Source organism: Chryseobacterium sp. IT-36CA2, assembly GCF_949767875.1.
In the GTDB taxonomy this organism is placed as follows: domain Bacteria; phylum Bacteroidota; class Bacteroidia; order Flavobacteriales; family Weeksellaceae; genus Chryseobacterium.
Map to the genome: position 1 here is coordinate 519,045 of NZ_CATKPG010000021.1, position 224,941 is coordinate 743,985.

Here is a 224,941-nt window from a genome sequence, read left to right on the forward strand (position 1 = left end):
TCTTTTCATATTTTAAATTTGATGCAAAGAGAACCCTTTGACTATTTTTTACAAAAATTACTTGATTAAGTGTCCGGATTGTATGACAACAGGATCAAATAAGAGGATTAGTTCCCCGGTTGAGCAACTATTGAAGGAGTTGCTTTTTGAGTTTTAAAAATACGATATCCGAACCATACCGCGATTAAAGCCAGTGCAGAACGTGTTACCACCATCGGAATGATAGAATCAGCTTCCAGGAAACCTATCAGTCCAGAAATTAAAAAGGTTACCATCAACTGCATAAATCCTAGAAGTGCTGCAGCTGTTCCTCTTCCTTCCTTAAAAGGAGATAGGGCATGCGCTGAGGTGATTGGAAACAGAATACCAATAGCCAGTAATGACAGATAAAGCATTGCAATTTCTAAAGCTACAGAAAGATTTTCAGCAGCAATAAGAATATGAAGCGTACATACTATCAGCAATACAATTGTAGCAGCAAATAGCAATGTTGAATTACTTATTCTTTTGATCAGCTTAGGGGTAATATAAGCTGCTGTTATCAATGCCAATGAGTTAAAAGCAAATATAAAACTAAATGTACTGCTCGAAAATCCATGGATCTCCATGAATAAAAACGGAGCATTAGAGATATAAATAATCAAAGATGCAAAAGCAATACTTCCCACCATAGTACTGTTGATAAAATCTTTGTTGGAAATAATCATTTTCAGCTGCTCTTTCAATCCTTTTTCATCCAGCATTTCATCTTCGGAAAGATGGATTCGGGCATTGGTTTCCGGTACATATTTGTATACCATGAAAAAAGTGATCAATCCCATGATGCATAAAAAGGCAAAGGAACTATTCCAGCCCCAGAATTTAAGAAATACACTTCCTAATAACGGAGCCACAATGGGAGCAATACCACTGATTTGTGATTGCTGTGAAAAGATGGTGACTGCTTTATGCTTATCATAGAGATCAATAATTATCGCCCTTCCGATAACAATTCCGGCACTTCCTCCGAATGCCTGCAGAAAACGCATTGTCCATAAAACATAAATATCTGAGGTAAAATAGATGGCTGTTGTTCCTATAATAAACAACAAAAGTCCGCAGTAAAGCATAGGTTTCCTTCCTTTTTTATCAGATAAAGGTCCCCATAACAGCTGTCCGAAAGCAAATCCGGCAAAAAATACAGAAATGGACACCTGAATATGCCCGATATCCGTATTAAAAATCTTCGCCATACTTGGGAAAGCGGGAAGATAAAGGTCTATACTAAGCGACTCTAACGTGTTGAGTAGTGCGAGAATAAACACTACAATATTCAAATTCTTCTTCATAAATAACAATAAGCCTTCGCAGGCGTTTTTTCCAGCTGCAAAATTGCTGTAAAAAGTATCGTTTTTCAATAAAAGAACTGAAGGAAGGATAGCACAAATTGAGGATTTTACTATCTAATCATGTCCAAATTATTTATCTAAACTGAGAAATAAAGGAACATTCTGAGGATTAGCCTTTTCCAGGTCTGAATCCATCAGGATTCTGAAGGGTATGTTTTTTAAAAAAGCGGGAAAAGTAAGAAGCATCGCTAAAACCTAATTTAAAAGCGATTTCTTTTACGGTTAAAGCGCCAAAGCTAAGCTCTCTTTTCGCTTCCAGAATAATTCTCTGGGCAATCATCTTTTTCACAGTTGTTCCTCTCAAAAGGCGCACGATATCATTAAGATGATGACTGCTGATCTTCAACTGATCTGCATAGAAAATTGTTTCTTTATGCTCTATGTAATGCTTTTCAATAAGGCCGATAAGTTCCTGAATACGCTGACGATCATTCAATAAAGGTCCCTGAGGAATAATCTGTTCTCCGATAATGATACAAAATGCTTTGAGATAAGCCTTTAAGAGTTCCGTTCTTGCTGTTGTTTTATATTCCTGCTCCATCAATGCAATAATTGTACTGCAGGTATTTTCATTTTTTGGATTTAAAAAAAAGGGAAGCTCACCTCCTGTGAGTACGGATTCTATATTGCATGCTTCGTTGAAAATCTCCCGACTTATTGCCATTGCATATCCCTCCTCGCCTTCCAGTTTCATGTTAAATGCCTGTCCCGGCGCAATGATACAGATTTGATTATTTTCAAGTTTATAGCTTTCAAAATCCAGTTCTAAACGGCTGTTTTCACACACTTCACGGAACCATATAATTTCAAAAAAATTATGCCTGTGAACATCATGAAAGTTTTCAGGGCCAGCATCACTCAGAGTACTCATCTGAAATTCTTCAGAAGTCAGATGGTGAACCGGGATTTCTTTTTCTGGTGTAATCATCACTACATTATTTGGCTATAAACAAAAACCACAGCAAAAAAAGTGCTGCGGTTTTCTTACAATATTTAAAATTAAATATAATTTTTCGATTTTATTGGTTTAAAAAAGCATCCCAACCCTGAGCGGTAAGTGCTACCAGCTGGTTAGATCCTCTTGCTACCATAAAGTTTCCTTCTTCTTTTTCTACTGCATGTCCTATAATCGTAAAATCCGGATGATTTTTAATTTTATCAAAATCATTTGCCGAAATGGTGAACAAAAGCTCATAATCTTCCCCACCGCTTAGAGCCGTCATTACCGGATTCAAATTCATTTCATCCGCTGTAGAAATCGTAAGATTATCCAACGGAACTTTCTCTTCATATAATCTGAACCCTACATTTGACTGATCTGAAAGGTGAAGGATTTCGGAAGCCAGACCGTCTGAAATATCAATCATAGAAGTTGGTTTGATATCCAATTCTTCTAAAATCTTTTTAACGTCTGTTCTTGCTTCAGGTTTCAACTGTCTTTCCAGGATATAGTCGTAGCCTTCCATTTCAGGCTGCATATTTGGATCTGCAAGAAAAACAGCATGTTCTCTTTCAAGAATCTGTAATCCCATGTATGCTCCACCCAAATCTCCCGTTACTACAAGAAGATCATTTGGTTTTGCTCCGCTTCTTTTTACGATGTTCTCTTCATTTTCAATTCCTACAGCTGTAATACTCATTACCAACCCAGAATTAGAACTTGTAGTATCTCCTCCAATCAAATCAACTTTGTATCTTCCACATGCCGCCTGAATTCCGGAATAGATTTCTTCTAAAGCTTCCACCGGAAAACGATTAGACACCGCAAGAGAAACCAAAATCTGTGTAGGCGTTGCATTCATTGCAGCAATATCGCTTAGGTTTACCACCACAGCTTTATAACCTAAATGTTTTAATGGAACATAGCCCAGATTAAAGTGTACGCCTTCTGCCAGCACATCTGTTGTAAGAATTACTTTTTTGTTATCAGGATTAATAACTGCTGCATCATCTCCTACTCCAAGCTCCGAAGATTCATTGGATAATGGAAAATGCTCTGTCAAATGCTTAATAAGACCAAATTCTCCTAATTTCGAAATGGGCGTCAGCTCCTGTGATTTATCTTCAAACATAAATTTCTGTTTATAAGTGATCATTGAGAAATGATAACTGATATATCATGAATACAGATTTTCATCGTATATCAATCATCATTCATCATTTATATATTAATCTCTGCCGGGTCAATATTGTGGGGGTGGAAAGGGAATTTTTTGAAATCCTCTCTAGATAATACCACAGTTTCCGGGCTCTTGTACTTATTCATAGCTTCCACTACATCATCTGGTGGAGTGGTCATTTTTCTAAGCATCATATCAATCCATACTCCTGTAGCTTCTGCAGTAGCACAGTGCATACCATCCGGAGTATAAAACTTGTGTACGAAACGGTAGATGGAGGAATCCTCCGCACATCCGTCTATTTCTACACTTACAATGACGATCTGATCTGCATAAATTTCTTTGAAGAAAGAATATCTTTCGTGCAGGATCACAGGGCCTATTCCCCATCTGCTCAGCTGGGTAACTCCCATTTTCTCTTTAGTCATGAAAGCCATTCTGGCTTGTGCACAATATTGTACATATGATGAATTGGCTAAGTGCTTGTTGGCATCAAGATCGCTCCATCGCACTTCAAATTTATGGTAGAAAATCATTTTGAAAATCGTTTTTGAATATTATAAAATAATAATCTTCAAAAATACTCAAATAAGATGGTTTATAAAAATTGTACTTTTGAAAAAATAATCTTCCGCATAGGATTGCATATACATGAAACAGATCATTATTATCGGAGGCGGTGCTGCAGGCTTTTTCTGTGCATCTAATCTTGACGAAAAAAAATATACAATTACGATTTTAGAACAGAACTCAGATGTTCTTCAGAAAGTTAAGATTTCTGGTGGTGGACGCTGCAATGTTACCCATGCATGCTTTGATCCAAGAGAACTGGTTCAGTTTTATCCTCGTGGAAACAAGGAATTACTCAGTGTTTTCAGCAAATTTCAGCCAGGTGACACTATGGAATGGTTTGACCAGCGTAATGTTCCGTTGAAAATTGAAAACGATAACAGAACTTTCCCTGAAAGTAATTCTTCTCAGACCATTATCAATACTTTCCTGAATGAAACTCAAAAGAAAAATGTTACGGTGCAAACAAAATGTACGGTAAAAGAGATTGAAAAACAGGAAGAAAAATATATTGTAAGAACCAATTCAGGCGATTTTGAGGCAGATTATATTGTATATACTACCGGAAGCTCTCCAAAATCATTAAAACTAGTTGAAAATTTAGGACATAAAATTGTAGATCTTGTCCCTTCCCTTTTCACCTTTAATATTAAAGATGACTTGCTGAAAGATCTTCCGGGAACAAGCTTTGAAAATGCCGGAATTTCTATTCCTAAACTAAAAACTGAAGAAAGCGGACCTTTGCTGATTACGCACTGGGGACTTTCCGGACCGGCTGTTCTTAAAATTTCGGCTTGGGAAGCGATAAGCCTCGCAAAGCTTAAATATAACTTTGAAATTGAAGTTAATTTCGTTTCCATAGAAAAGACTGAAGCAGAAGAAATTTTTAATAATTTTAAACAAAGCAATCCTAAAAAGACGATCGGACAAGCCAAAATATTTGATATTACGAACAGATTCTGGCAGAAGATTTTAGATATCTCAAAGGTTGATCTTAATAAACAGGTTGCGAATATTTCCGGAAAAGAAATGCAGAAAATCATTGAAAACCTTTGTCAAAAAAAGTTTCAGGTGACTGGAAAATCAACTTTTAAAGATGAGTTTGTAACGGCTGGAGGTGTTGATTTAAAGGAAATTAACTTTAAAAACATGTCTTCAAAATTACTTCCTAATTTCTATATTGCAGGAGAAGTTCTCAATATAGATGCTGTGACAGGCGGGTTCAATTTTCAGGCTTGCTGGAGTGAAGGGTGGCTGATTGCACAGGATCTTAACAGCTTGTAAAAAAAGCATTATTTTTATTATAAACTAAACACATGAAAAAAAATTTCGTATTCCTTCTTCTATTTTGGCTGTTTCTAGGATATAGTCAGGAAAAAACGATTGTCTCTGACTGGACATCATTCACGCAAGCTGTCAATATAGAGTATAAACAGAATTGGAACTTCCGTATAACGGCAAAAATCAGAAAAGACAATGAGGATAATGGTTCCAATTGTGGGTTATGGTGCAGAATAAATAATAAAGATGAGTCTACCAGTTTCTTTGAAAATCAATATTATGGAATCCAAGTAACCCATGAATGGAAAACCTACGAAATAAAGGGAACCATCAATCCATCTGCAAAGATTATGAATATCGGAGCTTTTGCACAAAACAACGGGGATTTTTATTTTGACGATTTTAAGTTGGAAGTCAATGATGGAAAGTCAAAAAAATGGACTGAAGTTCCGCTGGAAAATTCAGGTTTTGAAAAAGAGATTGCCTCTTCAAAGGGTTGGTTTGAAGGAATCCATTCTCAAAAAATAAAGCACGTAAAAAATTTTACCATTGAAACTTCGGATTACCAACCATTCAGTGGCAGTAAATCTTTGTTGATCAAAGGTCGTGGTATTATCGGAACAATGCCGGAAGGAAAATTTATGGATGTTAATGGCATCAAATTATACTATGAAACCTATGGAGAAGGTGAGCCGGTTCTTATGCTTCATGGCAATGGCCAGTCTATCAGTGCCTTTATGAACCAGAAGGACACCTTTGCTAAAAAATACAAAGTGATCATTATAGATTGCCGCGAAAGAGGAAGGTCTACTTATGACAAAACGAAAGAACTTACTTTTGATATTCAGACAGAGGATATTAAGCAGTTTTTAGAGAAACTGAACATTAAAAAAACAAAAATTATTGGCTGGAGTGACGGAGGGATTCTCGCACTGTCTATGGCCATGAAATACCCCGAAATGGTAGACAAAATTGCCTGTTCAGGAGCCAATATTTTTCCGGAAGGAGTCAAAGATCATGATTTAAAATCCATGAAAGAAATGCTCGTAAGCCTTACTAAAGACAATAAAGACCACAAAAATGATATCTTTATTGATCTTCTGAATCTGGATTTGAAGTATCCCCAATGGAAGTATGAGGATTTGAATAAAATTCAGTGCCCATCATTAATCATTGCTGGAGATAATGATCTTATAAAAACAGAACATACGGTAAAAATCGCAGAATCTATCCCAAAGGGACAATTAGCTATTATCCCCAATGCCAATCATTATGTTCCCGAAGAAAAACCGGAGTTATTCAATGAATTAGTAATTGATTTCTTTGAAAATAAATAACCTGAATACCATAATATAAACACATGAAAAAAATAGTAACCTTCGCTTTGTGTCTTGGTTTTGGAATCGCATTTTCACAAACCAACCAGCCAGAAACCACTTATAATACAGACAATAATACAGAAAACACAGTTACTACACCTGTTGAATATCCAGGAGGAATGACTGCCCTAAGGCAGGATATGAGTAAAATCTTTGATCTTTCCTGTATGGAGAAAGCATCTGGTACATCGAAATCATTAACATCTTTTGATGTTAATCCTGACGGAAGCATAAGTTCTATTTCAACAACAGGAAACAACCCTGCTCTGAATAAAGAAATGGATCGTGTGATGAATGCTTTAAAAAAAAGATGGAAACCCGCCACTAAAAATGGGCAAGCCATTAAATCAACATATAACGTTCCTATGACTTTTAAAAATTATTAAAATGCTATCAGTCAAAAGAAATACTGCCTTTTTCTTTAAAATCCTTTTAGTTTTAGGATTCGGGTATTTCTTTTGGCTGATGCTTAAGATTACATTAGAATATATTCCTTTTAATCCTGAAGTCAGTTTTCTGATGATCAAACAGACGGAAGTGGCTGAAAGACCAGAATATCTTGCATTTTTCTATACCCATGTTTATACAAGCATCTTTGTGCTTCTTTCCGGATTTCTTTCTTTAGTCAGAAAGGATTTTGGAGTCAAAAATTTCCATCAAAATATGGGAAAAGTATATATTTTTCTCATTCTGATCTGTGCTGCGCCTTCAGGAATTTATATGGGAGTATTTGCCAACGGCGGTATTTTATCGAAGATTTCCTTTGTCATTCTAGGTTCTTTATGGTGGTTTTCAACGTTTAAAGCGTATCAGCTGGCAAGGAAGAAAAGGTTTAAAGAACACAAGCAGTGGATGTGGCGGAGTTTCGCTTTTACTTTATCTGCTATTACCCTGAGAATGTGGAAAGTAATTATTGTATATTTATTTCATCCTAATCCGATGGATGTCTATCAGATCATTGCATGGCTGGGCTGGATTCCCAATATCCTTATTATTGAATATTTAATCACAAAAAAACATATATGAAAATTGTACATTACACCTTAATTTCTTTACTGACAGTTTCTCTGATAAGCTGTAAAAAAGAAGGAAAAAATAATGAATCAGGGAAAGATTCTCTGACTGCAAAAAAGGACTCTGTAGTAGTTCCTGAAGTTCACAAAGAATATTACGGAATTTACACCGGAGAATTTGCGGGAATGGAAAAAGTAGTTGATCAGATGGACGGCTCGGAATATGATGTGAACAACTACAAAAGAATTTCCTTAAAGATCAACAGAATCACCAAAGACAGCGTTTATGGTCAAAGTATCGTGAATGGTAATCAGCGTCCGTTCAGAGGAGTTTTCAATGAAACTGCAGCATCTTTTGTACTGGATGAACCCGGCAATGACAAAACAGACGGAAGGTTTGAAGTAAAGCTAAAAGGAGACAGCTTAACCGGAAAGTGGAATGCCTTTGATAAAACAAGTGTTAAAGCTCCTTCAAAAACACTTAAATTGACTAAAAAAGAGTTCGTTTACAACCCCAATTTCATGCTTGATAAGGATTCTGATCTGGTAGACTGGTCAAACCCTAAAGAATTTACTGAAAAATACAAAGATGAAGAAACCGGAAAAACAGAAAGCTATAAAACCTCTAAAAACCGTATTGCTTCTGAAGCCATCTTCAAACTGAATGCATCCAAACAGAAACTAACTGAAAAAGACCTTAAAAATTTAAGAAAACTGGATCTTGAGATCATCAAAAACTCTGTATTTGCAAGACATGGCTATTCTTTCAAAAAAGAAACTTACAGAAATTTCTTTGAGCAAACAGACTGGTATATCCCGGTTTCAAGCAATGTAGACAATGATCTTTCACCTATGGAAAAAGAAAATGTGGCTCTACTGAACCGTTTTACTAAATATGCAGAGGATAAATATGATAGTTTTGGGAGATAGGGAAAAGGTGTTAGGGATTAGTAGAACTTAATGTTTCATCTTTTTTCATTTTTACAATAAGATAGAGAATCATGCAGCCTACAGCGTAGCACAGATTATCAATCCATGAAAAAGAGTTTCCAATAACAATATACATCAGGCTTCCAGGACGGAAGCCTAGTTTTTCTGCAATATTGAAATACTGTGCAAACTCTATCAGAAATGAAAAAATCAGAATTCCCAGAATCAGTTTCTGATCATTTATTTTTACAAAACTTTTCACAAAAGTATAAAGAAGCATCACCACAATAACATCTCCGAGATACGCTCTTACGAAGAAAACACCACTTAATTTGGTGGCAATCAACACTTCCACCAGAAAAATAAATACGGTTAAAAGAAGATACTTCAGGCTGAATTGGAATTTCATTTCAAATTTGAGTTTAGGCATAAAAAATCAGCGTTTCAGGAACACCGATTTTATTTTTATACAGCAAATATATTATTTCTTTACTTTGATTGTGCACCCGATGGCTACAGTTTTCGTCATTTTCACTGGTTCTCCTTTTATAAGAGCATTTACCGCATCCTGAGCATAATATTCTGACACATCATTCGGGTTATCATAATTATTGTCGATAGCACCAATGTATTTTACGATATTCTTTCCATTTTCTTTTTTCAGTACGAAAACATGTGGTGTTTTTGTTGCTCCGTATTGCGGATAAATTTTCTGGCCTTCATCTACCAGGTACGGGAAAGTAAAGCCTTTCTGTTTTGCTCTTTCGATCATCTGCTGATATCCGTCTTCCGGCTGTATATTGGGATCATTTGGGTTGATGGCAATCACCGGATATCCTTGGGCTTTGTATTTTTTATCCAGTTCAATGATTCTGTCTTCGTATTTCTTGGCGTAAGGACAATGATTGCAGGTAAATACTACAATGAAACCTTTAGCGCTTTTAAAATCACTCAGGGAAACCATTTTTCCATCAATATTTTTAAGCTTAAAATCGGCAGCTTCATCCCCTACTTCATAGCCCTTTTTAGAAGAAATACTTTCTTTCTGATTTTTGTTCTTATCGTGACCTGTCGTTGTAAAGCTCAATAATCCCAGCCCAACGATGAATGCTGTCATTAAAATTTTCAGGTTTTTCATAATCGATTATTTATTGTAGGTTTTCTTTAATTGTTTTTTCTAAGTCTTCTTTACTCATTTCACCATCATTAAAATAGAATTTTGTTCCGTTTTTATAGAACAGTGTTACTGGGATATTCCCATCCCAGTCTTTTTCAAACCTCGGGATCCAGGTGTTCATTCTTTTGATATCGTCCAGCAGAAGCACCTCAGCGGTAAGATTTTTATTTTTAATGAATTTCAAAACTCTTTCTTTATCAGCCAGCCTGTCCAATGACACTAAAATCATTTTATACTTCTGATGATCTGAGTATTTAGCGTTCACTTCCATAAAATGCGGAAGCTCTTTTACACATGGACCACAGGTTGTAGACCAGAAATTGACCACAAGCAGTTTATCTTTTTCCTGTTGAATGCGTTTCTCGATATCTTCATATTTTACGACAGAAACATCATTTTGCTGGGCTTTGAAAACTGAAAAAAACAAAAGCAGGGTTGATATTTTTATTATTTTTTTCATTATTAAAACACAAATAACTATAATTTAACAATATACAAAAATAAAATTAATTCATTATGAAAACATGCTATAAATGAGCAATTTAACTAATAATTAATGTATTTTTTTGATATTTTTACAGCTTAAATGAAAATAATGAAAAAATCTTATTTACTACTGCCAATTTTCTTTTTGGCATCCTGCTCTAGCAGTAATGATGATGATACCTCAACTGGAAATAGTGGAAACAACAACAGCAATGATCCGGTCTTGGTAACTAAAATGACTATGGATGGAGATGTTTTAACATTTACCTATAATGGTACAAAAATTTCTCAGATAAAGAACATTACAGAAGGAAGTGTAACTACATTTATCTATTCAGGTGATCTGATCTCACAATCTGTAGTTAGTGGTTCAAATACTGCTATTACTACTAAATTTACTTATGACACTAATAGCAGGTTGATCAAAAAAACAATTTCAGGAACTGATTTCGGAGGCGCTTGGAATTCAGAATCCAACTATACCTATCAAGCCAATAACAATGTAAAAATTGTATATACTGCAACTTCTTCAGGATCATCAAGAAGTGAAATCAGAAATGCAATTTTGAATGCTGATGGTTCAATGAGTAGCTGGACTGGTACTCTTTCAAGAACTCAGAATAATACCACTGACAATGCCACCTCTACCTTAAAACCAGTAGTATATGATACCCAAAATGCTCCTTTAAAAAATATAACGGGTTATTTAAGGATTATTGATAATGAAGATGAAAGCGGATCAGCGCACAATACATTGAGTTACAATCACATTATTAGCTACAATAATGGAACAGGAACTGAGTGGTCGATATTCAAGTCAAATTTTGAATATAATTCTAGTGGGTACCCTATGAAAGAAATCCGAAGCTATTATGATAAAACAGGAAATACTCCAACAGGATCTACTGACGTTAATACTTACGAATACAACCATTTATAATACAAGAGAGCCAGTAAGGCTCTTTTTTTGTATAGATGTTAATTTTTTCACAACTGATAGAATTATATAAATCATTTTTATATATTTGAATTGAATCAAAACTAAAAATACCATGAAAAATTCAAACACTCAAAAGAGAAAGCTTACCAAAAGCGAATTAAAAGAAATTAACGGTGGAGCACTTCCTCCAAGATGCCTGCGAGGGTTCTGTATGATGCCTGACTCCGGGGAAATGACTCCAGGCCTTGTAGGAAAAGATGGATTCTGCTGCTAATCAAACATTATTACTAAAAAACTAATCAAACTAAAATTACCATGAAAAAATCAAACATTCAAAAGAGAAAACTAACAAAAACAGAATTGAAAGAAATTAATGGCGGCATTGTTGTAAGATGTCGTCCCGGATTCTGTATCCATGATTCAGGTATGCTTGAACCAGGTCTTGTAGGTGAAGGAGGATATTGCTGCTAATTAAAAATTAATACTAAAAACTAATCAAACTAAAATTATCATGAAAAAATCAAACATTCAAAAGAGAAAATTAACAAAAAGCGAATTAAAACAAATCAACGGAGGGAGTGGACCGCTTTGCCCAGGAACTTGTTTTTGTAATGTTGACGGTGAGATGACAATAGGCTCATGTACTACTAAAGGACAGTGCTGTTAATATCAAAAAAGCTTTGTTAGATAATAAGGATTGAGGAAGCCCCTCAATCTTTTTTTATGAAATAATATTTATCATTAAAAAAGTTAACAATTTGACTCACAATATTTTGAACATAATAAAATAACTTGTAAATTAGCTTTTACCAAATTAAAATTATTATGAAAAATTTAAAAAATCAGAAAAGAAAATTGAGCAAAAATGAGCTGAAAGAAATTAGCGGTGGGGCTAACAGACCTGTATGTCCAAGAGTGATAAGCTGTACAGATCCTCATACCGGAGAAGAAAGATCCGGAGTTCCAGGAATGCAGGATGGATTCTGCTGCTAATATGAAATAACAGTAAAAAAAATGATTGGATCACCCTCCAATCATTTTTTTTATAGAATTCAGCTTCATTAAAGCTTCAATAGGCGTTAAAGTATTGATATCGATTTTCGTAAGCTCTTCCCGGATATTCTCCAGAACAGGATCATCCAGCTGGAAGAAAGAAAGCTGCATATTTTCCTCAGTCACTCTTTTAATCGTTTCTGATGAACTACTTCCCTGGGTTCTGCTTGCTTCCAATGTCTTAAGGATTTCATTCGCTCTGTTGACTACTTTGGCAGGCATTCCTGCCAGTTTTGCCACGTGAATACCGAAGCTGTGTTCACTTCCTCCCGGAACCAGTTTTCTAAGGAAAATGATATTCCCTTTGTTTTCCTGAATAGAAACGTGGAAATTTTTCACCCTTTCGAAATTAACTGTCATTTCATTCAGTTCATGATAGTGGGTTGCAAATAGCGTCTTAGCCTGTGTAGGGTGTTGATGAAGATATTCTGCAATGGCCCATGCAATAGAAACCCCATCGTATGTAGATGTTCCACGCCCGATTTCGTCCAGTAAGATCAGACTTCGTTCCGAAATATTATTCAGGATATTCGCAGCTTCATTCATTTCTACCATGAAAGTAGATTCTCCTGCAGAAATATTATCCGTAGCTCCTACCCTTGTGAAGATCTTATCCAGCAATCCGATTTCAGCATGCTTCGCAGGTACAAAACTTCCAATCTGAGCCAAAAGACATACAATTGCCGTTTGACGCAGAATTGCCGATTTACCGGCCATGTTGGGTCCTGTTACCATGATAATCTGCTGAGAATCTTTATCCAGAAAAATATCATTCGGAATGTATTTTTCACCAAGCGGAAGAGCATTTTCAATAATCGGGTGTCTGGCTTCTTTTAAATCAATGGCATAGCCGTCATTCAAAACAGGCTTTGTATAACTCTCAGAGACAGCCAGTTCAGACAATCCTGAAGCTACATCAAGCTGAGCGATAATATTGGAATTCCCTTGAATTTGATCAATATAAACCATCGTTTCAGCACATACATTTCTGTACAGTGACATTTCCAGAACGCCTATTTTTTCTTCAGCGCCAAGGATCTGGTTCTCGTATTCCTTCAGTTCTTCGGTAATATATCTTTCAGCATTCACTAAGGTCTGCTTTCTTACCCAGTCATCTGGAACTTTATCTTTATGGGTATTTCGAACTTCAATATAATATCCGAAAACATTATTAAAATCAATTTTAAGACTGGTAATTCCTGTTCTTTCAATTTCTCTCTGACACATTTCATCCAGGAAACCGCGTCCTTTGCTCTGAAGATTTCTCAATCTGTCAAGCTCTTCAGAAACGCCTTCTTTAATGACATTTCCTTTGGCAATATTTACCGGAAGCTCTTCTTTAAGATGATCCTGCAGGAATTTAATCAATTCTTCCAGATCAAACAAGGGCTCTAACCACGCCAACACATCTGCATGAGGATGCAATAACGCTTTGATTGTATGAATATTAATCAAACTTTGACGAAGATATCCCAGTTCCTTAGGTGAAATTTTCTCGGCAGCTAATTTTCCCATTAATCGGTCAAGATCAGAAATTGATTTCAGAAGCTGGCAGATTTCGTATTTAAGAGTATCATTTTCGTTTAAAAAATCAATCAAAGAAAGCCTTCTCATGATCTCATCTACCGATTTTAAAGGAAGAATAATTCTTCTTCTTAAAAGCCTTCCTCCCATCGGAGTAGACGTTTTATCGATAATATCCAGTAGTGATTTCCCTTGTGGATTGCTTGGGTAAACAATTTCCAGGTTTCTCAGGGTAAAATTATCCATCATCAGATAGTCTTCCTGCGGAATGATCTGCAGTTTTGTAATATGGGCAAGCAGATTATGATGGGTATCTTCTACCAGATACGCGAAAATAGCACCCGCTGCTGTAATAGCTAACGGAAGATTTTCCACTCCAAAACCTTTTAAAGAATTGGTTTTAAAATGATTCGTTAATTTTTCGTAGGCAAAATTATATTGGAATGCCCAGTCTTCAAGCTTAAAGGCATTTTTATTTTTTATCTGCTCCGGAATCTGCACACTTCTTTGGTAAATAATCTCACTTGGATCAAAAGTATTGATGATGTGCAAAAGCTTTTCTAAATTTCCTTCGCTTACCAGAAACTCGCCCGTAGAGATATCCACCAGAGCAATTCCGTATTTTTCTTTTTCTTTATGTAATGAAAGAAGGAAGTTATTCTTTTTGGAGTTTAGTACCTGATCATTGAACGTAACACCCGGAGTAACCAACTCAGTGACACCACGTTTTACAATTCCTTTCACCATCTTAGGATCTTCCAGCTGATCACAGATTGCCACCCTCATTCCCGCTCTCACCAATTTTGGAAGATAAGAATCTACAGAATGATGTGGAAACCCAGCAAGTTCTATATGCCCCTCACCATTGGCTCTTTTGGTAAGCACAATACCCAGAATCTGAGAAGTTCTGACAGCATCCTGCCCAAAAGTTTCATAAAAATCCCCAACCCTGAATAATAATAGTGCATCAGGGTATTTCGCCTTGATGGTATTGTACTGCGTCATTAATGGGGTTTCTTTCTTCGCTGCTTTTGCCATAGTAAAAAATGAGCCCCAAATTTAGAAAAATAAATTCAGGGTAAGAGAATTGTTTGTGGGTTAATCTTCTATGTTTTTCTTTATCAGGAATTAATCGTAATTTCACCATCAAATCACATTATTCATGGAATTTCCTGTTTTAGAGACTGAAAGGCTTATTTTGCGTAAGCTTACTTTTAATGATACCCAAGACCTTTTCGAGTACTTTTCTTTGGATGAAGTGATGGAATATTATGATCTGGATACCTTTAAAACAGAAGAAGATTCCCATCGTATTATCCAGCATTTTAACAATGAATTTGAAAAAGGCAAAGGTTTCAGATGGGCTCTGGAATTGAAATCCAGTGGAAAAGTTATCGGTACATGTGGATATCACAACTGGTACAGGGAACATTTCAGGGCAGAAATTGGCTATGAGCTTAATCCTAAATTCTGGCAGCAGTCTTATATGAAGGAAGCTATTCTTCCCATTTTAACCTACGGATTTGAAACCATGAGACTTCACCGTGTAGATGCTTTCATAGATCCTTCCAATATTTCTTCTGAAAAGCTTTTAACTACTTTAAACTTCAGCAAAGAAGGAACGTTGAAAGACTTCTTTTTTGAAAAAGGAAAATTCGTTGATGCAACAATCTTCGGTCTTATCAATAAATAAATTAATCCCAAATTTAACACGAAGAAGCAAAGAGAATTGATTCTTCATATTTTTTGTTCGCAAAGGCATTTCATTTAGCAATTGACGAATTTTCTTCGCTGAGTGAAATGCCTTTGCGAACCTTTATAAAAAGATAAGCTTTAAACTTGCGTTCAATGCATTAAAATTATTTAAACTCTAATTCTTATCTTTCAGAAAGGTGCTTTTCCAAAGCATTTGAGCTTTTCTTGTAGGCCCATTTCTGTTTGTAATTGATCCATTTGGCTTTAAAAAATTTACGCATCAGTTTATCCGTGTACCTCATAATGAAGACATGATACAGCATATTGGCAAAGACATTCGGTTTATTGGGAAGTGCTCTCAGTGAAAGAGAAAAGCCTGGTTCCAGATATCTATTGAAGTGCCAGAAAGCACCCGGAATAAAGAGAGCATCACCATGCTCCATGAAAATCTCATATCCTTTTGCATATTTCAGTGCTGGAAATTTCTCGTAATCCGGATTCTCATAGTCAACCTCATAAACAGTATGAACAGACAAGGGGACTTTATATAAAAACGGAGACTGTTTCTGGTCAAACAACAGAATTCTTTTCTTTCCTTCGAAATGAATATGCATAAAATCACCCAAATCCACATCATAATGCATTAACACATGAGCTTCACTTCCACCGAAGAATAAAGTTGGCAGCCTTTTAAAAAATTTTATTCCAAGATCCGGATAGGTAAAGTTTTTCAGCAACTCGGGAAGCCTGTCAGTTATGATATAAAAAAAGATACGAAGATCTGAAGGCTTACTTTTAATGGTATCAATATACTCCTTCATTTTCATTCGGGTTACCGGAGCATCAGAGCTTTTCTTAGCATCAGCAGGCTTATTATCATACAACGGAACTTCCTGATCTCCTGCTTTTTCACGGATATAAGCCAGGTTCCATTTGTCAAAAGCATCCCATCGGCTGGCAAAATTCTTAATCAGAAGAGGTTTTTGCTTTTTAAAATAATTTTTCTGAAAATCTTCTTTACTGATATCATTTACAATATCTACGTTTTCGAGGATCATGTACTTTGTATTTAATGCGAAATAAAAATAGTGTTTTTTTGAAACCTGAGAAAATTAAGATTAAAAGAACTGGAACCTGGAAGAGGGATGCAGGAAGTTAAGATTTGTCTGCAAACATCTATACATCATTCCATAAAAAACTTTTTATAGAAACTTATACTTCTTCTTTGGCTTCAATATCTTTCCTCTTCCAGCTTCAGACTTCTTTACTTTATTAGCAGAGCTCATATGAAAAATTTATATTTGTAATAATAAGTGAGTTTATGAGAGTCTACAATACCAAAAATTTCATTAAAATCCTTTTCAGTTTACATAAAAGTGATACTTTAAAAATTCTTTTTCCAAGTATGATTCTTGTAGGATTATACTCCTGGGGAATTCAGTATCTGGAAGTGGAATATCTGCATCTTACAAGTAAATCCGGAGTAAGCAATGTAGGGATGATTCATTCTCTGCTGGGGTTTGTTCTTTCTCTTTTATTGGTTTTCAGAACCAATACCGCTTATGACAGATGGTGGGAAGGAAGAAAGCTTTGGGGAAAACTGGTAAACGACACCCGAAACTTTGCCATAAAAATCAATACTATTTTGGGTGATAATCGTCAGGATATTGACCAAATTGCACGATATTTAAAATACTTTCCTCACTTTTTAGCCAAACATCTTTCCAAGGAATCTACCAGACTGGCTTTGGATGAAGATTATTCTGAAATTGAAAGCTCTTTAAAAAATCATGGGCCAAGTGAAATAATTATCCTGCTAAGCCATAAACTGAACCAATTAAAAAAAGAAGGAAAAGTTTCCGAAGTTGAAATGCTGTACTTAGATACCCAGCTTTCAGGATTTCTGGATGTATGCGGAGGCTGCGAAAGAATTAAAAACACTCCGATTCCTTATTCTTACTCTTCCTTCATCAAGAAATTTATTATTCTGTATGTTTTTGCACTGCCTATTGCCTATGTGATTACGATAGGACTTTTTATGATTCCGCTAACTGTTTTTGTATATTATGTACTGATGAGTCTTGAGCTTATTGCGGAAGAAATTGAAGATCCGTTCAATAATGATGAAAATGATATTCCGATGGAGACTTTAGCTCAGAATATTGAGAAGAATGTTCATCAGATTATGAACAGAAAATAAAAAATCAAACTATTAAAGCTTGATTTCTTTCAGTTCGCCGTCCTGTTTTATTTCTACAAATTTGCTTTCCCTGTTGGCCGCAGAATATCCGTAGAAAAACGTACTGTATATGGGTGTTGAATACAGATAAGCTCCGTATCCGTTATAAGCATTTGAAGTTCCTGTCTGCTGCTGATAGCTTGCTGTTGCAGTGAAATTGACAATTGTTTCAATATAATATTTCCCTGGTTTCAGCTTTTCAAATTTAAATCTCCCGTGATCATCTGTTAAAGCTTCTACTCTGTATTTAAAAGCCTCTTCAGACATATACACGGTAGTTTTTTTATTTTCATATTTTCTTCTCATGTCATAGAACTCCTCAAAATAAGGTGTTACAGGAAAAAGCATGATCACTGTTCCTTTAGGTGCATAGTGTTTTTCTCCAAGCAAGGGTTTGATGCCCCAATTATTTTTTTGTTTGGTGGAAGCTACTCCTTCAATAGTAGAGTTTCCAAATCCAAGCATTTCTCTGGCTAATTTTTTATCGAAGAAAGCTTGCGGATAATACGTGTTTTGTGCACTCAAGTACATAAATCCCCATGTCAGTATGAATAATGTGAATAATTTTTTCATGGTATATTTTTGAGTCAAATATAAGTATTTTACTATTTTTGAAATAAAAATAGCTATGAAGTACCTATTTCTATTGTTTTTTTCCACTTCTGTCCTCATCACGGCGCAGAAACCTTGTGGATATAAAGACGGATTACAAGAGGGATCCTGCAAAGAGTTCTATGACAACGGCCAGGTAAAAAATACGGTGGAATGGAAAAAAGGAAAACTGGATGGAGATGCCGTTTTTTATTATGATAACGGAAAAGTACAGTCAAAAGGAGAATATAAGAAAGGATATAAAGTAAAAGAATGGTCCTATTTCGATAAGAACGGGGTAATTACTTCCAAAGAGGCCTTCAGAAATGGGGAAAAGAATATTTATGACAATAGTCTTACCGCTACTTTTTATTCTCCTGCCGGAAAAATAACTGAAATTTCTAACTATAAATTCAATAAATTACAGGGAGAAAGCAGAACCTTCCATGAGGACGGAAAATCAATAAAAGAAATAGGCCAGTATGATAACGGGCTTGCTACTGGAAAATGGAAAGTACTTTATCCATCAGGAAAACTACAGCGTGAAACGGAATTCGCCAACGATAAAAGAAATGGCAGCAGAGTTCATTACCGTGAAGACGGAAGCATAGAAAAGACAGAGGTCTATCAAGACGGAAAATTAATCTCAACAAAATAATACAATTGGTACAGAAACTAAAACTGGAAGAACTAAACAGAATAGATGTAGAAACATTTAAGAAGGTTGAAAAAATTCCGTTGGTCATCATTTTAGATAATATCAGAAGCATGCACAATGTAGGTGCAGCTTTCAGAACGGCAGATGCCTTTTTAATTGAAAAAATAATTCTTTGCGGAATCACCCCGCAGCCACCCCATCGTGAGATTCATAAAGCGGCATTGGGTGCAACGGAAAGTGTAGACTGGTCCCATGAAACAGAAACCAACACAGCGATTGCTGATTTAAAAAGCAAAGGCTATGAAATCATCGGAATTGAGCAGACTACCGGAAGCCAGCTTATTACTGATTTCACAATTGACAGATCGAAAAAATATGCCTTGATTTTAGGAAACGAAGTAGAAGGAATCAGTGATGAAGTTCTTCCTAATATTGATGTATTTTTAGAAATTCCACAACTTGGAACCAAGCATTCTCTTAATGTAAGTGTATGCGCCGGAATTCTAATGTGGGAATTTGCAAAAGCATTAAAATAAAAAAACTGCATATGTCCTTAATAGACAGTGCAGTTTGAAATAAATCTAATAAAAAGTAAAAATGAAAGGCGACAAAGGTACTTTATTTTTCTTTATGAACAAATTTTGACGGCATTTTTTTTGATTCACATTAAAAAAAGTAACGTTTTCAGAAAAAGTTTCATTTAATTTTTTATAAATTAGCACAATGTTTATCAAGGACTATATCTCAAAAGACTTTCCGTGTTTTAGCCTGTCTGACTCCATCGAGTCGGCCAGAAATACGTTGGAAGATTTTGGATATTCCCATGTTTTCATCAAAAAATCCCATCACTTCTACGGAGCTCTTGCAATGGATTTTCTGTATGAGGAAGATGGAGGAACACTGAAGGATCTGGAGCACCAGATTGAGCGGTTTGCCATTCTGGAAGACAATAATATTATGGACAGCATCCGTCTGTTTTATACGTTCAGTTCCAATGTAATTCCAGTGATTAATAAAAATGAAAAATATCTGGGATATATCACTTGTGACGATATCTTTCAGGACTTTTCCCGTTATCCGCTATTTTCAGAAACAGGAGCCATTCTTACGATAGAAACTTCTGCCAGAAAATATTCAATGACGGAAATTGCCAACATCATAGAAAGCAATAACTCGAAATTTTATGGAGGATTTATAAGCTTTATGTCTGATGAAGTGGTACAGATCACGATAAAGATCAGCAATGAAAACCTGGCCTCGATAGATTCTACTTTTGACCGGTACGACTACAGAATTGTTGAAAAATACTATTCTGATGAGAAATCCGATCTGTTTAAAGACCGTTTTGGTTTTTTACAAAAATTTATAGAAATATAACATGAAGGCAGCCATATATTCTCAGAAAAAAGATCTTGATACTTTTTTATATTTAAGCAAGTTTATCTCTGAACTTGAAACCAGAGGTGTAAAATCTGTTCTGTTTGATGAAATGGCTGAAGCACTTCAGTTTTCAAAAATATTCGAAACTTTCAATTGTAAGCAGGATCTTCTGGATAAAGAAGTGGATCTGTTCTTTACTTTCGGTGGAGACGGAACCATTGTAAATTCTTTAACCTTCATTGAGGATCTTGAGATTCCGGTGGTAGGAGTCAATACCGGAAGACTTGGATTTTTGGCTTTTTTCACGAAAGAAGAAGCCTTTAAAGAATTGGATTCCATCTTAAAAGGAGATGTAAAAACAAGCCGCCGCTCAGTCATTGAAGTGGTTTCTCCCAAACTTGAAGGAGCTTTTCCTTATGCTTTGAATGATGTTACGGTATCCAGAAAAGAAACAACATCCATGATTACTGTGGATTCTTACATCAATGATGAGTTTTTGAATGTTTTCTGGGGTGATGGGGTGATCATTTCAACGCCTACCGGATCTACCGCTTACTCTCTGAGCTGTGGCGGACCTATCATTTCTCCGAACAACGAGAACTTTGTTATCACTCCGATTGCTCCTCACAACCTGAATGTGAGACCTTTAGTAGTAAATGACAAGGTAGAAATAAAATTCAGGGTGGAAAGCCGTGTTCCTCAATACTCTCTTTCCTTAGACTCCCGACTGATCCATATAGAAACGGATAAGGAAATCATTATCAAAAAGGCAAAATTCCAGCTACTTTTAGTACAGCCAAATGGCTTAAGTTTCTACGAAACCATTCGTCAGAAGCTACTTTGGGGTAGAGATAAAAGAAATTAGCAATTTCTTAAAAATGATTACCTTTACACGAAATTAAAACACCTAATAAATTTATAACAAAAAGTAAAACATGAGCAGAATTTTTCCGGCAGGAGTTGCCACAGGTCAGTTAGTTACTGATATTTTTCAGTATGCTAAAGAAAACAAATTTGCATTACCTGCAGTAAACGTAATTGGATCAAGCAACATCAATGCTGTGATGGAAACTGCAGCGAAATTGAACGCTCCTGTAATTATCCAGTTTTCTAATGGTGGGGCTGCATTCAACGCAGGAAAAGGATTAAACAATGACGGACAAAGAGCTGCTATCTTAGGGTCTATCGCTGGAGCAAAACATATTCATACTCTTGCTGAAGCTTACGGAGCAACGGTAATTTTACACACAGACCACTGTGCAAAGAAATTACTTCCTTGGATTGACGGACTAATGGATGCTAACGAAGATTTCTTCAAGCAGACAGGAAAGTCTCTTTACTCTTCTCATATGCTGGATCTTTCTGAAGAATCTTTAGAAGAAAACCTTGAGATTTCAGCTCAGTATTTCGAAAGAATGGCTAAGCTTCAGATGACTCTTGAAGTAGAAATCGGAGTAACAGGTGGTGAGGAAGACGGTGTAGACAACTCAGACGTTGATAACTCTAAATTATATACTCAACCTGAAGATATCGCTTATACTTATGAAAAATTAAAAGCGATTTCTGATAACTTCACAATTGCTGCCGCTTTCGGTAACGTACACGGAGTTTACAAGCCAGGAAACGTAGTTCTTACACCAAAAATCCTTGACAATTCTCAGAAATATGTTCAGGAGAAATTCGGAACAGCTGCTAAACCAATCAATTTCGTATTCCACGGTGGTTCAGGGTCTACTCTAGAAGAAATCAGAGAGGCTATTGACTACGGAGTAATCAAAATGAATATCGATACTGACCTTCAGTTTGCATATACAGAAGGAGTAAGAGATTATATGGTAAACAACATCGACTATTTAAGAGCTCAGATCGGAAACCCTGAAGGAGAAGAAAAACCTAACAAGAAATTCTATGACCCAAGAGTATGGGTAAGAAAAGGTGAGGAAACATTCTCTACAAGATTGGTGAAAGCATTTGAAGATTTAAATAACGTAGATACTTTAAAATAAGAACTGTACATTTGTACCGATGTAAAAAGTATTCATAAGAATGCATTTACATTGGTACATTTTACATTTATACATTAATACAAGCAAAAATGGCATTCGACTGGTTTAAAAGAAAAGCAAAAAACATAACCACTTCTACTGATGAGAAAAAAGACGTTCCCAAAGGTCTTTGGCATCAGACTCCATCTGGAAAAGTAGTGGAACATGATGAACTAAAGAGAAATAACTATGTTTCTCCTGAAGACGGATTTCATGTAAGAATAGGAAGTGCAGAATTTTTTGACATCCTTTTTGACGGTGGTAAATTTACCGAACTGGATGCCAATGTTGAAAGTATTGATATCTTAAACTTCAAAGATACAAAACCTTACAAAGACCGTTTGAAAGAAGTAAAAGCTAAAACAAAGCTTACAGATTCGATCAGAAATGCTGTAGGAACTGTAAAAGGAACTGAAATGGTAGTTTCTTGTATGGATTTTGCTTTTATTGGGGGATCTTTGGGTTCTGTAATGGGAGAAAAGATCAGAAGAGCAGTAGATTACTGTATCGCCAACAAACTTCCGTATATGATTATTTGTCAGTCCGGAGGAGCAAGAATGCAGGAAGCCACTTATTCTTTGATGCAGCTGGCAAAAGTTCAGGCTAAATTAGCTCAGCTTTCTGAAGCAGGACTTTTATACATCGCTTATCTTTGTGACCCTACATTTGGAGGAATTACAGCTTCTTTCGCCATGACTGCTGATATCATTATGGCAGAACCAGGCGCACTGATCGGTTTCGCAGGACCAAGAGTAATCCGTGAAACGATCGGTAGAGATTTACCGGAAGGATTCCAGACATCTGAATTCTTACAGGAAAAAGGATTTGTAGATTTCATCGTAAAAAGAACTGAAATTCAGGATACTGTGGCAAAAACAGTTAATTTATTAGCTGTAAAAGCATAGTTTCTGTAACAAAAACAATACAATCTCTCTCTAATTGGGGAGAGATTTTTATTTATGAGGACTTTTAAGATATTTTTCAATACCATCAGAAGTATGAGTTTTAAAAAGATTATGCGTCTTTTATCACTTGTTCTTCCCCATCCTCTTTTTGCCCTGATGAGTTTCCATGCAACGGTAAAAGCATTTACCATAGCTCAGAAAAAATTCCCTAAGACAGCTTCTACTAACGGAATTGGAAATGCTTTCAGACATGCACTATGGTGCTGTTTTATTATGATGTACTGCTGCAAAATTTCTTCTCCGAAAAAGGCGTTTGATTTCTGCAAAAGAATAACAGACATGCATGAAGAACTGTTCCCTAACGAACCTCTGGAAACTAAAATGGATCTTCATAACAATAAAATCGGAATGGATTATTTCATGGAAATTCTCCCTGGAATTCACCGTCAGTTTTTTGAAAAAAGCTTCTTTGTAGATGCGTTAATCAAAAAAATGGATGAAGCCAAAGTTCTGAGAAACCTGAATGATGATTTTGAAGGACATCTTGTTTACCTGGAAGAGTAAATTATTTTTATTTTAAACGCGAAAGATCGCAAGGAAAATTTAAAAACTTAAAGCATAGTTTCTTCCGCAAAGGCATTTCATTCAGCAATGTTCCGTTATTGAAATTCTCGTTGCTTAGTGCTAACGAGAAAAATCATTTTCCGTTTATTATAAACTTTGCGAACATTGCGTTAAAATACATTTAAAATCAGCAGCCGTCATTAGTTCTCTTTCACACAGAATAACAAAAGACTTTAGTTATTTTTGTGGTTTAAAGTATTTTTGATAAGTTTAAACAATTAAATCAATCAGATGGTTCTCAGCAGAATTTGGTCGGCTTTCATTATCATTGCCATTGCCATTGCCAGTATAAAATATGTTTCGTCAGGTAACTACAAAACCATTTTCAATGATATGGTAGTGGGAAAAGGCGGTGATACGGTGAAGATTGCATCTCAGCCTATGAACAGCCTCTCTCCTATTGTAAAAGACAGCCTGATGAAAAAAAATGATTTTGCAGACAGCAGAATTCATTATAAAACCGATTCTTTAAAACAGAATGTAAACGTTTACCGTGTTCAGGAGGCCGATGGAGTTATCGGCACCTCTGAAACTGCAGTGAAGATATGTCTTGGCCTTATCGGGATCATGACTTTATTTATGGGATTCATGAGTATTGCAGAAAAAGCAGGAGGAATCAATCTTTTAAGCCGTTTGATCCAACCGTTTTTCTCTAAGTTGTTTCCTGATATTCCTAAAAACCATCCCGCTTTCGGGCATATGTTGATGAATTTCAGTGCCAATCTCTTGGGATTGGACAATGCCGCTACTCCTTTTGGTTTAAAAGCTATGGAAAGCCTGCAATCCTTAAATCCTAATAAAGATACCGCCAGTAATTCACAGATCATGTTTCTGTGTCTTCATGCCGGAGGAATGACGTTGATCCCCGTTTCCATTATTGCTATTAGGGCATCTATGGGCTCCAAAACGCCTACCGATATTTTTCTGCCTTGTATGATTGCTACTTTTGCGGCTACACTGGCAGCTATGATTATTGTTTCTTTATATCAGAAAATCAATCTTCTCCGTCCGGTAGTTATTGCTTATGTAGGTGGAATTTCAGCAGTAATAGCATTATTGGTAGTATACCTTGTGCAATTGAGTAAAGATGAACTGGATGACTTCAGTAAAGTATTAAGTAATGGTTTAATCCTATTTATTTTCCTTGCAATTGTATTGGGAGCCGTTTATAAAAAAATCAACGTTTTTGATGCCTTTATTGAAGGAGCAAAAGAAGGTTTCACTACCTGCGTTAAGATTATTCCTTATCTGGTTGGAATGTTGATTGCTATCTCATTATTAAGAACTTCTGGTGTTTTTGATGTCATCATTGATGGAATGAAATGGGTAGCCAACGTCGCCAATATGGATCCAAGATTTGTGGACGGACTTCCGACAGCATTAATCAAACCTTTATCCGGTTCCGGAGCAAGAGGAATGATGGTGGATACAATGTCAACATTTGGAGCTGATAGTTTTCAAGGGAAATTGGCAGCCGTACTTCAGGGGAGTTCAGATACGACGTTCTACGTGATCGCAGTCTATTTTGGTGCCGTAGCCGTTAAGAATACAAGATATACGGTAATTGCCATGCTTCTGGCCGATTTAGTAGGTGTTATTACTGCCATTGCGTTGGCATATTTGTTCTTTGCTTAATAAAACAGTTGTTGATTCAATCAGATGCTATTAACTTTAAACATTAAACTCAAAACCTTAAATCCATTATGATTACAGATAAAGAATTCACCCTAAGACTCATCCGTCAATTAACCCAGGCATTGGAAAAACTGATTCTGGACAAACCTGAAGAAAGTTTAATGCAGAAAGAATTGGATTTTGATACTTTGATGAGAGATATTTTCAAGATGAGTTTTACAGAAGTATCTTCTAAAACGAAGGAAGAAATGATTGCTATTGTTAACGAAAGACAAGAAAGAGACCACAAGGATTATTATGAAATGCTTGGAAATCTTTTCTACTTCAACAGCAGACATGATCAAAACAAAGATTTTCAGGATAAAGCAAAAACATTCTATGAGCTGTATCTTCAGACCAGCGGAATTTTTGCACTTCCCATTATCAACAGAATAAATGAATTAAAAAAAGCACTTGAATAAAGTGCTTTTGTATTTTTAGAATGTAATTTTATAAGTTCCGGTAGAAGATGTGCTGGCTTTCTCTGCCTTTACATATTTCTTAACCCAGGCTACTGATGTAGAAGATACACAAGGATCTGAAACACCTCCTGACCTTCTTGCAGACACCACATTTCCAGCTTTATCTACAGTATAGGCAACGGTAATTGACCCACTTGCTGTACAGCTGTGAGAGGGCTGTGCTCCTCCTCTTCCCATCGTTCCGGGGATATACCCAATCAGCTTTCTGTCTATTCCTACTTTGCTGTCACCATTTCCGTCTCCGCCTAAAGGATCTCCTGCATTTCCGATGCCATCACCAGTTCCCTGGCTTCCGGCCTTTGTTCCTCTTCCTTTGATCAGGTTTCCGATCGCAGCATTTCCTTTTCCGTCTCCATTTCCTGTTTTTGAGTTGGCGGTGGTAGCTCCTGATTTCCTCGCATTTTTTGAAGCTGTTGTACTGGTCGCTTCTTTTTTCTCAGCTTTTTTTGATTCTTCCTTTTTAGGAACGGTTGCTTTTGAGTTTTTTCCTGTGATAACCTTCTCCTTAACTTCTACTTTCTTTGGTTCCGGAGTAGGTGCCGGTTCTGGTTTTACAACAGTTTTTGTTTCCGGAACAGGGGTTTCAGCAGGCTCAGGAGTTACTTCTTCTGTTGCTGCTGCAAGACTTCCCGGCTGTTCAGCAGGTTCTTCAATTCCTTTCCCATTTCTGTTGTCCCCAAAGTTGACCAGCATTGTAGTAACCACTTCAGGATCTTTATCCAGCTCAGGTTTTAATTTATACAAAAAAACAAAAAGCAGAATAGCAGCCCAAATAAGAATAGAAAGCAGAGCGCTCTTTATCCTATCTTTGTTTTCTTCGTTTTTGTTTGCTGTATAGCTTCTCATCTTAAAAAGTAATTCTTTCCGGGAACCCGGATTTGTTATTTATCTTTAACGGTTGCAATAGCAATGTTAAATTTATGTTTCTCAGCAATTTCCATGACAAAAACAACATCTTTATGTAATGTATTTTCGTCTGCTCTAATTGTGAATGATTGATTGGTCTGGCTGGCCAATTTATCTACAATAGTCTTCTCCAGTTCTCCTTTATTTACAGGATTATCATCTACAAAGAATGATCCATCCGGCTTGATGCTTACTGTCACAGGATTAGGTATATTGTCGTCAACAGCTCCGGCTTTCGGCAGATTCACATCAATAGCACTTTGATTGGCTGCTGAAGAGGTGATCATAAAGAAAATCAGCATCAACAGGATAACGTCTGTCATCGCTGCTAAACTGAATTCCGGGTTTGCTTTATTTCTTCTTTGAATTTTCATCGTAAGAAAGATTTATAAAGGTTTGTTGATAAGGTCTAAAAATTCTCCTGACATATTCTGCGCCTTCAGTACAAATTTATCAATCCTTGTCAAAAGGATGTTGTAACAGAAGTTAGCAGGAATTGCTACTGCCAAACCTACAGCGGTCTGTCCCAAAGCGGTATAAATACCTTCCGAAAGTGTTTTCGGAGAGAAAGATCCTGTGGCATGGGATAAGTTGAAGAAAGCGATAATCATCCCTATTACCGTTCCTAAAAGTCCTAACATTGGTGCAATACTGGGTACTACGGCCAAAAGGTTCAGGTTTTTCTCCATATTGGCAACCTCTACCTGAGCTTGTGATTCCATAGCACTTACAATATCAGACACAGGACGTCCCAATCTTGAAATTCCTTTTTCTAAAATTCTTCCTTCCGGAGAGTTCTGTGTTTTGCAGTAATCTGCTGCTGCCTCTATTTTTCCAGCTTTGATAAAGTCTTCGATATTATTCATAAAGTTGGAATCTGTTTTTGAAGTGAGTCTTTTGATAAAGAAAAATCTTTCAAAAAACAGATATAGAGAAAATACTCCCAACAGCAATACGGTGACCATCACTATTTTAGCGAAAGCTCCTCCGTGGAACATGATCTTCCAAAAGGAAAATTCTAAATTGTCTGTAGCAACTGCGGGTGTAGCGATTTGTGCAAATAAAATCTGAGAAAGTTCCGTTAACAGCATTAAATGTGAATTTTATTAAATTTTCAACGACAAATGTAGTAGAATATTGTGAATTGAACTCTTAAAAATTGCTTAAAAACAACTTAAAATTTGTTACAATTTTATAAATAGCAAATTTCTTTCCAAAAATAATCTTGAAAAGAAATTTACAGTTAAAAAGGCAGAAGCTTCTCTTAGTCTTCCCCTACCTCAATATCATCTTGCTTAAATTCGCATTTTAATCTAAAGGGGATCGGTGTATCTGATCCGGTATAGAAATCATCAATGGTCCCTTTCCAGATGACCTGAAGCTCCCCTTCTTCATTTCTTTCAAAAAGAAGCTCATTGTCATAGATATAGGCCTCTTCATCATCGAAAAGATCTACTTCTGTGTAAGTTTCTTCATCAGAATCATTGATTTTGATTAATTTTCCTTCAATTTCCGTAGACTCGATAGGGAAATCGAACACTTCAAGTGAAAGCTGTGGAAAGTTGTACTGTAGTGAATCATCGTCTACGTGATCCAAACTGTCATCCGTAATAACCTCAACCTCTAAAAAATGTTGCTGGTTGCTGTAAACTGCCTTACAATAAGTATTTCTGATATTGTATTTTAGCGTCTCCTCCGGATGGTAAATTTTTAAAATCCCTTTCATTTTTTCTTAAAAAAGAACTGTAATAATATGATTGTTAAACGTTTTAGACAAAGATAAAAAATTGATTCAAAGTTGAAAGGATTTTGAAAATAATTTTTTAAAATCGGCTTATACAATAATACTGAATATCCCAATAATACTTACTTTTGTTTTCATAAAGATTCTGAAAATGAAAAATATTTTATCGAAGAGTATTCTCGGGTTAGGATTGATGATTGGTCTTGCTTCGTGCAAAAAATCGGACTCTCCTCTTACGAAAGTGACTCCCAGCAACCTGGATTCTATTGCTTCCAACTATTATGAGCAATACCTTAAACTATACCCTTTAGACGCTACTTCTCAGGGAGATACAAGGTACAACGACCAGCTTCCTATCAATATTGACAAGGATTTTATTTCAGGAGAAATAGCTTTTTACAATTCTGTACAGAAGCAGCTGGAGCATGTAGATTACAAAACTCTTTCTGATGAAGATAAAGTGGTATATGATGTACTGGATTATACTTTAAAAGATAAAATTGAAGCCTATGCCTATCATCCGGAATATATTCCTTTTACCCAATTCGGTGGTCTTCCGCTTACTTTTCCGCTGTATGGAAGCGGACAGGGCAGCCAGCCTTTTAAAACGGAAAAAGATTACAGCGACTGGCTGAAAAGAATGGAAAAGTTCCCGGAATGGATGAATGCAGCAGCAGATAACTTCCGGGAAGGGATTAACAATAAAGTAGTACTTCCTAAAAAACTGGTAATCAAAATGATTCCTCAGATGAAAGCGGAAGAAATCACAACAGCTGATATGGAAAAAAATATTTTCTACGGACCTATCAGAAACTTCCCGAAAAACTTCACCCAGGATCAGAAAGATAAATTTTCAGCACTTTATAAGGACGCGATTACAAAGAAAATTATTCCTGCCTATACTAAAATGGGCGCTTTTCTTGAAAAGGATTATCTTCCAAAAGCAAGAGATACAGACGGGTATAACAGCCTTCCTAATGGAAATGAAATTTACAGTTATTATGTAAAAAGCTGGACAACCACTAAGAAATCTCCCGAAGAAATCAATAAAATCGGATTACAACAGGTGGCTATGCTTCGTGCAGAGATGGAAAAAGTAAAGCAGCAGGTAGGCTTCTCCGGAACATTGGAAGAGTTTATCACTTTTGTAAAAACGGATCCCAAAGCAATGCCTTATAAGACTTCTAAAGAGGTTTTGAATGCATTCAATGGTATTTTAACGAAAATCACTCCGAAACTGAAGACTATGTTCAATGTAACGCCAAAAACAAAGTTTGAGATCAGACAAACGGAGAAATTCAGAGAAGCAAGTGCCAGTGCAGAGTACATTCCGGGAACTCCGGATAGTAAAAGAGCGGGTATATTTTATGTTCCCCTTCCTGACCCTACCAAATTCAATGTTACTTCAGGAATGGAGTCTCTTTTCCTTCATGAAGCAATTCCTGGGCATCATTATCAGGTTTCTCTGCAACAGGAAAATACTAAACTTCCTAAATTCATGAGATTCGGATGGTTTGGAGCGTATGGAGAAGGATGGGCCCATTATTGTGAGACATTAGGCCCTGAGTTCGGTTTATATACAGATCCTTATCAGAAAATGGGATATCTGAGCGACCAGATGCTAAGAGCAGTAAGATTGGTAGTAGACACAGGTCTTCATACCGGAAAAATATCACGTGAAGAAGCCATCAAATATTTCCTAAGCAATATTTCTTACGACGAAGGATCTGCCACTGCGGAAGTAGAAAGATATATGGCAATGCCGGGACAGGCTTTAGGCTACAAAATAGGATCTTTAAGAATCCGTGAGCTGAGAGAAAAATATCAGAAAGAACTTGGCAACAAATTCAATCTGGCAAGCTTCCACGATGAAGTATTGAGCCAGGGATGTCTTCCTTTGGATGTTCTGAACAGAAAAATGGAGCTTTGGGCGAAAAAACAAAAATAAAATTATAGTAATAAAAAGGGTACCGATTAATAAAGTACCCTTTTTTATTTCATCCTTCTAAATAAACAAAATTGATATGATCACAGAAAGTATAAGATCTCTTTTCAACAGGGATTTAAATAAATTAAAAACAGAGATAGAAGCCTATCAAAATGAAGAAAATCTTTGGATAATTGATAAAAGTATCGCTAATTCTGCGGGCAATCTTTGTCTTCATTTAATCGGAAACATCAATCATTTTATAGGAGCACAGCTTGGAAATACAGGTTACATCAGACACCGTGAGCTGGAATTTTCACTAAAAGATATTTCAAGAGCTGATCTTATTGAAAAGGTGGAAGCTACAATTGCTATGATAGATTCTGTTCTGCCGCAATTGTCTGAAGATGATCTTAAAAAAGAATATCCTCTGGTTGTTTTTGAAAGCAAAATGACCACAGATTACTTCTTGATTCATCTGGTTGCTCATCTGGATTATCATTTAGGACAGATTAATTATCACAGAAGGTTGTTGGATATTTAATTTCCATTAGCAATCTTAGAATAATCTATACATATAAAAAAACGCAACGATCACATAGTAATTGTTGCGTTTTATTTTTAGCTCGCAAGGGCGTTTCACTCAGTTAGGAAAATATTGCCTTTGCTGAACGAAGTGCCTTTGCGGGGTATTTCAATGTATTTTCATAAAACCTTAGCATACATAGCGCTAAAATAACTGAATTATTTCTTAAACATCATTTTCGTAATAAAGTCCTTCTCTCCTTTTCCTCTCGCCGGAGAATATTCTCTTCCATAGAAAATGATCTGCAGGTGAAGCTTATTCCATACTTCTTCCGGAAATAAATTCTTTGCATCACGTTCTGTTTCCACTACATTCTTTCCGGAGGTAAGTTTCCACTGTGTCATCAGACGATGAATGTGGGTGTCCACAGGAAATGCCTGAAATCCGAATCCCTGGCTCATCACTACTGAAGCAGTCTTATGTCCTACTCCCGGAAGAGCTTCCAATTCTTCATAAGTCTGGGGGACAATACCGTTGTGCCTTTCTAAAAGAAGTTCTGCCATTCTTTTCAGATTTTTGGCCTTCGTATTAGACAGTCCTATTTCTTTGATCAGTTCTTTGATTTCAAATTCTTCCAACTTGGCCATTCTTTGCGGCGTTCCTGCTACAGCAAAAAGATCGGGAGTAACCTGGTTTACTTTTTTATCTGTAGTCTGCGCAGAAAGGGCTACAGCTACCATTAATGTATAGGGATCGGTGTGATCCAACGGAATGGGTGTAGTGGGATATAATTTATCCAGTTCTATCTGAACGAGCTCAGCTCTTTGTTTTTTTGTCATGTATGCCTTAAATTTGAACAAAATTAAATCATTATGCTGAAAGTTGGAGATAAATTACCTGAATTTGAAGGATTCAATCAAGATGGAGAAACAGTAACTTCATCAAAATTAATTGGAAAAAAACTGGTGGTTTTCTTTTACCCACAAGCCAATACGCCAACCTGTACAGTGGAAGCCTGCAACCTGAGTGATAATTATACTAAGCTTAAAAAAGCGGGATTTCAATTACTGGGTGTAAGTGGTGATACTGTAAAAAAACAGAAAAACTTCCATAGCAAATTTGCTTTCCCTTATGATCTTATCGCGGACGAAAACCGTGATATTATTGAAAAATTCGGGGTATGGCAGGAGAAAAAAACCTTTGGAAAAACCTATATGGGAATTGTAAGAACCACTTTTATTTTTGATGAAAATGGTGTTTGTACAAGAGTGATTGAAAAAGTAACATCAAAGACTGCTGCTGAGCAGATCCTGGAAGGTTAATTCTTTTTGAAAAAATATCACAAATGCTTTCACAAATAACACGATTTAAAATCTATATGTTATTTGTGAAAGTGTTTTTTTATTGTTATTTATTCGGTTTCGTAATAGTTTAACTCTTCGGTTTCGCCAGGAAGTGTTACATGTTTTTTAAACCTTAATCCTAGTTTTTCAATCAGTTTTTGGGAAGAAATATTATCTTTTGAAATGATAGCAGATATTTTTGTTAACCCAAAATCATCCATCCCAATAGATTTAACCTTCTGAGCAGCTTCAAAAGCATACCCTTTTCCTTCAAACTCCTCCAACAGAGAATATCCTATGTCTACGATATCAAGTCCTTCTCTTTCGAATATTCCTACTGCTCCTACTTTTTCATTTCCCTCTTTGGTCACTAAAAGATAGTTTCCAAATCCCAGTCTTTCAATTTGGGGAGCGAACCTGTTTAGGATATAATTTTCAGCATCTTCAATGGAGTTAACATTTCGATTGCCAATATGTTGAATAAATTTTGGCCTGTTATAAAGTTCAAAGACAAAATCTTTGTCTTCACGGGACATTGGACGAAGGATTAATCGTTCAGTCTCATAGGTATTACTTGCGCTTGGGTGTTTTTTTGAGCTCATCTTTCTTTGGTTCTTCTTTTTTTTCGATTTTTAAAAGTCTCGGGTTATTAGCACATTTTTTATTGTAAAGCTCAATATAGGTTCCATTGTCCTTTACATTGCTTACAGTTCCTGTCGATTTATTGACAGTCACGGTATAATGTGTTTTTTGGTAAGGACACTCCTTTGAAGTCAGCTTTCCAAGGTCAAGATAATAATTCGATTTATCTTCATGATAGTTCCCAGCAAGATCCTTGAACTCCTCATCTACCATATAACCTTCAGCAGCCATCATTACAGCAGCTTCCTGAGCATTATCAATTCGGTCAATAAACTTTTTAAGCCCTTCAACATCAGTAACGTAGTTCACTTTACCTCCTTCCGAATAAGCGATGTAGTAAAAGCTGTCTTCGTTAGGAAAAAGATTGAATCCTGAAAACTGAGGGGTATAATCTACCTTCCCCGAAATCTTTATTTCTTGCCCTTTTCCATAACTGTTGTATACCAATACCCATGAATCTACCTTATTGCCTGGGTTGATTTGCTGTAAAATATTGGGAATGTTTGAAAATTTTTTCTTCTCCTGAGAATATCCTAAGATTCCCAAAAGTAAAAATATAAGAAGTGTAAATCGGGTTGCAGTTTTAATCATAATTTTAAAAATCAGCAGAAAATGTACCAAATATTACATAAACTTTTCTCCTTTCTTAAAGTTTTTTAAGTCAAGGACATAATCCTTAATAAGCTGGTCGTTATCCCTCGGACATATAAGAAGAGCTTTATCTGTGTCTACAACAATGTAATTTTCAAGCCCATCAATGATTACAGCCTTGTTATTATTTCTTAAGCGGATAATATTTCCTTTTGAATTATAAGAAAGCAGATGCTTTAGTTTTACAGCATTTCCGTTTTTATCTTTTTCAGTATTTTCATAGACAGACGTCCAGGTACCAAGATCACTCCACCCTAAGTCTGATGGAATTACATATACATTCTTTGCTTTTTCTAAAATCCCGTTATCAATAGAAATTTTCTGAACTTTCGGATAAATGGTTTCAATACAGCTGTTTTCTTTTTCCGAATTGTATTCGCAAGCCATAAAGTGTTGCATCATCTCCGGAAGATAAAGATCAAAAGCATGGTGAATGCTCTTCACATTCCATACAAAAATCCCTGCATTCCAGAGGAAATCACCACTTTCAAGGAAACTTTGGGCAATCTCCAAAATAGGTTTTTCTGTGAATGTTTTCACTTTAAAATATTCAGAGCCTTTCTTTTCTACAAACTGAATATATCCGTAGCCTGTATCAGGTCTTGTTGGGGTAATCCCTAACGTCACCAGGTAGTCATGTTTTGAGGCTACCTCAAATGCCAGCTCCACTTTTTCCAAAAAGACATTCTCTTTAAGGATCAGATGATCCGCCGGAAGGACAATCATTGTTGCATCCGGATTGATCTCAGCAATCTTGTTGGCCATATACAGATTACAAGCCGCAGTATTCTTCATAAGCGGTTCACCTACAATGTTTTCCTCAGGAATCTCCGGAAGTTGCTGATGGGAAAGAGCTACATACTCTTTATTCGTAATCACGAATATCTGCTCCTTAGGAATTACCTTGCTGATTCTGTCATATGTCTGCTGAATCATGGTACGTCCGGTCCCTAAAATATCCTGAAATTGTTTGGGAAATTTCTGTGTGCTCATCGGCCAGAACCGGCTTCCGATTCCTCCTGCCATTATAACGCAGTATCTATCTGACTTTAACATTCTTAGCTACATTTTTCTACCCTTGCTAGAGGCTTGAAAGAATACTTTCTTCCAGTAGCTAGGTTCTTACAAAGATAGTTTTTTTTAACCAAACCTTCTAATAAATACTTTTCGTTACGGTACATAAAAAACTCACCTTTCTGAAGTTCTTCAATAAAGTGAAGAGTATCATCTTGTTTTTCAGTATGAAAATATCTTACCAGATCAGGGCTGGCCATAAAATTAGCTTTAGGTGATTTTGAAAACTTTATAATGATAGGTTTTAGCTCTTCATCATAAATTTCAAGACTTTCCATGAGCATATTTCTGAACGTTTCTTTCCATTCATTGCCATGAGGTGAGATTCTTCGTCCATATTTTTCAAATGCAATCAGATGTGCCAGCTCATGGGTCAGCACAAAGAAGAAAAGCTGTGGAGTAAGCGTAGAGTTTACCGTTATTTCATGAGAATTGTCTGGAAGCTTTCTATAATCTCCCAGTTTTGAATTCCTGTTTCTTGTAACTTTTATATGTATATAGTAATCTGAAAACCAGATTCTTAAATATTCAAGAGTATTTTGAGGTAAATATTTTTCTAAAGATTTGATTGGCATTTTACAAACTTAATGGAATTCCTGCATAGAAATTCAATAGTTTAAGACTAAAAAGATAATTATATTTTGCCTGCGCTACTGATCCCTGTGCATTTGCATAATTATTTCTTGCCACATTGACGTCATAAATGGTTGTTCTTCCTGCAGCAAAGCTTTTGTCAGCAAAATCAAGAGCCAGTTTAGAGCTTTTTTCTGCTTCTACAGCAGCCCGATAATTTTCATAATTGGCATCTGCATCAAACTGAGCTTTCTGAACATTCTGTCTTACAGTCTGTTTTTGCTGTTCCAACGTATTTTTAGCAAGACTTTCGTTTAATTTGGACTGTTCTACCTGTAATTTTGTTTTCCCTTTATTGAAGATAGGTACATTAAGTGATAAACCTACATTTTGTCCAAACTGATCTTTATATTGTTCAAAAAAAGTTCCCTGCACAACACCTGGCAAAACATTAAATTGTTTATTGTAGAACGTGTTAAGACCAGCACTGGCTGTTAATGTTGGCCAGAATGCTGTTTTGCTTACCTCAGTTTGTGCTTCGGCAGATCTTATCCGGCTTTCCGCGGCTTTTATCTGGGGTTGTGTCTCATACGCAGTTGCAAGCACTTCATCTGCGGTCGTAAGTTGTAAATCAAGCTTTTCCGGAACATTTACATCTTCCACATCAAAACCTTTATAATCTGACAGTTGTAAAAGCTGAGCAATGGCAAACAAAGCACGCCCAACATTTACTTCTGCTGTTTTAAGATTTTGTTTTTCTCTTGCCAACGCTGCTTCTGCCTCTGCCAGAACCGTCTGGGCAGTTGTTCCAACTTGTGTTGTAATTTTAGCTCTGTCGTACTGTTTCTGAGCATTTCCTACTGCACTTTGAGAAATTTTTACAATCTCTTTATTCAACAAAGTAGTCAGATACTGTTGAGCAATCTGAAGAGAAATATCATTTTTAATGGTTTCAATATCATATTGGCTTGCTTCTACATCAAACTGAGCCTTCCTTACACTCTTCTCCAATCTCCCATTATTATAGACCAACATATCGGCGCCCAGCCCCACACTGTTATTGAATCTATCGTTTCTATAACTTCCTGCTCCTAATGACCCTTGTCCGAAACTCACCCCACTCGTAACATTCCCAGTTACGGAAGGCAAATATTCTTTTTTGGCTGCTTTAAGATTGTATTCTTGATTTTGTTTGTTATACTGATTTTGGATAACCTGAAGATTATGCTCCACTGCATAGCTTACACATTCTTTTAAGGACCATTTCTTCTGAGCACTTAAACCCAGATAACCTAATCCAAAAACGATGATCCAAACTTTTTTCATATTGTATATGTTTATTTGTTTTTTAATGGTATGTAATATAGAATCGCGTCATCTTCATCAGTATTTGTACTTGCAAATGAGAGCAATTCTATATTAAGATTTTTCAATATTAGACGAATTAAATATAAAAAAGTTACAGATTGAAAAATTATATTTTATTTTAAAAAAACTTTTGAGAATTTTGTATCATGACAAACGAACAATATCAGGAAGCTATCGACTGGCTTTTCGTACAGATGCCCAACTACCAGATAGATGGTCAGAAGGCTTATAAACCAGGATTAGACAATATTACAAAGCTTTGTGCTTTCTTTGGAAATCCTCAGGATAAGATCAAATGCATCCACATTGGAGGTACCAACGGAAAGGGTTCTTCAAGCAATATGCTGGCGTCCGTACTTCAGGAAGCTGGATATAAAACCGGATTATACAATTCTCCACATCTTATAGACTTCACAGAGCGTATTAAAGTCGACGGAAAAAACTGTAATAAAGAGTTTGTCTTTGATTTTATTCAAAAATTGAAAACTATTCCCGAAGACATACGCCCTTCTTTCTTTGAGTTTACTACGATCATGGCTTTTGAATATTTCTATCAGCAGCAGGTAGATTTTGCTATTATTGAAGTCGGATTGGGAGGAAGACTGGACTCAACAAATATTATTAAACCTTTGATTTCTGCGATTACGAATGTTCAGTTGGATCACCAGAATATTCTGGGAGACACTATTGAAGAAATAGCAACAGAGAAAGCAGGAATTATTAAGCAAGATATCCCAATTATTTCCGGAGACGAGAATGAAACGGTCAAAAATATCATCATTGAGAAAGCAATTAAAGAAAATGCTCCGTTTATAGATGCTACTCTTATTAATACAAACCTTGAATCTGATCTGAAAGGAAATTATCAGAAGAAAAATATCCGGGTGGTATTGGCTGCAATTGAAGAGTTAAAAAAACTGAAAGTACCTATTTCCGATGAAGCCCTTGAAAATGGATTACTCCATGTTCATCAGAATACCGGATTTATTGGCCGCTGGTTTGAGTTTTCACAAAATCCACTTACAATTTGTGATACGGGGCACAATCAGGCAGGTTTGGAGTATGTTTTTTCACAATTAAATTCGATTAACCGCCACAAGCATGTCATTTTGGGATTTGTAAATGACAAAAAAATAGATGAAGTAATGAATGTACTTCCTGAAAATTCTGAGTTTTATTTTGCAAAACCATCCGTCAACAGGGGAAGATACCCGGAAGATTATGAAAATCTGCTTCAGGGAGCGAAAATTTTTTATAAAATTTTTGATTCTGTACAGGAAGCGTATCTGGCTGCAAAAGAACGATGTACAAACGAAGAAATGATTTTTATCGGCGGAAGCAACTTTGTAGTGGGAGATTTTTTAGAAAAAAATTTGGAGATTTCCGAATAAGTCGTATATTTGCACCACTCTAAACGAGGAAACAAGTTGTAGGGGCTCTTAGCTCAGTTGGTTCAGAGCATCTGGTTTACACCCAGAGGGTCGGGGGTTCGAATCCCTCAGGGCCCACAAAAAGGATACTGAAGCCTTTCAAAAAATTTCAGGGCTCTTAGCTCAGTTGGTTCAGAGCATCTGGTTTACACCCAGAGGGTCGGGGGTTCGAATCCCTCAGGGCCCACAAAATCTCTCAGGAAACTGGGAGATTTTTTTATTTTATCCTTAAGTAATTTATAGCTTCTCCTCCACGTTTCCTTATATTTATCTACCTTTGCTTTCATTTGAATTTTCCTACGTGAAGCAGCTCCATATCATATCATTCAATTACCCCTACCCTCCTTCTTACGGTGGTATTATTGATGTGTATTATAAAATTAAGGCTTTATCTGACTTGGGAATAAAAATTCAGCTTCATTGTTTTATAGATCAGATTCCTGAAAATATTGATCCGGAGGTAAAAGAGATTACGGAAAATGTTTTTTTTTATGAAAAGAAAAAGAATCCACTACTTTATTTTTCAGGAACACCTTTCGCTGCAGCCATCAGAGATTCTGAAACTCTTGTTAAAAATCTCGAAAAGATAAAGGCTCCTATTTTGTTTGAAGGCTTACAGACAACCTCTATTATCCGGTTTCTGAGAGACAATGACCAAAAGCTCTATCTTCGTTACCACAATAACGAAACAGAGTATTATAAAGGGCTCTCTTTGTCAGAAAAGAATATATTCAAAAAGGTTATTTACAAGATTGAATCTTTAAAGTACACCGAATATCAGAAAAAACTGTTAAAGAAATTTGAAACCGTTTTCTGTCTGTCTGAAAAGGAATATAAAGAAGTAGAAACGTATTCAGGAAATGCGCAATTGATTCACATTTTTCATGGTAACGGATCAGTAAAGCAACTGGATAAAAAAGGAAATTATTTTCTCTTTCACGGAGATCTTACGACTGCTGACAACAAAAGAGCACTGAACGAGACTATTGATCTATTTAAAACTCTTCCACAATACAAATTAGTGGTCGCTTCCGACCGTGCCAGCGAAGATATTAAAAGAAAAATTTCTGAAGTTGAGAACATTAGCCTCACTCCTATTCAAACTACAGAAAAGCTTCATGATCTTCTGGAAAATGCTCAAGGTAATATTTTGATATCTTATCAGAATTCAGGCACAAAAGTGAAGCTATTTAACACCCTTTACAACAGCCGTTTTGTTATTATCAATGGAAATATCACAGACGATCCTGTTTTGAAAAATTTATGCCTGTATGGAGCCGATATGAACGAAATCCGCCAACACATTATCACCTCAGCAGAAAAAGATTACGAAGATGCCGAAAACAGAAAGAATATTCTGGATCATACGCACTCGGATAAAACTAAAGCCGAAGAAATAATAAAGGTTCTTTTTAAGAATTAACCCTATCTATAACGCCTTGAATATTAAATTCTTCAAGACAAGCCCAATCACCTCGATAACATTCTTTATCTCCAAAAACAGAACATGGCCTGCAGCTAAGATCTTTCACCTGAACAACATCTTCTTCACTCTGACCAAATCCTAAAAATCCGGCATAAGGATGGGTAGCTCCCCAAATAGAAATACATCTCGTTCCTACAAGACTCGCCAGGTGCATATTGGCAGAATCCATGGAAATCATCAACTCCAACTCTGCAATATGATTAAGTTCTTCTGTAAGATTTAATGTTCCTGCAAGGTTTTTTGTATTAGGAATTTCATGTTCCCACCTTTCAAGAGTTTCTTTTTCTTTTTTACCTCCTCCAAAGAAATATATAGTATGTTTCTTAGCCAAAATTTTCACTAATTCATAAGATTTTTCTAAAGGAAGCATTTTCCCTTTATGCTGAGCAAAAGGAGCAAAACCAATTCCTGATTTATTCTCAGAAAGAGGTCTTAAGGTGTGCGAAAGCTCTACTTTGAATCCCATTTTTCGAAAGACATCCGCGTAACGTTCTACCGTTTTTTTAAGTTGTTCTTTTTCCAGATTCCAAACGTCTGTAAGATGTTCTTTTTCCTCTTTTCCTTTATCTATTTTGAAAACCTTAAGTCCTTTTCTTCGGTATATTCTGTCTAAAATTTTGGTTCGGATTACATCGTGAAGATTTGCGACACAGTCCGGACGGAACTCTTTAATCAGTTCATTACTCAGTTTACTTAATCCAAACAGACCTTTATAATCATCCAGATCAATTCCTTTAAAGGTTACATGTGGAATTCCGGCAAACAGAGCTTCAAAATTTTTCCTGGAAACCATAATAATTTCCACACCGGGGTTCTGCTCCAGAAATTCTCTGAAGACAGGTACCGTCATCGCAACATCTCCGAATGCGGAAAAACGATATGCTAAAATTCTGGTCACAATTACGATTTCAGTTGATAAGCAACTGCATAAAACTTGATCTGCTTCGTCATCGCCATCAATCCGTTGGCTCTGGACGGAGAGAGAAATTCCTGTAATCCTATTTCTGCAATAAAATCGAAATCAGAATCCAGAATTTCCTGAGTGGAATGCCCACTATAAATACTTACTAAAAGAGATACGATACCTTTCGGCAAAATACCATCAGAATCAGCATTAAAGAAAAGCTTTCCATCTTTAAATTCAGCATCAATCCAAACTTTACTCTGGCAGCCTTTAATCAAATTTTCTTCGGTTTTTCTTTCTTCCGGTAAGCCTTTCAGTTCTTTTCCAAGATCAATGATGTACTCATACTTTTGCTCCCAGTCTTCAAGAAAAGCGAATTCCTCGATTATTTCCTGCTGTTTTTCTTTAATGGTCATTTTAAATCAAATTTCTTTGTGCAAAGATAACCATTTTTGTAAAATTTATTAATGAGATGCTTTTTCAAAAAGCTGTAGGATTTTTGTTTCCTCATTCTCCCAGCAAAATACATCTGCAGCCTTATTCAGTTCACTCTGATAATGCAATCTTCCTCTTTCAAGAACAATATTAATTGCTTTCTCAATTGTTTCAGGATTATGATTGGTGATAATTTCTCCCACATTGAACTGATTTCGTATGCGCTGCATTTCAGGAAAATTAATCATGACCAGCGGAACTCTGCTCTGAATATAGTCACAAACTTTATTAGGAAGAGAATAATAATAACTCACTCCGTTATTTTCTTCAAGACTAAACCCTACATCAGCTGTTTTGGTAATTTCTCTAAGATTTTCCGGCTTCAGTTTACCCAGGAAAAAAATTTTATCCTGTAATTTTTCATGAATAACAAGCTCTTCGTATTCTTTTTTCTTCGGCCCGTCACCTGCAATTTTCAAAACAGCATCTTTAATATGGTGCATGGCAACAATCATTTTCTCAATCCCTCGGGATTGATTGATTGCTCCCTGATACAGAATAATCTTAGGCTCATTGCTCGGAATTTCAGGAACAGAAAGTATTTTTCTCGGGATATTTCTTACAACGATTGGGTTCACATTGTATTTTTCATGGAACCACTCTGCATAACTTTCACTCTCCGTCATCATGAATTTCACATGAGGAACTAAATTTCTCTCCAGTACTCTCCAAAATTTCTGCGAAAACCTGTTTTGTACCGAGGGCATTTCCGTGAAAATTTCATGGCTGTCAAACACCAAAGGAATATTCAATTTTTTGGCAATGAGATAATTTGGCAGAAGTGCATCGATGTCATTGGCATGAAGGATAGTATCTTTGTCCGCTTTTTTCTTCAGTTCTTTGTATAATTTCCAGTTGAACTCAAAGTAAGCAGTTTTTAAGCTTTTAGATTTCAATCCTATTCTGGAAAAAGGATAAGGACGATCCATTTTCTCATTTCCATCCCAGTCGTTTCCGATCAGTTCTATAGGATATCCGTTATCAAAAAGGGTTTTGCATACCTTTTCAATCCGCTGATCGGTATACAGATTACTAAAGGCAGATACTATTATTTTTTTCTTCATCAATCTTTCTTACCAAGTATTAAATGATAGATCTGAATGAAACAAATCAGCCCGTTTGGAATAATAACCGGCCATAAAGGCCCGCTAAAAAAACCATAAATGACAAAACAAAAACAGCCAATCATGTTGACAATTCTAATTTTTCTTACATCTTTCAGTATGAAACTCAGCACGATAAAAACTGAGGCGGAATATCCGATGTAAGTAGTAATTTCAGGGCTCATGAGACATTTTTAAGGATAACAAACTTAATCATTTTCAATAAGATAATAAAATTTTTTACTGCCATAAAGTCATTAATTGATTTTTGGTAAAATATTTGTAATTTAGATAATGAATAAAAGGTAATGTTGCCTTTGTTCTAATGAGATATATTATGGATTATAAGTTTTCACAAGGTTTGAGCCAGGTGTTCAAACAAAGCAAAAGCGAAGCTAAAAGGCTGAAAAGTGAATTTCTTAATACAGAACATCTACTTTTAGGTATTATAAAAACGGAAAACTCTGCAAAAGAAATCCTTCAAAACCTTAATGCGGATTTAACACAAATCAGAAGAAAAATTGAAACTTTAAATACAGCAAGTCTTAATCCTATTTCTGAAGAGGTTACCAATATTTCTTTCACCAAGATGGCAGACCATGCCATTAAACGTGCAGAGTTAGAATGCCGTCAATATAAAAGCAATGAAATTAATACCGTTCACCTGCTTTTAGGTATTCTTTATAAATATGAGGATCCTACTTCAAATATTCTGGGAGCTTATGACATCGACTATGAAGGAGTTTCAAGAGAATACCAGACTATGCTTAAAAATTCAGGCCAGTCTCCTCAGATGAGTGCTTACGATGATGATGATGAGAGAGAAGAATTTGAGCAAATGAGAAAGCCTGCAGGAAATCTAGGTTCTGCGAAAAGTAAAACTCCTACATTGGATAACTTTGGTAGAGACCTTACTTCTTTGGCTAGAGATGGAAAACTAGACCCAGTGATCGGACGTGAAAAAGAAATTGAGAGAGTATCTCAGATTTTATCACGTAGAAAGAAAAACAACCCTCTTCTTATTGGGGAGCCTGGGGTTGGTAAATCTGCTATTGCTGAAGGTCTTGCATTAAGAATTCAACAGAAAAAAGTGTCAAGAGTTCTTTACGGAAAACGTGTGATCACTCTAGATTTGGCAAGTTTAGTTGCCGGAACTAAGTACCGTGGTCAGTTTGAAGAAAGAATGAAGGCGATTATGACAGAGCTGGAGAAAAACAGAGATGTCATCTTATTTATTGATGAGCTTCATACGATTGTAGGAGCTGGAAGCTCTACAGGAAGTTTAGATGCTTCCAACATGTTCAAACCTGCTTTGGCAAGGGGTGAAATTCAATGCATCGGAGCAACTACTCTTGATGAGTACCGTCAATATATTGAAAAAGACGGGGCTTTAGAAAGAAGATTCCAGAAAGTAATGGTGGAACCTACTTCTATTGATGAAACTGTTCAGATCTTGAATCAAATCAAAGACAAATATGAAGAACATCATAATGTAATATATACTCCGGAAGCTATTCTGGCTTGTGTCAATTTGACATCAAGATATATTACAGACCGTTTCCTACCAGACAAAGCTATTGATGCGATGGATGAAGCAGGATCCCGTGTTTACATCAAAAATATGAAAGTTCCTACAGAAATCATTGATTTTGAAAAGAAAATCGAAGATATCAAAGAACTGAAACAGAAAGCTGTAAAAGCTCAGGACTACCTTGAAGCAAGAAAGCTTAAAGATGAAGAAGAACGTCTTCAGATGGAACTGAATGCTGCTCAGGAAAAATGGGATAAAGATGTAAAAGAGAAAAAAGAAACCGTAACAGAAGAAAATGTAGCGGAAGTGGTTTCTATGATGAGCGGTGTTCCGGTAACGAAAGTTGGTAAGAACGAGCTTGACAAACTGGCCCAAATGGATGAGAAACTGAACGGAAAAGTGATTGGTCAGGAAGAGGCTGTGAAGAAAGTTGTGAAAGCTATTCAAAGAAACAGAGCAGGTCTTAAAGATCCTAACCGTCCGATCGGTACCTTTATTTTCCTTGGAACAACCGGGGTTGGTAAAACCGAATTGGCGAAAGTAATGGCAAGAGAGCTTTTTGAATCCGATGAATCGCTGATCAGAATTGACATGAGTGAATACATGGAAAAATTCGCTGTTTCAAGATTGGTTGGTGCGCCTCCAGGATATGTAGGATATGAAGAAGGTGGTCAGCTGACAGAAGCAGTAAGAAGAAAGCCTTATGCAGTGGTTCTTTTGGATGAGATTGAAAAGGCTCACCCTGATGTATTCAATATTCTGTTGCAGATTTTGGATGAAGGACACGTTACAGATAGTTTAGGAAGAAAGATTGATTTCAGAAATACCATCATTATTCTTACTTCAAACATTGGAACAAGAGATCTTAAAGACTTTGGAGATGGTGTAGGATTTGGAACTTCTGCTAAGAAGACCAGCTCAGATACCAGAGCAAGAAGTACCATTGAAAGTGCACTTAAAAAAGCATTTGCTCCAGAATTCCTGAACAGAATTGATGATATTGTAATCTTCAACTCTCTTGTACAGGATGATATCAAGAAAATCATTGATATTGAACTGAATAAGCTTTATGGCAGACTTGAAAAATTAGGATATAAAGTGGATCTTACTGAAGAAGCGAAAGACTTTATTTCTGAAAAAGGATGGGATAAAGATTTCGGTGCAAGACCATTGAAACGTGCAATCCAGAAATATATTGAAGATTTATTGGCAGAAATGCTGGTAAACAAACAATTGAATGAAGGAGAAACCGTAGTTCTTGACGTAAATGAGGCAAAAGATGCATTGATTGGGAAAACACAGAAAGCAAAGAAATCTGCTGCTGAGAAATCTTCTCAATCTTAAGAAATAAATAATTTAATTTAAATAGAAACACCCTGGAAAATTTTCCGGGGTGTTTCTTTATATGTTTTGGATAAAGCTCGTTCCTATTGATAAAATTAAAGTCCCACTACAAAACCAATATTAGGGATCAGACCGCTTGTAAACACACTGGAATTCTGTTTCCAAAGTACATTGTACATCAGCCCCAGCTGCATAAAGGAATTATTTCCAATTCTCTGCATATATCCGCCTCCCAGATACAGTGCATTTTCTTCTGTATTGTATTTATAATCGTAATATTTGTCTTTATAATTGATGAAAAAATGCTGATAATTAGCCCCTACATAAAACGATCTGCCAAAATAGTAATTCAAAAACGGACCTACTCCGAACATTGTAGATTTATAAGAATTGGAAGTCTGCCATGATACACTTCCTATAACTCCGCCTTCAAGATCTTCCGTAAGCTTGTAACCTACTCTTGGTGAAGCCTGTAAATTAAATGAACTGTTACTCCCAAATCCTAATCCGATGCCTCCTCCGAACGTCCATTTGCTGTTTTCCTGTACCTGTGTACCTACTGAAACCTGGGAAAAAAGTGATCCTGAGCCTATCAGCATCATAGAAATAATAAACTTTTTCATATGTCCTATTTATTTGTATTAAAGTATACTCTCATCTGTTTCCATCTGCAGAGAGACTGATAAAAATGTGATTGGTTATTCTATCGTTTTTATCAATGTTTAAAATTATGGTTTTTTTACGACTTTATTAATCGTATTTTTGCCGCATCAAACTAAGAACTCCCGTTAAGAGTTTCGTAAAATTGAAATACAATGAAAGTAGTAGTAGGCCTCTCCGGAGGTGTAGATTCTAGTGTTACAGCTTATTTGCTGCAGCAGCAAGGCCATGAAGTAGTGGCTTTATTTATGAGAAACTGGAACGATGCTTCCGTGACATTAGAAGATGAATGTCCTTGGATTGAGGACAGTAATGATGCCCTTATGGTGGCACAAAAACTTGGAATTCCTTTTCAGGTGATAGACATGAGTGAACTTTACAAAGAACGTATTGTTGATTATATGTTTGACGAATATCAAAAAGGAAGAACTCCCAACCCTGATGTTTTGTGTAACAGAGAAGTAAAATTCGATGTGTTTATGAAGACCGCAATGTCTTTAGGTGCTGATAAAGTGGCTACAGGACATTATGCAAGGGTAAATTCTACTTTTGATGAAAATGGCAAAGAAATCTTTCATCTTCTGGCCGGGAAAGACAATAATAAAGACCAATCTTATTTCCTTTGTCAGCTAAGCCAGGATCAGCTTTCTAAAGCTTTATTCCCTATTGGAGAACTTACAAAACCTCAGGTAAGAGAAATTGCGAAAGAAATCGGATTAGTAACGGCAGACAAAAAAGATTCTCAGGGATTATGTTTTATTGGAAAAGTAAGCCTTCCACAGTTTTTACAGCAACAATTAAAACCTAATGAAGGTGAAATTGTAGAAATTTTCAAAGATTCACCTTTATTTTCGGAAGAAAAACCTGATTTTTCATCAAAAGAAGAAGAACTTGAGTTTTTATCAAGAAAAATCAATTATAAAAAAGCTGACGGAAAAGTAATCGGGAAACATCAGGGAGCCCAGTTTTTTACCATCGGACAAAGTAGAGGTCTTGGGATAGGCGGCCATAAAGAAAGCTGCTTTATTGTCTCCAGAGACATGGAAAACAATATCATTTTTGTGGGCGAAGGAAGCCACTTCCCGGGACTTCACAAAAAAGCCTTGAAAGTAGACAATTCTGAACTTCACTGGGTACGTGAGGATATGAAACTTCAGAATGGAGAATCTATGGAAGTATTGGCCAGATTCAGATACAGACAATCTTTGCAGAAAGCAACTCTTTATCAATTTGAAAATTCTTTGTATGTTGAATTTGATGAGCTTCAGTCTGCGATTGCAGAAGGACAGTTTGCGTCATGGTATATTGATGATGAATTGATTGGCAGCGGAGTAATTGCTTAAAAAATAGCAATAAACATATCAGAATAAAAAGAGACCTGAAAATAATTTTCAGGTCTCTTTATGTTTAGTCTCAATACTTTTTATTGAATAATAATTTCTTTTTCGCTTGTTGTATGAGCTGAAAAATATCCGAGTGCTCCATTGCTGATATTACTTGGCGGATTTGCAGAAACAGTGGTATTATAATCAGGATTATCCAGGTTATTCTGAGCTTTGAGATAGTTGTAAACGGCCTCATCAATACACTGCATTTCTACTTTCACTTTACTGTTCTTACTGTATCCTGAACTATTAAGCGTTCTATTATTTACCTGTCCGTTTACGGAATAATCAGAAAACAGAGTAATCTCTTTTCTGCCATTATATCCTTGGGATGTAAACAAATAATAATTTCCTTGTACCTCGGGATCTGTAAAAACAGGAATCACTTTTTTCTCAATATAATATTCGCTAGGGACATCCTTTTGTTTTAAAGTTGTAAACTCTACATATTCTGGCATTTTGCTTACCGCTTTGTAGGTAACACCATCTACAGTTACAGACAGAGTATAAACGTCACCATACTTGGTAGTAAGATTAGTCGTTCTGTATTCTCCTTCAGTATATTTTAAAGTATCGGATTGCCCGTGGTTATCACTGATAACAACAATAGCATCTGTAACCGGTTTTGGATATGATGTAGCATTAATTTTATCAGATCTGGTGATCTTCACGCTGTAAGGTCCGGTTTTATCCGTAACATCTCCTTCAATCACTATAGTCCCGCTTAGGTCTTTTAAAGGAAGGTCTATATATCTTTCATCAAAACAGCTTAACAGAGAAAATGCAATCGGAAAGACTGCCAGGTATTTTATATTTTTCATCGGTAAAATTTAGAATTTGAAATTGTATGTTATATTGGGAACCCATGAAACAAAAGAGGTTTGCTTCGGCCTAACAATACCTTGGTTACCTTCAAAGGAAATGCTGTATGGATTACGTTTCCCATAAACATTATAAATCCCGAATGACCATGAGCTTTTGAACTTTTTATCGGTTTTCGGTTCGTAAGTTGCGTTGATATCCAGTCTGTGTGAAGCCGGTATACGTCCTCCGTTTCTTTCTCCATACTGTAGATATTCCCGGCCATCAATCACATATTTTGCTCCCGGATAGGTCATCGCATTACCCGTAGCATAGACAAATGCTCCTGATAGTGTCCATTTCGGAGTTAATTGATAGTTGGCCACCAGTGATAAATTGTGTGTTCTGTCATAGGAAGCATTATACCATCCCCCATTATTGATCTCATCATTTTGCCTTTGAGTTTTGGATAGGGTGTATGAAAACCAACCTGTAAGTTTTCCTGTCGTTTTCTTAGCCATAATTTCCAATCCGTAAGCCCTTCCTTTTCCATTATAAGCCAGATTTTGCTCTACATTATCCAGAATATTAATTTCGGCACCATCTTTATAATCAACAAGATTTGACATTTTCTTGTAAAAAACATCGGTACTCAATTCATATCCATTGCTGAACTTTTTAGTAAACCCAACGTTGATTTGATCAGCAACCTGAGGTTTTCTCACATCCATCCACAAATCATTATTAAGAGCTCCATTGAGACTGTTCAGCGTGTATATATTCTGGGTATTTCTATTGTATCCTAAGGTTAATGTATTGTTTTCATTAAAATTATACCCGACAACAATTCGAGGCTCAATATTGAAATAGCTTTTATTAAAAACATTCCCTGCATCATCCGTCTTTTTTCTATCTGAAGAAAACAATGATGCTCTCAGACCATAGTTGATGAATAGCTTATCATTAGGCTTATAATCATCATTAATATACAATGCGTTTTCCCACATTGTTCTATTATTCCTCAGAAAGCTGGAGGTTATGGATTCAGGAAGATCCCGTGTAGAGAAAAGATATTGAGAGGTCTGGAAGCCATAGCGCAAAGTATGCTTTAGACCAACATAATGAGTGAAATCCTGCTTAAGTCCAATATTTCTAATGTTGGGTTTTATTTCTAAAAATTCATCATCACTATTCTGAACCGTTGTTTTATACCCGTAATTACTGTAAATCAAAGAGGTATTTGAGAACAATTTGCTGCTGATAATGCTGTTCCATCTGAGGGTTGCGGCTGTATTTCCCCAATCATTATGGAATTCTTTGAAAGCTAAAATATCTTTACCAAAATAGCTGGATAAATGAATACTGTTATTTTTATTCAGCTGGAAATTGGCTTTTGCATTAAGATCATAGAAGTAGAGCTTAACTTTTGAGCCATCCTGTGGTGGTATGAATAGATCTGCATAAGTACGTCTTCCAGATATAATGAAAGACGATTTCCCTTTCTGAATAGGTCCTTCAACATTCAATCTGCTGCTTACCAGACCTAGCCCTCCGCTGACATTAAATGCCTGGTTATTGCCTTCTTTCATCTTAACATCAATAACTGATGACAGCCTACCTCCGTATTGAGAAGGTATATTTCCTTTATAAACCGTCACATTTCTTAAGGCGTCGCTATTGAATGTACTAAAGAATCCCAGAAGATGAGAATTGTTAAAAACCGGGGCTTCATCTATAAGTACAAGATTCTGATCTGGACTTCCTCCGCGTACACTAAAGCCAGATCTTCCTTCCTGAGAGCTTACTCCCGGTAGATATTGTATTGTTTTAAGAATATCTTTCTCTCCCAGCAAAACCGGCAGTTTAGAAATACTTTCCACATCCAGAACCTCAGCGCCTGTTTTAGATTTTGTGGAGACAACTGTTTTATTTTTTGTAATCTGTATTTCTTGAATCTGAGTTTCGTCTTTTCCCAGATTCCAGTCCAATTTTAAGGTTTCATGCAGATGGATTTCTTTGCTGTCGTTCTTACGGTTAGAATAGCTTATCTGCAGTGTATAATCGCCTTCAGGCAATGATAGGGAATAAAAACCATACTCATTGGACTGTACATTAATTTCAGATTTATCTTTAATTTTAATTACTGCTCCGGAAATTAATTCTCCTGTATCCCTATCCTTTACTACCCCGCTGACGGGATACGTATTTTGAGCATAGGAAAAAGCAGACAATAAAATAGTAGAAGTGGTGATTCGAATCATTTTTCGTCATTTTTGCGCAAAAATATATTTAAATTTCAAAAAGTTTATATCGGTGGTAAAAAATCATCTTTTTTAGCAAAAACGATATTTTTTTAGCCAAAAAGAACATTAAATGTATTTTTTTTAATCAAAAAAAATGAGATTTTATTTCAAATTACATTCAAATTCACTTTTAACGATTAGCCAACATATTTGTTATATTAATTAATTAACAATAATTTAACTCCTTCCTATTTCCACATCCATCATTCGTTAATTTTTTTAACGCATTTGAAAAAATAATATAAAACCCTACTTCAGCACAAGCAAGCTGTATTCTGAAAACCCGGCTTAAAACCTCTATGAAGAGTGTTTCTTGAAAATTAAAGTTTTACCCACCATCAATAAAAAAAATGTTTTTCAATACAAATAAGGTGTTTTGATTAAAATAGAATAAAAAAGATTTTTCTGTAACGAATTTCAGATTGCTATACTTACTGAGTAATTAATAATAAAAATACTACTATGAAAACATCTACAAGAAACCAGTATGCTTATGTAAACAATATTCTGATTGTTATTGTATCCGCTATTTTCGGTTATAATTTTTATCAGGCCATTGTACATCCGGAAAAATCCAATATCGCGATCAGTCTTATATTGGTTGTTATTACTTCCGTTATGGTTAGAAAATATGGTTATAAGCCCGTTAACGAAAAAAAGAAAGATATTTAGTATCAATAAATATTATAAAGCCCGGAACATTTTTGTCTCGGGTTTTTTATTTTTTTTAAACGGAATTAGTTCATCTTTTTATTGACATAATTCGATATAAAAAACACTGTAACAATACTTTCTACGATTAAAATCATAACTAAAAAACCGATAGGCTTTCCCAGCATAATTCCTCTGATCAGTTTTACTGCTCCCAGTAGAAAAATAAGGATTGCAAAATAAAGTGTTACTTTCGAAACCGTTTCTTTTAATGAATTTAAAATGAAAACCGAAGCGTAAAATCCGAGGATCAGAATGAGATAAAACTTCAGAAAATCTGGTCCTTTAAGAATAATCGGATTAAATGTCTGGTGTATTGCCATAAGCCACATAAAGCTTATCACAACCGGAACTGAGTGTATGATGAGTTTCTTCATAATGATTAGCTTTTATTATCCACCACAGCCACCGCATCCACCACAACCGCCGCAACCTCCTCCACAGCCACCTCCGCCGCCACTGCAACTAGCGCCGCCACAGCTTCCTCCTCCATCATTATTCTGCTTGTCTTTTCTGTTAGGATCAGAGATCTCGTTATCTCCCACTATTGCTCCTATCGCTCCCAGGATGAAAATAATCCCAAATACTACCCCTGTCACCATTAATCCAGCGAAACCATCTCCTTCTGTGCATGAAAATAAAAGCAGCAACACAAAGATCGGAGCAAAAAAAGCCATCTTTCTCAACCAGGATTGCAGTCTGGATTTTTTCTTCAGCTCTTTCCATATTTCTTCAGGAGCTTCCTGACAGAAAACTTTTTGATAGCTCGTTAAGGTATCTTCAAACCAGTTTTGATGTTTTTCTTTCTCTACATTTCCTCCTTTAGATGGATGATGATGAAGCGGTCTTTTTAAAATGTGAGGGCAGAATTCCTCCCAATAATTCTGAGTGTAAATCAGGTGCATATGCCATACTTTATCTACAATCTCACTGGGAGAGGCTCCATTAGGAAGAACACAACAGAGATAAACAAACTTTTTATACTCTTCTATTGCTTTTCTTGCGAAATCAAGGCTCCAGCGTTCTTCTTTTGCCAGTTTTTTTGTGAACGGGAAATCAGCGCCGGGAGCATCCAGAGAAAACTCCTGTATTCGGTTCCAAAGGGACTCGTCTTTTAATACCATTTTTGTTTCCATTGTTTTGATTTTTGTTTTCTACTCAAATATCAATGGATTTTACAATATAAAAGTCTTCAAAAAGTCTTTTTTGGTTTTATAAAAATCTTAAATTAGTCTTATAAATAAACACCATGAAAAAAGAAGACATTCTGCATCTTGAGAAGCTGATGAATTTCCTAAGCCGCCAGTTTTTAAAGAAAAACCATTGGGAAGATGTTACCAAAACCGAATGGTCTTATATAAGTGCTGAACTGAATGAGCTGATTATCAGTGATTATTCAGACAAAGAGATCAAAAAAGATCCTGATCTTCTGGGAAACAATTATCTGTATGAACATTTGATTATCAACAAACTAAAGAAGTTCAAACACAATGAAAATTCAGTTCTCAGCAGACCAAACCTTGCCAAACTGAGTCAGATTGTTAAAGTTTTGGGATACTCCAACTACATAGATTTCATTAATTCCAATACGGAATCGTTTAATTTTAATGATCTCAGAATTGATATGAATAATGTAACCCAGAATACGTCTCTTTTAGATCGTTTGGTGGGTTGTTGGTATTCTTATAACAGAAACCTTCCAGACAATCCATTGATGGCAAAAGAAGATCGTATATGGCGTTCTGCTATGGAAATTTATAAGTCTGAAACTACCGGAGAATATTTCATTGAAAGAAGCGGCGGCGATCATCATAAGTATTTCGGTAAAGTAACGGCGTATTCGGATTATGTATTTATTATCATGAACAGTAATACATTTATCCGCCAAAGGCATTTTATTTCAAGAATAAAAGATATTAAAGAAAAACTTAAAAACCCAGACTATAAACTCCTAGAAATCCACTTTATAAGCACTTGTATCAGCTTCAATCAGGAACCGATTGCTTTGTTTGAAATCTTCCGGAAAGCAGACAGAAAAAACTTTATTTCAGACTCTATCAGTTTCCCGATTGATAGTGATGAGATACCTGAATCAATTCTTAAACAGCTTGAAGACATTGAATCTAACAGAATTGATTACAGATAGTTAAGTAAAATTTTTTATAGTAACTGGAAGAACTGATTTTTTTTGAAAATGAATGTAACGTATTTGAATTTATAATACTTACTAGATAAATAATAATAAAAAACAGGACTATGAAAACAACTACAAAAAATCAATATGCTTCTGAGAAGAATACTCTTATCTTTTTTTCATCAATGCTTTTAGGCTATAATCTCTACCAGGAAATTTATCATCCTGAAAAGGCAGATCTTACCTTATGTCTTATTATCATTGCTCTTACGACTTTTACGGTACAAAAATACCGGACTAAAATGGGAGAATAGTAAAGATCCTTATCAATTTATATATCTACTGCCCCGGAATAAAACAATTCCGGGGTTTGTTTTTATTTCTGTTATGTTTAGAATACATTTAACCCTTAAAAATCAACACATTACTACAATAATTCTCTAACTTGATAGTTCTAAATATGAACCCTTCAATCGTGTTGCTATGGAATATTATGAATTGTATGAAGTTTTGAAAAATCATTTTGATTCCGGAAGAGGCAAGGTTGAACTCAAAGAACTGAATGTAACCATTGAATCCATTCCTTTTGAATCTAAAGTTTCTGACCTGCTTTACGGTTCAGGACATCAACATTGCAGCAGACATCAGCAACTCCTCGAAGTCAACAAAAATAGTTATCTCATTTACGATCAGCCAGCTGTAGATATCAAAGATTTTGATATTGAATGTAATAAAAGGTTTGAATACCATATCCTGAAACGCGCAGATATTGAAATAGCTCAAGGAGCTCTATTTTTCTTCCATGGCCTGAATGAAAAGAAATGGGATAAATATCTTCCTTGGGCGTATGAACTGGCTCAAAGAACACAGAAAGCCATTATTTTGTTCCCTATTGCATTTCACATGGATCGCGCAGAACCCATCTGGAGTGACCGCCACCATATGATGGAAGTTGTCAATTTCAGGAAGAAAAAATATCCGGAAAATATGAATTATTCCTACGTGAATGCTGCTATAAGTTCCAGATTGGAAGCGCATCCTCAAAGAATTTTCTGGTCCGGGCTACAGACCTATTCTGATATTACAGAAGTAGTAAAAGAGATTAAAAACGGTAAAATCAAGAGTATTTCCACAGAGGCAGATCTGGATTTATTTGGATATTCTATAGGCTCTTTTCTTTCAATGATTATCAAAATGGCAGATCCTCATCATTATTTTACCCACTCTAAAGTTTTTTGTTTTTGTGGTGGAATGACGATCGACAGGATGTTTCCGATTTCCAAATACATCATGGATACTCAGGCAACAGTTAAAATGCAGTCTGTTTTTACAGAATTACTGAGCTCTGATTTTAAATCAGATAAGAGATTAAAACATTATCAGAACGAAGACTTACATCCTCAGGAAAGCTGGTTCAAAAAGATGCTTCGTTACAATTATTTTCAAAAAGAAAGGGAAGAAAGAATCCAGGAAATTCAGTCTCAGATCAAAGCATATGTGCTTGAAAAAGATAGCGTAGCTCCTCCAATGGAAGCATTAAATACGTTGCAAGGAGGTTACAGGAATATCAATGTGGATGTTGAAATCAAAGACTTTCCGTTTGATTATTCCCATATGGTTCCGTTTCCGCTTACTCACAAGCATAAGAATGAGGTTACGGAAGCTTTTAACCATTTTGTACAATCTGCCAGTGACTTTTATAACACCTGATCATGTTCAGGTATAAAAAAGAGAAAGGAATAGTTTAAAAATCAATAATATAAGGTCCATGGTGTTCATTTTTAGATTATGAGGAAGTACATTTAAACATATATCTTCCTTATTTATCAACTGACCAGCCAGTCTTTGAAATCTTTCACACGGTCTCTGCTTACAGTAATTTCCTCTTCCGGCTGAAATTCCAGATCCACTTTATAATAAGGTGAGGTGTGAATGTTTTTGATATAATCTGAGCTTATAATAAACTGTCTGTTGACACGGAAAAATTTTTTCTGATCCAGAACATCTTCCAGCTCGTCCAACGTAAAATCTGACGGATAAGTACGGTCTTCAGTCTGAAGGTAAACTATTTTATTTTCACTGAAAAAACAGCTTATTTCAGGAGTCTGTATGATTTTAAGATTATACCCTATTTTTACCAGAACCCTGGAAAGCGTAGATTTTTCTTTTCTGATCAGCTGTTTAATATCCTGAGAGCCATTGGTATCATTGGCTGGGATGAAAGATTTAAACTTTTCCACGGCACCTTGCAGGTCTTCATCAAGAATAGGTTTTAAAAGGTAATCAATGCTGTTCAGTTTAAAAGCTTTCAGTGTATACTGATCAAAGGCTGTTGTATAGATAATAAAACCTTTTGTAGGCACTTTCTCAAAGATATCAAAAGACAATCCGTCACCTAAAACAATGTCAGAAAAGATCAGCTGCGGGTGTTCGTTTTCAGAAAACCAGGCTACTCCTTCCTCTACAGATTCTATTTTAGCAACTACTTCTATTTCAGGGAAATTACTCAGCATTCTTTCTAATTTCCTTGAAGCAGGTTTTTCGTCTTCTATAATGACAGTTTTGATCATTGAGCTTTAATTTTGGTTTTCAGATTTTGGGAAATAAAGTTAGATAAAAGAGGGCAAATTTTAATAATCTATTCGTTTTTTCTCTTTTCTAAGTTCTTTTTCAATCATATTTCTTTCCCATTCGGAATCAAAAAGAAATAGTTTTGTAGCTTTTACAAGAATGATAAATGCCCAGATTCCAAGGATAGTATATCTATCAAACAATCTGAATTGCACAATATGTTCACCAAAAATATCATCCGGGATGAGAAGAACGGCAAAGATGGCAAAGATAAAAAGGTTTTTATAGAATCTTCTGATGCTGTTTGTTCTTGCAGAGGCAGTTTCGTAATCCATGATTGTATCTGTTTTTTGTTATGGTTATTATTTAAAAAGTTTTTATTTTCGGCTTTTCTTCTTTCTCCATCAGTTCTTTTATTTTTCTTTCTTCCCAGCTTTTTCCAATTCCAAATACACTTATTGCATGGAATGTAATTCCTATTCCCCATCCCAGTGCAGGCCATAAAAACCATAAATATCCTGGGGCAGTCACAAGGTTCAGTATTGCTAAAAAGGGAATTACTACACAATATGAAGTAAGGTTTCCGTAAAACTCTTTTAATTCTTTTACTCTTCTTGAAGCTTTTCTGTAAGCAATCGTCTCTTTATTTGGTAAAATTTCCATAATGTTTTGTTTTAAAGATTGATTTGTTTTTTCTTGAATCAAAGGTAAGTCAGGAAAAGGCCTTCAATCAATTTTATATTACCGAATGGTAGATTATGCTATCCGAACCGTAAAAAACTGTATTTAATAGATAAACGGGATCAGTTTCTTGGTGCTTTTTCTATATTCAATATACTCATCTCCGAACTTTTCTACCAAAGCCTGCTCTTCGATTTTAATCCTGTATACAAAAGCTAAAAACGGAGGTACAAAAGCAAAGATTAATGACAGCCAGTTATTTAAATACAAACCAAGCCCAAGAGAGGTTAAAAGAGAGAAAGCATAAGAAGGATGTCTCAGGTATTTGTAAAACCCTTCTTTTTTGATTTTATGATCCTGTCTGATGGTGACATCTACAGTAAAATATTTCCCTAGCGATCTGATGATAGTATACCTTACAATAATCCCAACAAGAATGAAAAGCTCACCCAAATAAAGAATCCAGACATCATCGACAATTGGAAAATGAGTATTATAAGATATGCTGATAGAGGTAACGATGGAAAAAGGAATGGCAAGCCATAAGATATTCAGAGTAGATTTATCTTTGTTCTTTTGATCTTCCTTTCCAGATTTTAAAATGTTCTTGTAAAGGAATTCTGTGAGAAACCAGGCGGCCATTGAAATGTAAAACACAGTTGATAAGATGTTCATTTTCAATAAGTTTTCAAGGTTAAAAGTGTTTTTCTTCTAATGGTCTTTCTGTTTATCCATCAGTTCTTTAATCTTATTATCCTCCCATTTTCTGATAAAATTAATACGAGGCAGGAAAACGGTAACAGCGTGAGCCGCCAATCCTATTCCCCAAAAAGTAGCCGTAAAAAAGTTTTTAAACTGAAAATAGCTTTCTCCAGGTTTCAGATGCATACAATTGTATACAACAATCATTGCATTCACTGCGATATACGCGAATAAATGTCCGTAAAATCCACGCAGTCTTTCTACCTGTCTTCTGGCGCGTTGGTATTCAATATCGTTTTCGTCAAACCTTTCCATATTTCTATTTTTTTTGTTTGTTCATAATTTCACGAATCTTCTTTTCCTGCCATGACTCTCCCACTCCAAAAACCTGAAAAGCGTGCGATGCAACTCCTATTCCCCATCCCAATACCGGAAACCAAAACCATTGATTTCTGCTACTTGTATAAAGATTGATAAAGATCAAAAAGGAGCATACGGTACAGTAAGAAATCAGATTCATATAAAAGCTTTTTATTTCTTTTACTCTTTTTTGTGCACGTTTGTAGGCAGCCGTTTCATCTTCTGGTTTTGTGCTGGAAATATGCGGCTTAGCCAAAAGCATCGGCAGTTTTACTTTAAAGTGATCTTCAGACTTTTCTATGAATACATTTCGTTCAGTAAGTAGCGAATAACGCTGTACAATATTAGCAAGCCCGATCCCAGAGCTTTCTTTGATCTGTTCTCTCACCTGAAGATTATTTTCAATACAAAGGGTATTTCCGTCCGAAAAAATTCTGATGATTAAAGGTTTTGATGACGTTGCAAAATTGTGCTTGATACAATTCTCCAGTAGTAATTGCAAAGCCAGCGGAACAACATATTTCTGATAGTCTTCTTTACCAACATCAAAAGTAAAATCTACACTGTCTTCAAATCTTGTTTTTAAAAGATCACAATAGGTTTTGGCAAATTCTATTTCATCTTCTACCGTTACCAGCTCCTTATCTTTCTGCTCAAGTACATACCGGTAAATCTTTGACATTGAAGCCGTAAACTTTTGTGCCTGAAGAGGGTTTTCATCAATCAGAGAGCTTAAAACATTCAATGAATTGAAAAGGAAATGCGGATCCAGCTGATTTTTTAAACTTTCAAACTGAGCATTGGCAGACTTGGCAATAAGCTTCTGTTCCACCACTTCTTTTCTGGAAGTTTTCTTCAGTTCTTCCATGAAGCTTCTGGCATGAAGAAAAGCTGATATCAATAATGCGATATTGATCGTAAACCAATTGAGGAAATTATATTTTCCAAGGAAAAACTCTTCTGTAGTGGCCGCTTTCTGAATGACTACAAAGTTGATGTAATTACAAAAATAGACCAGTACAAAATTGGCTACAATAATTGAAATGATACTTATAACTGCTCTTTTGGTGGTAGCTTCAGACCATGGAATTTTTTTATTCAGAAAGCTGTTCAGCATTCCGTTTCCTCCTCCCAGCACGAAGGAATAAATAAATGAGATGAGTATGGTATATAAAAAGTTCTCAAGATTCTTTTCTTCTGTAAAGACAAAAAAGAAAAACATGGAGACTGCAAGTGATACCCAGAATAATATGATAAAATTTTTCCGTTTCATGATCTATTTTCTTGACTCAAAATTAGTTTTTATTAAAGGTATCAAAAATTAATTCTTACCGAAAGGCTATTTTTTCTCCCTGAACAGTATAAAAAAACCTTCACGAATGAAGGTTGGTTTTTAAAGTAAAATATTAATAAAATTATTTAGCTTTTTCTGCGGGCAGGCTTAGTAAATAATTTAATTCTCCTTTCCCCCAGTTAGGATCTAATGCTGTTTTGGGTTTGTACGCATTAAATTTTGCCTGAGCGTCTTTAAACATTTCCAGCCCTTTTGTTTTACTTCCTCCATATTGTTCAGGAGTAAAATATACGTCTTCCGCTTTGATAAGGGCAACTCTTGGGTTTGAAGGGTCTAATTTTTCTGCAGTATTCATCTCCTCAGCAGCTCTTGCCCCATCTGTCATATAACGCTGTGCAGGATTTACCATCATTCTCAGAGAGTAAGACATTTTTCTTAACAGATGAATTTCCGCATTATCTGCACCGGCCAGATTCTGAGCCATAGAAAGGTGTTTCTCTGCCTGATCTGCAATGACATCCAGTTCCTGCATTTTTCCGTCTCTCATCAGGGTTCTTCCTTTTTGAATATAAGAAAATGCTGCGTAATATGCCGGAAGCCATTTTGTACTTTCCTTACTCCCTATCCTCTGAAAATCATTGGCCAGCGTCTGGAAATCTTCAGATGTTTTACAGGTTTCTATTCTTCCTATTTTTTCAGACATTATTTTGTCATAATCTGCCTGTGCAAAAGCGGTTAAGCTTACAAAAGCTAAAGCAAAGCTTAAAATGTATTTTTTCATGAAGTCAAATTTTAAAAGTTAGTTATGTTTGGTTGTTCTAAGATATGTTTTTTATAAATTATTATTGATAGCATCATCTGTTTTGTCTACTCCAAAACTTATGAATGCCCCTATAAAGACAAAAGTATTGACTGGTGGAACGATTGCAGAACTTCTGGAACCATCTGCGGAGAAATTATAGCCATATACATTCTTTGATCCTAAAATATTACTGATACTCAATACAAATACAGGAAAAGCTTTTGCATTTTTTTTGCCGATGTTGGGCAAATAATTAAGGCTGAAATTCAAGGCGTTGTAATCTTTTAATCTTCCTTCATTTCGGGTATAATTAATGGCTTTTCCATTCTCTAATGTAGAGGCAATATCATAATAAGGACGTCCTTTTGCGTAAGTATAAGATAAGTTTACACCCAGTTTCCATTCCGGAATAAATCTTTTTGCCACTGCTGAAAGTGTGTGTTGAGCGGCAAAACTTGGCTGCAGGCTTACAGGATAATTCAGGAAATCTCTTTTTGAATCCAGGTACGAGTAACTGATCCAATAGTCGATATTTTCAAAGGTCTTTTTATTATCTCTCCAGAAAAACTCCACTCCTTTTGCATAACCGTATCCATTATTGTTTAAAGCGGTCTGGGTTTGTTGATTTTGTTCCTTATCCGGTGTAACATTAAATGTCTTGATAAGCTGATCATATTTTTTATAAAATGCTTCGAAACGTAAAGTTCTCCCCTCAGAAGCTCTCTGAACCTGGAAAATATAATGCTGGGATTTCTGGAAATCAAGATTTGCAGGTCCATTGATATATTTACTTTCAGGATTCTGATAAAAAAGTCCGTAAGCTAATGAAGTGGTCCAGTCTTTTGCAAGTCGGTAAGCAATGGCAAAACGTGGGGCAATATTATTCTTTCCTAAAAAAGAAGAATGCTCTGCCCTTACTCCTATTTTTGCTGATAATGCATTGCTGAATCCAAGATCCGTTTCCACGAAAGCGGAAGAAATTAAGTCTTTATAATGCTTCTGTACTGATTCAAAATTCAGGTTTTCATTGGTATTATTTAATTCAATTCCCCCTCTCACAGCACTGATTCTGTTGATTTTTCTTTCGAGAACCGCTTTGAAATTCAGATAATTTCCATCGGTTAGCAACTGGCTTCTATTGGATTCAATATCATTGGTTTCTGTAGAAAAATGAAGATCAGATCTATTGTAGGAATAAGAACCACCTACATTCAGTAGATATTTTCCAAATTTCTGTCTAAAAGACAGGTTATGAAAAGTATTCTTCCCGTTTAGCTTTACGAGGCTGAAATCATATCCCGGCTCCAGACTTTCTGATCTCACGCCCATTTTATTGGAATTGAACATTCCGTAATATTTAAAAAAGCCTCCTGATTTTGTTTTAAATCTGAAATTCAGATCCCCGTTAAGCCCTTGTGGTGCTTCAACAAAGTCTGTATTAAAATTAAAAACTTTCTGCATCAGACTTAAAAGAGAATAGCCAGCTGTAGCTCCATAGGAATAGTTTTTATTGTCTCCCAGCTTCTGAAAGCCAGCATTCACGAAAATAGGTGATATTCCTACGCTGTATGAACTTTCATCAGGAAGATCAACACTTTCCAGCATCAGGGCTCCAGAAAGAGCCTGTCCATACAATGCAGAATAGCCACCACTTGAGAAGATATTTCCTTTAAAAAGAGAAGTATTGAACTGATCTCTCCCTGCAATTCCCGGAACAGAATTAGAAAAGTAATTGTTGATAAGGCTTCCATCCATAAAAATCTTAGATTCCGTTCCGGTACCTCCACGAATGAATAGACCTTCTGTTCCTCCTACTTTCTGTACTCCCGGAAGATAGGTCAATGCCGAAGAGATCTGTCCATCTGCTCCTGCTGTGGTATAAATATCAATTGGACTTAGTAATGCTGTTGCTCTTTTCTTATCACTGGCTTCAATAGATCCTGCAGAAACTACTACTGCATCAATCTCACTAATTTGTTCTTTAAGATCTACATTCAAAGAAACATCTTGATTCTCAATAGAAACTGTTCTTTCTATATTTTCATATTTTGGATGGGTAAAAGTTATGACGTGGGTTCCTTTTTCTGAAGTCTCAAATGTAAAATTACCCTGAGCGTCCGTTGTAGACCCATCGTAGGTATCTTTCAACGTCACGTTTACTTCTGCCACCCCTTTATTTTTGAAGGAAACTTTTCCTGATATTTTCACCTGAGAATATCCCATGATGGAAATGAGAAGGAGAATTAGAAAGAGTATGTTTTGTCCTTGTGTTTTCATTTTTATTGTTTTCTGGGTCAAAAATAGCACGAGAAATGCCTTTCTGTAAAAATTTTATTACCGAAAGGCATTCTTTTGCTACCGAATGGTAATTAATGAATCGGAATACAAAAATCCACGATCATTTTTCCTTCAGGATGCTCTTTAAAATTTGTGTGATAGATTTCGAAAGGAAAGGTTCTTCTTATGGAATATTTATTTTCATTCATCCACAAAAACAAAGAAACCCAGCACTGCTCGAAGTCATTTAGGGTAACTTCTCCCGTTCCTACAATAAATCTTCCGGCTTCAATAGTTTCTGCAAATACTTCACCTTCCTGATGTGCCAGCCTTTCATTTAAAAGCATACACGCATGAATTCTTACTTTGTCAAGAGGTGTTATTTTGCAGCTGTCATGATAAACGGAAATCATTTTGACATTCTCCCGCGGAAAAAGACTCTTTCTGCTGGCCCAGTCTATTAAAATATTAAAAGAGGGCTCCACATTGGCAATTCCCAGACTCATTACTGCTGCCAGATTCATTTCAGGCATTTCTTTTACTTCGATTTTTAAATTCATATTGGTCCAATTTAATAGGTTTTCAATATTGCAAATGTATTGGCTGAAAACTGTATCAATTTGTCCGTTATTGCTTTGTGTTTGTAAAATCTTGTGAAATTTTTCCGGAGCCAATCTGCGGAATTCCGTGGGTGCCAGACCGTAATATTTCTTGAATGTTTTGCAGAAAACTGAATGATTGGAGAATCCAAGATCCCAATAGATATCTTTAATCTCCATGTGTTTATGCAGCGCCAAATGAAGTGCGCTTTTCTCTATTTTCTTCCTGATAATATAGTTTTGAAGCGTTTCTCCTGTGACCAGCTTAAATATTCTGTGAAAATGAAATGGTGAATAGGCACTTACCTCTGAAACTTTTTCCAGAGACAGGTCAGCATCAATATGGTTATCAATATATTGAATTGTTTTTACAATCCGTTTTTTATACTCTTCCACTTCAAAGTTGTTAATTCGCAAAGATATTTTTCCGGAACCAAATTCTGTTGTTTATTATTGCTATTATGAGAAATTTACTCCATTTTTTTACTCTAAACTTCTTCTTTAAAATGTTTAATAAGCGGTATGGTATCTTTAATACTCTGATCTGTTGAAGCAATATAACTGTAGTAACCTTCATGAATAAAAATCTCTTTGGTAAAAAATTTTTCACCTTCAATAACGCATTCATTGTTCAACACTTCAAAGGATTCCAAAGGAAGCATCATTCCTGCTCCATGGGCTTTTATGACAGCTTCTTTTCTTGTCCAATAGGTAAAGAATCCCTTTGTTTTATCATCAGAATCATGTATTTCCTTAAACTCGTTAGTTGTCATCTGAAATGTAAAATCCAGATAACTGATTTTAGGATCACTGAATTCTACATCTATTCCCAAAGGATACTCTGCAATTGCACAAACCACAAGATCTTTAGAATGCGATATATTAAAATAAAGATCAGATCCTTTTAAATAAGGTTTTTTGTTGGGTAGAATCCCTATTTCTGCTTCAAAGATGTTGTAATACGTTTTCAATCCATATTGTAAGAGCACCTTCCCCAGTAAAGAAAGCTGTGCATCCTGCCACCTCCTGTACCTCAGAATTTCCTGTTGAATTTCCTGGGTAAATGTTCTCAGGTACCGGTCAAGGATAAACTGGTGTTTTTCTTCACTGATGAATGTATACAGAATAATCATTTTTTTTCCTGTAGAGAAGCCTGATTTATAAATTGCTTTCTAACCACTAAAATAAGCTTTTTTTCGCCTCTTTTTAAAGAAGTTAGCCAATATACAACGTTTCAGAATTTAAGGTTAAAAAAAAGCCAGAATAAGGTTTCCAATCAAAGTAACTTTTTAAAAAAGATTAAGATCATAAAGCGCTTTGGAAAATCTTTTTTAAATTTATCGTAAAATCACTATAAATCATTTAAAAAATGAAAGTACAAACATTAGCATTATTGGCTGGATTTGCATTTTTAGCAGTTTCATGCGGAACAACAAAAATGTACTCTGTAAATGCCAAAAGCGGAACACAGACAGGAGGAACTGCGAAGTTTACTCAAAACGGAAATGAAGTAACAATGAAGCTGGATATTACCAACCTTACTCCTGGAATCCATGCAGTACACATTCATGAAAAAGGAGACTGCTCTGCAGCAGACGGAACTTCTACCGGAGGTCACTGGAATCCTTCCAAGAATGATCACGGTAAATGGGGTGCCGAACATTTCCATATGGGAGATATAGGAAACCTGGTTGCTGATCAGAGCGGAACTGCAACATTGACTTTCAAGACAGACAAGTGGTGTCTGGGCTGTACAGATGAGTCTAAGAACATCATCGGAAAAGGTCTTATCGTGCACGCTGCTGCTGATGATTTCCATACCCAGCCTACCGGAAATGCCGGAGGAAGAGTGGGATGTGTAGAAATTAAGTAATCTTATTACTCAATAAAAAAACCGCTAATTTTCATTAGCGGTTTTTTTATGTTTAGGATTTAGCTCCCATATCTGATACAATATTCATTGCTTCCTGCAGGTAAAGATCTTTTTTCAGATTCTTGATCCACATTTCAGATTTTTTCTTGAAAGCTTCATCTTTTTTCTCTCTTTCAATCTCACTTGGATACATCATAAACTGAAGTCCGTTCTCAAATTTAGTCAAAGCTTTGAACTTTTCAATCTGAGATTTTCTATTCTTCATCAGCTCATTAAACTTGGTTATATTCAAAGTGATATTTTCTTCTTTATCCAGTTTTTCTCTCCACTGAGCAGATTCTAATAACAACTGATAATTGCTGTTTTTAGCCATTCTGTCTGCACTTGCTTTCTCAAGAGCCTGAATATTGAAATAGTTCAGTTTCTGGAATTTTGTAGGTGGAATTTTATCCCAAGCTAAGGCATAATCATCATATCTCTCTCCTACTTCAGCATAAGTAAAGAAATCCTTCATCTGGATATCAGAAACGATCCCTTTTCTCTGAGTAGATTCTCCTGTAATTCTGTAGAATTTCTGGATCGTCAGTTTTAAAGAACCGAAATCATCTTCCGTGTTCAGGAATCTGTTCAGGTCAACAAACGTCTGAACAGTTCCTTTTCCAAAAGACTGTGGAGATCCAATGATCATTGCTCTTCCGTTATCCTGCATTACTCCTGCAAGGATCTCTGAAGCTGAAGCCGAAAGTTCATTCTGCATGATCACAAGCGGACCTGTCCAGATTGGTGCTTCATTTTTATTCTTAAGCGTCTGTATTTTTCCGTTTCCGTCTTTTACCTGAACGTAAGGACCTGCTTCCATGAAAAGTCCCATAATGTCACCTACTTCAGTTAATGACCCTCCTCCGTTGTTTCTTAGGTCAAGAATAATTCCTTCAATGTTCTGTTCTTTCAGTTTAACGATCTCATTTTTGATGTCGTCAGAAGCATTTCTTCCTTTGGCATTTTCAAAATCAGCATTAAAGCTTGGAAGATTGATAAATCCGTATTTCTTGCCATTTGGAGTATTCACTACAATACTTCTTGCAAAAGTATCTTCAATAGCAACTTCTTCACGGATCATTGTTACATCTTTGATTGTACCGTCTTTTTTCTGAACAGTCAGTGTAACAGGTGTTCCTTTCTCTCCTCTGATCAATCGTACAGCTTCATCAGAAAGCATTCCCACTACATTTACTGCATCTTCTTTAGGTTTAGATCTTACTTTCAGAATCTTATCTCCTTCTGAAAGCTGCTTAGATTTCCATGCAGGTGCACCTATTGTAAGAGCCCCCAGATAAAGGTTTCCTTTTTTCTCTTGAATAAGAGCTCCGATCCCAATTACTTTTCCGGTAAACTGGGTATCAAAATCTTCTTTATCTTTTGGAGAATAATAGTTGGTATGCGGATCAAATACTTCTGTATAAGCATTCATATACACTGTAAACCAATCCATTTTCTTTCTCTTTTTGAATCTGGTAAAGGTATCTTTCACAAGATCTTTTACTTCATCAGTCGCTTTTTTGATCTTTTCATCCTGAGTAAGCGGCTTAAATTTGATGGTATCTTTCAGTTTATACTTCTGAACAGAGTCTTTCTTTTCTTTTTGAGCTTCTTCTTTACTGTTCATCGATTCAACTTCCTGAAGGATATTGTATTTGATGAACTTTTTCCACTCATTATATTGTTCCTGTTTGTTGGCAGGTACTTTTTTAAGTTTTGGTTCTAAAGTAAGATTTTCATCTTCCTGAAGATTGATTGGCTTGCTGAAAATATCCTGTGTGATTTTATCAATCTCATCCACCCTTTGATATAGCCTGTCAATCGTAAGCTTATAGAATGTAAGATCTCCCTGGCCGATATAATCATCAAGTTTTGTTTCGTGCTTGTTGAATTCATCCATATCAGATTGCAGAAAATATCTTTTTGCAGGATCTACTAATTCGAAATAATGCTTATAAACGTCCTTCGAATAGGCGTCATTGATAGTCTTTGGGCTATAATGCAGATAAGAAAGTGTGTTTTTTACACTCACCATAATCGTCTGCATCTTTTCATCGTCATTCTTTGGCGAGTTGAAACAAAACATCAGACTGGTTAATGGAATAAGAAGTAAGAATTTATTCAGTTTGAAATTTTTCCACATAAACTGTCTTTATTTATTAATTTTTAAATAAGTATAGTAATTAGTAGCAGTAAGTTTGGTACTGTTACAAATGATCAAATTTAATACCTTATTTGCAATTATCAGACAGTTTTAAATATTTTTTTATTAAAGGAATACAAATTCTCTTTATACAGAGATAATCTCATATAAAAATGCTTGATCAGAAATACTATTCTTTTTTTACACACATAATTAGGTAAGAAAAATATACTTACTAAAAATTTATAATAAAATAAAAATATAAGACACAAATATGATATTTTAAAAAGAAAGGTCTATTTGACGATTTATTGAGATTAAAATTCATAAAAATTAAGAGAAAATTTAAAAAAAAATTACTTTTTAAAAAATTTCTCCCTTAACATAGATATAAAATTTTAAAAAACCCACTTTATGCAAATTTATATAACTGTAAACAAAACAGTTATGCAAGTGTCGTATATGTGTAGTACACATTGTTTATCAAAAAGAAGTGATAAATATATAGTTTCACAGTCGAAAAGTTTGAAGATTCATAGATCAAATTCATTTTGTATAACGATTTCACTTCTACCAAAAGTGAAATAATCAATACTAAAATATTACGTTCTATTTGTACCTGATAAACATTTCAAGAAAACACATTTTTTTAAAACTCATAAATATGAAAAAAAATTATTCAATTGCTGTAGCAATTGCTGCTTCAGCGATGCTTAATGCACAAACCAGTGCTGTGGGCATAAATACCAATGCTCCCACCAATACATTAGACGTTAATGGAACCGCCCGAGTAAGAACTTTAGTTCCCAATACTTATGTTTCTGGTGTTGACAAAATAGTAGTAGCAAATGCATCCGGAGTATTAAAATCTGTCCCTGAAAGTGCTATTTCTACCCCTCTTTCCTATAATATTTTATTTGACCAAACTTCTTTAGGAATTGCTGCTATTGATGATGCTGATACCAGTGCAAGCAATACCAGAACTCCTGTTGAAATTCAAAACAATTCCTTAACTCTTGCAAAAGATGCTCTGGTGCAGATTAACTTTTCTGTTCCTCTCAATAAGGTTTATGAACATGGCACTACCCAACCTCCAAAAGATGGAAGAATGAAAATGCTCAGAACCAATTTGGTCGTGGATGGTAACATCGTTACAAAATCAACAAACACCGTTACTAATTATGTAAACCCAGATGAGCCTACTCCACCTCCTGCTTTAACTGGTATTTTTTATAACACCGGTAGTTTCTTCATAAAACTAGCTGCAGGAACCCATACAATTAAATTGGAAGGAACATGCAACCCATATATATCCTGTGAACAGGGTGGCAATTTATCCGGAGCCAGATTTCAGGCAATAGCCATTTACTAATAATTCTTTTTACAAAAAATATTTTAACCTTAATTTTAAATTAAATTCACGATGAAAAAGACAATTTTGGCAGGTTTATTACTTGCAACATTTAGCACTTCTTCACTTATGAGTGCAAACACAAAAGAGCTTAGAACTAATGCTAACAGTGAAAAAACACTCTGCTGTTGGTTTAAAGTTTGTTATGAGACCAGACAAGAAGGTTCTTGTACTGTTACTTATAAAGTTGTAACTAAGTATTTTCTTTGCTGCCCATTAGGGACTACCAGAACAGTTTCTTCAAAATCTTGTACTTCTACTACTATTCCTACCAATCCTGGAAACCCTGGAAACCCTGGTGGAGCAAATAGAATTGCAAAATAAAGTATTACTTATTTTAATTTTTAATTATTCCCTTCAGGCTAAACCTGAGGGGAATTTTATTTATATTCAAAATATAAAACAGATACCACAAAAACTAATTTCAACTCAAAAAGGCATAAAATATGCAGATAATTAATCATACAAGTTAAAAATATTAAGTTATGAAAAGTTTACTATGGTTAGTCGCAGTCATCTGCATCGTTGTTTGGCTTTTAGGAATGTTAGGGATAGTTCCGGGTATTAGTACGGGTTATTTAATTCACATTTTATTGGTCATTGCTATTATTGTTATTCTTTATAACATTATCTCCGGAAGAAAACCCCTCGATTAGTTTATTATTTTGTTAAACATTTACATTAAGACCCTCTTATCAGGTGCTCTCCTTCTGGAAAAGCACCTGTAAAGGTCTAGTCAGGTTCAATGTATTAATTTTCCTTCATCTCAGTTTGACTTTCTATATTTAAAAATCTTCTCAATTCCTTCTTTCAACCATGTTTCGCCTTTAAAATTCTACACTTACAATTCCTGATTTGCAATCATCAATAACAAATCCGGTATTTTATTGCGTCTTATTTTTAACTACATTTGATGTGTTGAAAATCTACTTGTTCAATTCTGAAAATGAACAAACTCACCCTATTTAAATAAAAAATAAAGATAATTTATGGAAAGACCACTTATTCTGGTGACTAATGATGATGGAATTACAGCTCCTGGTATCAGAAATCTTATCAATTTTATGAATGAAATCGGAGAAGTAGTTGTTGTTGCACCAAATTCTCCTCAAAGTGGAAAAGGCCACGCTATTACCATCAATTCTACGCTGAGCTATGAAGAAGTTACTTTGGATGGCCCGCAGACTGATTTCTCATGCAGCGGAACTCCTGTAGACTGTGTAAAAATGGCTCTTGACAAAATTCTGACAAGAAGGCCTGACATTGTGGTTTCAGGAATCAATCACGGAGCGAATTCTTCCATCAATGTGATCTATTCCGGGACGATGTCTGCGGCTGTGGAAGCTGGTGTTGAGGGCATTCCTGCTATTGGATTCTCATTATTGGATTTCAGCTGGGAAGCCGATTTTACCCAGGCTAAAGAATTCATTCAGAATATTGTAAGAAGAACACTGGAAAACCCAATGCCTAAAGGAGTTGTACTGAATGTCAACATTCCTAAACTTCCGGCTGAGGAAATAAAAGGAGTAAAGGTTTGTAAGCAGGCTAATGCCAAATGGGAAGAAAGCTTTGATGAAAGAATAAATCCACATGGTAAAAAATATTACTGGTTGACTGGTTATTTCAACAATATGGATGATTCTGAAGATGCTGATGAAACAGCATTGGCAAACGGATATATTTCAATTGTTCCAGTAAAATTTGACCTTACAGCGTATGAATACATGAAAACATTGGAAGAAGTGATGACTTTTGAAAATGTAAAATAGAAAGTATTCTTTTTTTTAAAAAATAAACCCCGGTATGAAATAAAGTTTTCATACCGGGATTTTTTATGTTAACAATGGTAAAACCATCATTATGGACGTGTTCCTTTGATATTATTTACTACCTTTATTCTGACAAATAATTACAAAATGCGTATAGAATATGACATAAAACTGGGTTTTAAGGATGTAATGTTCCGCCCAAAACGTTCTACTTTAAAATCCCGTTCGGAAGTTGATTTACAAAGAGAATTTATCTTTAAGCATACTCAAAAAAAATGGACAGGAGTTCCCGTAATTGCAGCCAATATGGATACGGTAGGAACTTTTGAAATGGCTGTAGAACTTGCCAAAGAAAAGATTATTACAGCAGTTCACAAACATTATACTCCCGAAGAATGGAGCCAGTTTCTCGACAGCCAGCCGGAAAGTATTCATCAGTATATTGCTTTAAGCACAGGGACAGGAAAGGCTGATGAGGAAAAAATAAGACAAATCCTCGAAAAACACCCAAAAATTGAGTTTCTCTGTATAGATGTAGCCAATGGATATTCTGAGCATTTCGTTGAATTTGTGAAGAAAGCAAGGGCTAATTTTCCGGATAAAATTATTATGGCCGGAAATGTGGTTACTGGAGAAATGGTAGAAGAGCTTCTTCTGGTAGGTGCAGATATTATAAAAGTAGGTATCGGTCCCGGATCTGTTTGTACAACGAGAGTAAAAACAGGGGTAGGATATCCGCAGCTTTCTGCTATTATTGAGTGTGCAGATGCCGCTCATGGTTTAGGAGGACACATCATTGCCGATGGCGGCTGTAAAGTACCCGGAGATGTTGCAAAAGCCTTCGGAGGTGGGGCTGATTTCGTAATGTTGGGCGGAATGTTTGCCGGACATGATGAGAGTGGCGGAGAAATGATTGAAGAAAACGGTAAAAAATATCGTTCTTTCTATGGAATGAGCTCCAAAACAGCTATGGATAAGCATTCCGGAGGTGTAGCAGAATATCGTGCTTCAGAAGGAAAAACAGTAAAAGTAGCTTATAAAGGTCCCGTTTCAGAAACGGTAAAGGATATTTTAGGGGGAGTAAGATCTACCTGCACTTATGTAGGAGCTTCGAAGCTTAAAGAACTTTCCAAAAGAACTACTTTTATAAGAGTTCAGGAACAGGAAAATCAGGTTTTTAAGGACTAAAAATAAAAGGCTTTAGAGTTATTATCTAAAGCCTTTATTTATTTTTCTGTTCTGATGTATTTTTTATTGAAATATTTTTGAAGCTGATCGTTTATAAAGGTTTCTTTTTCATTTACAGAAGCCATTTCAACAAAATACAAAACTCTAGGAACCTCTTTTATTCTATCCACTACAACAGAGTCTTTAGATGAATTTCTAATGGTTTCTACTCTTCCATTTATCTGTTTTTCATATTCTTTCAAATTTGTAGTCAAAATTTCCATTATTATATTTTCTCCATTAAAATTAAGATTAAAATAGGCATATTTTTCAGGAAAAATTTTCAGTTCGGGAAAGAAAATAATGAAAAGGGAAATCCACCAAATTTTTTTAATTTTTTCAAATTTAAAAAAGATAATTAATGAAAAAGTGATTAAGAAATAGAAGATAATACTCTCAAACTGTCTTGCAACAGAATTGAGAATATAGCTTGTAAATAATAACGGAAGTAGAGAAACTGACCAAAATAGGACCGCTTTTTTGAATGTTATTTTTGTACTTATGTTTTTAAGCTCTTCTTCAAAAATTTTGATAAATAATGGTAATACTAAAAGAACTTTAACTGCAACATACATTGTATTAGCTCCAAAAAGGGTAATTCTTTTCAACCATTTTATGATTCCTGTTTCTGTCTCTCCCATTCTGTTGAAATTTCCTGGTGCAAGAAAGCTTATCAATAAAAAAGAGCTTCCTATCCCTAATAAAATCAGACTTTTCTTATTGCGATTCTGATAATAAGATACTAGCAGAATTCCCTTAACAATTAATGCCAGAATTTCATTAGACCCCATCAGAATTATGATCAGTAAACTGGAAAGATAAAACCATATATTCTTCCCTGTATCTTCATTTTTTTTGAGAAAATAGAGTAAGATACCCGATAAAATTGCAGGAACGAAATAAACATTAGACCCTGTGATCCAAAAGTAGTGCTCAGGCAGACTTACCAGAAGTGCGGTATAAAAGAAAAACAGAAGAAATCCCTTTTTGAGGGACTCTTTCGGAGAATAAATGAAATATTCTTTAAAATTTAACGCCGACACTCCAATAAAGGATAGCATCAAAAAGATAGGATATATCTTCGGAAGAATATTACTTTTATCATAAAAGACAGGATTAAACATATTGATAGAATAACCAAAATACCTCCCGCCCCAAGTTGTATAGGTTTCTATAAAGCTTTGCAGTAGTCCTACTTTTCTGGTTGTATAGGACCAGAAATAATCATCGGTCTGATATACATTAAAAAAACTAATGTACGCCAGACCGATACCTATTATAATCGACAAGAATAATACTATATTCTGTACTTTTTTCATTTTTTAAGTTAACATTCCACCGTCAACGTTTAACGTTTGTCCGGTAATGTATGCTGACATTTCACTTCCTAAGAATACGCAAGCATTTGCGATATCTACTGGCTGCCCTCCTCTCTTCATTGGAATTTCTTCTCTCCATCCCTGAACTGTTTTTTCGTCCAAAACAGCAGTCATTTCAGTTTCAATAAATCCAGGAGCAATAGCATTACATCTGATATTTCTTGATCCAAGTTCTAGTGCCACAGATTTTGTAAATCCGATAACTCCAGCTTTAGATGCTGCGTAGTTAGCCTGTCCTGCATTACCTTTTACTCCTACTACAGAAGTCATATTGATAATAGATCCGGATCTTGCCTTCATCATCGGCTTGATTACTGCTTTTGTAAGGTTAAAAACTGAGTCTAAGTTTACTTTGATTACTTTATCCCAATCGTCTTTAGACATTCTCAATAACAGGTTATCTTTTGTAATCCCTGCATTGTTGATCAGAATATCAATCTGTCCGAATTCTGCCATTACATCTTCCACCAATTTCTGAGCAGCATCGTAATCTGATGCGTCAGACTGATATCCCTTAATTTGGGTTACAGAACTTAAAGCTGCTTCTAATTCTTTTGCTTTGTCTACAGAACCAGCGTAGGTAAATGCTACTTTTGCCCCTTGCTGAGCAAACATTTCAGCGATACCTTTACCGATTCCTCTTGTAGCTCCGGTAATTAATGCTACTTTTCCTTCTAATATTTTCATATCTATTGATAATTATTTTCTTTTATAACTCGTTCAGCTTGTGACAGCTGCCTCTTGTTGCTTCTACAATTCCTCTCCGGAATTAAACGGTTTGCAAAGATATTATAAAATGTTATTCAAGCCATTTAAATTGTTAAAATACTGGATTTTTTTGACAATTTTCTGGATATTTATTTAAAGCTGAGCAGCGTTATTTTTAAATCTGGTGAAATAAATAAAATCTGTTTTTTTGCTTTTATCCAGCTTCAGTACTTCTTTCTGCCAAAAATATTTATCATAAATTATTTCTTTAAGCGGTTCATTCTGGAAGTTGGAAACCCCGAATTTACCTTCTTTTTTTACCACAATTTCATTTTCAGCATTCCCAAATGTTATAATATCTTCATAGATAAAGGGTACAATTTCTGTTCCTTTTCCGTCCAGAATACCATAAAAATTGGTTGTATTTCTACAAACCAACGGTTTTGAATAATGATTTAGAATATTAAAATAGTCTATGCCTTCATTTTTGATTTGGCTGATATTTTTCAACTCAGATATCGATTGATCCTCCACAGAAAATCTGTAGTAACGATTCTGCTTTCCAATGATTAAATTATCCGGATAGAACCCTAAAATCTGAACTCCATCACCTACAATATTTTTAAGATCTTTATCAAGGAATTCCTCTTCATTTCCTTTTTTAAGATAAATAAAATCTTTGCCGGAAATCGTAAAACTCTTGATAAAATCATATTCCAAAGGAAGAATCATATTTCCATGAAGATCTACAATACCTGATTTTTTTAGCTTATCATTATAAACACTGAAAAGATTATTCAATAAAGGGTCCAAATACTTAAAAGTCTGTGCATACAGCTTCTTATCTTTCTTATTGAAAACGGTTGTTTTTCCATTTTTTGTAAGATAGATATATTCTTTTTTGCCAAAGTATTCCGGCGTAATATCGTTGAAGATTTCTTCGGTAATAGTATTTTCTTCCGTATCAATCAATCCATATTTCCCTGTGTTTTTATTTTGGGTAATCAGGTAAGGATAGGCATTGATATTGACTATCCTTTTTGAAAACTTATGCAGCGGCTGGCCATTATTTCCAATGATTTCATTCTGATTATCTTCATTAATGATGAGTGCTTTATCATTATCGAAGTTATAATCTTCTTTAAATTCGCGGGCGCTGAGCTGTTTTCCATTAAGGTCAAACAGAAACCATTTTTTATCTTTTAAAACAAATAACCTGTTCTTCCCGGAAAAACGAATCTTTTCTGCATAGGGAATGATTTCTTTACCATTAAAATCATATACAGCCTCTCTATCCTGTTTTGTAGAAATAATGCATTCTTCACTCCACCAGGGAGTATTAAACTCATGATCATCCAAAGGAATAATTTCTTTTCCTTTTTCATCTATAACGGCAGATTTTCTACTGTTTCCTTCTTCAGAATAAAGAATAAATCTGTTTTTAAAAATATGTAAAATACCTCCTTTATAAGGAGATTCAAAGGTGATAGTACCCAAAGAATCCACAATTCCCGGCTTCTTATAGCCGGCATCATAGAATGTTCCATATCCCTCAGAATAGGAACTTACCTCCCTCTCTGTCTTTTTAGACAGGATCACTTTCATATATTGGTTAGTCTGTGCTGTACAGACTACAGAACTCAATACAAAAATTAATTTCTTCAAGGAAAATTAAATAGAATTGTTGACAATAAGAACGATCTCTCCTTTTAAAGTTTTACTCTTGGAAAATTCAATTAATTCATTGATTGTTCCACGTTTGGTTTCTTCAAATTTTTTAGAGATCTCACGGCTTAAGCTTGCTTTGGTTTCTTCTCCAAAGAATTCTTTGATCTGCTCAAGTGTAGTATTGATTTTATGAGGACTTTCGTAAAGAACGATAGTCTTTTTTTCTTCTGCAAGCTGCTTCAGCTTTGTTTGTCTGCCTTTCTTTTGTGGTAAAAATCCTGCAAATAAAAATTCGTTATTAGGAAGTCCGGAAACCACTAATGCAGGAATCAGAGCTGTTGCTCCAGGAAGGCAGATCATATCAATATTATTGTCTGCTCCTGCTTTTGCAAGCAAATATCCGGGATCTGAAATACCGGGTGTTCCGGCATCAGTAATAATTGCGATATTCTGGCCGTTTTTAAGGTCTGCAATCACTTTCTCTGTTGCCTGGTGTTCATTGTGCAAATGATAAGATTTCAAAGGCTTGGAGATCTCAAAATGCTTTAAAAGTATTCCGGAAGTTCTGGTGTCTTCGCATAAAATATAGTCTACTTCTTTCAGGACATTTACCGCCCTGAATGTCATATCTTCCAGGTTCCCAACGGGTGTGGGAACAAAATATAGGATTCCGCTCAAAATTATAAGAATTTATTTTCCACCAATATCCAAAGTCTCTGTGCATATTCATCCACCCTATTCCATTTTCTGTCGTAATAAAGATCGCTAAGATATTCTTTGGCTTCTTCCAGAGTTTTGAATTGGTTCAGCTGATATATGGTGTCATTCAGGTCAGACTGGCTTCCTTCGAACAGCATTTTTGAGAAAGCAATTCTGTCATTCAGATCCAGCTTAAACTCTGGCTTCTGCTTGTCTGCTTCCATAAATTGGGTAGGAATATTAGATTTCAGAATACTTCCTGTATCTTCTTTTACTACCGCCGGTTCTTTCTCTTTAGGAAATTCTGTTTCCAGATGATCATCATCAAAAAGTGATTGAACGGCTTTCAATCCTTTGATATTGGCTAATTTTATTTTTTTCTCCTGATGGTATTCTTCTAAATTTTCAAAGCTCTCATCAGAAGGATGTTTATCTGTTTCTTCGGGAACAGGTCTGTCAATTTCAACAATTTTTCTTCTGTCATAAACTTCAGCAAGAATGCTTTCTTCCACCGTTTCTTCTTCGGAATGGTCATTTTTTATCTCACTCAGAATATTTTCTACATTGGAAGTTTCTGTAGCCATTTCTCCTTGTTCTATGGAAATATTGGAAGCTACAAACTGTTCTTCGTTTTCTTCAATCAATATTTCATCATCAAGAGTTTCTGTATCAAAAATACTTGGAATAGTTTCTGTTACAGGAACATTAGTATCATTTACAACAGCAAAATCGGTTTCTTTTTTGGACTCCGCCTCCAAGAATTCTTCTTCCTCTTCTTCAATCTCATTCAACTGGTTGTTAAAAATAACTTCTTCCTCTGTTATCTCATTATGAAACAGGTCTTCATTGAGATCTTCATCAGACTCTGGTGCAGAATCAGCAAGAATTTTTTCTTCATCTACGAAACTCAGAACAGCTCTCTGTTCTTCTGAAATTTCATTTTCATCAATTTCATTCAGCTGATTATTGAAAACTGCCTCTTCTTCAAGAACTTCATGATCAGGAGCCTGCTCCTGGATATTTTCGTCTACAAAGTTTACAATATTTTCATGGAATTCGTTTTCAACAATGTCATTCAACTGGTTATTGAAAACGGCCTCTTCTTCAGATCCGCCCGGGGAAAATTCATTTTCATCAATTTCGTTCAGCTCATTATTAAAAATAGCTTCCTCTTCTGTCACTTCATTTCCTTTATCATGATGATCTGTTTCTCCTGATACAAAAGAGAGGTGCTGATGATCCTGATTTTGTCCCGAATCATCTGCAACGAAATATTCAATATTCTTTTCCAGCAGTTTCAAAAAAGAAATCCTGTTAGCAAGCTCATCTACAAGATCTTGCTTGGAAAGTAATTCGTCTATATTGCTTATTTTGTCCAGATTATCAATGATATTCATGGATTCAAAAAAAATCTTTTCCTTTAAATCTTGGATATTCTGCATAATAAGATTCTTATTAAAATTGCTTACTTTTGATGTTAAAAATATACGGCTAATTTAACAAATGTTTTTAGAAAATACAATTAATCATTCCAAACAAAGTGGTTGGATGGAAGTAATTTGTGGCTCTATGTTTTCGGGGAAAACCGAAGAACTGATCCGTAGATTGCGAAGAGCGGAAATGGCAGGACAGAATGTGGAAATTTTTAAACCAAAAATGGATATACGGTATTCTGAAGAGGATGTAGTGTCTCATAATCAGAATAAAATCCGTAGTACCGCAGTGGAAAATCCTAATGAAATTCTTCTGTTGGCTTCCAATTGTGATGTAGTAGCCATTGATGAAGCTCAGTTTTTCGATGAAAGTATTGTAGATGTTGCCAATCAGCTTGCCAATAGTGGTATCAGAGTGGTCATTGCCGGATTGGATATGGATTTTTTAGGCCGTCCGTTCGGGCCGATGCCTAATCTAATGGCTACGGCAGAGTATGTGACAAAAGTGCATGCTATTTGCAAAAGAACTGGTAATCTTGCCAACTATTCTATGAGAACTTCACAGGGAGATAATCTGGTAGAATTGGGAGAAACTGAAAGCTATGAAGCAGTAAGCCGACGTGTTTTTATTGACGAAGTTCTTTCAAAAAGAAAATAAAAGGGTAAAAGGAAAACAGAAAAATTATAAAATAATTGTCTGTACCAAACCGTTAAGACATATTCACTTAATATAAAATGAAAAGCGAAAACGCTCTATTGTAAAATCTGAAAAAAGAATCAGTTTAAAATAAACGGTTGGTTACTTTTTGCAATTTTACCTTTTTGCAGTTTCGCACAAAATAAAGCAGAAAGGGTACCAATGAACTATACAGTACAACACATTGCAGAGATCGCCAATGCACAGGTCATTGGAGACGGAAATATATTGATCAAAAATATAGCCTACGACAGCAGGATTATTTATTCTACCAAGAATACTGCATTTATAGCAATCAATACTCATAAAAATTCCGGTGAAAAATTTATTGAATCTGCAATCGACAGGGGTATCAATGTCATTATTTCTGAACACCATTATCCGGATTTTGAAAATATAACCTGGATCATTGTTAAAAATTCCGTAGAGTTTCTTCAAAAATTAGCAAAGTATCATTTCGAAAATTCTCACTTACAATCTATCGGAATCACAGGAAGTAATGGTAAAACTATTTTAAAAGAATGGTTGTATCAATGTTTATGGAATGAATTTCCTACGGTAAAAAGTCCTAAAAGTTTCAATTCTCAGATCGGTCTTCCACTCTCTCTTCTTCAGATTAACAACTCCTATCAGCTGGGAATTTTTGAAGTGGGAATTTCAAAACCGCATGAAATGGAAAAGCTTGAAAATATTTTTCATCCTCAAATCGGATTATTGACTCATATTGGAACTGCCCATGCTGCTAACTTTTCTTCCGAAGAAGAATTGATTGATGAAAAAATCATACTTTTTAAAAATTCTGAAGTCATCATTTATAATGGAGACCATTCTTTAGTTGATCAAAAAATTAAAAAATCCTATGCTGATAAAAAATTAATTTCTTACGGTTTTAAAAAAGAGAACCAGGTATTCATCAAAAACAATATTTCTAAAGATGAAAACATTATTGTTGAATATTTTGGCGAAGAAATCAGTTTTCCGGCTCATCAGAGAGACGAAGCGACATTAACCAATGCTATGGCGCTTATCACAGTCCTTAAGGAACTGAATATCGAAAATAAAAAGATCGTTGAAAAAATCAACCTTTTAAAGGCCGTTGAAATGAGGCTTGAAGCAATTGAAGGAATTAAGGGCAATATTGTCATCAATGATTCTTTTAATCTTGACCTCGATTCTTTAAAGACTGCCCTCCAGTTTTTAAATGAATACAACAAATCTAAAAAATCTCTGGTCTTAACAGATATTGTAGGAGTGAATTCCAATGCCAAAGAATTGTACGAAGAAGTTTCTGAACTTGTGAATGAACAGCATTTTGATTCTCTCTTCTTAATCGGTGATGAAATTTCAAAGTTTAGTGAATTATTTAAAGCTAAAACTTATACTTTCATTGACACTAAAGAGTTAATTGAAAGTAAGTATCTTACTGAATTAGAAAATCAGATCATACTGCTGAAAGGAGCCAGAAAATTTGAGATAGAAAGATTAAAAGATATTCTTGAACTCAGAAAACATGATACAGTATTAGAAGTAAACCTTAATGCAATTCTTCATAATATCAATTATCATAAATCTATTCTGAAACCAGGGACAAAAATGATGGCCATGGTAAAAGCCAATGCCTATGGTCTAGGAAGCTATGAGGTTTCAGAATTCCTACAACATCATCACATAGATTACCTTGGGGTGGCATATGTGGATGAAGGTGTAGAACTTCGCAAAAAAGGGATTACAACACCTATTATTGTTATGAACCCTGAGCAGCACAGCTATCAGACTATTATAGAATACAACCTTGAGCCAGAAATTTACAGTTTCAGAGTCCTGGAATTATTCTATGAAGCCGTTCAGAGATCAGGCTATGACAAAAAATACCCTATTCACATCAAGCTGGAAACCGGAATGCATCGTCTTGGTTTCAAAGATTTTGAACTGGATCAGTTAAGTGAAACTTTAAGCCAGAAAAATGTAAAAGTACAAAGTCTATTTAGCCATTTATCTTCTTCGGATATGCCTGAAGAAAAGGAATTCACTTTGAAACAACTGGAGGTCTTCGACAGAAACTCCAGTTACCTTATTGAAAAGTTAGGCTATACTCCTATTCGTCATATTCTGAATTCTGCAGGTATAACAAGTTATAAAGAACATCAGTATGACATGGTGAGAATTGGTATTGGTATGCTTGGAGAATCTGCAGATCCTGAAATTCAGAAACAATTAAGATCTGTTGTAAGCTTTAAAACCGTAATTTCACAGATATCAACCGTTGAAAACGGTGAATCTGTTGGTTACAGCAGAAAGTATAAAGCAGATCACCCTACAAGAATTGCGACTATTCCCGTGGGATATGCAGACGGAATACCAAGGCTGATTGGCAACCAGGTTGGAAATGTAGGGATTAATAAAACATTGGCTCCCATCGTTGGAAATATCTGTATGGATATGATGATGATCAATGTAGACCATATTCCGAATGTAAAAGAAGGTGATACCGTAACTGTTTTCAATGCCAAACCAAGCTTAAAAGAATTCGCAGAATACTGCAAAACGATAACCTATGAAGTATTAACCTCCATTTCGCCGCGGGTGAAACGGATTTATATAAAAGATTAATTATGAGAAAACTCCTGATTCTGCTTTTCATATTCCCAATATTATTGATCCATTCTCAGGTAAAAAAAGATTTGGTGATTCCGAAAAATCCAAAGATAGGACTGTCACTTGCCGGTGGTGGAGCCAAAGGTTTTTCACATGTCGGAGTTCTTAAGGTTTTAGATTCATTGGGAGTGAAAGTGGACTATATCTCCGGAACAAGTATGGGAGCTATCGTGGGCGGATTGTATGCTGCAGGCTATTCCGGAAAGGAAATTGAAAAAATAGTCATGGATACGGATTTCTATTCTCTGATTATGGATCCAAAGTCAAGACAGGAAGCCAGTTTTTTCAATAAATCTGTAGACAAATACCTTTTATCTATTCCGCTTAAAAACGGAAAAATCACACTTCCCTCTTCTATCAGTACCGGACAGAGAAATGTTTATCTCCTGAAAGAACTTTTTAAGAACGTTTCCAATATTGAGGATTTCTCCAAAATGCCAATCCCCTTCCTATGTGTTGCTACCAATCTTGAAAGTGGTAATATGCAGATTTTTGAAAAAGGAGATCTGGTACAGTCTATCATGGCAAGTTCCGCATTTCCTTCTTTAATGGATCCTGTAAAAATTGGTGACAGTATTTATATTGATGGAGCTATGACAGTAAACTATCCCTCAAAGCCTTTGAAGGATAAAGGAATTGACATCGTTATTGGTGTAGACCTTAATCAGGATCTATCAAAAAGAGAAGACTTAAACAATATTATATCCATCCTGAATCAGGTCATTGATTTCGGAATAAAAAAAGATACCAGAAAGCAGTATAAATATACAGACATCAATATAAAACCTAATCTTAAAGGAATGTCTGCTACAAGCTACGATGATAAAAAGAAAATTCTTGACAGCGGTTATGTGGAAGGATTAAAATATACCCAGGTACTAGATCAGCTCCCGAAACGTCCGTTTGACCGTCTCAGACAGCGTATAAACCCTATTTATTCCAATGTATATAAAATAGACAGTATTTCTATTGAAGGAAGTAAGATCTACGGAAAAAACTATACCCTGGGAAAAATGGGACTCCGTCTACCCTCTTTACAGACTTATGGAAGCATTAATAAAATGATTGATAAATTGGTTGCAACCAACAACTATAAATTTATTAATTATGATATCGTTCAGGAGAATGATGCCAACTATCTGAAGCTTTACGTTACAGAAGATGATACCCGTCACTTCTTAAAATTCGGCCTTCATTATGATGAAGTTTTTAAAACAGGGCTTCTTTTGAATTATTCTGCTAAGAGGCTTTTATTCAAAAATTCAAATCTTTCTCTGGATGTCGTTGTGGGAGACCGTTTGAGATATTATCTGAACTATTTTATAGACAACGGATATATTCCCGGATTTGGCCTCTATTCATCCGGAATGAGCTTTGATATAAAGAACGTAGACAACTACGCCGTAGACCGCTGGGAATGGCTCAGAAATGAAGCTTATATACAGTCTGTATGGAAAGATAAATTTGCCATTGGCGGAGGTATCAGCCACGACTATTTCAAAGCAGAAAACAGCAATGGTGACAACAGACGTTACAGTCGCTTTTTAAACCCTTATATCTTCATTAAAACCGATACACAGGATGATAAAGAATTCCCTACAAAAGGAGTTTATTTTGCTGCAGAAGGAAAGGTAATAGATCTTTTAAAATCTGAAGTAGACAAAAGAATCATTCAGATTAAGGCAGATCTTAGGCTTAATATTCCTCTGGGTAAACAATTCACTTACCGTCTGAATTTATTCGGAGGTCTTACCATTGGAGAAAACCTTCCAGCCTATTACCAATTCAGATTAGGTGGAATTTTTGAACAGAATCTGATTAATTTCAAGAGCTTCGGAGGGTTTTATTTTGCCCAGCTTTATACAAATAATGTGATATTGGCATCTAATGATATCCAATTTAAATTTAACAAAAACTATTTTATCAGTGGAAACTTCAGCTTTGCTAACTTATCAAACGATATCAAGTTTGAAGATGCAGTTAAAGTAAATTATAGTTCACTGGGAATAACGGCAGGTTACAAATCTCCTTTCGGGCAGATAAAAGTAAACTTCAGCCATTCACTTAAAAATAACCAAAAAGGTATATTCAGTGTTATTTTAGGACACTGGTTTTAAAAAAAATGATACAGTTCTTTTACGAAAGCTTACCAGAATCGGTAAGTACAGATTACAAAAAATGGCTGGAAGATCTTATTCTTTCAGAAGGAAAAAAACTAGGAGAAATCAATTACATTTTCTGTGATGATGAATACCTTCTTAAGATCAATCAGGATTATTTGCAGCATGATTATTATACAGATATTATCACTTTTGATTATGTAAAAGGCAAGACAATAAGCGCTGAGATTTTCGTATCTTTGCAGCGCATTTCTGATAACGCCTCTACCCTTTCCCGAGATTATGAAGAAGAATTAAGAAGGGTTTTAGCCCATGGTATTTTGCACCTTGCAGGCTATAAAGACAAGACAGAAGAGGAAGAAAAAGAGATGCGGAGAATGGAAGATTTGTACTTAGACAAATACAGGAATTTAAAATTTTAAATTGAACAATCACTTAAAGTCCTATACCTAAAGTACTCTATTCTAGTAACAATATAAGTTTATCTAGAGTGCATTCTTCAAAAATGTTTCACGTGAAACATTGGTTATAAAGATAAGGTTTAAAGCTTAAAACAAGCGAGATAAAAATGATTTCAGAAATATATGATGTAATAGTAGTAGGTGCCGGACACGCAGGTTGTGAAGCCGCTGCCGCAGCAGCCAACCTAGGTTCAAAAACACTACTTGTTACAATGAATATGCAGACCATCGGACAGATGAGTTGCAACCCGGCAATGGGCGGAATCGCAAAAGGACAAATCGTAAGAGAGATTGATGCAATGGGTGGTTATTCCGGAATTGTGGCAGACAAATCTGCTATCCAATTCAAGATGCTAAATCTTTCGAAAGGTCCTGCGATGTGGTCTCCGAGAACCCAAAATGACAGAATGCTTTTTGCCGAAGAATGGCGTTTAGCATTAGAGAATACTCCCAATCTTGATTTCTTTCAGGATATGGTAAAACAACTGATTGTTGAAAATAATAAAGTAACCGGAGTGGTTACTTCTTTAGGAATTGAGATTAAAGCAAAATCCGTAGTTCTTACCAACGGTACTTTTCTTAACGGATTAATTCACGTTGGAGATAAACAATTAGGTGGAGGAAGAATGGGTGAACCAAGAGCATTTGGAATTACAGAACAATTGGTCACTTTAGGTTTCGAAGCAGGAAGAATGAAAACCGGTACTCCACCGAGAGTAGACGGAAGAAGTTTGGATTATTCAAAAATGGAAGAACAGAAAGGAGATGAAAATCCTCAAAAGTTCAGCTATCTTGATACACCAAAACTAACAAAACAACTAAGCTGTCATATTGTATACACCAACGAAACGGTACACGATATTTTAAGAGAAGGTTTTGACAGAAGTCCAATGTTCAATGGAACGATTCAAAGTTTAGGTCCAAGATACTGTCCAAGTATTGAAGATAAAATTAATCGTTTTGCAGAAAGAAACAGACACCAGCTTTTCGTAGAGCCGGAAGGATGGAAAACGGTAGAAATCTATGTAAACGGATTTAGTTCTTCTCTTCCAGAGGATGTACAGATCAAAGCAATGAAACAGATTCCAGGATTTGAAAACGTAAAAGTTTTCCGTCCGGGTTATGCTATTGAATACGATTACTTCCCTCCTACCCAATTAAAACATACCCTGGAAACAAAATTAATTGACAATTTATATTTTGCAGGTCAGATCAATGGAACAACCGGATACGAAGAAGCTGCCGGACAAGGATTAATTGCCGGTATCAATGCACACAACAAAGTTCATGATAAAGGAGACTTTATCTTAAACAGAGATGAAGCATATATTGGAGTATTGATTGACGATCTAATTACCAAAGGAACGGAAGAACCTTATAGAATGTTTACTTCCCGTGCAGAATACAGACTTCTTTTAAGACAGGATAATGCAGATATCAGACTTACTGAAAAAGCATACCAATTAGGACTTGCAAAAGAAGACAGATTAAGAAGAGTAGAAACAAAAATATCTGAAAGTCAATCACTTGAAGAGTTTCTTCGCGAAACTTCTTTAAAACCAGGAGTGATCAACCCTATTCTTGAATCTATTGAGAGTAATCCTGTAGATCAGGCATACAGAGCAGCACAGTTTCTTACCAGACCTAATATAACGTTAGAAAAGCTGGATGAAATTGATTCTATTAAAGAAGTTTCTTCTCAATACAGCGAAGAAGTAAGAGAACAGGCAGAAATCAATATTAAGTATAAAGGATATATTGAGAAAGAAAAAGAAAATGTAGCTAAACTAAACCGTCTGGAAAACATCAAAATTCCTGAAGATTTCGATTATGCAAAGCTTTCAAGCCTTTCTACAGAAGCAAAACAGAAGATGTCTAGCGTACGTCCGAAGACCATTGCGCAAGCAGGAAGAATAAGCGGCGTTTCACCAGCAGATATTAACGTTCTACTGGTTTATTTAGGACGTTAAAAAAAATGTTTCACGTGAAACATTTAAGCATCCAAACATAATAGAATGCAAATATGAAAAGAAAGATCCTATCATTTATTAATTATTTAGGATATAATTTAACAAAAGCAGAGCAAAAGAAAATAATTACAGGAAAATCTGCCTTTAATTATTTAAGCTATCACCCTACTCCCATTGGTAATTACTTTGTACCTAAAGATATACCTAAAGATGCAGTAGCAGAAAAAATGAAACGAGGTTTATTTTATGATGAGAATATAATTCGCATAGCAAAAGAATATATTAAAAAAGATACTATTGCTTTGGATATAGGTTCAAACTATGGACAGATGTCATTGGAATTTTCAAAATATGTAGGTGAAAACGGATCAGTCTATTCATTTGAAGCACAAAAAAAAGTATTTGATATACTAAATTTAAATATTGGTACAAATAATGTAAAAAATATAAAAACCTTTTACAATGCTGTGTATGATGTATCAAATAAAAAAGTAAATTTTCAGGAAATAAATCTTGCAAGATTTTCAAGTCTTGGTTCTTTTGGAATTGACATTAATAATAATAAAAACCCTCAATTAGATACTATTTCAATTGACTCCATAAAATTTGAAAAAAAGATAAGTTTTATGAAAATTGATATACAGGGAGCAGATTTATTTGCACTAAGAGGTGCATTGAATACCATAAAACGGCACAAAATGGCTATTATATTTGAATATGAAGAACAATTTCAACAAAATTTTGGCACTACGTTTCAAGATTATGTAGATCTGGTTAACGAAATTGATTATAAATTTGTAAAAACAATTGATAAAATTAATTACCTAATACTTCCAAAATAATGAGAATAAAGGATCATTTTCTTTCCAATGAAATATTTGAAATAAAAGAAACAGAAATCAAAGGAATTTTTAAAACCACCCCTATCCCATCCAATATTTCAAAATATTATGAAAGTGAAGATTACATTTCTCATCATCAGGATTCCGGAAGTCTGAAAGAAAAGCTTTATAAATTCCTTCAGTCTTTCAATCTACAGTACAAAAAAAATATATTGATAGATAGAATAAAAAAAGGATCAAAAGTTCTTGATTACGGATGTGGTGCCGGAGAGTTTGTAAAATATATAGAAAATGATTTTGAAACGTTCGGTTTTGAACCAGATTCAGATGCAAGAAAGGCTGCGGCGAGCAAAATAAATAAAGCTTCCATTTTGGATGATATCAATAAAATTGAAGAAAACAGCTTAGATGCCATTACACTATGGCATGTTTTTGAACACATCGAAAACCAGGATGAAATGCTTAATGCTTTTCACGGGAAATTAAAAGAAAATGGAATTCTTGTTATTGCAGTTCCCAACCCTACTTCTTATGATGCCAAACATTATAAAGAATATTGGGCGGCTTATGATGTACCAAGACATATTTATCATTTTTCTAAAAATGGTATGGAAAATTTAATTTCCAAAAATCCAGATTGGAAAATGAGGAAGATCAAACCTTTGGTGCTGGATTCATACTATATCTCCATGTTGAGCGAAAAATACAAAAAATCTCCCCTATTTTGGGTAAAAGCAGTAATCTACGGAACAATTTCTAACGTAAAGGCGTTATTTTCCAACGAATTTTCAAGTTTGATATACATTATCGAAAAAACATAGAAAGTTGATTTTTGAGCCATTTATGAAGGTCAATTTTTATCATTTTAAGCTTTTAAATATAAAAACTCAGGATTATTTTTTCCTGAGTTTTCTTTTTTTTAATTAAACCTATTTTTAATTCTGCTTCAATTTTATATAATTAAGATTAAAACTTCACAATTTTTATTTTTAATTTCAGAAATATCTCCCCTACCCCATTTTACAAATTAAAAAAAATTAGTCGTTTTTAAATTGACTAACTTAAAGCTTTCCTTCAATATACTATAAGTTCAGTTTTTTAAAAAAAACATCAAAGTAGACTACAAAACGTCAAAAAAACGGTTTTAAAGAATAAATTACCACAGAAACACTACTTATTTTTATTCAAAATGATTCGAGATAGAAATACTCGAAAAAAGATAAAAAGTCAATTTTTAACCTATTTATGAAGGTCAATTTTTAGCATTTTCTTTAAAAAATAGAAATTTAAGATCTTCCTCAAATATATGTTTGATCAATTGAAAAATTAAAAATATCAAGCAACCTTAAAATGTCTTTTATCAATCAAGAAAAACTCCCCTACCCTACTTATATATTTCTTTAAAAATAAATTCAACAGGTCGTGGAAAATAGAATTAACAAAAATTTCTCCGGAGAATTTTAAATGTCAAAGAAATTCAAGGCAAATAAAAATTAACTGTAATCTAAAAATCATAATAAATAGAATCACAAAAAGAAAAAGGTCTAATCATTTTTTAAACCTTCAAAAATAGAAAACAAATACTGACTAAAATTTGTTCTGAAAATTTCTCAGAAAGAAATTTTTTTAAAAAACAATTAAATCAATCATTTTAATACTACTGAATTGATTCTTTTTAATATTTCAATACTTTTATCACGTGAAAATAGCATTAATTTAGATAAAAAAAATAAGTTTAAACATTGATTTACAATTAAATACAATACTATCACAAATATGTGAAATAAATAAAATATTAAAATTATATCCTTACTCTATATAAATGTAAGCTTTAAATACTTTCCAAATAAAAAAATAGAGAGCGCAGTTTAAATCTAACAAAAAAAGAACTAAAACATAAGAGAAGATATCAAATCTATGCCCCAAGAATTATATTTAAAAAAGGTAACTCTGTCCTTTTTAAACCAGAAAAAAATATTAGAACTTACTTCTCTTTATAATTTTTGTAAAAATCGTACCAATTAACCAGCCTGCATCTTCCAAAATAAAGCTTATAATTGATATAAAAAAGCCTGTTTAGGTTACTTATAAATCCAGAATTTTATGACAAAAAGTAACGTCTTTTACCCTATAAACCTTAAAATAAAACAGGAATAAAATCTCCCGGAATTCTAAATTCAAAAAGCGAATATCCTGATAATAGGTTTACTGAAAATATAAGTATCTGAAAGATAATATACCCCAACTATATATAACTTTTAGTTATATCTAAAATACATTAAAAACTCCCATCAATAAAGGATTTTATTAAATTTATAGGTGGAAAAAAGCCTGCTAATATAATTAGCAGGCTTCAAAATATTTCTTTTATATCTATTAATTGTTGATTGCAGCTACTCCTGGTAACTCAAGTCCTTCAAGACTTTCAAGCATTGCTCCACCACCGGTAGACACATAACTTACCTGATCAGCATATCCGAATTGCTTAACGAAAGCAACACTGTCTCCTCCTCCTACTAAAGAGAAAGCTCCTAGTCTTGTTGCTTCAGCAATACTCTCTCCCAAAGCAACAGTTCCACCAGCAAAGTTTGACATTTCAAAAACTCCGATTGGGCCATTCCAAAGAATTGTTCTTGAATTTAACAATACATCATTGAACTGATCTCTTGATTTGTGACCTGCATCAAGTCCCATCCATCCTTCAGGGATTGCATAGATATCAACTTCTTTTCTCTCCACATCATTACTAAAGCTTTCAGCAATGATTGCATCAGACGGAAGATATACTTTTACTTTATGCTCCTTTGCTTTTCCTAAAATCTCAAGAGCTAAAGGAATTTTATCTTCTTCTACCAAAGAATTACCAATTTTCCCTCCAAGAGCCTTAATAAAGGTAAATGCCATACCTCCTCCGATAATCAGATTATCTACTGCAGGAAGAATATTTTCTATAATGGTAATTTTAGTTGAAACTTTAGACCCCCCCAGAATAGCTGTAACAGGTCTTTCGCCACTTTTTAATACTTTATCAATAGCTTGAAGCTCTTTAGCCATCAGTAAACCGAAATATTTAGTTGATGGAAAGTATTGAGCAATTACTGCTGTGGAAGCATGAGCTCTGTGAGCTGTACCAAATGCATCGTTTACATAAGCATCTCCAAGCTTAGAAAGTTTCTCAGCGAATGCAGCATCTCCTTTTTCTTCTTCATTATGAAAACGTACATTTTCCAATAATAAGATTTCCCCTGGCTTCAGATCTGCAGCAGCCTGCTCTGCTTTCTCACCGATACACTCATCTACAAACTTTACTTCACGTCCTAAAACGGAAGAAACTTCGCCAAGAATATGTTGAAGAGAAAATTCATCTTTCACTTCTCCTTTTGGTCTTCCAAGGTGTGTAATTAAGATGACAGAACCACCATCATTAAGGATCTTTTCCACTGTTGGTTTCACAGCAACAATTCTTGTATTGTCTGTCACCTTCAGCTGATCGTCCTGAGGAACATTGAAGTCCACTCTTACCAGAGCCTTCTTGTCTTTAAAATTGAAATCATTGATTGTTTTCATACGTAGATCTATTTTTTTCCAAGTCTTATGAAATCTCTTGAGCCAGATTCCTGATTGCATTTCCGCAAATCCCGGCAGGTTAATTTCATGCAACTCATTGAATTTTCGTTTCACAAATGTAAGGTTTTAAACTTTTTCAACACTTTGATTAAAATAAAAGTTTTCAAAAACTTTCCCCGAACCCAATCACCCACTAATCAACAATTTTTTCTCTTTTAAAAAAAAGAATAATGTAGTTGTTGTTGAGTGTTGTTAGTTTCGGGGATAAGTTTTAAGCTAATAATTGATAACACTCAACTTTTACTAAACTCATATTTAACTCACAATATAAATCCTTGTAAACCCGCTATTTCACATACTTATTAACAAATGTTGGTAACTTTGAAGAGAAATCATTATTAGTTATTTTATTATGGAAAAAGCTGGGGATAGCTGAAGAAAACATCTGGAAAGTTGTGGTAAAAAATTGAGGAAAGAATTTCTATTACGAAATAAATTGGTCTTTAAAAATAGAAAGTTGATAAAAGTTTTCCACACTTATTAACATAGCTTTTCACAATTAACTCAGGGTTTACTAACACGAATTGTTATTATTCTTACCTTTGTAAGGAAATAGAATCTAATAAAGCTTAATAAGAGTATTATGAAAAGAAAAATTGCTATCGCAGCGGACCATGCAGGCTATGAATATAAGGAGATTGTTAAGAACTACCTTTCAGAACGTTTTGAAGTTCAGGATTTTGGCACGTTTTCCACAAACAGTGTGGATTATCCGGACTTTGTACACCCTGCTGCAACCTCTGTGGAAAACGGAGAAAATGAGCTGGGAATTCTGATCTGTGGAAGCGGAAACGGGGTTCAGATCACTGCGAACAAACACCAGAAAATAAGATGTGCATTATGCTGGATGCCGGAAATTGCAACACTGGCAAGACAACATAATGATGCCAACATGATTTCAATGCCTGCAAGATTTATCTCAAAAGAACTGGCGATTGAAATTGTAGATAAATTTCTTTCAACAGACTTCGAAGGTGGAAGACACCAGAACAGAGTTGACAAAATTGCAGTTTGCTAAATATAATAAGGCTTGTAAATCATATTACAAGCCTTATTTATTTTTTATTCGTACATTTGCAGTGTCCAATAGAAATTACACTCTATTATTCTCCAAAGCCTTTCTTATATTTGAAATATATTTAATAGAAGGTTTTTCTCTTTTCTTCTCAAGAATTGTATTAAATTTATACAAAACTAAAGCTCCCGTTCTAAGTAAACTGAAAGATAATTTCTGATGATGTACGGAAAGAATCTAATGATGAAATTGAATAACCTATATAAAGGAATGAATGGGGAAAGATTTAGGAAAAGGTTTTATTTGAAATAAGACCAAAACAATTAAAAAGAAAATTAACATGCCAAAAAAAAGAAAATATATAAGTCATAAAAATGATTTAAAAATGATGGAGATCGGAAGATTGATTCTCCGTTTTATGAATGCAAATTCATCCAAAATTTATAATTATAAGCAGATCGCTGATGGAATAGATTACAAAAATCCAAGACAAAGGGAACTTGTTATCCAGGCACTGCATAAACTTCAGGGATCTGAAAAGATCAAAGAAGTAGAAAAAGGAAAATATATCGTGAACCTGAAAATTGCAGGAACGCTTACCGGAATTATTGATTTCAACCAAAGTGGGAATGCTTATGTAAAAGTGGAAGGATTGGAAGATGATGTCTTCGTTCATGCCAAAAATGTGAAGGATGCCCTGCAGGGAGATAAGGTTCTTATTATAACTTATCATTATAAAGGAAAGAAATTAGAAGGCTCCGTTTTGGAGGTTTTGGAACGTAACAGAACTGAATTTGTAGGAACATTTCAGAAGGTTGCTCATAAAGAATTTGGGTTTGTTGTATGTGATAAAAAATCAATCAACACAGATATCTTTATTCCGAAAGGAAAATTCAGCACCGCGGAAGATGGAGATAAGGTCATTGTAAAAATGACAGAATGGAGACCAGGAGATAAAAACCCGGAAGGTGAAATCATTCAGGTACTGGGTGCACCGGGAGAACATGAAACGGAAATTCACTCTATTCTTGCAGAATATGGTCTACCTTATGAATTTCCATCAGAAGTGGAAGCAGATGCAGATAAAATCGACAGAAGTATTACGGATGAAGAGGTTACAAAGCGTTGGGATATGCGTAACATCTGTACATTTACCATTGACCCTAAGGATGCGAAAGATTTTGATGATGCTTTATCGATAAGAAAACTGGAAAATGGAAACTGGGAAATCGGGGTTCATATTGCAGATGTATCTCATTATGTAGTTCCGGGAACAATCCTGGATGATGAAGCTTATAAGAGAGCAACTTCGGTATATCTTGTAGACAGGGTGGTACCGATGCTTCCGGAAGTTTTGAGTAATGATGTATGTTCTCTTCGTCCAAACGAAGATAAATATACCTTTTCTGCTGTTTTTGAACTGAATGATAATGCAGAAATTCAGAAACAGTGGTTTGGAAGAACGGTTATCCATTCAGACAGAAGATTTACCTATGAGGAAGCTCAGGAACGTATCGAATCCGGGCAGGGAGATCTTGCGGAAGAAATCAATACACTTGATAAGTTAGCTAAAATTTTGCGTCATGAACGTATCAGAAAAGGAGCCATTACTTTCGACAGAAGCGAAGTAAGATTCAATCTTGATGAAAATAATGAGCCGATTGGTGTTTACTTTAAAATAAGCAAAGACTCCAATCACCTGATCGAAGAATTCATGCTTTTGGCCAATAAAAAAGTATCGGAATTTGTATCTCTTTCAAGAAAAGGTGAGATCACCAACAATACATTTATTTACAGGGTTCACGATGATCCGGATCCTGCAAAATTAGAATCATTGAGAGATTTTGTAGCAACTTTTGGATATAAAATGAATCTTGCCAATACCAAAAAGGTAGCAGAATCTTTGAATAAACTTCTTCATGATGTAAAAGGAAAAGGGGAAGAGAATATGATTGAAACTCTTGCGATGAGAAGTATGAGTAAAGCAGTATATTCTACAGAACCGATTGGCCACTACGGTCTTGGTTTTGAATATTACAGCCACTTTACCTCTCCTATCCGTCGTTATCCGGATTTATTGGCACACCGTCTTCTTCAGCATTATCTGGATGGAGGAAAATCTCCAAACAGAGGTGAGCTTGAAGATAAAGCAAAACACTGCAGCGCCATGGAAAGACTGGCAGCAGATGCGGAAAGAGACTCTATCAAATTTATGCAGGTGAAATTCATGGAAAAACATCTTGGGGAAACTTTCAAAGGAGTGATTTCCGGAGTGGCAGAATTCGGTTTCTGGGTAGAAATTCCTGAAAACGGAGCTGAAGGTCTTATCAAGCTTAGAGATCTTGTAGATGATTCTTATATGTATGACGCAAAAAGTCACGCAGTATACGGAATAAGACACGGAAACAAATACCAACTGGGTGATGAAGTTCAGATCAAAGTTGTGAAAGCTAATCTTATTCAGAAACAACTTGATTTCCAGATTGTGAAGTAAACAGAATAAATTTATAAAAAAGCTGAAATGTTCATGAACATTTCAGCTTTTGTTTTTTTGTTGCAAAAACTTTTGAATACACTCTCCTCTCCTATTTCATTAAAAATTTTACATTAAACTCTCCTTAAAATCTACTTGATATATCACAACTTTATTGAATAATTAAATCATAAAGTCTAACTTTGTATAAAACGAAATGAATTTTTATTCATTTTTAAACCCCACTTAATGCTAGAACTTGTACTATCTGCCATCCTATTAGGATTTATGCTGAGCCTGGTTTTTATAGGACCCATCTTCTTCCTTTTAATTGAAACCAGCTTTTCCAGAGGACCGAAGCATGCCCTATCACTGGATCTTGGAGTCATTACTGCAGATTTATTATGTATTGTTGCAGCGTATTATGCCAGTACGGATATTGTAAGTTTAATTGATAAACATCCCGGGTTCTACAGGATCACCTCTATTCTTATTTTTATCTATGGAATTGTGATGCTGGTTACCAAAACAAAGATGCACATGCCGGGTGAAGAAAGGATCATTGGTCAAAACTATTTTAAAACATTTTTCAATGGTTTTTTCTTTAATCTTCTAAATGTTGGAGTCATCCTTTTCTGGCTGGTAACGGTAATTTCCGTAAGGAATCAATATCCGGACACCAGCAGTTTTATTTTATACATAGGCATCGTACTGGCCACTTACCTTTCAATAGATCTTGCCAAGATATTTCTTGCCAAGCAATTTCACGATAAATTAACACAAAAACTGGCCAACCAGATAAGAAGAGTTGTTGGCTGTATTCTTATTATCTTCAGTTTCGCTATTTTTCTGCAGAGTTTCAAAAAGTTCAATCAGTTTGAAAAACAGCTGGAGGAAGCAGAAAAGAAAGAAGTAAAATATCAAAAAACAAAATGAAAAAAATGATCTTTCCAAAGTCTCTTAAAAAAGGAGACAAAATAGCTGTTATTTCCCCTGCAGGAGCGGTAGATGCCTCTCAATTGGATAATGGAATTGAAATGATTAAAAATAGAGGTTTTGAACCCATTCTCGGAGAGCACCTTTATACCAAATTTTCAAACGGATACAATTATGCCGGAACAGAAAAGGAAAGAATAAAAGATATCAACTGGGCTTTAAATGATAAAGAGATCAGTGCTGTATGGGCTTCCAGAGGAGGTTACGGTTGCCAGCATCTGATTCAGCATCTGAAATTGAAAAACTTTACAGAAAACCCGAAATGGTACATCGGATATTCCGATAATACAGTGATACAAAGTTATTTGTTGAAAAAAGGTTTTGTATCCATCCACGGGCAAACCATCAAAACATCCAGTTTTGGGGTTACAGATGAAAGCTATGATCTGATTTTTGATATTCTGAAAGGTAAAAAGCCAAAATATACTTTAGAATCTCATCAATTGAATAAAGAAGGGAATATTGAAGGAGAATTGATTGGAGGTAATTTAGCCCTTATTTATGCCCTTTTAGGAACCCAATATTCTTTCGACTTTAAAGATAAAATCTTGTTTATCGAAGATATCGGAGAAAACTTCTATGCACTGGACCGTATGATCATGAGTCTGGAACTGGCTGGAGTTTTCAATAAAATCAAAGGATTGATCGTTGGTGGCATGACCAATATGGGAGATGAAAAAGAAAATAAAAGCTATGAAGAAAGCTTTGATGAATTTGCTTACAAGCTGATCTCAGACAGAATTTCAAAGTACAAATTTCCTGCGATATTTGGTTTCCCGAATGGACATATTAAGGACAATAGGCCCCTTTTAATTGGTGCAAATATTAAAATGAATATTGGGACTAAAGTAAAGATCGATTTTTAAAAATGAATGATATAATTCTTAAATATTCTTATTCTCCCGGATTTTATGGTGAATTTATATGTAAGGATTTATTGATTTCGCGAACATCTGAAACGCAACTTAAGTTTTTTTGGTATTTTGATCTCGGTTACTTTCCTGATAACGATGAGGAGAGACGTCAACAGAGACGATTTACCACTGTAAAAGATAAATTACCGGAAGCACTGCAGATAATACTTGAAAAAATACAGAAGTCTGATATAAGAGTAATCGTACCTATAGAGACCAAAACTGATAAGGTTGAATATACCACTTCAGTACATGCTTCAAATGAATATTATAAATTGAATATTCAAAATGAAGAAAAGCATATCAATATCCCCTATCATTTTTCTGATGCTTTGATTGAGGGAAAAGATGTAGAACTGTTTTTTGATTTTCATACTAAATTGAAAGCCTGGATTGATGAAGAATTTGAAATAGTATCAGAAGGTAAAGCAGTTAAACTTAATAAAGGAAATAATGGCTCATCATAACGATTTTGGAAAAATAGCAGAAGATATGGCCGCTGATTATCTTCAAAAAAACGGTTATAAAATCCTGATCAGAAATTTCCGTTTTCAAAAAGCTGAGATAGATATCATTGCTGAAAAAGATAATCTTATTATTGTAGTGGAAGTGAAAGCCAGATCTACGGATTTTTTCATTCTTCCTCAGGAAGCCGTTACCAAAATCAAGATAAAATCTATTGTTTCTGCAGCCAATCATTATCTGGAAGAATTTAATAAAGAAAACGAAGTCAGATTTGATATTATCTCCATTCTTCCTGATGAAAATAAGAACTTAATTATTGAACATATCAAAGATGCTTTTCAGGCCTTTGATGCCAATTAATAAATCAATATTATGAAGACAATATTAATTACCGGAGCAACTTCCGGAATAGGAAAATCCACTGCAAAGCTTTTGGCAAAACAAGGAAACAGAATTATTATCTGTGGAAGAAGAAATGAGGTGCTGGAAGCTGTAAAATCTGAGTTATCTCAATATACCGAAGTGTTTAGTTTAATGTTTGATGTAAGGAATCTTGAAGAAGTAGAAACCGCCATCAATTCACTTCCTGAAAACTGGAAAGAGATTGATGTTCTGATTAATAACGCAGGGAATGCCCACGGATTAGATCCTCTTTCAGCAGGTAAGACAGATGACTGGGATTCTATGATTGACGGAAATGTAAAGGGACTACTCTATGTTTCCAAAATGATTATTCCAATTATGAAAACTAAAAATTTAGGTCATATTGTAAATATCAGTTCTGTAGCAGCCAGGCAAACCTATGCCAATGGAGTAGTGTACTGTGCAACGAAAAAAGCAGTAGACGTTATTTCGGAAGGGATGAGACTGGAACTCACTGAATTTGGTATCAAAGTAACCAACATTCAGCCGGGAGCTGTGGAGACAGATTTCTCTTTGGTAAGATTCAAAGGTGATAGTGATAAAGCTTCAACGGTATATGCAGGTTATGAACCTTTGAAGGCAGAAGACATTGCTGATGCCATTGCTTATTGCGTAAATGCCCCGAAGCACGTTACCATTTCAGATATGACAATCTATCCGAGTGCACAGGCAGAGCCAAGAACGATTTATAGAAAATAGTCCAAAATAATGGATTAAATTTGCAGAAAATTAAAAGCAATCTTGCCTTTTGCAATGTTGCAGTTTAGCTTAAAACAAAAAAATGAAAATTCTATATCTGGAAACCTCTTCCAAGAACTGTTCGGTAGCTGTATCAGACAATGAGAAATTACTGTGTTTATGCGAAGAAGTTTCTGAAAACTATAAACAGTCTGAAAGTCTTCATACCTATGTAGAATGGGCTTTGGAAGGATCAGGAATTTCACTTAAAGATATCGAAGCGGTTTCTTTAGGAAAGGGACCCGGATCTTACACCGGTTTGAGAATTGGTGCAGCATCGGCAAAAGGGTTCTGTTATGGACTGAAAGTTCCTTTGGTAGCAGTAAACTCTCTTGAAAGCATGATAGAGCCTTTTTTAGGGGGTAACTATGACTTTGTAGTACCTTTAGTTGATGCGAGGAGAATGGAGGTATATACAGCCATTTACGACGGTCATACAGGAAAAGAATTGTCACAGACCGAAGCGAAAATTCTGGATGAAACTTCTTTTGAAGAATTCAAAGACAAAAGAGTATTGTTTGTAGGAGACGGGGCTAAGAAAGCAAAAGAGATACTGAATCTTCCAGATGCCGTTTTTAATGAAAATGTCTATCCATCTTCCCAATATCTTATCCGCAAGACACTGAAAAAAATAGAAAACAGGGAATTTGAAGATATGGCTTATTTTGAGCCTTTTTATCTCAAAGATTTCCATGGTGTAAAGAAAAAGAAAAGCGAAGAGTAAATCTTCGCTTTTCTTTTTCTTTACTGAGGTCTTGGTGGAGACTTAGATGGTGGTTTATTTTCGTTTGGTTTTTTATCCTTTTGCATCTGTTGTGACGGATTTGTCTGCGGTGGGGCAGTACCCGTCTGGGGCAGTAGATCTACATTTTCCAGTTTCTGTACTTTATCGTTGTTCATTTGTGGAACACCTGTTCCATTCGGGCTATTAGGCTGAGCTGGTCTGCCATCAGGCCGTTGCGGTACAGGATTTCCTTTAGTATCGGTTGCCTGGAAGCTGAGGTCACTCTTCAGGTAATTCAGCATTTCTTTAGCTCTAACACCTTCAGTAGTTTTAGAATAATTCAGGGCAATCTGTTCAAGCTGCAGAATCATGACTTCTTTTCCACTGGATTTTCCTGCATTGAATGCATTGAGCAGATACAATTTAGGAACCAGTGCATCTTTAGGAAACTTTTGAATAGTCTGATCTATGATATTCTTACTTTCCGCAAATTTTTCGGATTCAAACAGAGCATAGGCCTTTTTATATTCATTTTCAACTTCTTCAGTTGACTTTACGAAAGATTTGTTTTTAGGATTTCTGGCAAATTCAGCATAGGAAGTATATGGATAATCGGTTAGTAGAATTTGTTTTGCTCTTTCAGAAGCTTGAGGATTTTTTTCATAATTCATCGCAAAAATCTCATACAAAGCCTGAAGCATTACCTTTTCTTCCGGTTTTACGTCTACAAGATCATATAATGTTTTCGTAGCTAGGGGAGTGTTGGTAAAATAGTTCTGATACATGATTCCCAAACCTAAAGAAGCGGTGTCTCTGTCTTTTTTTAGCTGAGATAATTTACCTTGATCTGTAGGAATCTGCTCAATGTAATAAGCAGGCTCAAAACGTCTTGGATTAGGCGCAGAAGTTATTCCTAATGCTTCATCTTTCATATCCTCAATAGAAGACATTTTCTTTGAAAAACGCCAGTTATCGGCAAGTGCACGATCTCCCCATACTTGCTTAAATGTGGATGTTCCTTTACTTACTGTTCCGGTGTTGCTGAAGTAAAATGATTTTGTCGTTACTCCAAAATCTTCAAAAGCATTAGCAGATCCATTGGCAAAAATAGAATTGGCACTGTAATCTCCGGTATCAAATCCTTTGTTTCTTTCAGCGCGTCTTCTTTCCTGTTCTTCTTTCTCTTCTTTAATTTTTAGTTTGGCGATATATTTCGTAAAATAATCTGTTTTCTGTGTATTATCCATTTTAGCCAAAGAAAGAATACTGTCATTCTTTTTAATCAGATAATAGTTTTTGGATATCTTTTTGATGTATTCAGACTGGTCTTTTAATAAGATTTTTGAAGGCTCATAAGTCATTACTGCAAGTGCAGAATCATAATAACTTCCTGCACCGATGTAATCATTTTTTTCCAGGTAGCTTTTTCCAATTTCGTAATAGGCCAATCCACGAACCTGAGGGTCAGAAACCTTTTCAAAAAGGGATTTTCTGAAGAACTGTTGTGCTTCATCTTTTTTTCCTGCTTTATTGGCCATTAAGCCTAAAGCATAGTAAAATTCATTTTTTCGGGATCCGTAAGTTCCTTTTTTACTGATACCTTCCAGATAGTTTTTTGCTCCGGCATAATCACCTTTACCATTAAAAGTCTTGGCAATGGCAATCTGAGATTTTACTTCAAATTCAAAATCGTTAGCGTATTTGTAAGCTGAAGTATAGCTTTCTCTGGCTTTATCATTCTGACCAAGATTTTCAAGAACCTGTCCTCTCAGGTAAGCAATTCTGCTCTTAAGCTTTCTGTTGCTGTTCAGTTCGAAAGCGTTATCAAGTTCTTTGGCAGCTTCTTCTTTTTTACCAGCATCAAGTAGAGATTCAGAGTAATAAATACTTAGCAGCTTAGCATAGCTTTTACTAATGTCTTCTCCTTTCAGTTTGGCAAAAGTTTCATGCGCTCTGTGATAATCCTTGATTTTATCATAAGCAAGACCCTGATAAATTCTTGCCAATGGAATCCTCTTATCATCTTTCATGTGGGTGAAAACATAATTAAGAGCATCCAGTGCTTCCAGAGATTTACCACGATAAATTCTTGCCTGGGCAAGGATCATATAAGCATCAAAAATGGTCTTGTTTTTTTCTTCACCATTTCTGGTTACAGAATATTTATTGATCGCTTTTAAAGCTTTTGCTTCTGCAATTTCAAGGGTAGTGGCTCCTTTGCCCTGTTCACCATCAGGTCTGGCAGGACCATTTCCTGAAGGTCCTCCAGGTCTGTTGGGTGCTCCGGAATCACCTCTGCCAGAAGGCTTATTGGCTACTTCAGCCATTCTCATAGAGTTTTCGGCAAAAGCCTCGGACTGTCCAAGATCACTTCCTAAAGGTTGATCTTCATAGGTCAGAATAGGAATATAAGGTGCATAAAAATTATCTTTATGCCCTTTATCTCTGGTTGTAAACTCACTGTTCAATGCGTCTTTTGCATTAAAAAGGGTGTTGTAGTATGTGGAAAATCCTTTCAATAGTTTTGATCGCTGCTCCGGCTTTTTTGTTTTGGTAGCACAGGAAGCAACAAGACATATCACTAAAAGGAATAATATATTCTTTTTCATTATTCAATATAACTCGCTAATCTTCTATTTATTATCAGCTGTTTGATGATTTTGTAAAAATAATAAAATTTTATAATGAATAATATTTATATTTCTTGTGGAAATATTTTATTTTTACTTTAACAGACATTCTAAACTTCAATAATTGATTATATCGGAGAGATTTCTTTCAATATTTTGTAAACAAGATGCGTAGGAAGTCCCATAATAGTATAAAAACTTCCTGTCATGTTGGTGATTTTTGCCATTCCCAGCCACTCCTGAATACCATAACTGCCCGCTTTGTCGAAAGGTTTATAGTTTTGAATGTAATACTTGATTTCTTCGTCCGAAAGTTCATCAAGGGTAACAGCTGCTACATCAGTTTCTGTAAAAATTTTATTTGCAGTTTTGATGGTAATTCCTGTATAAACCTGGTGGATTCTTCCGGAAAGACTCCGAAGCATCTTCAATGCGTCGTCCTCATCTTTAGGTTTTCCAAGGATCAGACCGTCAACAGCTACTACTGTATCCGCGGTTAAAAGAACTTCATCAGCTTCCAAACTTCTAAAAGCATCAGCTTTTAAATCAGAAAGATAAGCGGCAGCTTCCTCTATCTTGATATTTTCCGGAATAATTTCTTCACAGTCAATTTTTACCACTTCAAATTCAAAACCCAGGCTGGAAAGTAGTTCTTTTCTTCTTGGCGATTGCGATGCTAAAAGTAATTTCATATCGTTCATTATACAGATTGAGTATTATCGTCATGCCAGTTCCCCTGAACCTTCATCACCTGTTCAATGACATCACGCACTGCACCCGTTCCTCCTTTTTTCGGGGAAATATAATCGGAGATTCCTTTTACCTCTGGAACTGCATTTTCAGGACACGCTGCAATAGCTGAACTTTCCATAATATGAATATCCGGAAGATCATCACCCATAGTCAGAATCTCTTCATTCTTAAGATTATATTTCTTCTTAAAATCCTCAAAATCTTCAATTTTGTTGTGAGACTTCGGATAATAATCCTGGATTCCCAGATAATTGATTCTGTGCTTTACCATTTCATCATTTCCTCCCGTAATAACACCGATCAGATAATTATTTTTTAATGCTTTTACTACTGCATAGCCATCCAGAACATTCATTACCCTGCACATATTTCCTCCCGGAAGAAGATAAACACTTCCGTCTGTGAAAACTCCGTCTACATCAAATACAAATGCCTTAATATCTTTTAATTTCTCTTTATAACTCATACATTTTCTGAATAGAATGATTCATTGTTTTATAAATTTCAAGACTTTCATCTTTTAGTAACTGTTCATGCAGCTGCAAAATTCTTACATCATTTCTTACTGCTGGTCCTGTTTGTGCCTGCTTAGGTTCAATTTCATAAATTTTTTGCACTGTTTCATCAATCAATGGTAAAAAATAATCAAAAGGAATTTCCTGAGAATCTGAAATTTCTTTAGCTCTTGAAAAAAGATGATTCACAAAATTACAGGCGAAAACTGCTGTCAAATGAATATATTTTCTCTTTTCATGGCTGCTTTCCATTACCTTTTCTGAAACCTGCGAAGCAAGATCGAATAATATTTTCTGATCTTCCTCATTTTCTGCCTCTACAAAAAACGGAATTTTTTCATATTCCAGTTCTTTGGATTTTGAAAAAGTCTGTAAAGGGTAGAAGCTGGATTTTCTGTATTCACCGGCTAGCGCTTCTTTTGGAAGAGATCCGGATGTATGGGCTACCAAACTGTTTTTTTTGGTAATGATCTTCGAAACTTCTTCTACAGAATTGTCGCTCACACAGATGATATAAAGATCTGCCTCTTCCAGATGCTCTGTGGAACAAGGAATGTGCAATTCTTCAGAAATTTTACTTAATTCTTTTTCGTTCCTGCCAAAAATCTGGGCCAGGGGAATACTTTTCAAAGTGAAAGCTTTTGCCATGTGATAGGCAACATTTCCGGAACCGATTATTACAATTTGCATATAACAAATATAAGATTTTAAGATGAGCCTGAAAAGGAAGAGGTTTTAGAAATATGATTCCTCTATATAGGCACGTTTATTGCGTAAGTGTCTCATAATATTTAATTTTTAATCTGAAAATTGAATTTTTAATTTAACTTTCAGTTATTTTTGTAATCCAAAACAGTGAAAGCATCTTATGAAGATTAAGGACGCGGAGATTATTTCGTTGATGCAGAATCCACGGACCCAGGATAAGGGAGTCCGGGCCTTGATGGATGCCTATCAAAGCAGATTGTATTGGCACATAAGAAGAATTATTGTGGACGGAGATCTTGCACAAGATACCTTGCAGGAGACTTTTATTAAAGCTTATCAGAATTTTCATCAGTTTAAAAATGATAGCCAGCTATATACCTGGTTGTACAGAATCGCTACCAACGAAGCCTTACAGCAGGTTAATAAAATGAAGAAAATGCAGAAAACTGATGAAGATCCGGAGTATCACATGCAGAATCTTGTTGCTGATAATACAGAAGGAGATGCTGAGGAAATACAGATTTTACTGCAGAATGCTATACAGAGCCTGCCCGAAAAGCAGAAACTGGTATTTATGATGAGGTATTATGATGATTTGCCCTATGAAGAGATATCAAAAATTGTAGATATGTCTGTAGGAACACTGAAAACAAATTATCATTATGCTAAACAGAAAATAGAAGAATATATTAAAGAAAATTACGAAAGATAATTTTTGATCCAACAGAGATGAAAGAGTTCGACATAGAAAAACTAGAGCGTAAAAACATTTACACAGTTCCTGATAATATGTTTGAAAATATTCAGGAGAACGTTATGAATGATATAAAGACAAGTAAAAAAGCACCTGTCTTTAAGCTGAACTGGATGTATGCTGCAGCGGCATCACTGGCTTTGGTCTTTGGATCAATGTATGTTTTCAATTCAGATAATGATTCTACGGAACAAACACTGAGCGCTAAAACAGAATATACTTCCAATAATGAAGAACCAAAGACAGAAAGCGAGAAGGCCTATGAAACTTTAAAATCTGATTTAACTTCTGTTGAAAATAATAATCAAACAGTTGAGAATCAAAAAGGTAAAGATGTTTACGTTTTTAAAGGTGAAGATGAATCTGATAAAATATCAGAAACTCCAAAATCGGTAAAAAAAGTAACAAAAAAAGAAGAAATACAAATGAATGACTACCTGGATTCGTTTTCTAATTCTGAAATTGCAGAGTTAGCAAGTAATTCGACTCAGGACGTTTATTTGGATATATATAATTAATAAAAGATGAAAAAGATATTATTGGCGTTTTTGATAATTTATGGCTTTGGCTTAAATGCCCAGAGGACGGATTATGACTGGAAAAAAATGGATCCTAAGCAAAGGAAAGAAGTCATTAATAGTCTTTCTCCGGAAGAAAGAAAAGAGCTCCTTAAGAAATTCAGAAATGAAATGATTATAGAAAATCTGAATATAGCTCCTAGTGATAAAGCTGAATTTACACAGTTATACAATGAATATCTGGAAAGTCAGAGACAAATTAAGAAACAGTTTAATTTTGACATTGATCCTGAAACATTATCAGATGATGAAGCTAAACAAAAATTACAACAAAGTTTTGAGTTGGGGAAAAGACTATTAGAAGATAGAAAAAAATATGCGGATAAAATGCAGCAGGTAATTCCCTGTCAGAAAGTCTTGAAGCTATTTAATTCCGAAAAAATGATGAGGGATAAAATGAATGAAAGAAAACCTCACGGAAATGATAATAATACTTCAGGGCCTAAACAGAACCCATAATAGTTTATTTTTTTAATGTTGGACGGCTCTTACAGATCTTTCTGTGAGAGCCGTTTAATTTTTATTCTAAATTTCTATTTTTGCCAAAAATTAAGAAATGAAAAAAATATTTTTCTTCTTTTTGCTTTCAGCTTTATGGTCAGCTCAAAAGACAGAAATAATAGAACTTAAAGATAATATCAAAGATAGAAAAGGGCTTACAAGATCTCTTACTTTTATCGATAACAGACCGGATAAAAACATAGGAACTGTTCAGGATAAAAAAAATATTGTTGAGTTTAGATTTGCCAGTGACGATCTTAAAGGGCTTGTTGAAAACTGGTTTAAAGGAGATAATAATAAGGTATTAGGAAATAGTGATATTGTTCTTATGCTTGAAGATCTGAAGATTTATGAAGAGCAGGATAATAACAGGACATTTCCCTATGTGAAAGCCAGAATTAAACTTTCAAGTTTTATTAAAAGAAATGATAAGTATTACTTTATCGGGAGATATAATAATGTGATTGTTTCCAATCCAAATGTAACCACACATCCTTCCATCTTTCTCGCAGGGGAGATTTCGGAGATATTCACTCAATTTGTAAAAGCTTCTTATTATCCGAATATTGCTCCTGGGTATTATATCCCTGAAAGTGAAATCAATAGATATGAAGAATATTTAAATAAAGGGTATAAAGCACTTCATAATGATGTTCTTAAAGATGGGGTCTATACTAGTTTTCAGAAATTTCATAGTCAGGAACCTGATCCGGATTATTCTGTAAAAAAGAATAAAAAAGGAAAAGTGGTACAGCTAATCTATAATGACCTTGAAACTTCTCTTTATAAAATGTACTGTTATGTAGAAGATGGAAAGGCATATAAAACTACACCAGTAGGTTTTGACGAAATGAATAAAGACGCCAAAGGTTTTTACATCTATTCTTCCAGAGCTAATCTTTTTGCTGCTTCCCAAACCGGAGGATTATTTGTAGGAGCAGTAGCCGGAGGATTAGTAGGAGCGTTAATTGGTGCTGCAATTGATTCTTCGTCTGATGCTAACGCTGGAGCAGTTCAGGGTGTTGGATTCAGATCTACCATGGAGTCTAATGTCTATCTTGATTCTTTAACAGGAGGATATATTTTTGAAAAATAAAATGGTTACAGATTTATTGGCTGGAAAATAAAGTATTCCTTGTCAGAAAATAAATAAATTGATACAATAAGATAATGAAAGACAATAATCTCTCGCTTTTTTTTATCTTTGCAAATTACAAGATTCTTAAATGAAAAACATACGAAATTTTTGCATAATCGCTCATATCGACCACGGTAAAAGTACCCTGGCAGACCGTCTATTGGAGTATACGAATACCGTTACCCAAAGAGAATTACAGTCTCAGACGCTTGATGATATGGATTTGGAGAAAGAACGTGGGATTACAATCAAGTCGCACGCTATCCAGATGGATTATGAGTATAAAGGAGAAAAATATATCTTAAACCTTATTGATACACCGGGACACGTTGACTTTTCTTATGAAGTTTCCCGTTCTATTGCTGCCTGCGAAGGTGCTCTTCTTATTGTAGATGCTGCACAAAGTATTCAGGCGCAAACCATCAGTAACCTGTATCTGGCATTGGAAAATGATTTGACAATCATTCCGATTTTGAATAAAATTGACCTTCCATCTGCGAATCCTGAAGAAGTAACCGACGAGATTATGAATCTTATCGGATGCGAATATGAAGATGTATTGAGAGTTTCCGGAAAAACAGGAGAAGGTGTTCACCATCTTCTTGAGCAGATCGTAGATAGAATTCCTGCACCGGTAGGAAATCCTGATGGTCCGCTTCAGGCTTTGATTTTTGACTCTGTATACAACCCGTTCAGAGGAATTGAAGCTTATTTTAAAATTGTGAACGGAAGTATTACTAAAAATGAAAAGATCAAATTCTTTGCTACAGGAAAAGAATATGGTGCCGATGAAGTAGGTACTCTGAAACTGAAGCAGGTTCCAAAGAAAACTATCCAGTGTGGAGATGTAGGATATCTGGTTTCCGGTATTAAAGATGCCCGTGAAGTAAAAGTAGGAGATACCATCACTTCTTTTGAAAACCCTGCTGATGGACCAATTGATGGGTTCGAAGAAGTAAAACCAATGGTATTTGCCGGGATTTACCCAATTGATTCCGAAGACTTTGAAGAATTAAGATTCTCTCTTGAAAAATTAAGACTGAATGATGCTTCTCTGGTTTTCGAGCCGGAAAGTTCTGCAGCACTTGGATTTGGTTTCCGTTGCGGATTCTTAGGAATGCTTCACATGGAAATTGTTCAGGAACGTCTTGACAGAGAGTTCAATATGAACGTGATCACAACAGTACCGAACGTTTCTTATTTTGGATATACTAAAAAAGAACCTGAAGTTCCTATTTTGATCAACAACCCGTCTGAAATGATGGATCCTTCAACGATGGACAGAGTAGAAGAACCTTTCATTAAGGCTTCTATCATTACAAAATCTGACTTCGTAGGAGCTGTAATGACTTTATGTATCGAAAAGAGAGGAGAAATTGTTAATCAGAGTTATCTGACATCAGAAAGAGTAGAATTGATTTTCAATATGCCGCTTGCTGAGGTTGTATTCGACTTTTATGACAGACTAAAATCAATCTCTAAAGGATATGCTTCATTCGATTATCACCCAATCGGATTCAGAGCTTCCAAGCTTGTAAAAATGGATATCCTGATCAATGGTGATATGGTAGATGCTTTATCTTCATTGATTCACGATTCTAATGCTTATTACATCGGTAAAAGAATGTGTGAGAAGCTTCGTGAGCTGATCCCGAGACAACAGTTTGATATTGCTGTTCAGGCTGCATTAGGAACGAAAGTTATCGCAAGAGAAACTATTAAAGCTCTAAGAAAAGACGTTACCGCAAAATGTTATGGAGGAGATATTTCCAGAAAGCGTAAGCTATTGGAAAAGCAGAAAGAGGGTAAGAAGAAAATGAAGCAGATTGGTAGAGTAGAAGTACCACAATCAGCATTCATGGCTGTATTAAAGCTAAATGATTAATTTTTAATTCATTATAAAACAAAAACCGCTTCGTCAGAAGCGGTTTTTTATTGATCTATTTTTTACGGTTATACTTTATTTCCATTGTTTTATACTCTTTTCCCGTCTTGGAATCAGGGCCGTACATTTCCAGTTTTTGAGTATTGTCATCTATAAAGGTGAATACTTCTCTGAAATCACAATCTTTTCCAGGTCTTGAAGGATCTGTCATTTTTCCTTTGAATTCAACTGACTTTGTGGCAGGGTTCCAGTCACCTTCTGAATGCATGATTCCCGTTCCCATATTGTCAATCCATGTACTGACAAACTTCTTCTTTGAATTATCATATCCTACAATGCTCATCCCTTCAAAAGGCATTCCCATAAAATCACCTTTGTGATTAGTCATCTGATAACGGCCGCCAAATATCATTTTATTAGTGGCCTCAGATTTACTTATCATAGGTTTTGCTCCGTTTTCCATCCACATGGTAGTTTCTCCGTTCCAGGTTCCATCAGACTTTGCCAGCATTTTTTGCATTTCTCCTGGAGTTGAGTATTCCATCCAGGATTTCATGGCTGTTGCAGAATCTACAGGTTTCCATTCAGAATTTGAAGCCGTAGAATCTGTTTTATCAGATCCAGCGGAAGCTGTTGTTTTTCCTTTCTCACAAGCTATTAATAAAAAAACTGCAGAAAGAATTGTTAATAAATTTTTCATAATTGTTTAGTTTTAAGAATGTTATAATGATAACTTAAAGATAAGAACTTTTATTGTAATCAAAATTATTTTTTAATACAGGCATAAATCGTAGTTTTGTGTATTCGTAACGCAAATCAATTTATGGAGTCTCCAAAAAAATTACAGGATATAAAAGTGGCTGTAGATGCCGTTATTTTCGGATATTTTGACAAAAAAGATCTTCAGATCCTTCTGATTAAAAGAAATATTGAACCTTTTAAAGGAGGCTGGGCACTACCAGGTGGACTTGTTCTTGATGATGAAAGTGTAGATGATGCGGTAAAAAGAGAACTCTATGAAGAGGCAGGCATAAAGCCCGATTTTTTGGAGCAACTGTATACTTTTGGTAATCTTGGCCGTGACCCAAGGAACAGAGTGGTTTCTGTGGCTTATTTAGGGCTTGTAAACCCATCTTATCATGAACTGTTTGCTGATTCAGATGCGGAAGATGCTCAATGGTTCAGTATTAACAAGCTTCCTTCAGTAGCTTTTGATCACAAAAAAATCATTGAGACTGCTTTAAAAAGACTTCGCACGAAAATTCAGTACCAGCCGATCGGCTTCAATCTTCTCAATGAAGAATTCCCTTTTTCAGATCTTGAAAATCTTTATAAAACGATTGTCGGACAGGAAATCGACAGGAGAAATTTCCGAAAGAAAATCATGAGCTACGGACTCCTTAACGAAACCAATAACGTAAAAAAAGAAGGCAGCGGCAGACCCGGAAAACTTTTTACATTCAACAAGGAAAAATATAAAGAGCTTGAAGAACAGGGCTTTTATTTTGAAATTAAGTAGTTTGTTTTAAACACAAATTTCACGAATAATTTAGCACTAATGTTCACAAATATCTTGGAGCAAAAAATATCACAATATATTCAATAGGAACGGGCTTTAGCCCGTTTTTTTTATGGCCAAATTCCATCGGCTTTAGCCAAAATTTATCAAATTGGTGCCATTTGTGATCAAAATTTGTGTTATTCGTGTTTATATAAATTAAATTTTTATCCTTGATAATCAGTTTGTTAAATTAATTAGTGTGAAATTAACACAAATAAATTTGGTTCATAAAATCATATTCTTTTAAATTTGTGTCAAAATAACGCAATCATGAAATACACTATACAAAATATTACAGAACGTTTTCAGAAGAAGGAAAGAATCAAGTTTCTCTTTTTCTGGGGGCATACAGCAAAAGATATGGTTACCAAATCGTGTTTCAGCCAATGGTTTCCAGGAAGTTTTGAAGAAAATGGGATTACTTACAAAACAGCAGAACATTATATGATGGCAGGAAAAGCCAGATTATTTAATGATCCTGAAACAGAAAAGGAAATCTTAAGTGCAAATACTCCTAATCAGGCAAAAGCCCTTGGTAGAAAAGTGAAAAACTTTGATCCAAAACTTTGGGATGAGCATAAATATCAAATTGTAACCCAGGGAAATTTCCTGAAATTCTCTCAAAATCAAAAATTTAAAGACTTTCTTTTATCAACCGGAGACAAAATCCTCGTAGAAGCAAGTCCTTATGATAAAATCTGGGGAATCGGGATGCTGGAAACAGATAGCAGAGCAGAAAATCCTTTATTATGGAATGGAGAAAACCTTTTAGGGTTTGCTTTGATGGAAGTAAGGGATGAATTAAGAAGGTAAAAACACAAACCAAACACAGAATAGTATTATGGAAAAAACAGAATTGCACCCACAGATATTTCTGATTGAAGATTTTCTGACTGAAACGGAATGTGATCATTACATCAGTCTTTCTCAGGAAAAGGTTTTTGAAGAAGCAAAAATTAATGTATTCGGACGCCAGCAGATGAATAAAGGAATCAGAAATAATGACCGACTGATGATTTTCGATACTACACTAGCTGAAGAGCTTTTCAAAAAGGCTGCAGAATTTCTGCCGCAGGAACACGATGGATATCAGATTATTAACTTTAATGAAATGCTAAGGATTTATAAATATGCTTCCGGGCAGCAATTCAAAATGCACAGAGACGGGAGCTACATCAGAAATGAGAAAGAGAAAAGCTTCTACACTTTTATGATTTATTTGAATGATGATTTTGAAGGAGGAGAAACAGAATTTGAAAATTTATTTACAGTCGCTCCAAAGAAGGGAACAGCTCTTATTTTTCATCATCCTTTAAGACATGAAGGAAAAACCCTGATCAGCGGACAGAAGTATGTTTTAAGAACAGACATAATGTACTCAAAAGTATAAAGAATCCATTAAAAAGGAAGGCATTGCTATGTCTTATTTAATTAGCGTAATATTAACACAAATAAAAATATTTGATCATGGAAGATGAATTAAAACCCAGATTTATCGAATCATTACAAAGAAATAATGATCAGATCAGAGAAGATAGAGCAAAGATCATCGGAGCAGATTCCGAACTGATTTACAGGCGCAGAGTTGAAGATATCGAACTAAAAATCAAAAGACTCGAGCGTGAACAGGAAGGGCTTATTGATATCAGTCCTTTAGACAGAAACAGTCTGACTTTTGCGGATTTTAATCCAGAAGCATTCGTTCAGAAAGACATGGAATTATCATTAACAATCAGAAATCTGAATATTCAGCTCGAAGTAACCCAAAAAAGATTTGAATATTTATTTGGAAAAACACTGTAGTCATGGGAAGTACAAGATACGATTTAGACGCTCGTTATGACAGAGCAAGCAAAGCAGGTTACGGAACAAAATCCGCGGGAGAAATTTTCACCCAGAATGCCAAAAGAATGGCCCACGAATCCATGAATCCTCACGGAATTTCGTTCAGAGAATCCAGAGACTCAGAAGTTCATCCCAATTCAGTTCCTATTATTTTAGGACTGGATGTTACAGGAAGTATGGGACATATTCCCCATGAGTTAATTAGAGATGGACTACCAAAATTAATGGGAGGTATTATCCAGGGAGGTGTTCCTGATCCAGCCTTATTATTTCTTGGAATTGGAGATCATGAATGTGATGGCTATCCGCTTCAGGTAGGACAATTTGAGTCAGGAGATGAAGAACTGGATATGTGGCTTACTAGGACTTATATTGAATCCGGAGGCGGCGGAAATGCGGGTGAAAGCTATCTTTTAGCGTGGTATTTTGCAGCATTTCACACCAGAACAGATGCTTTTGAAAAAAGAGGACAAAAAGGATTACTGTTTACCGTAGGTGATGAACCTTGCTTAAAAACACTTTCTGCATCAGCCATCAGAGAAATTATGGGAAAAGGGCAGCAAACTTATACTTATTTTGAACTGCTGGAAGAAGCAAAGAAAAAATATGAAATATACCATATCAGTGTTCTGCATTCCGATCAGGCATTGAGGGCAGATAGAGGATGGAAAGAATTATTAGGACAAAACTGTGTATCCATAGCAGATCACAGGGAGATTCCTAATGTTATTAAAAATATCATCTGTGATAAGTTTAAAAATCAAAGTTTCGGAACAACAGAAACAGGAGGTTTAGATCAGTTTCAAATGCTTTAGAAATCTGGGATTATCATCAGAAGATGTTGCGATTAAGGATTAAAAAATAAAAAGAAATGAAAAAGGCGCAAATAGTAATAGGACTTGGTTTTGGTGATGAAGGAAAAGGCATTACCACAGATTTTCTGGCTTCTCAGAATCCGGAGGCTGTTGTAATTAGGTTTTCAGGTGGACAGCAGGCGGCGCATACCGTTATGATTGATGAAAAAAAGCATGTGCATTCCAGCTTTGCGAGTGGAGCACTTCGCGGCCTGCCTTCTTATTTTACAGAGCATTGTACCATTCATCCGGTTTTTCTATTGAATGAAAGAGAAGAGCTAAAGACAAAGAATGGAAATGTGGAGCTTCATATTCATCCCTTGGCGAAAATCACAACTCCTTTTGATGTATGGCAAAACAGAACAAATGCCCGTAATCTGGAACACGGAACCTGCGGAAAAGGAGTAGGAGCCACGATGAAAAGAAACGAAAGTCCCTATAAACTATTTGCCGTAGACCTCATAGCACCCAAAGAAATGTTGATAGAAAAGCTGAAAGGAATTGCCTATTACTATGGTTTTGCAGATGAAAATGAGATCACAGAACTTTTACAGCCTTTTTTAAATGCTGTGGAAGCAATTGACTGGAAAATAAATGATTATAACTACCTTGCTTCGTTTGATGACCTTATTTTTGAAGGAAGTCAGGGTATTTTACTCGATATGGATCACGGCGTTTTTCCCAATGTGACCTATGCACATACTACATCAAAAAATGCCTGTGAGATCTGTAAGCTTTTAAAAATTGAAGACATTGAAATGTATTATGTGACCAGAAGCTACTCAACCCGCCACGGAAACGGCTGGATGAGCAATGAAAAACAAATGAATCTGAAAAATAATGAAGAAGAAACCTGTACATTTAATGAGTATCAGAAAGAATTCAGAACTGGGCAAATAGATTACAAACTGCTGAATTATGCCTTAAAGCTGGATAGAGCTTATGTATTCCCGACTAAAAAGAATTTAGTTGTTACCTGTCTGGATCAGATTGATGAACAATTTAAACTGGAAAACCTTGAGGTTGAATTTAATAACGCTTACGGATCTTATTCTCCGTATTCAATAGATTTTAAACAGATTTTTTAATTTCAAAAGAAGAAATCAGGCATAGGATAAAAGCTTTAATTTTATATTTAATGATAGAAAATAATAACCATGAAAACAATACACTATATAAAGGGTGATGCTACCCGTCCTGACGCTGAAGGGAATAAAATAATTGCTCATATCTGTAATGACATTGGATGTTGGGGAAAAGGATTTGTAACTGCCATTTCAAAAAGATGGAAACAGCCGGAAAAAGAATACAGAGAGTGGTTTAAAAGTAAAGAACATTTTAACCTTGGAGAAATCCAACTAGTTCAGACGGAAGAGGATATTTGGATCTGCAATATGATTGCTCAGCATAAGATTATTACACATTCAGATGTTCCACCAATAAGGTATGATGCAGTGGAAGATTGTTTATTGAAACTAACTCATGAAGCTTCACAAAAAAAAGCTTCAGTACATATGCCGAGAATAGGATGTGGATTAGCAGGAGGAAAATGGGAAGAAATAGAACCCCTAATTGAAAGAACATTGCTTGCAAGTGATGTGGAAGTATATGTGTATGATTTTGAATAAACAACGAAAGCCATGAAAACAACAACATTATATAGACCAGTAGGAGAAAAGGAAATGATCTTAATTATAGAAAGCGGATTTAAAAAATTTCCTCCAAGACTGGAATGGCAACCCATTTTTTATCCTGTTCTTAATGAAGAATATGCTTCTGAGATTGCAGAAAAATGGAACACCAGAGACGAAGCAGGAAACTATCTTGGTTTTGTAACCCAATTTGACGTGCAGGAAGAAGTGGCAGATCAATATCCTGCACAGAATGTAGGAGCTAGAAACCACAACGAACTATGGGTTCCTTCCGAAGAGCTGAACAGCTTTAATAATGCAATTGTAGGAGACATCAAAGTAATAAAAGTATTCATAGGAGATGATTTTAAGAAAGCTGGAAATACTGAATTGGAAGACTTGATGTTGAAAATAAAAAAATTAAACAATGACAAATAAAGGAATGGCAAAAGATACCTTAGATATCCTTGCCAAAAAATATTACATAAACGAACATAACGAAAAAATAAATATAGAAAACGAACAGGAAATCAGTAAAAAAGAAACCGTTCTTTTCACTCCGGAACAACTTTCTGAAATAAAAGAATCTCCGATGCCGGAAACCAGTTTTGAAACCAAAATTGAAACCTGGAAATGCAGTTCTTTAAAAGCAATTTTACAATTAGCCGAAGAAGAAAACCAGGAAAAGATCATGTGTCTGAACTTTGCATCAGCAAAAAATCCCGGAGGAGGATTTATCAATGGTGCAGAAGCACAGGAAGAAAGTCTGGCAAGAACTTCAGGTTTATATGAAAGCTTACTTCAGGCTTGGGATTATTATACGATTCACCGTGCAATGGAATCTTGTTTTTATACTGATACAATGATTTATAGTCCTAAAGTTCCCGTTTTTAGGAAAGATAAAGGAGAATTGCTGCTTAAACCCGTTCTGTGCAATTTCATCACCTCTCCGGCAGTCAATGCTGGGGTTGTAAAACGCCGGGAACCGGAAAGAGAACATGAAATTCTACCTGCCATGGATGTCAGAATGGATAAAATGCTTTCGCTGGCTTTGCACAAAGGAAATGAAGTGCTTATTTTAGGAGCCTGGGGATGTGGTGTTTTCAAAAATGACCCAAAAGAGATTGCCGGATTATTCAGAAAATATATCGAGGGGAAATATAAAAATAAATTTAAAAGAGTGGTTTTCGCGGTGCTTACGAAAAAAGAAGAAATGCTGAAACCATTTGAAGAAATACAATGAAAATCAAATTAAAAAAATATAAAGAACAACTACAGGTTTGGCCTGAACAAGGATATCACATCATGGCTCAATATGATGATGAGAAAATTATAGTGTATCAGTCTTATAGAAAAGAAATTGGAGAATTTGCAGTAAAGAATCAATTCTTCGGTGGAGGTTTCAGCCTTGAAAGAATGACATGGATAAAGCCAAATTTTCTTTGGATGATGTACAGAAATGGATGGGGTAAAAAAGAAGGTCAGGAAAGTGTTTTGGCAATTCATTTGAAGAAAGAAGCTTTTATAAAATATCTGGAAAATTCGGTATATTCTTCTTACAATACAAGTTTTGGGATGTCCAGAGATGAGTGGCAGAAGCAGATAAAAGAATCTTCAGTGAGATTGCAGTGGGATCCGGATCATGATCCTTTTGGAAATAAACTGGAACGGAGAGCCATACAGATTGGTTTGAGGAATGAATTTATTAGGTCTTTTGCTAAGGATGATATTCTTTTTATCGAAAATATTTCAGATTTTGTAACAGAGCAATATCAGTTTGTATTGAACGATGATCTAGATAATCTCATTATTCCCGAAGAAAGGCCGCTATTATTTGATGATGAGGTTTTAAATAAAAAACTCAATTTAAGATAAAAGAATTTTTAAAAAAGTGAAAAAATATAATTTCAGATTCGTAGATCAACCTGAAGATCCTAATATTGGACTGACGATTGAAGAGATTGCCTTTCTTCAGAAAGAATTGAATCTGCAGTTTCCTGAAACCTATATTTATTATCTTAAGAATGCAGGAAAAAAATCAAACGTTTTTCCTGTGGAAAATGATGTTATAAAGCTGAAAAAATACCAAAGTCAATTGAAAGAGGCTTTGAAGAAAAGAGACTTGTTAAGTTCAGAAAGTCTTTTTTGTTTCCTGTATAATATTAATTACGAACCTCTTGTTTGTCGGGATTTTGAAATATTTTATTTTTTTAATTTATCAGATCCTAAATCTCCTGATCTTTATGTTTTTGGAGATTTCATCACAAATTATGACTGGCAGGGATATGCTAAAGAGCTTACAAATAAAGAAAATTTTGTAGATTTTATCAATGACAAAACGAAAAAGAAATTTGGACCAAAACTACTTGAAAAAATAGGAAATATCATTTTAGGAATCCTATTGGCGCCTTTTATTATCATCGTGCTGCTTATTGTTGCATTCCAAGTTTTAATAGAAAAAATTAAAAACCAATGAAAAAACTAACCATATTAAGCGGCGCAGGAATCAGTGCCGAAAGCGGAATAAAAACCTTCAGAGACGGAGATGGTCTTTGGGAAAATCATAATGTAACGGATGTGGCAAGTCCGGAAGGATGGAGAAAAGACAGAGCCTTAGTCCTGGAATTTTACAACCAGAGAAGACGCCAGCTTCATGAAGTACAGCCCAACGATGCGCATCACTTATTGGCAGAGCTGGAAAAACATTTCGAAGTTCAGATTATTACCCAGAACATTGATGATCTTCACGAAAGAGCAGGATCTACTAATATCCTTCATATTCATGGAGAATTGTTCAAATCCTGTTCTTGTAATAATAAAGGTTTAATTTATGAACAAAAAGAGGATATCAATATCGGAGACAAAGCAGAAGATGGGGCGCAATTAAGACCATTTATCGTTTGGTTTGGAGAAGATGTTCCTTTGTATCAGACAGCGAGAGAAATTGTGAAAGAATCCGATATTTTATTGGTAATCGGAACTTCTTTGCAGGTATATCCGGCAGCTGGATTGATTCATGATATTAAAGACGACAGCCTTCTAATCGTCATCAATCCTAATGAAACAGGATTTGGCTATGGACAAAGAGCCGTAGTGATGAAAGAAACAGCTACACAGGGAATGAAATTATTGTTTGATAAATTAGTCAATTTAGCCTGATGAAAAACAAAGTAAAAGCAGGAATCATGGGCGTTTGCATTGGCGATGCTCTTGGTGTTCCTGTAGAATTCAAAAAAAGAGAAGATTTAAAACGTTTTCCTGTAACAAAGATGCTGGAATACATGTCCTGGAACCAACCAAAAGGAACTTGGAGTGATGACAGTTCTCTTACTCTTTGTTTAGCGGATGAGCTTACAAAAGGCTATGATCTGGAAAAAATCGGGCAGAGTTTTGTAAAATGGAATAAATACGGTCACTGGACTGCCCACGGAAGGCTTTTCGATATAGGAGGAACAACAAGACATGCTCTGGCAAGATTAATCAAAGGTGAAAGTGCCAGATTTTCAGGAAATATTTTTGAAGAAGATAACGGGAATGGTTCTTTAATGAGAATCCTTCCCCTTGCCTTTTATCTTGAGAAAGAAAATGATATTCAGAAACTCTATCTGACTGTAAAAGAGGTTTCAGCAATAACTCACGGGCATTTCCGTTCTGTTTTTGCCTGTTTCATCTATGTTATTTTTGCCATTCAATTGTTGAAAGAGAAAAGCAAAAAAGAAGCATACGCTTATACACAAAAAATTGCATTAGATTATGCTGAAGAACAGGAATTTAATCCAAATGAAATTGAACTTTTCGGAAGAATTCTAAAAAATGATATTTCTCAATATCCTGAAGATGAAATCAAGAGTGGCGGATATGTCCTTCACAGCCTGGAAGCCTCTCTATGGTGTTTTTTAAACGCAGAAAGCTATTCTGAAGCTGCTTTGAAAGCGGTAAATCTCGGAGAAGATACAGATACAACAGGAGCCATTACCGGAGGAATTGCCGGAATTTATTATGGATATGAAAATATTCCTGAGGAATGGATTGCAGAACTCGTGAGGAAGGATGATATTGAGAAATTGTGTGAGAAGCTAAATACAAAACTGTACAACATTGATAAACCTGTATAGATTTATTTCAGAAAAAGAATTATCAGAAATGATGATGATGAACTTTAAAGAATTTCCTTCTCATTTTCCACTGTACTTTATTATTGGAAAGATTCCGGAAACTTCTGAAGAACGGATACAGTTTCTTGTAAAATTTGAAATAAATGAGGAAAAAATATCTCATTTTACCAGACTGGATAATAGGGCTTTGATTATTAACGATATTGAGGAATTAAATTGCCTTAATACTTTGATTGATGATAAAATTAAGGTGATTGGAATTTCTGGTAAAAGTCAAGAACTCAGACAGGATATTAGAGATATATTGGAAAAAGAAAAAAGATTTTTTGAATTCAGGTTAAAGATATATTTGAATACAAATAATAGAGAAATTATTCCGTATGATTATTTTGAACAACGGGTTGATTCTGATAATAACATATCAGAACCTACTGAAAAGGAAAAAGAAATTTCAGCAAAATATTATGATGAAAAAAGATCAAAAATAAATACAGTTGAAGAAGCCGTTAATTTTTTAATAAACGAAGAATTAAACGAAGAAAATATCAATGAAATCAAGAACAAGTCATTAGCAGAAAAATTTGACCAGCTGGGTGGATTTTTCGGCTTAGGAATGTATCTTCGGAATATATTTATTTATCCGAATAAAAATGAAGACTTCCTACAATATTTAAAGATCTATGACCCTCAATATATAGTTGACCGGGGAGAATTTGGAGAAGGTATTATTGATGATCTGTTGTGGAGAAAACTGAATCACTACCGGATAACAGATGAAAGCAAAAAGAAGATTGCTGATCTGAGAAAAGAACAATATGATGAAGATGCTTTTTGGTCTAACTATATAAAAGAACAATTATTTTCATACAATCTAGATGATGCAATGATCAGAGATTATCTAGAAATGGAAAATAAAATGGAAAATAATGATGAAGATTTTGAACACTATTATTATGAACAGAAAAGAATTCTGGCCGGAATATCCGATGAGGAAAAATCAGTCTATGATCAGATAAAACAGGATTATTTTACGATCAGGAATCTTATTGAACAATTAAAAAACAAACCATGAACGAAATAGAAAAGAAAAAAATAAGTAAATTTTTAAGCCTGATTTTACGTCATCAGCCAGAAAGTATTGGACTTATGCTGGATGAAAACGGTTGGGCAGATATTGAAGAGCTGAGAACGAAATCAGCCAAAAGAAGAATATATTTTACTCCCGAAGAATTAGATGAGGTAGTAGAAACCAACAATAAAAAACGTTTTGCTTTTAACGAAGACAAAACTATGATCAGGGCAAGTCAGGGACATTCTATTGATATAGATCTGGATTTGGAAGCCAAACAACCCCCTGAGTTTCTTTACCACGGAACAGCAGAAGCCAATATTTCTTCCATTTTAGAAAAAGGAATTGAAAAAAGAACCCGCCAGCATGTACACTTAAGTGCTGATAAAGAGACTGCTGCAAAGGTCGGAATGAGACACGGCAAACCTGTGATTTTGACCATCAGAACCGGAACAATGCATCAGGAAGGATTATCTTTCTATCAGTCTGCGAACGGAGTATGGCTGACAGATTTTGTAGATGCAAAATATATTTCAAAGTAAAATGAGCAGAACATTAGTCATAGGAGACATCCACGGAGGGTTTAAAGCTTTAAAACAGATTCTTGAAAGAGCAGTAGTCACAGAAAATGACCAACTGATTTTTCTAGGAGATTATGTAGACGGGTGGAGTGAGTCTTCACAAATTATACAGTTCTTAATCGAACTTTCCGAGAAGCAAAAATGTATTTTCATCAAAGGAAATCATGATGCATGGTGTGAAGACTGGCTGGCATTTGGACAAAATCCTGATGTATGGCTTTTTAATGGAGGAAAAAAAACGGTAGAAAGCTATGCGGGTTATTCTCTTGAAGACTTGGATATTCACCTCGAATTCTTTCAAAGGATGAAAAATTATCATATTGATGAGCAGAACAGGCTGTTTATTCATGCAGGATATGCTTCTATGCACGGTCCGGAAAAAGAAGTTTATTCAAGCAATTACCGCTGGGACAGAACCCTCTGGGAAACCGCTGTTGCAATGGATAAAAAACTGAATAAGAATTCCGAATTATATCCTAAAAGACTGCTTTTGTATAAAGAAATATTCATCGGGCATACTCCCACTATTGAAATTGGAATTAAAATACCGGCCAATAAAGCCAACATCTGGAATATGGATACGGGAGCTGCTTATACCGGATCTTTATCCATCATGGATATTGATACCAAACAATTCTGGCAAAGTGATCCACTTCCATCCTTGTACCCCAATGAAAATGGAAGAAATTAAAAGACGAGAGAAACAAACCTCACAGAGTTATAATACCTGTGAGATTTTTATTTTAAAACAATTTCACTTATTCGCCCTTTCACAAAAGATGATTAATTTTAAAGTCTGAAAATATGACTTCAATGAAACTGAAATATCTTTTATTCACCCTGAGTTCTACCTTGTTTCTAGCTCAAAAATCATTTCAGACCCCTTTTGAAAAAGGAAATGGCAACCAGACGGTTACCTATGATGAAATGAACAGCTACTATCAGGATCTGTCCAAAAATTTCAATACCATTCAATATCTTAAAAAAGGAGAAGATGACAACGGGAAACCAATTTATGTAGTAGTTTATAACCCTTTTCCTGAGAAAGATCTTGAGAAACTAAGAAAAGAGAAAGCTATTCTTTTCGTCAACAACGGCATTCATCCTGGAGAACCGGACGGAATAGATGCTACGATGATGATGATGAGGGACTTGGCGACTAAAAAGATTAAAACTCCACAAAATTTTATCATTGCCGCCATTTCTGCTTATAATGTCAGTGGAATGCTAAACAGAGGTTCCTATTCCAGAGCCAATCAAAATGGTCCGGAACAGTATGGTTTCAGAGGAAATGCAAGGAATTATGACCTAAACAGAGATTTTATCAAGACAGACTCTAAAAATGCCCGAAGCTTTCAGGAAATCTATCAATGGTTAAAACCGGATGTTTTCATTGACAACCATGTAAGCAACGGAGCAGATTATCAATATACATTCACCTATATTTCTACCTTTAAAGAACGTCTGGGAAATACCCTCGGAAATTATTTCTATAATGACTATCAGGCTAAAAACCTTGAGGATATGAAAAAACTTGGCTATGAAAGCACTCCTTATGTCAATATTCACGGAGATGTTCCCGAAGTAGGATTTGCTTCATTTGAAGACTCTCCAAGATATTCTACAGGATATATTTCCCTTTTCAACTCTTTAGGCACCGTCCCCGAAACTCATATGCTGAAGCCTTATGACAAAAGAGTAGATGCCACTTACAAATATATGTTAGTCAACCTGCAGAATTTAGATAAAGATTATCAAAAGATAAAGCAGCTCCGCATAGAAAACTTAAAGCAATACCAAGCCGGAAAGCAATACGGAATCCGTTGGAAAATAGACTCTACGAAATTTTCTACCATGGATTTTAAAGGATATGAAGGAAAATATAAACCCAGTGAAGTTTCAGGGAAACCAAGACTGTATTATGATAGAAACAAACCCTTTACAAAGAATATAAAACTGTTTACAACAGCAGTTCCTACAGGATATATTACCATTCCAAAGTTTTATGTGATTCCACAGTCGCAGTATCGTGTGATTGAAGAATTTAAAAGAAATAAAATTCAGATGAAACCGATACTGAAAGACAGTACGATAGCGGTAGAGTCCTATAAAATCAAAGATTTTAAAACCGTTAAAAACCCTTACGAAGGGCATTATCTGCATTTTGAAACTATGGTTGATACTTCCCATAAAAATATGACATTTGCTGCGGGAGACTATCTTATTTCTACCAACCAGAATGGTGTAAAATATATGATAGAAACCCTTGAACCTGAAGCATTAGACTCATTTTTCAACTGGAACTTTTTTGATGGGATTCTGGCTCAGAAAGAATATTATTCCGCCTATATTTTTGAAGATACGGCTGCAGAACTGTTGAAAAAAGACAAAAAACTGAAAGAAGCTTTTGAAGCAGCTAAAGCATCAGATAAAAAATTGTCTGAAGATGGAGATGCACAGTTAGACTGGGTATACAGACATTCTCCCTATTTTGAAGAAAAAACGTTCAGGCAATATCCTGTTTATAGAGTATTGTAAATTATTGATATTGAATAAATAAACTAAAAAAAGGCGTTTCAAAAAAACGCCTTTTAATTATCTTGGTAAGCCTCTTTTCAAGGCCATTTCTGCTCTTTTAACAGCCATCTTCTCTTTCCAATCCATATAACTGTTTTTGAAATTGGACTTCATAATGTCGTCAAATTTTCGCTGTACCGTAAGGTTCCACAGAGAATGTGCTTTTACTGCCCATGATTTGTCCCAGGCTCTTAAAGAAATAGAAAAACTTCCGTCCAGATATTTCATCCAGTGCCACCATCCGGTAGGCATAAACAAAGTATCTCCGTGCTCAAGGTAACATTCAATTCCTTCTACACCATCTAGTGCCGGGAATTTTGTGAAATCTGGATTTTCAATATCATAATCTTCCAGTGCATATGTTGCATAAGGAATCTGGTAAAGTCTTTCTCTCCACTTGTAATCAAAAAGAAGAATATGTTTTCTTCCGTTAAAGTGAGTGTGGAAGATATGAGCCATATCAATATCAAAGTGAAGGAACGTTACAGATCCTTTTCCACCAAAAAACATATTGGGATATTTATCCAGAAAGCCTCCCATTAATTTTTTAGGAGAAATATAATCTTCCAAAAGCTTAGGAGCATATTTTATGGGATCGAAAAGAAATATTCTGAGATCAGTAGGCTCTTTCTGTATAAGATCTATATAATCTCCAAACTTCATTTTTGCAGCAGCAGCATTAATGGGAGCAGAAGGATCTGCCTTTGAGCTGTCATATAGCGGAACTTCCACATCTCCTACAACCTCCTTCATATATTCCATCGTCCATTTTTGGTAAGCCGGCCAGTTTTTTGCCATATTCCTGATGACAACGGGCCTTCTTGGCTTCAGATATTTTTCGTAAAATTCTTCTTTTGAAATGTCTTCTACAACATCTATAGGCTTTAAAATAATTCCCATTTTATAAATTTTATGTTACAAAATTATTAAATATATATTTAGATAATCGTGTTTAATTTTTTTTTAATCTATGATTCAAATCAGATTTTACTATCTAGTCTAAATAAGGATATTAAAATTTTTTCTTCTGCTGAAAATTGTTGTTATTATACTCAATATGATAATGTTAATGCTGGTTTTGTTACAGAATTTTGAAAAATAAATGATGAAAAATTTTGAAGATTTTGTATGCCAAATATAATTTTTAAATGAAAGTAATCAACTGTATAATAAATGGCAATTTGAATGAAAATTAGTCTGAAGATAACATCCTTTTTAAAAAATAAATCAAGAGTAAAAAAAATATCACTATGTTTGTAGTGATATTGATTTAACTTTTATCTTTAAAATTCATCTTTATAAAAAGTGTAACAAAAAACGAGAATGATTAACTAATTGAGCAAATAATAGGTATGAAAAAAAATATTTCTTTATTTCTGATGCTTTTCTTTACTGTGCTTACTTTTGCACAGAAAACGGTATCAGGAAAGATCACTGATGATGACGGGGTTGCCATACCAAGTGCCAGTGTAACCATAGAAGAACCTGGCAAAGATGCTATTCTGGCTTACGGAATTACCAATTCTAAAGGAGAATATAAAGTAACTTTCACTTCCGCTGAAGCTAATGTGGATCTTAAAGTGAAAGCATTCAATCAGAAACCTCTTACAAGACAAATCAGCAATAGTGATCAGACCTTAAGTTTCAAAATGCAGTCTGAAGCCACTGAAATTAAAGAAGTACAGCTGAAAACCAAAATGATTACAGCAAGAGGTGATACCATTTCTTACGATCTTAAAGCATTCAACAGCAAAAATGACAGAACCCTTGCGGATGTTATGAAGAAGATCCCGGGAATTGAAGTAAATACAGACGGAACAATTCTTTATCAGGGAAATGCCATCAATAAATTCTATGTAAACGGAAAAGACCTTATGGAAGGTGGCTATGGAACGATCAACAACTCTCTTCCAAAGGATGCTGTACAGAAAGTAGAAGTTCTTGAGAATCACCAGCCGGTAAAAATTCTTCAGGATAAAGTGCCTTCAGATCAGGCAGCCATTAATATTAAGCTGAAAAACTCTGTTACCATGACGGGGAGAGGAGAAGTAGGAACAGGCTTCGGAGATCCATGGCTTTGGAATGTAAAACTGACCCCAATGTTTTTCGGACAGAAAAGCCAATGGGTAGTCAATTACAAAACCAATAATATGGGTGAACAGGTGGAGAATGAAGGGAATATTCTGGCTTTTGGTAATAGGTATGAAGGTAAGAGAATCAATGCTTCTCAAAATGACTGGCTGAATGTAGAAAATGCAAGCACACCTAATCTTCCGGTAAAAAGATATTTGATGAATAATGTCCATTATTTATCAGCCAACTACCTTACCAATATTGATAAGAAAAAAGAATGGGAACTTAAAGCTAACGCAAACTATACCAACAATGCAGTAGAAAGAGAGTCTTATAGTCAGACAGATTATTTTGGAGGAGCTTCTACTATTATAAAAACCTTGAATAAATTTTATACAGATAAAGCAAAAGGAGAATTAATATTTACAAAGAATGCCAAAAAAGGATTCTTTAAAAACACCACAAGCTTCTCTCAATATTGGAATGCAGATAGAGGAATTGTTGATAGAACAGATGCAAAAACCGGTATACTAAGAAACGCTAACGAAGGTGTTGAATCTCCTACAACATCATTCCAGAACTCATTGAGTACAATTATTCCATGGAAGGAAAAAATGGTAAATCTATTATCCTATGTAAGTTACCAAACAGATAGACAGACTTTGGAAGTGTCTCCGTCATCTTATTTGGATATCCCTGGATTTAAGCCGGTACCTGATACAGAGTTTGCTACACAGAGTTTAAGACTTAAAACTTTTGAAGCTAATCATTCTGCTAATATTGGTTTTTCTGCTAAAGGATGGACATTTACTCCTGAAGTTGGATTTAATTTTAAAAGTACGGGGCTGATGTCTGATTTGTCAAATGTGAAAGCAATTCCGTCTACCAATCCTGATAAAGATCCCAAATCAGAGGCATATAGTAATGATTTAAATTACACCATAGCTACACCATACGGAAGTTTAGGGATAAATTATAAAAGTGAATCATGGATGATCTATGCCAATCTTCCGGTAAACTCAAACAATATTAAAGCGGATGATCCATTAAGACTCGTTTCAAAATCTGTAAATAAAGTAACTTTTGAACCTAATATTTTTGCACAATATTCATTTGCTTCATTCTGGAAAGCATCCGTAAATGCTAATATTAATAATAATTTTGGAGAAATAAATACAGCATATTCAGGGTTCTTAATGACGTCACCTGAGGGAATTAGAGCAATGGATATTAACAATCCAATTCCTCAGAATAACAATAAATCTGCAGGAACAAGAATAGAATATAGAAATCCATTAAATAATTTATTCTTCAATGCTAATTACAGATATTCTGATGCAAAGAGAAACTTAATTTCAAATCCGGAGATCAACGGTGGGGGATATACCATAATGAAATATAAAGAGCAGGACAATCATGTATTAAGTAATGGATATAGTGTAGAGGTTGGAAAATATTTTCCAAAGTTTAAAACGAACGCATCACTTAGCTATAGCAACAATACAACAGAATCCGATGCCTTTTTGAATGATAAATCATATACCAATAAAAACAACGGCCAGTCATTTGGAATTAAATTTAATAATACCTATTTCAGCTGGATGAGCGTTGATTATAATGCAAGTCTTACCAGAACAAAACAAACAAGTGTTGGAGAATTAAACTCTAATGCTACGAGAACAGGTTTTACTCATAATCTAGGAGTTTTCTTCTATCCAATGGAAAATCATACTGTCGGATTTAATTGGGATCAGGTAAATACAAATGCAGCGGATCAAAAATATCATAATGGATTCTATGATATATCATATCAGTTTACTTGGGCTAAAAAGAAAATTGATTTTGAACTGAAATGGATGAACATCGCGAACAAAAAAGTTTTTGAAACGTATGATATTAATACTACGAATATTACATATACGAGATATCAGCTCCGCCCAAGCCAAGTCATGTTTACCGTAAAATTCAACTTTAAATAAAATAAAAACCAATCCATCCGGATTGGTTTTTTGTTGAGATATAATGATGTATTAAAATTAAAAACTTTGCTGGTCTGCTGAAGGCCCATAGCTTCCCGGCAAAGGAATATTGTTCAGTCTGTAATATACACCCAGTTGAGCTCTGTGATGGGTAATCTGGTTTAGAGCATGGCGGATTGCTCCGTATTTGCTCCAGCTTGCCAGTTCATGACCATCATTTTTAATCGTCCAGCTGGGATTGAGATCATCTTCAGTGCTGTTTTCCAATGCAGTTTTTGCTGACTGATAATCGTCTTCCAGTTTTTTCATAAGGTCATCTTTTGTAGAAAGAACGGTCGGTTTGTAATCGCCTTTAGCAAAATCCAGTTCAGAAGTTTTCAAAATAGTGTTAGGCCATTCAAAAACTTCCACAAGGTGGGTAGCAAGAGGCATCATTTTCATGCTTTTTTCATGAGGAGCGAAGTCATTTTTTCCTTCTGGGAACAGTTCAATAAATTTTTTTGTGGTTTGGAATTCTCCCTCCAGTTCGGATTTTAATTGAGATAACGTGTCCATAATATTTTGATTTTTATAAACTTAAAGGTAAGTGTTTTAAAAATGAAACTGTTTTAAGAGAATCATAATTTTTTTAATCTTCATATAATCTGGAGGAGATGAATATTTTTCTAAAAAATAAAATTTTAAAAAAAGTGTAACAAAAGAAGACATGTGATAACTAATTATATAAAACTTGAAATAATGAAAAAATTATTCTCCATATTTCTTATTGCTCTTTTTGCATTTGCAGGAGCTCAGGAATCAAAAGAAACCGCTAACCGTTTCTTTTATGAACTGACTTTTAAGCCGAAGAAAGACTCGGCAAAACTGGATAAAATTATCACCATTCTTGATATTACCCCCAAAAAATCAATCTATCAGGATTATACAATTCCAGCTCAGGATTCCATTATTAAAGTTGCAGTTGACGAAATGGAAAAAACAAAAAGCTGGAAGGATATAACGAAGCTTATTAAAATGCCTAAATTTTCATATAAGATTATTAAAACTTATCCTGAAATGAAGGAGAAGTATGTTGATAGAGTGAGTATGAATTTATTTGGTTATGATGATGATATTAAATTCAATTGGAACATTTTATCAGAAAAAGAAAAAGTAGGGGAATATAATACGCAGAAAGCAACTACAGAATTTGGAGGAAGAAAATGGACTGCCTGGTTTAGTACAGATATTCCTTTTCAAGATGGGCCATATAAATTTTACGGGCTTCCTGGGTTAATTGTTAAAATTGAAGATTCAGAGAAAAACTATTCTTGGAAACTAAGTGGAAATAAGAAGATTGAAAACTATGAAGAAATGTCCAATTCAGATAAGATCAATGCAAAGTATGGAGTTCCTCAAACTGTAACTCCTACAACAAAAGATAAGTTTGAAAAGGCTTATGCTAGCTTTAAACAAGATCCTATGGCTGAATTTCGTCAAAAAGTTACTCCAGAAATGATGAATATGAAAATGCCAGGATCTGATATAACAATTGGAGAAATGGCAAAAAAGCAAGAAAAAATGGCTAAAGATTTTTTCAGTGCTAATGATAATCCGATAGAAAAAGAACAAGCTTCTGACAAGAAGAAAAAATAAGCATTCATATCAACTAAATTATATTTTGAATCAACCCAGATACAGTAATGTGTTTGGGTTGATTTCTTTTATATCCAAACGTTATTTAGATTAAATTTAAATAGCGTATATTTGCAGGACTAAAAATTAGGCTTTGAGAGAGAAAGGATTACATAAATTAAGTGGATTCCCTAAAAATAGAATGGGGAAGATATTGGGATATGATAACGACCATCTTAAAATGCCCAATAAAATCATTGAAATGGGGCTCCTTCCGGAGACCGTTTTCAGAATTTTGTATCAGGCGCCTTTCAATGGGCCTATGTATGTGGAGTTTGGAGCTGAAAAAAGCCGGATTGCTCTTCGTGAGGAAGAAGGAGATTACATCATTGTTGAAGAATTGAATTAATGCAGGAAAACAAGAAAAAACAGATACTTTTAGTCGGAAATCCTAATGTAGGAAAGTCAACGGTTTTTAATACGCTTTGCAACAAAAAGCAGAAGACCGGAAACTATGCCGGCGTTACCGTTGCAAGCCATTCAGGGAATTATACTTATAAAAACGAAGAAGTGGAAGTGATTGACCTTCCAGGTTCTTACAGCGTATATCCGAGCTCAGAAGATGAGGCTATTTTTTCCAAATATCTTATCGATGAGCAGAAAAACTATGCGGGGGTTGTTTACATTCTTGAAGCATTAAGTTTAAAAAGAGGATTGCTTCTGTTTCAGCAGATTCAGGACCTTGGTATTCCAATGATTTTGATCGTCAATCAGATTGATCAGGCAGAAAGAAGAGGAATTACCATAGATATTCAAAAGTTTTCTGAAGCATTGGGCATTAAAATTATTCAGACCAATGCCAAAGAACATATAGGAATTGACGAAGTAAGGGAAGCGGTTTATAATAACGAGTTTGTAAAAACAAATACCCTTTCTTTTGAAACCCCTAACGAACACAGAGATTTTATTCAGAAACTGGCGGCACACAAAGGTTTCGACAATGAATATAAAGCCTGGATGAGCCTTTCACTGGGAACAGATCTTGGAAGAATTGGCTCTGTGATGGAACAACTAAACGAATCCGATTCTAAAAGTTTGGTTCCGAAAAGGTTACAGGTTCAGGAGACCGTTAGAAGATATCAGAATGTAGACAAGATACTGGCGGATGTCATTTCTAAAAAAGCCCAGTTCAAAGAATTGTTAACTGAAAAACTGGATAAAGTATTAGTTCATAAATTCTGGGGATATGTAGTCTTTTTACTCATTCTTCTGGTAATTTTCCAAAGTGTTTTCTTCCTTGCAGAATATCCAATGAACTGGATTGAAAGTTCCTTCTCATGGTTGGCAGCATTCACCAGCGAACATCTTCCCGAAGGACCCATTAATTCATTGATCTCAAACGGAATCGTTCCCGGAATAGGAGGTATCGTAGTTTTTGCCCCACAGATCGGAATTCTGTTGTATTTCCTTTATCTGTTAGAAGATTCGGGTTATATGGCGAGAGTTGTATTTCTGATGGACAGATTACTGCGTCCGTTCGGACTTAACGGAAAAAGTATCGTTCCGTTGGTTTCAGGAACTGCCTGTGCAATCCCCGCCGTAATCTCTACAAGAAATATTGAAAATGTAAAAGAAAGATTGCTGACCATATTGGTAACACCCTTTATGACGTGTTCTGCAAGACTTCCGGTATACAGTATTATCATCGGACTGATTATCTCAGAAGGAACATTTCTGGGAATAAAATACAAAGCACTGGTCTTGATGGGAATGTATCTCCTTGGTTTCCTGGTTGCTTTATTCTCAGCCGCAATCCTTAAAAGATTTATTAAAAGCAAAGGAAAAACATATCTGGTAATGGACCTTCCTACCTATAAAAAACCACTTTTCGGATATGATTTGAAAATGGTTTTAGGAAAAGTCTGGGACTTCATTACCGGGGCCGGAAAAATAATTTTCATCGTAAGTATCATCATCTGGTTCCTGAGCTATTTCGGGCCGAGCCAGAAAACAAATGAATTTGTAGCTGCAGACGTTCACCTGGATCATTCTTACCTTGCTAAAATGGGTAAAGGAATAGAACCTGTAATCGCTCCGCTTGGTTACGACTGGAAAATGGGTGTAGGAATCCTTACAAGTTTCGTAGCGAGAGAAGTTTTCGTGGGAACAATGTCTACCCTTTACAGTCTGGAAGATGATGCTCCGGAAGTAAAAGTAATTGATAAAATGAGAAGAGATGTAAAACCCAACGGAGAAAAAGTCTTCAGTTTTGCAACCGGAATTTCGGTTCTTCTTTTCTACGCATTTGCAATGCAGTGTGTTTCTACACTTGCAGTAGTCTACAGAGAAACCAAAAGCTGGAAATGGACCGGCTTTCAGGTAGTCATGATGACAGGTTTGGCATATTTTGTGTCGATGATAGTATACCAGATTTTAAAGTAATGGACTCATCATTAATTATTCAGTACGTACTTATTGCATTAATTGTAACATTCGCCTGTTATTCATTATTTAAAGTACTTAAAAAGAATTTCGCACCCAAGAAATTCAGCTCCAAAAGAACCAACTGCGACAAAGACTGCGGCTGTTCTTAATATTGCATTCATCGGATAATTGAAAAAAATGTAGTAAATTCATTTTTCTAACGAAAATTATTCGATTTGAATTTTTTAAAAGCAGGATTACCTGTATTATTTTCTTTATTTGCCCTTCAGGTAAAAGCACAGTCGGATACCGCAAATACCAAGTCTTATGCAGACCAGGTAATGATTCGTGTGAACCTTGATACCAATATTGAGAGTTATGTCTTTACAGAAGGAGAAGGCAAAAATGCCAATAAGACCGTCTTGTCCATCAATAATAAAACAAAAACATCCGTTTCAGTAGATTATAGAATCATAAGTGCAACATTGTCATTTGCTCCCAGATTTTTAGATGGAAATAATGATGACAATATGAAAGGGAAAAGTTCGTATACCGATTTCAGCTTCAGGTTTTTTCCCGGAAGAATCATCCAGAATCTATATTATAAAAATGTAAGAGGCTTTTATGTGGAAAATATGAAAGACCTTTTCCCACAGTGGGAGGAAGGAAGAGATCCATATCTTCAGTTTCCTGATCTTAGAGTGCAAAGTTTTGGAGGTTCTACGTCCTATATTCTCAATAAAAATTTTTCAGCAAGAACAATCTATACTCAGGGTGAATGGCAAAAGAAAAGCCGTGGAAGCTGGGTTCCTTTTGTAGATTATGATCTTACTATTTTCAGAAATACCATTGATGGAGTAAAAGACAAAGAAACCCAATACAATATTGGAGGTAATATCGGATATTTCTATAATTGGGTACTTGGGACAAAAGTAAATATCTCTCCCTACCTGGCTGTTGGAATTGGAGGAAAATTCTCTAGTTACAGGGATTTTGAAAATGGAGGAGTAAAAGAAAATGCGCAGTACGCTACTATAAGAATGCAGGGAGGTCTGCACGTAGGTTATAATACAGATCGTTTTTTGTTCGGGGGTAAAATGAATTTTAACGCCAATTCCTACGATCAGAAAAACAACCAGACCGTAGAGAATAATAACCTCTATGGCCTTTTATACATAGGATATCGTTTTGCACCACCGAAAGTTGTGAAAAATACCTATGATAAAATCCAAAAAAAGATTCCCATTCTATAAGTTGAAAGGTCTTTTAAGTATCTTTGCTCAGGAAAATTTAGAAAAACTATAAATTAAAAACATAATGTCGTTAATAAAATCTATTTCCGGAATTCGCGGAACCATTGGTGGGAAAGTAAATGATAACTTAACACCACTGGATGTGGTAAAATTCGCATCCGCATTCGGAACCTGGCTTCAGAATAATAAAAATAAAAAAGACCTTACCCTTATCATCGGAAGAGATGCCAGAATTTCTGGCCAAATGGTTTCTTCCCTGGTAACGGCTACTTTGCAGGGATTGGGAATCAATGTGGTAGACTTAGGGCTTTCTACAACGCCTACAGTAGAAGTAATGGTTCCTGAGCTTAATGCAGACGGAGGAATCATCCTTACCGCTTCTCACAACCCAAAACAATGGAATGCCCTTAAGTTATTAAACGAAAAAGGAGAATTCATCAGTGGTGAAAACGGAGCGGAAGTACTGGCTTTAGCAGAAAACGAAGACTTCAACTATGCAGAAGTAGATGATCTTGGAAAATACGAAACAAGAGACGATGCTTTTGATATCCATATTCAGCAGATCCTGGATCTGCCAATGGTAGATGTGGAAGCAATCAAAGCGAAAAACTTTAAAATTGTTCTTGATGCGGTAAATTCTACCGGAGGAATAGCTATTCCTATGCTTTTGGATAAATTAGGTTGTGAAACCATTAAATTATACTGTGAACCAACAGGTCACTTCCCACATAATCCTGAACCGTTGAAAGAACATTTGGGAGACATTTGTGAATTGGTGAAGAAAGAAAAAGCTGATTTAGGAGTGGTAGTAGATCCAGATGTAGACAGACTGGCTTTGATTGACGAAAAAGGCGAAATGTTCGGGGAAGAATACACCTTGGTGGCTGTTGCAGATTACCTGTTGAAAAATAAAAAAGGGGCTGCAATTTCCAACCTTTCTTCAAGCCGCGCATTGAGAGATGTAGCAAATGCCCACGATTCAGAATACTTTGCAAGTGCTGTAGGAGAAGTAAACGTTGTTACTTTGATGAAAGAGAAAAATGCAGTGATCGGAGGAGAAGGAAACGGAGGAATTATCTACCCTGAATTACACTACGGAAGAGACTCTTTAGTAGGTGTAGCCTTATTTTTAACGCATTTAGCCAAAGAAAATAAAACGGTTTCCGAATTAAGAGCAGGATATCCAAGCTATTTCATGGGTAAAAAGAAGATAGAACTTACACCGGAAATTGATGTAGATGCAATCTTAAGTAAAATGGAGCAGGAATATCAGAATGAAGACGTTTCTACAGTAGATGGTGTGAAAATAGACTTTGAAAACAATTGGGTTCACCTTAGAAAATCCAATACAGAGCCGATTATCAGAATTTATACTGAAGCGAAATCTCAGGAGGAAGCAGATCAGTTAGGAGATGATATCATTGCTAAAATCAAGAGTTTAATCTAAAAATAGACGAAGAACGGACACATTGTCCGTTCTTTTTTATATCAGGAATGTTTGAACATATCAAAAACAGGTTTCCCTTTCCTAAAGAAAAATGGAGGAAATTTCTGGCCAGCTTTGAACGTATGGAAGTTCCTGCCAAAACCTTGCTTTTAAAAGAAGATGAGGTTTCCTATAATGCCTATTATATTGAAAAGGGTATTGTCAGAGCATGGTATAACAATGATGGAAAAGACGTTACATTCCAGTTTTTTCTTGAAAATACAATGTTCTCATCCCTTGAAAGTTTTAAAAAAGGACTGCCAAGTATGGTGTCATTTGAGACCATAGAACCTTGTGTTTTATACAAAATCAACAAACCTGATGTAGAAGCTTTCCTGGAAGAAGTCTATGAAAATCCGGAGCTCAGAAGCCTCTTTATGGATGCCCTTTTCGAAAGAGTCTTCGACTATATGAAACACTTCTTTTCATTCATTAAAGATACTCCTCAGCAGCGATATCTGAATCTGGTTAAACAAAAACCGGAGATCATCAAAAGGGTTCCTCAGCATTATATTGCTTCCTATCTCGGAATTACAACGGTGCATCTCAGCAGAATCAAGAGCAAAATATTGAAAGAGAGGTTGGAATAGGCTGGAAGGTGGAAGCAGGAAGTTTAAAAAGATACTGTATAACTTCGAGATCATCTTAAACGCGAGGCCTGCAAAGAATAATAGGTATTGTTGAATACAATCGCAAAGGCGTTATCAGGGTTATAAACTTCGAGCTTCCATCTTCCAACTTCATTTCCTCAAACTGATAACAAATGTTATCGCTCCAAAACATTCATCCCTCATAATTTTGTATAAAAATTAAAAGAATGAAAGCAGCAATAATATTTGAAAAAGGAAGTATTCCTCAATACACAGATTTTCCGGATCCTGAAATACAGGAAAATGAATTTTTGGTTTCTGTAAAAGCAGCCTCTATTAAAAATCTGGACAGAGCCAGAGCAGGCGGAAATCATTATTCCACAGAAAATCAGGAACATCAGCCAACCATTATCGGAACAGATGGAGCGGGATATCTGGAAAATGGAAATAAAGTCTATTTTTTCAGCAAAAAAGGAACCGTATCCGAAAAAGCTGCTGCAGATAAGAAAATGATCATTCCAATCCCTGAAGAACTGGATTTTTCCCTAGCTGCTGCACTGCCCAATGCCGTTATGGGATCAGTAATGGCATTAAAATTCAGGGCTGGAATACAAAAGGGAAATACTATCCTGATTAACGGAGCAACGGGCATTACAGGCAGAATTGCCGTTCAGGTTGCCAGATTATACGGAGCTCAAAAGATTATCGTTACCGGAAGAAATGAAGACTCCCTGCAGTCTTTACTTGAGCTGGGGGCTGATGAGGCTGTTTCTCTCAAGCTTGATGACGATGATTTTAAGCAAAAAATAAAAGAAATTCACAAAGAAACCCCTATAGATATTGTTTTGGATTATATCTGGGGACATTCTGTAGAAATGATCTTGTCTGCTTTTAAAGGTGACGGTACCTTTTCTCACAAAACCCAACTGGTAAACGTAGGAGGAATGAGCGGAGATACCATCCAGTTGTCTTCACAGATTCTCAGAGGTACAGATATTCAGATTTCAGGATCGGGATTGGGTAGCTGGACGAAAGAGGAATCTGCATTTCTTTTTTCAGAAATCATTCCGGAAATGTTTCAGGCGGCTGTAGACGGAAAAATTACAATGGAAACTCAGGATGTTGATATAAAAAATATCGAAGCTGTGTGGAATACTGAGATACAAAGTGGAAAACGCCTTGTTATAAGAATTTAACCCCAATTTCCATTTTTTTATCCACAATCCTTTTATCGGTTTTCTTTTTTTACTATTTTTATAATAGAAATTAATGAAATGGAAAATTCAAAAAAAAGTTGCAACTTTGCATAAATATTTGAATATCAGTTTCAGATGTATTATTAACTAAACGTTTGCCGAGGTTTGTAAGCAAATTCAAGCGTTGGGCCGACAAAGAGGACACTATTGGAAGAGTATTTTGGAAATGAACTTGTAAAAAAGTTCGAGGAAATGATGGAAAACAATGACGAATTCTACTTCGATACCGAAGAGTTAGAAGACATCATCGTTTATTATTTGGAGCTTGGTGACTTTAATTACGCTGATATGGCGGTAAATTATGGTCTGAAGCTTCATCCCAATTCGTTGGATATTAAGATCAAAAGACTTGAAATCCTTCTGGAATGGGAAGAGTATAATACGGCGAAAGAACTTATTGACGAACTGAAAGGTGCTTCTATGGAGCATACAGACTTTTTGGTTTGCTACGCCAAGTATTATTCGAACTTAGGAAATCCCAGAAAATCCATTGAAATCTGCAAAAAAGCTTTGACATTAGAGGAAGAAGAAAACTTTCTCCACAACTTTATTGCGGATGAATATGTGAATCTCGGAGATCCTTTTAACGCTCTTAAACATTACAGAAAAGCACTGAAGGAAGATCCTACGGATGAATATTCGCTGGAAAACGCTATGGTGTGTTTCAGTGACCTGAATAAGAGTGAGGAGGCGATTGCCTTTCTTAATGAATATTTAGACGAATTCCCTTATTCTGAAACCGCTTGGTTTGAATACGGACAATTCTACTTCAACAGAAAAAATTATGATGAAGCCATAAGAGGATACGATTATCTGTTAGCAATCAACTCAAACTCTGTGGGAGTATATGCTAATAAATCGGCTTGTTATGAAGCTTTGGGACAATACCAGAAGGCGATCGAAACTTATGAGGAAATGCTGGAGCTGGAATATACAAAAGCATTTACTTTTTATAAGATCGGATTATGCAACAAGGCATTGAAACAGCCTATTTTAGCTTTAAATGCATTCCAGAAATCATTGAGAGAAGACCCTCAGTTTTATCTTGCCATGATGGAGCAGTCTTATCTTTACGAAGAAATGGGCGGAATGTCTGAAGCATTGCATTATGCCAAAGAAGCAACCCAATTGAATGAAAACAACCTTGACTATCAGAAAAGGCTTGCATTTTTATTCATTGATTCAGGGAAGTTTGAAGAAAGCCTTGCCTGTCTTAAAAAACTGGTAGATGCAGAGCCTTCAAGATTCTACAACTGGTATGCTTATTCAGAAGTTTTAATGTTGGTAGGAGAGTACGAAGATGCAGTCACTGTTTTGAATAGTGCCCTGAAAAAACATCACAGAGCTGAGCTTTTTTATCAGTTGAGCAATTGTTTTTACAACCTGAAAGATCAGGATAAAGGAATGGAATCACTTCAAAAGGCATTAGAACTTGATCCATCTTTAGCTAAGGATATGCAGAAAAAATATCCTTTCATTAAAGATGAGGTGAAAAAAGTAAAAGCCAGTAAAGTGAAGAAAAAGAACTAGAATAATCTAAAATAAAAGAAAAACCTGCTGAAACGCAGGTTTTTTTTATTGAAAATTGTATTCATAAACAAATTTATCCGGAGCGCTGCTGGTTGGGTTTCCATTGATATCTAGAGCTTGTCTGTCTTCTACAGAAGGATAACCGGCAGTATTAAATGTAGTTGTATACTTATGCGCACTGGTTCCGTTTCCGGTTCCTCCCCCGGCCGTAGTATTGGTGAACTCTCCTTTATAGCTGCTTAAGCTGTTCTTTATATTCGAAAATAACATGCTTACTCCATCGCTTTCATTCCCATTGAATATAATTTTGTCAAAACCTTTTACATTTTTAAAAGGATAGTTTTTATCCGTGTAGGTATAAGTCTCCTTCTCAGTATAATTAACCGTATTTCCATTAACTGTTCCTGTTCCTGAGCCTACGTTGCTCACCATATTTCCATTGTTGTAGGTGAATATACTATTGATGGTAGAAGAACCTGCTGTTCCCGAATTCGTTAGTCTTTTTACACTGATTTCAGTCGTACTGGTATAAGTATAGGTAAATGTAACTGTATTCTCTATCGCTCCGGTGGTAGAAAATTCCTTCGTAACCGCTGTTGCCATACGGCCATTGTTATATCCGTATTCAACAGTGCTTTCAAGAACATTATTTTCGTAATTTTTAATACCGGTCACATAATCATCAGTATAGGAGAATTCAATTCTCTGTCCATGATTAATATTGTTAATCATGCTGATAATTTTAGTCCCGTTATAATTGATCTTCATGACAATACCGTCCTTTGTCATTTTTGTAGGAAGAATGACGTTTTGAGCAGATGGATCACTATTATCAAAAGGAGTGTCATCAGAACTGTAGCATGAAACTGCAGATAAGGCTAAAATGCCAAAAAGTAAAGTTTTTTTCATAGTTATAAGTTAAATCACCCAAATATAATTTAATTTATAATATAATTTTACTTTTTCGGATTTGTTCTTAAAAATATGAGACCACCAATGATAATACCGGCTCCTATAAACTGTAAATACGTCAGTTTTTCACCGTCTAGAATTCCCCAAATAATAGCAACAATAGGCATTATTAAAGTAACTGTGGATGCAAAAAGGGGTGAGGAAACCTTCAGCAAACGATAATTCATTGTCATTGCAAGGCCGGTTCCGAAAACAGATAGGAGACTCACAAACATAAGCCCCATCAGGTTATCTTTTGAAAAGCTGAATTCCGAAAAGAATCCTGTACTTGTCAATGCTATAACGGACGGAAATAATAAAACAAATGAGAATACAAAAGCAGATAAGACTGTGGAGGAAACTTCCATAAGCTTTGATTTTACAGTTGTTGTACTCATTGCATAGCATAAAGTTGCCAATAACAGCAGCAAAATCGGAATCATTTTCAATTCTCCACTGTCACCACCACCAAAAGCCAGAATACAAACTCCTGTGAAGCTTATTAACGTCCCTATAATCTGTTTTCTGGTCGTTTCGAATTTCCATACCAAAGCCCCTACAATAATCACGAAAATAGGCATCATTGAATTGATAATCCCCGCAATGCTGCTGCTCACTTCAGTTTCTGCAATCGGAAACAGGAACATTGGGATAAAATTCCCTGTAAAAGCAGCCAGAATGAGCCACTTCAGGTGTTTTTTAGGGAAAAGCTTATAATTGGAAATAGCAACCGGAAGTAAAATAATCCCGGCAATAAGAACTCTTAAAGATCCTACCTGATACGGATTAAAATGCTCCAGAGACTTTTTGATCAAAATAAAAGATGATCCCCAGATAATACTCAGGATAATCAGAAGAACCCATTTTTCTTTATCTGCGTTCATTATTTTCGTGTAAGATTTTTAGAAACTCTTTTTTAGGAATCATTTTTGCACCGAGGCTTTCAAGATGCTCGGTATGTGATTGGCAGTCAATTAATTCAAATTTGTCTTTGTTGCTTTCTACAAAATGAATAAATCCTGCTTTGGAAGCATTGCTTACCTTAGCAAACATACTTTCTCCACAAAAAACATTCCCGATTTGTAACCCATAAAAGCCACCTACAAGCTCTCCTTCTTTCCACACTTCAATGCTTTTGGCAAGACCATATTCATGAAGCTGGATAAAAGAATCCATCAGTTCATCAGAAAGCCAGGTTCCTGACTGTCCTTTTCGGGTTGCCTGCTGACAATTTCTGATTACTTCCCTGAAATTTTGATTTTCTGAGAAAGTAAATACATTTTTGTTCAGTATCTTTCTCATAGATTTTGAAACCTTTAATTCTTCCGGAATCAAAACAAACCTTGGATCTGGGCACCACCAGAGAATTTCTTCTCCAGGATTGTACCAGGGAAAAATACCCAATTGGTAGGCAAACCAAATACGTTCTACAGACAGGTCGCCCCCAAAAGCAACTACTCCCTCATGCCCCTCATACAACTCAGGGTCGGGAAATGAAATCTCGTTTTCGTCTAATCGAACCATTTTTTAGAAAAAAAATCCCACTTCAAAAAGTAGGATTTATATTTGATCTTTATTCTTTAATTAGAAAGGTAAATCATCATCATCGTCTCCGGCAAACGGATTTTCGTTAGAAACAGGAGATGCTGATTGTTGAGGCATTGCCTGAGTAGGTTCCGAAGCATTTTCAGAAACTTTCTCTACTCTCCACCCTGTAATAGAGTTGAAGTATTTCGTTTCACCCTGAGGAGAAACCCATTCTCTACCTCTGATGTTGATTCCTACCTTTACGTTTTCTCCTTCTCTAAGGTTATCTAATAAACTGATTTTATCAGACAAAAATTCTATGTTTATCGGCTGTGGATACTGTTCCTGGGTCAAAATAACCATTTCTCTTTTTTGAAACCCGCTCGCAAATGTTTGAGCATCAAAAAGTTTCTTTACCGTTCCTTGTAATTCCATATCGTAAATATTAACGATGTAAAAGTAAGAAAATGAAATGTAATAAAAGGTGCCGTGAAAAAAAAATGTAGAAAATTTAATTTTTTTTTCTGAAAAGTTTGGTGCTAAAGGAAATTGTCCTATATTTGCACTCACAAAAACGAAGCAAGCTCTTTAAAACTTACAGTATAAAAAAACCAGCGGATGTGGTGTAATTGGTAGCCACGCCAGACTTAGGATCTGGTGCCGTGAGGCGTGGGGGTTCGAGTCCCTTCATCCGCACTATGCGAAAATAGCTCAGCTGGTAGAGCACAACCTTGCCAAGGTTGGGGTCGCGGGTTCGAATCCCGTTTTTCGCTCCACACCATGCCCTGGTGGTGGAACTGGTAGACACGCAGGACTTAAAATCCTGTGTCCGCAAGGACGTACGGGTTCAAGTCCCGTCTGGGGTACAAGACCCTCTGTAATATCTTACGGAGGGTTTTTTGTTTTAATAGAGAGAGTTCTTTAAATAAAATATTTTATATTTGTAAGAAATATAGCCGGAATCTGTAAAAAGAGAATGGTAAATCTGCGGATGTGGTGTAATTGGTAGCCACGCCAGACTTAGGATCTGGTGCCGTGAGGCGTGGGGGTTCGAGTCCCTTCATCCGCACTATTCTAAAAGAGTCTTTTTAGAATTATTGAGAAGGTTGGAACCTCTGGTTCGAATCTTTTTTTTTATCCACACCATGCCCTGGTGGTGGAACTGGTAGACACGCAGGACTTAAAATCCTGTGTCCGCAAGGACGTACGGGTTCAAGTCCCGTCTGGGGTACAAAGCCCTCTGTAAGTTATTACGGAGGGCTTTTTGTTTTTTAATTGTATTCTTTTTTATTTTCCAGTTTCTTCAGTCTTTCAAAGATGCCTGTAAAAATGTTTTTCTCAGCAGTCGAAACATATCCTACAATCTTATAATAGTCCTGGCTGTTTTTGTTAGTAGATTGATTTTCAGTCAGATATTTTATATTTCCATTGAGGTAAACTAATAGATTATTGATAGGATCCGTTCCCAGATCTGCTTTATTCAAAAAGAGAATATCCCCATATTGATACTGTGATAATAAGTGTACTTCAGGAGTAAATTCATATATGAGATCAACGGTTGATAATATTTTCTGCAATATTGCGGCGCTAGGATTATTTTTCTCTGTTTCTCCTTCTGTTTCTTTGTTGTTCAGAATAGCCAATTCCGGGAAAAGAACATGCTGGTTGATTTCAGAAACGTTTACCAGCTGATTTACCTGAAGAGTTTCAGTCAGTAATTGATCAAGATTAAGATCAAAATGATTTGCTACTTTTAATAGAGTTTCAATTTTCGGTTCGGCGCGTCCTTCTTCATAAGAGCTTATTACTCCTCTGTTTAAATCAAATAAATCTGCAAAAGCTTTTTGGCTTAGTCCCTTTACCTGTCTTATTTTTTTAATATTAGCTCCAAAAAAGCTCATTTTGTCTAATCATTTTTGCAAAAGTAGAAAATATGAATTGATGTTGAAGATATTTGTATGCTGCTATTTCGGGTAGAAGCATTCTTTTTATCACTATCTGATGGAGGAGAATTCATTGAATAAAAATTCTGTACCCATAATATTCTATAGTTCTGTATCTGTATCCAAAATTAAATACTCCATAATTTTGTTTAGCTAAAGAAGAAAATATGGAAACAATCACTCAACATCAGAAACAGTTTCAATATGCTGAGGCTTATATATCAGACATGTTGTTGCTGAAAAACATTTTTCTGGAAAAACAAAATCTGAAGATAGCAGACCAAAATTTCGGACTTCCTTTTCTTGTGGCTAAAAATGGAAGGGAAACTATTGCTTTTGCCAGTCTTATCGTGAATGAAAATGATGAAATCTCTTTTAAAATTTATGATAAAAAGAAAATGACAGAAGCTGAAAAGAGAAATTTCTTTTCCCGTGCTGAAAGATATTTTAAGAATAATAATACACCCAATTTCAAGGATCCGGAACAATTAAAAAGCAGTATCAGCAGTATGATCAGCTGGCTGAATCCTGAATAAAGAAAGGATAAAATTGTACATTTACGTAAAACCCCGATTCTATGTCTAAAGATGTTCTGTACCTTAAAATAGCCAATTCTGTCACAGAGCAGATTAAAAGTGAAACCCTGCAGTTTGGAGAAAGGCTGCCTTCATTGAGAAGTGCCCAAAAGTTATATAATGTGAGTCTGAATACCATAAAACAGGCTTATATGGAACTGGAAAGCCGTTCTCTGGTAGAATCACGTCCTAAATACGGATATTATGTAAGCCAGACCTCCCAGAGAAAACTAGCATTGCCGTCCGTAGCTCAGATGAAGGTTTCAGAAAAAAAGAATACACCTCAAGACCTTATTGATAAAGTATTTGGAGTAATTAGTGGAACAGATATTACACAATTTGGATTGGGAATTCCGGGTAAAAGCCTTCTTCCGGTGGCCAAGATGAAGAAATGTATGATTGATGTGATCAAGAGAAAAAATGACAGTGGAACCAATTATGAGCCTGTACAGGGAAGTGAGGAACTTCGTCGGGAAATTGCCAAATGGTCGATGGTGATGGAAGGAAGGATTACAGAAGATGATCTGGTTATTACTTCCGGAGCGATGAATGCTGTTTACAACTGTTTAATGGCTGTGACACAACCGGGAGATTCAGTTGCGGTGGAAAGTCCTGTGTATTTTGGAATTCTTCAGGCGATTCAGCTATTGGGATTAAAGGCAGTAGAAATTCCTACCCATCCCATTACGGGAGTGGATCTGGATGCTTTAAAAAAGGTTCTTCCAAAGCTTTCTGCATGTTGTTTTGTGGTGAACTATAATAACCCGCTTGGGTTTCAGATGCCTGATGAGAACAAAAAAGAGCTGGTAAAAATGCTTACTGAGCACAATGTTCCTCTTGTGGAAGATGATGTGTATGGAAACATCTATTTCGGGGCAGGAAGACCAAAACCATGTAAGTATTATGACGAAGCAGGGATTGTAATGTGGGTAGGTTCGGTGTCCAAAACATTGGCTCCGGGTTTTAGAGTAGGATGGGTGGCTCCGGGGAAATTTAAAGAAAAAATTATTCGTCAGAAATTGGTTCAGACGGTAAGTGGTCCTTCTTTGTTTTCAGATGTGATTACAGATTTTCTTGCTCACGGTCGCTATGACCATCATTTGAGAATGTTCAGAAAGAAACTGTACGCCAACTACCTTCAGATCCAAAAATCGGTGATAGAATATTTTCCGGATAATACCAAAATTTCAGAACCAAAAGGCGGTTTTATGCTCTGGCTGGAATTGGATAAGCGGATCTGCACGGAAGACCTTTATGATTTGGCTGTCAGTCAGAAAGTAAACTTTGCCCCCGGAAGAATGTTTTCACAATACAATCAGTATCAGAACTGTATGCGTCTGAATTATGCATTAGAATGGACAGACAGGGTGGAAAGTGATCTGGAAAAGCTGGGAAAAATGATAAAAAATAGAATTTAATAAACCTTATAGTGATGAATGATAATAAGAATGAAGTAAAAATTGTAGCCTACGAACCTCAGTATAAAGAAGCCTTCAAAGCTTTGAATGAAGAATGGATCAAAACATTTTTTGTAATGGAAGCAGGCGATTATAAGCTGCTGGATAATCCTGAAGAACATATTTTAAATAAAGATGGGCATATTGTCTTTGCTTTATTGGATGGAGAAGTCGTAGGAACCTGTGCATTAGTAAAAACGGAGGATAATCCTCTTACTTTTGAGCTATCAAAGATGGCGGTAAGTCCTAAAGCGCAAGGGAAAAAATTGGGTTATCTGCTGGGAAATGCTTTAGTAGAAAAAGCGAAAGAATTACATGCAGAAAAAGTCTTTTTAGTCACCAATTCTATTTTGGTTCCTGCGATTAAACTTTATGAAAAACTTGGTTTTATCCATACTCCTGTCAGTAATGCTGAATATGAGCGTGCAGATGTACAGATGGAGCTGATTTTCAATAGATAAACAAAAAAAATATTAGAACTCGGATAGGAATATCCTTGTTCTAATATTAAAATTAAATCTAATTGCTTTACTGTTTTATTTCTTGATAAATGTCTTGGTCATTGAATTTTTGCTTCCGCTGATTTTAATGAAATATACTCCTGCCGGAAGATTTCCAATGCTTATTTTTTCATCATAAAAACCTCTTGGAGACTGTAAGTGTGATGTTGAAACAAGAACTCCTTTACTGTCGATGATTTCGGCTTTAATTTCTTTATCCTCAGACTTATACTGGATTCCAATGAATGTTGAAACAGGATTGGGATAGATTTTAAAATCATCAGAAATTACTTTCGTTTCTTTTGTGCCTAATACTCCCTTTGAACATTCCGGAATTCTGTTGACTCCATCAATTCCCCACGAAGATTGCACAGGAATACAAAGCCAGTTCAATACCGTTGGGAAGTGATCAGTTTCTCTTGTTGTTGAGGTATAATCATACACTTTAAAATTATTCACTGTACCCGCATTATAAGTCGGAGAACCCGTTACCGTCATATTATTGGCATTCGGACCGGAATCTGCCAACGTATTTCCTGAAGTTCCATCACATTTCCAATTAGCTAATAATTGAGAATAATAGGGATGTGAAGATGTAATATCCTGGTTAGCCCAATTCGCAATCACATCGTTTGGAAGAGCAGATTTCCAGATTCTGACATCTTTATAAGAAGCTGCAAGATTGATTCCGTAAGCATTTGTTCCATCCTGATTTAAAGTTAAAGGAAGTCCGGAATCAATATTTCCGATGGTATTCATTTTAGCAAAAGTTACCGGAACACCATCTTCGTATAACGTTACAACGCCATCTCTGTCAAAGCTTGCTGCAATATGCTTCCACTTGTTGGTTTCTACTTTTCCGCCAACAAGGTCAATTCTGTTAGTTCCATCACCAATATTCATTTTAAAAGTCTGGCCGGAATATCCTGAGAAAACAAATCCTTTATTTTTTCCGTTAGCCCAGTTTTTATTACTGATCATCACCGGATCACTGGAATAAGCAGCATTAGGTTTTACCCAAAATTCAATAGTAAAATCCTGATTCGCTCCAAAGTTAAAAGGAGTCTGGTTAGCCGGCTTTGCATAAGTTCCTGCCGGAAAATTCAATTGATTAAATGTTTTATTGGATTCCAGAACGGTTTTGCTGATCTGTTGCGGAGTAAATCCGGGATTAGAATAGACTGTAAAAATATTTCTCTCCGTAAGATTACCACCTCCATGAGAACTTTCAATAGCTCCATGATCTGTTGTCAGAACTACCAACCAGTCTTCATTGTTGTAAGAAGACCTGTTTTTCATGGCTGTTACAATTTCTCCAATATAAGAGTCTGTAGTCTGAATAGAAGAAACATACTGAGGAACCGTTGAAGCAAAACCATAAGAATGTCCTGCGTGGTCTACATCATCAAAATCTACAAAGAGAATATCAGGATTGTCGTTCTGCAAAGCGTTTATCGCTGCATTTTTTACAGCAAGATCTGTTGCCAGATTACTTTTTACATCAGCAGTTTGAATAATTTTGTCATTGATGGGTGACCAATGTGCGAGAGAAATGGTTCTCAAATTAGGATTATAAGTTTCTGCTCTTGTTAAAAAGTCAGGGTAATTGACATAGTTTGGGCTGGTAAAGTTATTGTCCTGTACATTATGTTTGGTATGCCATACACCTGTAAGCATGGTGCTCCATCCGTTTCCGCTCCAGGTAGTGGCAGCGCAGAGCCCATCGATAGAATATATCGACTGACTGATAAGGTTTTGGATGTTAGGAGTAGGGGTTGACATCATTACGTCTGCCCGACATCCGTCAATACCGATAAAAAGAACTTTTTTGGTCTGAGCTCCAAGGAAACAGCTCATTACAACAGCCATTGAGAATAGTTTTGTTTTCATTGGGAAATAGGTTTTTTGAATTACAAAAGTTTACAAATAGTAATTTATTTTTAACTATTGTAAAATTAGTTTACTATTTGTAAACATTTATGAACAGAAAGTTAATTAATTGATAATTAAAAAGTTCACTCAAAAAGGTTAGATCTTAACCACAAAAGTCACAAAAGAGAAATGACTTTATTTTAAGTAATAGTCTTTGCGAAAATTAAGTTCATAAAAGCATCCGAAAATCTCCGGTTTTGACAAATATTCAATCGAGCGTACGATATTCCCCTCCTCTGGAGGGGTGTCAAATTGGAAATTTGACGGGGTGGTAAAAACACAAATATTTCCAATGGATTACCCTGAAAACATTTGTGTCAAGAAGTATTAAAAATATGATGAAAAAAGGGGTTAAAGAATTCCTTCAGCTTCAGAAATCGTATTCAGAATATAATCCGGAGCTGCTTTTTCAAGCTCTGATTTACTCTGAGCTCCGGAAAGTACTGCTACTGTTAATCCACAGCCTGCATTTTTTCCCTCTTCAATATCAATCACAGAATCGCCTGCTTTTAAAACTTTACTGGCTTCCGTAATATTGAATTTCTTCATCGCAAGATGAATCATCTCAGGGCTTGGGCGGCTTTCAGAAACATCATCTGCGGTAATCAAAGCATCAAAGTGAACACTTTCCTTCCAGTTCAGCTTATTTAAAAGTTGATGAGCGATCTCTGATGTATAGCCTGTATTTAAAACGATCTTTTTGTTTTGAGACTTCATGGTGAGCAGGAAATTTTCCGTTCCATTGATGGGTTTTACCTCAAGTTTTTTATAGGATTCCTTTAGCTGGTCGGAAAAATTCTCAAAAATAGCAGGAGCATCCTCTTCATTTCCATTAATTTCTTTTAAAAGACTTGTAATGGCTTCCAGTTTTTCCATTCCGGCACAGCTGGATAATACTTTTTCCAGGCTTACTACATAGCCGTAATCATTCACAGCATTCGTAAGTGTTTTGTAGACTACATTATCTTCATCAATCGTTGTTCCGGCCATATCCAGAACCAATAACTCTATATTTTTCATGTCAATGTTATGCGTAAATTTTTTCAATATTAAATTGGGAAAAGCCTCCGCTTCCCGTCATTCCTTTTCCTCCGATACCTGTTACAATATGAATATTGGCAGATGGACTATGTTCAAAAATATCCTTTGTTTTGCACTGGGAGTAAATTCCGAACCATCTTCTCTGAATTTCATACGTAGGAAGATCAATAATTTTCTTAGCCTCATGAATCATGAATTCATCAATTTCCATATTAAGATCATACCCCAAATCATCGGCATTTTTGGCATCTGCGTATTCATGAGAATCTCCTATGATTACAGAACCGTCAAGAGCCTGTTTGAATAAAATATGAACTCCGTATTTCTTCTCAAACGAGTTAGGATCTTCTAAAGCCTTGATTTTCTGAAAAGAAGGGCATTCGCTGAAGGATTCATATCTTCTCACAGAAAGTCCTGTAAGAATATTTCCCTGAAGTGAATAGATTCCTTGTGGTTTAGTCTGAAGCATCTGCAGTTTACTTACTTCCAGATCGCTGTCATTGAATACTTTAGGGTATAAAGTTTTGAACTCATGGCCACCGCATATAATGATTTTAGAAGCGTTAAATTCCATTCCCTCAGCTGTTACCGCTATACATTTCTGATCATCTTCATGGGTTTCAAGAACTGTTGTATTGTAATAAATCTGTAATCCCATTTTTTCCTGAAGTAGCTTGTGGAGCTTTACAATCATATCTGCAGAATCTACAGAAAGTTCCTGTGGGAAAAACAGACCTCCTTTGCAGTAGTCGGAACGAAGTCCGTCAAATTTCTTGATGCAGTCATTTTTTGATAATAAAACAGATTCATAATCATTATTTCTATTGATTTCATAAAGTTCTTCAATCAGCTGAAGTTCTTCGTCATTTGAAGCAATATAGATGGAACCGTTTTGTCTGATGGTAAGGTCTGCCTGATCATGAAGTTCATTGTATATAGCAAGGCTTTCTCTTCCGAAATTCTGCCAGTTAAGATCCATTCCGGAGGGTACTACCTGTCCGAAATTCCTTACGGTGGCACCCTGAGGAACAGAATTTCTTTCCAGTAAAGCTACTTTAAGATTTTTCTTCAGCGCATGATAGGCGTGGAATGTTCCTAAAATTCCACCTCCTACAACGAGTAAATCAAATTTTGTTGTCATTGTACTATAATTTATAAAATTTTCGACGTATCGAAATTGATGAATTGATTAGAGTTTGAGTTTGATTTCGGTTTTGACTTTTTTCTGAAAGCTATAAAAGCAATCACTGAAAGAACCAAAACCGTTATGGTGATGATATAATTTAAATTGATATAGAAATTAAGCCAGGAAGTCTGAGCTGAACCGAAGTTTTTATACAAAAGAATCAGAACACTTCCCAGATAACCAAAGGAATCCACAATATAGATCAGAAAACCTACATTTCCTTTGATTTCAAATGCAGCAATCATTCGGTCAAAATAAATTCCGTTGAAAGGAATATAGCAGATGTACATTCCAAAACCAGAAATAGTCATCCATAAAAAAGGAGACAGAGAACCCTGCTGAAACAGATAAGTAGAAAGTCCTACCGTAAGAATACCTGCAAAAAGGATGTAATGATAATAGGCAAATGCCTTTTTATTGTTTTTGACTTTTACCATAAAGCTTAAAATCACCAGAACCATTACTGCAATAGGAATTTCTGTTAAGGTGAAAATAGAGCTGTCAAAAGTAAAATGCAATCCGTCCCAGATCTCACGGTTGAAATTATCTCTGAAATCCCTTAAAACCGTTAAGCTGATGTATAAAAATATGATACAAACAATGGGTACAAAAAACTGCTGAATCAATGCTTTTCTTTCTGAACCATTCAATGGCTGTCGCTTATTTTTAAGCAAAATATCTTCTTTCGAAGGTTTGGGAATTCTTTCAAGTAACAGACCGAAGAGAATCAATGGAATAATGAAAACAAGTCCGGCTGAAAAAGGCATCCAGAATTCGGAAACGGAAAAATTATCCATTAAAAATTTCCCTACAGATTTTGTAAACCCTGAAGAAACTACAAAGCTTGAACATAAAAACAGGCCGATGATTTCTGTGGTTTTTCGCCCTTCAATATAAGAGAAAACAATTCCCCAAATCATTCCCAACGGAATACCATTGATGAACATAAACAGGATATTATAAGGAGCAGGAACCACAGCAAAGCCTAATAATGCAAGCTCAGCAATAACAATGAAAGTAAAGAGATAAGTGATTCTTTTCTGAGGTTTCAATTCCGAAATAAATTTGATCCCGATGAATTTTGAGATAAAATAGCCTACAGCCTGTGCAATGATAATCAGAATCTTATAATCAACTCCAAAATAGGAAAGTCCTTCGAAAGAAGCTACGGTAAAAGGTTTCCTGAAACCGTACATGCAGAAGTAAACACCGAAAGCAGCAAAAGCGGCCTTCAGTGTTACCAGTGTTTTTTTATTGATGGTTCTGGCCATGGTAATGGGTTAGAAGTTCAGTTTTATTCCAAGATTGAATCGTACACCATAATATTCTACCTGCTCCGGACGGTCTTCACTTTTACCAAAGTGGTAGATCAGAGGTTTGTTCAGAATATTGTTTACATCCGCATACAAAGTCAGATATTTTGTAAATTGATAAGAACCTCCGAAGTCCAGATTACTGTATTTACCATAATAAGAATCATTGATGTCCTCTTCAGCATATTCTACAGCATATTTTCCTTTGTAGTTGTAAGCCAATCTGGCATTGAATCCTTTTTTCTCAAAGAAAAGTTGTGCGTTATACAGTTCCTTTGCCTGGTAGGGTAGAGCAACTGTTCTTCCGCTTGGTTTTTCCATTTCAGAAGTCATGAAGGTGGCATTCAACTGTACTCCGAAGTACTGTAAAATTCCCGGAAGGAAATCAAATCTTTTATTAATTCCCAATTCAATCCCTCCTAACCATGCTGCTTTTCCGTTGTTTGGGGCTGTAAACTGCACGCCTGTAATTCCATTATAGTTTCCGATAAATGAGTCCTGGAAAATAGGATCAGTAATGGATTTATAGAAAACGCCGCCACTCAGAATCCCTACGTTTGAGAAATAATATTCTCCCATCAGATCAAAATTCAAAGAATAGGTAGGATTAAGATTGGGGTTTCCTCCTTTGAATTCATTGTCTGCTTCAATATAAGTTCCTCCTGGAGTCAGATCACCAAAATTCGGTCTTGAGAAAGTTCTTGTTGCTGCAAAACGGAGGTTGGTTTTATCATTCAACGTATATTTTAAATGGATCATCGGAAGAACAGCCAGATAGTTTTTGGTATTTTCTACTGGTGTCAATACGTTATCATTCACGCTGTATCCTCTTACTTTTGTATTGGTATTTGATAATCTGATTCCTCCTAAAATGATGATTTTATCATTCAGTTTATACGTTGCCATCCCATAAGCATCTGCATGTTTTTCAAAAACATCAAAATTTCTTCCTAATGCTTTATTATACTCAAGGGCTTCAGAATCAGCAGTGTTTATTTTTAAATTTCCTTGATTCTGATACCAGAACTGATTCATTCCTGCAGTAGAAAGTACAGGCCCGAAAGTGTTTCCGATATGGGCATTCATTTCACTTAAATATTTCGGGCCGTTGGGCTGTGTTGTGATATATTGAGAATAATCAGACAGAAGAGGTGCTGTACCATTGCTCCAGTTGTAGAAAATATCAGAGAATCTTGCATTACGTTCTTTATCTCTGTATTTAAAACCATATTTTAAAGTCAGTTTATCAGAAGCATTGATTTCATGGTTGAAAGCGGCAACAATTTTATCCTTTTCCTCTACAAAAACTTTATAAAATTCAAGATCTGTAAATCTCATCTGCGAAGCATCCATTTTAAAGTTCGGATCACTGTAAAAGCCAAATAAAGCATCTGGATTTTTATAATCTAACTTCCCACCATCAGCTTTCCAGTAGGCTCTAGGACCATTTCCGTGATTTGAAATATAATCAGGATTGATGCCTACACCAGATTGAGTGTACTTGATGACATAATAAGAATTGTTCTGTTTATCAGGAATATTTCCATACTTGAACTTGTTATCATAATAGGATAAATCCCAGTCGATTTTTCCTTTATTTAATTGATGAACCGCTCCCAAAGAAACAGAAGTAAGTTCCGTAATCAGTAAATTGTGGATATTCTGAAGCTCTACTCTTGCCGTATTATTAGTACTGCTGAATTTATCAAAACGGATTCTGTGTTTATAATGGGTTTCGTCATCCGATAAGGTACCATACATTCCTTTTAAATAAAATGTCGTTTTTGGAGAAAGTACATATTCAAAAGCGGTATTGATTCCTGTTGTTTTTCTTACACCATTATAATCACGGAGTTCCAGTCTGAAAACCCCTTCGTCACCACTTCTCCTTGCCTCAAAATTATCTGTAGACCAGTTTCTGATGAAGTGCGCAAAATTGAATAAATACCCGAATTTTTTATCCTTCGTTCTTCCTCCATATAAAAATCCAAGGTTGTAAACTCCCTTATCAGACTTTGCATTATAACCGCTTCCTACGGTTGCTTTGAATTCTGTTTTCATCGGCGGAGTTTTGGTAATAAAATTGACACCACCACCTATTCCGTCTGCTTCCATATCTGGGGTAAAAGACTTGTTTACATGTACATAGGAGATCAGTTCCGTAGGAAAGAAGTCGAATGCTGTTGCTCTGGAAGTCGTTTCTTCCTCGGCAGTGGGAAGTCTGTTTCCATTGATGGTTGTGGATGCCCAGAATGGCGGAAGTCCTCTCAGGGAAACGAATCTTCCTTCTCCCTGGTCTCTTTCAATAGAAACTCCTTGTACACGTTGTACGGTCTCTGCTGCATTTCTGTCCGGTAATTTCCCAATCCCATCTGAGGCGATTACATTGGTAATATTGATGGCATTTTTTTGAAGGTTTAAAGCTCTTGCTTCTGTATTTTTCAAGGTTCCGGTAACGACAACTTCATCAATGTTTTTTCGGGGCTGAGAAAGTTTGATGATTCCCAGGTCAATCGTTTGCTCTGGTTTTAGATCTACATTGATATCTGAAGATTCATATCCTATATAGCTGATTTGTAAAGTATATTGGCCTTCTTTGATATCATTGATGGTAAATTTTCCTTCAATATCAGTCGTTGTATTTTTAGATAAGCCTTTTATTTTGACTGTAGCCCCGGGAAGAGGCTGGCTGTCGTCAAGAACAGTTCCTATAATTAACTGTTTTTGCGCTGAAACAAAGACCATGAAACAGACAAAAACAAGGGTAAGTAATTTCTCTAATTTTGTTTTCATTTTTACATATATTAAATTTTTTATGCAAATCACGCCAATAATTTTAATATATATAAATATTTTGTATTAAGTATTGTTTAACAAATAAGTCTGATTTGTTACGTTATTTTTACTTTAAAAAGAATAAAAACTATCTTTTGAAAATTTAGTAAAATAGGATTTAAATTGCCTGTTTCAACGTTTTATATAAAAATTTCAAAGAAATAATAAGAATAGAAATCTACCGAAGATAGCTGTGTTTTTGTTCATATTTCGTTCATTTTGGAAGAAAACAGAAAATCAAAAGTTGCATATTTGTAAACTTTTGTATTGGTGTAGGAACCCAAAATTGAATAGTAATATGTAAAGTGACAATTATTTAAACGCAAAGTTCATTTACTATAATGCAAATTACCAAGGATGCAAAGGTGGCGACGTTGTCGCTGATGAAGTATGATTATTATGCATACCCTTAGAAAGAATCAATGAAATTGATTCCATGCTTTGCACCCTTAAAACTATAAGGTTTAACAATAAAAAAACTTTGCGTTAAAAAAAGGTAGTTAAGCCGTATAAAAATAAAGAACAAGCATCACACAGCTCTCATCACTAATGCTTACCGGAACGTGAGGAAACTTCCCATTGAAATAAAGGGAATCACCTTCTTTTAGGATGATTTCTTCGTTATCAATTACATATTTTACTTCTCCTTTCAGGATATATTTAAATTCCCAGGCATCCGTAATGACCTTTTCTCTTTTAGAATTCGGTTCGAGAGTCAGTAGAACAGCTTCAAACCCTAAAGAATGAAGACTTTTGCTAAAAATATGCATGTATTTGAATCCTTCAGCTTCCACCTCCTTTTCAATGACTTGCTGGCTTTCTTTCGGAACATAAATGAACTTGGCGTTGGATTTTTTCTCAACTCCTTCGAAAAAATAGCTGGCATCTATTTCAAGAGACTGAATCAGATCCAATAACACAGGAAGCGAAGGAATCGTTCTTCCGTTTTCAATCCTGGAAACAAGACCGTTGCTCACATTGGCTTTGAAAGCCAGTTCATTAATGGTTAAATTATTCTTTTTTCTAATATCCTTTAATCTCTTGCCGATACCTATTAAAAAGTCATTCATACTGTGTGTAATTTAACCTGATTATTTTTTCATCATTATATTGAAAACAAAGGTAATATTATTCTATAGAGTTTGGATATGAGAGGTAATCAATTCATTGAAAATTATTATTTGCTTTCTCGGCTTGCTCAGATTCTTTCGTCTTTTCTCCCCAAGAAAATTTCCCTATTTTTGTAAAACTCCTTATTTCATCTATGAAAAAAATTATTCTTATCGAAGACGAAACCAGTGTAGTTTCCTTTATTAAAAAAGGACTTCAGGAAAATGGATATGAAATTTCTGTTGCTTTTGACGGGCGTACAGGAGTGCAGCTGGTGCAGGCTAACGATTTCGATCTGGTAATTTTAGATATTATGCTTCCGGAAATGAATGGTCTGGATGTGTGTAAAGAAATAAGAAAAACCAATCAGAGTGTTCCTATTCTGTTTCTAACTGCCTTGGGAACTTCAGAAAACATTGTTCTCGGATTAGAAAGCGGTGGAGACGATTATCTGGTGAAACCTTTTAAATTCATTGAACTGGTAGCCCGTGTGAAGTCTTTGCTAAGAAGAAGCAATAACAACGGTCCTCAGGAAATTGCTGAACCGGAACCGGATAATGAGCATGTATTTCAGTTTTCGGACCTGATGGTGAACGATTATACCAAAAAAGTAACCCGTGCCGGAGAAGATATTTCTCTTACTTCCACAGAATATAAACTCCTGCTGTATTTTTTAAATAACCCTGAAAAAGTAATTTCAAGAGCCGAAATTCTGGATGCAGTCTGGGGTGTAAACTATGAGCTGGGAACCAATGTGGTAGATGTATATGTAAATTATTTAAGAAAAAAACTGGATAGTCACGACGATAATAAGTTGATTCATACCGTGATAGGAATGGGGTATGTGCTGAAAAAGACATAATGAATGTTTAATAAAGTCATTACAAATCAGACCAAAACGATGGTACTTTTGATGTTGGTTTTTACCGCCATCATTTTGCTGTTCAGTGGTTTGGTGTACTTTTCTATCGTTAATTTTTCGCACCAGAGATTTTATGAGCTGCTGAAGATCAGAACAGCAACTATTGTTCAGATCGAAAAAAGCAAAGACCATCTTGACCTTCCGGAAAACTATGTTCTCAGCAGTTTAAATGACGAAGAGCTTCCGATGGAAAAAGACTATGTTTTTGCAGTTCCAACGGATTCCAATTTCAAAAAAATATCTCAGGAGGTTCATATTCCTTCGTATTTCTTTAAAAATATCATCAAAGAAGGAGAGTCCAATTATAATGATGAAGAATTCTATTATATAGGGCAAAGTTTCAGATATGATGATAAAGATTATATAGCCATTGCTTCTGCTAAAAACCACTATGTTGTTTATTATCTGGGCTTTTTGAAAAGAACACTGCTTACCTGTATTGTGCTATCACTTTTCTTTAGTATGATTTTCTCTTTTTATCTGTCTAAAACATTATTCAGACCGATCTTAAAAATTACAGGGAAAGTAAAGGAAATCAGTTCTGAAAACCTTCATTTAAGACTTGAATCTCAGCCTGATAATAAAGAGCTTAATGAGCTGGTAGATACTTTCAATGATATGCTCAACCGTATTGAAACCTCTTTCGAAACCCAGAATCACCTGATTGGAAATGTTTCCCACGAGTTGAGAACCCCTCTTACATCCATTATGGGCGAGGCTGATGTTGCTCTTTCCATTAGCAGAACAGCTGATGAGTACAAAGAAACTCTCGGAATCATTCTGGATGAAGCCGAAAAACTGGATAAAAAGATCAAGGCATTACTAATGATTGCCCAAACCGGATTCGATGGAAAAATCCAGAAAATGGATAAGGTAAGAATTGATCAATTGCTTTGGGATGTTATTGAAACTCTTAGAAAAATTGATTCCCGAAATAATATCTATCTGGATATCAGCATGCTTCCCGATAATCCAAAAAAACTGAAAGTACAGGGGAATGAGCAGTTACTGCATCTTGCAGTGGCCAATATCATCAGCAATGGTTGTAAATATTCTAATTTCCAACAGGTTAAAGTTTCTCTGGGAGCCACTAATACGGATGTGTATATCATTGTAAAAGATAATGGTATCGGAATTCCGGAAGTAGAAATGAACAAAATCTATGATCCGTTCTTCAGAGCTTCTAATACCAATAATTATGAAGGTTATGGAATCGGACTTCCGCTGGCAAGAAACATCGTAAGAATGCACAATGGCGAGCTGATCGTAAGCTCGCATGAAAATCAGGGAACAACCGTACAAATGCGTTTTCCAAATTTCTATAGTACGCAGAAAAACGAAGAGATAAATAAGTAAGAAACTCCATTTTGGCGTTTGTTTACTTATTCTTTAGTGTATTTAATCTTGATATACAGCGTATTGTGTTAGTAATCTCGATCCTTTTCGATTTTGCTTTATTGCTATATTAAATCCTCTTAACAATTTTCTAATCTCATTTTAATCTCTTTAATCACATTTTAATTCCATTCCAAAGACCTTCTAATTTGGTCGTTCTAGTTTTGTATCATCAAAAAAGATCAACATAATACAAAATAATAAGAACATGGCTAAAACAATTTTAATTGCAACAGATTACTCTCTTGAGTCATTGAATATATTGAAAAAAGTACTTAAAGAGAAAGATGCAGCAGAAGATCAGAACCAATACAATATTCTTCTGACTTCCGGGTATGATTCCGGGGATTCTATCAGGGATCTTTTGTTCAGTACCAAAACATCTGTTTTTAATAAAATCAGACCAACAGAGTTCTGTGATGCCTTTGGAATTATCAGTAATAAATATCCTCACCTTGTTAACAAAATCATCTGTGATGTCTTTACAGGAAGTTTCCAAAGAACATTCAACCAGTATGTAAAGGCGGAAAATATTGAGGAGGCTTATTATTCTCCATCTATCAAAAGCAAAGGAAAAGGCAAATTCGATCTGATTCCTTACATCAAAAAATGCAAAGAACTGAAATCTCATGAAATTACAGTTGAAGTGAGAGAAAGACTTCCCGAAAGAGGAAGACTGGCAGAGATCTTTGTAGAGGTCTAAAAATTAAACTATTTTAAAAACGATAAAAAATGTTAAGAAATTATAGTAACAGCAGGACACTGGGAGACAATATCAGGTTGGGGACGCTGACTGCCTTCACGGCGGGTACTATAAACATTGCTTCCCTATTGATATTTCTCTCTTTTACGTCGAACGTAACGGGACACTATGCTATTTTAGCTGCAGAGATCAGTAAAGGAAACTGGACGCAGGTAGGAGTCGTAGGAGGGTGGATCTTCCTGTTCTTCTTCGGAAGTTTCCTATCCAACTTTATTGTGATCAATTTTAATAAGAAAAGTAAATATTTTGCCCATTCCATGCCTATTGTGCTGGAAATTATATGTCTGCTTTTTGTAGGAGTATATGGGCAGTTTTATTACCAGAAAACATTAGAAGAAACAGAATATTTGGTTGCATTGATGCTTTTTGCTACCGGACTTCAAAACGGATTAACGGCAAGTATCTCCAATTTCTCTGTGAAAACCACCCACCTTACCGGAACAACCACCGATTTAGGAATCCTGGCATCGATGTTTACACAGAAAAAATACAGAAGAAATGGAGAGTTGATTGGTAGAGCCAAACTTCTGATGAGTATTATGCTTGCATATGTAATGGGAGCGGTATTTTCTGGGTTGACGTATTATTATCTGGAGTTCAGAGTGTTCTATGTGATCAGTATATGTCTGCTGATTGTCATCGGCTACGATGCGTATAAAATTCATATCCGTCATTTCAACACGAAGTACAGATACAACAGAATTTACAGAAAGGCCAATATTTTTGCTTATCTGTATGAGAAAATCCATGGAATTCCTAAAAAAGAGAAGAAACCAAAGCTTGTCTTTGAGGATTAAAAATATAAAACACACTATTAATTTTTTGTATAAACTAGCTGTAAATGCCCTTATTTTATTATAGAATAGGGGTGTTTTTGTTAACAATTAAACTAAAAATCTATAAATTTCTTGTTTTTTATCCTGTTATTAATGGTTGTTAAAATGAAAATTTCCTGATCGAATCAATAAACTTGCTAAAGCCCTTCATTACAAACATTAAAAAAAACAGTTGGGGATAAATAGGTAAAAATGTTGATAATTAAATATTAAATCACGGTTTTGGTATTTTAATTCCCGTTTTCATTGACTATTTTTGTAAGTTGATTTACGTTTTTATGTCAGATATTATTCAGCTTTTACCGGATCATGTAGCCAACCAAATTGCAGCAGGAGAGGTGGTGCAGCGGCCTGCATCCATCGTGAAAGAACTTTTGGAAAACGCTATAGATGCAGATGCAACGAAGATTGAATTGATCATCAGGGATGCCGGAAAGAATCTTATTCAGGTGGTAGACGACGGGAAAGGAATGTCCGAAACAGATGCCCGCATGGCGTTTGAAAGACATGCTACTTCCAAAATCAAAGGAACAGAAGATATCTTTAAGATTGCCACAAAAGGGTTCCGTGGTGAAGCTCTGGCTTCTATTGCGGCAGTTTCTCAGGTGGAATTGAGAACGAAACAAAATGATACTTCCATCGGCACCAATATTTATATAGAAGGTGGAGTTTTCCAGTTTCAGGACCCGATTCAGACAGCAGACGGATCAAATTTTTTAGTGAAAAATCTTTTCTATAACGTTCCTGCAAGAAGGAAGTTTTTGAAAAATAATAATATTGAATTCAGACACGTTATTGATGAATTCCAGCGTGTTGCTTTGGCTCATGAGAATTTGGAATTCTCCTTGTTCCATGATGATGAAGCTGTTTTCAGACTGAGAAAAGGAAGCCAGATGCAGCGTATTGTAGATGTTTTCGGCAGAAAACTCCAGCCGCTTTTGATTCCCATTAAAGAAGATATTATCTGGTGTAAGCTTCATGGTTTCGTTGCCAAGCCGGAAGGAGCTAAGAAAGCAAGAGGAGAGCAGTTTCTTTTTGTAAACGGAAGATATTTCAGAAGCCCTTATTTCAATAAGGCAGTACAGGAAGCTTTTGAAGGACTGCTTCAACCGGGATATGTGCCTTCGTTTTTCCTTTTTCTGGAACTTGATCCGGAAAAGATAGATGTCAATATCCATCCGCAGAAAACAGAAGTGAAATTTGAGGATGAACACCTTATTTTTGCTTTGCTTCGTTCAACGATTAAAAGGTCTTTAGGAATTTATAATGTTTCCCCAAGCCTGGACTTCGACAGAGATCCGGAACTGGATGAGATGATGAACAAACCTATTCCAAGCAAAGGAAACGGAGGGGGAAGAAGCGGAGGGATTATCAAAATGCCTGAAATCATTGTAGATAAAGATTACAATCCGTTTCTGGAGGAGAAAAATGTAGTACACCCGGAGGAAATTCAGAACCTTACGGAAATGTATCATCAGAATATTACAGCAGAACCTTCAAAGATTAATTTATTTGAAGATGAAGACTTTGACGAAGATTTGATGAGACTCCCGAATGGCTACTGGCTTTTCAATAAAGGAGATGTCACATTAATGCTGGATCTTGGAAGGATGCACAGATTATTGGTTTCTGAAGGGAACAAATCTACCAGAAAATCAAGTACAAACAGCCATGCTCTTCTTTTCTCTCTGGAGTATCATATGAATGAAATCGAAAAGACAAAATACAATTCGATAAAAAAATATCTTCCAGAATTAGGGTTTGACATGAAAATTGCTCATGAAAGTGTACTTCGAATAGATTCTCTTCCCGAAGGACTGAAAGAAACCCAGGCAATGAAGTTCTTAGAAAACCTTTTTGAGATTCTGGACTATAAGACAGAAGAAGAATTTTTGCAGTATTACCATAACCAATGGAATAAAATGCAGTCGAAGTCAAGATTTGACTTTATTTATAAAAAAGATGCGGAACAGCTTATTAAAGATTTTACAGCATTAGGCTTCCCGGAATTTTTACCGGACGGCAAAAGATGTTTTTATGAAGTTCCGTTTAACGACTTTAAAAACAAATTTTAAAAGATTATGTTTAACAATATACCACCGATTACAAGGAATATCATTATCATCAATGTGATTGTTTATTTGGTTGCTAATTTTCTGCTTCCGAACTTATACAATACACTTTCGGGGTTTTATCCTTTTTCTCCTAATTTCAAATCGTGGCAGATCATTACCCATATGTTTATGCATGCTCCACTTAGAGAGTCTGGGGGTATAATGCATATTTTATTCAATATGTTTACATTATTCAGTTTCGGACCCATTTTGGAGCAGACATTAGGAGACAAAAAATATTTGATATTATATTTTGCAAGTGGCTTGGGTTCATTTTTCTTATTCAATCTTTGGAATTTTGTGGAAGCTCAACAAATTATTTCTGGCTTACAAAGCTTAGGACTAAATGCTTCAGAAATTTATCCGAAAGCAGCTCTTGATTATGTGGGAAGTTTGAAGATTAGTGCTACAACAGCTGAAGGGCTGGAATTATCCAGTCAATATTATACTTTATTAAAAACACCTATGCTTGGAGCTTCCGGAGCAATTTTCGGAGTAGTAGCTGCATTTGCAACCTTATATCCTGATTCTAAAATCGGAATCATGTTTATTCCTGTTCCGATTAAGGTAAAATACCTGCTGCCAATTATTGTGGTGGTTTCTATATATCTTGGAGTTTCAGGTAACGGCGGCGGTGTTGCTCATCTTGCTCATGTGGGAGGTGCTTTGGTTGGCTGGCTCTTGGCACGAATTTGGAAAAAACATTTGTACAGATTCAATTAAAATTATTTTGTGAAAATTTTCCGACTCATACTATTCATCCTGCATCTTGGAATTTTGTTTCTTTTGCTGGGAACATTACTGAATGCCTATATTCCACCTAAAATTTTTCCGTGGTTTAATTTACTTTCTTTAGGGTTTCCGATACTGATGATCTCTTATATCATCCTAACAATATTCTGGGTATTCAGCTGGAAAAAGAGAGCTTTTATATTCATGTTTATAGGGCTGGCTTTTATTAATCCGGTAAAAAGATGGGTAAATTATTCTTCACCTAAAAATGGAGATTCTGATATAAAAATAGTTTCCTTCAATACCAGAGCAGGAGGAGGAGGAGTCTCAGAAATAGGGATTTATCTGAAGTCTCAGAATGCAGACGTTATTTTTTTACAGGAAGATTCCGGAATATCATATAAATTTGAAGGCTACCAAAAAACAAATCCATCTGGAGGTTTTGCTATTTTAACCAAACATAAAATCATTAGCCAGAAATCAATAGATCCACAGGATGAAAGTGTAAGAGTCCCCGGTCTACAGGCTGATATAGAAATCAATGGCAGAGTGTATCGTTTTATTGATGTATACCTTCATCCATTCCGTTTTGATAAAGATATGGTAAGGCTTAATGGGAATACCGATGCTAATGAACAAAAAATAAAAGACGTTGTCAAAAGACTAATTCCTACGTTTAAAAAGCATCAGGAACAAGTTGGTTTTATTCGGCAGGCTGTTGAAAACTCGCCATATCCTGTTATCCTTGCCGGAGATTTCAATTCTGTTCCCAATTCTTATGAATATTATCATTTGTCAGAAGGACTTGAAGATGCCTTTTTAACAGCCGGAAAAGGGAGCGCAACCAGTTTTCATGACTATAAATTTCCTATCAGAATTGATTATGCTTTTTCTTCAAAATCATTAAAGGCAATATCTTACGAAGTTGACCGTTCTATACATGTTTCAGATCATTATCCTATCATCGTGAGGTTTTCTAAGGAGAGAAAGTAATCATAAAAAGAGTTAAAATTATCTGCTTGGTAGGATTTTTGTTGAAAGAAAACAGTACCAAGACCGTTTTTTCATGAAGTCGAACCAGATATTACTATTTTTACATATCGCTGTTGCTATTTTGCTGTTGTGCACATTAGGGAATGCGTGGGTTCCGCCTAATCTTTTAGGTAACCTTAATCTGCTCTCGCTTGGTTTTCCTTATCTGATATTGACGCACGTGATTTTTACGCTGATATGGATCTTTAAAAAACAAAAAATAGCGATCGCTTTTGCATTAGGTACACTTATTTTCTATAACCCCATCAGACGATGGATCAATTTTTCCCCCAAAACAGAAAATGGAAAAACAATACGGGATATTAAAGTATTGACATTTAATGTAAAATATGGAGAGTATGGTTGGGATAAAGTAAAAAATTATATCAAAGAACAAGATGCTGATATCATTCTTGTACAGGAAAAAGATACTAACCGCGCTATAAAGAGGGATCTTATAAAGTATCCTTCCGTTATTCTGAAAACAAAACATAAAATTGTGAGACAGGCAGAGTTGATTGATGAGAAAGCTCGTGGAAATTCATTCTATGCTGATATTGATATCAATGGAAAAGTAATCAGAATCATTAATGTTTATCTTGAGCCGTTTAGGCTTCATAAATCTATGTTTACCAAACTGGACGGGTTGGGCTTGGGAAACGTTTCTACACTGCTGTCTCATATGACTCCAACATTTCAGGCGCATGAAGATCAAGTAAAAAGAATCAGAAAAATGGTAGATTTATCCCCTTACCCGGTTATCCTGGCGGGAGATTTTAATTCTGTTCCTAATTCTTATGAATATTATAATCTTGGTAAGGATCTTCAGGATGCCTTTCTGGTAGCGGGAAAAGGAAGTGCAAGCAGTTTTCATGACTATAAAGTTCCTCTGAGAATTGATTATATCTTCAGTTCAAAATCCATTATTCCTCTTAGCTATAAAGTAGATCAGTCTGTGAAATTATCGGATCATTATCCCGTAATTGCAGAATTTCTGCTAAATTAGTTCCATGAAAAATATATTGTCTGCTATTTTCGTCTTTATACTCCTCTTTACTGCCTGCTCGAAGAAAGAATCTCCGGGATTTGGTGCCGAACAGGAAGTGATGATCAAGTATGATACAGCAGCTGTTGATTCCTTTTCTACAGGAGCCGTTTCTGTAGATGTTGCCCGAAAGATAAGAATGTCTTCCCCTCAATATCTTGATTCAGTAAAGCAGGCTAAAAAGCTTCAGGAAGAAGAGAATAAGATAAAAGCAGAGCTGGAAAAAGAAAATAAAGCAAAACAGGAAGAGGAAAAGAAGAAAGCAGAGGCCGAAAAGAAACAGAAAGCTTCTGAAACACCTTCAGCATCAGACACTAAAACACAATAAATCCAACATCATTAAACAATATACAATATGAAAAAACAAATCCTGGCAGCTGTAGTGATCTCAGTATTCACTGTAGCATGCACAAAATCAACAACAAAAACAGAGCAGGTAGAAAATTCTGACGGATCAGTTACCACTACAACAACTACCGTTACAGAAACTCCAAACACCGTTGATACGGCGAAGATCAACGATGCTAAAGAAGATGTGAAGGCTAAAGTAGACGCTGCTGGAAATAAGATAGATGATGCTGCTCAGAAGGCTAAAGATAAAATTGATGCCACTGCAGATAAAACGAAACAAGATCTTCATAAAGCAGGTCAAGATATCAAAACTGAAGCTACTAAAGTAGGAAAAGATATTAAAACCGGAGCACAGGAAGCCGGAAAGGATGCGAAGGAAGCAGCTAAAAAAGGAGCTTCAAAAGTAGAGGAAGCTGCCAAAAAAATGAAAGAAGACTTAAGTAAATAAAGCAAAAGCCGTAATTCAATTAGAATTGCGGCTTTTTTATTTGTTATCTTTAAATAGAACGTTTAAGAAATAATGTTTATTTATTCATTTCCAGCAATGGGTCAATGTATTCCCTGTCATTGCTTAATCTAGGGACTTTATTTTGCCCGCCAAGCTTTCCTTTAGCCTCCAGCCAATGATAAAACAGGTTGCTTTTAGCAATATGAACAATAGGTCTCTTAAGTGTTATATTATTGTATCTCTTGGCTTCATAATCTGAGTTAATGGTCTTTAAATGCTTATCAAAAGTATCAATAAAACTGTCCAGATTATCCGGGTACTGACTGAATTCAAAGATCCATTCATGGGCACCTCCTTCGTTTCCTTTCATGAAAACTGGTGCTCCAGTAAAATCTGTGATCTGTGCACCTGTTGCTTCACAGGCTTTTGAAAGGGCGGATTCCACATTGGTAATCATCAATTCTTCCCCAAAAGCGTTGATATAATGTTTTGTTCTTCCCGTTATTTTTATCCTGAAAGGATTGGTAGAGGTAAAGACCACAGTGTCTCCAATCAGGTATCTCCAAAGTCCTCCGTTGGTTGTGATCACCATTGCATAGTTTTTCCCAACTTCCACGTCTTCCAGGCTTACAACCTTTGGATTTGAAAAATGGAACTGATCCATAGGAATGAATTCGTAAAAAATACCATAGTCCAGCATCAGAAGCATCTCATCACTGTCTGATCTATCCTGTATACCAAAGAACCCTTCAGAAGCATTGTAAATTTCGTAGTAATTGATGTTTTTTCCGATGATCTGTCTGAATTGTTCCTTGTAGGGCTTAAAACTAATTCCGCCGTGAAAAAACACCTCCAAATTAGGCCATAGCTCCGAAATACTTTCAATGTTGGATTCCTTTACTACTCTTTGCAGAAGAACCATCATCCAGCTTGGTACCCCAAGGATACTTCCCACATCTTCATTTTTTACTTCAGAAGTGATTGCTTTCAATTTGCTTTCCCATTCTCCCATTAAAGAAACCTTCTTGCTGGGAGTCGTGGTAATTTCTACCCAAAACGGAAGATTGTCAATCAAAATAGCTGATAAGTCTCCAAATTTTGTATTGAAATCTGCATATAATTCTGAACTTCCCCCAAGCCGTAAATTTTTATAATTAAAAAGCTGATTTTCGGGATGATTATTGGCATAAATGGAAACCATATCCTTTCCTGCCTTCATATGGCAGTATTCAAGGCTTTCCGCAGAGATAGGGATAAATTTGCTCTTGGCATTGGTGGTTCCCGATGATTTGGCAAAATGTTTAATAAGTCCGGGCCAGCTTACATCCTTCTGTCCCTGTCTTGCTTTTTCAATATAAGGCTCCATTTCTTCATAGGTAACAATAGGAACCTTGTTTTTAAAATCCTGATAACTTGATATAGAATTGAATCCGTACAGCTTACCATATTCTGTGTCCTCTGCATGAAACAGCTGGGAAAAGAGTATACCTTTCTGTGTTTCAATGGGATGGTCCATGAAATTCTGTATCTGATCTATCCTTTGTCGGATAAACCAGTTGACTACGGTGTTGAAAAGTGCTTTGGTTGCCATTCCAACAAATATAATGATATTTGAATTTTCAGAAAATTTTTTAAGTGATTAAATAAAAAAACCGTTACAAAATCTGTAACGGTTTGATATTTAGTTTATTGTTTACTAGCAATACTCATCGTATGCAGCCTGAAGGTTTGCTGCGATAGCTCCTGCAGGGTTTCCTTCGATGTGATGTCTTTCCAGCATGTGAACCAATTCACCATCTTTGAAAAGGGCTACACATGGAGAACTTGGAGGAAATGGAGCAAGGTGTTTTCTTGCTTCTACTACAGCCTCAGTATCGAAACCTGCAAAAACAGTTGTTAAATGATCAGGTTTCTTATCTCCTGTCAAAGAGTACACTACTCCTGGTCTTGCAGCTCCTGCAGCACAGCCACATACGGAATTGATGACCAATAAAGTAGTTCCTGACTGCTTCAAAGCCTCTTCTACCTGAGTTGGAGTTGTTAAATCCTGGAAACCTTTATCTGTAAGCTCTGCCTTCATAGGCATTACCAAATCTGTTGGATACATATATTATTGTTTTTTATCTGTACAAAGTTAAGCAATTCTTTGCTTTTCTTCAATATATAAAAACTATCAATCGTTTAGTCATAAAAAATTAATCAAATATTAATATTGTAATAATATTATGAAAAACATGAAATAATGCTAGGAATAATAAAATATTATTATTAAATTTGAAATGATTCTGAAAAACAAACGACCGTGAAAAAACATTTAAAAGCTTTCCCTCAAGCAATCAATCACTTAAATACTTTCTGAAATATGGTAGTATCTTAATTCTTTTTTCAGTTTAGAATCAAACTGATTAACAAACTTTAATATCCAAACAAAGTGAAGCCCGGAACTGAAGAGTTCCGGGCTTCTAATCAAATCGATATGCAAAGGTTGTATATCCTTAGTTATGGAATGAGATACGTTTTGCGGGCTTTAAAATAAACTTAAATCCCGAACCCGGATCACACTATGAAAGAAGCTTTTTAGCCATCTCGGAAATGCTTTTTCCGTCTGATTTTCCGGCTAAAGCTTTTGAAGCAGCTCCCATTACCTTCCCTAAATCTTTGATAGATTCAGCTCCGGTTTCAGAAATAATATTTTTGATTTCTGTTTCTAATTCTTCTGTTGAAAGCTGTTGAGGTAAAAACTTTTCAATGACTTTACTTTGAGCTTCTTCTACTTCTGCAAGATCCTGTCTGCCCTGAGCAGTGAACTGCTCAAAAGAATCTTTACGCTGCTTGATCATTCTCTGCAGAATGGCAATTTCCTGCTCAGCAGAAACTTCAGCGCCTCTTGCTTCTGTTTTTAAAAGAAGAATCTGAGATTTTACAGCACGCAGAGAATCCAGAGCTACTCTGTCTTTTTCTCTCATGGCTGTTTTTATAGCTTCGCTTATTGTATTTTCTAAACTCATAAGTTTATAATTTGAGAATTTGAGAATGAAATAATTTGAAAAATAATAAAAACAATGGTAAATGATTGGACTTTATATTATTAATTAAAATAATTAACTAATACACCGAATTCATAATTTCTACCAGTTGGATAATTTTCAAATTCTCAAATTATTCCATTTTCAAATTAGTTTTAGTCTACGTCTTTATTTAAAAATCTGTTTTCTCTGATCTGTATAGATCCGTTGTTGTCAGACAGATAGGTGTTGATGTTCTGATCTGAAGCATTGTTTCCGTCAATCGAGATATTTTTTCTTTTGAAAGCAGGAATAGATTCAAACTCACTTGTGCTGTCAAAGCTCTGGTAGCGTGAGTTGAATTCTTTTAATTTATTTCTTCTTTCAATGACTCTTTCCTGATCCATCGTTTTATTCACAAACGTGAATTCTGATTCTTCAGTTTTTGGAGTTTCAATTTCTGTTTTGTTTTCAAATGCAGGTTTTGTTTCTGCTTTTGGCTCTTCCTGTTTTTGGTAGAATGTTTCAATCTTTTGAGCAGGCTCTGCTACCGCAGCATTGGTAGGCACATTAAACTCTGCTTTTGGCTGTCCGAAATCAGTATTCGGCTCATTTCTTACAGGCTCGTTTACAAAGAAACTGAATTCAACAGGTTTTTCCTCAGAAAAAGAGTTGTTAAAGGTAGTTCCAGACTGTGGCTCATCTTTTTTATTTTCAAAATCAAATGAAAAAGACTGGATTTCAAGATCATTTGGATCTTCATTCTCTTCATCAATTGAAAGCAAGCTGTATTCCTGTTCTTCTTCTTCATTTCTCCAATTTTGTTCAGGAGTATTTAAGGTATCTTCCTCTTTATCAAAGAATTTTATTTCAGTTCTTGGCTGCTCTTCTTCAATAATCATTTTTTTTTCCGTAGATGCTGCATTGAAGGGAGTGTTATGATCTTCGTCATCTAGTCTGAAAAGGTTTTTACCGCCAAAATCATGTGTTGTTTCAGGAGCTGATTCTCTTTCCTCTCTTGTTTTGAAAGGAGAGTTTTTTTGAGCTTCAAAACTATCGTTAAGGCTGATTCTGATTTTCTCTGTAGGTCCTGCAAATTTCTTATTGTCGTTTGAGAATCCTGTAGCAATAACAAGAACGCTTACTGCATCTCCTAATTCTTCATCTGCACCCACCCCGAAGATAATATCTGCAGTGTTTCCTGCTTCTTTCTGGATATGGTCCATAATGATACCGATTTCGTCCATGGTAACTTCTTCAGCACCACTTCTGATCAATAACAGAACGTTTTTAGCTCCTGTAATCTTATTATCATTCAATAATGGGGAATCAAGGGCTTTTCTTACTGCTTCTTCAGCTTTATTTTCACCTGAAGCAGTTCCTGTAGACATCAATGCTGTACCAGAATTCTGAAGCACAGATTTAGCATCTCTAAAGTCAATGTTTACATCAAAGTAACCCGTAATAACTTCTGCCATTCCTTTTGCTGCATTGGCTAGAACTTCATCAGCTTTTGAGAATCCCTGTTTAAATCCAAGGTTCCCAAATTGTTGTCTTAATTTATCGTTATTGATAACAATTAATGAATCAACATTATTCTTTAGTTTGTCAAGCCCGTTTTCGGCCTGATCTAATCTCCTTTTACCTTCAAAGCTAAAAGGAACGGTAACAATACCTACCGTTAAAATTCCCATGTCTTTTGCTACTTTAGCAATGACTGGAGCGGCTCCGGTACCTGTACCACCACCCATTCCGGCAGTGATGAACACCATTTTGGTGTTTTGGCCCATAGCAGCCTTGATGTCTTCAATACTTTCGATGGCTGATTTTTCTCCTACTTCAGGATCAGCTCCTGCTCCAAGACCTTCGGTAATGGTAGTCCCCAATTGTACTTTATTGGCAACAGGATTATTATCTAGAGTTTGAGCATCCGTATTACAGATCACGAAGTCTACTCCGTGAATTCCTTTCTCGTACATGTGCTTCAGCGCATTGTTTCCACCGCCTCCTACACCGATTACTTTTATGATGGATGAATTTCCTTTTGGCAAATCAAATGAAAATCCTTGTGTACCTATATTTTCCATAACTATACTTTTAATAATTATAATTGATAATTGATAATTGATCAATGATAATTGATAAGGAAAAAATCGTTTATCGCTTATCATTCATCATTTATAATTTACTCTACTTCTTCAAAGAATTTTTTTACTTTTTCCATAAGCGACTGCCCGAAGGTGAGTTTCGCTTTTCTGTTCTCTTGCTTTTCATTTTCAAAAGAATGCTGCTCCTGAACTGGCGCTGCCTGTTGAACAGGTTGAACCGTTTCTGCCTGTGTTGCAGCAGTTTCCTGTTTTGGCTGCTCTGCAACAACTTCTATGATTTCATCAGCAGTCTGTTTTTTGTCTCTGATCTTTAAACTCTCCATCAGTAACCCGATAGAAGTAGCAAATTCAGGGCCTTTCAGGTACTGATTCTTATCGTTGGCTATATATTCATTCGCAAAACCGATTCTACTGTCAAAACCTGTGGTATAATTGGCCAGCTGACGAAGGTGTTTCAGGTTTGAACCACCGCCGGTAAGAACGATTCCGGCAATCAGTTTTTTCTTTTGTTCAAAAGCACCGTAAGCCTTCAGTTCTGTATTCACCATTTCCAAAACTTCTTCTACTCTCGCATTGATGATCTGTGCTAAAGTTTTTAAAGAAATCTCTTTGTCTGGTCTTCCGTGAAGCCCCGGAATAGTTACAAAAGTACTGTCTTTTTCTAATTCGGGAACAGCCGAACCAAACTTTACTTTCAGTTGTTCTGCATGTTTCTCAATAATAGAACATCCTTCTTTGATATCTTCGGTAATAATTCCGCCACCGTATGGGATCACACAGGTATGACGGATGATATTATCTTTAAATATAGCAATATCTGTAGTTCCACCACCAATGTCAACAATGGCTACACCGGCTTCTTTTTCTTCTTTTGTAAGGACAGCTTCTGAAGATGCTAATGGCTCTAATGTCAGAGCTTCCATTTCTAATCCTGCTTCACGAACGCATCTTGCAATATTTCTGATGCTTCCCATTTGGCCTACTACAACATGGAAGTTAGCTTCTAAACGCTTTCCGTGCATCCCGACGGGTTCTTGAATTTCCCCCTCGGAATCCACTTTATATTCTTGAGGAAGTACGTGGATAATTTCTTCTCCAGGAAGCATGACCAGCTTTTTTACCTGATCTTTTAATGCTTCAATGTCATCGTCTGTAATAAATTTATCAGGATGTTCACGCATAATATAATCGGAGTGCTGCAGAGAACGTATGTGTTTTCCTGCAATACCTACCGTGACTTTGCGGATAGGAACGCCAGCACTGGACTGTGCTTCGGATACTGCAGCCTTGATTGAATTGATGGTTTGTGAAATATTATTCACAATCCCTTTATGAACACCAAGACTTTTAGCTTTTCCTACACCGAGAACTTCTATCTTCCCGTGTGCATTCCTTCTTCCGACAATCGCGACTATCTTCGTTGTCCCGATGTCCAGACCTACTGAATACTCTTGATTTTCCATTTTTATATCGATTTGATTTTTTCTACTTTTTTCCTTTTTTCTGTAAGGATATTATCCTATTTGTGTATTAAATGTCCTGAAAGACTTATTCTATTTTTACTTTTGCCTTGGGCTTGGGTTTTGCCGGGGCAGTTGGTTTTTTCTCTGTTTTTTTCGTTTCCTTTGTATGTGTTTTTGTCTTTGTAGCCTCTTTCGGTTTGGCTGGTGTGGAACCTGCTTTTTTTGCTTCCGCTATTTTTGGTTTAGTCTCTGTTTTTTTTGCCGCTATTGTAGGGGCTTTTGCCAATTCCATTTTTCCTGCTTTTAAAATACTGTCATTTTCTTTAAAATATGGATTTAAAGTAGTGACAATCTGGTTCTGATATTTTACAGAGACCATGCTGTATTTCTGAGGGTCTTGATATACCAGGTATTTTTCTACAAAAGTCTTAAATCCTTTTACTTTAAAATCAATATTATCAAGGTCTCCGATTTCTACCCGGTAATTTCCTTCGCTTGTCAGAAGGCTATAACTCTCTTTATTTTTTGAGATTCCAATAAAATATTTCTTACTGAAATCATCTTTGTCGATCTTTTCTACGAGTTCTGCCAATTTTTCATATTCATCCGGCTTTACATTTCCTGTTACAAGCATACAGGGATGTGAATACGTCCTGGAGATAGGGAATTCAATTCCTTTTTCGTCTACATAAAAGTCTTTTCCATCTTTATTGAGTCTGAAAACAGGAACTCTCTGCTTGATGTCCAGATTCAGCTTTCCGTTCAAATTCAGGTAGACATTGGCACTGTCAACAGCAGGAAGAGAATTTATTCTTTTCTCTAAAGATGGGATATTAAGATCACCTACTTTTCCTGATGGGTTTTCTTTTTTTACAATCTCTCTGATGTCTTTTTCATCTACGAAATAGACCGGAGTTTTCTCATTCATTTTTACAGAAATCTTATTGTCCGTAATCTGTTGGTGGCTGAATCTCTTCAATGAGAAACTCAGTAACAATCCAAGGATGATTACAGTGACAACAATTTTTAATATTCTGTATTTATTTTTCATATTTTTTCTTTGCGAGCATTGCGTTTATACTCAAATTTTCTCAATCCATTCACAAATAGGATCATACAGGGTGTCTATATTTCCTGCTCCTACCGTAAGAAGGATATCAAAATCTTTATCTTTTATTTTTTCAAAAGCATCCGATAATGTGGATACTTCTTTTTTATCTAATGTTACTTTATCCAGCAGCCAGCTTGAAGTAATTCCTTCAAAATTCTCCTGAAGTTCTCTTGCAGGGTAAATATCTAGCAGGATAAGCTCATCTGCTTTGCTTAAACTTTCTGCAAATCCATCTGCGAAATCTCTTGTTCTGCTGAAAAGGTGTGGCTGGAAGGCTACCAATAGTTTTTTATCAGGGTAAAATGTTTTGATTGAGCCCATTACAGCATTAATTTCTGTAGGGTGGTGGGCATAATCATCAATATAAATCTTACCGTTTTGATAAATATGTTTCGTATATCTTCTTTTAATTCCTTTAAAATTAGCAATTGCCTTTTTCAGCGTATCAAAATCTGCGCCTAAATTATGCAGAATAGCCAGTGCTACAGTAGCATTTTCGACATTATGGATCCCTGGAATTTCCCAAACAAAATCTTTAATCTTTTCAGTAGGGGTATGGAAATCAAAATAAATTTTATCATGCTCCATTCTCAGATTGTCCGAATAATAGTCTGCAGGCTCATTCACCGCATAGGTTTGATGCCCTCTGCCTATTTCTAAGCCTTTTCTTACAAAAAGCTGTTGATCCTTAGGAACCAAAGCAGCAAACTGTCTGAAACCTTCTTCAATATGGCTTTTGTCTCCATAAATATCCAGGTGATCTGCGTCTGTAGAAGTCACAACTGCCCAGTCCGGAGACAGGTTCAGGAAGCTTCTGTCATATTCATCTGCCTCTACCACGGAATATTTGGAACCGTTGTATAGGAAGTTGGATTTAAAGTTTTCAGAAATTCCACCTAAAAAGCATGAGAAAGGAAGATCTGCTTCTTTGCATAAATGAGCCACAAGGGTAGATGTGGTGGTCTTTCCATGAGTTCCTGCAACAGCAATACAGTCTGTATTTTCAGTAATTAAGCCTAAAACTTTAGCGCGTTTTAGGATTTCAAACTGATTTTGGTTAAAGTAATCCAGTATTCCAAGCGTTTTAATAGCAGGAGTATAAATTACGAGAGTATCTTCTTTCTGAAGGGCAGTAATCCTTTCATCAATAAGGTCTTCAAAAACAATATCAATACCTTCATTCATCAGGTTTTGGGTCAATTTTGTATTGGTTTTATCGTAGCCCAATACCTTTTTCCCGGACGCGTTGAAATAGCGTGCTAATGCACTCATTCCGATACCTCCGATACCAACGAAGTAAAAAGTTTGATATGTTTGTAAATTACTCATTTATACTTTAATCTTTAATAACTCTTTAACCAGTTCAGAGTTTTTATTATTAATATTTTATAAGGCATTAATCAACTAACACCAATAACTCGTTAATGGATTAAATTTTAACGGTGTCAGGCTGAGCTTGTCGAAGCCTTTCTTAATTATTTTATCACTTTAAAAATCTCATCTACAATCTCTTTTGCGGCGTTTGGCTTGGCAAAATAGGTAAGATTGTCCGACATTTCTTTTCTTACGTTTTCATTTTCGCAGATTTCTGATAATGTATTCCAGAATTTTTCCTGCATTTCAGAGTCTTTCACCATTCTTGCTGCATTTTTTTCAACAAGATTCATAGCATTTTTGGTTTGATGATCTTCCGCTGCAAAAGGGAAAGGTACCAAAAGCACTGGTTTTTGTGCTACAGCCAACTCTGAAATGGCAATAGCTCCGGCTCTGGAAACAATGATATCAGCTGCAGAATAAGCCAGCTCCATATCTTTGATAAATTCAAGAATCTGAATATTTCTGGTATCTGAATCTTTTGTTTCTTCTAAAATATCTTTATAATCAAGCTTTCCTGTCTGCCAGATCAGCTGATAATCTTTATCTACAATTTGTTTTAAATGAGATTTCCAGGCATTATTCAATGTTCTGGATCCTAAAGAACCTCCTACAGACAGAATCGTAAGTTTGTCTTTATTTAATCCCATTTTTTCTTTTGCCTGAGCGGTTTCCTGCATTCCTGAAATAATATTTTCACGAATCGGATTTCCGAGGAATTTTATTTTCTCTGCCGGAAAACCTTCTACTTTTGGATACGCTGTGAAAACGGCTTTGGCTTTCTTGCTTAAAATTTTATTGGTTACCCCAGCATGGGCATTCTGTTCCTGTATAAAAATCGGAATTCCCATTTTACTTGCTTCATAAAGCGCTGGTCCGCTGGCAAATCCTCCAGTTCCTACCGCAAAATCGGGGGCGAAGTTTTTGATAATCCTTTTAGATTTTGATAAACTTTTCAGAATCTTGAAAGGAAGCCCCAGGTTGGATAACAGATTCCCTCTGTCGATTCCTGCAATATCAATTCCTTCAATTTTATAGCCTGCCTGGGGAACTTTTTCCATTTCCATTTTCCCGTTGGCACCAATGAACAAAAATTCTGCATCAGGAAATCTTTTTCTGATCTCATCAGCAATGGCAATGGCCGGGAAGATATGACCTCCTGTTCCGCCGCCTGATAATATTATTTTCAATTTTTTGTCCATTTTAAGCGATATCGTTTATTTCTGCTATACTTTGTTTTTTGCCCATTCCTTCTTCATCATAAATCTGGATTCTTGAGCTTATATTTAAAATAATGCCTAACTGCAAATAGGTAACCAGCATTGAGGTTCCTCCATAACTGATCAAAGGAAGAGGCTGCCCTGTTACCGGGATCAGATTCACGGCAACGGCTATGTTGACCGAAAGCTGGATGAAAATCATTACCCCGAGACTGAGCACGAGCAACGATCCGAAAAACGCCGGCATTTTACTAGCGATCATTACAATCCTTATCATCATGATCAGGTATAAACTGATCAGAAAAGCAGCTCCTATTACTCCGTATTCTTCTACAATAACCGCAAAAATAAAGTCGGAGGCAGATTGTGGCAGCATTTGTTTCAATGCACTTTTCCCTGGCCCCATTCCGGTAATTCCGCCATGTACAATGGCTGCTTTGGCCTGCATTACCTGATAGTTTTTCGCTTTGATACTTTCATCATCTACATCAGCCGATTTTGCTTTGCTCGAGGTAAATGTTTCTACACGGCTCATCCATGTATGCACACGATTTCCACCAATCATATTGGTATTTAAAGCAATCAGTAAGAATAAGACAATGGCTACAAATGATGCGGAAATGAATCCTGCAATGTATTTCCAGTGAAGCTGTCCTATGATAAGAACCACTACGGAAACCATTAAAATCATTAATGCTGTAGATCCGTTATCTTTTGCTACCAATACAAAAACAAGCAGGATAGGCCCGAAAATATACATGATATTCTCTATCGGAAGCCTTTCTCTGGTGATCTTTTTGGTCAAATATCTACACAGATAGATGATGAGCATTAAAAAAGCAAATGATGAAGGCTGGAAAGAGATGGGTGTTCCCGGAATTTTCAGCCATCTGGAAGCACTGGCTCCATCAATGGTTTGTCCGGTAAACATGGTAACAATCAGCAGAACAATCATAAGGCCGAGCAGGATGCTGCTGAGCTTTCCGATGTATTCATATTTTATGGTTCCTACCAGTCTCATAATGGCTAATCCCAAGACTACAAAGAACATATGTTTAATAACGTGACCTGTTGTGGTCCCGTTATTAACAATGTATTCCAGATTTGAACTGGCAGAGTATACAGGGAAAATAGAGAAAATGGAGATCACAAGGATGACCATCCAAAGTACTTTATCGCCCTTTAGAAATTCAAATCTGCTTTCTGTGTTCTGTTCGTCCATAATTTTGTATTGATGTATAATGTACTTTGTACAATAAACATTTTACTTTAATACCTGTTCTTTAAACTGGCGTCCTCTGTCTTCATAGCTTTTGAATAAATCAAAGCTTGCGCAGCATGGAGATAATAAAACGGTATCACCCTTTTTGGCCAGTGATTTTGAAATTCTCACTGCTTCTTCCATGCTTGAAGTATCATAAATAACTTCTTTTTTATCTTTAAAGAAATTTATAATCTTTTCGTTGTCTACTCCAAGGCAAACAATTGCCTTTACTTTTCTTTTGACTAAATCTTCAATTTCGGTATAGTCATTTCCTTTATCTAATCCACCAACAATCCATACGGTTGGTGTTTTCATACTTTCTAAGGCGTAGTAAGTAGCATTTACATTGGTTGCTTTACTGTCGTTGATGTATTTTACATTATCAATTTCAGTAACAAACTCCAATCTGTGTTCTACGGCCTGGAATGTCATCAATGAATGTCTGATGCTTTCATTGTTGATTTTTAATATTTTACCTGCTATAGAAGCAGCTAAACTGTTGGCTACATTGTGATTTCCCAATAGAGACAATTCTTCAACTTTCATTGCGAATTCGTCCTTCATTTTTACCACAATTTCATCTTCATTGATGAAACCTCCTTCCAGTAACTTCTCCTTGATGGAGAAAGGAATCATTTTAGCCTTTATTTCAAGTTTTTCAAGAAGATTCTTACTCATTTCGTCATCTTTGTTGTAGATAAAGAAGTTGTCATTCTCTTGATTTTCAGTGATTCTGAATTTAGCCAAAGCATATTCCTCATAATTGTAGTTGTACTGATCCAGGTGGTCCTGAGACAGATTCAACAATAATGAAATATAGGGTCTGAAATTCTGAATATCATCCAGTTGGAAAGAGCTTACTTCCAATACATAATATTCGTGATTTTCATCTGCAACCTGCTTGGCAAAGCTGTATCCTATATTTCCTCCTAAACCTACATTCAATCCGTCATTTTTCAGGATGTAGTAGATCAGGGAAGTAGTGGTTGTTTTTCCGTTGCTTCCGGTAATGGCAATGATCTTAGCGTCTGTAAATTCAGAAGCAAATTCAATTTCAGAGGAAAGTCTGATTCCTTTTTCATGAATTTTATTGATGATGTCTGCCTTTTTCGGAATTCCCGGGCTTTTTACGATCCAGTCCGCATTTAAAATCCTTTCTTCATCGTGGTTTCCTTCTTCAAATTCAATTTCATTATCGGTAAGAAACTGCTTATAGTTATCCTTAATGGCTCCTTTATCTGAAAGAAATACTTCCAGACCTTTCTTTTTAGCCAAATAAGCAGCTCCGCATCCGCTTTCTCCACCTCCTAAAACAACTATTTTCATATTATTTTGATTTAATGATTAAAAGATTTAATGATTAAAAAAATTATTCAATGTTTCAATCTTTTAATTTTTAAATTGATTTTTTATCTCATTTTTAATGTGATCAGACATACAATAGCCAGTATTACCCCGATGATGATCATTCTGTTTACAATTTTACTTTCGTGAAATCCTTCTTTCTGATAATGATGGTGTAATGGTGACATTTTGAACAGTCTATTGTTTTGGGCATATTCCAGCCCGAATTTTCTTTTTCTGTATTTGAAAACTACGACCTGAAGCATTACAGATACGTTTTCAATTAAGAAGATTCCGCATAATACAGGAATCAACAATTCTTTTCTTAAAATAATGGCTAAAACGGCAATTACTCCTCCCAGCATCAAACTCCCGGTGTCTCCCATGAAAACCTGCGCAGGATAGGTATTGTACCAGAAGAATCCGATCACGGCACCTACCATTGCCACGGCAAAAATGGTGGTTTCTCCCATATTCGGAAGGAACATGATATTCAGATAATCTGCAAAGATGATATTCCCTGAAAGATATGCGAAAAGAGCTAGTGTAAGCAATATAATTGCACTTGTTCCTGCGGCGAGACCATCAATTCCATCTGTGATATTGGCGCCATTTGAAACGGCTGTTACAATGAAGATCACAATGGGAATAAAGACAATCCATGCCCACTCATGGGCATCTTTATCATTCATCCAAAATAAAATTCCACTATAATCAAACTCATTATTTTTGGCAAAAGGAACGGTAGAAACAGTAATTTTTTCTGTAGGCATAAAGTTTTGCTCTACATTGTTTCTATTCACTACTTTAGCATCTGCATATTTTCTTTTAACCGTAATATCCGGGTGGAAATACATTGTAATTCCGACAATTAGCCCTAATCCGACCTGTCCTACAATTTTGAATTTACCACTTAAACCGTCTTTATTTTTTTTGATTTTCTTTAAATAATCGTCAAGGAAACCAATAGCACCCATCCAAAACATAGAAACCAACAGTAGTACAATGTACACATTGGTGATTCTTGTAAACAGCAATACCGGAATGATGGTTGCCAAAATAATGATAAGCCCTCCCATAGTAGGAGTTCCTTCTTTTTGTTTTTGACCATCCAATCCAAGATCACGCACCAATTCACCCATTTGTTTTGTTCTCAGGTAATTGATTACTCTTTTTCCGTAGACAAGAGCAATAATGAGTGAGAATAATACAGCCATTCCGGCACGGAAGGAGATGTATTTCAACATTCCTAATCCCGGAACGTGAATTCCATGGTCGGTTAGATATTCGTATAGATAGTATAGCATAGTTTCAATTGTTAATAAATAATCATTGATAATTGATGAATGATACAATCAGTTATTATTGATCAATTATCGTTTATAATTTACTTGCTCATTAATTTCCAAAGCTCATTAATTACTTCTTTGTCATCAAAATGATGTTTCACACCATTTATGTCCTGATAAGCCTCGTGGCCTTTTCCGGCAACTAAGACAATATCTTTAGGTTCTGCAAACTTTATAGCCATTTTTATAGCCTCTTTTCTGTCCGGAATTGAAGTGTATTTGCTGAAGTTTTGAGGTTCAACACCTGCTTCAATTTCTTTGATGATCTGTGCAGGATCTTCTGTTCTCGGATTATCTGAAGTGATGATCGCCAGCGTTGATTTTTTGGTGGCAATATTTCCCATTTCAGGTCTTTTGGAGTGATCTCTGTCTCCTCCGCATCCGAAAACGGTGATTAATCTTTCGTTTTTGGTTCTGATATCGTTGATGCTGTCCAGAATATTTTCCAAGGCATCCGGAGTATGTGCATAGTCTACGATAAAGAAAATTCCACCATCGGATTTGAAGGTTTCAAATCTTCCGGATACTCTTTTTAATTTGCTGATAGCCTGAAGAATTTCATCTTGCTCGAAACCCAGTTCTTCAGCAATCCCGAATACAAGCAACAGATTATATACATTGAATTTCCCGGTAATCGTTGTCCAGAATTCTTTTCCGTTGAAGTTCAACAGCATTCCGTTGAAGTCTACTTCCAACAATTTTCCGTGATAATCTGCCATGGTTTTCAAAGCATAAGACTTTTTGGTAGCCTTCGTGTTCTGAAGCATGACATTACCATTTTTGTCATCTACATTGGTGATGGCGATGGCTGTATCTTCTAACTGATCGAAGAATCTTTTCTTTGTTTTTAAATATTCTTCGAATGTTTTATGATAATCTAAATGATCATGAGTAAGGTTGGTAAAGCCTGCTATTTTGAAGTGTAATCCTTCAATTCTGTTTTGGGCAATTCCGTGTGAGCTTACTTCCATGAAAGCAAATTCACATCCTTTTTCTACGGCTTCAGCTAAAATCCTGTTGATCGTAATTACATCAGGAGTAGTGTGGGTTGCCGGAATTATTTCTTCACCAATTCTGATCTCTACAGTAGATAGTAAAGCTGATTCATATCCCAGATTTTTGAAAACGTCAAAAAGTAGGGTAGAAACGGATGTTTTTCCATTAGTTCCTGTAACTCCAATCAGTTTCAGTTTCTGAGAAGGATTTCCATAGAAATTAGAGGCAAGGTGACCTAAGGTTTTAGATGAGTCTTTTACCTGAACATAGGTCACATTTTCCACCAATGTCTCAGGGAATTCTTCGCAAACAATTGCGGCAGCACCTTTTTCAATAGCAGATGCAATGAATGAATGCCCATCCACCACTGTTCCTCTCATTGCAATGTAAAGAGAGTTTTCTGTAACCTTTCTGCTGTCGATCACCAATTCAGTCACGTCACGGTTGTTGTCACCGTGAATTTCCAGTACTGGGATTCTGTTTACTAATTCTGTTATAATCATCTTTATCAATAAGGCTTTGCCCTATTTTGGTTTAAATGTTCCTTTCGAAACCTTGTTTTAATTTTGCAGAGACAAATAAATTCTCTGGTTCTTACTAATCGTTGTGCCTTCCAGAGGGAATTGTTCTTTAATTCTTCCTACTCCTTTATAATCAACACGGTAGCCTAAGTTTTCTAACTGCGGAATTACGTTTTTCCCGATTAATCCTACTACATTAGGCATTTGCTTATCATTGACTGCTACTTTCACATTAGGTTCCACCATTTTGCTCAGGTTTACCTTTTTGTCTACCAGCATTTCTTTTTCAATATTCTGAGGTGTTTTCAGGAAGGTCTTTCCTGCAATTTCTTTAAACACCGGTGCTGAAACGGAACCTCCATAAAATCCTTTTGCGGTATTGGGTTCACTGATCATCACATAGCACGTATATTTTGGTGCATCTGCCGGATAAAATCCTGCAAAGGATGCTCTATACTTCATTGGGCCAGGCAGCCAGTATTCAAATCTTGCGGTACCTGTTTTCCCTGCCATTTTCAGGTTAGGGGTAAAGATGCTTCGCCCTGTTCCTTTTTCTACGGCTTTGGTTAAAGCGCTGGTCATCATTTTAATGGCTTTTTCAGAAGCCATTTTGTTCACCATTACTTCAGGCTTGGCGCTGTACATTACTTTTCCGTCTTTCATGATTTTATCAATGAATAAAGGCTTAAGCATTTTACCTCCGTTGGCAACTCCGTTGTAGAAGGTTGTTAATTGCAACAGGTTGATGTTAGAAGAGTATCCGTAAGAGATAGAAGCTAATGTTGCGGCATTCCATCTTTTATTTTGTGGTGTTACGATCTTTGGTTTTGTAATTCCCGGAAGTTCGATGTCCATTTTATCGAATAATTTCCAACGTTTCAGATGGTCAAGGAAAATCTGAGGCTTTTCTGCATAATATTTTGTGATCAGCTTTGAAGTTCCTACGTTGCTGGACTTTGCCAATACATCACTGATGTCATAAGTTCCTCCTCCGTGGCCGTCAGAGATTCTCTGTTTTGCATATACCCAAACTCCGTTTCCTACGTTTACCGTTGTGTTTTCATCGATAAATCCATCATCCATTGCCGCCAGAAGCGAAATGGTTTTAAAGGTAGATCCGGGCTCAATATTATCTTTCAAAGCGTAGTTGTAAGAGTCTTCGTATTCTCCTTCTTCTGTTCTTCTTAGGTTAACAAGAGCACGTACTTTTCCGGTTTCCACTTCCATGACGATTACAGTTCCGTGTTTAGCTTCGAAATTAATCAGTTGCTTCTCCAATGCGGAGTGTGCAATGTCTTGAATTCTAAGGTCTAAGGTAGTATACACATCTTCTCCATCTACAGGTTCCTGAACTTTCCAGAAGTCAATAGGTTTCCACTGGGAAGAATTGATTCTCTGTTCTAATCTTTTTCCGTCTGTTCCGGTTAAATATTTTGAGAAAGCACCTTCCAGTCCTGATCTAAGCTCTCCGTTATCCATACCGATGGTTCCGGCTCCGATTTCTGAAGTGGCCAATTCTCTTTTATAGTTTCTGTCAACGATAAATCCTCCTTTATTTTTTCCTCTTTTGAAGATCGGGAACTTTCGGATTCTGTCGTATTGATCGAAATCCAGTCCTTTTACCAGAGTATAATACTGGTTTTTCTTTTTCTTCTGCTCATCAAACTTCTGTCTGAATTCTCCTCTGGATTTTCCAAACATTTTGCTCAGGGAATCAGTCAGTGCTCCAATGTTGTTCGTATACACCGTATCTTTCATTGTTTTGAAGTCAAGATAGATGTCATATCTCATCACTGTTGTAGCGAGAATAGAACCGTCAGACGCAAAAAGGTTCCCGCGGGCAGCTTTCAAAGTAGCCTCACGATAGTTTTTATTAATGTAATCATCTTTTATTTCCTGAACATTAGTGTTCTGTAGGATAACAATTCTTGCCAGGAACATGACAAACACGCACAAAGCTACCACTGCAAAGAGGTAGCCCCATCGTAACGTTTTCTTACGTTTATTGTCGTATTCATTTTGCTTTTGCATCTGTACTGTCCAGTTTTATTAGCAATTTATGAGGGTGGTTTTCCAGGGTCATTAACGAATCCCGGGCGACCTCTTTCCCCAGCTCTGATTCCATTTTTACTTTGATCAGCTTACTCTGGGCGTAAGCATTTCTCGATTTATATTCTTCTGTTTCTTCCTTTAAGGCGTTTACAATTTTTATCTTTTTATTGACGAGATGGTTCGTATAAATCATGGCCATCATCAGAACAAACAAGAGGAGAAAATACCTGTAATGTATTTTGATCTCATCACGATTCAGAAAGTTTCCTTTTATAATATCTATAAAAGTGAGTCTTTTCTGGGGGCGATTTGTTGTTCTTTTAGCCACAGCTTTTTTTATAATTGATTAATGATAAAAGATAATTGATATCACTTATCACTTATGATTTATCGTTTATACTTTAATTCCTGTTCTCATCTTGGCACTTCTTGCTCTTGAGTTTTCTTCGATCTCCTGATCATCAGGAATGATTGCTTTACTCTTTATCAATTCGAATGCCTTTTTATAATTTCCGTAGATATCTCTTTCCGGTTCTCCTTCGAACATTCCGTTTTTCAGGAATCTTTTTACCAAACGGTCTTCCAGAGAGTGGTAAGAAATAACGACTAATCTTCCTTCCGGTTTTAAAACATTATAAGCCTGAACCAGCATTTCTTTTAATACTTCAAGTTCCTGGTTTACTTCAATTCTTATCGCCTGAAAAAGCTGAGCATAGAACTTATTCACTTTGTGAGGCGGAATATAGCTGAACAATTTTTTCAGATCTTCCGTAGTATCTATACTTTTCGTTTTTCTGTGATGAACGATTTCTCTTGCCAGTTTTCTTGCTTCTCTTAATTCTCCGTAATGGTAGAAAAGGTCTGCAAGTTCACTTTCTTCATATTCATTAATTACTCTTTTGGCATCCAGATTCTGCATCACATTCATTCTCATATCCAAAGGAGCATTGCTTCTTGTGGAAAAGCCTCTGTCTGCTTCATCAAACTGATGGGATGAAACACCCAGGTCAGCCAAAACACCATCCACCTGAGGAGCTCCGTACATCAGTAATGAGTTTTCCAGAAACCTGAAATTCTGATTAACCAATGTAAATCTGGGATCATCAATTGTATTTTTAAGTGCATCCAGGTCCTGATCAAAACTGAACAATCTCCCTTTGTCGGAAAGTCTGCTCAAGATTTCTCTTGAATGGCCTCCGCCTCCAAAGGTGCAGTCCACATATATTCCGTCAGGATTCGTCACCAAATCATCAACACTCTGCTTCAACAAAACGGGGTTATGATACATGCTTAATTGTGTTTTTTATTTAATACTATAATCAATTAATAACCTACAGTTATTCTTCATCGAAAGAGCCCATTACATCTTCGGCCAGGCTTGCAAAATCAGCTTCATTGGTGGAGATTACCTTTTCATAGGCATCTTTATCCCAAATTTCGAAGAGCTCTCCAGCACTGGTAATCACAATATCTTTTTGAAGACTTGCAAAAATCGTCAGGTCTTTTGAGATCTGTAATCTTCCTGCATTATCCAATTCTACTGTCTTTACTCCTGCTGTAAACATTCGTATGAAATCAGCATTCTTTTTTATGAATCTGTTCAGTTTATTAATTTTGCCCATCAGTTTGTCCCATGCATTCATAGGATAGACTTCCAGACAAGGTTGGAACACAGATCTTTTGACTACAAATGCCTTGTCTTCGAAGTTTTCCATCTGTTTGATTAAAGATGAAGGAACTTTCAAGCGGCCTTTGTCGTCAATTTTGCACTCATATGTCCCAATGAAATTTTTCATTTGGGACAAATTTATATAATAATTTCCAAAATTTCCCACTTTTTCCCACTTTTTGACTCAATGTTAATAAGTTTTATTAAAGATTGAATTTCAATAATGTAAAATGCTGATATGAAGACGTTTGCTAAAAGTGTTATTTAAGCCATAATAAAGCGGTTTTGAAAAAAAAGGTTAAAAAGGAGAATATTATATTATTTTTATCTTAAATTAGGATAATCAAAATTTTTTTGAGGTTTAATTTGTATTTTTGCAGGGCTTTATTAAGGCGTTTTATGATATTTAGTACGAAAAAAGAAAAGAAATATTCCTATGTAGAAGCGGGAGAAGGACATCCATTAGTGCTGTTGCACGGGTTAATGGGTGGTTTGAGTAATTTCGATAAAATGGTAGATTTTTTTTCGGATAGAGGCTTCAAAGTATATGTTCCTCAGTTGCCGATCTATGATCTGCCGGTACTCAATACGAATCTTACCACTATCGCAAAATATATTATCAAGTTTATAGAAAGTCATATTGAGGGACCTGTTTCTATTGTAGGAAACTCAATGGGAGGGCATGTAGGGCTTATCTTGACTTTGGCAAGACCGGATTTGGTAAAGAATCTTGTTCTTACAGGAAGTTCCGGATTGTATGAAAGAACTTTTGGAGACAGTTTCCCGAGAAAAAATGACCGATCTTATATCAGAAAGAAGACTGAAGAAGTTTTCTATGATCCAAAGATTGCAACAGAAGATCTTGTAGATGAAGTTTTCGGGGTGGTAAATGATAGAATGAAAGGAATAAAAACAGTAATGTTGGCAAGAAGTGCCATCAAACACAATATGTTGAATGATCTTCCGAAGATTGTGACACCTACGTGTCTGATCTGGGGTAAGCAGGATAATGTAACTCCTCCGGAAGTGGCAGAAGATATGCATAAGTTTATTCCTAATTCCGAATTATTCTGGATTGATAAATGTGGCCATGCCGCCATGATGGAAAAACCAGATGAATTCAATGAGATCCTGTACAACTGGATAAAAGATAAAGTTTAAAAACATATAAATGACCATTAAGAGCTTTTCTTAATGGTTTATTTTTCTAAAATACATTCAAAAATGATTATCAAGACAGCAGAGTTTGTAAAGAGTAGTGGAAAATGGCAGGAATGCCCTGAACCAAGTATTCCCGAATATGCTTTTATCGGAAGGTCGAACGTAGGAAAATCATCACTGATTAATGCCATGATGAATCATAAAGATTTGGCTAAAACTTCGGGAACTCCGGGGAAAACCCAGCTGATCAATCATTTTTTGGTAAATGAAAACTGGTACCTTACTGATTTACCAGGATATGGGTATGCAAAAGTTTCAAAAGTTCAGCGAAAGGATTTTGAAAAGCTGATCACCAATTATATTCTAAACAGAAGAAATCTGGTGAATCTATTTGTATTGGTAGATTCGAGACATAATCCGCAGAAAATCGACCTTGAATTTATCCAATGGTGTGGAGAGAGTGGGATTCCATTTTCAATTGTTTTCACAAAAGCGGATAAGCTAAAGCCAAATGTTGTGATCAAAAATGTTGAAGATTATAAAACCGAGCTTCATAAAAGCTGGGAAGATCTTCCTGAACTATATATTACTTCAGCGGAAAAGAAAGAGGGTGGAGATAAAATTCTTGATTTTATCCAAAAGACAAACGAGTTTTTAACAAATAATAATATAAGCTTCGATGAGTAATATGGTCTGGAAAATTAAAACATTTGATGAGTTTACGGTTCCTGAACTATATGCAGTACTGAAGGCGCGTATTGATGTTTTTGTTATTGAACAGAACTGTCCTTATCCTGATCTGGATAATTATGATCAGAAAGGAATTCATATCTGGGCGGAAGAAGACGGGCAGGTACTGGCTTACTGCCGTGTATTTGACAAGGGGATAAAATATGATGAAACTTCTTTCGGCCGGGTTCTAACGACAGAACAGGCGAGAGGAAAAAGTTTGGGAAAACAGCTGATACAATACGCTATAGAAACAATAGAAAACCGTTTTCATACTTCTGAAATCAAAATATCCGCACAGGATTATTTATTGAGATTTTACAGTGGTTTCGGATTTGAAGATACGGGCAAAAAATATCTTGAAGACGATATTCCGCATACGGAAATGATAAGAAAATAAGAAAAGCGAAGAATAAATTTCTTCGCTTTTTTTGATAATTAAATATAGATTGGATGTGCTTTTACTTTCCTGAGATCGCTTTTAAGATGATCGGCTCCAGATTGGAAGGAAGGTCGGCAGATTTGATCTGATACCTTTTGATTTTCATTTCTTTAAACCAATTTTGCCAATATTCTTTAATAACCGCTTCTTCAAAAGGATTTCCCTTTTCGGGATTGATTCCTAAAACGATGACTTCGAGATTACTAAGGTTTTCATTTGCTTTTACAAAGCCATAGCCGTTTTTTTCAATGGTATCTTTGAAGCCTGAGGTAGTTAGGTTGTTAGTTTTTACAAGTTTAGTTGTTAGATAGGACGTTTTGTGTGAGTTTTCCTTTTTTTCTTCAAACTTGGTGTTTTCATGGTACATATATCCATCCGTCAAAATGAACAGAATATTTCTTTTGTCTTGTTTTATACAATAATCATTGACTTTATTTTTAAAGAATTCCCAGATATCCGAGCCTACAAATTTTCCGTCTTTTATAGCTGACTGATAAATGTTTAAAGGTAATTCAGAATATTTTTTATCTACGGAATCGAAATAACTTTTGGGAATATCTTTATTAAAAGAAACTTTAAGCTCTTTTGTGAAATCATTTATCTTAGGGTCAGAAGGTTCCGGGTTGAAGAAAACCTGCATCTGATCATCGTAGGTGATGATTTTTTTGGATTTAATATGGTTTAAAAATCCTTTTTCAATAGCTTTAATATATTCTGCATCCCGTTGAAAATACTGCATTGTAGGATTGGGATTGGTTACGGGATCAATTCTGTCTGATAAATCAATTAAAATACTAAGATTAATATTATTAGAATCAACTGGCGGTGGACAATTTGTACAAGGCGGTGGAGGTGGTTCTTTACAGCAAGAAAGCAAAGAAATAATAAAAAATAAATAGAATACCTTTTTCATAATTTTTCAGTTATAAAGATGATAAATACACTAAATTCTGATTGTCGGAATTAGCACCTACGGTTTCTAAATTGGTATTGTAAGTAGCAATGCAGTCATCAATCAACGTTTGTTTTTCAGTTCTTGATACTGCTATTTTTTCACCGATAAAAGTGATCCAGCCCTGAACATATTCCGAAGCATACAATTTGTAATCTTTGGTCGGAATAATAACCCCGTCAATAATATTTTGAAGCTCTTCAATTCTTCCTCGTGTTTTGATAACGGTTTCTTTTATTGTTCCGATACTGGCAAGGATTTCTTCGATTTCTTTTTTCAAAAGATTGATCTTTTCCTGAAAGAATTCAATTCTTTTTTGTCTGATTTCCTGTTCGTTTTTAATCTTATCCTTTTCACGAAGTTCTTTCATGACAAAATCGAAAACTACACCCCAAATAATGTATACAATAAATCCGGCAAAAATAATTCCCCAAAACTGAATTTTAGTGAAAGCTATTTTGAGATCGAAAGGAGGAGAATCAAACGTTTTATTGAGTTCATATAATTTTGATTCAATTTCATAAGCTAGAATAGAATCAAAAACAAAGGTTACAATAAATAATAAACCTAATTTAATGTAATTGGCACTAGTTTTATTTTCATTAAACATGTGAATCAAAAATCCCAATCCTAGAAAGACAAATGGAATTAGGGTGACAAAAGCTCCTTCAATAGCTCCTTCATTCCAGGCTTTGCTGAAAGCTTGTGCATCTAAAACACTTTGAATAACCGTACTTTTTGCATCAAAGCTTTTAAAAAATGCAGAATATGAAGTTGAAATATAAAATGTCAATAAATATAAACTTATAGGGATTAAAAGAATAAAACCTATCCAGAATTTTGCAGATGCTCCTTTTGAAGCTTTTACATTATATTTTTCTGGGTTTCTGGGAAGGTCAAGGATTTCAGCTTTTAAATTTTCAATAGTATGTTGGTGACTTTTGACTTCAGAGTCTTTGGTTTTTAGCTGTTCATCTTTGGTCTCTTGTGAAACAAATAAAGCTTTGATCTCGGTTTCCCTATTTTTCTGTTCATTCACATATGCTTCTTTGAGCTTTTGTTGCTTTTCTACCATTTCCTTTTCTTCATTCTGAAATTTGGAATAAACAGCATCAAGACATATGGATAGGGTAGAATGATTTCCGTTGGTTCGTGAGCTATCTCTATACCCTGATTCATGATAAGTTCTTTTTCGGGTTTCTTCCAGAGATTCACCGTTCAGATTGTCATTATTTTGAGGAAGCGGTTCCGGTTTAGATTCTATCGGAACAGATTTGAGTTTAAATAAATTTTTTATACTTGTAGTGTCCATGATGAGTTAGTTTTTTAATTCATATAAAATTTCACTTTTGTTCTTTCCGATTCTTACGGCTTCAATGAGATAATCTACAATTGCCGTTACATTTTCTTCCAAAAATCCAAACATCACAACATATTTCTGCATCGTAGAATATTCATTGGGAGAAACAACTCCGTCTGCCCAGATCATGACTGTGAGATCATATAAATAATCTACTTTTTCTTCGATAGTTTGCGGAACTGATGATTTAAAATTGATCGGATTTAAAAGAATTTCATCTAAGTTTTTTGAGGGTATTCCTCTTTCTTCAGCGCATCTATAAAGCATTTTGAGCTCTAATGAACTGAAGTCGTCATCACAGATTGCCATTTGATACAATCTTAAGAAATGAGCTTTGAGATTTTCTGTTATTTGACTGTTTTCCATGGTGATTATTCTTCTTTTGTTTTTCTAGGATTGATTATTCTGTCTCTTGAAACAGTTCTTTGATGAATGGGCATTGAAGGTTCTGTGGTTTCTTCGGTAGTTTCTTCTTCCTTTTTTTGTCCTTTTCTTTCTATGAAATTGATCAGTAAGAACAGAATTCCCGTTATGGTATCAATGGGGATCCAAATACTTTTTCGATACAGATAAATGGGGAAAACAGGGTTGAAAAGAATAAGAATGATCAGAAAAATTATACTGAAATAGTGTTGTTTAAAGCTTAAAGTATTATATAAAACTAATAAAGCTCCGATGGAAATGAGAATTCTGAGGAAAGTATAATATTCTATAGGAAGTCTGAAAATACCGATGAAACAACATAACGCACAGAAGGTGAGAAATGGTTTCATAATGCTGTTTAAAATCCTGTTTTGAAATTATATTTACAATTGAAACGGTTTTCAGACATAAAAATAAGTACGAAGAAATCAAAAAAAGCAACTAATGCGGGAATGAAAGTCCAGCAAAATACCAGATAAAGTATTCCCATACCATTTTGACCTAAGTAAAATCTGTGAATGCCTAATCCTCCCAGGAAAAAAGCAAGTAATGCGGCGGTAGATTTTGATTTCATAATTTAAACTCTTGATAAAACTTCGTTCTTTTTTGTTTCAAATTCTTCAGGAGAAATTATTCCGTTCTCCTTTAGGTCTTTTAGCTTCTGCAATAATGCAAAAGGATCTTCATTTTCTATTAACAATGGCTTTTTCTCTTCCTGAAATTGTTGAGGTTGTGCGATGATAGGAGTAGCATTGTTCACAGTAACTCCTCCTGCTGATGCTCTCAAAGTTTCAAGATTTTTTTCTCTTCTCAGACCGCGCATTCTTTCTTCTACTTCCTGTGCAAACTGGTATAGTTTTCTGGCTTGGTTTTTAGGTAGATAATCCATCATATTGGTGAAACCGTTTGTTGTTCTCATGATAAACGTAGCGCCCACAATTCCTTCCTTGATGTGGCAATCAGCTATATCTACCCAGCTGTAATCCTGAAAATCCATTGATAAGCCGAAATTTTTAGGCCTACAGAAAATAATTCTTCTATTGGTTAGAGCAATACAATCTGGAGATAAATTGATTACAGGTTTTTTCTGAACAGCTATGTATTCTACAACTTCTTGTGAGGTAAGAAGACTGTTGATCCTTCCTAAAAGCTTTTCAACAGCCTGAGGATCCTGTTCCTCATTTAAAAAATTCTTTAAGTTCATACTATTTCGTTTTGATTATTTTACATCTTTATAATAAACATATCCTGTTTTTCCACTTGATTTGACTTGTACTTTGTACCACGAGCCTTCTTTGGAAAGTTGAATTAGCTTGGCTTTTTTAGGCACCGTTGCTATTATTTTAGATTTTAGAGAGGGTTTCTCGTAAATATTTGTTGCTTCTATTCCTGCAATGTATCTGTTGTTGGAATTAATATTGAAATTAACTTCATCAATAAATACTTTTGGTGGTTTACTTGATTTTGTTTTGGAGGATTTATAAGAATCAGAAGGTTTGTATTTTCCAGACTTACTTTTTTTACCAGAACTGCCAGATGATGAGCTTCTTCCGGAAGATCCGCCTCCACAAACGCCACAGGTTCCACCACCACTGCAGTGCGCACATCTTGAACAGTTGGAACAAGCCGTGCAATAGGAAGAACCTGTACATCTTCCACCATGTTCTACATTGTCATTGGCCTTCAGACAAGAATTTAAAAAAAATAAACTGAAGGTCAATATAATGAAAGGTACTAGCTTTTTCATGGTTAATTGTAGTTTTCCAGGGTCTGATGAAGCTGATTCCTGTAATTATAAATTTCATCGAGAGTGTTCAATAAAATCTTTTCTCCTGCCTCTTTTCCGTTATGGAAAGTTTCTAAATATTTATTAGCTGTATTAAAGTGTAGTCTGCAAATCGGCTTTCTATTGTTATCATCCAACAAAACTCCGAAATATGAAAGGGTATCTCTGTAAGCAATTCTGGAAGAAGGAATCTTTTCTCTCAGAATCGCTTTTATAATTTGAAAACCTTCCAACTCTTCTTCAGTTGTTACAATCTTAGAATCATTATTCTCATCAACGGGTTGTGATGTTTTTATATCGTCTTCTCTTTTTTCTATTTGTTCATTAATGCTTAATGCAGATTTTAATCGAAAGCTGATAGATTCATTAATAGAAGTCGTTAAAGCTTTTTTAGCATATTCTTTAAAGGAAAGCATTCTGTTGGCTGTTAAAGGCTTTTCAAAGAAACGGTTCACCAATAGTTTTACCAATTCATCAGATGGGTTTTCTATCTCTTTTTCGAATTCTTTTCTGATGGCCTTGATATACTTTAATGCTTCTGCAGAATCAAGGATACTCTCCAGATTATAATCTTTCTTCGTGAAGCTTTCCAGAATTTTAATGGAACTGTCTTTTAAATCCTCAATATTAATGGTGAAGAATGGTTTTTCATCCATAATATTAGGTTTCTCAAGATCTGTATAAAAGTTATATACTATACCATTGGTCAAAACACCAAATCTCGTTTTCGAAACATGATAATATCTGTGTAGCTGCGAATTGTGAGCATCTGCACTTTCTTTCCAATGTTTACATTCGATAATGAAGATGGGTTCATCGTTATTTTTGATAACATAATCAACTTTTTCTCCTTTTTTCGTCCCAATGTCGCAAATGTATTCAGGGACAACTTCCGTGGGATTGAAAATATCATAACCCAGAATTTGTATGAAAGGCATTACAAAGGCATTTTTTGTAGCTTCTTCTGTTCCTATCTGTTCCTTCAGTCCAATTACTTTCTGATGTAACTGATCAAGTTTAATTTTGAGATCCATAGTATTATTTTTTTAAAGTTTCGTCAACGATTTCTGCCGTTGGAGCATTTGATTTTACGGATGCAATACCATTTTCCAGTCCGGATTTTGAACTGTACATTTGACTGTTCCCAATGATTTCTCCGTTTCTTGCTTTTAACACGAAATAATCTTTTCCGTTTTTAGCCACTCTTTTGTCGTATCTCGAAAGGTCTTGTGAATTTATTTTTACAGATTCAATTCCTTTTTGACAAGATGCTTTCTGGACATATCCTTCGCTCGTTAAAATAATTTCGCCATTTCCGGCTTTCAGATTAAACTGATACTCGTTGTTGATTCTTTGTGTGATGATAAATTTTCCCATGATTACTATTTTAACTTGTGTGACATTCGTTAGAACACGTTTTGCAGCCATTCGCTTTCGAATAATCTCTTTTTGCTTCTCTTACTGCATCTTTACAAGACGAAAACTGACCTAAATATTTTCTGTTATCAATGCTCGGGAGATATATACAGTTTTCATGATGTACTTCATGGTCTCCATTTGCTTGAGCTTTTTTGTTTACATAGTACTTTTTCATAATAAAAATTGTTTATTGTTTTAACATTCCAAAAATATGAGCATTAAATTCTGGTTCATTACGGAAAACCGTAAAATGGGCAAAAAATAAAAAAACCTTTCAAAAAATTTGAAAGGTTGTATGTGAAATGAAATGTTTTTATATAATCCCAATATCCTTGCAGAAAGCCACCAGCTGCTCATTGCTATTTATTTGCAGGTCTTCTTTCAGACTGTTTAATCTTTTTTCCACACTGCTGAGGCTGGCCGGTTTAATATTTCTCTCTTCGAGATGTATAGGGATATTTTTCTGTAAGACTCCTTTAGAAAGGAGGGAAACAAGAGTAATGTCAAACGTAGAAAACTCGTAGCTATTGAACTTTTTCATATCCTGTTTCAGATCAAAAGATAAATAGTCTTCGCCAATGTATACAGAGGTAATTGACTTTTTTAAGTCTTTTGAATCGTTTCTGGCTTTACGAACATAACCGTTAATTTGATAATCTGAAAAAAGATTTTCTATTACCCCCGTTTTATGTTCCGCCGAAAATACAATGACTTTAAGGTTGGGTTGTATCTCTTTTGCTTTTCTGATGAGGTCTTTTCCATCTTTAAGATTCTGTTCATGATGATCCTCCTCATAATAAAGATCTGTAATCAACAAGTCATAGGGGTTTTCTTCCCGTAACGCTTTCTGTATTTTTCCTATGGCATCATCACAATAGTATACATAATCTACGTTGGGAATGTTCAGTTCTTCAAGGGTTTTCTGAACGGAAATATTGATGCTTTCATGGTCTTCGGCAATTAAAACTTTTTTGAACATGGTTATACGATTTAATTAAAAAAAATAGGTTAAGACCTCAAAAGTATATTCATTTATTTTTTCATCATTACGTGATCCCGTAAATAAAGCGAAAAAATAACCTTTTCATCAGATTTGATCAGATGAGGCCAATATCTTTACAGGTTACGATCATCTCAATATTGTTTTTTGCGCCAAGACTGTCACGGAGTTCATTCAATCTTTTTTCAATAGATCTGATGCCGTAAGGTGCCATTCGGTGTTCTTTCAAATAGGTACTTATTTCACTTTGTTTGTGTCCTTTAGCAAGCAGCTCAATTAATTTCATATCATACACATCAAATTCAGAAGAAATATGACGCATTGTATTGATAACTTCCTGAGGAATTACAATCTCTCCATTAAAGATTTTCCGTATTGTGCTTTTCAGGTCTTGCCCATCACGTCTTGCCTTGCTTACAAATCCATCAACTTTATATGTTTTGTAAAGATCATCAATTATTTTGGCTTTCTTTTCTACAGAAAATACGACTGTTTTTAACTCAGGCTGAACCTTTTTTGCCTCATAAATAAGCTCCTGCCCGGAACGAAGCTGCTGAGGAATATGATCTTTTTCAAACGACAGATCAGCAATAAGAAGATCATAAGGGCTTTTCTTTTCTAAAGCTGTTTTTATCCTGCTTAAAGCTTCGTCACAATACATTACGTAATCAAAATCAGGGATATTTAATTCCTTTATCGTATTCAGGATTCCCTGGTTCATTATTTCCTGGTCTTCAACGATTAAAACTTTTTTGAACATGGGTATAGGATTAGGAAGCCGGAAATGAAAGATTTACTTTCAGCCCTTTTTCAATTTTTGTGTCAAAAGTAATCGTTCCGTTAATCGTTTCTATGCGGGATGCCGTATTGCGCAGTCCATTTTTGTAAATAAGATCTCCGGAAATTCCTATTCCATTGTCTTTGTATTGAATTTCAAGAAGGTTGTTTATTTTTTCAAACTTCACGGCCACATGGCTGGCATGGCTGTGCTTTTTCATATTCACCATTAGTTCGCGAATCATTTGATAAACTTCCTCTTTAGCTGTAGAAGAAATAGGTTCCCAAATTGCAGGGCTATTTCCTGCTGTAAATGTTTTTACTGTTTCACTATTGAAGGAGGCAATAAGTTCTGAAATTACTTTACTGAACTCTTTTTCTTCGCCAATTTTATCATAGGATATATCCCTTGATTTTTCATACACAAATTCCAGTTCGTCAAGTGCTTTATCCCGGTCAAAATCTTCTTGGTTTTCAATCTTTGCCATCACCTGATAAATCCCATTGGCAACTACATCATGAACCTTTTTAGACATCTTGAGCTGGGTGTTTTTTATTTCGATTTCTTTTTCTTGTTGAAGCTTTTTTTGTCTTTTCTTATATAAAATGATAATAATGATTAGTAGAGCAACAAGTAACCCTGAAATAAAATATTGCCATAATAGCTGAACTTCCTTCTCAATCTTTTCACCCTTTAATCTTTGGTTTTCTATCTCTTTCTTTTCACCATCATATTTTATATAAGCAAATCTGTTTCTATTGTCATTTTTATAGCTTTGAATACTGTCTGATAGATGTTTGTATTGTTTAAAGTTTTTAATAGCATTAGAAGGATTGTCAACTAATGATATTTTTTCTATTGCTTCAAGTCTATCGTCAGGGCTTTTTATTTTTTCAGCTGTATTAAGCATTTGCAATGCATAATATAAAGAGCTTTTAGGATTGCTATCCTGATTTATTTCAGCTAGATGAGAATAGCTAGAATTTGCTCCCCAATTGTCATTGTTTTTTAACTTGAGTTTTAGGAGGTCTTCAAATTCTGATTGGGCAGGGTAATTTTTATCTTGAAGCCATTGAGTATATACAATATTTTCTTTTATCCTGTTTTTTAGATTGATATTATTTACCTTTTTAAGGTCTATACTTTGTAGTGTTTTTAAAGCCTCTGAATATTTCTTTTGTCTATATTCAGCCGCTCCTTTATTATTAAGCATATCAAATTTATCCTTTTGAGACGTATTTTTTTCAGAAAGGCCTTTAGCGTACCATTCTTCCGAAGAAGCATATTCTTTTTGGGCATATTTTATCTCTCCAAGAGTACTATATGCAGAATAAAGACTTTCATCTCCTTTTTTCATAAAAGTTAGTGCATCTACTAAGGTAGCTTCTGCTCCAAATATATCACCAGTATATTTTTGAGCTATGGCTTGGCATATCAAACTTTTAGAAATATTAGAAGAATCTCTTGTTTTATAATAATAATTTAAAGCTTCCTGAAACTTTTTATAAGCTTCAACATTATCTTTGAGGAGAAGATTGATTCCCTCATCATATAATTTATCTGCTTCTGGAGCATTATGAATTGCTGTTTTCTTTTCACAAGAAATAAAAAATAACAGAATAAAAAATAGATATCGTATCATCTCACTAAAATAAAAAAAACCGCTCTAATAAAGAACGGTTTGTTTTTCTATTTTTTAGGTGGTAGAACAGGGCCTGTATCTCCTCCCGTGTCACTTCCCCCTGTCTCTCCTGTATCTGAAGACTCTCCTTGAGATTGTGTTGTTACAGTTGTTGGGTTATTATCACTGGTTGTTGTTGCGTTGGCAGTATTGTTTGAGAATGCTAATCCGAATAGCATCAATATAATTTCGATCATTTTTCAAAAAATTTATTGTTAAAGCATTCGTATTCTTCCCTGCGAAGCAGATCGCAGATAGTGTTATACGTTTAAAAAAATTGAAGCGCTTCTAAATTTTTTGGGAAGTGAACCTTCAAAAACGGAGGAGAAACATCTGCTTCCCAACCCGGAGTTTTCCTCCGTTTTATCTGGTGATTTTTGAAATCAGAGTTTTGATTTTTTGTTTATTTTTTTAGTATCTCACTGATCTCTGATGCAAAGATGCAGCAGAAAGGAAGGTAAGGGTGAGAAAGTTTTTGGAAAGTTTTTGGAAAGTTTATTTATTTGATTATTACGGGTTTCCGCATTTTTTCCTACTTTTTTTTTCCTACTTTGGTCCAATAATAGTCACAGTTATGTCTAAATTTTTACCACAGAAGAAAAAGCTATTGGAGGAAGTTTATGAAAAAGGAACACAAGAAGCTGTAGAAACTTCATTTACAGGAATTGCAAAACATATTGAAAGATCTTTAAAAGATGATTATAACATCACATTAACTTATAAGTCTTTTGAAACATACTATAAATCAATTGTTGAGAATGAAGAAGATTATAATATAAAAAGAGCAATATTAGATGACCTTTGCAAGTATATTGATTATGATAGCTTTTTGAATTATTGCTTAGAATGGAAGACGATAGAATATGCAATTAATCATACTGTTTCTAAAATAGTTATTAATATTACCAATAAACCGGTAATTACTTGGCCATCTGCAGTTAAAAATGGTTTTGGAATTGCAGAATTTGCATTTATATTTCTTCTTCTTACAGGAAGTGTTGCTTTTTCTAATAGCAAAAAAGATATTTCTGGTTTTGGAAATGTAGTTAGGGGAATAATAGGAGGAAAGTTGGATATTGATAAAAAATATATGTATTGGAACGGGGAAAGATATATTGCAACAGATGAAAATTTTATTGGGCCAACTTATCAAAGTATAGCAATGGATAAGGATTTGTTTAATCATTTTAAGAAGATTACAAGACCTGATACATTAACCCTTGGAAATTCCTCAAGAAAGGTATGGTGTTCTAAATATAATAATGAGGTTAATTTTTTTACAATGGACGGAGTTAATCCAGACAATAATAAAGAATTAAAACTGGCAACTGATCATATGATTAATACTTATGGTAAAGGAAAGTGATTTCCTTCACAATTATTTAAAATTCAATTAAAATAACTCCCTCGCTATTCCTGTAATTTCGTCTTATTTTAAGATGAATAAAATAATATTTTCCTGTTTCATTTTTATAGCTGCGTTTCTATCGGCACAGAAACCTGTTAAGATAGCATTTCTTTCTGATGTTCATTTCCAGGATCTCTACGGGAATTTTTCGGATCATGATTTTAAAGGAATTATAAATCCTAAAACAGGAAAGCGTACTATTCTGAGAACGATGGATTCTCAACTGCATTCTACAAGGATTTTCAATGAGAATTATTTTGCTTTTCTCAAGGCGCTGGATGATATTGCGGCAAAAGGAATTAAAATTGTAGCCATGCCCGGCGATTTTTCAGATGACGGGCAGGCTTATAATCTTCGCGGACTGCATGCTATTTTAGGACAGTATCATCAGAAATATGGAATTCGTTTTTATTTGACAACAGGGAATCATGATCCGGTAGGGCCTTTCAGAAATGAAGGGGGAAAAGATGATTTTCTTGGAAAGGATGGAAAAGCGATGGGGATTTACAGTAATGGAAATGTCGGAAAATCAGCGAATAAAGTGATCACAAAAGATATTGCCGAATCCGGGTATCTTGAAATTTTAAATGAATTGAAAGATTTCGGTTTCTATCCTAAAGCAGAGGATTTGTACTGGAGTACCCCTTTTGATCATGATTCTTTTAATAACTATACGTATAAAAAAGCGTTAGAGTCGGCGGATTATCATCAAAGAATGTATGAAGTTGCCAAAGGCTTTTCTGTTCCGGATTTAAGTTATGTTGTTGAACCTGTGAAAGATGTTTGGATGATTGCAATTGACGGTAATACCTACATCCCTAAAAATATCAATGAAAGTTCTGGAAATGTTTCCAACTATAAAGGAGCAAGCATTGGCTATAATAATGTATTGACGAACAAACAGCATTTAATCCAATGGGTAAAACAACTGGCTGTTGAAGCAAAGAAAAACAATAAAACCCTGATTGCATTTACCCATTACCCTATGATTGATTTCAATGATGGAGCAACGCAGGAGATTAAAAGTTTGTTAGGTGATAAAAAGTGGCAATTGGAACGTGTTCCTCAGGAAGAAGTAGCAAAAGTATTTGCTGAAGCAGGTTTACAGATTCATTTTGCAGGTCATATGCATATTAATGATACAGGAATCAGAAGGGAAGGAGATAACATTTTAGTGAATGTTCAGGTACCATCATTGGCGGCCTATCTGCCTGCATATAAAATTCTGACCATTCAATCTCCTGATAAAATGGAAGTGACCACCGAAGTTTTAAATGAAGTTCCCCGTTTCGATGAATTGTTTCCTTTGTATGAAAAAGAATATGAGGCTTTGCAAAGCAGCACAGGTAAAATACTATGGAATAAGGATATTCTAAAGACAAAATCCTATCACGATTTCATGCTCTTTCATTTAAAAGAACTGGTTCGTCTGCGGATGATTCCGGATGACTGGCCAAAAGATTTTATTGAAAAAACTAAAAATTTAAATGGAGAAGATCTTTTGTTATTCGTTCAAAATAAAAATCAACTAAAAGAAAAAAGAATCACTTCTGAAGACTTTAAAAAATGGTCTTTTGATGATCTGTTGCTGGATCTGTACAAATTTCAATCGGCTGATGAACTCGCAGAAAAGGATATTTCTGAGGAAAAACTTAGGCAGTACCTGTTATTGGAAAGATTGTACAAGGAACACGACTCGAAAGATGACCCATTTGTTCAGCAGTTGAAATCTGTTTTTAAAATTCTTTCCCTGCTTTCCCATGGAGATCCTTCAGATCATTTTGAAATAGATTTGAAGAGGAAAGAAATAAGAAAGCTATAAGTCATATTGCTCTGTAAAGATTCGGTTTATGCCAGTAGAATGTTTGTGGTCATTCGTAAAAAGTATTAGTATTATTCATGTTTAAAATTAAAATGCTTCTACTCCGTTCAGCGTGACATTGCTAATACTAACTGCTTTAAAATATTTTGCGGTGATTAAATACAAGAAATTGCATTCTATTTTCCTGTGTTATTTGTGAAAAATATTAGCGTCATTAGTGTTTAAAAAACAGAAAGGCTGCCCATTCAGACAGCCTCCTCAATTATAAATCTAATAGCAAAACAGGACTATTTTCCTGTTAAAGGATTCTTTCTTTCATAAGAGTTGTTGTCAAAACTTACCTTATAATTGGATTTGAATAATTGGCTGGGATAATAATAATCTGTTGTAATGATCTGCGCTCCACTTTCTTTGGCTTTCTCAAACCTTGAATAGTCTTCACTTCGTGCTTCCATAGTATCAGCATCGGCTCTGGTACGGATGATGTATCCTTTTTTAACCAGATCTTTTATGGCTGCAGCATCTTTCTGAGGTTCATTCATGAATAAAACAGCAGATTCGGGAGTCCCCGGAATAGAGTTCGTGAAAATCATTCTGCCCTTCAGAGAAGGATGATCTTTACTATACAAATCTCTGTTTTCCCCATTATTATCCATTACAAAAAGGAATTTTCCCTTTACGTCTTTTACTTTTGGCCAGTTTTTGTTTAAAACAGCTTCGTTCAGAGTTTTGTAAGAACCGCGAATATCATCGGGAGCGATTATTTTATCTTTTCCCAGAAACTTTTTCAATTCATTGTCTAGATCGTCAAGAAGTTTTGGAGTATAATGTTCCGGCTCTGTTCCAAACTGATTGGCTTTTCCATCTTTAGGTTCAAGGGTTATAAAAACCGGATCGTGATCAGGATGTTTGTCCGACCATTTTTTCAGGTCCTTCAGGCAGTCTTCTAATGTATAATACCAGGTTTGATAATCAATATCTGTAATATGAATCATCTTATAACCCGGTTTTTTCATTTTACCTTCCGGATCAAAAGGTTCTGTAGTCTTTACCAGATCCAGAATTTTCGGATGAGCATACTTTCCTCCTTTGCTGTCGGCATATACGTCAATTTCGAGATTTCTAAGCCCCAGATCCAACTGCTGAGGAATAGGGATATGCTCATACTGAATTCTTGGTAAAAGTTTCAGAGTATCTTTTTGAAATAAATAGCTGTACACTGCAGGAAGAATTGCTTTTTTATAAGAGTTGTGAGATCCAATCACCTGAATTTCATTAATCTTTAAATCCTCGAGAGGATGAGATTGTGACCAATAAAGGTGGAAAGAAGATAAAAACATGCTAAGAAGAACAGCCTTTTTCATTTCGATACATTTTACATGCGAAATTAATCAAGCTGTACAGTAATGATTTATATATTATGTTAAGTAATTTTTAAAATTTTGTAAATATTGGAAAAATAGGGGATTATAAATATTTGATATTTAGTCTGTTTACATTATCCCAAATTGAGATATTTATATTTTGTTGACTTTAAGATAATATTATGTTAAAATAGAATTGTGGTAGATCCTTTTACTTTGTATGCCGAAATAAAAACTAACCGTTGCTTGAAAAAAAAACCACTGTTGCGGGAACAACAGCGGCTTTTAAATAAGCAATGTAACGTCTTGCAATTACTTTACTTATTGATATGTACCACAAAATTAATTTTTTTAAGTTTAAAAAGCTAATTCCGATTGCATTAATTTTTTTGGTGGCGAGCCAAGCTGATGCTAAAGGATTTACTTCAAACTATCCTGTGTTTTCGCAGGTAAACGAAACCATTTCCGGAACCATAACGGATCAGAAAGGAGCGGCCATTGAAGGCGCCAAAGTCACGGTGGTAGAAACCGGAGATACAGCTTCTACCGATGCTTCAGGAAAATTTACCATTTCGGCCAATATCGGGCAGACCTTGTCTATTTCTTATGAAGGATACGGCATCCAGATGGTGAAAATCTCAAGTACTTCGGTTTCCATACAATTAGAACCCCAAAAAGGATCTACTTCCATTGAAGAAGTTACCCTGGTAGGATATGGTTCTCAGAAGAAGTCAGACTTAACGGGAGCAGTAAGCCAGCTGAAAGCCGAGAATTTCAAAGAAGGAATGAACATTTCCGTTGACAACCTGATGCAGGGAAAAATCGCAGGTGTTCGTATCGTTCAGTCGAGTGGAGAACCAGGAGCTGGGGTGAATGTTTCCATCAGAGGTATCGGTTCCATCCGAAGCGGAAGTACTCCTTTATTCGTTGTAGATGGAGTTCCTTTGAGCAACGATGCTGTAAGTGCTACAGGTCCGAATATTGGTTTGGGAAATGCTCAGGCAAAAAACCCGTTAAACTTCTTAAATACGAGTGATATTGAATCCATCACTGTTTTAAAAGATGCTTCTGCCGCAGCCATCTACGGTGCAAGAGGTTCCAACGGTGTTGTTTTAGTAACAACAAAAAGAGGAAGAAAAGGAGAGCCATTGTTTACGTATGATACGTATTTAGGTTTTTCTTCAGTCATTAAAAAATTAGACCTGATGAGTGCTGATGAATACAGATCAGCAGGAATCAACAAGTTATACGACCACGGAGGAAATACAGACTGGCAGGATGAAATATTCAGAAATGCAGTGTCTTCCAACCACTCAGTATCATTTTCAAAATCTACGGAAACCGGAAATTACTTTGCATCCATTTCTCACATGGATCAGGACGGGATTATTCTGAATAGTGGTTTCAAAAGAACAACAGCCCGTTTGAATGCAGAAGAGTCTTTCTTTGACAATAAAAGATTAAAGGTTAAACTCAACCTTACGGCGAGTGACATTAAAGAAACCGGAATCCCGAACGGAGCTAATGCAGGTTCTGATGGTCAGGTGATTATCCATGCTTTGATGGCGAATCCTACACGTTCTGTATATGATGAGAACGGAAACTTTACCAACTTCAATATGAATGCTCATTACAATCCATTGTATCTATTGAGCGTTTACAATGATAAAACCAATACATTCAGAGTATTAGGGAACACAGAAGCCACATTGAGAATCTTACCGGGCTTGAATTATAAGTTCAATTTAGGAATTGACAAAACGATGTCTGAAAGAAATACCACGATGTATCCTAATATTACAGACAGAACTCCGAAAGGAATGTACGTTCAGGCTAATCTTGATTCTTATAATGTACTTTTGGAACATTATTTAACCTATGATCTTAGTTTAAATAAACACAACTTCAGCTTGTTAGGTGGTTTTTCATATCAGAAATTCAAAACTACAGGGACGTATTTCGGAGTAAAAAATATTGCGAATCAGGGAGCAGGAATTTCTCCGGAAATTAATCCCGGATATTCCGGAGAAGCCTTTATTCCGGCTGCGGGATATGCTCAGGAAAACGAACTGCAATCTTATTTCGGAAGGGTAAATTATAATTTTGATAAAAAATATTTATTAACAGCTTCATTGAGAGCCGATGGGTCTACCCGTTTCGGTCAAAACAATAAATACGGATATTTCCCTTCTGTCGCAGTGGGCTGGACAATTTCTAATGAAAATTTTCTGAAAGATTCTCAAATCATTAATGAATTAAAATTAAGAGGTAGCTGGGGACAAACCGGTAACCAGGAAGTTCCAAACAAGATCACTCAGGCGAGTTCTTCACTGTCGCCATCAGGAGGATATTATTTGTATGATAATTTGAACCTGATCAATGGAGTAGTAATTAACAGAACCCCTAATCCTGATCTGAAATGGGAAGTTGTGGAACAGACCAATATTGGAGCAGACTTCAGCTTATGGAGAAACAAATTGTACGGATCATTGGAATACTATAACAAAACAACGAGAGATCCAATCCTGAATATTCCTTCCAGACCATTAAGCCCTACAAGCACGGTGTGGAAAAATGTTGATGCAAAGATTGTCAATAAAGGTTTTGAATTCTCTTTAGGCTCAGAAATCATCAAAACTGAAAATTTCACATGGAACTTTGATGTCAACGGAGCTACAGTTAATAACGTAGTGAAAGACCTTCCAGTTTCAGCGATCTATTCAGGGGAAGTTTCAGGACCTGGGCTTTCCGGAGTGACAGCCAATATTTACAAGAATGGCTATGAAGCAGGATCTTTCTACATGTTGAATTATCTGGGAGTAGATGCCAACGGAAAATATATCTATGAAGACGTAAATGGTGATGGAAGAATTGATCAGAATGACAGAAAGATCTTTGAAGGAGCGATTCCGAACTTCACTTTTGGAATCAATTCTTATATGAAATACAAGAAGTTTGATTTCTCATTCTCTTTCATCGGACAAACGGGCGGTTACCTTGTGAATAATACTGCATTGGATCTAAATATCAACAACTTAGCTTCAGATAGAAACGTGTTGAAAAACTTCTACGAATCAGGAGCCAACTTCACCAACCAGCCTCAATTATCATCCCTTTATCTTGAAAAGTCAGATTTTATCAGATTAAATAACGTAAAATTAGGATACACCTTTGATACCAGCCAGCTGAAGTTTTTGAGAAGTATCAATCTTTATGTAAGCGCACAAAATCTGTTTACCCTTACAAGCTATTCAGGGTATGATCCTTTGGTGGATACCAACAAACAGGTGAGTGGAAACCAGTCTCTGGGAATTGATTACACCACATATCCATCTGCAAAGACTTTCATTTTGGGAGCTACTGTTAAATTTTAATTGAAAAGAAATCATGAAATCTAAATTTTTAAATATTAATAAAATTGTATTATCCATTGCTGTATTTTCTTTAATGGGATGCACTAATCTGGATGAAAAAGTGATCGATGAGGTACTGGGTTCTGAAACGGCAGATCCTGAAGCGGCTCTTTCTGCTGCATACAGCCAGCTGGGAGACGGAACTTTTGTAGATCACGGAAACGTTTTTGCTCTGCAGGAATATTCTACTGATGAGGCATTATTACCTACAAGAGGAAGTGACTGGGGTGATGGTGGAAAATGGAGAGCGATGCACGAATTCTCATGGGATGCAAGCAGTGACGTAGTAAAAACGACCTGGAACTCCCTGAATTTTGGTATTACAAAGTCTTTGACAGCTATTTCAAGTATTGAAAAAAGCAACAGTACAAACCGGGCTTTATTTTTAGCAGAAGCAAAAGGATTACTGGCTTATTATACGTATACAACGATTGATCTTTTCGGACAGGCTCCTTACAGAGATCCCAATAATATTAATGCTCCTATTCAGATCAGAAAAGCAGAAACTACCATTGATGCTCTGATTACTGAAGTAGAAGGGCTTATTCCTAATCTGGCAGATATTAAAACACAGAATACTCACGCTGGAAGATTTACTAAACAGGCAGCTTATGCATTTCTGGCAGATATGTACCTTAACAGGGCTGTTTTGAAGAATAAAACGGCAGGATCTTTCAACTTTCTGGAGCAGGCTGTGAGTGGTTCTGGAACAGATATGGATAAAGTAATTGAATATTCGAATTTGTTGATCAACAATCCGAACTTCAGTCTGGAGTCTAACTATTTCCACAATTTTGATATCAATAATGATACAAGTAAGGAAATGATCTTCTCTATTGTTCAGAAGAAAAATACAGACAAAACTTCAGATAATGACCTTGCGTACATGTCTATGGAAAGAATCCAGAAACCTTCCCCAGATAACAGAGGAACCAACGCGTCGTGTATCACCCCGGAATTCTATTATTCCTGGAACGGAAATCATGATGATCCGCGTTTTCAAAGATCTTACCAGTATGCAGACGGAACCTGGTTCAGAAATGACGGAACAGATGTAAGTGTGCCTTCATCCAGCAAAGTAGAAGGAACAGGAAAACCTTGGTTTCATTTCAACAGAGGGTTGCAGGTGGGACAGCAATATGGTCCTAAGCTTCTTGCAGACGGAAACTTTGATATGACATCAGACGGAAGAATTAAAGTCTACAAGTTATTTACAGAAAAAAATACCACTCTTGCTGCAGACTTTACTCCTGAACTGAATTTTGATAACCCTTCTGAATCTGTATTTACACAGGCTCAGATTAACCGAGGGGTAAGAAATTTCAAATTTGAATTCGATCCAGGATATGGAAACAATGGAACCAGCGGAATGGATGTGCCCTTGTACAGATTAGGAACCATCTACATGATGAGGGCGGAAGCTTACTTAAGAAGTGGAAATATGTCGGGGGCTTTAGCAGATGTGAATAAACTGAGAACAAGCCGAACGAATGATGCTTTAAAGAACAATACGCCGGGAGTTGCTCTTGCTTCTTTAGATCAGAATACCCTTTTTAAAGAATCAGGATATGAATTGTATTGGGAAATGTACAGAAGAAAGGCGATGATCCGATTTGGGAAATTTGATTTGCCGGGAACAGCAAAACCAGCTTCTCAGCCTTACAGAAGGATTTTTCCTATTCCTCAGGCAACTATTGATGCCTCAAAAGATTTTACACAGAATCCAGGATATTAGTTTCTTTTTATAAACAATTATTTTTGCGTCAAACAAGAAGCGAAGAGATTTCCTCTTCGCTTCTGTTATTTTTATATGGGTTTAAAAATATCCTGCTAAAATTCTGATAATGATATTAAACATCAATAGGAACGGGCTTTAGCCCGTTGAACACAATGTCTGCCATTCATTCGGCTTTAGCCGAAACTTAAAATATCACGTTTTATTCTGCATTCAACATTCCCAATTCTCCGAAATGCTTTTTAAACTTCTGAATTTTAGGCCCTACAACAGCACTGCAATAAGGCTGTGTCGGGTTTTCATTATAATATCCCTGATGATATTGTTCTGCAGCCCAGAATTTATCGAATTTCGTTAATTCTGTCACGTAAGTTCCTGCCCATCTTCCTGATTCCTGAGACACTTTGATCGCTTCTTCAGCTTTTGCTTTCTCAGCATCGTCTTTATAATAAATTACAGAACGGTATTGAGTTCCGATATCATTCCCCTGTCTGTTAAGCTGAGTAGGATCATGAAGGAAGAAAAATACATCCATCAACTGTTCATAAGAAATAACAGCAGGATCATAAGTGATCTGTACCACTTCTGCATGTCCTGTTTCTCCTGTACAAACTTCCTGATATGTCGGATTATCTTTATGTCCTCCAGAATATCCTGAAATAGCAGACTTTACTCCTTTCAGCATGTTGAAACAGCTTTCTACACACCAGAAGCATCCGCCACCGAAAGTAATCTGGTCTAAATTATTGTTATCCATTTTTGGTAATTATATTGTTGTGTTATCTTTTCCAGATCCGGAAAAAGCTGATCAAAAATAGGAAAAAGTTTTTCATTTGAACACCGTTTTACTTCTTAAACTTAAATTACGGTGATAGATGTGACAAATCATTTTTAACACAAATAGCACCAATGCTTTCACAAATAACACTAGGAAAATAGCATGCAATTTCTCGCATTTAATCTCTGAAATGTCTTTTAAAGCAGTTAGTATTAGCAGTGTCATGCTGAGCATGGTAGAAGCATCTCAATTATGATGAATAATATTCACCTATTTTAATTTTAAACACAAATAACACTAGGAAAATAGCATGCAATTTCTCGCATTTAATCTCTGAAAAGTTTTTAAAGCAGTTAGTATTAGCAGTGTCATGCTGAGCATGGTCGAAGCATCTCAATTATGATGAATAATATTCACCCATTTTAATTTTAAACACAAATAACACCAATGTTTTCACAAATGAACACAAAAAAATGCAACATAATCATCTGTGCAATCTGCGGGAAAAAAAGAAAGCACCCTAAAAAGGATGCTCTATATTATTAAAAAAGTGTTCAGTTATTTTTCCCAAACCAAAGCACTGGCTCCAAGAATAGCAGCATCTGCTTCGTCAAGTTCACTGAAAACCAGTTTCACTTTATTTCTGAAAATTGGAAGAAGATTTCTTTCCATATGAAGTTTAGCCGGCTTTAAAATAAAATCTCCAGCTTTAATTACCCCTCCGAAAAGAAGAATAGCTTCAGGAGAAGAAAACATTACAAAATTAGCTAATGCTTCACCTAGTTTCTGACCTGTGTATCTGAAAACCTCAATAGCAATCGGGTCTTCCTTGATAGCACATTCGTATACTGTTTTAGAATTGATTTCGTCTTCAGGGTATTGGTTCAGCATAGATTCCGGGAACTCAGCTCTCATTTTCTTTGCCGTAATGGTAATTCCTGTAGCAGAAGCATAGGCCTCCAGACTTCCTTCAGAACCAGTACTCCAGTGCTTTCTTCCGCCTGGTTTTACAATTGTATGTCCTAATTCTCCGGCAAATCCGTCGTGTCCATAGATTAAGCTTCCGTTAGCGATAATTCCACTTCCTACTCCTGTTCCCAGGGTAATCATGATGAAATCCTTCATTCCTCTAGCTGCTCCGAAAAGCATTTCTCCAAGTGCTGCAGCATTCGCATCATTGGTCACTGTACAAGGAAGTCCGAATTTCGCTGTCATCAACTCAGTGAAAGGAATTACTCCTTTCCACGGAAGGTTTGGAGCCAGTTCTATGGTTCCTTTGTAATAATTGGCGTTCGGCGCGCCTACCCCGATTCCGTCAAAGTGCGCTTCTGTACCATACTTTTCCATCATTGGACGAACATGTTCATATAAAGCATCAATGAAATCTTCTACTTTATCGTAAGCATCAGTTCTAAGATTTCCTTTATCCAGAACTTCTCCACGATGGTTTACGATTCCGAATTTAGTATTGGTTCCGCCGATGTCAACTCCAAGGGCAACTTGTTTTGATAAATCTATTAATGACATTTCTATTATTAAATTCTAGGGGCTAAAATTATAAAAAAGATTGTATTAATAGATGAATAACTCCGTTTTATTTAATATGTTAAACTGGTTTTGCCGTTTTTTTCTTTTTTCTTCCCCACCAGATCATAAATCCTGTTACCGGAAGGGAGGCGCAGATAATACTTACAACAAAAGCAATGATCTTTGTTGGAAGCCCTAAAATAGCCCCTACGTGAATATCATAATTGGCACTCACTACTTTTTCTCCGAAGTTTTTATCCTTTGGATCATGAGTATGAAGCAGTTCTCCCGAATTTTCATCAAAGATTAAGCTGCTGCTTTTATGATAAGAATAAGATAAGTGTTTTACATATACCTCAAAGTTGGGATGTTCATGATCATCCATGTGTGGATGGCCTAAGTCTATTGCAAAACCGTAAGAATCTGGATACTTTGTCTGTACCGTATTGATGATTTTATCAAGTGTTCCTTCTGTTCTCAGCTCAATAGGAGCTTTTGTTTTAATATGCGAAAAGTCTGGATATTTGGTTTCTCCACCGGAAAATATCACATAAATCATGGCCTGAACTACAAAAAATGCATAAAAAAGTCCTGTAATAGAGAAGATTAAAGCAAAGATTGAGGCATAAAATCCTAAGACATTATGAAGGTCATAGTTTTTTCGTTTCCAGCTTTTAATGTTTTTCCACTTGAAGGCAAAACGTTGTTTTCTTGCTGCCTTGTTTTTAGGCCACCAAAGAATAATCCCGGAGATCAGCATAATGATAAAAATAATAACCGGAATTCCTACTACATATGTTCCCCAGTCCTGCTTTAGAAGGTAGCTCCAGTGGATCATTTTTACAATGTTGAAGAATCCGTTTTTCTCATCATACACTCTCAGTACTTTCCCGGTGTATGGGTTTACATAAGCCTGTTTGTAGATAGGAAATTCATCAAAATAGTTCCAGGCATCTGTATTATGTTCATACCAGAAGAACATATAAGACTGTGTCTTGTCAATAGGAACATTCACCCAGTGGATCGGATATTTCTCTTTTACCTGTTCCGCAACAGCTTTTTCCATCACTCGGATAGGAAGGACCTGTTTCTGCTCGATATTTTGCTCATGATGGTATATGACATCTTTTCGGGTGATGTTTTCCACTTCATCCTTAAAAACGTACAGTGCTCCGGTAATAGAGATAATAAAGATCAGAAAACCTATTCCCAGTCCGAACCACAAGTGCAGCTTGGCAGACCATTTCTTAAAAAATCCAGGTTTCTTTTTATGATGATGATTTTTCTTCATATGGCAGTAAAAAGTAAAGCAAAGATATGTTTTACTTTTTATTTAGTTTAATTAAAATTTGTATTCAATCATGAATGTTCCTCTCAGTCCAAGAGCATTTGTGAAGTCGCTGTCTCTTGCAGTCCACCATGAAATAGCAGGTTGGTATACTTTGTTGAACAGGTTTTCAATACCTAATGACAGTCTCCAGTTGTTGCTAACCTCATAACTTGATTTGAAGTTAAAAACAGTATACTCTGGAACAAATCCTTCACCGTAGGCATACTGTCCAGTTTTAGCATTTGGCTCGAATCTGTTTTGCTGGAAAGAGTGAAGCATATCAAGACCAATGGATAGAGCAGGAACAGGTCTTGCCTGAACATAAGCCAATACTTTAGGGGCAGAAATTCTGCTGTTGTTGATCTTTGCAGAATAATCACCGTCATCTTTTACAGAGGTAATTCCTTCCATCCAGCTGTAGCTTCCGCCAAACTGAATCCATTTTGTAGGAGTAAAGTGTAAAAATCCTTCCACCCCGTATACAATTTCTGGTGATCTCTGAATCATTAATGCTCTGTCCGGGCTTTGCACGAATGATGCTCCTAATTTAGATGTACTCACATAAGAAGTTAATTCATAATTTAACCAACTTGAAAGCTGTCCAGTTGCTCCCAATTCGTAATTGTTAACGATAATTGGTTTTGTTTCCAGGCTATTGATTGTTTCAGAAGTTGAGGTTCTTAAGATTCTTCCTAACTCATTGATAGAGTAAGCCTGAGAGAAGCTTCCGAAAAGATTGATATAAGGTTCAATATTATAACGGATACCGATATTTCCTACCAATGCATTGTAGTTCAGTTTTCCGCCGGCTACAGGAATACTTTTGGTGAAAGTTCCGTCACTTTTCAGGGTAGAAAGTGTATTGAAGTCATCTACATTTACTTTAATGTTTTCGTAGCGAAGCCCTCCTTTGATGGTTAATTTTTTAAACAGATCAATTTTTGCCAACACGAAAGGTGCGATATTGGTCATGCTCATGTTCGGAGTCCAGAAACGTCCGTCTTCCAGCTTTTGAACCGTTTCATCATTCAGAATATCAGCTCCGTAGATGATTTCTCCCTGAGAGTTGGCTGAATTCCAGAGCTGGGTATCAAAATTGAATCTTGCTCCTGCCTTTTTTGAAATGACATTAGACTGACCACCATTGAAAAAGGTATCGCTGTATCCGTAAACGGTTTTGAAATCCTGATAATAAATGTTGATATTCAAAGAAGTTCCTGCAAACAGGTTTTTATTGTCATAGCTTACTCTGATATTGTGGTTTTTCGGAGTTCCCTGAGGCGTTGTTTCCAATCCTTTTCCAATTCCTTCCCCAATGGTAGGGGTGATGCCGTATTTTCCTGTTTTTAAACCTACATTCAGGTCTGATCTTGAAGAATAACCAATATAAGACGCTTCAATTCTTTGATTTTCGTTGATGTCATACCCTACTTTCAGCAATCCATTATAATTGTCCATTTTGGCAATGCTGTAAGTTGGACTTATCAAAACACCGTCACCATCTTTTGTATATCCTGTTCTTTCGTAAGCTAATGAAAGGGTATAGTCAAATTTATTGATTTTTCCGGATAAAAGCTGGCTGGCTCTTACTCCTAAAGTACCACCGTAAGACTGCCCAGTAAGACCAATTTGTGAAATTCCGGAGATTTTTTTATCTGATTTGTTTCTTTTCGTAATATAATTGATGATCCCTCCGTCTGCACCGTTACCATAGATGGAAGATGCGCCTTTGATCACCTCGATTCTTTCGATGGCTGAAGGGTCAATAGTCCTTAAATCTCTTGCTCCGTTACGAAGTGGGGTAGACTGTGGAATCCCGTCAATCAAAACTAAAACCTGGCGCCCTCTTAACGTTTGTCCCGAGTTGGAAGTCTGCCCTGAATTAGTTCCTAAACTGGGAACGGTATACTGTAGGATGCTTGTAATATCAGAATTAACAGTCAGCTGAGACTGGATCTGTTTTTCTCCTACCACCGTGATAGAGCTTGGAACTTCTTTGATGTTTTCCTTTTTTCTGGAGGCAGTCATGACAACCTCGTCTACATTTTTAGTTTGTAGGGTATCTTTTACCTGAGCAAAAACGGTAGTGGTTCCTAAGCAGGCAGCTGATAAAAGCGCTTTTTTCATTATATTTTCTTTCCTTTTTTCTTTCTTTTTCCCCACCAAACCAGAAATCCGGTTACAGGGAGTGATGTACATGTGAGACCTGCCATAAACCAGATGATTTTTCCAATGATTCCGAAATAGGATCCGGTATGGATATCATAATTGGCGTTGGAATATTTCTCGGCGGTACTGAGATTGTGATGAGGTTTGTTGGCCAGTAGTTTTCCGGAGTATTTGTCAAAGGTCAGGATGTTTCTTTCACTGTATCTTCCTTCCAGTCCGTAAACTGTTATCGGAAGGGTTTTCAGCTCTTTTCCTTTCTTATTCTTTCCATTTAAGGTAATTCTGAAGCTGGATGACTTTGTGTACAATTTTTCTGTTTGTGCAGCAGCCAAATCGAAAACAGCTTCATTTTTAGCCATCAGAGAGTCCGGAGATTTTCTTTCTTTTTCCTTTGGAAGCTCCCATGAGCCGGATAGGGCAAATGTGAATGTATTTTTTACGTAAGGATAAGCAAAATAGAGTCCTGTAACACTTAAGAGTAAAGCAATAAATGATGCATAAAATCCTAAGATATTATGAAGGTCATAATTTTTGCGTTTCCAGTTTTTTACATTTTCCCAATTGAACCAGAAACGTCCTTTTCTGGCATTTTTATTTTTAGGCCACCATAAAATGATCCCTGTAATCAGCATAACGATAAAGAGAACGGTTGGGATTCCTACGGTATAAGGTCCCCATTCTGAGTTGAGCAAAAGTCCCCAGTGGAGATATTTCAGAATACTGAAGACATCATATTTTTCATTGTAAACAGCGAGGATTTGCCCGGTATACTGATTCACATAAACCAGTTTGTTAATGCGTACCTGCTGAAAATAATTCCATCCTTTTTTGCTTTTATCATAGTACTCAAACTGATAGGATTTCGTTTTGTCCAACGGAATTTCTACAGCACTGACAGGATACTTTTCATTAAGCTCTAAGGATACTTTTTCGCGAAGCAAATTGATAGACAAAGCTTTTTTCCCAATATCCTCTTTTTTCAGATAAATGGCTTCTTTACGTAAGTTATTCTGTATTTCATCCTTAAAAACATATAAAGTCCCTGAAAGAGAGACTATAAATACAATGATGCCAACAGATAAACCAAACCACAAATGCAGTTTGGCGGACCACTTTTTTGAAGAAGCTTTTTTTGTATGATGATGCTTTTTTCTCATAGCAAAAAGTTAACCCCGTGAGGGGCTAACCTTTGAATTTTTAAAATTTATATCCTATTGATACTCTCCAGTTACGCGGAGCATTGTAGATCCATGCGTACTCTCCTCCGTCTCCTCTATATCCGCTATAAAGCTTTCTGTTAAGAACGTTATTCAGCATAAAGTTAACATCGAATTTTTTAGCAACATAGGAAACCCCAAAGTTGGTATCAAAGTAATCTGGTAAGCTTTGGTCTTTTTTAGCGCTCACCCCAAACCAGGACTGTCTTCCTCCCTGATACTGATATCCTGCTGAAATACCGAAACCTTTCATAAGTCCATTTTCAAATCTATAGCTTATCCATGTATTTTGAACATTTTTTGCATTTCCGGGAGACTGAACTCCAATTCTTGAAGGATCTGTGTCTTTAACGGTTTTCGCATCAGTATAAGCGTAGTTGATAATAAGGTTCAGCCCTTTGATGATTTCTCCCTTGATATCAGTTTCAAAACCTCTTGCTCTTTGTTCTCCGGTAGGAACCTGAAAAGCAACACCTCCGTTTTCATTTGAATTTCCGGCAACAAGAATATTTTGTCTTCTGATTTCGTAAACAGCAAAAGTTGTATTCCATTTTCCACCGAACCAGTCTTTTTTCAATCCAAATTCAATATTCTGACCTCTGAAAGGATCTGTAATCTTCGTTTGATTAATCCCGGTACCGGACTGTGGTGTAAAAGTTTTGTCATAGATACCATAAGCAGAGAAGTTTTCATTAATAGAATAGCTTATTCCGACTCTTGGTGTAAACTCACCTGCTGTATCAGGTACAATAGGAGTTCCCGGGCTCAGATTAGGATATGCGGAATAAGTTTTACCGCTTGTATATCTTCCTGCTAAGGTTAATCTTAATTTATTATCAAACATTTCAATTTGATCCTGAGCATAATAAGAAGTATATTTTACTCCCTGGTCATTATAGAATGGGGCAGAAGTATTTAAAGTATAAAAATCAGAAGATGGAAGTTTTGAAGGATCCACTCCATAATTCACATTATAAATATCAATTGGAAAAGGTCCTCCTGCAAAAGATGAAAAATCAGCATTGTATTTTCTATCTCCGTAATCAAATCCTGCAATAATTTTATGAACAATATTTCCTGTATTAAGCTTTCCTCTCAAATAGGTCTGGAAGATGTGGTTTTTTCCTTTTGCCTGCCAGTTGCTTAATGTTCTGTTTAAAACATTCTTATTGGCTGGATCAAAAGTTCCCCACCATGAACCTCCGTCATAATTAAGGTCCATATATGCATATTGCGTGCTCCAAACCCAATCTTTGAAAAGTTTTTGATCTAAGCTCAAGAATAAACTCTGATCTTTTACTTCAGTCTGCTTGAAATTAGGATCATTAAAGTTGGTATGTACATTCAGTGAAGCATACCCGTCGTTAGACATCAGGTAAGCTCCCGGCTGATTGAATTTTAAATACTGATAATTGTATTGAGCTGTAAATGTAGTCGTCTTTGTAGGTCTGAAAGTAATAGACGGAGCAACAATAATTTTGCTTGTTTTATCATTTTCCACCCACGATTTGTTGGAACTTCCCATCAGGTTGATACGGTAGTCTAAGACTCCGTCTTTCACAAGAACTCCGTCAAGATCTGCCTCTCCTCTGAAAAGATTATAGCTTCCTGTTGTGAAACGTACACTGTTGGCAAATTTTCCTGTTGGCTTTTTAGTTACCACATTATAAAATCCGGCAGGATCTCCCATAGAACCCATAAATCCGGCAGGACCTTTTACAAATTCTATTCTGTCTATGATAGAAGCATCAGGGTTGATTGGCCCCCACGTAGAAGAAACATTCATTCCGTTCATAAAAGTGGCAATACTGGCACCCCTCATGAATACATTGGAATACACATTATCCCAGTGTTCTACTTTTCTTGCCCCACTTACGTTACGAACAATTCCTTCAGACATGTTCAATGTAAGCTGGTCCGCAAGAACCTGAGAACTTATAGACTGTACATTCTGAGGAAGCTCAAGAATCGGAGTCTGAATTCTCAGTGAACCCGAAACTTCATTCAGTTTATACTTCTGATAATATCTTCCACTAACAACTACTTCTTCAATATCGTTGGATTTGATGGTGTCTTTTTTTTCCTGTGCAAAACTTAACATGGAAGTTAATAATGCAGCTCCTATTGTTATTTTTTTCATTGTTTATAAAGTCCTTAATGTGTATGAATAATGTACGTATCGTACTTAAAATTTGTATGTTAATGTTCCTACAGCATTGATCAGCCTTTGTGGATTTGCAGTTGTGTACCCAATCCAGTAATGCTGATTGGTGAAGTTGTCTACCTTTACTCCAATTCTGAATTTTTTAGCATCATAATAAGCGCTGGCATTCAAAACAACATAAGATGGTAAAGAAAATACTCCGTCTGCGGAATTATAAATTTTATTTTCACTCGCATAGTTTCCTCCAAGTCCGAATCCTAACCCTTTAAACCTTCCGTCAAGAAATTGATAGCTCGCATATAAATTGGCCAGGTAAGGTGAACCGGATGTATTCGGTCTTCTGTCTGCTACAGAAGGGTCTGCTTTTGTGTATTTTGAATCATTATAACTGAATCCTGCAATGGCTGTGAAACCTTTCAACAGATAAGCATTGATCTCAAGCTCAACCCCTTTACTTACAATCGTTCCATCCTGAATCTGAGCCTGTGGATTGGATGCAAGCTGTAAGTTTCTTAAAACATCTTTTACTTTAATATTGTAGTAACTTAACGTAGAAGATACTTTTCCGTTAAAAAGGTTTGTTTTTATTCCTCCTTCCATTTGGTTAGCCTGCTCTGGAAGAGGTGTTCTTGTAACCCCTGACCCATCCACATAGTATGAAAGGTTCTTAAAACTGTTCTGATAGTTTCCAAAAACAGAAACTTTGTCTTTAATAATCTCATACACAATCCCTAATTTTGGAGAAAAGAAAGTCTGATTTAGCTTTTTGCTTTCTTCAGAACTTGCAGCGCCAGTAATACCTGGTTTATTCGTGAAATTGTCTACCCTTAATGCCATTAAAACATTAAGACTATTAGTAATATTTAATACGTTTGAAATATAAACAGCGTAGTTTTCCTGAATTCCTTTAATGATATAAGGGTTTTCATTCCCTGCCATAGCATTATACTTTTCCTGTAAAGCCGTACCATTGAAATTGGTGTAGTCAAAACCAGCCTGATGTAAAGGAACAGGAATTGAGTTTCCTTGGGCATCTCTATCAAATCCGTTCACATCATAGAAGTTTTGATCATTATTTACTCTTAAATAATCAAAACCTAATACAACTCTGTTTCTCAGATTTCCAATTTTGAAATCTCCGTTAAAGTTCTGTTGAAAATTATGGGATTTTTTTCTGCTGTCTCTTGTTGACTGATCACTTCTGTACATACTGTCTGCACTGTCACCCATAAAATAGAGATAAGGCATAAACCCATTAGAATAGCTGGAAGATGTGCTGAAATTAGTTGATGAAGTAATAGAATTTGAAATCTTATAATTAACCTGTCCGAAAAAGTTGATACTTCTTCCGCTATTAGTAAGATCTTTTCCTAAATATGAATTTTTATAATCAAGATTTAAATCCTTGATATTGTTTACTTTTTGAAGATAACTACCTGAGTAGAAGAAGAAAGTCTGATCACTCATATTTTTCATCTGGAAGAGTTCCATGTCTAAATTAATGCTTAAACGATCAGTTGGTTTGTAGCTTAAACTTGGAGCAATTGCAAGATTTCTTCTAAATCCTTCGGTCTGAAAAGTTCCTTCATTCGTATAAGCAGAATTTAAACGGAACAATAATTTTTTATCCTTTGTTAGAGGAGTATTAATATCTACTGCCGCTCTGTAGGTATCATAGCTGCCACCAGCCAGACTCACATTTCCTGCGAATGTTTCATAGGGCTTTTTGGTTACTCTGTTGATGACACCGCCATAGCTTGAAAGAAGACTTCCGAATAAAGTTCCTGAAGGACCTTTCAGAACTTCCATTTTTTCAAGATTTATGGCGTCAATAGTTCCTGTTACGGATCCAAGAACTCCGTTTCTTAAAGAATTGGCAGATACGAAACCTCTTAAACTTACATATGCACCTCCATCTCCAGCTCTTCCGTTTGAAGTCCACATTGGCTGCAGACCAGGAATGTTTTTAAAGGCATCATCTACCGTATAAATTCCTTGATTTTCTAAAATGCTCTTATCAACACTTGAATAGACTTGCGGGTTCTCAATAGCCTTTAGCGGCATTTTGTTTGAGTATTCGCTATCCTTTTTAATATACGTGTTTATAAGTATTACTTCATCAATGCTTTTGGTATTGGTAGAATCCTTCTTCTGAGCAAAGGACATAATTGGTCCAAGCAGCGAAGCACAGATGAGTACATTTTTCATGAAAGTCAAATTTTCTGCAAATATATTATTTTTAAGTATTCTAAATAAATAATGAGATTGATATTTATCATGAAATAGTATATAATGAATAACAAAAAACCGCTCTAGCCATTGCCAGAGCGGTTTTTATGTGATTTTATTAAAATTTTCTTAAGCCGGGATTTCTCCTTTGTATAAGAAAGAAATAATCTCTTTGTTTAGTTTGTCGATCATCTCACTGAATAAGTGGAAAGATTCCTGCTTGTAAATTACCAGTGGATCTTTCTGCTCGTAAACAGCTCCTTGTGAAGATCTTCTTAAGTCGTCCATCTCACGAAGGTGAAGCTTCCAGTTTTCGTCGATAATTGATAAAGTGATATTCTTTTCAAAATCGTTCACTAAACTTTCACACTGAGTATCGTAAGCTTCTTTAAGATCAGCTACAATAGTCATTGTTTTGTGTCCGTCTGTGAAAGGAACCTGGATCATTTTGAACATAGAACCTTGATTTTGGTATACATTCTCAATAATAGGGAATGATTTTTCTTTCAATAGGTTCAGCTTCATTTTGTAATCTTCCTGAGCTGCCTGGAATAAGATATTGGTCAGATCCTGAACACTTTTATTATTAAAATCACTTTGGGAAACCGGAGATTCCATCGTAAATGTTTTAATGATTTCGTATTCAAAATCTTTATAATTTCCTGATGCTTTTCCTTTCGCAACGATAGAATTGGCAACATCGAAAATCATATTTGTGATGTCATATTTCAAGTGGTCTCCGAATAGAGCGTTCTTTCTTCTCTTGTAGATTACGTCACGTTGTTTGTTCATTACGTCATCATATTCAAGAAGTCTCTTTCTTGTTCCGAAGTTGTTTTCTTCTACTTTCTTCTGAGCTCTTTCAATAGACTTACTGATCATAGAGTGCTGAATTACTTCACCTTCTTTATGACCCATTCTGTCCATCATTTTAGCAATTCTCTCAGAACCAAACAAACGCATTAAGTTATCTTCAAGAGATACATAGAACTGAGAACTTCCCGGGTCTCCCTGACGTCCCGCTCTACCTCTTAACTGTCTGTCAACACGTCTTGAATCGTGTCTTTCTGTACCAATGATGGCTAAACCTCCAGCTTCTTTTACTTCTTTAGAAAGCTTAATATCCGTACCACGACCTGCCATGTTTGTTGCAATGGTTACAACTCCCGGCTGTCCTGCTCCTGCCACAATTTCTGCTTCCTTCTTGTGAAGTTTCGCGTTCAATACCTGGTGTGGGATTTTTCTTAACTGAAGTGCTTTTGATAATAATTGAGAAATTTCAACAGAAGTAGTACCTACTAGAACAGGTCTTTTTGCTGCCGTTAATCTTTCAATTTCTTCAATTACAGCATTGTATTTTTCTCTATTGGTTTTGAAAACCAAATCTTGCTTATCATCTCTTAAAATAACACGGTTGGTAGGAATTACCACAACATCTAATTTGTAGATTTCCCAAAGTTCCCCTGCTTCTGTTTCTGCAGTACCTGTCATCCCCGCAAGTTTGTTGTACATACGGAAATAGTTCTGAAGCGTAACCGTTGCAAAAGTTTGAGTCGCTGCCTCAATTTTTACATTCTCTTTCGCTTCAATCGCCTGGTGAAGACCGTCTGAATAACGACGTCCCTCCATAATACGACCTGTCTGTTCATCAACGATTTTTACTTCACCATCAATCACTACATACTCATCATCTTTTTCAAATAATGTGTATGCTTTCAATAGTTGGCTCATTGTGTGAACACGCTCAGATTTTTCAGCAAAATCAGAGAAAAGTCTTTCTTTAGCTTCAAACTCTTCTTCTTTAGATAAGTTTTTAGCTTCTAATTCAGCAATTTCAGTTCCGATATCCGGAAGTACAAAGAAGTTTGAATCTGAGTTTCCTTGAGACATGTATTCAACACCTTTGTCTGTAAGGTCTACCTGATTGTTTTTTTCTTCAATTACGAAGTAAAGATCTTTATCTACGATCGGCATATCACGGTTGTTATCCTGCATGTACTGTGCTTCAACTTTCTGAAGCAATGCTCTGTTTCCGCTTTCCGATAAGAATTTGATTAATTGTCTGTTTTTTGGAAGACCTCTGTACGCCTGAAGTAATTTGAATCCTCCTTCTTTTGTATTTCCTGCAGCGATTAATTTTTTCGCTTCATTAAAAATAGTAGAAACAGTTTTCTTTTGTACTTCAACGATTCTGTCGATAGAAGGCTTTAGAACATCAAATTCCTGTCTGTCTCCCTGAGGAACCGGACCAGAGATGATCAAAGGTGTTCTGGCGTCATCTACCAATACAGAGTCAACTTCATCCACGATCGCAAAGTTTAATTCTCTTTGTACCAGTTCTGAAGGTGAGGTCACCATGTTATCTCTCAGATAATCGAAACCGAATTCGTTATTTGTTCCGTAAGTAATATCTGAGTTATATGCTTTTCTTCTTCCGTCTGAGTTCGGTTGGTGGTTATCGATACAATCGATAGACATTCCGTGGAACTGATAAAGAGGACCCATCCATGCGGAGTCTCTTTTTGCAAGGTAGTCATTCACGGTTACAACGTGTACTCCTCTTTCCGGAAGTGAATTTAAGTAAATAGGTAATGTTCCTACCAAAGTTTTACCTTCACCGGTTGCCATCTCGGCAATTTTACCACTGTGAAGAATAACCCCTCCGATAAACTGAACATCATAGTGGACCATATCCCAAACTACAGGAGTTCCGGCAGCGTCCCATGAGTTTTTCCAAACAGCTGTGTCTCCCTGAATGCTAACGAAATCTTTTCCTGCAGCAGCAAGTTCTCTGTCCCAATCACTTGCAGTTACACGGATTTCTCCATTCTGAGCCCATCTTCTTGCCGTTTCTTTGATCAATGCAAAAGCTTCGGGAAGAACCTGAATCAGAACTTTTTCTTCAATTTCGTATGATTCTTTCTTTAAAGACTCAATTTTTGAGAAAAGAGCTTCTTTTTCATCAACATTGGTTGAATTTTTTATCTGCTCTTTTATCTGTTCTATTTGAGCTGTGATCTTGCTGGTTGCAGATTTTATATTCTCTTTAAACTCAGCCGTCTTTTGTCTCAACCCATCATCCGACAATTGTTGAATGTTAGGTTCTACAGCTCTGATTTTTGTTACAACTTTTTTTACTTCTTTTAGGTCCTGCGCTTTCTTGTCTCCCAAAAACCCTTTAAGAACTTTGTTTAAAAAACTCATAAATTTTTTGCTTTATGCTTAATGCAAAATGCTTTAAGCGTTTTAAATAACACTTATCGTGTAAATTAATATATAAAAAGGGCAAAAAAGCTCTAAGCACGCAGCCTAAAGCTTATCGCTTTATTAATATTCGTCCTCGTTCCAAAGGAAATCCTCGTCAGTAGGATAGTCACTCCATACTTCTTCGATAGATTCATAAATTTCTCCTTCGTCCTCGATTGCCTGAAGGTTTTCTACTACTTCCATAGGTGCACCAGTTCTGATTGCGTAGTCGATAAGCTCTGCTTTTGTCATTGGCCAAGGTGCGTCACTTAAATATGAAGCTAATTCTAATGTCCAGTACATAATTTTCTAATTTTTTGCAAAAGTATAAAAATAGGTTGTATAATAAACTTTTTTATACTTGATTTTCAATTCTTTTTATAATATTTTCTTATAAATGTCTGTCACAAACTGGTTGGCAGCTGTGTCAGCAATTTACTTAATGTCGTTTTCTCAAAAACCATTCCACAAATTTTTTTATGCCATTTTGGAAGTCTGTGGCCGGTTTATATCCTATTAAATCCTTAGCTTTGGTAATATCGGCATTTGTTTTTGTGACATCTCCCGGCTGCATTGGCAGAATTTTTTTGTTGGCAGTTTTTCCAAGTGAATTTTCTATAGTGGCCACCATCTCAGATAAATTGATCACTTGGTTTTCGCCCAGATTAAGGATTTCATAAACTCCGGAATGAGTTTCCAGATAAAGGATAGACTTGGTAATACCATCAATAATATCATCTATATAAGTATAATCTCTGGCTGTGCTTCCATTCCCATAGAAAGGGATTTCCTTATCCTCCGAAATAAGCTTTACAAATTTGTGTATGGCGAGGTCTGGCCTCTGTCTTGGTCCATATACGGTGAAGAATCTAAGCTGGATCATATCTATATGATATAGGCTGTGATAAACATGTCCTATAACCTCTCCGCTTTTCTTGGTAGCTGCATAGGGAGAAATAGGATTATCTACATTATCCGTTTCTGAAAAAGGAATTTTTTCATTGTTTCCATAAACACTTGAAGAAGAGGCGCAGATAAATTTTTTAATATTAAAATCTTTACATAGCTCCCAAAGATTCATAGTACCACGTACATTCACTTCTTCGTACTCCAGAGGATGTTCAATAGAAGGCCGCACGCCTGCAAGCGCTGCCAGATGAACAACCATGTCAATATGGTGATTTTTAAAGATATTTTCTAAACCTGTTTTATCCCTTATATCCTGCCAATAGAGGGAGTATTGATCAGAATGAGTGAGGGAAACCAAACGCGGGATATCAGTCTCTTTATCCGAGAATTCAAAATCCGAATTTTTACCGATTGACTCTAAAGTATTTTTAATTTTTACCTGATAGTCATAGAAATCATCAAAATTGTCAATGTTTATGACAGAATGTCCATTTCCTAATAATCGCTCAATTAAATGGGAACCGATGAACCCACTGCCGCCTGTTATGAGATAAACCATTTGTATTTTTTATTAGTGCAAAAATATAAATTTTACTTTTTGAAAAATATAATCATTAAATTTACTTAAAAAAGTAATATAAATATAATATGCAGTTTCAAGGGCAAATTTTAAAAATGACAAGCTTCGACGCAAAACCCATTCAGTATTATCTCAACCTTTCTGGAGATCTGATCCACATGAATGAGCTGTTTGGAAAGGGGTTAAGCATCAAACATACAGGATTTCAATGTGTAAATTGTGGACTCAATAAGCCTATTTACAGAATGGGATTCTGCAAAAGCTGTTTTTTTGAGAGCCCTTATGCCAGTGATACCATTATCCGTCCGGAACTTTCTACTGCACATTTAGGAGTTGCAGAACGTGATCTTGAAGTGGAAAAACAAATTCAGCTGCAGCCACACACTGTTTATCTGGCATACACTGGAGATGTGAAGGTAGGTGTTACCAGAAATACACAGATTCCTACAAGATGGATTGATCAGGGAGCAACTTTTGCATTACCCATTGCACGAACAGAGAACCGCTATGAAGCAGGAATGATAGAAGTGGCTTTAAAAGAACATCTGGCAGATAAAACGAACTGGAGAAAAATGCTGCAGGATGATTTTGAAGGAGAAATAGACCTTGCAGACTTCAGACAAAAGATAAAAGAATATTTTCCTGAAGATTTTCAGAAGTTCTATAGTGAAGGTGAAGAATTGTGGGCGTTCGATTATCCTTTTGAAAAGCCTGAGAAAGTAAATTCATTTACTTTAGACAAAAAACCTGAATTTATAGGAAAACTTACAGGGATCAAAGGGCAGTATCTGGGATTTGAAGGAGGAAATTTCATGAATGTAAGAGGGCATGAAGGATATGTAATTGAGCTTGAAATAAAGAATTGATCTATACAATAGGTAAACACCAAATCACAGAATATGAGGAAATGGGTTAAAAGACTATTAATAAGTTTCGGGATCCTGGCAGGAATTCTTCTTGCTGCGAACTTCGGACTGAATATATGGCTTAAAACCCAGCTTCCGGATTATATAAAAAAAAATACAAATTATAAAGTTTCTTACAAAACCCTGGATGTTGATCTGGGAACAGGAAATATCTTAGCAACAGGAATTTCAGTCAATAGTAAAGATCCGCAAAATACAGACGTTATCGGTTTACAGGGAACTGTTGACACTTTAAAGATAAGCCGCTTTGGAATTTATGATGCTGTTTTTAATAAAAAAATCAGCTCATCAGATGTATTGCTGGGAAAACCTGATCTAAATATTATTCTTGCAAAACCACGTGATCAGAAAACCGGAAAGAAAAAAAATCCCTTCTTAATTGAGAATATCAGGATCAATGACGGTAAATTTGCCGTTTTCAAACATACTAAACAGAAATTTGTATCCGTACAGAAGCTTAATCTGCTGGTAGAAAACCTGCAGATGACAGATGAATCTGTAGAAGATAAATTACCCATCGAATTTGACAGCTACAGCATCAAAGGAGAAAAGTTCTTTGTCCGTCCCAATGAAACGTATGCAATTACCATAAATTCTATTAATACTGCAGACGGGCAAATGTCTTTTGAGAACTTCAGACTGACTCCGCTTCTTTCTTTTGCTCAGTTTAAAAAGTTTTACCCTAGAAAATCTCAGCTGCTTGAATGCAGTATTCCAAAAATGGAATTCAAAGATGTGATGCTTAAAAAAAATAAAGTATCACTTAATAATGTAGATTTTCAAAATCCAGCTTTTACAATATATAATACAGGCATAAAATCCAAAAAGAAAGAAAAAAAATCAGATTTTGAGATTGATTTAAAAAGTTTTAAGCTCAATAATGCTGTAGTTCAGATCAACAAACCGGACGGAAACAAACTCTTGGCCGTCGGAGCATTGAGTTTAAATATTAGCCAGCTGATGTTTAATAAGGAAACTTCAGAACAGGTTATTCCTTTCGGGTATAAAGACTTTCTGCTTTCCGGAAGAGATGTTTTGTATTCTAATCATCAGAATATTTCGATAAGAAATATTGCACTGAAGCCTACAAATGGTGAAATTCTGGATGTTGTATTGACACCGGGCGCTTCCGCTGTGGGAAAAACAATAATGAATTTAAAGACAAATCATATTGCATTTAATATCAATAAACTAGAATTTGTTGATAAAAAACTGAATCTGGATATCAAAGATGTTCTTGTAAATAACATAAACGGAACGATCAAAGCAGGAGAGAAGAAACAGAATAAAACTTCTGAACCTGGGGTTATACAATCTGTTATTGTAAGGAAAATATCTTTGAAAAATTCAAATATCGTTTATGACAACGGAAAACAGCCTTTAGCTTTTCATGATTTGAGTGCCAGGGCAAATAATATTGAATTATCATCAAGATCTAGCCAGCCGGGTCTTTCCTTTAAAGTGAAAGATTATTATATTACCACCAGAAATCTCTCCTACAAAACACAATTTTACAACATGAGCCTTGGGCTTCTGAAGCTCAATAAGAATAAAGTACAGATCAACAATTTTGCCATGAAACCTCTTTTTTCGAGAGCCCAATTTATCAAAATGATACCCGTTGAGAGGGATTTGTATGATTTGAAAGCTGCACAAATAACTGCGGAAGGAGAGTGGGATCTGTTTTCTCGAAATAAAATAATAAATGCTTCCCACGTAGGCATTGAGTCAGCGAATGCTAATATTTTCAGAAGTAAAATCCCTAAAGACGATCCGAAAATTAAAGCTTTGTATTCAAAAATGCTGAGATCCATCAAAATTCCGATGACAATTAATAATCTTGATCTGAAAAACTCAGTATTGGTATACGAAGAAGATACTCCGGAAAGTATGGGGCCGGGAAAACTGACCTTCAGTAACTTTAATATGAATGTCAAAAACCTGAATTCTGCTAAAATAAAAGGAAAACCCACAAAAGTGGATATTAAAATTAATTGTTCTTTCATGAACCTGTCGCCTCTTTCTGTCAACTGGAACTTTGATGTGGGCGATCAGAATGACGCATTTGCAATCTCCGGAAAAACCACCAATCTTCCGGCCAGCGGAATCAATCCTTTTATCAGACCTTACCTTCATGTCACAGCAACTGCGGGAATTATTCAGGAAATGCTCTTTAATTTTAAAGGAAACCCTGCCGGATTACACGGAACTTTTAATCTTAAACATAAAGATCTGAAAATTGCTGTTTTAAATAAGAATAATCATGAGAAAAAAGGATTCCTGACAGCTGTTGCCAATATTTTCATAAAATCAAATTCAGGAAGTTACCCGGAATCTGTTGCTGTAGAAAATGTAGAGCGTGATCCTACAAAGTCTTTCTTTAATCTTTTCTGGAAAGGAATTGAGCAGGGATTAAAGAAAACATTGATTGGTGCAAACGTTGAGAAGACAGAGAAGAAAGTCAAAAAAGCCGTTTCATCTGTGAAAGAAATGAAGCAGTCTGTAAAAGAAATAAAACAGGAGATTAAAAATAAAACCTCAAAACCGGAAGAAGAGAAAAAAGAAAAGAAAGGTTTTCTGAACAACATATTCAGAAAAAAGGAAAAAACTGAAGAATAATTCTTTAAACCATTGAGACAGAATCATTGATTACTGAGTCTATAAAAGTAAACAGATTTTAATTAAAACAACCTTAATGGTTTAAAAAATCAATATAAAGAACAATAGGTTTAGCTAGAAATTGAATTCATCACTTTCCAATACAGGAATATCTCTCAGAAATTTATCAAACTCTTCACCAGGATAATTGCTGTCAGCCCCATAAGAATCTATGATCATTCCACGGTTTCCCGCATTATCTTTTACCACATAAAGCACCGCATTATCATCAGGATTACTATCTCCTTCAAAACGATATGTCTTTAAAATGACCAATTCTGCTGGCTGATAAACTTTGTCCGAATTTTCAAACTTCATTTCGCACTTTTCATTCATTCTGAATTCTCTTTGTATTCCTCTCTCAGAAAGCGTTTTCATGACTTCGCTTAAGGTAGTCATCGCATCAAAATTCCCTGAATTTTCCATAATACTATTTTTGTTGTTAAATACAATAATTAAACCATTGCATTTTCTAAATATAAGAAAATAGCAGATTATAATTTTCTTAAAAATAAAGTTTAATGTTAACAAAATTTATAATTTGAAAAAATAAAAGAGGTATACTTTTTGCAATGGTATCAATAATAAATCAGAGAAAATATGAAAAAAGAAGTTGGAGTTTTACTTGCAGGGGGAGTTGGTCTTTTGGCAGTATTAAGCTTAATTAGTATTAAAAAAATTTTAACAAAAAAAGATAAAAAATATAGTGATTCCTATTCGGATTATCACAGACACTTTGATGAAAAGAACCACGACGACGAAACACACGGAGTGGAATTTTACGCGCTGAAGTAGTAAAAAAATATATTTAATTATGTTTAAATCCAACGCTTTTGAAAGTGTTGGATTTTTTTGTGGAAAACTTTAATGTTAAAACTCATTATTTTATAAAAATTCCATTCTAATTTTACACAAGAATGCAAAACGAAAATTTCATAAAAGGTCAGGGAGCTCAGCGAAACGTTGTTAATCGTTTCGACAGGTATACCTATGAGCCTGAAGATGAAGATTTCGAAACAGTAAAGACTTCTTTCACTGAAGTATTCCCCAAAACCATTGTCAATCAGGTCAAAAGTGAAGACCTACCCATGGAATATTCCATGAATCCTTATCAGGGATGTGAACATGGATGCTCTTACTGCTTTGCAAGACCTACCCACGAATATTGGGGCTATAGTGCAGGAATTGATTTTGAAAGAAAAATCATGGTAAAAAAGAATGCTCCCGAATTGCTGGAGAAGTTTTTTCAAAAAAGAGGCTATAAAGCAGCCCCGATTCTGTTATCCGGAAATACAGACTGTTATCAGCCCGCCGAAAGACAATTTGAAATCACCAGAAAACTACTGCAGCTTTGTCTGGATTACAGACATCCTGTCAATATTCTGACAAAAAACGCACTGGTCTTAAGAGATCTGGATATTTTAAAACCCATGGCAGAACAAAATCTGGTGTCAGTCTCTCTAAGTATCCCAACAATCAATGAAGATCTGAGACGAAAGATGGAGCCTAGAACAAGCTCTGCAAAAAATAAATTAAAAGCCGTAGAAATCCTTTCAGAAAATAATATTCCTGTACATGTAATGGTAGCGCCTATTATTCCCGGACTAAACAGTGATGAACCCTTAAATATATTGAAAGCCATTTCCGATGCTGGAGCTTTAGGATTCGGATATACCCTGGTAAGATTAAATGATACCGTTGAGCCTGTTTTTGTGAATTGGATTGAATCCCATTTTCCGGACAGAGCACAGAAAGTCTTAAATCTCATCCGCTCTATGAGAGGTGGAAAATTGGGTGATAAAAGATATTTTGAAAGACAGAGAGGAGAAGGGAATATCGCAGAAATGATTCATACCACCTTTAAGATTGGCAGAAAGAAGTTTTTTGAAGGCAAAGAATTTCCAAAGCTTTCAACCTCCAACTTCACCGGAACCCGTGATCAGCAACTAAGATTGTTTGATTAATCATAATTTATGAAGAGATTCTACATATATTATATAGTATAAGTAAAATCCTTTTTCAACATTACTATATTAATGATCTTTGATAGTGAGATTGCTCCCAACATTCATCATATATATAAGGAATAGCTATAACCTTTCCAAACCCTCCAACTCTCAGACTTTCTCAGTCTCCAACATTCTCAGGAGCTTCATCCTGCTATCCATTCCTACTCCTCGCGCCAGCGCACCCCACGCTCAAACCCTCCCACCATCAATGCTGCGGGGTAACCATTTCTATCAGGGCTAGAAGAAAATTATAAATTATGAATGATGAATGATGGGTTATAAAGTTGCGGGTTCCTGGTTGCCGGGTTTCGGTAATCAGGTTGAAGTTTTTAAATCTATAATTCCTATATAATAACCAGTGTAGAGATATCCGGCTATTCCCATTATGTCATTCTGCAGGAATTCAGACTTATTGATGAGAATTGTAAAGGAAGTAAAATGATAGAATAATGTCAAAAGTTTTTTTAGCAGTTAGTATTAGCGGTGTCATGCTGAGCAGAGTCGAAGTATTTTACTTACGATGCATAATATTTCTGCTATTATAACCTCTCTTATATATATTGTACTGGTTATCCTCTGTGCAAATCTGTGCAGTCTATGGTTAATTGTACCTGGCGATTCAATAGAAGCGGGCTATAATCCTGAGCTTAGACCAAGGAAGCCTGTTTGATGAACACAAATCATTCAGCGGCTTTATCTCCAACCTGGAAAAAGAATATTTCTAGAAAGATATCTATTATTATATATAGGTATACCTTTCATTACTCATGAAAACCCCTTTCACACCCAAACTCTCCAGCTTTCAACCCCTCTCCCCGAACCTCCCAAACAAATGTTTAAAATTTTTCTCACTGCGTTCCAGTGTTTTAGGATTAAATATGAATAAAATGTAACATTTATGTTAAATAAATTTGCGTAGAGTGAGTTAAGTTTCTATCTTTGCCCCACTGAAAAACGAAAGACATTCAGCAGCGCAGAAGAGCCTTTAGATAGGCAAAAACATTAGATACTTCAAAAAGAGACGGACGAAAAAACTTTAAAACTTTTGTAAAAAAAAGTTGCCAGTTAAAAAAGAGTTTGTATCTTTGCAGTCCCAATTACAGGGAGCGCAGGAGTGGATGACTTAGGGTTTAGGAGAGAGGTTAAGGTTACTTAAAAAACTTTAAAATTTTCTTTCAAAACATTTGGTCATTAAGAAATAAAGTTTTACTTTTGCACTCGCAAATACGGAGCGACACTGACATAAAGATTGCTACGTTAAAAAGCGGAAGATATAAAGATCATTGACATACAATATAACAACCAAGTAAGGAAAAACTAAAGCGTTAAAAAACTTTGAGTGAGTCAGACAAACATACAATGGAGAGTTTGATCCTGGCTCAGGATGAACGC

Annotated in this window: 214 protein-coding genes and 7 tRNA genes (1 of these 221 running past the window's edge); 114 read left to right on the top strand and 107 right to left on the bottom strand. The window is 35.6% G+C overall.

The window, feature by feature from the left end:
• The 5 genes from ACM6F9_RS13790 to ACM6F9_RS13810 all read right to left on the bottom strand — a co-directional run.
• Positions 1-9, bottom strand: the start of a protein-coding gene (locus ACM6F9_RS13790) for a DUF6268 family outer membrane beta-barrel protein (RefSeq protein WP_414846241.1). The gene continues 900 nt to the left of window position 1, outside the view; only the first 9 of its 909 coding nucleotides appear in the window; it begins with the start codon at positions 7-9; the stop codon falls past the left edge of the window.
• Between the two features lie 98 nt (positions 10-107).
• Positions 108-1,328 carry a multidrug effflux MFS transporter gene (locus tag ACM6F9_RS13795; RefSeq protein WP_414846242.1) on the bottom strand — a complete coding sequence of 407 codons (1,221 nt, stop codon included), beginning with the start codon at positions 1,326-1,328 and terminating at the stop codon, positions 108-110.
• 169 nt (positions 1,329-1,497) lie between these two features.
• Positions 1,498-2,316: a helix-turn-helix domain-containing protein gene (locus ACM6F9_RS13800; RefSeq protein ID WP_414846243.1), complete on the bottom strand. Its 819-nt coding sequence runs from the start codon at positions 2,314-2,316 to the stop codon at positions 1,498-1,500.
• A gap of 91 nt (positions 2,317-2,407) precedes the next feature.
• Positions 2,408-3,460, bottom strand: coding sequence for a thiamine-phosphate kinase (gene thiL, locus ACM6F9_RS13805; protein ID WP_414846244.1), 1,053 nt, complete (start codon positions 3,458-3,460; stop codon positions 2,408-2,410).
• 89 nt (positions 3,461-3,549) lie between these two features.
• Positions 3,550-4,044, bottom strand: coding sequence for an acyl-CoA thioesterase (locus ACM6F9_RS13810; protein ID WP_105700358.1), 495 nt, complete (start codon positions 4,042-4,044; stop codon positions 3,550-3,552).
• A gap of 115 nt (positions 4,045-4,159) precedes the next feature.
• On the opposite strand from ACM6F9_RS13810, the gene ACM6F9_RS13815 reads away from it, so the two are divergent.
• Genes ACM6F9_RS13815 through ACM6F9_RS13835 form a run of 5 tightly spaced genes read left to right on the top strand, consistent with a single transcriptional unit; the run spans position 4,160 to position 8,681 of the window.
• Positions 4,160-5,362, top strand: coding sequence for an NAD(P)/FAD-dependent oxidoreductase (locus ACM6F9_RS13815; RefSeq protein WP_414846245.1), 1,203 nt, complete (start codon positions 4,160-4,162; stop codon positions 5,360-5,362).
• A 32-nt stretch (positions 5,363-5,394) separates the two neighbouring features.
• The gene (locus ACM6F9_RS13820) at positions 5,395-6,696 is read left to right on the top strand and encodes an alpha/beta fold hydrolase (protein ID WP_414846246.1); all 1,302 of its coding nucleotides are present in this window, start codon (positions 5,395-5,397) and stop codon (positions 6,694-6,696) included.
• Between the two features lie 23 nt (positions 6,697-6,719).
• Complete coding sequence (locus tag ACM6F9_RS13825) at positions 6,720-7,124, top strand: energy transducer TonB (protein WP_414846247.1); 405 nt, start codon at positions 6,720-6,722, stop codon at positions 7,122-7,124.
• Between the two features lies 1 nt (position 7,125).
• Positions 7,126-7,764 (top strand): DUF2306 domain-containing protein, encoded by a 639-nt coding sequence (locus tag ACM6F9_RS13830; protein WP_414846248.1) that lies wholly within the window; start codon positions 7,126-7,128, stop codon positions 7,762-7,764.
• Positions 7,761-8,681, top strand: coding sequence for a YARHG domain-containing protein (locus tag ACM6F9_RS13835; RefSeq protein WP_414846249.1), 921 nt, complete (start codon positions 7,761-7,763; stop codon positions 8,679-8,681). The genes ACM6F9_RS13830 and ACM6F9_RS13835 overlap by 4 nt, the downstream gene beginning before the upstream one ends.
• Before the next feature lie 10 nt (positions 8,682-8,691).
• Here ACM6F9_RS13835 and ACM6F9_RS13840 read toward each other — a convergent pair whose 3' ends face one another.
• The 3 genes from ACM6F9_RS13840 to ACM6F9_RS13850 form a co-directional block, all read right to left on the bottom strand.
• A complete protein-coding gene (locus ACM6F9_RS13840) occupies positions 8,692-9,090 on the bottom strand; it encodes a DUF2809 domain-containing protein (RefSeq protein WP_414846250.1) in 399 nt (132 codons plus the stop codon).
• 72 nt (positions 9,091-9,162) lie between these two features.
• Positions 9,163-9,819, bottom strand: coding sequence for a thioredoxin family protein (locus tag ACM6F9_RS13845; RefSeq protein WP_414846251.1), 657 nt, complete (start codon positions 9,817-9,819; stop codon positions 9,163-9,165).
• Positions 9,820-9,829: 10 nt separating this feature from the next.
• Complete coding sequence (locus tag ACM6F9_RS13850) at positions 9,830-10,318, bottom strand: TlpA family protein disulfide reductase (protein WP_414846252.1); 489 nt, start codon at positions 10,316-10,318, stop codon at positions 9,830-9,832.
• A gap of 135 nt (positions 10,319-10,453) precedes the next feature.
• On the opposite strand from ACM6F9_RS13850, the gene ACM6F9_RS13855 reads away from it, so the two are divergent.
• The 4 genes from ACM6F9_RS13855 to ACM6F9_RS13870 all read left to right on the top strand — a co-directional run bounded on the left by ACM6F9_RS13855 (position 10,454) and on the right by ACM6F9_RS13870 (position 12,277).
• A complete protein-coding gene (locus ACM6F9_RS13855) occupies positions 10,454-11,284 on the top strand; it encodes a hypothetical protein (RefSeq protein ID WP_414846253.1) in 831 nt (276 codons plus the stop codon).
• Between the two features lie 112 nt (positions 11,285-11,396).
• The gene (locus ACM6F9_RS13860) at positions 11,397-11,558 is read left to right on the top strand and encodes a hypothetical protein (protein ID WP_414846254.1); all 162 of its coding nucleotides are present in this window, start codon (positions 11,397-11,399) and stop codon (positions 11,556-11,558) included.
• A 41-nt stretch (positions 11,559-11,599) separates the two neighbouring features.
• Entirely contained in the window at positions 11,600-11,755 is a 156-nt protein-coding gene (locus ACM6F9_RS13865; RefSeq protein WP_414846255.1) for a hypothetical protein, read from the top strand.
• A gap of 354 nt (positions 11,756-12,109) precedes the next feature.
• The gene (locus ACM6F9_RS13870; RefSeq protein WP_414846256.1) at positions 12,110-12,277 is read left to right on the top strand and encodes a bacteriocin; all 168 of its coding nucleotides are present in this window, start codon (positions 12,110-12,112) and stop codon (positions 12,275-12,277) included.
• A gap of 30 nt (positions 12,278-12,307) precedes the next feature.
• Here the strand turns inward: ACM6F9_RS13870 and mutS are convergent, their stop codons facing one another.
• Positions 12,308-14,899: a DNA mismatch repair protein MutS gene (gene mutS / locus ACM6F9_RS13875; RefSeq protein WP_414846257.1), complete on the bottom strand. Its 2,592-nt coding sequence runs from the start codon at positions 14,897-14,899 to the stop codon at positions 12,308-12,310.
• A gap of 124 nt (positions 14,900-15,023) precedes the next feature.
• Here mutS and ACM6F9_RS13880 point away from each other — a divergent pair, with 124 nt between their 5' ends.
• Entirely contained in the window at positions 15,024-15,554 is a 531-nt protein-coding gene (locus tag ACM6F9_RS13880; RefSeq protein WP_414846258.1) for a GNAT family N-acetyltransferase, read from the top strand.
• Positions 15,555-15,738: 184 nt separating this feature from the next.
• Here the strand turns inward: ACM6F9_RS13880 and ACM6F9_RS13885 are convergent, their stop codons facing one another.
• Complete coding sequence (locus ACM6F9_RS13885) at positions 15,739-16,614, bottom strand: cupin-like domain-containing protein (RefSeq protein WP_414846259.1); 876 nt, start codon at positions 16,612-16,614, stop codon at positions 15,739-15,741.
• A 263-nt stretch (positions 16,615-16,877) separates the two neighbouring features.
• On the opposite strand from ACM6F9_RS13885, the gene ACM6F9_RS13890 reads away from it, so the two are divergent.
• Complete coding sequence (locus ACM6F9_RS13890) at positions 16,878-17,756, top strand: bestrophin family protein (RefSeq protein ID WP_414846260.1); 879 nt, start codon at positions 16,878-16,880, stop codon at positions 17,754-17,756.
• A gap of 12 nt (positions 17,757-17,768) precedes the next feature.
• Here the strand turns inward: ACM6F9_RS13890 and ACM6F9_RS13895 are convergent, their stop codons facing one another.
• On the bottom strand, positions 17,769-18,368 hold the full coding sequence (locus tag ACM6F9_RS13895; protein WP_414846261.1) for a hypothetical protein: 600 nt from the start codon (positions 18,366-18,368) through the stop codon (positions 17,769-17,771).
• A 55-nt stretch (positions 18,369-18,423) separates the two neighbouring features.
• Here ACM6F9_RS13895 and ACM6F9_RS13900 point away from each other — a divergent pair, with 55 nt between their 5' ends.
• From ACM6F9_RS13900 to ACM6F9_RS13940, 9 genes are all read left to right on the top strand, one after another.
• Entirely contained in the window at positions 18,424-19,044 is a 621-nt protein-coding gene (locus ACM6F9_RS13900) for a toxin-antitoxin system YwqK family antitoxin (RefSeq protein ID WP_414846262.1), read from the top strand.
• Positions 19,045-19,049: 5 nt separating this feature from the next.
• Positions 19,050-19,580 carry an RNA methyltransferase gene (locus ACM6F9_RS13905; RefSeq protein ID WP_414846263.1) on the top strand — a complete coding sequence of 177 codons (531 nt, stop codon included), beginning with the start codon at positions 19,050-19,052 and terminating at the stop codon, positions 19,578-19,580.
• Positions 19,581-19,767: 187 nt separating this feature from the next.
• Positions 19,768-20,421 (top strand): CBS domain-containing protein, encoded by a 654-nt coding sequence (locus ACM6F9_RS13910; RefSeq protein WP_414846264.1) that lies wholly within the window; start codon positions 19,768-19,770, stop codon positions 20,419-20,421.
• A 1-nt stretch (position 20,422) separates the two neighbouring features.
• On the top strand, positions 20,423-21,289 hold the full coding sequence (locus ACM6F9_RS13915; RefSeq protein WP_414846265.1) for an NAD kinase: 867 nt from the start codon (positions 20,423-20,425) through the stop codon (positions 21,287-21,289).
• 70 nt (positions 21,290-21,359) lie between these two features.
• Positions 21,360-22,430 (top strand): class II fructose-bisphosphate aldolase, encoded by a 1,071-nt coding sequence (gene fbaA, locus ACM6F9_RS13920; protein ID WP_105700342.1) that lies wholly within the window; start codon positions 21,360-21,362, stop codon positions 22,428-22,430.
• An 89-nt stretch (positions 22,431-22,519) separates the two neighbouring features.
• On the top strand, positions 22,520-23,374 hold the full coding sequence (accD, locus tag ACM6F9_RS13925; protein ID WP_121486672.1) for an acetyl-CoA carboxylase, carboxyltransferase subunit beta: 855 nt from the start codon (positions 22,520-22,522) through the stop codon (positions 23,372-23,374).
• A 54-nt stretch (positions 23,375-23,428) separates the two neighbouring features.
• On the top strand, positions 23,429-23,938 hold the full coding sequence (locus tag ACM6F9_RS13930; RefSeq protein WP_414846266.1) for a DUF6973 domain-containing protein: 510 nt from the start codon (positions 23,429-23,431) through the stop codon (positions 23,936-23,938).
• A gap of 291 nt (positions 23,939-24,229) precedes the next feature.
• Positions 24,230-25,633: a nucleoside recognition domain-containing protein gene (locus ACM6F9_RS13935; protein WP_414846267.1), complete on the top strand. Its 1,404-nt coding sequence runs from the start codon at positions 24,230-24,232 to the stop codon at positions 25,631-25,633.
• Between the two features lie 68 nt (positions 25,634-25,701).
• On the top strand, positions 25,702-26,094 hold the full coding sequence (locus tag ACM6F9_RS13940) for a hypothetical protein (RefSeq protein WP_105700338.1): 393 nt from the start codon (positions 25,702-25,704) through the stop codon (positions 26,092-26,094).
• 15 nt (positions 26,095-26,109) lie between these two features.
• On the opposite strand, the gene ACM6F9_RS13945 is transcribed toward ACM6F9_RS13940, so the two are convergent.
• The 4 genes from ACM6F9_RS13945 to ACM6F9_RS13960 all read right to left on the bottom strand — a co-directional run bounded on the left by ACM6F9_RS13945 (position 26,110) and on the right by ACM6F9_RS13960 (position 28,786).
• A complete protein-coding gene (locus ACM6F9_RS13945) occupies positions 26,110-27,000 on the bottom strand; it encodes a ferric siderophore ABC transporter substrate-binding protein (RefSeq protein WP_414846268.1) in 891 nt (296 codons plus the stop codon).
• A gap of 35 nt (positions 27,001-27,035) precedes the next feature.
• Positions 27,036-27,434: an ExbD/TolR family protein gene (locus ACM6F9_RS13950; protein ID WP_414846269.1), complete on the bottom strand. Its 399-nt coding sequence runs from the start codon at positions 27,432-27,434 to the stop codon at positions 27,036-27,038.
• Between the two features lie 12 nt (positions 27,435-27,446).
• Entirely contained in the window at positions 27,447-28,151 is a 705-nt protein-coding gene (locus ACM6F9_RS13955; protein WP_121486677.1) for a MotA/TolQ/ExbB proton channel family protein, read from the bottom strand.
• Positions 28,152-28,324: 173 nt separating this feature from the next.
• A complete protein-coding gene (locus ACM6F9_RS13960) occupies positions 28,325-28,786 on the bottom strand; it encodes a hypothetical protein (protein ID WP_414846270.1) in 462 nt (153 codons plus the stop codon).
• A gap of 169 nt (positions 28,787-28,955) precedes the next feature.
• Here ACM6F9_RS13960 and ACM6F9_RS13965 point away from each other — a divergent pair, with 169 nt between their 5' ends.
• Positions 28,956-30,752: a DUF885 domain-containing protein gene (locus ACM6F9_RS13965; RefSeq protein WP_414846271.1), complete on the top strand. Its 1,797-nt coding sequence runs from the start codon at positions 28,956-28,958 to the stop codon at positions 30,750-30,752.
• A 76-nt stretch (positions 30,753-30,828) separates the two neighbouring features.
• Positions 30,829-31,275: a DinB family protein gene (locus ACM6F9_RS13970; RefSeq protein WP_414846272.1), complete on the top strand. Its 447-nt coding sequence runs from the start codon at positions 30,829-30,831 to the stop codon at positions 31,273-31,275.
• Between the two features lie 200 nt (positions 31,276-31,475).
• On the opposite strand, the gene ACM6F9_RS13975 is transcribed toward ACM6F9_RS13970, so the two are convergent.
• Positions 31,476-32,096 (bottom strand): endonuclease III domain-containing protein, encoded by a 621-nt coding sequence (locus ACM6F9_RS13975; RefSeq protein ID WP_414846273.1) that lies wholly within the window; start codon positions 32,094-32,096, stop codon positions 31,476-31,478.
• A 33-nt stretch (positions 32,097-32,129) separates the two neighbouring features.
• Here ACM6F9_RS13975 and bcp point away from each other — a divergent pair, with 33 nt between their 5' ends.
• Entirely contained in the window at positions 32,130-32,579 is a 450-nt protein-coding gene (bcp, locus tag ACM6F9_RS13980; RefSeq protein ID WP_414846274.1) for a thioredoxin-dependent thiol peroxidase, read from the top strand.
• A gap of 89 nt (positions 32,580-32,668) precedes the next feature.
• Here the strand turns inward: bcp and ACM6F9_RS13985 are convergent, their stop codons facing one another.
• Genes ACM6F9_RS13985 through ACM6F9_RS14005 form a run of 5 tightly spaced genes read right to left on the bottom strand, consistent with a single transcriptional unit; the run spans position 32,669 to position 36,866 of the window.
• Positions 32,669-33,202: a GNAT family N-acetyltransferase gene (locus tag ACM6F9_RS13985; RefSeq protein ID WP_414846275.1), complete on the bottom strand. Its 534-nt coding sequence runs from the start codon at positions 33,200-33,202 to the stop codon at positions 32,669-32,671.
• A complete protein-coding gene (locus ACM6F9_RS13990) occupies positions 33,171-33,833 on the bottom strand; it encodes a hypothetical protein (protein WP_414846276.1) in 663 nt (220 codons plus the stop codon). Before ACM6F9_RS13990 ends, ACM6F9_RS13985 begins: the two co-directional genes overlap by 32 nt.
• A 33-nt stretch (positions 33,834-33,866) precedes the next feature.
• Entirely contained in the window at positions 33,867-34,949 is a 1,083-nt protein-coding gene (locus tag ACM6F9_RS13995; protein WP_414846277.1) for a mannose-1-phosphate guanylyltransferase, read from the bottom strand.
• 2 nt (positions 34,950-34,951) lie between these two features.
• Entirely contained in the window at positions 34,952-35,542 is a 591-nt protein-coding gene (locus ACM6F9_RS14000) for a SprT-like domain-containing protein (RefSeq protein WP_414846278.1), read from the bottom strand.
• Position 35,543: 1 nt separating this feature from the next.
• Complete coding sequence (locus ACM6F9_RS14005) at positions 35,544-36,866, bottom strand: TolC family protein (RefSeq protein WP_414846279.1); 1,323 nt, start codon at positions 36,864-36,866, stop codon at positions 35,544-35,546.
• Positions 36,867-37,054: 188 nt separating this feature from the next.
• Here ACM6F9_RS14005 and ACM6F9_RS14010 point away from each other — a divergent pair, with 188 nt between their 5' ends.
• The 4 genes from ACM6F9_RS14010 to ACM6F9_RS14025 all read left to right on the top strand — a co-directional run bounded on the left by ACM6F9_RS14010 (position 37,055) and on the right by ACM6F9_RS14025 (position 39,761).
• Complete coding sequence (locus tag ACM6F9_RS14010) at positions 37,055-38,299, top strand: bifunctional folylpolyglutamate synthase/dihydrofolate synthase (protein ID WP_414846280.1); 1,245 nt, start codon at positions 37,055-37,057, stop codon at positions 38,297-38,299.
• 42 nt (positions 38,300-38,341) lie between these two features.
• Positions 38,342-38,416: transfer RNA gene (locus tag ACM6F9_RS14015), tRNA-Val, on the top strand.
• A gap of 34 nt (positions 38,417-38,450) precedes the next feature.
• A tRNA-Val gene (locus ACM6F9_RS14020) sits at positions 38,451-38,525 on the top strand.
• A 114-nt stretch (positions 38,526-38,639) separates the two neighbouring features.
• A complete protein-coding gene (locus tag ACM6F9_RS14025) occupies positions 38,640-39,761 on the top strand; it encodes a hypothetical protein (RefSeq protein WP_414846281.1) in 1,122 nt (373 codons plus the stop codon).
• Here the strand turns inward: ACM6F9_RS14025 and ACM6F9_RS14030 are convergent.
• Genes ACM6F9_RS14030 through ACM6F9_RS14045 form a run of 4 tightly spaced genes read right to left on the bottom strand, consistent with a single transcriptional unit; the run spans position 39,751 to position 42,511 of the window.
• The gene (locus ACM6F9_RS14030) at positions 39,751-40,722 is read right to left on the bottom strand and encodes a glycosyltransferase family 9 protein (RefSeq protein WP_414846282.1); all 972 of its coding nucleotides are present in this window, start codon (positions 40,720-40,722) and stop codon (positions 39,751-39,753) included. The two genes, ACM6F9_RS14025 and ACM6F9_RS14030, sit on opposite strands and share 11 nt — an antisense overlap.
• A 2-nt stretch (positions 40,723-40,724) precedes the next feature.
• On the bottom strand, positions 40,725-41,144 hold the full coding sequence (locus tag ACM6F9_RS14035) for a SufE family protein (RefSeq protein ID WP_089693246.1): 420 nt from the start codon (positions 41,142-41,144) through the stop codon (positions 40,725-40,727).
• Positions 41,145-41,192: 48 nt separating this feature from the next.
• Positions 41,193-42,287, bottom strand: coding sequence for a glycosyltransferase (locus tag ACM6F9_RS14040; RefSeq protein WP_414846283.1), 1,095 nt, complete (start codon positions 42,285-42,287; stop codon positions 41,193-41,195).
• Positions 42,287-42,511, bottom strand: coding sequence for a uroporphyrinogen decarboxylase (locus ACM6F9_RS14045; protein ID WP_414846284.1), 225 nt, complete (start codon positions 42,509-42,511; stop codon positions 42,287-42,289). The genes ACM6F9_RS14040 and ACM6F9_RS14045 overlap by 1 nt, the downstream gene beginning before the upstream one ends.
• A gap of 152 nt (positions 42,512-42,663) precedes the next feature.
• Between ACM6F9_RS14045 and ACM6F9_RS14050 the strand changes: the two genes are divergently transcribed.
• Positions 42,664-45,201 (top strand): ATP-dependent Clp protease ATP-binding subunit, encoded by a 2,538-nt coding sequence (locus ACM6F9_RS14050; RefSeq protein WP_414846285.1) that lies wholly within the window; start codon positions 42,664-42,666, stop codon positions 45,199-45,201.
• Between the two features lie 95 nt (positions 45,202-45,296).
• Here the strand turns inward: ACM6F9_RS14050 and ACM6F9_RS14055 are convergent, their stop codons facing one another.
• Positions 45,297-45,824, bottom strand: a complete 528-nt coding sequence (locus ACM6F9_RS14055; protein ID WP_414846286.1) for a hypothetical protein — start codon at positions 45,822-45,824, stop codon at positions 45,297-45,299.
• 192 nt (positions 45,825-46,016) lie between these two features.
• On the opposite strand from ACM6F9_RS14055, the gene mnmA reads away from it, so the two are divergent.
• On the top strand, positions 46,017-47,204 hold the full coding sequence (mnmA, locus tag ACM6F9_RS14060; RefSeq protein ID WP_414846287.1) for a tRNA 2-thiouridine(34) synthase MnmA: 1,188 nt from the start codon (positions 46,017-46,019) through the stop codon (positions 47,202-47,204).
• 80 nt (positions 47,205-47,284) lie between these two features.
• Here the strand turns inward: mnmA and ACM6F9_RS14065 are convergent, their stop codons facing one another.
• Both ACM6F9_RS14065 and ACM6F9_RS14070 read right to left on the bottom strand, forming a co-directional pair.
• Entirely contained in the window at positions 47,285-48,067 is a 783-nt protein-coding gene (locus ACM6F9_RS14065; RefSeq protein WP_414846288.1) for a DUF4249 domain-containing protein, read from the bottom strand.
• A 9-nt stretch (positions 48,068-48,076) separates the two neighbouring features.
• The gene (locus ACM6F9_RS14070; protein ID WP_414846289.1) at positions 48,077-50,308 is read right to left on the bottom strand and encodes a TonB-dependent receptor domain-containing protein; all 2,232 of its coding nucleotides are present in this window, start codon (positions 50,306-50,308) and stop codon (positions 48,077-48,079) included.
• A 504-nt stretch (positions 50,309-50,812) separates the two neighbouring features.
• Between ACM6F9_RS14070 and ACM6F9_RS14075 the strand changes: the two genes are divergently transcribed.
• Complete coding sequence (locus ACM6F9_RS14075) at positions 50,813-51,022, top strand: hypothetical protein (protein ID WP_414846290.1); 210 nt, start codon at positions 50,813-50,815, stop codon at positions 51,020-51,022.
• Between the two features lie 65 nt (positions 51,023-51,087).
• Here the strand turns inward: ACM6F9_RS14075 and ACM6F9_RS14080 are convergent, their stop codons facing one another.
• Positions 51,088-51,438 (bottom strand): hypothetical protein, encoded by a 351-nt coding sequence (locus tag ACM6F9_RS14080; protein ID WP_414846291.1) that lies wholly within the window; start codon positions 51,436-51,438, stop codon positions 51,088-51,090.
• Between the two features lie 15 nt (positions 51,439-51,453).
• Complete coding sequence (locus ACM6F9_RS14085; RefSeq protein WP_414846292.1) at positions 51,454-52,197, bottom strand: glycine-rich domain-containing protein; 744 nt, start codon at positions 52,195-52,197, stop codon at positions 51,454-51,456.
• Between the two features lie 113 nt (positions 52,198-52,310).
• On the opposite strand from ACM6F9_RS14085, the gene ACM6F9_RS14090 reads away from it, so the two are divergent.
• The 3 genes from ACM6F9_RS14090 (at position 52,311) to ACM6F9_RS14100 (ending at position 54,905) form a co-directional block, all read left to right on the top strand.
• Entirely contained in the window at positions 52,311-53,207 is an 897-nt protein-coding gene (locus tag ACM6F9_RS14090; protein WP_414846293.1) for a hypothetical protein, read from the top strand.
• 110 nt (positions 53,208-53,317) lie between these two features.
• On the top strand, positions 53,318-53,509 hold the full coding sequence (locus tag ACM6F9_RS14095) for a hypothetical protein (RefSeq protein WP_414846294.1): 192 nt from the start codon (positions 53,318-53,320) through the stop codon (positions 53,507-53,509).
• A 169-nt stretch (positions 53,510-53,678) separates the two neighbouring features.
• The gene (locus ACM6F9_RS14100) at positions 53,679-54,905 is read left to right on the top strand and encodes a DUF6051 family protein (protein WP_414846295.1); all 1,227 of its coding nucleotides are present in this window, start codon (positions 53,679-53,681) and stop codon (positions 54,903-54,905) included.
• A 116-nt stretch (positions 54,906-55,021) separates the two neighbouring features.
• Here ACM6F9_RS14100 and ACM6F9_RS14105 read toward each other — a convergent pair whose 3' ends face one another.
• From ACM6F9_RS14105 to ACM6F9_RS14150, 10 genes are all read right to left on the bottom strand, one after another.
• Complete coding sequence (locus tag ACM6F9_RS14105) at positions 55,022-55,765, bottom strand: LytR/AlgR family response regulator transcription factor (RefSeq protein ID WP_414846296.1); 744 nt, start codon at positions 55,763-55,765, stop codon at positions 55,022-55,024.
• Positions 55,766-55,825: 60 nt separating this feature from the next.
• The gene (locus ACM6F9_RS14110; protein ID WP_414846297.1) at positions 55,826-56,101 is read right to left on the bottom strand and encodes a 2TM domain-containing protein; all 276 of its coding nucleotides are present in this window, start codon (positions 56,099-56,101) and stop codon (positions 55,826-55,828) included.
• A gap of 31 nt (positions 56,102-56,132) precedes the next feature.
• The gene (locus ACM6F9_RS14115) at positions 56,133-56,429 is read right to left on the bottom strand and encodes a 2TM domain-containing protein (RefSeq protein WP_129041191.1); all 297 of its coding nucleotides are present in this window, start codon (positions 56,427-56,429) and stop codon (positions 56,133-56,135) included.
• 123 nt (positions 56,430-56,552) lie between these two features.
• Complete coding sequence (locus ACM6F9_RS14120; protein WP_414846298.1) at positions 56,553-57,122, bottom strand: methyltransferase family protein; 570 nt, start codon at positions 57,120-57,122, stop codon at positions 56,553-56,555.
• Between the two features lie 36 nt (positions 57,123-57,158).
• On the bottom strand, positions 57,159-57,464 hold the full coding sequence (locus ACM6F9_RS14125; protein WP_105700302.1) for a 2TM domain-containing protein: 306 nt from the start codon (positions 57,462-57,464) through the stop codon (positions 57,159-57,161).
• Positions 57,465-57,468: 4 nt separating this feature from the next.
• The gene (locus ACM6F9_RS14130; RefSeq protein WP_414846299.1) at positions 57,469-58,782 is read right to left on the bottom strand and encodes a 2TM domain-containing protein; all 1,314 of its coding nucleotides are present in this window, start codon (positions 58,780-58,782) and stop codon (positions 57,469-57,471) included.
• Between the two features lie 142 nt (positions 58,783-58,924).
• A complete protein-coding gene (locus tag ACM6F9_RS14135) occupies positions 58,925-59,584 on the bottom strand; it encodes a hypothetical protein (protein WP_414846300.1) in 660 nt (219 codons plus the stop codon).
• Positions 59,585-59,635: 51 nt separating this feature from the next.
• The gene (locus ACM6F9_RS14140; RefSeq protein ID WP_414846301.1) at positions 59,636-61,882 is read right to left on the bottom strand and encodes a TonB-dependent receptor; all 2,247 of its coding nucleotides are present in this window, start codon (positions 61,880-61,882) and stop codon (positions 59,636-59,638) included.
• A gap of 92 nt (positions 61,883-61,974) precedes the next feature.
• Complete coding sequence (locus tag ACM6F9_RS14145; RefSeq protein ID WP_414846302.1) at positions 61,975-62,877, bottom strand: AraC family transcriptional regulator; 903 nt, start codon at positions 62,875-62,877, stop codon at positions 61,975-61,977.
• Positions 62,878-62,969: 92 nt separating this feature from the next.
• Positions 62,970-63,614: a 4'-phosphopantetheinyl transferase family protein gene (locus ACM6F9_RS14150; RefSeq protein ID WP_414846303.1), complete on the bottom strand. Its 645-nt coding sequence runs from the start codon at positions 63,612-63,614 to the stop codon at positions 62,970-62,972.
• A gap of 236 nt (positions 63,615-63,850) precedes the next feature.
• Here ACM6F9_RS14150 and ACM6F9_RS14155 point away from each other — a divergent pair, with 236 nt between their 5' ends.
• On the top strand, positions 63,851-64,354 hold the full coding sequence (locus tag ACM6F9_RS14155) for a superoxide dismutase family protein (RefSeq protein WP_105700296.1): 504 nt from the start codon (positions 63,851-63,853) through the stop codon (positions 64,352-64,354).
• A 52-nt stretch (positions 64,355-64,406) separates the two neighbouring features.
• Here ACM6F9_RS14155 and ACM6F9_RS14160 read toward each other — a convergent pair whose 3' ends face one another.
• Positions 64,407-66,536 (bottom strand): carboxy terminal-processing peptidase, encoded by a 2,130-nt coding sequence (locus ACM6F9_RS14160; protein ID WP_414846304.1) that lies wholly within the window; start codon positions 66,534-66,536, stop codon positions 64,407-64,409.
• 664 nt (positions 66,537-67,200) lie between these two features.
• Here ACM6F9_RS14160 and ACM6F9_RS14165 point away from each other — a divergent pair.
• The 5 genes from ACM6F9_RS14165 (at position 67,201) to ACM6F9_RS14185 (ending at position 70,904) form a co-directional block, all read left to right on the top strand.
• A complete protein-coding gene (locus tag ACM6F9_RS14165) occupies positions 67,201-67,908 on the top strand; it encodes a hypothetical protein (RefSeq protein WP_414846305.1) in 708 nt (235 codons plus the stop codon).
• Positions 67,909-67,959: 51 nt separating this feature from the next.
• Positions 67,960-68,271: a hypothetical protein gene (locus ACM6F9_RS14170; RefSeq protein WP_414846306.1), complete on the top strand. Its 312-nt coding sequence runs from the start codon at positions 67,960-67,962 to the stop codon at positions 68,269-68,271.
• 161 nt (positions 68,272-68,432) lie between these two features.
• The gene (locus ACM6F9_RS14175; protein WP_105704558.1) at positions 68,433-68,603 is read left to right on the top strand and encodes a lmo0937 family membrane protein; all 171 of its coding nucleotides are present in this window, start codon (positions 68,433-68,435) and stop codon (positions 68,601-68,603) included.
• 333 nt (positions 68,604-68,936) lie between these two features.
• Complete coding sequence (gene surE, locus ACM6F9_RS14180) at positions 68,937-69,716, top strand: 5'/3'-nucleotidase SurE (RefSeq protein WP_414846307.1); 780 nt, start codon at positions 68,937-68,939, stop codon at positions 69,714-69,716.
• Between the two features lie 147 nt (positions 69,717-69,863).
• Positions 69,864-70,904, top strand: coding sequence for a GMP reductase (locus tag ACM6F9_RS14185; RefSeq protein ID WP_414846308.1), 1,041 nt, complete (start codon positions 69,864-69,866; stop codon positions 70,902-70,904).
• Between the two features lie 38 nt (positions 70,905-70,942).
• Here the strand turns inward: ACM6F9_RS14185 and ACM6F9_RS14190 are convergent, their stop codons facing one another.
• The 5 genes from ACM6F9_RS14190 to ACM6F9_RS14210 all read right to left on the bottom strand — a co-directional run bounded on the left by ACM6F9_RS14190 (position 70,943) and on the right by ACM6F9_RS14210 (position 76,839).
• Positions 70,943-72,262 (bottom strand): DUF6056 family protein, encoded by a 1,320-nt coding sequence (locus ACM6F9_RS14190; protein ID WP_414846309.1) that lies wholly within the window; start codon positions 72,260-72,262, stop codon positions 70,943-70,945.
• A gap of 3 nt (positions 72,263-72,265) precedes the next feature.
• A complete protein-coding gene (gene fabG / locus ACM6F9_RS14195; protein ID WP_414846310.1) occupies positions 72,266-73,009 on the bottom strand; it encodes a 3-oxoacyl-[acyl-carrier-protein] reductase in 744 nt (247 codons plus the stop codon).
• 174 nt (positions 73,010-73,183) lie between these two features.
• A complete protein-coding gene (locus ACM6F9_RS14200) occupies positions 73,184-74,695 on the bottom strand; it encodes a WG repeat-containing protein (protein ID WP_414846311.1) in 1,512 nt (503 codons plus the stop codon).
• 6 nt (positions 74,696-74,701) lie between these two features.
• Positions 74,702-75,376 (bottom strand): 16S rRNA (cytidine(1402)-2'-O)-methyltransferase, encoded by a 675-nt coding sequence (rsmI, locus tag ACM6F9_RS14205; protein ID WP_414846312.1) that lies wholly within the window; start codon positions 75,374-75,376, stop codon positions 74,702-74,704.
• 2 nt (positions 75,377-75,378) lie between these two features.
• On the bottom strand, positions 75,379-76,839 hold the full coding sequence (locus ACM6F9_RS14210) for a hypothetical protein (protein ID WP_414846313.1): 1,461 nt from the start codon (positions 76,837-76,839) through the stop codon (positions 75,379-75,381).
• 61 nt (positions 76,840-76,900) lie between these two features.
• Between ACM6F9_RS14210 and ACM6F9_RS14215 the strand changes: the two genes are divergently transcribed.
• The 7 genes from ACM6F9_RS14215 to ACM6F9_RS14245 all read left to right on the top strand — a co-directional run bounded on the left by ACM6F9_RS14215 (position 76,901) and on the right by ACM6F9_RS14245 (position 86,396).
• Entirely contained in the window at positions 76,901-77,488 is a 588-nt protein-coding gene (locus ACM6F9_RS14215; protein ID WP_034694049.1) for a thymidine kinase, read from the top strand.
• A 201-nt stretch (positions 77,489-77,689) separates the two neighbouring features.
• Positions 77,690-80,137 (top strand): bifunctional UDP-N-acetylmuramoyl-tripeptide:D-alanyl-D-alanine ligase/alanine racemase, encoded by a 2,448-nt coding sequence (locus ACM6F9_RS14220; RefSeq protein WP_414846314.1) that lies wholly within the window; start codon positions 77,690-77,692, stop codon positions 80,135-80,137.
• A 2-nt stretch (positions 80,138-80,139) separates the two neighbouring features.
• Complete coding sequence (locus tag ACM6F9_RS14225) at positions 80,140-82,299, top strand: patatin-like phospholipase family protein (RefSeq protein WP_414846315.1); 2,160 nt, start codon at positions 80,140-80,142, stop codon at positions 82,297-82,299.
• 5 nt (positions 82,300-82,304) lie between these two features.
• Positions 82,305-82,724 carry an rRNA maturation RNase YbeY gene (gene ybeY, locus ACM6F9_RS14230; RefSeq protein WP_105704429.1) on the top strand — a complete coding sequence of 140 codons (420 nt, stop codon included), beginning with the start codon at positions 82,305-82,307 and terminating at the stop codon, positions 82,722-82,724.
• A 146-nt stretch (positions 82,725-82,870) separates the two neighbouring features.
• On the top strand, positions 82,871-84,733 hold the full coding sequence (mnmG, locus tag ACM6F9_RS14235) for a tRNA uridine-5-carboxymethylaminomethyl(34) synthesis enzyme MnmG (RefSeq protein ID WP_414846316.1): 1,863 nt from the start codon (positions 82,871-82,873) through the stop codon (positions 84,731-84,733).
• Between the two features lie 53 nt (positions 84,734-84,786).
• Positions 84,787-85,575 (top strand): FkbM family methyltransferase, encoded by a 789-nt coding sequence (locus ACM6F9_RS14240; RefSeq protein ID WP_414846317.1) that lies wholly within the window; start codon positions 84,787-84,789, stop codon positions 85,573-85,575.
• Positions 85,575-86,396, top strand: coding sequence for a class I SAM-dependent methyltransferase (locus ACM6F9_RS14245; RefSeq protein WP_414846318.1), 822 nt, complete (start codon positions 85,575-85,577; stop codon positions 86,394-86,396). The genes ACM6F9_RS14240 and ACM6F9_RS14245 overlap by 1 nt, the downstream gene beginning before the upstream one ends.
• 1,555 nt (positions 86,397-87,951) lie before the next feature.
• Here the strand turns inward: ACM6F9_RS14245 and ACM6F9_RS14250 are convergent.
• The gene (locus tag ACM6F9_RS14250; RefSeq protein ID WP_414846319.1) at positions 87,952-89,142 is read right to left on the bottom strand and encodes a phosphoglycerate kinase; all 1,191 of its coding nucleotides are present in this window, start codon (positions 89,140-89,142) and stop codon (positions 87,952-87,954) included.
• Between the two features lie 643 nt (positions 89,143-89,785).
• On the opposite strand from ACM6F9_RS14250, the gene rpiB reads away from it, so the two are divergent.
• The 8 genes from rpiB (at position 89,786) to tsaB (ending at position 96,950) form a co-directional block, all read left to right on the top strand.
• Positions 89,786-90,220, top strand: a complete 435-nt coding sequence (gene rpiB, locus ACM6F9_RS14255) for a ribose 5-phosphate isomerase B (protein WP_027372149.1) — start codon at positions 89,786-89,788, stop codon at positions 90,218-90,220.
• Positions 90,221-90,557: 337 nt separating this feature from the next.
• Positions 90,558-92,711, top strand: a complete 2,154-nt coding sequence (gene rnr / locus ACM6F9_RS14260) for a ribonuclease R (RefSeq protein ID WP_414846320.1) — start codon at positions 90,558-90,560, stop codon at positions 92,709-92,711.
• Between the two features lie 228 nt (positions 92,712-92,939).
• Positions 92,940-93,626 (top strand): LysE family translocator, encoded by a 687-nt coding sequence (locus ACM6F9_RS14265; RefSeq protein WP_414846321.1) that lies wholly within the window; start codon positions 92,940-92,942, stop codon positions 93,624-93,626.
• Complete coding sequence (locus ACM6F9_RS14270) at positions 93,623-94,552, top strand: S66 peptidase family protein (protein WP_414846322.1); 930 nt, start codon at positions 93,623-93,625, stop codon at positions 94,550-94,552. Before ACM6F9_RS14265 ends, ACM6F9_RS14270 begins: the two co-directional genes overlap by 4 nt.
• Positions 94,553-94,554: 2 nt before the next feature.
• Positions 94,555-95,067 carry a hypothetical protein gene (locus ACM6F9_RS14275; RefSeq protein WP_414846323.1) on the top strand — a complete coding sequence of 171 codons (513 nt, stop codon included), beginning with the start codon at positions 94,555-94,557 and terminating at the stop codon, positions 95,065-95,067.
• Positions 95,054-95,425 (top strand): YraN family protein, encoded by a 372-nt coding sequence (locus tag ACM6F9_RS14280; protein ID WP_414846324.1) that lies wholly within the window; start codon positions 95,054-95,056, stop codon positions 95,423-95,425. Before ACM6F9_RS14275 ends, ACM6F9_RS14280 begins: the two co-directional genes overlap by 14 nt.
• Positions 95,426-95,437: 12 nt before the next feature.
• Complete coding sequence (locus tag ACM6F9_RS14285; protein ID WP_414846325.1) at positions 95,438-96,187, top strand: SDR family NAD(P)-dependent oxidoreductase; 750 nt, start codon at positions 95,438-95,440, stop codon at positions 96,185-96,187.
• An 82-nt stretch (positions 96,188-96,269) separates the two neighbouring features.
• Positions 96,270-96,950, top strand: coding sequence for a tRNA (adenosine(37)-N6)-threonylcarbamoyltransferase complex dimerization subunit type 1 TsaB (tsaB, locus tag ACM6F9_RS14290; protein ID WP_414846326.1), 681 nt, complete (start codon positions 96,270-96,272; stop codon positions 96,948-96,950).
• A gap of 20 nt (positions 96,951-96,970) precedes the next feature.
• On the opposite strand, the gene ACM6F9_RS14295 is transcribed toward tsaB, so the two are convergent.
• The 4 genes from ACM6F9_RS14295 to ACM6F9_RS14310 all read right to left on the bottom strand — a co-directional run bounded on the left by ACM6F9_RS14295 (position 96,971) and on the right by ACM6F9_RS14310 (position 101,538).
• Complete coding sequence (locus tag ACM6F9_RS14295; RefSeq protein ID WP_414846327.1) at positions 96,971-99,559, bottom strand: tetratricopeptide repeat protein; 2,589 nt, start codon at positions 99,557-99,559, stop codon at positions 96,971-96,973.
• Positions 99,560-99,708: 149 nt separating this feature from the next.
• On the bottom strand, positions 99,709-100,272 hold the full coding sequence (locus ACM6F9_RS14300; RefSeq protein WP_414846328.1) for a Maf family protein: 564 nt from the start codon (positions 100,270-100,272) through the stop codon (positions 99,709-99,711).
• 8 nt (positions 100,273-100,280) lie between these two features.
• Positions 100,281-100,799, bottom strand: a complete 519-nt coding sequence (locus ACM6F9_RS14305; protein ID WP_089693341.1) for a KdsC family phosphatase — start codon at positions 100,797-100,799, stop codon at positions 100,281-100,283.
• Positions 100,789-101,538: a Rossmann-like and DUF2520 domain-containing protein gene (locus ACM6F9_RS14310; protein ID WP_414846329.1), complete on the bottom strand. Its 750-nt coding sequence runs from the start codon at positions 101,536-101,538 to the stop codon at positions 100,789-100,791. The genes ACM6F9_RS14305 and ACM6F9_RS14310 overlap by 11 nt, the downstream gene beginning before the upstream one ends.
• A gap of 178 nt (positions 101,539-101,716) precedes the next feature.
• Between ACM6F9_RS14310 and ACM6F9_RS14315 the strand changes: the two genes are divergently transcribed.
• The 5 genes from ACM6F9_RS14315 (at position 101,717) to lepA (ending at position 106,412) form a co-directional block, all read left to right on the top strand.
• The gene (locus ACM6F9_RS14315; protein ID WP_105702317.1) at positions 101,717-102,268 is read left to right on the top strand and encodes an RNA polymerase sigma factor; all 552 of its coding nucleotides are present in this window, start codon (positions 101,717-101,719) and stop codon (positions 102,266-102,268) included.
• Between the two features lie 17 nt (positions 102,269-102,285).
• The gene (locus ACM6F9_RS14320) at positions 102,286-102,828 is read left to right on the top strand and encodes a hypothetical protein (RefSeq protein ID WP_414846330.1); all 543 of its coding nucleotides are present in this window, start codon (positions 102,286-102,288) and stop codon (positions 102,826-102,828) included.
• A gap of 6 nt (positions 102,829-102,834) precedes the next feature.
• On the top strand, positions 102,835-103,347 hold the full coding sequence (locus ACM6F9_RS14325) for a hypothetical protein (protein WP_414846331.1): 513 nt from the start codon (positions 102,835-102,837) through the stop codon (positions 103,345-103,347).
• A gap of 97 nt (positions 103,348-103,444) precedes the next feature.
• Positions 103,445-104,485 carry a hypothetical protein gene (locus ACM6F9_RS14330; RefSeq protein ID WP_414846332.1) on the top strand — a complete coding sequence of 347 codons (1,041 nt, stop codon included), beginning with the start codon at positions 103,445-103,447 and terminating at the stop codon, positions 104,483-104,485.
• Positions 104,486-104,615: 130 nt separating this feature from the next.
• Positions 104,616-106,412 carry a translation elongation factor 4 gene (gene lepA, locus ACM6F9_RS14335; RefSeq protein ID WP_414846333.1) on the top strand — a complete coding sequence of 599 codons (1,797 nt, stop codon included), beginning with the start codon at positions 104,616-104,618 and terminating at the stop codon, positions 106,410-106,412.
• A 55-nt stretch (positions 106,413-106,467) separates the two neighbouring features.
• Here lepA and ACM6F9_RS14340 read toward each other — a convergent pair whose 3' ends face one another.
• The gene (locus ACM6F9_RS14340; RefSeq protein ID WP_414846334.1) at positions 106,468-107,112 is read right to left on the bottom strand and encodes a DUF1579 domain-containing protein; all 645 of its coding nucleotides are present in this window, start codon (positions 107,110-107,112) and stop codon (positions 106,468-106,470) included.
• Positions 107,113-107,235: 123 nt separating this feature from the next.
• On the opposite strand from ACM6F9_RS14340, the gene ACM6F9_RS14345 reads away from it, so the two are divergent.
• The 17 genes from ACM6F9_RS14345 (at position 107,236) to ACM6F9_RS14425 (ending at position 120,606) form a co-directional block, all read left to right on the top strand.
• The gene (locus ACM6F9_RS14345; protein WP_414846335.1) at positions 107,236-107,931 is read left to right on the top strand and encodes an NrtR DNA-binding winged helix domain-containing protein; all 696 of its coding nucleotides are present in this window, start codon (positions 107,236-107,238) and stop codon (positions 107,929-107,931) included.
• 312 nt (positions 107,932-108,243) lie between these two features.
• Positions 108,244-108,786 carry an NADAR family protein gene (locus ACM6F9_RS14350; RefSeq protein ID WP_414846336.1) on the top strand — a complete coding sequence of 181 codons (543 nt, stop codon included), beginning with the start codon at positions 108,244-108,246 and terminating at the stop codon, positions 108,784-108,786.
• Positions 108,787-108,814: 28 nt separating this feature from the next.
• Positions 108,815-109,363, top strand: coding sequence for a 2OG-Fe(II) oxygenase (locus tag ACM6F9_RS14355; protein WP_414846337.1), 549 nt, complete (start codon positions 108,815-108,817; stop codon positions 109,361-109,363).
• A gap of 77 nt (positions 109,364-109,440) precedes the next feature.
• Positions 109,441-109,776 (top strand): hypothetical protein, encoded by a 336-nt coding sequence (locus tag ACM6F9_RS14360; protein WP_114819600.1) that lies wholly within the window; start codon positions 109,441-109,443, stop codon positions 109,774-109,776.
• Positions 109,777-109,778: 2 nt separating this feature from the next.
• Positions 109,779-110,633: a hypothetical protein gene (locus tag ACM6F9_RS14365; protein ID WP_414846338.1), complete on the top strand. Its 855-nt coding sequence runs from the start codon at positions 109,779-109,781 to the stop codon at positions 110,631-110,633.
• A 56-nt stretch (positions 110,634-110,689) separates the two neighbouring features.
• The gene (locus tag ACM6F9_RS14370) at positions 110,690-111,760 is read left to right on the top strand and encodes an adenylosuccinate synthetase (protein ID WP_414846339.1); all 1,071 of its coding nucleotides are present in this window, start codon (positions 110,690-110,692) and stop codon (positions 111,758-111,760) included.
• Positions 111,761-111,829: 69 nt separating this feature from the next.
• A complete protein-coding gene (locus ACM6F9_RS14375) occupies positions 111,830-112,300 on the top strand; it encodes a macro domain-containing protein (protein WP_414846340.1) in 471 nt (156 codons plus the stop codon).
• 12 nt (positions 112,301-112,312) lie between these two features.
• Positions 112,313-112,741 (top strand): ADP-ribosylation/crystallin J1, encoded by a 429-nt coding sequence (locus ACM6F9_RS14380; protein WP_414846341.1) that lies wholly within the window; start codon positions 112,313-112,315, stop codon positions 112,739-112,741.
• Positions 112,731-113,546: a TIGR02452 family protein gene (locus ACM6F9_RS14385; RefSeq protein WP_414846342.1), complete on the top strand. Its 816-nt coding sequence runs from the start codon at positions 112,731-112,733 to the stop codon at positions 113,544-113,546. The genes ACM6F9_RS14380 and ACM6F9_RS14385 overlap by 11 nt, the downstream gene beginning before the upstream one ends.
• Positions 113,543-114,178, top strand: coding sequence for a DUF4291 domain-containing protein (locus ACM6F9_RS14390; RefSeq protein WP_414846343.1), 636 nt, complete (start codon positions 113,543-113,545; stop codon positions 114,176-114,178). Before ACM6F9_RS14385 ends, ACM6F9_RS14390 begins: the two co-directional genes overlap by 4 nt.
• A gap of 16 nt (positions 114,179-114,194) precedes the next feature.
• Positions 114,195-114,779: a hypothetical protein gene (locus tag ACM6F9_RS14395; RefSeq protein ID WP_414846344.1), complete on the top strand. Its 585-nt coding sequence runs from the start codon at positions 114,195-114,197 to the stop codon at positions 114,777-114,779.
• Positions 114,776-115,462, top strand: coding sequence for an SIR2 family NAD-dependent protein deacylase (locus ACM6F9_RS14400; RefSeq protein ID WP_414846345.1), 687 nt, complete (start codon positions 114,776-114,778; stop codon positions 115,460-115,462). Before ACM6F9_RS14395 ends, ACM6F9_RS14400 begins: the two co-directional genes overlap by 4 nt.
• Positions 115,462-116,418: an ADP-ribosylglycohydrolase family protein gene (locus ACM6F9_RS14405; RefSeq protein ID WP_414846346.1), complete on the top strand. Its 957-nt coding sequence runs from the start codon at positions 115,462-115,464 to the stop codon at positions 116,416-116,418. Before ACM6F9_RS14400 ends, ACM6F9_RS14405 begins: the two co-directional genes overlap by 1 nt.
• Positions 116,419-116,455: 37 nt before the next feature.
• Complete coding sequence (locus tag ACM6F9_RS14410; protein ID WP_414846347.1) at positions 116,456-117,490, top strand: hypothetical protein; 1,035 nt, start codon at positions 116,456-116,458, stop codon at positions 117,488-117,490.
• A complete protein-coding gene (locus tag ACM6F9_RS14415; protein WP_414846348.1) occupies positions 117,487-118,029 on the top strand; it encodes an RNA 2'-phosphotransferase in 543 nt (180 codons plus the stop codon). The genes ACM6F9_RS14410 and ACM6F9_RS14415 overlap by 4 nt, the downstream gene beginning before the upstream one ends.
• A gap of 1 nt (position 118,030) precedes the next feature.
• Entirely contained in the window at positions 118,031-118,759 is a 729-nt protein-coding gene (locus ACM6F9_RS14420) for a metallophosphoesterase family protein (RefSeq protein WP_414846349.1), read from the top strand.
• 122 nt (positions 118,760-118,881) lie between these two features.
• A complete protein-coding gene (locus ACM6F9_RS14425) occupies positions 118,882-120,606 on the top strand; it encodes a hypothetical protein (protein ID WP_414846350.1) in 1,725 nt (574 codons plus the stop codon).
• Positions 120,607-120,663: 57 nt separating this feature from the next.
• On the opposite strand, the gene ACM6F9_RS14430 is transcribed toward ACM6F9_RS14425, so the two are convergent.
• The gene (locus tag ACM6F9_RS14430) at positions 120,664-121,545 is read right to left on the bottom strand and encodes a cupin-like domain-containing protein (RefSeq protein WP_414846351.1); all 882 of its coding nucleotides are present in this window, start codon (positions 121,543-121,545) and stop codon (positions 120,664-120,666) included.
• Between the two features lie 452 nt (positions 121,546-121,997).
• On the opposite strand from ACM6F9_RS14430, the gene ACM6F9_RS14435 reads away from it, so the two are divergent.
• Positions 121,998-124,697: a hypothetical protein gene (locus tag ACM6F9_RS14435; RefSeq protein WP_414846352.1), complete on the top strand. Its 2,700-nt coding sequence runs from the start codon at positions 121,998-122,000 to the stop codon at positions 124,695-124,697.
• 57 nt (positions 124,698-124,754) lie between these two features.
• Here ACM6F9_RS14435 and ACM6F9_RS14440 read toward each other — a convergent pair whose 3' ends face one another.
• On the bottom strand, positions 124,755-125,252 hold the full coding sequence (locus tag ACM6F9_RS14440) for a DinB family protein (RefSeq protein ID WP_414846353.1): 498 nt from the start codon (positions 125,250-125,252) through the stop codon (positions 124,755-124,757).
• A gap of 183 nt (positions 125,253-125,435) precedes the next feature.
• On the opposite strand from ACM6F9_RS14440, the gene ACM6F9_RS14445 reads away from it, so the two are divergent.
• The 8 genes from ACM6F9_RS14445 to ACM6F9_RS14480 all read left to right on the top strand — a co-directional run bounded on the left by ACM6F9_RS14445 (position 125,436) and on the right by ACM6F9_RS14480 (position 134,850).
• Positions 125,436-126,332 carry a GLPGLI family protein gene (locus ACM6F9_RS14445; protein ID WP_414846354.1) on the top strand — a complete coding sequence of 299 codons (897 nt, stop codon included), beginning with the start codon at positions 125,436-125,438 and terminating at the stop codon, positions 126,330-126,332.
• A gap of 133 nt (positions 126,333-126,465) precedes the next feature.
• Positions 126,466-126,720 (top strand): FeoA family protein, encoded by a 255-nt coding sequence (locus tag ACM6F9_RS14450; protein WP_414846355.1) that lies wholly within the window; start codon positions 126,466-126,468, stop codon positions 126,718-126,720.
• Positions 126,720-128,753 carry a ferrous iron transport protein B gene (gene feoB / locus ACM6F9_RS14455; RefSeq protein WP_414846356.1) on the top strand — a complete coding sequence of 678 codons (2,034 nt, stop codon included), beginning with the start codon at positions 126,720-126,722 and terminating at the stop codon, positions 128,751-128,753. The genes ACM6F9_RS14450 and feoB overlap by 1 nt, the downstream gene beginning before the upstream one ends.
• A 218-nt stretch (positions 128,754-128,971) precedes the next feature.
• Positions 128,972-129,988, top strand: coding sequence for a DUF4421 family protein (locus tag ACM6F9_RS14460; protein ID WP_414846357.1), 1,017 nt, complete (start codon positions 128,972-128,974; stop codon positions 129,986-129,988).
• Positions 129,989-130,052: 64 nt separating this feature from the next.
• Positions 130,053-131,435: a phosphoglucosamine mutase gene (gene glmM, locus ACM6F9_RS14465; RefSeq protein ID WP_414846358.1), complete on the top strand. Its 1,383-nt coding sequence runs from the start codon at positions 130,053-130,055 to the stop codon at positions 131,433-131,435.
• A 47-nt stretch (positions 131,436-131,482) separates the two neighbouring features.
• Complete coding sequence (locus tag ACM6F9_RS14470; RefSeq protein ID WP_414846359.1) at positions 131,483-132,064, top strand: Crp/Fnr family transcriptional regulator; 582 nt, start codon at positions 131,483-131,485, stop codon at positions 132,062-132,064.
• Positions 132,065-132,291: 227 nt separating this feature from the next.
• Entirely contained in the window at positions 132,292-133,260 is a 969-nt protein-coding gene (locus ACM6F9_RS14475) for a quinone oxidoreductase family protein (protein WP_414846360.1), read from the top strand.
• 207 nt (positions 133,261-133,467) lie between these two features.
• Entirely contained in the window at positions 133,468-134,850 is a 1,383-nt protein-coding gene (locus ACM6F9_RS14480) for a tetratricopeptide repeat protein (RefSeq protein ID WP_414846361.1), read from the top strand.
• Positions 134,851-134,895: 45 nt separating this feature from the next.
• On the opposite strand, the gene ACM6F9_RS14485 is transcribed toward ACM6F9_RS14480, so the two are convergent.
• Genes ACM6F9_RS14485 through ACM6F9_RS14500 form a run of 4 tightly spaced genes read right to left on the bottom strand, consistent with a single transcriptional unit; the run spans position 134,896 to position 137,763 of the window.
• The gene (locus tag ACM6F9_RS14485; protein ID WP_414846362.1) at positions 134,896-135,759 is read right to left on the bottom strand and encodes a hypothetical protein; all 864 of its coding nucleotides are present in this window, start codon (positions 135,757-135,759) and stop codon (positions 134,896-134,898) included.
• 47 nt (positions 135,760-135,806) lie between these two features.
• Complete coding sequence (locus ACM6F9_RS14490) at positions 135,807-136,685, bottom strand: DMT family transporter (protein WP_414846363.1); 879 nt, start codon at positions 136,683-136,685, stop codon at positions 135,807-135,809.
• Positions 136,672-137,325: a leucyl/phenylalanyl-tRNA--protein transferase gene (aat, locus tag ACM6F9_RS14495; RefSeq protein ID WP_414846364.1), complete on the bottom strand. Its 654-nt coding sequence runs from the start codon at positions 137,323-137,325 to the stop codon at positions 136,672-136,674. The genes ACM6F9_RS14490 and aat overlap by 14 nt, the downstream gene beginning before the upstream one ends.
• 60 nt (positions 137,326-137,385) lie before the next feature.
• On the bottom strand, positions 137,386-137,763 hold the full coding sequence (locus ACM6F9_RS14500; RefSeq protein ID WP_105702330.1) for a DUF3127 domain-containing protein: 378 nt from the start codon (positions 137,761-137,763) through the stop codon (positions 137,386-137,388).
• A gap of 179 nt (positions 137,764-137,942) precedes the next feature.
• On the opposite strand from ACM6F9_RS14500, the gene ACM6F9_RS14505 reads away from it, so the two are divergent.
• The 5 genes from ACM6F9_RS14505 to ACM6F9_RS14525 all read left to right on the top strand — a co-directional run bounded on the left by ACM6F9_RS14505 (position 137,943) and on the right by ACM6F9_RS14525 (position 138,559).
• Positions 137,943-138,024, top strand: a tRNA-Leu gene (locus ACM6F9_RS14505).
• Between the two features lie 4 nt (positions 138,025-138,028).
• Positions 138,029-138,104, top strand: a tRNA-Gly gene (locus ACM6F9_RS14510).
• Positions 138,105-138,110: 6 nt separating this feature from the next.
• Positions 138,111-138,194, top strand: a tRNA-Leu gene (locus ACM6F9_RS14515).
• A 121-nt stretch (positions 138,195-138,315) separates the two neighbouring features.
• Positions 138,316-138,397 (top strand) — tRNA-Leu (locus tag ACM6F9_RS14520).
• A gap of 78 nt (positions 138,398-138,475) precedes the next feature.
• Positions 138,476-138,559 (top strand) — tRNA-Leu (locus ACM6F9_RS14525).
• Positions 138,560-138,599: 40 nt separating this feature from the next.
• Here the strand turns inward: ACM6F9_RS14525 and ACM6F9_RS14530 are convergent.
• On the bottom strand, positions 138,600-139,229 hold the full coding sequence (locus ACM6F9_RS14530) for a helix-turn-helix domain-containing protein (protein ID WP_414846365.1): 630 nt from the start codon (positions 139,227-139,229) through the stop codon (positions 138,600-138,602).
• A 209-nt stretch (positions 139,230-139,438) separates the two neighbouring features.
• Between ACM6F9_RS14530 and ACM6F9_RS14535 the strand changes: the two genes are divergently transcribed.
• The 3 genes from ACM6F9_RS14535 to ACM6F9_RS14545 are packed head-to-tail and all read left to right on the top strand — an operon-like array spanning position 139,439 to position 141,764.
• Entirely contained in the window at positions 139,439-139,807 is a 369-nt protein-coding gene (locus ACM6F9_RS14535) for a hypothetical protein (protein ID WP_414846366.1), read from the top strand.
• A 41-nt stretch (positions 139,808-139,848) separates the two neighbouring features.
• Positions 139,849-141,264 carry a PLP-dependent aminotransferase family protein gene (locus tag ACM6F9_RS14540; protein ID WP_414846367.1) on the top strand — a complete coding sequence of 472 codons (1,416 nt, stop codon included), beginning with the start codon at positions 139,849-139,851 and terminating at the stop codon, positions 141,262-141,264.
• 14 nt (positions 141,265-141,278) lie between these two features.
• Entirely contained in the window at positions 141,279-141,764 is a 486-nt protein-coding gene (locus ACM6F9_RS14545) for a GNAT family N-acetyltransferase (RefSeq protein ID WP_414846368.1), read from the top strand.
• A 75-nt stretch (positions 141,765-141,839) separates the two neighbouring features.
• Here ACM6F9_RS14545 and ACM6F9_RS14550 read toward each other — a convergent pair whose 3' ends face one another.
• From ACM6F9_RS14550 to ACM6F9_RS14575, 6 genes are all read right to left on the bottom strand, one after another.
• On the bottom strand, positions 141,840-143,693 hold the full coding sequence (locus ACM6F9_RS14550; RefSeq protein ID WP_414846369.1) for a LamG-like jellyroll fold domain-containing protein: 1,854 nt from the start codon (positions 143,691-143,693) through the stop codon (positions 141,840-141,842).
• Positions 143,694-144,086: 393 nt separating this feature from the next.
• A complete protein-coding gene (locus ACM6F9_RS14555; protein ID WP_414846370.1) occupies positions 144,087-144,755 on the bottom strand; it encodes an HAD-IA family hydrolase in 669 nt (222 codons plus the stop codon).
• A 7-nt stretch (positions 144,756-144,762) separates the two neighbouring features.
• Positions 144,763-145,917, bottom strand: coding sequence for a TIGR03364 family FAD-dependent oxidoreductase (locus ACM6F9_RS14560; protein WP_414846371.1), 1,155 nt, complete (start codon positions 145,915-145,917; stop codon positions 144,763-144,765).
• A gap of 11 nt (positions 145,918-145,928) precedes the next feature.
• On the bottom strand, positions 145,929-147,233 hold the full coding sequence (locus ACM6F9_RS14565) for a DUF5690 family protein (protein WP_414846372.1): 1,305 nt from the start codon (positions 147,231-147,233) through the stop codon (positions 145,929-145,931).
• A 9-nt stretch (positions 147,234-147,242) separates the two neighbouring features.
• The gene (locus tag ACM6F9_RS14570; RefSeq protein ID WP_414846373.1) at positions 147,243-150,068 is read right to left on the bottom strand and encodes a TonB-dependent receptor; all 2,826 of its coding nucleotides are present in this window, start codon (positions 150,066-150,068) and stop codon (positions 147,243-147,245) included.
• A gap of 542 nt (positions 150,069-150,610) precedes the next feature.
• Positions 150,611-151,180, bottom strand: coding sequence for a helix-turn-helix domain-containing protein (locus tag ACM6F9_RS14575; RefSeq protein ID WP_079243618.1), 570 nt, complete (start codon positions 151,178-151,180; stop codon positions 150,611-150,613).
• A 194-nt stretch (positions 151,181-151,374) separates the two neighbouring features.
• Here ACM6F9_RS14575 and ACM6F9_RS14580 point away from each other — a divergent pair, with 194 nt between their 5' ends.
• From ACM6F9_RS14580 to ACM6F9_RS14625, 10 genes are all read left to right on the top strand, one after another.
• Positions 151,375-152,082 (top strand): response regulator transcription factor, encoded by a 708-nt coding sequence (locus ACM6F9_RS14580; RefSeq protein WP_414846374.1) that lies wholly within the window; start codon positions 151,375-151,377, stop codon positions 152,080-152,082.
• A gap of 3 nt (positions 152,083-152,085) precedes the next feature.
• On the top strand, positions 152,086-153,498 hold the full coding sequence (locus ACM6F9_RS14585; protein WP_121486834.1) for a sensor histidine kinase: 1,413 nt from the start codon (positions 152,086-152,088) through the stop codon (positions 153,496-153,498).
• 247 nt (positions 153,499-153,745) lie between these two features.
• On the top strand, positions 153,746-154,240 hold the full coding sequence (locus tag ACM6F9_RS14590) for a hypothetical protein (RefSeq protein WP_414846375.1): 495 nt from the start codon (positions 153,746-153,748) through the stop codon (positions 154,238-154,240).
• Positions 154,241-154,269: 29 nt separating this feature from the next.
• A complete protein-coding gene (locus ACM6F9_RS14595; protein WP_414846376.1) occupies positions 154,270-155,097 on the top strand; it encodes a YoaK family protein in 828 nt (275 codons plus the stop codon).
• A 317-nt stretch (positions 155,098-155,414) separates the two neighbouring features.
• A complete protein-coding gene (mutL, locus tag ACM6F9_RS14600) occupies positions 155,415-157,211 on the top strand; it encodes a DNA mismatch repair endonuclease MutL (RefSeq protein ID WP_414846377.1) in 1,797 nt (598 codons plus the stop codon).
• A 6-nt stretch (positions 157,212-157,217) separates the two neighbouring features.
• The gene (locus ACM6F9_RS14605; RefSeq protein ID WP_414846378.1) at positions 157,218-157,973 is read left to right on the top strand and encodes a rhomboid family intramembrane serine protease; all 756 of its coding nucleotides are present in this window, start codon (positions 157,218-157,220) and stop codon (positions 157,971-157,973) included.
• Positions 157,974-157,982: 9 nt separating this feature from the next.
• A complete protein-coding gene (locus ACM6F9_RS14610; protein WP_414846379.1) occupies positions 157,983-158,975 on the top strand; it encodes an endonuclease/exonuclease/phosphatase family protein in 993 nt (330 codons plus the stop codon).
• A 73-nt stretch (positions 158,976-159,048) separates the two neighbouring features.
• Complete coding sequence (locus tag ACM6F9_RS14615; protein ID WP_414846380.1) at positions 159,049-160,020, top strand: endonuclease/exonuclease/phosphatase family protein; 972 nt, start codon at positions 159,049-159,051, stop codon at positions 160,018-160,020.
• 4 nt (positions 160,021-160,024) lie between these two features.
• Positions 160,025-160,387 carry a hypothetical protein gene (locus tag ACM6F9_RS14620; protein WP_414846381.1) on the top strand — a complete coding sequence of 121 codons (363 nt, stop codon included), beginning with the start codon at positions 160,025-160,027 and terminating at the stop codon, positions 160,385-160,387.
• A gap of 27 nt (positions 160,388-160,414) precedes the next feature.
• Positions 160,415-160,858 (top strand): hypothetical protein, encoded by a 444-nt coding sequence (locus ACM6F9_RS14625; RefSeq protein WP_414846382.1) that lies wholly within the window; start codon positions 160,415-160,417, stop codon positions 160,856-160,858.
• A 76-nt stretch (positions 160,859-160,934) separates the two neighbouring features.
• On the opposite strand, the gene ACM6F9_RS14630 is transcribed toward ACM6F9_RS14625, so the two are convergent.
• The 16 genes from ACM6F9_RS14630 to mraZ form a co-directional block, all read right to left on the bottom strand.
• Complete coding sequence (locus tag ACM6F9_RS14630) at positions 160,935-162,449, bottom strand: GH3 auxin-responsive promoter family protein (protein WP_414846383.1); 1,515 nt, start codon at positions 162,447-162,449, stop codon at positions 160,935-160,937.
• Positions 162,450-162,554: 105 nt separating this feature from the next.
• Entirely contained in the window at positions 162,555-162,965 is a 411-nt protein-coding gene (locus ACM6F9_RS14635; RefSeq protein ID WP_105702246.1) for a BrxA/BrxB family bacilliredoxin, read from the bottom strand.
• A gap of 454 nt (positions 162,966-163,419) precedes the next feature.
• Positions 163,420-163,866 carry a GatB/YqeY domain-containing protein gene (locus tag ACM6F9_RS14640; RefSeq protein ID WP_414846384.1) on the bottom strand — a complete coding sequence of 149 codons (447 nt, stop codon included), beginning with the start codon at positions 163,864-163,866 and terminating at the stop codon, positions 163,420-163,422.
• Positions 163,867-164,039: 173 nt separating this feature from the next.
• Positions 164,040-165,950, bottom strand: a complete 1,911-nt coding sequence (gene ftsZ, locus ACM6F9_RS14645) for a cell division protein FtsZ (protein ID WP_414846385.1) — start codon at positions 165,948-165,950, stop codon at positions 164,040-164,042.
• A 98-nt stretch (positions 165,951-166,048) separates the two neighbouring features.
• A complete protein-coding gene (gene ftsA / locus ACM6F9_RS14650; protein WP_414846386.1) occupies positions 166,049-167,434 on the bottom strand; it encodes a cell division protein FtsA in 1,386 nt (461 codons plus the stop codon).
• A gap of 85 nt (positions 167,435-167,519) precedes the next feature.
• Positions 167,520-168,485 (bottom strand): cell division protein FtsQ/DivIB, encoded by a 966-nt coding sequence (locus tag ACM6F9_RS14655; RefSeq protein ID WP_414846387.1) that lies wholly within the window; start codon positions 168,483-168,485, stop codon positions 167,520-167,522.
• 30 nt (positions 168,486-168,515) lie between these two features.
• Positions 168,516-169,874 (bottom strand): UDP-N-acetylmuramate--L-alanine ligase, encoded by a 1,359-nt coding sequence (gene murC / locus ACM6F9_RS14660; RefSeq protein ID WP_414846388.1) that lies wholly within the window; start codon positions 169,872-169,874, stop codon positions 168,516-168,518.
• Between the two features lie 146 nt (positions 169,875-170,020).
• Positions 170,021-171,121, bottom strand: a complete 1,101-nt coding sequence (gene murG / locus ACM6F9_RS14665; protein ID WP_414846389.1) for an undecaprenyldiphospho-muramoylpentapeptide beta-N-acetylglucosaminyltransferase — start codon at positions 171,119-171,121, stop codon at positions 170,021-170,023.
• 1 nt (position 171,122) lies between these two features.
• Positions 171,123-172,361: an FtsW/RodA/SpoVE family cell cycle protein gene (locus tag ACM6F9_RS14670; RefSeq protein WP_105702239.1), complete on the bottom strand. Its 1,239-nt coding sequence runs from the start codon at positions 172,359-172,361 to the stop codon at positions 171,123-171,125.
• 42 nt (positions 172,362-172,403) lie between these two features.
• Positions 172,404-173,729, bottom strand: coding sequence for a UDP-N-acetylmuramoyl-L-alanine--D-glutamate ligase (gene murD, locus ACM6F9_RS14675; protein ID WP_414846390.1), 1,326 nt, complete (start codon positions 173,727-173,729; stop codon positions 172,404-172,406).
• Between the two features lie 83 nt (positions 173,730-173,812).
• Complete coding sequence (gene mraY, locus ACM6F9_RS14680) at positions 173,813-175,054, bottom strand: phospho-N-acetylmuramoyl-pentapeptide-transferase (RefSeq protein ID WP_105702237.1); 1,242 nt, start codon at positions 175,052-175,054, stop codon at positions 173,813-173,815.
• A gap of 80 nt (positions 175,055-175,134) precedes the next feature.
• On the bottom strand, positions 175,135-176,595 hold the full coding sequence (locus tag ACM6F9_RS14685; RefSeq protein ID WP_414846391.1) for a UDP-N-acetylmuramoyl-L-alanyl-D-glutamate--2,6-diaminopimelate ligase: 1,461 nt from the start codon (positions 176,593-176,595) through the stop codon (positions 175,135-175,137).
• 57 nt (positions 176,596-176,652) lie between these two features.
• A complete protein-coding gene (locus ACM6F9_RS14690) occupies positions 176,653-178,644 on the bottom strand; it encodes a penicillin-binding transpeptidase domain-containing protein (RefSeq protein WP_414846392.1) in 1,992 nt (663 codons plus the stop codon).
• Positions 178,628-178,993: an FtsL-like putative cell division protein gene (locus tag ACM6F9_RS14695; RefSeq protein ID WP_034693891.1), complete on the bottom strand. Its 366-nt coding sequence runs from the start codon at positions 178,991-178,993 to the stop codon at positions 178,628-178,630. The genes ACM6F9_RS14690 and ACM6F9_RS14695 overlap by 17 nt, the downstream gene beginning before the upstream one ends.
• Before the next feature lie 66 nt (positions 178,994-179,059).
• The gene (gene rsmH / locus ACM6F9_RS14700) at positions 179,060-179,953 is read right to left on the bottom strand and encodes a 16S rRNA (cytosine(1402)-N(4))-methyltransferase RsmH (protein ID WP_414846393.1); all 894 of its coding nucleotides are present in this window, start codon (positions 179,951-179,953) and stop codon (positions 179,060-179,062) included.
• Between the two features lie 49 nt (positions 179,954-180,002).
• Positions 180,003-180,461 carry a division/cell wall cluster transcriptional repressor MraZ gene (gene mraZ, locus ACM6F9_RS14705; protein ID WP_414846394.1) on the bottom strand — a complete coding sequence of 153 codons (459 nt, stop codon included), beginning with the start codon at positions 180,459-180,461 and terminating at the stop codon, positions 180,003-180,005.
• 272 nt (positions 180,462-180,733) lie between these two features.
• Between mraZ and ACM6F9_RS14710 the strand changes: the two genes are divergently transcribed.
• From ACM6F9_RS14710 to ACM6F9_RS14720, 3 genes are all read left to right on the top strand, one after another.
• Positions 180,734-181,495 (top strand): alpha/beta fold hydrolase, encoded by a 762-nt coding sequence (locus tag ACM6F9_RS14710; RefSeq protein WP_414846395.1) that lies wholly within the window; start codon positions 180,734-180,736, stop codon positions 181,493-181,495.
• Positions 181,496-181,558: 63 nt separating this feature from the next.
• Entirely contained in the window at positions 181,559-182,182 is a 624-nt protein-coding gene (yihA, locus tag ACM6F9_RS14715) for a ribosome biogenesis GTP-binding protein YihA/YsxC (protein ID WP_105702231.1), read from the top strand.
• Complete coding sequence (locus tag ACM6F9_RS14720) at positions 182,175-182,624, top strand: GNAT family N-acetyltransferase (RefSeq protein ID WP_414846396.1); 450 nt, start codon at positions 182,175-182,177, stop codon at positions 182,622-182,624. Before yihA ends, ACM6F9_RS14720 begins: the two co-directional genes overlap by 8 nt.
• 61 nt (positions 182,625-182,685) lie before the next feature.
• Here ACM6F9_RS14720 and ACM6F9_RS14725 read toward each other — a convergent pair whose 3' ends face one another.
• The 14 genes from ACM6F9_RS14725 to ACM6F9_RS14790 form a co-directional block, all read right to left on the bottom strand.
• The gene (locus tag ACM6F9_RS14725; RefSeq protein ID WP_414846397.1) at positions 182,686-183,579 is read right to left on the bottom strand and encodes a hypothetical protein; all 894 of its coding nucleotides are present in this window, start codon (positions 183,577-183,579) and stop codon (positions 182,686-182,688) included.
• A 10-nt stretch (positions 183,580-183,589) separates the two neighbouring features.
• Positions 183,590-184,930 carry a beta-carotene 15,15'-monooxygenase gene (locus tag ACM6F9_RS14730; protein WP_414846398.1) on the bottom strand — a complete coding sequence of 447 codons (1,341 nt, stop codon included), beginning with the start codon at positions 184,928-184,930 and terminating at the stop codon, positions 183,590-183,592.
• A gap of 6 nt (positions 184,931-184,936) precedes the next feature.
• Positions 184,937-185,344 carry a hypothetical protein gene (locus ACM6F9_RS14735; protein ID WP_414846399.1) on the bottom strand — a complete coding sequence of 136 codons (408 nt, stop codon included), beginning with the start codon at positions 185,342-185,344 and terminating at the stop codon, positions 184,937-184,939.
• A gap of 5 nt (positions 185,345-185,349) precedes the next feature.
• Complete coding sequence (locus ACM6F9_RS14740; RefSeq protein ID WP_414846400.1) at positions 185,350-185,751, bottom strand: DUF6804 family protein; 402 nt, start codon at positions 185,749-185,751, stop codon at positions 185,350-185,352.
• An 8-nt stretch (positions 185,752-185,759) separates the two neighbouring features.
• Positions 185,760-185,975, bottom strand: a complete 216-nt coding sequence (locus tag ACM6F9_RS14745; protein WP_414846401.1) for a TM2 domain-containing protein — start codon at positions 185,973-185,975, stop codon at positions 185,760-185,762.
• 3 nt (positions 185,976-185,978) lie between these two features.
• Entirely contained in the window at positions 185,979-186,605 is a 627-nt protein-coding gene (locus ACM6F9_RS14750; protein ID WP_414846402.1) for a PH domain-containing protein, read from the bottom strand.
• A gap of 15 nt (positions 186,606-186,620) precedes the next feature.
• Positions 186,621-187,148, bottom strand: coding sequence for an SH3 domain-containing protein (locus ACM6F9_RS14755; RefSeq protein WP_414846403.1), 528 nt, complete (start codon positions 187,146-187,148; stop codon positions 186,621-186,623).
• Between the two features lie 2 nt (positions 187,149-187,150).
• Positions 187,151-188,221 carry a type I restriction endonuclease gene (locus ACM6F9_RS14760; RefSeq protein WP_414846404.1) on the bottom strand — a complete coding sequence of 357 codons (1,071 nt, stop codon included), beginning with the start codon at positions 188,219-188,221 and terminating at the stop codon, positions 187,151-187,153.
• A 4-nt stretch (positions 188,222-188,225) separates the two neighbouring features.
• The gene (locus ACM6F9_RS14765; protein ID WP_414846405.1) at positions 188,226-188,564 is read right to left on the bottom strand and encodes a YegP family protein; all 339 of its coding nucleotides are present in this window, start codon (positions 188,562-188,564) and stop codon (positions 188,226-188,228) included.
• A gap of 10 nt (positions 188,565-188,574) precedes the next feature.
• Positions 188,575-188,781, bottom strand: coding sequence for a hypothetical protein (locus tag ACM6F9_RS14770; protein ID WP_047426254.1), 207 nt, complete (start codon positions 188,779-188,781; stop codon positions 188,575-188,577).
• A gap of 138 nt (positions 188,782-188,919) precedes the next feature.
• A complete protein-coding gene (locus tag ACM6F9_RS14775) occupies positions 188,920-189,585 on the bottom strand; it encodes a response regulator (RefSeq protein ID WP_414846406.1) in 666 nt (221 codons plus the stop codon).
• Positions 189,586-189,703: 118 nt separating this feature from the next.
• Positions 189,704-190,366 (bottom strand): DUF5932 domain-containing protein, encoded by a 663-nt coding sequence (locus ACM6F9_RS14780; RefSeq protein WP_414846407.1) that lies wholly within the window; start codon positions 190,364-190,366, stop codon positions 189,704-189,706.
• Positions 190,367-190,376: 10 nt separating this feature from the next.
• Positions 190,377-192,026: an ATP-binding protein gene (locus ACM6F9_RS14785; RefSeq protein WP_414846408.1), complete on the bottom strand. Its 1,650-nt coding sequence runs from the start codon at positions 192,024-192,026 to the stop codon at positions 190,377-190,379.
• A 47-nt stretch (positions 192,027-192,073) separates the two neighbouring features.
• Complete coding sequence (locus ACM6F9_RS14790) at positions 192,074-192,262, bottom strand: hypothetical protein (protein WP_414846409.1); 189 nt, start codon at positions 192,260-192,262, stop codon at positions 192,074-192,076.
• Positions 192,263-192,639: 377 nt separating this feature from the next.
• Here ACM6F9_RS14790 and ACM6F9_RS14795 point away from each other — a divergent pair, with 377 nt between their 5' ends.
• The gene (locus ACM6F9_RS14795; protein ID WP_414846410.1) at positions 192,640-193,431 is read left to right on the top strand and encodes a hypothetical protein; all 792 of its coding nucleotides are present in this window, start codon (positions 192,640-192,642) and stop codon (positions 193,429-193,431) included.
• Positions 193,432-193,504: 73 nt separating this feature from the next.
• On the top strand, positions 193,505-195,295 hold the full coding sequence (locus tag ACM6F9_RS14800; RefSeq protein ID WP_414846411.1) for a metallophosphoesterase family protein: 1,791 nt from the start codon (positions 193,505-193,507) through the stop codon (positions 195,293-195,295).
• 287 nt (positions 195,296-195,582) lie between these two features.
• On the opposite strand, the gene ACM6F9_RS14805 is transcribed toward ACM6F9_RS14800, so the two are convergent.
• Positions 195,583-196,659 (bottom strand): phosphatidylinositol-specific phospholipase C1-like protein, encoded by a 1,077-nt coding sequence (locus ACM6F9_RS14805; RefSeq protein WP_414846412.1) that lies wholly within the window; start codon positions 196,657-196,659, stop codon positions 195,583-195,585.
• A 329-nt stretch (positions 196,660-196,988) separates the two neighbouring features.
• On the opposite strand from ACM6F9_RS14805, the gene ACM6F9_RS14810 reads away from it, so the two are divergent.
• Both ACM6F9_RS14810 and ACM6F9_RS14815 read left to right on the top strand, forming a co-directional pair.
• Entirely contained in the window at positions 196,989-200,033 is a 3,045-nt protein-coding gene (locus ACM6F9_RS14810; protein WP_414846413.1) for a SusC/RagA family TonB-linked outer membrane protein, read from the top strand.
• 13 nt (positions 200,034-200,046) lie between these two features.
• Positions 200,047-201,807 (top strand): RagB/SusD family nutrient uptake outer membrane protein, encoded by a 1,761-nt coding sequence (locus ACM6F9_RS14815; RefSeq protein WP_414846414.1) that lies wholly within the window; start codon positions 200,047-200,049, stop codon positions 201,805-201,807.
• A gap of 202 nt (positions 201,808-202,009) precedes the next feature.
• On the opposite strand, the gene msrA is transcribed toward ACM6F9_RS14815, so the two are convergent.
• The 10 genes from msrA to ACM6F9_RS14865 all read right to left on the bottom strand — a co-directional run bounded on the left by msrA (position 202,010) and on the right by ACM6F9_RS14865 (position 217,935).
• Positions 202,010-202,564 (bottom strand): peptide-methionine (S)-S-oxide reductase MsrA, encoded by a 555-nt coding sequence (msrA, locus tag ACM6F9_RS14820; protein WP_414846415.1) that lies wholly within the window; start codon positions 202,562-202,564, stop codon positions 202,010-202,012.
• 579 nt (positions 202,565-203,143) lie between these two features.
• The gene (locus ACM6F9_RS14825) at positions 203,144-204,112 is read right to left on the bottom strand and encodes an ROK family protein (protein WP_414846416.1); all 969 of its coding nucleotides are present in this window, start codon (positions 204,110-204,112) and stop codon (positions 203,144-203,146) included.
• A gap of 79 nt (positions 204,113-204,191) precedes the next feature.
• The gene (locus tag ACM6F9_RS14830) at positions 204,192-205,403 is read right to left on the bottom strand and encodes a PepSY-associated TM helix domain-containing protein (protein ID WP_414846417.1); all 1,212 of its coding nucleotides are present in this window, start codon (positions 205,401-205,403) and stop codon (positions 204,192-204,194) included.
• A 51-nt stretch (positions 205,404-205,454) separates the two neighbouring features.
• Entirely contained in the window at positions 205,455-207,569 is a 2,115-nt protein-coding gene (locus ACM6F9_RS14835) for a TonB-dependent receptor (RefSeq protein WP_414846418.1), read from the bottom strand.
• A complete protein-coding gene (locus tag ACM6F9_RS14840; protein ID WP_414846419.1) occupies positions 207,569-208,768 on the bottom strand; it encodes a PepSY-associated TM helix domain-containing protein in 1,200 nt (399 codons plus the stop codon). The genes ACM6F9_RS14835 and ACM6F9_RS14840 overlap by 1 nt, the downstream gene beginning before the upstream one ends.
• A 40-nt stretch (positions 208,769-208,808) precedes the next feature.
• Complete coding sequence (locus ACM6F9_RS14845) at positions 208,809-210,968, bottom strand: TonB-dependent siderophore receptor (protein WP_414846420.1); 2,160 nt, start codon at positions 210,966-210,968, stop codon at positions 208,809-208,811.
• Between the two features lie 45 nt (positions 210,969-211,013).
• Positions 211,014-213,200 carry a TonB-dependent siderophore receptor gene (locus ACM6F9_RS14850; RefSeq protein WP_414846421.1) on the bottom strand — a complete coding sequence of 729 codons (2,187 nt, stop codon included), beginning with the start codon at positions 213,198-213,200 and terminating at the stop codon, positions 211,014-211,016.
• Positions 213,201-213,350: 150 nt separating this feature from the next.
• Positions 213,351-216,425: a preprotein translocase subunit SecA gene (secA, locus tag ACM6F9_RS14855; RefSeq protein WP_414846422.1), complete on the bottom strand. Its 3,075-nt coding sequence runs from the start codon at positions 216,423-216,425 to the stop codon at positions 213,351-213,353.
• A gap of 123 nt (positions 216,426-216,548) precedes the next feature.
• Entirely contained in the window at positions 216,549-216,770 is a 222-nt protein-coding gene (locus ACM6F9_RS14860; protein ID WP_002662059.1) for a DUF2795 domain-containing protein, read from the bottom strand.
• Positions 216,771-216,906: 136 nt separating this feature from the next.
• Positions 216,907-217,935, bottom strand: coding sequence for a GDP-mannose 4,6-dehydratase (locus tag ACM6F9_RS14865; protein WP_414846423.1), 1,029 nt, complete (start codon positions 217,933-217,935; stop codon positions 216,907-216,909).
• Between the two features lie 89 nt (positions 217,936-218,024).
• Here ACM6F9_RS14865 and ACM6F9_RS14870 point away from each other — a divergent pair, with 89 nt between their 5' ends.
• Together ACM6F9_RS14870 and ACM6F9_RS14875 are read left to right on the top strand one after the other, a co-directional pair.
• A complete protein-coding gene (locus ACM6F9_RS14870; protein ID WP_414846424.1) occupies positions 218,025-218,822 on the top strand; it encodes a DUF2797 domain-containing protein in 798 nt (265 codons plus the stop codon).
• A gap of 33 nt (positions 218,823-218,855) precedes the next feature.
• Positions 218,856-221,501 (top strand): hypothetical protein, encoded by a 2,646-nt coding sequence (locus tag ACM6F9_RS14875; protein ID WP_414846425.1) that lies wholly within the window; start codon positions 218,856-218,858, stop codon positions 221,499-221,501.
• A gap of 114 nt (positions 221,502-221,615) precedes the next feature.
• Here the strand turns inward: ACM6F9_RS14875 and ACM6F9_RS14880 are convergent, their stop codons facing one another.
• Positions 221,616-221,966 (bottom strand): hypothetical protein, encoded by a 351-nt coding sequence (locus ACM6F9_RS14880; protein WP_414846426.1) that lies wholly within the window; start codon positions 221,964-221,966, stop codon positions 221,616-221,618.
• Between the two features lie 174 nt (positions 221,967-222,140).
• On the opposite strand from ACM6F9_RS14880, the gene ACM6F9_RS14885 reads away from it, so the two are divergent.
• Together ACM6F9_RS14885 and ACM6F9_RS14890 are read left to right on the top strand one after the other, a co-directional pair.
• Positions 222,141-222,335 carry a hypothetical protein gene (locus ACM6F9_RS14885; protein ID WP_066691102.1) on the top strand — a complete coding sequence of 65 codons (195 nt, stop codon included), beginning with the start codon at positions 222,141-222,143 and terminating at the stop codon, positions 222,333-222,335.
• Between the two features lie 122 nt (positions 222,336-222,457).
• The gene (locus tag ACM6F9_RS14890) at positions 222,458-223,504 is read left to right on the top strand and encodes a PA0069 family radical SAM protein (protein WP_414846427.1); all 1,047 of its coding nucleotides are present in this window, start codon (positions 222,458-222,460) and stop codon (positions 223,502-223,504) included.
• Positions 223,505-224,941: the final 1,437 nt, after the last annotated feature.

Bases quoted from the DNA above. Each gene is read 5' to 3' on its own strand.
- ACM6F9_RS13795 (WP_414846242.1), bottom strand. From the start codon at position 1,328: ATGAAGAAGAATTTGAATATTGTAGTGTTTATTCTCGCACTACTCAAC.
- ACM6F9_RS13800 (WP_414846243.1), bottom strand. From the start codon at position 2,316: ATGATTACACCAGAAAAAGAAATCCCGGTTCACCATCTGACTTCTGAA.
- thiL (WP_414846244.1), bottom strand. From the start codon at position 3,460: ATGTTTGAAGATAAATCACAGGAGCTGACGCCCATTTCGAAATTAGGA.
- ACM6F9_RS13810 (WP_105700358.1), bottom strand. From the start codon at position 4,044: ATGATTTTCTACCATAAATTTGAAGTGCGATGGAGCGATCTTGATGCC.
- ACM6F9_RS13815 (WP_414846245.1), top strand. From the start codon at position 4,160: ATGAAACAGATCATTATTATCGGAGGCGGTGCTGCAGGCTTTTTCTGT.
- ACM6F9_RS13820 (WP_414846246.1), top strand. From the start codon at position 5,395: ATGAAAAAAAATTTCGTATTCCTTCTTCTATTTTGGCTGTTTCTAGGA.
- ACM6F9_RS13825 (WP_414846247.1), top strand. From the start codon at position 6,720: ATGAAAAAAATAGTAACCTTCGCTTTGTGTCTTGGTTTTGGAATCGCA.
- ACM6F9_RS13830 (WP_414846248.1), top strand. From the start codon at position 7,126: ATGCTATCAGTCAAAAGAAATACTGCCTTTTTCTTTAAAATCCTTTTA.
- ACM6F9_RS13835 (WP_414846249.1), top strand. From the start codon at position 7,761: ATGAAAATTGTACATTACACCTTAATTTCTTTACTGACAGTTTCTCTG.
- ACM6F9_RS13840 (WP_414846250.1), bottom strand. From the start codon at position 9,090: ATGAAATTCCAATTCAGCCTGAAGTATCTTCTTTTAACCGTATTTATT.
- ACM6F9_RS13845 (WP_414846251.1), bottom strand. From the start codon at position 9,819: ATGAAAAACCTGAAAATTTTAATGACAGCATTCATCGTTGGGCTGGGA.
- ACM6F9_RS13850 (WP_414846252.1), bottom strand. From the start codon at position 10,318: ATGAAAAAAATAATAAAAATATCAACCCTGCTTTTGTTTTTTTCAGTT.
- ACM6F9_RS13855 (WP_414846253.1), top strand. From the start codon at position 10,454: ATGAAAAAATCTTATTTACTACTGCCAATTTTCTTTTTGGCATCCTGC.
- ACM6F9_RS13860 (WP_414846254.1), top strand. From the start codon at position 11,397: ATGAAAAATTCAAACACTCAAAAGAGAAAGCTTACCAAAAGCGAATTA.
- ACM6F9_RS13865 (WP_414846255.1), top strand. From the start codon at position 11,600: ATGAAAAAATCAAACATTCAAAAGAGAAAACTAACAAAAACAGAATTG.
- ACM6F9_RS13870 (WP_414846256.1), top strand. From the start codon at position 12,110: ATGAAAAATTTAAAAAATCAGAAAAGAAAATTGAGCAAAAATGAGCTG.
- mutS (WP_414846257.1), bottom strand. From the start codon at position 14,899: ATGGCAAAAGCAGCGAAGAAAGAAACCCCATTAATGACGCAGTACAAT.
- ACM6F9_RS13880 (WP_414846258.1), top strand. From the start codon at position 15,024: ATGGAATTTCCTGTTTTAGAGACTGAAAGGCTTATTTTGCGTAAGCTT.
- ACM6F9_RS13885 (WP_414846259.1), bottom strand. From the start codon at position 16,614: ATGATCCTCGAAAACGTAGATATTGTAAATGATATCAGTAAAGAAGAT.
- ACM6F9_RS13890 (WP_414846260.1), top strand. From the start codon at position 16,878: ATGAGAGTCTACAATACCAAAAATTTCATTAAAATCCTTTTCAGTTTA.
- ACM6F9_RS13895 (WP_414846261.1), bottom strand. From the start codon at position 18,368: ATGAAAAAATTATTCACATTATTCATACTGACATGGGGATTTATGTAC.
- ACM6F9_RS13900 (WP_414846262.1), top strand. From the start codon at position 18,424: ATGAAGTACCTATTTCTATTGTTTTTTTCCACTTCTGTCCTCATCACG.
- ACM6F9_RS13910 (WP_414846264.1), top strand. From the start codon at position 19,768: ATGTTTATCAAGGACTATATCTCAAAAGACTTTCCGTGTTTTAGCCTG.
- ACM6F9_RS13915 (WP_414846265.1), top strand. From the start codon at position 20,423: ATGAAGGCAGCCATATATTCTCAGAAAAAAGATCTTGATACTTTTTTA.
- fbaA (WP_105700342.1), top strand. From the start codon at position 21,360: ATGAGCAGAATTTTTCCGGCAGGAGTTGCCACAGGTCAGTTAGTTACT.
- accD (WP_121486672.1), top strand. From the start codon at position 22,520: ATGGCATTCGACTGGTTTAAAAGAAAAGCAAAAAACATAACCACTTCT.
- ACM6F9_RS13930 (WP_414846266.1), top strand. From the start codon at position 23,429: ATGAGGACTTTTAAGATATTTTTCAATACCATCAGAAGTATGAGTTTT.
- ACM6F9_RS13935 (WP_414846267.1), top strand. From the start codon at position 24,230: ATGGTTCTCAGCAGAATTTGGTCGGCTTTCATTATCATTGCCATTGCC.
- ACM6F9_RS13940 (WP_105700338.1), top strand. From the start codon at position 25,702: ATGATTACAGATAAAGAATTCACCCTAAGACTCATCCGTCAATTAACC.
- ACM6F9_RS13945 (WP_414846268.1), bottom strand. From the start codon at position 27,000: ATGAGAAGCTATACAGCAAACAAAAACGAAGAAAACAAAGATAGGATA.
- ACM6F9_RS13950 (WP_414846269.1), bottom strand. From the start codon at position 27,434: ATGAAAATTCAAAGAAGAAATAAAGCAAACCCGGAATTCAGTTTAGCA.
- ACM6F9_RS13955 (WP_121486677.1), bottom strand. From the start codon at position 28,151: ATGCTGTTAACGGAACTTTCTCAGATTTTATTTGCACAAATCGCTACA.
- ACM6F9_RS13960 (WP_414846270.1), bottom strand. From the start codon at position 28,786: ATGAAAGGGATTTTAAAAATTTACCATCCGGAGGAGACGCTAAAATAC.
- ACM6F9_RS13965 (WP_414846271.1), top strand. From the start codon at position 28,956: ATGAAAAATATTTTATCGAAGAGTATTCTCGGGTTAGGATTGATGATT.
- ACM6F9_RS13970 (WP_414846272.1), top strand. From the start codon at position 30,829: ATGATCACAGAAAGTATAAGATCTCTTTTCAACAGGGATTTAAATAAA.
- ACM6F9_RS13975 (WP_414846273.1), bottom strand. From the start codon at position 32,096: ATGACAAAAAAACAAAGAGCTGAGCTCGTTCAGATAGAACTGGATAAA.
- bcp (WP_414846274.1), top strand. From the start codon at position 32,130: ATGCTGAAAGTTGGAGATAAATTACCTGAATTTGAAGGATTCAATCAA.
- ACM6F9_RS13985 (WP_414846275.1), bottom strand. From the start codon at position 33,202: ATGAGCTCAAAAAAACACCCAAGCGCAAGTAATACCTATGAGACTGAA.
- ACM6F9_RS13990 (WP_414846276.1), bottom strand. From the start codon at position 33,833: ATGATTAAAACTGCAACCCGATTTACACTTCTTATATTTTTACTTTTG.
- ACM6F9_RS13995 (WP_414846277.1), bottom strand. From the start codon at position 34,949: ATGTTAAAGTCAGATAGATACTGCGTTATAATGGCAGGAGGAATCGGA.
- ACM6F9_RS14000 (WP_414846278.1), bottom strand. From the start codon at position 35,542: ATGCCAATCAAATCTTTAGAAAAATATTTACCTCAAAATACTCTTGAA.
- ACM6F9_RS14005 (WP_414846279.1), bottom strand. From the start codon at position 36,866: ATGAAAAAAGTTTGGATCATCGTTTTTGGATTAGGTTATCTGGGTTTA.
- ACM6F9_RS14010 (WP_414846280.1), top strand. From the start codon at position 37,055: ATGACAAACGAACAATATCAGGAAGCTATCGACTGGCTTTTCGTACAG.
- ACM6F9_RS14035 (WP_089693246.1), bottom strand. From the start codon at position 41,144: ATGACCATTAAAGAAAAACAGCAGGAAATAATCGAGGAATTCGCTTTT.
- ACM6F9_RS14040 (WP_414846283.1), bottom strand. From the start codon at position 42,287: ATGAAGAAAAAAATAATAGTATCTGCCTTTAGTAATCTGTATACCGAT.
- ACM6F9_RS14045 (WP_414846284.1), bottom strand. From the start codon at position 42,511: ATGAGCCCTGAAATTACTACTTACATCGGATATTCCGCCTCAGTTTTT.
- ACM6F9_RS14050 (WP_414846285.1), top strand. From the start codon at position 42,664: ATGGATTATAAGTTTTCACAAGGTTTGAGCCAGGTGTTCAAACAAAGC.
- ACM6F9_RS14055 (WP_414846286.1), bottom strand. From the start codon at position 45,824: ATGAAAAAGTTTATTATTTCTATGATGCTGATAGGCTCAGGATCACTT.
- mnmA (WP_414846287.1), top strand. From the start codon at position 46,017: ATGAAAGTAGTAGTAGGCCTCTCCGGAGGTGTAGATTCTAGTGTTACA.
- ACM6F9_RS14065 (WP_414846288.1), bottom strand. From the start codon at position 48,067: ATGAAAAATATAAAATACCTGGCAGTCTTTCCGATTGCATTTTCTCTG.
- ACM6F9_RS14070 (WP_414846289.1), bottom strand. From the start codon at position 50,308: ATGATTCGAATCACCACTTCTACTATTTTATTGTCTGCTTTTTCCTAT.
- ACM6F9_RS14075 (WP_414846290.1), top strand. From the start codon at position 50,813: ATGAAAACATCTACAAGAAACCAGTATGCTTATGTAAACAATATTCTG.
- ACM6F9_RS14080 (WP_414846291.1), bottom strand. From the start codon at position 51,438: ATGAAGAAACTCATCATACACTCAGTTCCGGTTGTGATAAGCTTTATG.
- ACM6F9_RS14085 (WP_414846292.1), bottom strand. From the start codon at position 52,197: ATGGAAACAAAAATGGTATTAAAAGACGAGTCCCTTTGGAACCGAATA.
- ACM6F9_RS14090 (WP_414846293.1), top strand. From the start codon at position 52,311: ATGAAAAAAGAAGACATTCTGCATCTTGAGAAGCTGATGAATTTCCTA.
- ACM6F9_RS14095 (WP_414846294.1), top strand. From the start codon at position 53,318: ATGAAAACAACTACAAAAAATCAATATGCTTCTGAGAAGAATACTCTT.
- ACM6F9_RS14100 (WP_414846295.1), top strand. From the start codon at position 53,679: ATGGAATATTATGAATTGTATGAAGTTTTGAAAAATCATTTTGATTCC.
- ACM6F9_RS14105 (WP_414846296.1), bottom strand. From the start codon at position 55,765: ATGATCAAAACTGTCATTATAGAAGACGAAAAACCTGCTTCAAGGAAA.
- ACM6F9_RS14110 (WP_414846297.1), bottom strand. From the start codon at position 56,101: ATGGATTACGAAACTGCCTCTGCAAGAACAAACAGCATCAGAAGATTC.
- ACM6F9_RS14115 (WP_129041191.1), bottom strand. From the start codon at position 56,429: ATGGAAATTTTACCAAATAAAGAGACGATTGCTTACAGAAAAGCTTCA.
- ACM6F9_RS14120 (WP_414846298.1), bottom strand. From the start codon at position 57,122: ATGAACATCTTATCAACTGTGTTTTACATTTCAATGGCCGCCTGGTTT.
- ACM6F9_RS14125 (WP_105700302.1), bottom strand. From the start codon at position 57,464: ATGGAAAGGTTTGACGAAAACGATATTGAATACCAACGCGCCAGAAGA.
- ACM6F9_RS14130 (WP_414846299.1), bottom strand. From the start codon at position 58,782: ATGAAACGGAAAAATTTTATCATATTATTCTGGGTATCACTTGCAGTC.
- ACM6F9_RS14135 (WP_414846300.1), bottom strand. From the start codon at position 59,584: ATGAAAAAATACATTTTAAGCTTTGCTTTAGCTTTTGTAAGCTTAACC.
- ACM6F9_RS14140 (WP_414846301.1), bottom strand. From the start codon at position 61,882: ATGAAAACACAAGGACAAAACATACTCTTTCTAATTCTCCTTCTCATT.
- ACM6F9_RS14150 (WP_414846303.1), bottom strand. From the start codon at position 63,614: ATGATTATTCTGTATACATTCATCAGTGAAGAAAAACACCAGTTTATC.
- ACM6F9_RS14155 (WP_105700296.1), top strand. From the start codon at position 63,851: ATGAAAGTACAAACATTAGCATTATTGGCTGGATTTGCATTTTTAGCA.
- ACM6F9_RS14160 (WP_414846304.1), bottom strand. From the start codon at position 66,536: ATGTGGAAAAATTTCAAACTGAATAAATTCTTACTTCTTATTCCATTA.
- ACM6F9_RS14165 (WP_414846305.1), top strand. From the start codon at position 67,201: ATGAAAAAAAATTATTCAATTGCTGTAGCAATTGCTGCTTCAGCGATG.
- ACM6F9_RS14170 (WP_414846306.1), top strand. From the start codon at position 67,960: ATGAAAAAGACAATTTTGGCAGGTTTATTACTTGCAACATTTAGCACT.
- ACM6F9_RS14175 (WP_105704558.1), top strand. From the start codon at position 68,433: ATGAAAAGTTTACTATGGTTAGTCGCAGTCATCTGCATCGTTGTTTGG.
- surE (WP_414846307.1), top strand. From the start codon at position 68,937: ATGGAAAGACCACTTATTCTGGTGACTAATGATGATGGAATTACAGCT.
- ACM6F9_RS14185 (WP_414846308.1), top strand. From the start codon at position 69,864: ATGCGTATAGAATATGACATAAAACTGGGTTTTAAGGATGTAATGTTC.
- ACM6F9_RS14190 (WP_414846309.1), bottom strand. From the start codon at position 72,262: ATGAAAAAAGTACAGAATATAGTATTATTCTTGTCGATTATAATAGGT.
- fabG (WP_414846310.1), bottom strand. From the start codon at position 73,009: ATGAAAATATTAGAAGGAAAAGTAGCATTAATTACCGGAGCTACAAGA.
- ACM6F9_RS14210 (WP_414846313.1), bottom strand. From the start codon at position 76,839: ATGCAGAATATCCAAGATTTAAAGGAAAAGATTTTTTTTGAATCCATG.
- ACM6F9_RS14215 (WP_034694049.1), top strand. From the start codon at position 76,901: ATGTTTTTAGAAAATACAATTAATCATTCCAAACAAAGTGGTTGGATG.
- ACM6F9_RS14220 (WP_414846314.1), top strand. From the start codon at position 77,690: ATGAACTATACAGTACAACACATTGCAGAGATCGCCAATGCACAGGTC.
- ACM6F9_RS14225 (WP_414846315.1), top strand. From the start codon at position 80,140: ATGAGAAAACTCCTGATTCTGCTTTTCATATTCCCAATATTATTGATC.
- ybeY (WP_105704429.1), top strand. From the start codon at position 82,305: ATGATACAGTTCTTTTACGAAAGCTTACCAGAATCGGTAAGTACAGAT.
- mnmG (WP_414846316.1), top strand. From the start codon at position 82,871: ATGATTTCAGAAATATATGATGTAATAGTAGTAGGTGCCGGACACGCA.
- ACM6F9_RS14240 (WP_414846317.1), top strand. From the start codon at position 84,787: ATGAAAAGAAAGATCCTATCATTTATTAATTATTTAGGATATAATTTA.
- ACM6F9_RS14245 (WP_414846318.1), top strand. From the start codon at position 85,575: ATGAGAATAAAGGATCATTTTCTTTCCAATGAAATATTTGAAATAAAA.
- ACM6F9_RS14250 (WP_414846319.1), bottom strand. From the start codon at position 89,142: ATGAAAACAATCAATGATTTCAATTTTAAAGACAAGAAGGCTCTGGTA.
- rpiB (WP_027372149.1), top strand. From the start codon at position 89,786: ATGAAAAGAAAAATTGCTATCGCAGCGGACCATGCAGGCTATGAATAT.
- rnr (WP_414846320.1), top strand. From the start codon at position 90,558: ATGCCAAAAAAAAGAAAATATATAAGTCATAAAAATGATTTAAAAATG.
- ACM6F9_RS14265 (WP_414846321.1), top strand. From the start codon at position 92,940: ATGCTAGAACTTGTACTATCTGCCATCCTATTAGGATTTATGCTGAGC.
- ACM6F9_RS14270 (WP_414846322.1), top strand. From the start codon at position 93,623: ATGAAAAAAATGATCTTTCCAAAGTCTCTTAAAAAAGGAGACAAAATA.
- ACM6F9_RS14275 (WP_414846323.1), top strand. From the start codon at position 94,555: ATGAATGATATAATTCTTAAATATTCTTATTCTCCCGGATTTTATGGT.
- ACM6F9_RS14280 (WP_414846324.1), top strand. From the start codon at position 95,054: ATGGCTCATCATAACGATTTTGGAAAAATAGCAGAAGATATGGCCGCT.
- ACM6F9_RS14285 (WP_414846325.1), top strand. From the start codon at position 95,438: ATGAAGACAATATTAATTACCGGAGCAACTTCCGGAATAGGAAAATCC.
- tsaB (WP_414846326.1), top strand. From the start codon at position 96,270: ATGAAAATTCTATATCTGGAAACCTCTTCCAAGAACTGTTCGGTAGCT.
- ACM6F9_RS14295 (WP_414846327.1), bottom strand. From the start codon at position 99,559: ATGAAAAAGAATATATTATTCCTTTTAGTGATATGTCTTGTTGCTTCC.
- ACM6F9_RS14300 (WP_414846328.1), bottom strand. From the start codon at position 100,272: ATGAAATTACTTTTAGCATCGCAATCGCCAAGAAGAAAAGAACTACTT.
- ACM6F9_RS14305 (WP_089693341.1), bottom strand. From the start codon at position 100,799: ATGAGTTATAAAGAGAAATTAAAAGATATTAAGGCATTTGTATTTGAT.
- ACM6F9_RS14310 (WP_414846329.1), bottom strand. From the start codon at position 101,538: ATGCAAATTGTAATAATCGGTTCCGGAAATGTTGCCTATCACATGGCA.
- ACM6F9_RS14315 (WP_105702317.1), top strand. From the start codon at position 101,717: ATGAAGATTAAGGACGCGGAGATTATTTCGTTGATGCAGAATCCACGG.
- ACM6F9_RS14320 (WP_414846330.1), top strand. From the start codon at position 102,286: ATGAAAGAGTTCGACATAGAAAAACTAGAGCGTAAAAACATTTACACA.
- ACM6F9_RS14325 (WP_414846331.1), top strand. From the start codon at position 102,835: ATGAAAAAGATATTATTGGCGTTTTTGATAATTTATGGCTTTGGCTTA.
- ACM6F9_RS14330 (WP_414846332.1), top strand. From the start codon at position 103,445: ATGAAAAAAATATTTTTCTTCTTTTTGCTTTCAGCTTTATGGTCAGCT.
- lepA (WP_414846333.1), top strand. From the start codon at position 104,616: ATGAAAAACATACGAAATTTTTGCATAATCGCTCATATCGACCACGGT.
- ACM6F9_RS14340 (WP_414846334.1), bottom strand. From the start codon at position 107,112: ATGAAAAATTTATTAACAATTCTTTCTGCAGTTTTTTTATTAATAGCT.
- ACM6F9_RS14345 (WP_414846335.1), top strand. From the start codon at position 107,236: ATGGAGTCTCCAAAAAAATTACAGGATATAAAAGTGGCTGTAGATGCC.
- ACM6F9_RS14350 (WP_414846336.1), top strand. From the start codon at position 108,244: ATGAAATACACTATACAAAATATTACAGAACGTTTTCAGAAGAAGGAA.
- ACM6F9_RS14355 (WP_414846337.1), top strand. From the start codon at position 108,815: ATGGAAAAAACAGAATTGCACCCACAGATATTTCTGATTGAAGATTTT.
- ACM6F9_RS14360 (WP_114819600.1), top strand. From the start codon at position 109,441: ATGGAAGATGAATTAAAACCCAGATTTATCGAATCATTACAAAGAAAT.
- ACM6F9_RS14365 (WP_414846338.1), top strand. From the start codon at position 109,779: ATGGGAAGTACAAGATACGATTTAGACGCTCGTTATGACAGAGCAAGC.
- ACM6F9_RS14370 (WP_414846339.1), top strand. From the start codon at position 110,690: ATGAAAAAGGCGCAAATAGTAATAGGACTTGGTTTTGGTGATGAAGGA.
- ACM6F9_RS14375 (WP_414846340.1), top strand. From the start codon at position 111,830: ATGAAAACAATACACTATATAAAGGGTGATGCTACCCGTCCTGACGCT.
- ACM6F9_RS14380 (WP_414846341.1), top strand. From the start codon at position 112,313: ATGAAAACAACAACATTATATAGACCAGTAGGAGAAAAGGAAATGATC.
- ACM6F9_RS14385 (WP_414846342.1), top strand. From the start codon at position 112,731: ATGACAAATAAAGGAATGGCAAAAGATACCTTAGATATCCTTGCCAAA.
- ACM6F9_RS14390 (WP_414846343.1), top strand. From the start codon at position 113,543: ATGAAAATCAAATTAAAAAAATATAAAGAACAACTACAGGTTTGGCCT.
- ACM6F9_RS14400 (WP_414846345.1), top strand. From the start codon at position 114,776: ATGAAAAAACTAACCATATTAAGCGGCGCAGGAATCAGTGCCGAAAGC.
- ACM6F9_RS14405 (WP_414846346.1), top strand. From the start codon at position 115,462: ATGAAAAACAAAGTAAAAGCAGGAATCATGGGCGTTTGCATTGGCGAT.
- ACM6F9_RS14410 (WP_414846347.1), top strand. From the start codon at position 116,456: ATGAACTTTAAAGAATTTCCTTCTCATTTTCCACTGTACTTTATTATT.
- ACM6F9_RS14415 (WP_414846348.1), top strand. From the start codon at position 117,487: ATGAACGAAATAGAAAAGAAAAAAATAAGTAAATTTTTAAGCCTGATT.
- ACM6F9_RS14420 (WP_414846349.1), top strand. From the start codon at position 118,031: ATGAGCAGAACATTAGTCATAGGAGACATCCACGGAGGGTTTAAAGCT.
- ACM6F9_RS14425 (WP_414846350.1), top strand. From the start codon at position 118,882: ATGAAACTGAAATATCTTTTATTCACCCTGAGTTCTACCTTGTTTCTA.
- ACM6F9_RS14430 (WP_414846351.1), bottom strand. From the start codon at position 121,545: ATGGGAATTATTTTAAAGCCTATAGATGTTGTAGAAGACATTTCAAAA.
- ACM6F9_RS14435 (WP_414846352.1), top strand. From the start codon at position 121,998: ATGAAAAAAAATATTTCTTTATTTCTGATGCTTTTCTTTACTGTGCTT.
- ACM6F9_RS14440 (WP_414846353.1), bottom strand. From the start codon at position 125,252: ATGGACACGTTATCTCAATTAAAATCCGAACTGGAGGGAGAATTCCAA.
- ACM6F9_RS14445 (WP_414846354.1), top strand. From the start codon at position 125,436: ATGAAAAAATTATTCTCCATATTTCTTATTGCTCTTTTTGCATTTGCA.
- feoB (WP_414846356.1), top strand. From the start codon at position 126,720: ATGCAGGAAAACAAGAAAAAACAGATACTTTTAGTCGGAAATCCTAAT.
- glmM (WP_414846358.1), top strand. From the start codon at position 130,053: ATGTCGTTAATAAAATCTATTTCCGGAATTCGCGGAACCATTGGTGGG.
- ACM6F9_RS14470 (WP_414846359.1), top strand. From the start codon at position 131,483: ATGTTTGAACATATCAAAAACAGGTTTCCCTTTCCTAAAGAAAAATGG.
- ACM6F9_RS14475 (WP_414846360.1), top strand. From the start codon at position 132,292: ATGAAAGCAGCAATAATATTTGAAAAAGGAAGTATTCCTCAATACACA.
- ACM6F9_RS14485 (WP_414846362.1), bottom strand. From the start codon at position 135,759: ATGAAAAAAACTTTACTTTTTGGCATTTTAGCCTTATCTGCAGTTTCA.
- ACM6F9_RS14490 (WP_414846363.1), bottom strand. From the start codon at position 136,685: ATGAACGCAGATAAAGAAAAATGGGTTCTTCTGATTATCCTGAGTATT.
- aat (WP_414846364.1), bottom strand. From the start codon at position 137,325: ATGGTTCGATTAGACGAAAACGAGATTTCATTTCCCGACCCTGAGTTG.
- ACM6F9_RS14500 (WP_105702330.1), bottom strand. From the start codon at position 137,763: ATGGAATTACAAGGAACGGTAAAGAAACTTTTTGATGCTCAAACATTT.
- ACM6F9_RS14530 (WP_414846365.1), bottom strand. From the start codon at position 139,229: ATGAGCTTTTTTGGAGCTAATATTAAAAAAATAAGACAGGTAAAGGGA.
- ACM6F9_RS14535 (WP_414846366.1), top strand. From the start codon at position 139,439: ATGGAAACAATCACTCAACATCAGAAACAGTTTCAATATGCTGAGGCT.
- ACM6F9_RS14540 (WP_414846367.1), top strand. From the start codon at position 139,849: ATGTCTAAAGATGTTCTGTACCTTAAAATAGCCAATTCTGTCACAGAG.
- ACM6F9_RS14545 (WP_414846368.1), top strand. From the start codon at position 141,279: ATGAATGATAATAAGAATGAAGTAAAAATTGTAGCCTACGAACCTCAG.
- ACM6F9_RS14550 (WP_414846369.1), bottom strand. From the start codon at position 143,693: ATGAAAACAAAACTATTCTCAATGGCTGTTGTAATGAGCTGTTTCCTT.
- ACM6F9_RS14555 (WP_414846370.1), bottom strand. From the start codon at position 144,755: ATGAAAAATATAGAGTTATTGGTTCTGGATATGGCCGGAACAACGATT.
- ACM6F9_RS14560 (WP_414846371.1), bottom strand. From the start codon at position 145,917: ATGACAACAAAATTTGATTTACTCGTTGTAGGAGGTGGAATTTTAGGA.
- ACM6F9_RS14565 (WP_414846372.1), bottom strand. From the start codon at position 147,233: ATGGCCAGAACCATCAATAAAAAAACACTGGTAACACTGAAGGCCGCT.
- ACM6F9_RS14570 (WP_414846373.1), bottom strand. From the start codon at position 150,068: ATGAAAACAAAATTAGAGAAATTACTTACCCTTGTTTTTGTCTGTTTC.
- ACM6F9_RS14575 (WP_079243618.1), bottom strand. From the start codon at position 151,180: ATGAATGACTTTTTAATAGGTATCGGCAAGAGATTAAAGGATATTAGA.
- ACM6F9_RS14580 (WP_414846374.1), top strand. From the start codon at position 151,375: ATGAAAAAAATTATTCTTATCGAAGACGAAACCAGTGTAGTTTCCTTT.
- ACM6F9_RS14585 (WP_121486834.1), top strand. From the start codon at position 152,086: ATGTTTAATAAAGTCATTACAAATCAGACCAAAACGATGGTACTTTTG.
- ACM6F9_RS14590 (WP_414846375.1), top strand. From the start codon at position 153,746: ATGGCTAAAACAATTTTAATTGCAACAGATTACTCTCTTGAGTCATTG.
- ACM6F9_RS14595 (WP_414846376.1), top strand. From the start codon at position 154,270: ATGTTAAGAAATTATAGTAACAGCAGGACACTGGGAGACAATATCAGG.
- mutL (WP_414846377.1), top strand. From the start codon at position 155,415: ATGTCAGATATTATTCAGCTTTTACCGGATCATGTAGCCAACCAAATT.
- ACM6F9_RS14605 (WP_414846378.1), top strand. From the start codon at position 157,218: ATGTTTAACAATATACCACCGATTACAAGGAATATCATTATCATCAAT.
- ACM6F9_RS14615 (WP_414846380.1), top strand. From the start codon at position 159,049: ATGAAGTCGAACCAGATATTACTATTTTTACATATCGCTGTTGCTATT.
- ACM6F9_RS14620 (WP_414846381.1), top strand. From the start codon at position 160,025: ATGAAAAATATATTGTCTGCTATTTTCGTCTTTATACTCCTCTTTACT.
- ACM6F9_RS14625 (WP_414846382.1), top strand. From the start codon at position 160,415: ATGAAAAAACAAATCCTGGCAGCTGTAGTGATCTCAGTATTCACTGTA.
- ACM6F9_RS14630 (WP_414846383.1), bottom strand. From the start codon at position 162,449: ATGGCAACCAAAGCACTTTTCAACACCGTAGTCAACTGGTTTATCCGA.
- ACM6F9_RS14635 (WP_105702246.1), bottom strand. From the start codon at position 162,965: ATGTATCCAACAGATTTGGTAATGCCTATGAAGGCAGAGCTTACAGAT.
- ACM6F9_RS14640 (WP_414846384.1), bottom strand. From the start codon at position 163,866: ATGAGTTTAGAAAATACAATAAGCGAAGCTATAAAAACAGCCATGAGA.
- ftsZ (WP_414846385.1), bottom strand. From the start codon at position 165,950: ATGGAAAATATAGGTACACAAGGATTTTCATTTGATTTGCCAAAAGGA.
- ftsA (WP_414846386.1), bottom strand. From the start codon at position 167,434: ATGGAAAATCAAGAGTATTCAGTAGGTCTGGACATCGGGACAACGAAG.
- ACM6F9_RS14655 (WP_414846387.1), bottom strand. From the start codon at position 168,485: ATGAAAAATAAATACAGAATATTAAAAATTGTTGTCACTGTAATCATC.
- murC (WP_414846388.1), bottom strand. From the start codon at position 169,874: ATGAGTAATTTACAAACATATCAAACTTTTTACTTCGTTGGTATCGGA.
- murG (WP_414846389.1), bottom strand. From the start codon at position 171,121: ATGGACAAAAAATTGAAAATAATATTATCAGGCGGCGGAACAGGAGGT.
- ACM6F9_RS14670 (WP_105702239.1), bottom strand. From the start codon at position 172,361: ATGGACGAACAGAACACAGAAAGCAGATTTGAATTTCTAAAGGGCGAT.
- murD (WP_414846390.1), bottom strand. From the start codon at position 173,729: ATGAAAATAGTTGTTTTAGGAGGTGGAGAAAGCGGATGCGGAGCTGCT.
- mraY (WP_105702237.1), bottom strand. From the start codon at position 175,054: ATGCTATACTATCTATACGAATATCTAACCGACCATGGAATTCACGTT.
- ACM6F9_RS14685 (WP_414846391.1), bottom strand. From the start codon at position 176,595: ATGATTATAACAGAATTAGTAAACAGAATCCCAGTACTGGAAATTCAC.
- ACM6F9_RS14690 (WP_414846392.1), bottom strand. From the start codon at position 178,644: ATGCAAAAGCAAAATGAATACGACAATAAACGTAAGAAAACGTTACGA.
- rsmH (WP_414846393.1), bottom strand. From the start codon at position 179,953: ATGTATCATAACCCCGTTTTGTTGAAGCAGAGTGTTGATGATTTGGTG.
- mraZ (WP_414846394.1), bottom strand. From the start codon at position 180,461: ATGAAAAATTTCATTGGGACATATGAGTGCAAAATTGACGACAAAGGC.
- ACM6F9_RS14710 (WP_414846395.1), top strand. From the start codon at position 180,734: ATGATATTTAGTACGAAAAAAGAAAAGAAATATTCCTATGTAGAAGCG.
- yihA (WP_105702231.1), top strand. From the start codon at position 181,559: ATGATTATCAAGACAGCAGAGTTTGTAAAGAGTAGTGGAAAATGGCAG.
- ACM6F9_RS14720 (WP_414846396.1), top strand. From the start codon at position 182,175: ATGAGTAATATGGTCTGGAAAATTAAAACATTTGATGAGTTTACGGTT.
- ACM6F9_RS14725 (WP_414846397.1), bottom strand. From the start codon at position 183,579: ATGAAAAAGGTATTCTATTTATTTTTTATTATTTCTTTGCTTTCTTGC.
- ACM6F9_RS14730 (WP_414846398.1), bottom strand. From the start codon at position 184,930: ATGGACACTACAAGTATAAAAAATTTATTTAAACTCAAATCTGTTCCG.
- ACM6F9_RS14735 (WP_414846399.1), bottom strand. From the start codon at position 185,344: ATGGAAAACAGTCAAATAACAGAAAATCTCAAAGCTCATTTCTTAAGA.
- ACM6F9_RS14740 (WP_414846400.1), bottom strand. From the start codon at position 185,751: ATGAAACCATTTCTCACCTTCTGTGCGTTATGTTGTTTCATCGGTATT.
- ACM6F9_RS14745 (WP_414846401.1), bottom strand. From the start codon at position 185,975: ATGAAATCAAAATCTACCGCCGCATTACTTGCTTTTTTCCTGGGAGGA.
- ACM6F9_RS14750 (WP_414846402.1), bottom strand. From the start codon at position 186,605: ATGAACTTAAAGAATTTTTTAAATGAGGAACAGGATCCTCAGGCTGTT.
- ACM6F9_RS14755 (WP_414846403.1), bottom strand. From the start codon at position 187,148: ATGAAAAAGCTAGTACCTTTCATTATATTGACCTTCAGTTTATTTTTT.
- ACM6F9_RS14760 (WP_414846404.1), bottom strand. From the start codon at position 188,221: ATGGATCTCAAAATTAAACTTGATCAGTTACATCAGAAAGTAATTGGA.
- ACM6F9_RS14765 (WP_414846405.1), bottom strand. From the start codon at position 188,564: ATGGGAAAATTTATCATCACACAAAGAATCAACAACGAGTATCAGTTT.
- ACM6F9_RS14770 (WP_047426254.1), bottom strand. From the start codon at position 188,781: ATGAAAAAGTACTATGTAAACAAAAAAGCTCAAGCAAATGGAGACCAT.
- ACM6F9_RS14775 (WP_414846406.1), bottom strand. From the start codon at position 189,585: ATGTTCAAAAAAGTTTTAATTGCCGAAGACCATGAAAGCATCAATATT.
- ACM6F9_RS14780 (WP_414846407.1), bottom strand. From the start codon at position 190,366: ATGTTCAAAAAAGTTTTAATCGTTGAAGACCAGGAAATAATGAACCAG.
- ACM6F9_RS14785 (WP_414846408.1), bottom strand. From the start codon at position 192,026: ATGATACGATATCTATTTTTTATTCTGTTATTTTTTATTTCTTGTGAA.
- ACM6F9_RS14790 (WP_414846409.1), bottom strand. From the start codon at position 192,262: ATGATCGAAATTATATTGATGCTATTCGGATTAGCATTCTCAAACAAT.
- ACM6F9_RS14795 (WP_414846410.1), top strand. From the start codon at position 192,640: ATGTCTAAATTTTTACCACAGAAGAAAAAGCTATTGGAGGAAGTTTAT.
- ACM6F9_RS14800 (WP_414846411.1), top strand. From the start codon at position 193,505: ATGAATAAAATAATATTTTCCTGTTTCATTTTTATAGCTGCGTTTCTA.
- ACM6F9_RS14805 (WP_414846412.1), bottom strand. From the start codon at position 196,659: ATGAAAAAGGCTGTTCTTCTTAGCATGTTTTTATCTTCTTTCCACCTT.
- ACM6F9_RS14810 (WP_414846413.1), top strand. From the start codon at position 196,989: ATGTACCACAAAATTAATTTTTTTAAGTTTAAAAAGCTAATTCCGATT.
- ACM6F9_RS14815 (WP_414846414.1), top strand. From the start codon at position 200,047: ATGAAATCTAAATTTTTAAATATTAATAAAATTGTATTATCCATTGCT.
- msrA (WP_414846415.1), bottom strand. From the start codon at position 202,564: ATGGATAACAATAATTTAGACCAGATTACTTTCGGTGGCGGATGCTTC.
- ACM6F9_RS14825 (WP_414846416.1), bottom strand. From the start codon at position 204,112: ATGTCATTAATAGATTTATCAAAACAAGTTGCCCTTGGAGTTGACATC.
- ACM6F9_RS14830 (WP_414846417.1), bottom strand. From the start codon at position 205,403: ATGAAGAAAAATCATCATCATAAAAAGAAACCTGGATTTTTTAAGAAA.
- ACM6F9_RS14835 (WP_414846418.1), bottom strand. From the start codon at position 207,569: ATGAAAAAAGCGCTTTTATCAGCTGCCTGCTTAGGAACCACTACCGTT.
- ACM6F9_RS14840 (WP_414846419.1), bottom strand. From the start codon at position 208,768: ATGAGAAAAAAGCATCATCATACAAAAAAAGCTTCTTCAAAAAAGTGG.
- ACM6F9_RS14845 (WP_414846420.1), bottom strand. From the start codon at position 210,968: ATGAAAAAAATAACAATAGGAGCTGCATTATTAACTTCCATGTTAAGT.
- ACM6F9_RS14850 (WP_414846421.1), bottom strand. From the start codon at position 213,200: ATGAAAAATGTACTCATCTGTGCTTCGCTGCTTGGACCAATTATGTCC.
- secA (WP_414846422.1), bottom strand. From the start codon at position 216,425: ATGAGTTTTTTAAACAAAGTTCTTAAAGGGTTTTTGGGAGACAAGAAA.
- ACM6F9_RS14860 (WP_002662059.1), bottom strand. From the start codon at position 216,770: ATGTACTGGACATTAGAATTAGCTTCATATTTAAGTGACGCACCTTGG.
- ACM6F9_RS14865 (WP_414846423.1), bottom strand. From the start codon at position 217,935: ATGGTTTATCTCATAACAGGCGGCAGTGGGTTCATCGGTTCCCATTTA.
- ACM6F9_RS14870 (WP_414846424.1), top strand. From the start codon at position 218,025: ATGCAGTTTCAAGGGCAAATTTTAAAAATGACAAGCTTCGACGCAAAA.
- ACM6F9_RS14875 (WP_414846425.1), top strand. From the start codon at position 218,856: ATGAGGAAATGGGTTAAAAGACTATTAATAAGTTTCGGGATCCTGGCA.
- ACM6F9_RS14880 (WP_414846426.1), bottom strand. From the start codon at position 221,966: ATGGAAAATTCAGGGAATTTTGATGCGATGACTACCTTAAGCGAAGTC.
- ACM6F9_RS14885 (WP_066691102.1), top strand. From the start codon at position 222,141: ATGAAAAAAGAAGTTGGAGTTTTACTTGCAGGGGGAGTTGGTCTTTTG.
- ACM6F9_RS14890 (WP_414846427.1), top strand. From the start codon at position 222,458: ATGCAAAACGAAAATTTCATAAAAGGTCAGGGAGCTCAGCGAAACGTT.